Below are 230,686 nucleotides of genomic sequence, written 5' to 3' on the forward strand. Positions count from 1 at the left end.
CGAAATTCCTGCTGCAACAGGTGCATAACATCGCCGGCAACAATCCGGCTATCATCACCGGCGATTTCAACGCCGTACCCTCCGACGAACCTATTCAGATCATCGTCGACGCCAACAATCCCCTTCATCTGACCGATAGTAAATCTATCAGTAAAATTCCGCACTTCGGTCCGGTTGGTACATTCAACGGCTGGCATAGCGGAGAAATGGAAGATCAGCCGATCGACTACATCTTCCTGAAAGGTAAATTCAACGTGAAGAAACACGCCACTATTTCAGAAAGCTGGGAAGGAAGATATGCATCAGATCACTTCGCTGTTTACTCAGAAATAGAGATAAATAATTAAGTATTAAAAACGAAAGCGGAGATAGTATTCGCTACTATCTCCGCTTTCATTTTTAATGTCTGATTACTGATTCTTAACTCAGTCGTGCGTGTGTTCAACAGACATGCTGTTTTCCAGAGCATCCACCACCTTGTTGTGCAGGTTACCATTGACATCAACACTGATCTGCAGTTTTCCATTGTTGAAGGAACCAGTGAAATCGCCAATCTGGAGTTTAGTAAGGATCAGGTCCATAGAAATTTTGAGTGATCCTTTCCAATCGATTTTGGTGTCAGTTACCACAACATCCTTACCTTTTGCAGCCAGCTCAATTACGCCGGAGAGCAGGATTTCAACAGGGATTTTCTTAGTGTCCCAGGTAATAAAACCTTTCAGTCTTACAGCCGGATCTTTTTTGTCCCCTTCTACCCTTGCAAACACTTTAACCTGTTGGTAAGTGCCTTTCGGGATTTTGATAGCACCCAGGATGGTAGGCACTTTCTTGAGATCGATCTGCCGGTCGGTTGTGAGTTTGAATTCCAATTCATCTTTTCCACGTTTTGCATCAAAACGGATTTCTCTCAGCCGCGCAGTAGCAGTATCCCAGGTGATGTCGAAACCTCCTGAGGCAGCTTTAGCCATAGAAGGATCTCCTGTGATAGCAGACAAACGGCCCGAAGCATCCGGTGTTAATGTTGCAGTGGAATTGATGCCAGAAATTTCATAATTCACGGCAGCAACATCCTTGTCGTTGATAGGTTGTTTGGTATCTGGTCCTGCCATGTCTTTGGTTCCGCAGGAAGATAACAAAATGCTCGCAATGCCCATGGCACTACAGAAATGTAGGATTCCGGTTTTCATATAACGATATGGTTTAATGACTATGAGGAAAAAAACGTGGGGTAAATTTAACAAAGAATTTGGGAAAACAAGCAGATTCCCTGTTAATTAAAAAAGAATGATCCGGCAGAGCTTTTCCTTACCGGATCAATATATGGTGCTATCTGTCTAATGATATCTTGTCAATTCGTGTAGGCGTGTCCGTTCCATTTACTATAGAACCGGCGCTCACTGCTATCGCCCGTATAATTTCCGTGATATTTTTAATATCCAGGGTTTGTAGCTCATCTTTCACTGTATGATAGTACTGGTCTTTGTCGATCTGCGTAGTGGAAATAGTATGCGCAGGTACTCCCTGAGCCGCCAGGGTGGCGTTATCCGAACGGTAAAACAGTTCCTGTTCCGGGTACGGATCGGGATGAAACCGGAAAGCAGATCCTTTCAGATTGCGTTGCAGAATGGGGCCAAAACTGGAGCGTTCAAAACCGGTAATGAATGCGCTGTTCCTGCCAAATTTGGATTCCTTACCGATCATTTCAATATTGAACATCGCTGCTATCTTATCCGGATCCTGGTGGAGGGAGAAATAACGGGAACCATATCCACCTGTTTCTTCGGCTGTAAAGGCTACAAAAATCAATGAACGTCCGGGCTTACTTTTAGCGAAGTAATTCGAGAGCATAATTACAGCCGTAGTACCGGATGCATCATCATCGGCCCCGTTGGCAATGCTGTCGCCGGCTACAGGAGGTAATATACCAAGATGATCATAATGCCCGGAGAATACCACATATTCATCGGGTTTAGCACTGCCTCTGATCATGCCCACCACATTGGCATATTGCTCGCTCACAATATCGCGGCGTACATGTATTTCCCAGGATGCAGTATCCGCCACCGCGTTTTTCTCATAAACGACGATCATGTGTTTTCCTGTATCTGCATCAGGAAGACTGGTTAATTCGTTTTTGTTATCATGTCCCTTTTCAGAATAAGATGCAGTGATATTGCCAAGATACCCCGACATCGGGGCTGCCAGCCACACCAGGGTATTCTTCTGCAGTGGTTGTTTGCTACGCAGCAACTTCTTCAGCGTCCATGGATCTGATACATGTATCTCATCATAGCTGCTGTCTTTTTCCCAATCGAAGCTTCTACAGCTGCCAATAGGGATCACCTGCCAGCTCTGAGGCTCACCACTAACGGTGAGGGATACACTAACATTCCGGAGTTTGTACATCGTAAACTGCTGGAGAAAATTTTCCTGTCCGGGTAAAGGCTGTAAACCTGCCTTGCTGAATTCATGGCTGATAAACTGTGCAGCCTTGTCAATGCCCGGAGTACCGGGCAGCCGGCCTCCCATATCATCTGCCGCCAAAGTACTTATAATACGGGTTACTTCTTTTTCTTTAATAACCTGTGCCGATGTTGCTATTGTGAAGCCAATCGCTGCACAGCATAATAACAAGGATTTCTTCATACGGGTTTTTAATCTCTTTTTGTTGTTGACGTTGGTTGCCGGCCGCTCCTCCGGTGGGTCTGTACCAGCTTTCATTACAGCGGCGTAACCGGTACCGGGTTACAGGTCCGTCATTCCGCTATTCAGCGAAACTAACACTTTACCCCGATAACCATACAACGGACAGCATTCACCGGCATAAAAGCCATCTCCCATTGCAAAAGGCCCGTTTCTTTGGCAGGAAATAGTCTGTACCGCTTATCCGGAACAATGCCGGCCGGCGGGGGCGGTTTGCCAGGCATTTTCGAAATCCGGCAACAGCTGTCGGCGCCCTTTGAATATTTACGTATTTTTGGGCATATACTATTATGTCCAATCAGCATTTAAGACCAGACGAACAGCGACTCAGCGCTGCTGACAAAGAGTTTGAGAATAGCATACGCCCCCGGGAAATCCTTGATTTTTCCGGGCAGGATCAAATTATCGAGAACCTGAAAATATTCATCAAGGCGGCCAAAATGCGTGGGGAAGCACTGGATCATGTGTTGTTCCATGGCCCTCCCGGATTGGGGAAAACTACCCTGTCGCGCATTGTGGCGAATGAACTGGGGGTGAACATCCGGGAAACTTCGGGGCCGGTTATAGAAAAGCCGAGCGACCTGGCGGGCCTGTTGACCAATCTGGAAGACAAAGACGTGCTGTTCATTGATGAAATTCACCGGTTAAGCACTGTGGTGGAGGAATACCTGTATTCTGCCATGGAAGATTACCGTATTGATATCATGATCGATACCGGCCCCAGTGCGCGGGCGATACAGATCAACCTGCTCCCTTTCACATTGATTGGCGCTACCACACGGTCTGGTTTGCTGACGGCACCGCTGTTATCCCGTTTCGGTATTAAATCGAGACTGGAGTACTACTCTGCTGAAACACTGCAGCAGATCATCTGGCGGGCAGCAGGCTTGTTGAATACAAAGATTACCTCAGATGCGGCGGGGGAAATAGCCAGGCGTTCGCGGGGCACCCCACGTATTGCCAACGGATTGCTCCGCAGGGTGCGCGACTTTGCACAGGTAATTGGCAATGGCGTGATCGATGTGGGAATAGCCCAACACAGCCTCAGAGCGCTGAATGTGGACGAATACGGGCTCGATGAAATGGATAACCGTATTCTCAATGTAATTATAGAAAATTTCAAGGGCGGCCCTGTGGGTATCACTACCATCGCCACTGCTGTGGGGGAAGAAGCAGGTACGCTGGAAGAGGTTTATGAGCCATTTTTGATTCAGGAGGGATTTATAAAACGTACTCCCAGAGGCAGGGAAGTAACGGAGAAAGCATATACGCACCTGGGGAAAACACCATTCCGGGGTGGCAGTAATCTGCTTTTCTAGCAGCCAACCACTAATAGCTGGCTGCCAGTCAGCTGCCAGCTATGCTTCCTTTACCACGAGGCGGAAGCCGTTGCCGTGAATATTCACAATCTCAATATTTTCATCCTCTTTCAGGTATTTGCGCAGTTTCGCAATATATACATCCATACTGCGACCGTTGAAATAGGTATCGCTGCCCCATATCTTCTTGAGCGCCAGTTCCCTTGGAAGCAGGTCGTTCTTATGCTCGCACAACATGTGCAGGAGTTCATTCTCTTTAGGTGACAACGTATGTGTTTCACCGTTGTGAGCCAGGGTCCGGAGTCTTGAGTTAAAGCTATAGGAACCGATCACAAATTCATGTACTTCCTCCTCTTTACTGTTCAGCTCCTGGTTGCGTTTCAGGATAGCCTTGATTTTCAACAGCAGCAGTTCACTGTCGAACGGCTTGGAAATATAATCATCAGCGCCGAGCTTATAGCCCTGAATAATATCTTCCTTCATGGTTTTGGCAGAAAGGAAGAAGAGCGGAATATCCGGATCAACATCTCTGATTTCCTCTGCCAGTTTAAACCCGTCCATATTGGGCATCATAATATCCAGCAGGCAGATGTCGAATTTCTCGCGGCGAAAGGCGGCCAGGGCCAGAATACCATCGCGGCATAATTCTACATCATAATCATTCAGTTCCAGATAGTTCTTCAGCACCATACCCAGGTTGGTATCATCTTCCGCCAGTAATATTTTCGGTTTACGTTCTTCCATAATCATAAAGGGTTGATTATAACAAATATAAGTTTTTCTGCGGGACGGAAGGTCGGTAAAATTTGGGCTGGAGGCGACAAATGAATTGTTAAATCTGGCCGGCCGGGGCGTTTTATTTCCTGCTTAGCAGCGAACTGAAAGGATAGCGCAGGTTTCCATAAGCCACCATATCCACCACAATATTTCCTACGGAAATGGGGCTTTCCACACGCAGTGGCACTTTGTTTTCATCATCACTAACCCATACCGTCATCTTTTCCCCTCCTTCAAAGATAGTACCCTTGATGAGCAGGGGCTTGAATTTGATAGCCCTGAACTTGCCGAATTTGGTATTTACTTCTTCCTTACCCATGTACCTGATATAGATATTATATACCTGGTCATCGAGGAACATGGCAAAAGGAATCTTATCGCCTGTATTATACTTGCTGAAATCTATATTCCTGGCGTAGTAGATGGCGCTGATCACGTCCTGCACACAGGGGGGCACCTGGAATGTACCATTGGTACTGATGGCCTGGTGGGCAGCCTGGTTGAATACCACGTTATTAAATATCTTATACCCGCCTTCGTTCACATTGCGGACAAACTTCAGGGGTTGCATAGTGGCGGTATCGATATAACTTTCATAACGGTCGCGCACCTTGAAGATCCAGTCGTATGCCCTGAAAGTTTTGCCATCTCCCACAACGTGAAAAACTTCGCGGTTGGCAAAATGCTCGAGGCTCGTATTAAACGTAGCTTCTCCGGCGCCCACATACATTTTACCGAGGTTGTAATAAACCTTGAATGTGATGGTTTCACCGGCATTAAAACTGGTATTTCTGATGGAGCAAAAATCGGTTTGTGCTTCAACGGGTTGAATACAGGAAAGCCATAAAATTATGAGTAGCAGATACTTCATTGATCGAAGCTATTTTTCCTTAAAAATTTTTACTCCCAACAACAACACACTTCCCAAAATCGCCGGCAGCACCAGGTTAATCAGCCAGATACCGGCCGTAGCTGCGATAATGGCCATAGTGTTAGAGCTTAGTAATCCAAGAAAAAAGATACTGACTTTTCCTCTTACCCCGAGTTCGGCGATCGCGATGGTAGGAACTCCTGCCATTACCAGGTAGATAATGCTGTTCAACAGAAAGGCCTGCCACCAAAGAAACTCCATACCCAGAGCGTCCAACAAAATCAAATACTGTGCCGAGAAGACTATATACCGGAAGGCCGAAAGCAGCAACAGGTAACGTAATTCACCGGATGAGTATTTCACTATGATCTGAACAAACACCTTCACTTTTCGAAGGAATGGTATCTTTTCAAATACAGTCAGAATAATTTGTAGCCGAAAATATAACAATATCGTCAGGCCACAAATAGCTATCAGTGCTCCTACGACGATTTTCTGCCAGATAGCAGTACTTAACAGCAGGTTGTCCTTTGCAGGCGCGAAGGTATTGATATAGTAAAGTAAACCTGTTAACCCAAAAATAATAGTGACTATCAGCTGGCTGAAACTTCCCACAATGGTAGCAGCAATGGCTTTCAGCTTATTATTCTTCTTCAGGTAAAGTATCCGCCCCCCGTACTCGCCTATACGATTTGGGGTATTGATGGAGAAGGAAACGCCGGATAGGATGGCGCTGAATGCCCTCATAAAACTGATATCTTCCAGGGGTTTAACCAGTTTCTGCCACTTACGGGCTTCCAGCCCCCAATTAAAAATCATCAGTACCAATACCAGGAAGACGCCCACCCAGCCCCTTTCCTGTAATGAAGACATCATATGGTGGGTCGATTCCCGGAGATTCTCGCGATGGGTCAACTGTGAATAAATAGAATACGCTAACCAGCTAAAAAGCCCCGCTCCTATTAAGTAATTGAAAATTATTTTGGTACTTTTGTTCAGATAGTCAAATTTTGGCAAAAATAAACTGTGGTTGGCAAAGAAGTCAAAAATAATTCTCGGTATTGACCCTGGTACGCTTGTAATGGGCTACGGGCTTATACTTATCGAAGGAAAAAAAGCCAGTCTTCTGGAGATGGATGTACTGAAACTGTCGAAATTAAAAGATCACTACGAGCGCCTACAACTGATCCATTCCAGAGTAAAGGAACTGATTCAGGAGCACAGACCTAGCAGTTTTGCTATCGAAGCACCTTTTTTTGGTAAGAATGTTCAAAGTATGCTGAAGCTGGGCCGGGCCCAGGGAGTAGCTATTGCCGCTGCCATGCAAAGTGGACTGGAGGTAACCGAATACTCCCCTAAGAAAGTAAAACAATCCGTTACCGGCAATGGTAACGCAGACAAAGAGCAGGTCTGGCTGATGCTGCAACGTATCCTCAGCATATCAGAACGTCCTGATTACCTTGATGCAACGGATGCTCTTGCAGTAGCAGTTTGTCATTTTTACCAGGAAAGCAACCCCTTGGCAGCAGCTACCCGGAGCAAAGGCTGGGAACAGTTTCTGCAAAAGCACCCGGAACGGATCGCCCGATAGCAAACGGCCTCAAAAGGATATTTCATAAATCCGTAAATTGTAGTTACTTTGGTTTAAATTCAAGAACCCAATAAAAGCTTACGGCCATGTGCCCGGATAACGGCTTAACTATGAAAAATGACCATCATTTGTTACACACGCAACGTTGTATAACAAGCTTTTTTATTTTAATCAGCATCAGGCAGATATGAAAGCAAGAATCCTATTGGTGGAAGATGATCAGAATTTTGGTGCGGTTACAAAAAAACGATTGGAAGACGCTGGCTATGATGTAGTACACAGTGTTGACGGTCAGGCAGCCTGGGAACAGTTCCAGTTACGATCATTCGATATTTGTTTGCTGGATGTAGTAATGCCCAAAAAAGACGGTCTTCAGCTGGCCCAGCAGATCCGTGAAACCAATGATCATATACCTATATTGTTCCTCACTTCCAAGAATGAAAAAGAAGACCGGATAGCAGGGCTTTCGATCGGAGCAGACGATTATATCAGCAAACCTTTCAGTATGCAGGAACTCATCCTGCGGATTGAAGTTTTCCTGAAACGGACCATGAACCGGGAGAAAGATAAATCCAGCCAATATACCATTGGTCAACTTACATTTGATTACGAAGACCTTAGGTTGTATACGCCTAATGGTGATATCTCTATTTCTGTAACCCAAAAGGAAGCGGACCTGTTAAAATATTTCTGCAATAACCCCAATAAAACACTGAAAAGAGAAGATATCCTCTCTAACGTGTGGGGCAAAGACGATTACTTCCTCGGCCGGAGCATGGATGTATTTATCACCAAGCTGAGAAAACATTTTAAATCAGACCCGCAGATTAAACTGGAAACAGTGCATGGCGTTGGCTTCCGCTTCAATATTCCCGGCAAATAAGCCGCCTTATAAGGCAGCTATGATCCTGGCCTGGATCTCCTTAAACTCATCGGCCGACAATTTGAGCTTAGCACGGGAAAAATTCATATCATCCACTGAATTAATAGGAATCAGATGCATGTGCGCATGAGGTACTTCCAGACCTACCACACTAACGCCTATACGATTACAGGGAACCACTTTTTCGATAGCCCGGGCTATAGGCTTGGCAAACACTAACCACTCCCTCATCAGATCATCAGACACGTCGAAGAATTTATCTGTTTCCACTTTGGGAATCACCAGGGTATGGCCGGCCATTAACGGGAAAATATCCAGGAAAGCATAGAAGTTTTCATTCTCTGCTATCTTATAGCTGGGGATCTCACCTTTGATAATTTTAGAGAAGATGGTCATGGTACGCAGTTCTTAGTGGCAATTTATGAAAATTAAAAAGGGGCCGCAAATGAATGCAACCCCTGCAAATATCATGAAAAAGTGCCAGTAGCCCTTATGCTGTTATTGAATCAATTTTAAATTTAAGCAATCCATTAGGAGCCTGTACTTCGGCCACCTCGCCTACCTGCTTGCCTAGCAAACCTTTTCCTATCGGAGAAGTAATGGATATTTTACCTGCCTTCAGATCAGCCTCTGTTTCAGAAACAACCTGGTAAGTAACAGTCTTCTTATTAGCCATATTCGTAATGGTTACCTTACAGAGGATGGATACTTTTGAAGTATCTATAGCATTGGCGCTAACAATACGGGATGTAGCTATCGCCGTTTCAAGTGTGGCAATCTTAGCTTCATGTATACCCTGGGCTTCCTTGGCGGCATCATATTCGGCATTTTCCTTCAAGTCACCCTTCTCCCTGGCTTCTGAAATAGCACGTGCAATTTCAGCCCTTCCCTTTGTTTTAAGGATGGTCAGCTCATTCATCATTTGGTCGAGGGTTTCTTTCGTTATATAATTTATGCCAGACATAACCTGCTGTGTTTTTTTGGTTACAGAAAAAAAAATCAACGCCTCCATTTGCACAGAAGCGTTGTTTACTGGTGTTATTGCAAATATAAACAAAATTCTATAAAGAAAAAAGGATCTTGTTCCAGAATAAAACAACTTGATAATCAAGTGTTTACTCTGGAACAAGATCCCTTCAGGATCTTTTAAAGAATATTTAGTTTCTCCAGCACAATTCTCGCCATTTTAATACTGGCCTCATGCGAATAGCCTGCAATATGTGGAGTTACCACTACATTGGAAGCCTTCAGCAACCAGTCCAGCTGTTCCTTCTCTTCTTCGTTATAAGTGCTCAGCTTTTCATTTTCGAGCACATCCAGACAGGCACCGGATAATTTTCCGGCCTGAAGCGCAGCAATGAGATCGCGGTTATTTACCAGCTTTCCCCTGGCCGTGTTCATGAACCACACTGGTTTGGCAAAAGAAGCGAAGAAGGCCGTATTGCCCAGGTGTTTTGTTTCTGTTGTTAACGGAAGATGTAAACTCACGACATCTGCTTCCCTGAAAATCTCTTCCAGGGTCGACTCTTTCACATTTCCTGAGCCATATCCCTTCTTGTACTTATCGTACGCCAGTATTTTTACATCAAAGCCCTGCAGCTTATGAGCAAAGGTACTCCCGGTGTTACCATATCCTATAATCCCCACTGTTCTGCCATTCAACTCAAAACCCCGGTTACCGTCACGCTCCCAGATCCCCTGCCTCAATTCCAGATTGCTCTTCAATGTATTGTTAAGCAGGCACAGCAGCATACCTACTGCCTGCTCCCCAACAGCATCCCGGTTTCCTTCAGGACTGCTTACGCAATGGATCCCTCTGCTTTCAGCATAGGGTACATCTATCAGCTCCATACCGGAGCCCAAACGACCTATCCATTGCAGCTGGCGGGCATTGTCGATAATGTGCCTGTCGACATGAATGCGGGTGGTAACAATCAACCCTACGCAATCCGCGATCAGACGGTATACTTCGTCGTAACTGATCGATGGCTGGTAGATCACTTCAAATCCTTTGGTCTCCAGCTGTTCAACAAGATACGGATGTGTTTTTGCCGTAATTAATACTTTCCTGCTCATATCATCTTATGGGATAAAGCTGCAAAATCAGCCACGCTCAATTCTTCTGCTCGTTTTGAAAAAATAGGATCCTGTGCCAGCAGTTCCTTATTGAACATTGTTTTCAGTGGATTACGCAATTGCTTGCGCCGTTGCCCGAAAGCAGTTTTTACCAATACAAAAAATTTTCGCTCGGAAGCAATGTCCGCAGGCTGTTCCAGCTTCGTCAGGCGGATAACCGCCGATTTCACCTTCGGTGGCGGATTAAAGCAGTTCTCATGTACTTCAAACAGGTACTCGATCCGGTAAAATGCCTGTAACAGCACGCTCAGAATACCATATTCCTTATTTCCGTGCGGAGCAGCAATCCGTTGTGCCACTTCTTTCTGGAACATGCCTACCACCACACCCACATGTTCCCGCCATTCCAGCAGTTTGAACATGATCTGGGTGGATATATTGTAAGGGAAATTACCGATCATACGGAATGGCCCTTCAAAAGGCAAGGCCGCATCCAGTATGCTTTCGTTGATCAATTTTCCTTTAATAGCCGGGTAGGTTTTCTCGAGGAACTGCACTTTTTCAGTGTCCAGTTCAATCGCTTTGAAGTGTATGCCGGGTAACTGCAACAGGTATTTGGTAATGGCTCCCCCTCCGGGACCCACCTCCAGCACCTGCTGGCCTTCCATTACAGGTAGCGATTCCACGATTTTCCTCGAGATATTCTCGTCAGTGAGGAAATGCTGACCGAGTGATTTCTTTAGTGTATACATTTCGCAGCGCAAATATAAAGCATTTAGCGGTTCTGTACCCCGCAGACACCTAATCCCTCCCCGGGGCGCAAATCCTTACCCGAAACAAAACCGTTAAATGCTTTATATTTGCCTTTCATTGAGGCAACATAGCATGAGTACTACCCAGATCAACAAACCGGTAATAGGCATCACTGTCGGTGATATCAACAGCATTGGCGCGGAAATCATCATCAAAACGTTCCTGGACACACGTATGATGGAGTTCTGTACGCCGGTGATCTTTGCATCCAACAAAACCATCAACTTCTACCGGAAGCTGATGAACGAAAACAACTTCAACTATCAGAGTATCAAAGATTTCACCCGTTTGAACCACAAACAGGTGAACGTTTATAACTGCTGGGAGGAAGAAGTACAGATCACCCCGGGAGTATTAAATGAAACCGGTGGGAAATATGCGGCCAAAGCCCTGGAGGTAGCTATTAAATGTCTGAAAGACGGCTATATCAGCGGCCTTGTTACTGCCCCGATCCACAAGAATAATATTCAAAGTGCCAGTTTCAACTATACCGGACATACCCCCTATCTCCGCGATTCCTTTAACGCAAAGGATGTGCTGATGTTCATGACTGCCGATAACATGCGCGTAGGCCTGCTGACCGAACATGTGCCTGTTGCTGAAGTTGCAAAATATGTTACCAAGGAGAATATACTGGGTAAGCTTCAGTTGATGAAAGACAGCCTCGTAAAAGATTTTGGTATCGACCAGCCACGGATCGCGGTATTGGGACTGAACCCCCATGCCGGCGACGATGGGCTGATCGGCCGTGAAGAAATAGATCAGATCATTCCCGCCATCAGGCACGCCAAAGGTAACGGTATCCTGTGTTTCGGCCCCTATAGTGCCGACGCATTCTTTGCCCGCGAAATGTACAAACAGTTCGATGGCGTACTGGCCATGTACCACGATCAGGGCCTGATCCCGTTCAAATCCCTCGCTGCCGGCAATGGTATTAACTATACCGCGGGCCTGGGCATCGTACGTACCTCTCCGGACCATGGCACAGCCTTCGATATCGCCGGCAGAAACATCGCCGATCCCGATTCGTTCAGACAAGCAATCTTCACCTGTCTTGATATCCTCGGAAAAAGAGAACAATATGCTCAAAACACCAGGAACCCGCTGAAAAAGACGGAACTGGCATCAGAATAAGAAACTGCAATAAGCCTTCAATAAAAAAATGCAGCGGGGAGATTACTTCCCGCTGCATTTTTTTATTGAAGGCTTATTGCTAAAGATTATTCCTTACGCTTTGCACCTGCATTTAAGTACGACTGAATTGATGCTACATAATTCTCGAAAGCTTTTTTGCCAACTACTGTCAGCTTGCAAATGGTCTGAGGATAATTCTCCCGGAACTGCTTTATCACAGTGATATAACCAGCATCCCGCAACTTATTGATCTGCACACTGAGGTTTCCCGCTGTGGCATTGGTTTTTTCTTTCAGCTGCGTAAATTCTGCCTCCTGTTCGCTGATCAGTAACGACATAATCGCCAGCCGTAACTGTGAATGTAATACCGGGTCCAGATCCTTAAAATCCATGTGCGTGCTTTTCTCTTATTAAACTTCAGATATCAAATGAGTTCGGAAGAACAAAATAAATAAATATCTGAATAATTGGATTCCTATTTACTTCTGGCTTTGCTCCAGCAGCTTCTTTGTATAAAATTCACCCCAGTGAGGCGCGATGTTACTCTCTGGTTTAAAAGCTGCAAACTTCGCGAGTGCAGTTTCCAGTGTGGTTTTAGCCTTTGATTTACTTCCACCCCACTGCTCCGGAGTAAACAGCAGCGATTGGCCCTGCAGCATGTAAATACGGGGGTTTTCCGGATTGTATTCCTTCGCTATTTCCAGCTGTTTCGCTGCTTCCGGACCATACTTCATCCCTCTGGACTGTGGATCTACGGTGAGCCTGGCGGTAGCCACCAATGAACGAATGCAGGCGATCTCTGAATTTTTCGGGCTCAGGGCTTCTGCTTTATCCAGGTTAGCTTCTGCCCGATCGGCCAGTGGGTCTAACTGGCTTTTGTCTTTCAACGTAAATGCCTGCATTACTTCCATGTAAGCTGCATAATAATACGGCAGCCACTGAGTTTTCTCTGCATCAGCAATCCGTTCGAAAGTATTACCCTTCTGCTGAAGATTCTCCGGCGTAAATGTACCGGAGCTGTCCAGATCACTTGTTTGTTTGGTCATGGCCTCCTGGTACTGGGCGCTTTGGGCCATCGACATTGTAACCGCGCCACCGGTAAATAAAATAGCTAAAATGATACGTTTCATATGTGTTGCAATTAGAGGTTATTAATAACATCCTGTCTTCTGTCTATGCCAAAATTCATAAACATTCCCAGGTAAATAAATCGTGGTACATTGGGAGTAATCTCATCCCGGCGCAGGCCATCGGTTGAGTAATGATATCCGAACACCTGCTTATTATCCAGCACATTGCTTACCGACAACACAAAAATGGTAAATGCCTTCCGGATATTGGTCAGATAGCTGGCGCTTACGCCTACCGAATTATAGCTTATAGTTCGGTCAGACATGAATTTATCCACCGGCTGATTCGGATTATAGTAAGGACGGCCCGTTGCAAAGGTGTACGTCAATCCCAGGTTTGTGCTGAGCTTAGGCAGAAAGTGCTTATACACGAGGCTGGCCGTATGATTGGCTGCAAAATCAGGTTGCACCCGGTAAGGGTAATTCAGGTAATCGCGCTTGGTATCAAGATAAGAGTAAGAGATCCAGTAATCCACATTCTTGAAAGTTTTACGGTCGCGCCAGAAAACTTCCACTCCCTGAGCGTACCCGCTTCCATTGTTATTATATCCCGGCACTGTTTTAACCAGGTCACTGTACTTCTTATAAAACAACTCTGTCCGGAAAGTATAATCGCTGGCTACGCGCTGAAAACTCGCTATATAATGGGTGGCTTTCATATAGCCCAGCCAGCGGTCGAATCGGAGATACTGCGGCTCCGGTTTCTGATAATAATCGCCATAGGCCACGGAGAACTGACTGTAATTATCCACTTTATACGCCAGCGAAACGCGGGGAGCAAAATCCATTTTGCCTAATACAGAACTGTACTCCGCACGTCCGCCGACCCGGCCTACAAAGCTCGGAGTAAAGTAAACGTCCCCTTCGGCAAAAGCGGCGGTATAATTATCAACGTAACCAGCCCTATTACCGTTAAAGGCCGACTGCTCAACGGCGTATTGGTATTCCCCTCCGAAACGGATAACAGAAAAACGGCCGAGGTTTTTATACAGCATCAGCTTCGACTGGCTCAGGTCCGACCGTACCCTGATACGGTTGGGAACAGGATCTTTAGGCATCGTATCTGTCCGGATATTATCGGTATTACTGCTAAAGGAAATGCCCGCATATACGTGCCAGTTGTTACCGATATTCTCCCGGTAAGTCATATTCGTATATACGTTATTGTTACGAAGCTGAAACGACTCCTTAGCCCCTGGATATTCATAACTGTCTGTATTAAATCCCATATTCGACCAGTTGGCATAACCATAAAATTTAAGCATTCCGGTAGCAGATGTTTTCCGGCGGAAATTCGCAGACGTCCCAATCACTTCAGGACCCAGGTTAGGTATCTGCTTAGGTTTCACCACATTAAAATAAGGCGCCAGATTAGTGTAATCAGCCTCTACGCCATAGGAAGTTTTTTTGTCTTTCGACAAATTATCGATCCCGGCATTGGCACCAATCACAGATACACCCACGGACGAAGACGAACGCTCCGGCAGATCAGTGGATTCGAGGATCAACGCAGATGAAAGGCCTTGCCCGTATTGCGCGGAATAACCACCGCTGCTAAAAGTGGTGCCTTTAAAAAGAAATGGCGAAAAACGTCCGCGGCCCGGAATATCCGGCAAACTACTATAGAAAGGATTCCTAACTAACATACCATCTATCAGCGTTTGAGTTTCATACCCGGTTCCTCCACGTACAAAAAGACCTTCACGGTCGTTTGTTTGTTGCGTACCCGGTAATGTCTTAATTGCGTTCACTATATCAGCTCCCGCACCAGCTGTAGTAACAATATCCAGCGGTTTCAGTACGGTTCCTTTCTTATCATCACTCGCCTCAAAACTGCCGGCGGAAATGGTTACCACCCGCAAGGCATTCACTGCATTCTTCAGAATAATATTGAGCTGCTGATCAGTATCTGTGTTTACCTTCAGCTCCAGCGGCTGGTAACCTGTCAGGGTTGCTGCCAGTACCTGCTCTCCTTTGGTTGAAGTAGTGAACGTAAAAGCGCCATCCGCTCCGGAAGTTGCGCCATCATAGGTACCCTTCACCGCCACGTTTACGCCGGGCAACGGATTCTTCCTGCTATCCGTCACCCTGCCGCTGATCTTATGCTGCGCGGCAGCGAACAGTGGCATGCCCAGGATGAAGTATAGATAAAGGTTGATTTTAAACATATCCAGGGATTAATTTCCATGCAAACATAAACTAGTTTATATTATAAACCAAATATTTAAAAATTAAGAAGGAGAAGGAAGAATTAAGGAGAAAAGCGAAGATAGCAGCGAATTTGATCTCCGCTTTTCTCCTTAATTCTTCCTTCTCTATTCTTAATTTATCTCAGCAGTTCAATCCATCCTTTATAATCTCTTTCACCATTTGGTGTTCTCAGCTTCAGGATATAATAGTAGGTACCCTCATTCAGGCTATTTCCATCCCAGGTGTTCTGATAGTCCTTAGACTGATACACCATATTGCCCCACCGGTTATAGATGAACAAAGACGAATTAGGATAGCGTGAAAGACCAGTAATAATGAACTTATCATTTTTGCCATCCCCGTTTGGTGTAATCACGTTGGGTATGAATATATCATCACCCGTAACCGTTACCGCCGTAGTGGTTGCCCGGTTATTGGTCAAATTCGGATCAGGCAATGCTGCGCTGGCAACAGCGCTGTTTACCACTGTACCGATGTTGGTAACCCTGGTGGTAAATTTAAGTGTAGCCGTTTGTGTTAGTTGCAGACTATCGAGCGTCCATACAATTATTCTGGTACCAGGGTTATAGCTCACGGAACCCATACTTGCATTGAAGCCTCCTGTAACTTCGAGATTATTCGCCAGCGTATCGACTACCATTATGCCGGGTGCAGTAAATGGTCCGGCATTGTTCAATGTAAGTAAGAAATCAGCCAATCCGCCTACCTGTAGCGGCCCTGCGTTGCTCAGTACTTTCTGCAGCTGCAGATCCGCCATCGGCTTAAGACTCACGTCCGTTATTACTACAGGAGTTGTATTGTTACTGGTATTGGCATCTGTAGTTCCACCCGGCGGTGTAATAGTAGCAGTATTACGCAGCTGTTGCAGACTGTTTACTTTACCGGTTATAGCCAGTTGCAGGGAAGCACCCGATGGGAAACTGCCAATAGTTACCTTCAATACATTGCCGGTTATACCCATCTGCAGTCCGCCTGCACCTCCATTGGCCGCCAGTACCTGCACGTAGGCTCCTTCAATATTAACAGGCAGTATATCCGTGATCACTGCGCCATCACCTGCAGAAGGACCTGCATTGGATGCGGTGATCACATAGGTCACTGAGTCGTTATTGAATACACTTGCCGGGCCCGACTTAGCCACCGACAGGTCAAGAAACTTCATGGCTGTCATAACCCGGGTGGTTACTGTAGATGATACCGTGTTATTATTAGCATCTGTGGCAGCGGCTGTGTTGGTAATAACGCCACTGAATTCCGGTTTAATTCTTCCTTTCAATACTACCACAATAGCATTGCCCGCACCAGCGCCGATATCTCCGGTCAACTGTACATTACCGGTACCACTATTAATGCTGGTATGGGCTTTTCCGGAAGCGGCAGCCGTCCAGCTGACGCCTGTCAACGTATCACTTACTATATCCCTTATCATCACACCGTTTGCATCAGAAGGTCCGTTATTTGACACTACAATGGTGTAACGCAGGCTATCCCCTCCATTAGCGATTGTCTGCGCCACCTTCTCAATATTCAGGCGTGAGCTTTGCCTGATAACAGTAGTTTTGGATGCTGTTACAGCAGTCCCATCTGCCTTCTTCAATACTGCGTTATTGGTCAGCTGACCAGCAGCAGCACTGGATGGGATGATTCCATTCACGATGATCTGTATATCGTTGCCTGAGCCTGCCGGAATATCTCCTGCAACAGTGATATTTCCATTGTTGCCTGCGGCCGGGCCGCTGATCACCGCACTGCCGGAAGCGGTGGCCGTCCAGCTGATATTGGTGATCCCTGCAGGTACTATATCCGTTAACGTTATACCTTTTGCATCTGACGGGCCCTGGTTGTTGGCCGATATCACATAGGCAATAGCATCGCCGGCATTCACTGTATCAGGACCTGTTTTTTGAATGACCAGCAGTGTGTTATTTATAACTGTTGTTGTTACGGAAGACGTATATGCGGCACCGTTATCATCTGTTGCCTGGGCCGTATTGATCATGTTACCAATATAGCCAGGCGCAATCACTCCATTGATCAGCACCTGTACACCATTGCCTGCACCGGCCGGAATAGCTGCATGGAAGGAAATCTGATTACCTGTACCGGTTACAGCTGTGCCGGGAGCAAGTACGGCATTGCCAGATGGTATCAGTTTCCAGGTCACCTGTTGTACTTGCGGCGGCACTACATCCATGATGCTGCCATTGCGCAGATCAGACGGGCCGGTATTCTCAATGTTGATTACATAAACGATCTCATCGCCCGCATTTGCAATGCGCGGGCCTGATTTGGCAAACTGAATACCTGGTTTATTAACAACCTGCGTAATCACAGAATCTCCGGTTACGATGGTGTTGTGGTTCTTTACAACAGCACTGTTGGAGATAAGTCCGGTTACTCCTGCCGGTACCAATCCGGTAATATTTACCAGGATGCTGTGATCCGGGCCGGCTGGCAATCCTGCAGTTACTATCACATTATTTCCACTTCCACTCGCACCACTATAAATCTGTGTTCCTGCCGGTGTTACATTCCAGTTAACATTGGTGATGGTTGCCGGCACCATATCGCTGACTACAATTGTATCTGCATCAGACGGACCATCATTGGTTACCTGCAATGTATAATGGATGATATTGCCGGCGGCAATGGTATCCGGCCCCGACTTGCTGATATGTAATGCCGACTGCCAGGTTACGGTGGTGATCACCGGCGTTGATACAGTAGTAGTACCATTGTAGGCAAAGGAAGCGGTATTCGTAATATTTCCGGAGAAAGAAGACTGAATGGTACCACTAACGGTAACGAGTATACTATTAGCTGCCCCGGCTGGTATGTTTGCTGTGAGGTTTACATTTCCGGCGCTGTCTTTAATATTACCTCCCTGTATGGAGGCATTTCCTGTGCTGGTAGCAGACCATACCGGTTTCTGCAACATGGCCGGTAACAGGTCGGCAATCACTACTCCTGCGGCATCGGAAGGGCCTTCGTTATTCAACGTAATACTGTAGGTAATGGTGCTTCCTGCCACGGCTGTAGTCGGTCCGGATTTGACGATGCCCAACCCTGGTTTGGCATACACCTGTGTTACCACCTTATTGGAAATATAAGTATTGCCGCCGGCTGTTGCAGTGGCCTGATTATTCACCGGTCCGGTAAAGTCAGGTTTCAGTGTGCCTGTGATGATTACATGTACTACATTGACGATACCAGCCGGAATACTGGCTGTAAATGCCACGTTGCCGGTTTGCTGCTGCAGATTACCACCGTTCACGGCTGCCGTACCTCCGGCAACGGCCGACCAGGTTACATTACTGAGCATAGCAGGCAACGCATCCGCCACATTGACGTTAACAGCATCAGATGGCCCGTCGTTATATACATCTACTGTATAGGTAATTGTACTACCCGCTGCAGCGCTGTCCGGTGCTGCTTTCAGTAAGCGTATACCCGTTTGCGTTACAAGAGCAGTAGTCACCGTATCACTCATTGCCGGTCCGGTTACCGGCGCTACTGTGGCTACATTCACCAGATTCCCGGTTGCCGCAGCATCGATAGTGCCGCTGATATTCACTACTATATTATTGCCGGCACCTGCCGGGATGTTTGCTTTGAAGCTTACATTACCCGCCTTGTTGCTGATATTACCACCACTTATCGTTGCCTTACCATTAGCACTGGCAGACCAGATTATATTATGCAGGCCGGCCGGCAACAGATCGCTGATAGTGACACCTGTAGCGGAAGACAACCCATTATTTCCAACGATGACGGCATAGGATATCTGTTTTCCCGCAGCAGCTGCAGCCGGGCCTGACTTACGGATAGTAAGTCCCGGCTGATTCTGTACCAAAGTACTCACCTCATTACTTCTCACACCGCCTGCCACAGCGGTATTCACCAGGGAGCCTTCAAATCCGGGATCTGTTCTGGCGCCTATCCTTACTGTTACCAGCCCTCCTACGGGGATATCCGCATTCAGCTTCACCACATTGCCGCTGCCGGATGCCGGCCCGTTAATAGTAACATTGGTACCGGTGGCGCTCCAGGTTACATTGGTCAGTGCAGCAGCAAGGGTATCAGCTATTGCTACGCCTGCAGCCGCCGACGGGCCATTGTTTCTTATCTCCAGCAGATAACTCATCGTATCCCCTGCTATCGCATTAGCCGGCCCCGATTTCACAATCAATATGCCCGGAGATGCGGTCACATTGGTGTTTACCGTCACTGTTGCCGGAAGCGGATCTATCACGCCCGGCGCCGGTTGTGCAGTGGCGGTATTAACGATCACACCGGTAAACGCCGGATCTACCACACCGTTCACGGTGATAGTTACCAGTCCGGTACCCGCGGGAATATTCGCTGTCAGATTGATCGTATTTGTATTGCCATTCGCCGGTGTTACGGTAGCACCGCCAGATACAGCAATGGTCCAGTTTATCGCTTTAATGGCTGCCGGCACTGCATCGGAGATAGTTGCACCGGTAGCATCTGCCGGACCAGCATTCCTTACCGCTATCACATAAGTGATCTTCTCACCTGCAGCCATAGTGGCAGGAGCTGTTTTGTTAATGCGGAGGTCTACTGATTTATTTACCGACGTTACCACCGTGCTGGTTTTGATATTGCCAGCAGCTGCAGTTACCGTATTCACAATCGTGTTCGGCGCCAACGGATCTACTACACCTTTTACCCTGATAGTAACAGTACCACTGTTATTCGTACCGCCGATTTTCGCATTAAAGGCAATGTTATTGCCAGTACCACCAGTAGTGCTTACCGTTGCATTACCGGTAGCTGTTGCAGTCCATACCACGCTAGTAACAGCAGTTGGTACATCATCTGTTATCACCACCGGATTTGCATCAGAAATACCGGTATTGTCCACAACAATGGTGTAACTGATAGTGTCTCCAACATTAACGGTAGCAGGGCCCGATTTGGACACCTGCAATCCCAGATCAGTGGTGATGGCAGTGCTGATGCTACTGGTATTATTTGCCGGCACGGTTTCCGTTACGTCAGGAGGCGTAGTAACAGTGGCAGTATTATTCATCGCGCCGGTAGCCGATGGATCTACTGCTCCGTTGATAGTAACAATGATGCTGTTGCCTGCACCTGCTGCTATATCGCCAGTCAATGTGATACTGTTGCCATTTACAACGGGTGCGCTGTTGTTGGCATTACCGGAGGTAGTAACGGATACACTATGTATGGTCACAAAATTTGGAACCATATCAGCGATGGTTGCTCCTGTAACATTTGAAATACCGCGGTTAGTAATCTCCAGCTGATAGGTCAATGTCTGTCCGGCCGCAATATTTGCAGGTCCTGATTTTATGATCACCAGATCGGCTTGCTTATGCACACTGGTAATAACGGAAGAAGTCACCGGTTGCGGATTTTCAAAATCAGCAGGCGGCGTTGCTGTCACGTTATTCGTGATACCGGAGTTATTCGTTGTGGATGGATCAATCGCCCCATTAACCGTGATCGTGATACCGCTCACGCCATCAGCAGGCAGATTAGCAGACAGGTTTACATTGCCGCTTCCTGAGCCCGCGCTTACCGTAGCTGTCCCCGTAGTAGTAGCCGTCCACACAGGATGTAATATCGCTGCAGGAATAAAGTCTGTTACAAGCACGCCTTTCGCATTAGACGGCCCTATGTTGTTCACAGTGATCGTATAGGTGATATTTTCTCCGGCAATGGCAGTACCCGGCCCACTCTTCACCACTCTCAGATTTGCGCGGCGTTTCACCACTGTGTTCACACTGGCACTTACCGGCTGTTGGCCGGTAATAGCTGCCGTAGCTGTATTGGCCAGGTTTGTACCGGTGAAATCAGGATTCAGTGTGCCCTTCACCGTTATATCGATACCGTATCCCTGTCCGGCAGGCAGGTTGCAGTTCACACTTATATTTCCATTACCGCTGCCAACATCTACGGTAGCACCGCTACCGGTAGCCACGGCAGTCCATGCAGGGTTGAGTATAGCCGGATCAATCAGATCTGTAATATGCACATTCCTTGCATCGGAAGGCCCGTTATTCTCCAGATGAATGGTATACGTAACCTGTTCCCCGGCAAACAATGCTCCCGGCCCGTTCTTGCTCAATTGCAGCAGCGATTGGCTCATCACCTGGATGGTTGCAGTGTCGCGCACTCCATTGGGCTGATCAGCGGAAGATGCTACTGCAATATTTCTCAACGACGTTCCGGTGAATGACGGATCAATAGTTCCCTGTACCGTTATCAGCACTGAATTGGCTCCGGCCGGGATATTCGCTCCAAGGGCTATCTGATTGCCCGTACCAGAGGCCCCACTGGTAACAGTGGCACTACCGGAAGCTACGGCTGTCCAGCTCACATTTCTAATGTTGGCAGCAACGGTATCAGCAAAATTAACTCCGGTAGCATCAGACGGGCCATTGTTCCCCAAGCGGATGGAGTAAATCACTGTTTCCCCTGCCGCTGCTTTTGCAGGAGCAGATTTCGCTACTGTCAGCATTGTTCTCCGCACTACCTGTGTGCTGGTATTATTGGAAGGTACCGCCGGATGACCGGCAGGAGTAGCCAGCGCTATATTATTCACTGTTCCCGTAAAGGACGGAGCTGTTGTACCTGTAATAGTGATCGTAATATTATTGCCAGCCCCTGCCGGGATACTACCGGTTACCGTGATGTTGTTGCTCCCGCTGCCGGATCCACTCTGCACACCGGCGGTGCCCGCCGCTGTAGCAGTCCAGCTTACATTTCTGATCACTGCCGGCAATGCATCCGTGATGGTTACAGCCGGAGCATCGGACGGTCCGATGTTGGTAGCTACAATGGTATAGGTGACTGGCCCACCTGCAAACACCGTATCCGGCGCAGTTTTCACTATCTGGATGCCCGGCGCATTCATCACATTAGTGACAACAGTATCGCTCCTGGCCGTGTCTTTCTTATTCACCACTGCGGATGTTGTATTCAACAGCTGACCGGTAAAGTCAGCGGCAATTTTACCTGTAACGTTGATAAAGACGTGATTAGCAGTGCCTGCATTCAGGTCTGAATGTACGACGATGTCGTTTCCTGTACCAGTAACACCGCTGAGTATTCCACCACCTCCGGTAACTGATGCCGTCCATGTTACGTTAGACACCTGCGGCGGTACGATATCCTGTATCAGCACATCCTTCGCATTAGATTTTCCATAGTTGGTTACAACCAATGTATAGCTGATATTTTCTCCTGCTCTGGCCTGAGGCGGACCTGTTTTGCTGATACTGATAGCTGGTGAATTAGTAATCACAGCCGATGTGGATGATGTTACCGGAGCAGTTCCGCTGATGCCAGCAGATGCTGTATTAGTCAGTGTTCCGGCGGCACCGGGATCCACGGTTCCGTCTATGGTAACAGTTACTATTCCGTTACCGGCCGGAATGTTGGCTGTAGCAGCCAGCATATTGCCATTACCAGCAGCACCCGCAGTAACAGTGGCACCACCGGTTCCCGCAGCTGTCCAGCTGGCTGCTTTCACAATAACATTCAATGTATCCGTGATATTCACGCCTACTGCATCAGACGGGCCTGTATTGGTTACCTGCAATACATAATGGATACGATCGCCGGCTTCAACAGTAGCCGGACCGGATTTAACAATCTGCAATGCCGATTTGCTGGCAACATACGTCACTACAGTATCAGATGGTTGTGGCGTGCCGCCATTCACTGTTCCTGTTGCGAAGTTCGACAGGCTTCCTGTGAATGATGCAGGTACTGTTCCCTGGATGTTAATCACGATATACGCCTGCTTACCAGCGGGGATATTACCTGTTACATTCACCGTATTGCTGCTTCCTGTAGCGCCGCTGCTAATAGTAGCACCATTGGCCGCAGAGGCAGTCCAGCTGACGTTGGTTAATGTTGCAGGCACCATATCCTGTATACTCACATTTGTTGCATCAGATAATCCATTGTTTTCTACGGTTACACTATATGCGACCGGCTGGCCGGCAACTGCTGTATCTTTACCTGTCTTGCTAATACTCAATACCGGTTTATTAACAATATTTGTAGTCACTACATTAGAACTGGTAACAGTGCCCCCGGCAGTGGTGATAACTGCCTGGTTATTTACTTTACCAGCAAATGCCGGATCAATTTTTCCCAGTATAAATACATCTACTGAATTAGCATCTCCTACCGGCACGTTCACGATTACCTGTGCTATACCATTCACTACCTGACGGGAAACCACACTGGCACTTCCATGCGGTATTGCGGATACGCCCGGATTCAATATTGCCGCCGGTATTGTATCTGTAAATACAGCATTCACGGCATCCGACGGACCATTATTGACGATCTTAACCAGGTACAACAGGGTACCACCAGCTGTGCCGGTAGCCGGACCGGTTTTAACCAGCGACAGGTCCGGGTTGTTGTTGATCTTCGTAATTACCTCATTAGAACTCACAGGCGGCTGACCATTTACAGCTATCGTAGCTTCGTTGTGAAGGGTTCCTGATGCCGACGGACTCAGTGTTCCCTGTATCGTAATAGTTACCCCATTTGCAGCACCAGCCGGGATATTTGCATTTACAGAAATCGTATTCCCGTTACCGTTAGCACCGCTATTAATAGTAGCAACTCCCGTAGCTACAGCATTCCAGGTTACTCCGGTAAGCATATTAGCTACTACATCCGAAATAACAGCACCCACCGCATCCGAAAGTCCCGTATTGGTAACTGAAATAGTATAGGTTACCGGCGTACCTGCATCTGCAGATGCAGGGCCCGACTTCACAACCTGTAATACAGGTTTGTTATCTATAATGGTTTTATTGAAAGCTGTTACAGTTGTATCTCCCGGTATTCCTGCTGTTGCAGTATTCAACAGTGTATCCGTAGCAGATGAAAGCACTATGCCATTCACCTGTAAGGTTACAATATTCGCTGCGCCAACGGGTATATTTACCGCAGTGCTGATATTATTGCCACTGCCATTCGCTGGTGCGCCCGCAGCTACAGTGGCGGTGCCGCCAGTTGCTACCGACCAGGTAACTCCTTTAATATTGGCTGGTACTACATCTTTCAACTGTACGCCAACAGCATTGGAAGGACCGGCATTTGTTAGTTTGATCAGATAACTGATGGAGGCACCTGCAGTTACATGCCCGCTGGCGGGCCCCTGCTTAACAAGCGTCAGTCCTGTAGTATTCGCCAACACGGTATTTATCGTATTGGAATTCACCGGTGTTCCTCCCGGAGACGTAATACTGGCGGTATTTGTGAGGATGCCGGTAGCACCCGGATTGATAGTACCTGTAATGGTTACTGTAATGGTATTACCTGCTCCTGCAGGCAATGTAGCATTGAAGCTCACATTTCCGCTGCCATTCATCTGGCTGGCAGCAGCACTGCCTGCGGCTGTCACAGTCCAGGTTGGGTTATTAACTGCCGCGGACAGCACATCGGCCACAACAGCATTTGTTACATCAGACGGACCGTTATTTACCAGCTGTAACTGATAGGTAATGGCAGTACCGGCAATAGCATCTGAAGGCCCTGTTTTGTTGATGCTCAAACTGTATTTAGGGCTGTATGTATCGGTATCTGTTGCATTGTTGCCAACAGGATTAATATTATTATAGCCAGATGGTATATCAACGGTAGCTGTATTGGTCAAAGGGCCGGTGTATCCCCCCGGTATGCCTATCGTTAACGTATATACGATCTGTCCGCCGGCCGGTATGTTGATTACCTGGTTAACGGGCCCGGTTCCTGAATCTTTAGGCAGGCTTCCAGCTGGTGCAACAGCGGTCCATGATGCAGTAGTGATCCCCGCTGGCAACGGGTCCCTGAAGGTTGCACCAGTAAGCGCAGAAGGTCCTTTATTTACAATTGTAATGGTATAGGTTGTACTGGTTCCCGGCGTATATACGTCGGTGTTATCTGTTTTTGTGACCACTACTTCTACTGATCTGGTCACCGGTGTTACAATAGTTGCGGTAGCCGTCGTGGAATCTGGTATGGTAGCAGGCGGCACGGCAGTAGCCGTATTCGTCAGACTGTTACCTGCGAACTGCGGTGTTACATGCCCGGCGATGGTAAGGGTCACCTTATTCCCGGGAGCAAGCTGCACGCCCGTCCAGGCGCCGGTTACGCTTGTATAGCTGCCGGCAGATGCAGTATACGTATCTGCTATAAAACCATTCGGCAGGGTATCCGTTACTGTAAACACTTCTCCGGATTGGATCGTAGAAGGTCCGTTATTGGTAATGGTAAGCGTGTAGGTAAGCGGCGCGCCTGCTGTTGCAGTAGCCGGGTTGGCTGTTTTACTGATACTCAGGTTTGTATGCCCGGGTTTAACAATAATGTACACCGTTGCCTGTGAGCAGGCCCCCTGGTTATCACACACCTGGTATATATACGAATCTGTTCCGGTAAAGCCTGGATTGGGTGTATAGGTAAATGTTCCATCTGCGCGCTGCACCACGGTACCTGATGTTGGCTGCGCTATGAGCGTAGGGGAAACAGTAATAGGCTGCTTTTCCGGATCACTGTCGTTTGTCAGCACATTACCACTCGCCGCCACATCCCTGATGGTATACACCGTATCATTTACCGCCACCGGTGGATTATTGGGCACGGTGCCGGTTACACTGGATGTGTTGTTACCAGGCACCGGGTCAGGAACATCTACAGGCGGTGTAACAGTGGCAGTGTTGCTGATCACCGCTCCTCCTACTGCTGACGATGCAACGGTACCCGTTACCGTGATCACTATCTTATTCCCCGCAGCAAACGGTAAATCACCACTTGCAGTGATAGAAGATCCCGTACCCGCCGTTGGCCGTAATGCCACATTCGTACCTGTTACTACCGACGACCAGCTGGCATTGCTCATTCCCGCAGGTAATGCGTCCTGCAGGGTGAATCCATAAGCATTTGAAGGCCCGAGATTATCAACGGTAATGGTATAAGTCAGCGGTCCGTTTGTTTTGTAGTTGTTGCCCGCATCCGACTTGATGATCCTGAGATCTGCCTGCCGGGTATAATTCAATACCAGTGTATCAATGCGTGGCGGGCAATTGCCGTTACTGATGGTCCATGTCAGCGTAGCGCTGGTATTAGGCTGCAAGGTGGCTGTGGTAGACGGACTGGAAGGACTGGCAATAGTTGCTGTGCCTCCGATAACTGCCCAGGTTCCGCGCCCATTCACGGGTGTATTCCCGTCGATAACAAAAGTACCGTTGTTATATTTAGTTTGGTCAGGACCGGCATTGGGCACATCAGGGCTCGCATATACCTGTATCTGCACCGTATCGGCAGAAGGCGGGCAGTTGCCGCTGCTGATGGTCCAGGCCAGGGAATAGATTCCCGGAGCGAGGTTCTGTATGGTTGTACCCGGAACATTTACATTCCCGAATGTCAGCTGAGATGGGCCCGAGATCTGCTTCCATACACCGGTGCCTGACGTAGCAGTATTTCCACCCAATGTGGTAGTGGTGACGTTACAAAGCTGCTGACCGGGGCCTGCATTCGCCGTAGTGGGCAACGGATTCACTACTATCTGCACCGTATCCCTAGATGGTGGGCAGCTGCCATTACGAATCGTCCATACAAAATTATAGGTACCTGTAGTAAGGCCACTCAGGCCGGAAGCAGATAAGGTAGTATCAGCAAATACTGCATTGTTAGGACCACTTACCTGTTGCCACACACCGGTACCCACAGTGGGTGTATTCCCGCTGAGCGTAGTAGTTGCAACGTTGCACAATTGCTGATCCGGGCCTGCATTAGCAACTGTTGGTGTAGCGCTGACGTTAATGTGCATTGTATCTATTGCAGTGCCGCAGCCGCCGCTGCTGATAGTCCACACAAAAGTATAAGAACCGGGTACCAGATTGGTGATACCTGTTGTAGCAAGATTTATATTATTGATGACAGCCGTATTCGGTCCACCGGAGAGCTGACTCCAGGTACCCGTACCCTGTGTTGGTGCGGTAGCGCCCATGGTGGTAGTGGTTACACCGCATAGCTGCTGGTTCGGTCCGGCCTTGGCAGGCGAAATTCCCGGGCTGACAAATGTTGTATCCCTCATGATGTTGTTACAACCGCCCCCGGAAGGAGGGGCATCACATTCATGTTGCGGGTCAGTAGGTACGGCAATCGTAGGGTCAGAGGCATCTACATCCAGGTCGGTGGCGGAGCGTAACAGGCTTGCCTGAGCGATGGCCAGGGTTGCGGGCGCCGGCGATGTAACAGTTACATTGAAAATATATTGCGCAGTAGCACCTGCTGTAAGCGTTACGGAATCCACATACCCGGTGGTCGCAACGGAGCTGCCCGTGCCGAAATAGCCGCCACCGGAAGTGATGGTTCTACTGGCCAGCGCAATCGTATTCAGGGCGGTGGGAACACTGAAATTGAAACGACCGTTCACTGCGGAATCCGGACCGTTGTTACGGATGTTCACCTGCACCTGGTACGGCACATTCAAACATCCCTGCTTTCCGGGCGGCATCACCATGGAAACCACCTGCAAATCCATGATACGCCGCGTATCTACCACGTCACTGGCCGTATTATTGGCCGTATTGGCGTCAAATTCATTGGCAACAGTAGCCGTATTGGTAATGCTGTCCGGTGCATTAACAGCTACCGCAACAGGGATGGTAATCGGAGGATACGTGGCTCCGGGCGCCAATACATCACTTCTGGTGGCGGTAATATTATTTCCGCTTTTGGAGAAAGTCCAGCCGGATCCCGAAGGGGTTCCGGCGGTCATCCCCGCCGGTACAATATCCTTTACAGTTACTGTGCTAAGCGCTGGTTTTGCATCAACACCAACGTTATTAACTGTCAATGTATAAGAGCCGCTGAGGCCTTTCCTCAGGGTACCGGCATGTGTTTTAGTGATCGCCAGGTCTGGAGCAATGATCTGGGTGCTAACCGTGGAAGTATCGTTGGTGGGGTCCCCGTCGCTGATGCCTGTTGCAGCGGGGCTTACATAAGCAGTATTGGAGAGTATACCATTGGCCGGTTTTCCCGTAACGGTTCCTGTCACAGTAAAGGTAGAAATACTGTTGGCCTGCATGGCCAGTGTTGCATTCGATAAACTGGTGCTGGTATACCCGGTTGCAGTATTGCCCGCGGTGCCACTGAAAGCCACATTAGTGATGTTAAATCCATTACCCGGTGTAAATATATCCGTAAGAGGCAGGTTGCTCACCGCTGCACTTGTCTCGTTATATACATTCACGGTATACACCAGTTGGTCGCCCACTTTCGCTACCGGTTTATTTACCAGTTTCTGGGTTCTGATATTACCGGGAGTAGTGATAATAAGGTTCCGTACTTCATGCTTATTAACTGCTCCGCCTGTGGATGCAGCAAAACCCAGCTTCATCCGGGTGGGGGCTACAGCCGTGATATTCACCGGCCCGAACAGTGTGGTTAATGTTCCTCCCGGTGTTGTGGTTGATTTAACTGTCAATATAAACTGGCCGGGAGCACTGGTATTGGGAACAAGCACCACCTGTACCCGTCTGTAAAACTGCGTTGGTGTTGGCCGGGTGGGCGTCAGCAACGGATAATCCAGCGACTGACCAACATTTACTCCCTGGATGTATGCATAAGTAGGAGCAGGCCCCCTGGCAGAAATATAATCCCTGTAAAGCGTACCGCAATTGGTGCTTTGTCCGCCCACCTTTCCTTCACTACAATTGGCGAAGTTTCCATACTCATCTATCCCCACACCTACATATCCTCCGGCCAGACCAGTATTCCCCGTGGTTGTGGATTGTGCATACCCCAGGCTTCCTCCTCTGGAACCCAGACTGAAAGTAGCTGCGGTGATATTATCATTGAACAGAAATACAGAAAAACCGTCACCTCCATCGAAGCTCGGATTCGGATTAGTTACTCTCCAGGACACATATTCAAAATCCATAAGGACTCCTAATGTTGATGGGAATCCCTGATTAACAAAACCGTATCCTACCTGATTATTGACATCTTCTGTTAATCGCAGCCACCCCTGGCCTGCCGGATCAATAGTACCGGAAGTCAGCTTGGCAGCTCCTCCCAGGGTTACATTTCCTGCCGAATTACTTTTAAAATCCTGCGTTATAGTAAACTGGGCTTGTGCACTAAACGCCAGCAAACAGCTACAAATAATGAAAGTCAACCTGAACGAACACTTCACGGTAGAGGTAGCGGAGAGTATAGATACACCCATGCAAAAATGGTTTTAACAGCAAATCAGAGCAAACTTATTTCGGACAAACAGCACAGGTCGGGGGCACACGACAACCAGGGAATACAGCAAAAACAAACACACAGCATCAAGAAAACAAACGATCAACTAAAAAGCAGGAGGCTATGAACGGGATAATATAAATAGTTCTATGGTTGACCTAAAGTGGTTAACTGTAATTAGCTTTCCTAACAAATGTAAGGATGCTGAATAAATAAACAACGAAAAGAAAGAAAAAAAGTTCAGCAGATATACATAATAATTAAATATTATTTAAAAGAAGTATTTAAAAAAGATGTGATAAAAAAAGGTCTTACCGCAGTGGTAAGACCTTTTATATTTTTCAGCAATTGTTATTGCTTATACGAATCTTGGTTTCAGTTCGTTGGCGAGTGTAACCATTTTCTTGATACCATCTTCCGGCAGGTTACCTTTCTTGAATTCGGCAAGAACATCCGGTAAACGCACCTGCATTTCATTCAGGAAAGCTTCTTCGAAGGCTTTTACCTGTTTAACAGGAACATCACGGAGAAGGCCGTTAGTACCCAGGTAGATCATAGCCACCTGTTTTTCTACAGCATATGGAGTAAACTGCGCCTGTTTCAGGATTTCCACGTTACGGGCACCTTTGTCGATAACTGCTTTGGTAGCAGCATCCAGGTCACCACCGAATTTGGAGAAGGCCTCCATTTCGCGGTATTGCGCCTGATCGAGCTTCAGGGTACCAGATACTTTCTTCATGGACTTGATCTGCGCGTTACCACCCACACGGCTTACAGAGATACCTACGTTGATCGCCGGACGAATACCTGCGTTGAACAGGTTACTTTCCAGGAAGATCTGACCATCAGTGATGGAGATTACGTTGGTAGGGATGTAAGCAGATACGTCACCAGCCTGTGTTTCGATGATAGGTAATGCAGTCAGGGATCCGCCGCCTTTTACCAGGTGTTTGATAGAATCCGGCAGGTCATTCATCTGCTTAGCGATTTCATCTTTGCTGATGATTTTCGCAGCGCGCTCGAGTAAGCGGCTATGCAGGTAGAATACGTCACCAGGATAAGCTTCACGTCCGGGAGGACGTTTCAGCAGCAGGGATACCTCACGGTAAGCAACCGCCTGTTTAGACAGATCATCATAAACGATCAGTGCAGGGCGGCCTGAGTCGCGGAAGAACTCACCGATAGCAGCACCGGCAAACGGAGCGTAGAACTGCAGCGGAGCAGGATCAGCAGCGTTTGCAGCAACGATGGTAGTGTAAGCCATTGCACCTGCTTCCTGTAATGTTTTCATTACACCAGCAACAGTAGAAGCTTTCTGACCAATCGCTACATAGATACAATATACTGGTTTACCAGCATCAAAGAATTCTTTCTGGTTGATGATAGTGTCGATACAGATAGCAGTTTTACCAGTCTGACGGTCACCAATCACCAGCTCACGCTGTCCACGGCCAATAGGAATCATCGCATCGATCGCCTTTACACCTGTTTGCATAGGCTCTTTTACAGGCTCACGATACAATACTCCCGGAGCTTTACGTTCCAGCGGCATTTCATAGAGTTCACCTTTGATGGGACCTTTACCATCTATCGGTTCACCCAGTGTATTCACCACACGTCCTACCAGACCTTCACCTACATTGATAGATGCGATCTTATTAGTACGGCGTACTTTATCACCTTCTTTAATACCTGTTGACTGACCCATCAAAACCACACCCACGTTATCTTCTTCCAGGTTCAGCGCAATTGCTTTAACGCCATTGCCAAATTCCACCAGCTCACCATAACGTACATTACCTAAACCGTAAATACGGGCGATACCATCACCCACCTGCAATACGGTACCAACCTCTTCCAGGTCGGCAGAAGCATTGAAGTTGCTTAACTGCTGGCGTAATATCGCCGAAATTTCATCAGGTTTAATATCAACCATAATTATGATTTTAAAAAAAGTCGTTAGAAAATTAGTATAACGACAACAGCTTTGCGTGTACGCAGCGGCTGCTGTATTGATTAACGTAAATCAGATACGTAAATATTCTTGTTGAATTGCTGTTTAATGTCTTTCAGATCACGGAGTACAGAAGCATCAAACAGGTTATCGTTGGATTCGAGTATAAAGCCACCGATCAGTTCAGAATTTACAGCTGTTTCCAGGCTAATCTGCTGCGTGGTTTCACCAGCGATCTTTGCCTTGATTACATCCAGCGTAGCAGCATCCAATGGTACCGCAGTGGTGATTTTCACCTGGCTGATATTCTTCAGTACCTGGTATTGACGTTTAAATTCAGTAGCAATTTCAGGCAACGCACTCTCACGGCCTTTGTTCACCAGCAGTGCGATAAAACTGGCAGTAGGAGCACTGATTCGTCCTTCCAGCACCGCGCTCAGTATTTTTTGTTTTTTGTCCGCTTTGATGATCGGGCTTCTGAGCAAACTCACCACATCAGGGTTGCTTTTCATCACCTGTTGTAAAAACTGCATATCGGTATTCACCGCTTCCAGCTGGTTCAGTTCCTGAGCCAGGTCTACCAATGATTTTGCATACCGGGATGCTAAACGGGGATTTTGCATATAGCTATTACCTTTTAACTTCCTGCCTTCGTGTTGTCACGAACGCCGGAAGATAATTCCTTAATTTAATTTGATTTCTCCTGCCAGTTGTTTAACGTAACCTTCCTGTGCTGTTTTATCAGCCAGCTCTCTTCTCAGTACTTTTTCAGCTACTTCGATTACAAGGTTACCTACCTGGTTTTTCACATCCGTTAATGCAGCCATCTTCTGGTTCTCGATAGCAGTATACGCTTCACTGATGATCTTCTTAGCTTCAGCCTGTGCCTGTGTTTTGGCTTCGCTGATGATCTGATCTTTGGCGTCTTTTGCCTCTTTCAGGATCTTGCTTCTTTCTGCTTTCGCCTCAGCCAATACATGCTCATGTTCAGCTTTCATCTGTGCCATCTCTTCTTTCACCCTTTCAGCAGTGGCAATAGAATCAGCAATGGAGCCTTCCCTTTCTTTCAAAGTTGCAAGGATCGGCGTCCAGGCAAATTTTTTCAGGATCAGGAATACGATAACGAAAATTATGAATGAAATAAGAAACAAGCCTAACGCGGGTTGTAACAGATCCATATATTTAAAATTTTACTATTTTTTATGTTGATTTGTTTGATTCTCAGGATGACGATTGCCATTGCAGGAATTACTGCATCCATTGCCCTGTGCGCCGGATGCAGTAATAAGTTTGGCTTACAGAACTACCGCCAACAGACCAGCGATTACACCGAAGAGAGCAACACCCTCAACCAGCGCAGCAGCCAGGATCATGTTTGCACGGATGTCGTTAGCAGCTTCTGGTTGACGAGCGATAGACTCCAGCGCGCTCTTACCGATGTTACCAACACCAATACCAGCAGCGATAGCAGCGATACCAGCACCAACAGCACCACCAGCTTTAGCCAGACCAGATGCAGCAGCAGCCTGCAATAAAATAGACAAAAGTGCCATAATGAATATGTATTTGTGAATTAAAAAATTTCGTTTTTAATGAGGTAGCTATGCTCCCTCCGTTTAGTTCTTATCCTTACTTTGGTTGTAGTGTTGGCAATCACCAACCGGCCTGCCACATTAAAGGCAAAGGCACGCTGACTCTTAGTGGTGTGCTCCGTGGCCTTCTTCGTGCGCCCCTTCCATAGCCTGACCAATAAATACTGCTGTCAGGTTAGCAAAGATAAACGCCTGGATAAATGCCACCAGCAATTCCAGCATCATCATTACAATGTTGAACAGAATCGTGATCGGCAGGAAGCCGTAACCCGCTATCTTGTTCAATGATCCAAATATAAATACCAGAGATATGATACTCAGAATAATGATGTGACCTGCCAGGATATTGGCAAACAACCTGATCATCAGGGAAATAGGCTTGGTAAATACGCCTATCAGCTCCACCGGTGCCAGAATGAACTTCACTCCGAAAGGAACAGGGGGATTGAAGATGTGACCCCAGAAATGTTTGTTAGTGCTGAACATGATGGCGATGAAACTGATGATAGCCAGTGCCGAAGTCACCGCCAGGTTACCCGTTACGTTCGCAGAGCCAGGTAACAGCCCCAGCAGGTTGTTGATCAGGATAAAAAAGAAGATGGTTAATATAAAAGGAGTATACCTTTCAGCTTTCTTACCAGGAATATTAGGCTTTACTACCTCATCGCGCATGAATATAATCACCGGTTCCATCAGACTTTGGAAACCTTTAGGCGCTTTCTTTGCACCACGGGTTTTATAAGCTTTGGCAACATTCAGCATCAGGATGATCAGCAACAGCGCGCCAAGCATCATAGAAGCAATATTCTTGGTAATGGAAAAATCGTAAATCTGTTCACCGGTAGGGTTATCATTCGCATCTACTGCGATAATCTTGCCATCGGTATACTTGGCTGGATCCAGCCCTTTTTCGTGCAGGTAATGCGCATTCACCAGGCGGTAACCGTCGTGGGCTTCATGACCATGATGGAACGCAGAAGATGAAAATACAGACGTACCACGCGCAGGGTTGTAGATGATCACAGGTAACGGCAAGGTCACATGTGTTTCGCCCATGCTGAAAAGATGCCAGTCATGTGCATCCTTAACGTGTCCCAGAATTACTTCCTTAGCATCGAATTTCTTAGCACCAGCCTCAGCTTCCTCTCCTGCAGCCTCACCACCATGCGCTTCAGTAGTTGCAGCGGCTTCATGATGCGCCTCCTGGGCGAAGGAAAAATTACCAAAACTGTGAAGGCCTAATACCATCACAAGTGCTACCATTCTATGTTTGAACCAATTGAAAGAAATCACCGTTTTCTGAAATTTTGCGCAAAGATACTCGTTTTTATTTTCAAAACTAGGCGACTACGAAAAAAAAGAGCGATATATTGCAGGTATATTGAAAACCAGGCTATTGCAGTCAAAAAAACACCACTTTTTGGGGTAAAAAAAGACCATTGAAATCAATGGTCTGTGTCTGTGATTTATATTCAATTTTTTAAAATATTTATACTTTTTCTTCCTCTGGCTCTTCCTATAGTCCAATACGTACTTTTCAGAACAAATCCATTATATGGCCGCGACCGGCTGAATAAATTCATTAAACAAAATCTATATACATCGTAACGCAACAACAGGCGGACAATTGCTACAAACTGACAGAACACCGAAAAAACGGAAAATTCCCCCTATTTAAATATATTATTGCTGCTTTGTTTGATAATCAGCAGGCCTTATACCCTGCTGTTGCTAAACTGCATACTATGCAGCTTGTAATAATAGCCTTCCAGTTTGAGTAACTCCTCATGGGTACCCATTTCCCTGATCTCTCCCTTTTCCAGCACGATAATTTTATCAGCCTTACTGATGGTGGAAAGGCGATGAGCAATAATGATAGCAGTGCGGTCTGCGATTAGTTTGTCGATAGCCCGCTGTATCATCATTTCTGATTCTGTGTCTACGGAAGATGTAGCTTCGTCAAGTACCAATATAGCCGGGTTATACAGCAGCGCCCTTACAAATGAGATCAGTTGCCGCTGCCCAAGGGATAAGGTGCTTCCTCTTTCCATCACCAGGTAATTGTAACCACCCGGCAACTGCATAATAAAATCGTGTATCCCTATCAGTTTTGCAGCTTCTTCCACCTGTTCTTTCGTGATGTTCTTGTTATGCAGGGTAATATTATCATAGATAGAACCCGCAAAAAGGAACACATCCTGCAACACCACGCCTATTTTGCTCCTCAATGCCTGCAGGGAATACGCCGGCAATTCAATTCCATCAATACGGATGCTTCCCTGCTGGATCTCGTATAGCCTGTTGAGAATACTGATGATGGTTGTCTTCCCCGAACCGGTATGCCCCACAATAGCTACCGTATCACCTGGTTTGGCGTGGAAGCTGATATTTTTCAGTACATAACGTTCATCAACATAAGCAAAACTAACCTTGTCGAAGGTGATATCACCCTTCATATTTTCTGCCGTTTCATGGCCCCTGTCGGGGATATAATCCTGGTTATCCAGTATCTTGAAAACGCGCTCACTGGCGACCATGCCCATCTGCAGGGTATTAAACTTATCTGCCAGCATACGCAGCGGACGGAATAACATATTGAGGTACATGATGAACGCAATCATCACGCCCTGGGTAACTTCATAATTCAATACTTTATTAGCTCCCCACCATACCATGAGCCCCAGTGAAATAGCCAGTATAATTTCCACTACCGGAAAAAATACCGAATACGCGAAAATGGCGTCGATATTGGCTTTGCGATGCTCTTTATTGATGTGTTTGAACCGTGCAAACTCTCTTTTTTCAGCAGTGAAAGCCTGTACTACTACCATTCCGGTAAGATGTTCCTGTACAAAAGCATTCAACGCGGAAACCGCATTACGAACCCTGTAGAATGATTTGTTTACACTTTCCTTGAAAACGTAGGTAGCGAAAATCAGGATCGGGAAAGGCGACAGGCTGACCAGTGTCAGTCGCCAGTCTTCTATAAACATCACCACCAGTATCGCAATAATCATCAGCAGATCCGCCACAATAGAGATGATCCCTTCTGAAAAAACGTCATTGATTGCCTCAATATCGTTGATCGTACGTGTAGTGAGTGTACCTATCGGGGTTTTGTCGAAAAAGGCCAGGTTGAGATGCACAATCTTCTTATACACAGTTACCCTCAGATCTTTTACTACTGATTGTCCAAGCCAGTTGGTCAGGTAGGAAAAATAGAACCGTACCACTGTTTCCAGCAACAGCAATCCTATCTGTATCACCGTCACCAATACCAACATCTGCATCAGCTGCCCGGCAATATATTTATCAACAGTCACCTGTATCAGGTAAGGCCTCAACGGGGAAATAGCCGCCAATACCACCGTCAGGATCATTGAAATGTAAAAAGACCTTTTGTATGGAGCTGCAAACGAGAAGATCCGTCGTAACAAACTAAAATCAAATACTTTCTTTACCGCAAGATTTTCCAATGTGCCAGGTTTAGAACGAAATTAAGAAAGAAATAAGAATAGAGAATATAGAATTAAGAAATAGCGGGAAGACCTTAGCAGATAGTATTAATCGCTAAGGTCTTCCCGCTATTTCTTAATTCTTTCTATCTATTTCTTTCCGTCTTTCATTATCTGCTTATACGCTTTAATGAAAATCGCACCGAGGTTTTTATGAGGTGGCACGTAGTCACTGAACAGCTCGCGGTTGCGGGCATCGCCGGCAAACTTCTTAGCAAGCTGGGCCCACATATATACCCAGTCTACGTTCCTGCCAGCCCTTACCTGGTCTTCCAGACTGTGGATGATAGGTTCGTTCACAAAGCGGGTTCCTACCTGTTTGGAGGAAATGATATGCGCTTCGGGCGATTTTTCCAGCACGGTAGCCAGGTTATGATATCCACCACAGGAGCCCAGCACTACGATCTTAGCAGAGCTTTGCAGGTTGTCGAGCGTGGTATTGATGTGATAACTGTGGCCGCGGTGAATGAAGATAGAAGGATGAATGTCGTGTTCATCGAGGTATTCAGACAGTTTGGAAATGGCTTCTTTATCATCCGGTTCATCGATAGGCAGGTTCGCAAAAATAGTAGTAGGCTTGCCTTTCAATGACGAAATGGTGGCCCAGTATTTATTTTTGGTTACTCTCCAGTCGGCTGAAGGGAAGTTGGTCATAAAGCTGGCGAAAGATTCCTGCCCGTCTTTGTCCCCATAGAAAAACACCTGCTGATATACTCTGCCGCTATCGCTTTCCAGGGAATTGAATGATACAAAGTTGATAGGTGGCAGCTGCAATTTGCTGGCCATATCGGTAGCTTTAGACGAATCATTTTCATTCTTGGACTCCGTTTCGAACAAACTGGTAAGCAGCTGGTAAATCACTTTGCCGCGTTTGTCGTTATGTTTATTTACATAGCCCAGGTTCTTGCGGACTTCCGAGCGCAGAAAATCCAGCAGTTTCTCATCGCGGATACTGCCAAAGGAATTCGCCACATCCACTGCATCTTCCAGATCCTCGGTTTTCTCCAGGTTCTGTACATATTTCTGCATAAGATAATTGGAGTTCTCCGGCGCCATTGATTTCAGGAAGTTGTCGAGGGTATTGAACCCTGCAGCCATCGCAATAAATTTCTTGAACCGGTCGAAATTCACCAGCATCAACAGGCTATCGCCACGCGGTGGTTTCATACGGGCCATCATCTGATCGTATAAACCCGCATTGTTATGGTTGGTATAACTGGAAGTATACAGCTCTTCCTGACCATTGACGATCAGGTAGTACAGTTCTTCCGGTGTAAAATTCTTTACTATGGCAAAACGAACATTAGCAGACTCTTCATGCAGGTCGTTTACCTCGCGGATATATAGCAGTGACTTGGCCTGCATATTTTCCATCATTGCTTTCAGTCCATATGGGTTCTGCCCTTCATTCTTCAGCTTCTGTAATGCAATGGTGGATTTTACCATTTGTTTATAGTACTGGTAGTCGTTATTTACGATGCCTTCCAGCTTCTCCACTGTAGTGGTGCCAGCCAGCAATTCGTCTATAAAAGGTAATATCTTGGTGCTCTGGGGCGATTGTCCTATGCGTACGATCTGTTTTACAATCGGATCGGGATTACGCTTAATAGCATTGGCCATAGGGGTATAAGAGGTAGCGTAAGTAAGTACCTGGTTAGGATACTTACGGGCTACAGCGGCCACTATCGAATCAGTACCCGGATAATCCATGTAGTCGCTCAATTTGGGCATTACTGTTTCCAGGTTATTGAAGGCGTATTTGGTAAACACCAGACCTTTCGCTTCTTTATAGCCAGGATTGTCGTGAAAAGCTTCTATTAGTTTCTCTGAGGCGTCGAATGAGAGGTGCTGGATATAGGGGATGATGCTCTGCCCTTTGATATCCGCATTCATCATATCACGAAAAGCACTTACTATAGCGGGTGCCTCCTCGGGATCTATATTGTGGTGAGCCCGCTTCTGGTTATAATCTTTCAGCATCATATAGATGCCTGAAAGGTACTTTACCTTCAACCTGTGATCAAGTGCATCATTGTCTTCGATTTCCTGCTGCAACTTATCCACATCTTTGATCAAAGCATTTGTTACCTGCAGATTAGTTGTCTGATCGTCCGATACTTTTACAAAATTATCAGCCTTACCATCGAACTTGTCGGCAGCTGCCTGCTCCTTGTCGATGTTATCATGAAAACCCTGTCTTGTAATCGGAATCGGATGATGGCTGCTCTGTGCCTGGATTCCACCGGCTGCCAATACAGCCAGTGCGACAAAAAATAGAAATCTTCTCATACTAAAGTGATCTTTTCCCGGAGACCTGATAGCAAATTTACAACCAAAATACAGAGTTTGCCAGTGTTATATCTTTTTACATTAAATATCAATATAAAATACATACAAAATATACCATCTGTAATAAACAAGGCCATCCGCAGGCGAAATTCCCGTCAACAAGACAGTTCAAATGAGACACCATCAAATTCACTCTTCTTCATAGGTATATAAATTCAAAACAATTGCAATGTTCGGCTTGTTATGCATTTTAACGTACCTTGCTACAGACAGCGGAAAACCAGTCTGATAGCGAATTAACAATTTCATAATGTTAATTTTCCATTAATCACAAGGATGGCTTTATAATTTTGTCGCGTCTTTTTAAAAGCAAATTTTTATGGTAGACCAAGCGGTAGCAGGAAAAATACTGGTAGTAGACGACGAACTGGATATTCTGGAGATTATCAGCTACAATCTAAAATCAGCAGGTTATGATACAGTAACCGCGAAAGACGGCAGCGAGGCTATTCAGAAAGCTAAGATCTTCAGGCCTGACCTGATTATGCTCGACATCATGATGCCGAACAAGAATGGGATCGATACCTGCCGTGAGATCAGGAAGATTCCTGAGTTTAAAGACACCATGGTATTGTTCCTGACCGCTCTGAACGACGAAAAATCAGAAGTAGACGGTTTGAATATGGGAGCCGATGATTACATCGCCAAACCCATCAAACCTAAATTACTGGTAAGCCGGATCAATGCGCTTTTCCGCAGGCTGCACAAACCTGAAGAAACAAGGGTTACCCTGGGTGATCTGATCATTGACCGGGAGAAATTTACGGTTACCTACAAAGGACAGGAAATTATCCTTGCCAAGAAAGAATTTGAATTACTGCAATTGCTGGCCTCCAAGCCAGGCCGTGTGTTCCTGCGCAATGAGATCCTGAACCAGGTATGGGGTACGGAAGTAATCGTGGGCGACCGCACTATTGATGTACATATTCGTAAAATACGCCAGAAAATAGGTATCGACCTGATCACTACTGTGAAAGGTGTAGGATACAAGTTTGAAATGTAGTAGTTGCTCCTCAGGTAATACAATTGTAAGAAAACATTTTCCCGGAAACCATCTAAACTATCATGTGTGCGGCTATTATGGCCAAACGCTAATTCTGCAGTGTCAAGTAAAAAATTTAAAGTAATTTCCCATTATTACAATAATTACTCACTCTGGAGTATGTTTAAAGCAAAAAATCTATCCCCCCAGAAACTGGCGGGATTTACAGCGCTGATTATTTCAGCGGTTATAGCCTTGGGAAGCCTGATAGTAGATGGTAACTGGAAAGTAATGCTCGGCGCATTTGTGCTCACTTTTCTTGTATCTTATTACCTGTATCTCTATACCCTTCAGAAATTCATCTACCGGAAAATCAAACTGATTTACAAATTCATTTACCAGACAAAGGCATCCAAGCGGGAAGAGTTTTTTCAGAAAAATATCCTTCCCCTGAAAACCATTGAGGAAGTAAGTGAAGATGTGGAAAAATGGGCCAGTCAGAAAAAAGAAGAGCTGGAAAACCTCCGCCGGAATGAAGAGTTCCGGAAAGAATTCCTGCTGAACCTTTCTCATGAGCTGAAAACGCCCATTTTTGCCGTTCAGGGGTATATTCATACATTATTAGATGGCGCATTGGAAGATCCGAACGTCAACAAGATGTTCCTGAAAAATGCTACCAAAAACATCGATCGTCTTTGCCGCCTGATCGACGATCTTGACGAGATCTCCAAACTGGAAAGCGGCGAGATGACAGTAAATGCGGAGGTATTCATCATCCAGGACCTCATCAAAGATGTATTCGATACCCTGTCGCTGAAAGCCAATTCCAAAGGCATCAAATTCAGTATCAAAAAAGGCTGCGAAGCACCGCAGCAGGTATATGCCGATAAAGAAAAGATCCGTCAGGTACTCATCAACCTGGTCGACAACTCCATCAAATACGGCAAACCCGACGGCCACACCATTGCCAGCATCTACAGTATGGATGGCAAAAAAGTGCTGGTTGAAATTTCCGACGACGGTATCGGCATGTCTGAAGAACATCTCCCACGCGTATTTGAACGCTTCTATCGTACCGACAGGGCCCGCAGCCGCGATATTGGCGGTACCGGTCTTGGCCTTGCAATTGTTAAGCATATCGTTGAAGCCCATGATCAAACCATCACTGTAAGGAGTAAACCTGAAATTGGCAGTACGTTTGGGTTTACGATGGAATCGGGCAAGGACAATTAGGGAGAATTAAGAATAGCGAATATAGAATTAAGAAATAACGAGAAGACCTTAGCGATTAATAATTATCCGCTAAGGTCTTCTCGTTATTTCTTAATTCTATATTCGCTATTCTTAATTCTCAAAACCGGTACTGCATTCTGCAGGTAAACACATTATCCTTCAGATCCTCTTTGTAGCCTTCCAGTTGTGTTTTTTCGTTTGTGACCCAGTCGTAATAGAACATGAATTTCAGATGTTCATTGGAGTAGTAGATGTAGCCTACTCCTAAGGTTTTGTAGCTGATATCGGCCGGGGTAAGACCAGAGCCTGGTTTGATATCTTTTCCGCTTACTTTTTTATTGGGATCGTACCAGTCGTATTTTACCACAACCTGGTGCTTATCGCTGCCCAGGTGCTGAAGAAAATACAGGTAGGCGCCATCGAAACTGCGGATGTAAAGCGGCGCCAGCTTACCATCGGGTCCCACCGGGATAACGGCCGGCGTTTCGGTGGTGAGCGCAGTAGCTGTCTGGCTGCCAAAGATATATTCCGCCCTCAGCTGCGTACTGCCTTTCCCGGGACCATTAGAGAGCTTCCACTGAACGTCTGCACCAAAATAATGTCGGGGCGCTATTTTACCATTATTGGAAGCCGCGGAATCCACGACGAACACAGGTTGTCCGTTCACCGTTCCCATCTTGTTAATGACATTGGTAAACTGCTGCATACCACCATACAATACAGATACACCTCCCGAGATGACGCTCACCGTTCCTTTTATACGCAGGGGTTTAACGGCCACTCTGCCTATGATATCCTTATGACTGTCGAAATCGGTGGTAGCTGCCAGTCCCTGCCCGTTAAACGCTCCCAGATCGATCTTCAGGAAGCTTAACGGATGATCCTTACGCCGGGGTTCAAAAGAAACCATGGCGCCCAGGTCGCGCTCCGTTTTCATCAGTATCTGCGACATACGGCCCCGCTCAGGGGTTTCCCTGTCGGCCGAAGAAAGGTTTACTTCATACCCGAAAGGTCTTGCGAACATACCGCCGGCAAGCGAAAACAGGTTAAACTTCGTCTCAAAAAAACGTCCGTAAAAATCCCGGATAAACACTCCCCTTTCCGTACCATCAAACTGAAAGGCAAATTGTACAACAGGCATGTTGTTCTTATCGTAACGCTCATAATCCACCCGGATACGGCCTCTTCGCAGGCTAAACCGGTTGTTTACTGCAGCGCCAAAGTCGCCCCCGGCATAACCTGCGGCCCCTTTCGATTCCGCCATCTGCCATTGAGGTTGTATATACCCGCTGAAGCGGAGTGCATCGTATTTCTGATACATGGATATCATCCCTTTTCCCAGCTCAGTGGTTGTATCTATCATGTCCATCAGGAACTGCGCACGGGCCTCGAAAGTAAAACTCAGTAATAAAAAGATAATCGGAAAGATTCTGGCAATGCGCATCAGCTTGAAAATTTGCGCAAAAGTATATAATTAACAGTTACTTAACATGGGTAATCTCCCCAGGCTCATCCGGACTGGTTAATGAATTGTTAATCCAGATTCATTAGTGGACCCAATAGGCTCTCAGGTATCATTTTGATTATTTTAGGATCAGCTTCCAAAATATGCCACTATGAAAACAGCTACATTAAACCATTGGGAGAGAAAACTTCAACAAGCCGTTTCACTATCACACGATGATCCGTATGGAGAAATGAATCTCAAGACCATCGCCGAAATGTTAAATGAATCCCTGCACAACTTTTCTCACAAGTTCGTTGAATTTTATGGAGAGCCTTACATGCAGTTTGTAAAGAGAAGGCGTTTGGAGGCCGGTGCCGGATTATTGCGGCATAGTGATTTCAGTATTGGTCTAATCAGCGATATGTGCGGTTACATGCCATCTGCATTCAGCAAAGCATTCCGCGCCCTTTATCATGAAGCGCCCGTCAGTTTTCGTAACCGCATCTATCTGCCCAACGAAATGTACACACTGCAACGAGCCAAGGTGGCGTCTACGCCAGATGATGATCCGGAAAGTCTGATCTTCTCGGCCGACAGGACGGAAAGTGTAACGCTGCCCGACAGCATTCTGTATTACAATATTCTACCGCGTAATAATGATCCTATCAGAAGCATGGTTACCTACATGACCATGTATCAGCAACAGTTATATGCCATCAAGAGCTCACTGCAACTACCCGGAGCCATGATCATTACCGGCACGCTGGACGTAGTACCGGTTACGACTTATAACAAAATGATGATGTATGTGGGCATTCTTGTACCTCGGATGAAGGCATACGATATGGCGCATCTTCAGATCAGCCTGCACTTCCAGGAACCGTTCAACCTTTTCACGAAACGCCTTCCCGGCGGCCCTTATAAGAAGCTGCCGGTGCCGATGGATTTTGCATCAGCAGGAGTACCGATGTATGAATTTATTAACCGCAGCTGTCGCGCCGGGTATTTTAAAATGAGTGGTAACCATTTTTTCATTTCCCTTACGGGAGATAGGAACAGCGAGATATTTATTCCCTGGCAGCGGCGCTGATCACAATTTCCCCTAGAACTGGAAATAGATTGGGATCATGGGCTGGGTGCTCTTCACCTGTACCAGCAGCCAGATAAACGCTAACATAATGGCAATACTACCGGCTACCGGTACGCGGCCCAGGAACCTTTCCAGCGAAAATTCCACTTTCGAGGGCAGGAAGTGTAATACAAAGCCCAGTATCATTACCCAGAATACAGCAGTATATCCTTTATAGAGCTCTCCTGCGATCTCCGGCTGGAAATCGTACGCTACCTGGTGAATCAGTGACCACGCATCATGGAAGGTAGCTGCTTTAAAGAATACCCAACAGAAACAAACAAAATGGAAAGTGATGAGTATACCGAGTAGCTTGAATAAACCAGCCTGCCAGCCGGTGAATACTTTCTTCGTCCGTTTCAGGTAGTCGATCCGTACTTTATCCAAGGCCAGGGCAGTTCCGTGCATGGCTCCCCAGAAGATAAAGTTCCAGCTGGCGCCATGCCAGAAGCCTCCGATCAGCATCGTTAAGCCCAGGTTGATGTATTGCCTCACTTTTCCCTTACGGTTACCGCCCAAAGGAATATAGAGGTAATCCCTCAACCAGCTGGACAATGAAATATGCCAGCGGCGCCAGAACTCTGTAATAGAGGAACTCTGGTAGGGGGAATCGAAGTTAGGCGGGATCTTGAATCCTGTCCATCGTGCAATACCAAGTGCCATATCGGAATAACCGGAGAAATCGCAATAGATCACCAACGCGTACCCATATACGCCCAGCAGGCATTCCAGCCCCGTGTGTTTACTCGGGTCATCGAAGATGTACTGCACAAAGTTCTGATAGATAAAATCCGAAATAACGATCTTCTTAAACAAGCCTCCCATGATCAGGTACATCCCCTTTCCGATATCTTCTGAATTGAGCCGGTAAGGCTGAGAGATCTGTGGGATAAAATCAGCAGCACGTACGATGGGGCCCATCATCAGTTTCGGGAAAAACGACAGGAAGAACAGGTAGTCCATGAAATTGCTCACCGGTTTTATCTCTCTTCTGTAAACGTCTATGGTATAACTAAGGTTCTCAAATGTATAGAAGGAAATACCTATAGGAAGAATGAGTTTCAGCGTATTGATATGCCCTGCCGTAAGGTCATTGATAATACCAATGAAGAAGTTGGTGTACTTGAAATAAAACAGCAACCCTATATTAAGCAGGATACTCAGTATCAGCAGCGACTTTCTGGTCGACTTACTTGGGGTATTATAAATCCAGCGCGACAGATTAAAATCCACAATAGCCGACAGTATAACAAGGCCAACATAGTACCCGCAGGCCTTATAGAAAAAGTACAATGAAAAAACAGTATATACCCATACCCTGGCAGTTTTGTTCTTACTTGCCAGCAGGTAGCACATCATGAAGATGGCAAAGTAGTAAAAGAAAAAGCCACTGTTAAAAAGTACGGGGTCAGACTCATGATAGGTGAGTTCGTACAACAGCTTATTAATGTCGATCATTGGAGCTTACTGAGTTTTTCTTTGTTTCCTGTAGATAATGTGAATATGATTGCTGCAGCGCTTCAAACAATAACTGTCCCTGCAACTGATATCCTCTTGTGCTGAAATGAATATGGTCGGGCGCCCATGCTCCTGCGAATCTTTCTTTCTGCGCCTTATTTACTGCATTAAAATTCCAGCAGGCAAATCCGTACTGGCGTGCATATCCCATAATCTGCTGCGTTACCATGGAAATATACGGGTTAGGGTAATATGCAGTATGATAAATCGTTCTGTATTTTCGCTTGCCTATTTTTTTCCGGGTAGCAGTCCTCACCATTCTCATACAATCCGGAGGCGTAGTCAGTAATATACTTACGGTGGGATCCTGTTTCCGGATGAGCTGTACAGCCCTGTCTATCTCATCTCTGAAGGCCAGAGGGTCCATTCTGCCACCGTATGCTTCATTGGTTCCCAGGGAGATGATGACCAGCCTGGGTTTCATCGTAGCCATGCCTGCCAGCAGCACATTATCTGTTTCATTGTATTGCTGGTACATAGCGCCATTGATACCTACGCTGTTGTATAAGATACCATTGCGGCCATTTTCCATAATAGCACCGTAGAAACGGAATTGTGCGCCGGTATTGCCTTCCCATCTGGCCTGGAACCACTGTTGTGCCTGTGAATAATCGAGTGTGGCCATGCTGATAGTAGGCGAGCCCGGGAATGCTGCCGGTGTGATGGTTACATTGGCGTTGGGTGCTACTACCGTGGTGGTGGTATTACCAGCATCATAGAATAATTTCGCCCTGCGGAAGTTATTGTCCATAAAGCCATCCGGCTTGCCATTGAATGAGAGGGAGGGCGCATTGTTCTGAGAATAGATGGTGATGGCACCCGGCCCCAGCACATTGGATTTATTACGGTCTACTACCCTGTCGGAAGCCCATCTTACGGTGCTGGACCAGCGATAGTCTTCCGGGCCGTTGGTACCGGCCAGGTTATATGGAAAAACAAAACCACGGCCAGCATAGCCGAATTGCTGCTGGAGCAGGGAGGCTGTCATCAGCGGGAAATAGCCTGCCTGTACATGTGAATCACCCAGGTGAAGGATGGAAACAACGCTGCTGTCGGCTCCTAAAAAGGCATGAAATACATTATACAACGCAGTATCCTGCTGGATGCTGTTGATGTTTACCTGTTGCGCATAAGTTGTAAATCCGCCCAGCAGCAGTGCAAGCACTGCCAGCCAACGGCCTCTAAGGTTGTGCCAGCCTGTACTCATTCATAATAGCTTTATAAAGCAGCGCCCCTACTTTGGCTGCTCCTGTTCTGTTAAAGTGTGTGTAATCCTTGTTGGCCATCACCGTGTCTCCTTCAACCCACTTTACCATGGACCCTTCGCCGCCCATAGCAGCAAACAGGTTCCAGTAGGCAGTACCATGGCCTGCAGCCAGATCGTGCTGTACTTTGAGTAATGCTTCCACGCCCGGAGCAGTGATGTATTTGTCGGCCTTGCGGTACGACTTATCCGCTGTTCCCACGATCAGGAAGGAGGTTCCCGGCAGATCATTGCGCAGGGAATCCAGTACTTTTTTCATAGGGCGTTCGTACCAGCTGTAGTCTGTCAGTTCAGGCCTGAACAGCACATTGGCGCCATAGTGCATCACTACGAGGTCGTAAGGACGCTCCTGTTGCATACGCCGTATCATGTCGGCAGACAGGTGGCCCAGCTCTACACCGCTGATGCCTCTGAAAGAGTAGTTGTCTACATAAATTCCATTCCCGTTCTCAAAACAAACACCATAGAAAGGCATAGCGTTCCCGGAATACCTGATCATCAGCGAAGCCTGACCTGTATCCTGCTGCAGATCCAGCCTGTTCACCTCGGCATTACCGGAAAGCGTATAGGCTTTATCGTTAACCGTAACGGCAGCATCGCTGGCAGGGCCATAAAGAATGGATATGTCCTGGAATTTATCGAGTAAAGGTTTTTTAACGGGAGAATATTTCACCCAGCTGCTGCCTCCCGGGTAAAACGTATGACCGGATAATCCAAGTACTACGTTATCCGGAGGAGAGTTTTTATAATGATAATCTTTCCAGTCGGTAGAAAAGGTATGCGTGATGGTAGTCCGGAAAGAAGCCACCACAGAAGTTACCGGAACAAAGCCCACTCCTGCGCCGCCAAAATAATGCTGCAGGCTGTCGCGCAGATCGCCGGTGATGAGATCGCCTTCGATCATAGAATCACCAAAATAAGCGATGCGGACTTTGCGGCGTTTGCCGGCTTTCAGCTCCCTCAGGGCATTGAAGAATTGCTTCAACCCCGCCACCGTGTCGCCCGGAACAGGAGAAGCATATTCCATAATGCCGGAATATGACATAAAATCATGGGTGTGGTCAGGGTTGGGTAAATGGGGATTTCCGGCAACAGTAGTACTGTCTAAACCAGAAAGCTTACCGGAGTCCTGACCGGCTCCGGTAAGCTTTTTATTGTCCGGGGAAACAGATCCTGTTCTTAATTCAGAGAGCAGATCCAGTTTGCGGAATTGAAAGTCTTTATATGAAAGGCTGTAATCTAACTGCGACAGCCCTACTACACAGATTAAAGTTCCAAGAATAATATAGAACGGATAGGCAGACTTGTTTTTGCCGGACATAGTTAATTGAATCAGTTAGCGTCTCACCGATCGCTTGCAGGCGGCGCACCTACGGTCAACCATTTTTCTGATTCCGTTGCCACGCTATCCATACTTGCGTCCAGCTTGTACAATTTGTAACGGTTAATAATATTTGTCACTCTATTGATCCATACATGACCAGCTGAGGAATAGCCGCTATGGTTCATCTTTTTGAGCCAAGCGCTGAATTCCGGGTTACCTTTCATCTGGCCGAACCATTTTTTACTGGTTAGTAGCTCCACAAAATGCTCATAGGAGGCTACATCGGATACATATTGTTTATAAACGGAACGATGTCCGGATTTAGTCTGGGCCAGGTTATTTCTCCCTACGATCCCAAAATGGTTATGTAGCAGTTTCGCATTCCTGCTGGTGCCTGTACCTGATTCCAGCATGGCTATCCCGAGGATAACGCTTGCTGGTATACCAGTTTCCTGCATTAATTCTACGGATACTGGTTTAAATTTCTTCAGATAATTGTTTGTGGATTGTTGCGCAAACCCAACATTGCTGAGCATTAGCAATAGTAACACCGCACATAACCATACTGTCCTCTTGAAGAATAATGAAATTCTCATGGTAGTATTTTTTGTTACAGGTGATAGTTTTCTCTTTGTTTTCAGCATCATTTACTTGCCTCACATATCAACGATGATCACACCGCAATATTACTTTAAAAATTTAAATAATACGTCGTTTCTCTCTTTTTATCTATCCTGTTAATCTCTTGTTAAAAAAAATTGTTCCTTATATTAGTGTCAATCCCCTTTGATGCGGCAAACAGCCATACCAAAGGGGATTTTTGATACAAAAGCCTCTTATTCAACAAAGATTATGCCGCGTTAGCGGGCACTACCTTTTAACAGCAGCTTCTTTAACCAGCGCTATACGCAGCTCATCCAGCTGTGCCTGGTCCAGTTCACCCGGAGCATCCAGCATTACATCGCGGCCGGAATTGTTTTTCGGGAACGCGATAAAGTCACGGATACTTTCACTGCCACCAAACAGTGAGCAAAGGCGGTCGAATCCGAAAGCGATACCACCATGTGGCGGTGCGCCATATTCGAAGGCGCCCAGGAGGAAGCCAAACTTACGTTCTGCCTCTTCTCTGCTCATTCCCAGCGCTGAGAACATTTTCTGCTGCAAATCGCGTTGGAAGATACGGATGGACCCTCCACCTACTTCTGTACCATTCAATACTATATCGTAGGCATTAGCCTTAATTTTAGCGTATTGTGAGATATCATCCATCAGGGCGATATGTTCCGGTTTTGGTGACGTGAACGGATGATGACGAGCTACCCAGCGATTTTCCTCTTCGGCATATTCAAATAACGGAAAGTCTATTACCCACAACGGTTTAAACTCGTTTTTGTTGCGTAAACCGAGGCGTTCTCCCATCTCAAGGCGGAGCTCGCTGGCAGCTTTCCTGGTACGCTCTTCTCTGCCGGCCAGTACCAGTATGAGGTCGCCCGGTTCAGCCTGACATTTTTGCACCCATAATTTTAACTGGGATTCATCGAAAAATTTATCCACAGAACTTTTCAGGGAACCGTCGGCGCCATATTTCACATAAACGAGCCCGCTCATGCCAATCTGCGGCCGTTTTACCCATTCTGTGAGTTCATCCAGCTGTTTACGGGTATATTCTGCACAACCTTTGGCAGCAATCGCCACTACCAGTTCTGCATCATCAAATACCTTAAATCCTTTGTTTTTAACGGTATCGTTCAGGTTTACCAGCTTCATTTCAAAGCGGATATCCGGTTTATCGTTACCATAGTATTCCATGGCATCATCCCATGTCATACGAGGGAAGGGCTCATTGAATTCGATACCTTTTATTTCTTTGAAAATATATTTCAGCATATTTTCGAAAGTATTCAGAATGTCTTCCTGCTCTACAAAGCTCATTTCACAGTCGATCTGTGTGAATTCCGGCTGGCGATCGGCCCGGAGATCTTCATCCCTGAAGCATTTTACGATCTGGTAGTAACGGTCGTAACCACTTACCATCAGCAGCTGCTTAAATGTTTGCGGCGACTGTGGCAGGCCGTAGAACTGATTGGGATTCATGCGGCTGGGCACCACGAAATCGCGGGCACCTTCGGGGGTGGAGTTGATCAGGAACGGAGTTTCTATATCCAGGAAGCCGGCGGTGTGCAGGTAATTCCTTGCAGCACGGCCTATGCGGTAGCGCAGTTCCAGGTTTTGCCTCACCACATTGCGGCGAAGATCCAGGAAACGGTACTTCATGCGCAGCTCATCACCTCCGTCGGTATCATCCAGCAGGGTGAAAGGCGGCGTTTTGGCAGCGTTCAGGATAGTGAAGTCGCTAACAGTGATTTCGATATCACCGGTAGGGATATTCTTATTTTTATTGGAGCGCTCAGTTACGGTACCTTTTACCTGGATAACGAATTCACGACCCAGGGGCTGGGCATCCAGCCTGGCATTCAGATTTTCACCAAACAGCAGCTGTGTGATCCCGTAACGATCTCGCAGATCCACGAAATTGATGCTGCCAAACTTTCTTACTGTCTGTATCCATCCGGCCAGTGTTACTTCCTGACCCACCTGTTCTATTCGTAATTCCCCGCAAGTGTGCGTCCTGTACATGCGTAAATAATTGATTTAGTTAGTTTTATGGTTGAATTACGGGATAAGCTGTCTTCAATTGGCGACCACTATCCAGTTGTTCACTTACACCCATAAGGGGGGCAAAGATACGGTTTGGATCCTGCATTTTAAGCCCGCGGTGTGTTAAAAATATCTATACAGGCTGATCTCCCTCATCAGAGGCGCATTTGAAACAAACACATCCTTTAAATGTGCTGCCATGAAAGGGGCTAGCGAGCATCCCTTGGTTCCGAGGCCGTTAAATATACCGATGGCAGGGTATTCGGGATGGAAACCGGCAATCGGGCGCCGGTCGTTCCCCGAGGGGCGTACGGCAGCCAACTGGTCTGTCACCTCAAACGGTACTTTGAGCAGCTGGCGAAGGTTCTTTTCCAGGGTTTCCCGTTGCCCGGCGGTGGGGTGATCATTTTCATAATCCCAGGCGAAAGAAGACCCTGCCCAAAACAAATCTCCCTCCTGAGGAACGAGGGTTATTCCTTTTTTGATGATATCGGCTGTTTCCAGTCCGGGTACCTTCACTAATAGTACCTCTCCTTTATTAGGCAAAAATTTAACCGTCTTAAAATAAGGCAGCCCGGTAGTTGCTACGCCATCGCAGAAGATAATTTTTCCGGCTGCGATATCTTTATAAACAATACCATCGGCAGTTATTTCCATATCATTTACATCAAAATGAGTTGTAACAAGAGCATCCAGAGATTCCAGATATTGGCGGTAAGCGGACAGTAACTGCCGGAGATTAACAGTAGCGCCTTTTACAATAGCGGCGCCATATGGCTGATCCAGATATGCTTCGTATTTCAATGCAGTGGGTAACTCCGTATATGCATTGCCGGTAGTTTTGTTAAGGAAAGCTTCTCTCATTTGGGCTGAAGGGAAAACGGTCCATAACTGACGCTCTGTAAAAACCGGCACCTGCAGCAAAGCCGAAAGCTGCAGATAGGTAGTTTTTGCAAACGGATAAATAGTATCGTACATCCAGGCTGGCTCAAACCGGCGACCGGATACCGGGTTAATAATTCCCGCGGCCACCCTTGATGCACTGTTAGGTTTAGCGTCGTCTATAACGATTACTTTTTTCCCTGCCTCTAGTAAGAACCAGCTCAGCATGGTTCCCGCAATTCCCTGCCCTATGATAATGTAATCTGCTTTCCTCATAATCCCAAAAATAGGGATAATGCAAAATACAAAACTTTAAGAATTAAGAATATAGAATAGGGAATTAAGAATGAAAGCGAAGAATTTAGCGGATAGTATTTGGAGTGAACCCAAAAGGTTAGACGTTTTTTAAAAATAAAGAGATTAAGTTAAATGGCCTGAGTTCGGTAATTTACAGGGCTCAGGCCATTTAATTTTAGTTTGATTCTATCGTTATTGTAGTAGCCAATATATTCTTCAATCTGCTGTTTTAAGACTGTAATAGAGTCAAATTTTTCAAGATAGAACAACTCTGTTTTTAGGACACTAAAGAAACTCTCCATAGCAGCATTGTCCAAACAATTACCTTTTCCAGACATGCTCTGCTCGATATTGCAGTCAATCAGCATCTTTTGATATTGTTTCATCTGGTATTGCCATCCCTGATCAGAGTGTAATATCAGTTTACTATCGGTAGGCAGCCTGGGGAGGGCATTTTGAAGCATATCAATGATTGGCTGAAAGGTGGAGCGTTCCGATAGACTATAACTCACTATTTCCCCATTGTACAGATCCATTATAGGAGAAAGATAGAGCTTTTGATCTCCTACCACAAACATGGTTACATCTGTAACCCATTTTTGGCAGGGCTTCTCTGCTTTAAAATCCCTCTTTAGCAGATTGGGCGCGATTCTGCCCTGCTGCCCTTTATAAGATCTGTATTTTTTTACCCTGACCAGGCTTTTCAAATTACAGGCCCTCATCATTTTCAGTACTGTCTTGTGATTAATTTCCCTGCCTGATCGCCTCAATGCTGCTGTTATGCGTCTGTAGCCATATCTACCTTTATGCTGATGATAAAGCGCTGTTATTGCTCCTTTTAATATGGCATGTTTATCAGGTACTGACACTTGTTTGAGATAGTAATAATAAGTACTTCGAGCCATCCCTGCCACCTTCAGCAGTAACTCCAATGAATAATGCGGCCTTAATTCTCTGATGGCTCTTGCCGCTTGTTTTGATCCTGAGCGGCTTTCTCTTCCTGAATTAAGGCATCCAACTTTTTTAGGTAGGCATTCTCCGCCCGCAAATACAACAGCTCTGCCTCTAAAGCCGCTAGTTTGGCCTGTGTTGGATCTGTTACTGGTTTTTTACTCTTTTTCGATTTTTTTGTCATCGTCGAACTTTTTCGGCCTCTTGTCTCTTTTAACAACCCGGCAGCTCCCTCTCGTTCATACTTTTTAAGCCATCGACCAACTATATTATCCTGGGTAATACCAAAAATCATGGCTGTTTGCATTAAAGATAACCCCTTTTCAAACATATACTGGAGCACCTGGAATTTAAATGTTCCTGTATAATTACCTGGGCGCTGCTGTAATCCTGCTTGTCCATGAAGCTTATAAAGATTGACCCAACGGTGAATTGTGGTATCGGTGCCTCCGATCTTGCGGGCAGCTGAGCTAAATGTGTCATGACCTGACAGTACGGACTTAACTGCTATTTGCTTTTGCGCTAAACTGTATTTGATTCGCTTATCCATAAAAATGCCCCCATAAAGTGTCTAACTTTTTGGGGGCACTTCAATTATAATCGCTAAGTTCTTCGCTTTCATTCTTAATTCCCTATTCTATATTCTTAATTCATTCTGTAACTTTTACACTCAATCCACTGCTATGCGCTGAAAACTCAGGCGCATACATACATTGCGCAGTACTGATGCCATTAGAAAATTTTCCCTGATGCGTAACAAACAACGTATATTCGAATACGTGAGTGCCTTTGGGAAGATAGCTGAAGAAGAAATCAGTAGAGGCATCCCGGGTGCTTTCGTAATAGCTCATTCCATTCTGCCATTTAGCAGCGCTGATTACATTCACTGGTTCGAAGCAGGCTGCCCGCATGTCTTTCAGGTGGATGTATTCCATATCTCTGTCGGCTCTCATCACCACGCGTACTTTCACTTTATCTCCTACTTTCAGCTGGTTGCCTTCTTCGATTTTCGTCAGCACCGGTCCTTTATCGGTGTTCACTTCTTTGAACAGTTCCTTTTCCAGCACTAATGGTGTGGCGGCAGCCGTGATCTTATCCAGGTCCTGGAAATATTGCCAGTATACGGCCCCCCAGGAGGGTTGTCCTTTGCTGTCGTGTACTGTTACGGTAATATTGCCCATATCAGGTTTCACTGCTTTGGCATCGAATCTCTCTTTAAAATAACCAGTACCTGCTTCTGTAGCTGCAGGTTTCACTGCGGTACTGCCCAATTGGATATTCACTTCCGGTGCAGCGGCCAGCCAGTTACTTCCCTGCAACAGCATTGCGTAACAGGCATCGGCTGTGGCTTTGGTTGTATGCCAGTTATTGGTCTGTTTATTTTTCAGCAGCCAGGTTTTCATATCGTTCACGGCGGCGGCATCATTACCTGCTACCTGAAATGCTTCGATCAGCAGGGCCTGTGTTTCGATTGGTGCGTTCCGCCAGCTATAACCGGCTGCTATATCTTTCCAATACATTCCCATTTCTTTGCTGTTCATCGCATTTTCTTTCAGCGATTTCAGTATAGCCTTTGGCGTTACCTGATCATTATTCCTGAAGAGCGATAAAGCAATCATTCCCTGTGCATACCTGCTTTGTTTCAGCCAGTATTTCTGCTGCTGTGCATAGAAATAATCGAACGACTTACGGAAGGCCGCCGGAACCGGACGTTTAAAAAAGCTGCGGGCATACAGATAGTGGATCTCTGTATCGGTGATATGTTCCCCTTTCAGATCTGCCTTTTGTTTGATCAGCTCATGGTAATCCTTATCCAGTTGTATGTCGAGATACTCCATTGCTTTATTGGCAATGTCGCTGGCTCTGCTGTCTTCTTTACCAGTAAGCTGCTGTAAATGACCGAGGCCGGCCAGTATGTACTGTGTTACAAATCTATCGTCCCACATTCCTGTGAACCATGGGAAAGCACCATTGGGTGCCTGTTTGGCAGCCAGCTGATCCAACGCTGCTTTTCCTTCCTTTTGCATACGCTGCAGATCGAACAACAATGCAATATGCTTTTTCTGTTCTGTTTCATTCTTTGCCGCCATCACCCAGGGTGTTTCCTGCAACAGTACATTTTTCAGTTCCTGGTTTTTCTCCAGGTTACTCATCAGCGCTGCGGTATCTGCTGTTTTCCATTTCTCAAAAATGGCATTCAGCTTAGGCGTGGCGTTCGCGATGTGAGTAGCAAGGGTATTGGCATAATAGCGGTTGAATACCTGCTCTGCACATTCGTAGGGAAACTCCATCAGGTAAGGCAATGCCTGCACTGCATACCAGGCAGGATTGCTGGTGTATTCCACGGTAACGGCATGTTGTGAAAGGGTTTGATCGCCGCCACTCTGCAACAGCTTATTAAAGCTAAATTCATGCTTACCATCGCCTCTTACCGGCAGTGGCAGCGATTCTGTTACCAGCATACGATTGGTCAATACCGGCACCGCATTCTCTTCTCCATCGCTGAAGTTACCGGCCTGCGCCACCACTCTGTATACAAGCGCACTCTGGAAACCATGCGGGATCTGCAGCGGGAAAGTCACTACGGTACTCTGACCTGCTTTTGCGGTGAAGTGTTGTGTTGGGAATATATTCTGAAACCATCCATCAACAGGCTGCATGGTGGCTGCATCCAATAGCTCCAGGTGTGCCTGGCCTATCAGCATGGAATCCGAGAGGTTAGTTACTTTGGCGGTAAATTCCATTTTATCGCCTTCACGTACAAAGCGCGGCGCATTGGGCTGTATCATCAGCATTTTCTGCGTAACGATACTGTTTTTCACGAGGCCGAATGAAAGGTCCTTTGTATGTGCCAGTCCCTGGAAGTTCCATTTGGTAAGGGCTTCCGGTACGGTAAAGCCGAAACTGATGTTGCCATCTTTATCAGTACGCAGGTCCGGCAGGAAAAATGCTGTTTCCTGGAAGTTGGTACGGACAGGCATTTCGGCCGCAGGAGCTGGCGGGGCCTGGTTGGTACCTGCTGATTCCTTTACTTTGTTCTGTTCCTTATCATTTGCCGAGACATCCTGTTTCGCCACTGTTTCCATCATAGCAGCAGGTGCCGGCGCTGCTTCTACAGTTGCATAGGCGGCATTTTTGCTCAGCATTCGCCGTTGTATGCCCGGTGCACCAGCGCCATATGCCATTATTCTATGTTGGCTCCACATATTCCATCCAAAGAGATTCAGCTGATCATATGTCTTGTCTTTCTTAGGATAGTAGTTGCCATGATAAGGATTGTACAGCGTGTTGGAAACCTCTATTTTAAAGTTAGCATTTCCTTCAAAGGCAGCAGCATTGGCGGCAAACGGGTTGATGCCTGGCAGATACCAATCGCCCGGACTGAAAGCATCGAGCGAAGCATCATACATAGATGCCAGCATTTCCGCAGCTACCTTTTCCTGTTTATAACCTGAGATCTGTACCGTCCATTTTTCCTGCTCACCGGGCAACAGTTTATCACGATGGGTGCCCAGTTTTACATCCAGGGCTTTATTATCCCAGGGAACGATGATGCTGGGATGTACCGTAAACAGGCGGTTGTCTTTTACAAAAACATACCCCAGCTCTATGTTACCACGATCATTTTCTGTAACCGGGAAATCCAGTTTTTTAACGCCCGATAGTTCCAGTGTTCTACGTATATCTTTGTCGGAGGTAACGGTACGTTTCGATTCGATTATATGCAACCCGGTAACCGAAGTTCCCAGCAGCAATGCCGCTGTTTTCCCCGGTTCCACGCTGTGCTCAGGCTGATATGTCCATAAATAAGATGGCACCGACAATGTTTTCGCAGCCGGATCAACGATCTCGAAAGTTTTCCGCTGCACTACTGAATCGTTATGATTATCGATGGTGCTCACTTCCATTTCATAAAATCCCGGAGCCAGCTTTTTGGTATCCAGTTTTATTCTACCCTCTTCAGTGGCAGCTACGGTTTCTTTCACCACCGCCTCTTTGCGTGGCCATGATTTCGGGTCATCTTCGTTTTTGTAGATGTCCAACGGAAAATCCTTTATGTAGCTGGATTCATCCATCACAAACTGATCTGGTTCATCCCAGTAACGATGGCGCAGCAGGCGTTTTGCCGGCTCCAGTGGTTTCAACTGCACCGTAAGCTGAGCCGGCTGAAATGCGCCATTCAGATTTGTGGACGATATCCTGATTTGGTCCAGATCTTTTTGTTCCAGGCGATCCGGAGCGGTGATACCGATTTCCATCGACTGGTAACCGGCATTCACGTATTGTTGTGAACTGCGGGTTTCTCCGTTCAGATCAGTAACATCCGCGAAAACCTCGTAGTTAAAGATCGGTTTTGTAGTCGGGCTTACAGACTTATCGGCCAGTGCCGGGAATTTGACAGTGAAAGCTCCGTTGGCATCCGTAGTAGTTTCTCCATGTGCAATTTCCCTTGAGCTGCCGCGTGGAATTATCTTCCAGTGAAACAGCCAGGGATAAGGAAAGCGTACATGGCGTACTACCCTCCAGGTTACCTTTGCCCCATCAATATTATTTCCGGCGTAAGCCAGCGCTTTTGCATGGGTAGTAACGGTATCGCCTAAACGATAGTTACCCTTGATGGTATCGAATTGTACATAAAACTTCGGGCGTTTGTATTCTTCCACCTGGAAAGCACGATGAGCATTAGCACGGTTATCCTCCAGCGCAAAGCTGCCATTCATACGGCCTTCGGGTAATGTGAATTTACCGGAATAAGCGCCATAATCGTTGGTGGTAACTTTAATGGAATCTACCTTATCACCATTGGCATCTGACAAGGTGAGGGTGGTGGTATAATTTGCAAGGATATCGCTCCGGGAAGCATTCGGTGCTTTTCTGATCACAATTCCTTTGAAATAAACAGTCTGCCCAGGGCGATATATGCCTCTGTCGGTGAACAGAAAAGTTTCTATCTGTTCTTTCTCTGATAATTCTACGTTATAAAGCTGGTATTTGTATTCTGTCAGATACAATTCGTCTGCTGCTTTCTTCCAATGAAGACGCACGCTGTTCATATTTTTAGGAGTAGCAATGTTTACACTCCCATCTGCTCCTGTAACGCCGCTTTTATACAGGCTCCAGTTTTCCTGGTTATTCTTGTAATCATATTTCATTACATTGAGCGTTACCCCGGCCAACGGCTTTCCGGAAGTGCGATCCAAGGCATAATACAAATCGCCGTTGCTGATATAACTGATGGATGAAACCCATGTCAATTGTATAGCCAGCGGATTATTTTCTGTAGAAAAGGCAGGAGAAGAGCTTGCCAGCAATATATAATGCCCTACCGGCAGTGCGTCGATTTTAATTTCTGTATTGTGCTGTAAGTAATCGGCCGGATCCGGTAATGGCTGCTGCCAGTCTTTGACAGACTGACGGCCTGTTATCAGTTTCCAGTATTTCTGCTGACGATCGGAGTAGTCCGCCTGAGCCTTCTGCAATTGGGCAAGAAATTCCTCGTCCACTTTAATCACCCGCAGATACAGTTTATTGATATTTTTATAAGTAACCAATGTACGGAATGCCTGATCCGGCACATTCACTACTTCAGTGGTCAGCAACAGGGCTTTTGTTTTCAATTGTTCCAGCATTCTTGCACACTCCACGCCGCCGGAAGAATTGGGCGCCAGTTCAACTGCCTGCTCGCAGAGTTCCTTCGCTTTTTTAAGCGCAGCAGCCCTGTTTTCCATCGTTTCATTGCCCTGATTTCCGGCTTGTACGTAGTGGGTAGCGAGCATACTCAATACAGCGGCCTGTCCTGGATCACCGGCATTAGCCTGCCGGAGTTGTTCCAATGCGGCCACATAAAGTGCATCTTTATTCTCCATTACGCCGGCCTGGTATGCATATGCGATTCTTTCGAGATCTATATCCAGGAGGGCGGCTTTATCGCCGGTATGCAAACGTGTAAGCTCCTGCAGGATCAGCAGGGCCTGGAATTGCAATGATGCCGGATCGGACGAAGTAAAAGTATGACCGCCAAAGGTTGCAGCCGGCGCAAATACAGCAGGGTCGGTCAGTTCAAATTGATTGGCTGGTTTAGTGATAGTAGCCTCACCGGATTTAAAGAAATCCAGGGCCCTGTGTGCGAGCAGATCGTACAGGGTAGGACGTAGTGTCCGGGTATTTCCCTTCACAATAATCGGATCGAACGATGTGAGCGCCGTTTTTTCCAGCGAGGTCCTGTCGGCCAACGATCCCATGTAGGCAGCCGAGATCTCATGAAATAACCTGTCGGCCCCCCACGTGGTAATATCGTTACCGGTATCGTTTGCCAGTGTGGTGCGTCCGAGCAGCTGATAACGATTATTGAGATAATAATACCGGAGTACGTCTCCTTTAATACTTTGCAGGATCGCTTTCTGAGGACCGGCAGCAGCGGCAATTTCCCGGTTAAGCTGTTCGAGGTTCTGCAATGTGCTGCTGTCGTTGACTTCGTCGTTATACTTCATACGATAGATCAGCGCTTTGATCTGCTGCACAGTCATTTTTTCCTTCACAGCATGGCTATAGATGCCATTTACTATCTCCAGGGCTGATTTGGGCAGTCCCTTTTCTTCGAGGGCTGTCACCTGTTTCCATGAATTGTCGTAGTTAAACTGGGCCATCATCTTAGAGCTGCTAACAATTAAAACAAAGAATATTGCGGTGAATAAACGCATGGGTTCATGATTTACGGTAAGTTCCTTTTACAAAGGATGTGGATAACAATACAATTTCCATAAAAGGGGAACAAAAAAGGTGAAAAGCTCGGAAAAAATTGCTCCTCACTTTTCACCTTATATATTTTAGGCAGATGGATTACGCCATTACTGTTGCTTTTGCCAATACTTCTGCCATGGTTTTACCGATGTTGGCAGGGCTTTCTACTACATGTACACCGCATTCCGCCATGATCTTCATTTTGGCAGCTGCAGTATCTTCTGCTCCACCGATGATGGCACCAGCGTGGCCCATACGGCGTCCGGGAGGGGCAGTCTGGCCGGCGATGAAACCAACTACGGGCTTAGTTCCATATTCTTTGATCCAGCGGGCAGCGTCAGCTTCCATGCTACCGCCGATTTCACCAATCATGATGATACCTTCGGTTTCAGGATCGTTCATCAGCAGTTCTACTGCATCTTTGGTAGGGGTTCCGATGATCGGGTCGCCACCGATACCGATAGCGGTGGAAACACCCAAACCAGCTTTTACAACCTGGTCAGCTGCTTCGTAGGTCAGTGTACCGGATTTAGATACGATACCAATTTTTCCTTTTTTGAAGATAAAGCCAGGCATGATACCTACTTTAGCTTCTTCAGCAGTAATAACACCCGGGCAGTTAGGTCCGATGAGGCGGGTATTGGTTCCCTGCAGGAAGTTTTTGGCTTTGATCATATCCTGAACAGGAATACCCTCTGTGATACATACCACCAGGGCAATACCGGCTTCGGTAGCTTCCATGATGGCATCCGCAGCAAATGCAGGAGGTACAAAAATGATAGATACGTTTGCACCGGTTGCTTTTACAGCATCCGCCACGGTATTGAACACCGGGCGCTCGAGATGTGTAGTACCACCTTTTCCGGGGGTTACACCACCTACTACCTGGGTACCGTATTCAATCATTTGTGTAGCATGGAATGTACCTTCTGTACCGGTAAATCCCTGCACGATCACTTTGCTATCCTTATTAACTAAAACACTCATCGCGCTTGTTTTATTGGTTTAATATTATGTGTCTGATTCTTCTGGACGGCAAAAATAAGCCGATTTCCCTAATTCTGCAATTTAGTGCCTTTAAGATAAAGCTACCAATTAAGGGAAAAATAATTGCGCTGCATTGATTTAAATAATATTAAAAGCGAATGTATAATAAAATAGATTACAGTAAATAGTAAAATTTACAGGAAGATGTCTTTCTAAAAAAATAATCCCGGAAGCGGCTGGCCCTGGCCAGTTACCTCCGGGATGTTATAATTATTTAATGATCCCTATTGCTTTCCCTGCTCTTTCTTCAGCTGTTCCTTCCATTTTCCGTCTTTGAACAATTCCAGCTGACGCATTTCCTTGGCTTCCCGCAGGAATTCGGAAGCAAAAATGAAGTCGTTTAGTTTCTGGTCATTACTGAATACGATTTCTTTATTGCTCCCCTCCCACTGTTTCTGACCCTGATACATGTAAACGATATGATCGCCGCTCTCCATTACGGTATTCATATCATGGGTATTGATAACGGTGGTGATATTATATTCTTTGGTTAATTCGGTAATGAGCTTATCGATCAGGAGCGAGGTTTGAGGATCCAGACCGGAGTTAGGCTCATCGCAGAAAAGATATTTGGGATTGAGCACGATGGCCCTGGCAATACCTACTCTCTTTTTCATACCGCCGCTGATCTCTGCAGGAAATTTTTTAGCGGCCTCTTTCAGCTGTACCCTTTCCAGACATTCTGCTACCCTGGTCTTTTTTTCTTTCAGGGTACCGGTGCCGAACATTTCCAGGGGAAACATCACATTTTGTTCTACGGTCATACTGTCGAACAATGCTGATCCCTGGAACAGCATACCTATTTCCTGGCGTATTCCTTTTTTTTCCTTGTCATTCATCGCGGTGAAATCCTGCTTATCATACAGCACTCTCCCGGCATCCACTCCCATCAGGCCCACTATACATTTCATCATCACTGTTTTACCACTACCACTGGATCCAATGATGAGGTTTACTTTACCGGACTCCATTACCGCCGATACTCCCTTCAATATTTCCTTATCCCCGAAGCTCTTTCTTATATCTTGCAGTTCAATCATGATTACAGTAATATAGCCGTTAATGCATAGTCCATAAACAATATCAGCACGCAGCTTACCACTACAGCAGTAGTACTGGCCTTACCGATTTCCAATGCGCCACCGGTAACGTTGTAGCCATAGTAAGCTGATACACTGGCGATGATAAATCCGAATGTATAGGATTTCGCCATCGCAAAAAATACGTTATACGCCTTAAACTCCTGTCGCAGTCCCTGCATGAATTGTTCCGCGGAAATAATACCGGATAAAACGCCGGCTTCTTTACCACCCCATACACCCAGGAAACCGGAAATGGCTACCAGAACAGGAATCATCAGTACGGCTGCCAATATCTTAGGCAAGATCAGGTAACCCTTTGTATTGATACCCATGATTTCCAATGCATCAATCTGTTCGGATATACGCATGTTACCCAGTTCTGATGCTATTTTGGAACCGATCACCCCTGCCAGTACAATGCTGGTGAGGGTAGGTGCAAATTCGAGGATAATGGTATCTCTTACCACCTGGGCAATGGTACTCTTGGGTATGATAGGACTTACCAGCTGATATGCAGTTTGTAAGGTGGTTACACCTCCCATGAACAGGGAAATGATGAACACTATCCCGAACGACCCTACGCCGATATCAACACATTGCTGCATAAACTGCTTCCAGTACATTTTCACGTTTTCCGGGCGGGAAAACATGTCCTTGAGCATGAGCAGGAAGTTTCCGAAATGATAGAAGAATTTGAACTCCATAACTGGTCAAAGATAGGAAGGATTTTGTCAATCGTACCTTAATTTAAGATTTAATACAGGGCTTAGCGCAAACTGCTGACCAATAAACGCTTTAAACTACGCTCTATTATCTCACCCATTGTTTTACAGCGGGAGAACACTGCATCATGATAATATTCGGCCAGCTCATCTCCCAGCTGCTGGATCTTTTCAGGGAATGAAACCCGGTCGGTCATAATCACATCGCGCAGATCTTTAATCCGATGCCGGTGTGCCTTGATACGGCGGGCGATTACCGCTCTTTCTTCCTGTTGATATTGCTTGACTACCTCAGCATTCAGGTGCTTGATGGCCAGTTCCACGAATACCCGGTTCTCTTTGAAATACTGGGGCATATAAAGCGTACGTCTGCCTTCATAGAATTGCTGATCAAAGTCGATCGCACGGATACGGAATTGCACGTCATCAAAGTCGGGGGTGATATCGAAAACAAAGTTGTAAGAACGCATATCTCCCAGCAACCGTACAAAGCAGCGTTCATTGAACTTTACAAATTCCTTTGCGATACGTTTGGGATTGAACTCCGGCCTGTTCAGGTAATGCTGTATGAACTGATCACCGGGCACGCCGGCAATATGTTCTTCTACCAGTGTGTTTCCATCCACCAGAAAGTTCATCCAGTAAGGCGAAAGGATATGCTCGAGTTCCAATCCATATATCCGGGAAGCGTCAGCAATCTTGATATAAAAATAATCGTATACCTCGTTGTAATTATTGACGATTTTGATACGGAAAGGATGTGAGTTACCAAAGGTGCAGTAATCTATCCGCTCGATATGCAGATGTTCTTCGGCCGTCTGATCACCACCTGCTTTCAGAATGGAGTAGATACGCTTTAGCCCGGCGTGTATAGAGCCCACCATGCTCTGGGGATAAAACACGGTTTCCCATAAAGTATCTTTTCCTTCTTTGTCGTATACCGAAATAGACTGATCATAATACTTCAGCTCTTCGTAAGACAATGGCAATTTTATTTCCCGCTCATACAATTTAAGATAGTTACGGAAAGCAGTATTGATAGGGAAAAAGATCTTTTTGCGCGAGATGGTTTGCATAGGATAAAAATAAGGAAAAAGCAGCAAGCAAACATCCCTAAAACAAACAACCGGAGCGATATGCCCCGGTTGTTACCTGTTTTTATAATTTGTTTATGCTTTCTTCTTTTTTCCTTTCGCGTTCTTTACTTCCGCATCACGGCAGCATTTTTCCTGCGCATCTACTACTGCAATATTTACCATGTTCACGATCTGCCGCACCGTACTGCCCAGCTGAAGAATGTGCACCGGTTTTTTCATACCCAGCAGGATAGGTCCGATGGCATCGAAACCTGCCACTTCCTGCAACAGGTTATAAGCAATATTACCGGCTGCGAGGTTCGGGAAGATCAGTGTATTTACTTCTTCTTCCAGTAATTCGGTAAACGGATAATTGTCTTTCAGTATTTCTTTATTAAACGCCATGGCAGCCTGGATCTCACCATCTACTATTAATGACGGGTCGCGGAGTTTCACCAGTTCCCTGGCTTTACTCATGGTTTGAGCTTCAGGCGTTGGGCTGCTGCCGAAATTAGAGTACGACAGCATAGCGATACGGGGCGTAATGTTGAAGTTTTTTACTTCTTTGGCAACCATCATGGTGATGTCCGCCAGCTCTTCTGCCGTTGGATTGAAGTTTACCGTGGTATCGGCCAGGAACAACGGTCCGCGTTTGGTTTGAATGATATACATACCGGCAACGCGTTTAGCACCATCTTCCATACCGATCACCTGCAATGCCGGGCGGATGGTATCAGGATATTTACGGGTCAGACCGGAGATCAATGCATCTGCCTGACCGGTTTCCACCATCATACAACCAAAGTAGTTACGTTCGCGCATGATCTTACGTGCTTCATACTGGTTCAGACCTTTACGCTGGCGTTTCTGGAAGAACAGGTCTCCGAACTGATGGCGGGTTTCCTTCATATCCTCGCTCTTGGGATCGATGATCACTGCATCTTCTATCTCAATCGCATTTTCTTTCATCAGTTCTCTGATACGGGCTTCGTTACCCAGCAAAATCGGATAGGCAATTCCCTCATCGTTTACCACCTGAGCAGCCTTCAGTACCTTGAGATTATCTGCTTCTGCAAATACAACTTTTCTCGGATCGCGGCGGGCTTTGATACCGATTACCCTGAAGAGCTGGTTATCCAGGCCCAGCCGGTGGTTCAGCTCATTGCGGTATGCCTCCCAGTCGGTGATCGGATTATGTGCCACCCCACTGTCCATTGCCGCTTTGGCTACTGCCGGAGCAATAGTGCTCAGCAGTCGCGGATCCAGCGGTTTTGGAATGATATATTTAGGTCCGAAGAAAATGCTTTTTTCGTTGTAGGCGAGGTTCACGATATCCGGTACCGGCGATTTTGCCATATCAGCCAGGGCTCTAACAGCAGCCAGTTTCATTTCATCATTGATCTGGGTGGCCCTTACATCCAACGCACCGCGGAAGATATACGGGAAGCCCAATACATTGTTCACCTGGTTAGGATAATCGGAACGGCCAGTTGCCATAATGATATCCGGACGGGCGGCAATGGCCACGTCATAAGCGATTTCCGGATCAGGGTTAGCCATGGCAAACACAATCGGGTTTTTCGCCATGCTCTTGATCATTTCCGCTGTTACCACATTGCCTACTGACAATCCGAGGAATACATCAGCACCTTTCATGGCTTCTGCCAAAGTGGTGATCTTCGAATCGGTAACAAACTGTTTATGCCTGTCGGACAGGTTTTTACGGGACTTATTCAGCACGCCGTCTTTATCAAACATAATAAAGTTCTCCGGCTTGGCTCCCAAGGCCACATACAGTTTCACACAGGCCATGGCGGCTGCACCGGCACCGTTCACCACTATCTTTACCTTCTCTACTTTTTTCTTTACCAGTTCCAGTGCATTCAGTAAGGCAGCAGACGAAATGATGGCCGTTCCGTGCTGGTCGTCATGCATGATCGGTATTTTCAGCTCCTTCCTCAGCCGGTCTTCTATTTCAAAGCACTCCGGGCTTTTAATATCTTCCAGGTTAATACCTCCGAAAGTTGGCTCCAGCGCTTTTACCGCCGCTACAAAGGTATCCGGATCTTTTGCATCCAGTTCAATATCAAACACATCAATATCAGCAAATATCTTGAATAATACCGCTTTACCTTCCATTACGGGCTTACCCGCTTCCGGGCCAATATCTCCGAGCCCGAGTACGGCGGTACCATTGCTGATTACGCCTACCAGGTTGCCTTTGGCTGTATATTTATAAACGTTTTCTACATCTCTGTGAATTTCTTTGCAAGGCTCAGCTACTCCGGGAGAGTAGGCCAGTGAGAGATCCCATTGTGATTTAGTGTCTTTCGTAGGTATGACTTCTATTTTACCCGGCCTTCCCAATGCGTGATAATCCAGCGCATCCTGCTTATTCAGTTTCTTTGCCATATAAATATAAGATTGTTATTGGGCGTGCAATATACGAAGTATTGCATTACGCCCATCCACCCAAATAGTGTGACGCCCCTGCTTAATTAAGTCTGTCTACCATTAAAATTACTTACTTTTACAGCGTTAAACATTTGCAAATATCATGATACAACGCATCCAGAGCCTCTATCTGTTATTGGCAGCAGCTGCCGCCGCTGCTGCTTTATCTTTCAACCTGTGGAAAGCAACACTGACCAATAATTCGGTGACTTACGTAAACGCCTCCAGCAATTACCTCCTGTTTGTGCTGTATGTTGTTGTAATATTGCTGTCTGTCGTATCGATTTTTCTTTTTAAGAAACGTAAGTTGCAATTCAGGTTAACTGTTTTTGGTATTCTTTTCGGACTGGGTGCGCTGGGTTACCAATATTATGTGGTGCAACAAACAGCCAACAGGCTTAGCTCCGGCACATCTATCGCTACGGCCTCTTATCTGCCGGCATCCTTTCTGCCTATTGTGGTGATCATCTTCCTTTTCCTTGCTGCAAGGGGTATTTATAAGGATGAGAAACTGATTAAATCATTGGATCGGCTAAGGTAGAGCCTTTAGTCTTTAGCTTTTAGCCTTTAAAAAAATGCAGCGAAGATCATAATGTTGTGATCTTCGCTGCATTTTTATTTTTCTAAAGACTATTTCAAAAACTGCCCTGTCTGACTATTTTTCACTTTCTTCATTCCTTCGGGAACACCGGCGTAGAGCAGGTTTCCACCGCCAGCACCGCCTTCAGGACCAAGATCTATGACCCAGTCGGCGCTTTTAATCACATCCAGGTTGTGTTCTATTACCAACACCGTATGACCCTGTTCAATCAGTGCGTTAAAGGAGTCGAGCAGTTTGCGGATATCATGAAAGTGCAAACCAGTGGTAGGTTCGTCAAAAATAAAGAGGATATGCCCCTGGGCTTTACCCTTTCCCAGGAAGGAAGCCAGCTTCACACGCTGGGCCTCTCCACCACTCAGCGTATCGCTGCTCTGGCCAAGCTCTACATATCCCAGTCCCACACTACTCAGTGGGCGGATCCTGTTACAAACGTCTTTTTCGTCTTTAAAGAATTCCAACGCTTCATCTACGCCCAGTTCCAGCACTTCGTATATATTCTTGCCCTTATAGGTTACCTCGAGTACTTCATCTTTAAACCTTTTGCCTCCACAGCTTTCGCAGGTAAGATGCACATCGGCGAGGAACTGCATTTCCACGATCACTTCCCCTTCTCCTTTACAGGAATCGCAGCGCCCGCCGTCGACGTTGAAGGAAAAATGCTTGGGCTGAAAGCCACGCATTTTACTCAGGGGCTGGCGGGCAAAAAGATCGCGGATCTCGTCGTATGCCTTGATATAGGTAACAGGATTGGAGCGTGACGATTTACCGATAGGATTCTGATCGATCATCTCTATCTGGGTGATATCATCTACAGCGCCGGTTATTGCCTTATGATTACCTACTCTTTCTGCAAATTCTCCTTTCAGCTTCATCAGGGCAGGATACAGGATCTGTTTAACGAGGGTGGTTTTCCCGGAGCCGCTCACGCCGCTGATTACCGTGAACACCTGCAGCGGAAAGTCGACGGTAATATCTTTCAGGTTGTGCTGGCGGGCGCCTTCCACGGTAATGGCTTTTTTCCATTTACGAACCTTTGCAGGTGGTTCGATACCCAAACGACCACTGAGATATTTACCGGTAAGACTTTTCCCGTCTTCCAGGATCTGCGGGTAAGTACCGGCGAAAATCACTTCTCCGCCCAGATGGCTGGCCAGCGGCCCCATATCGATGATATAGTCTGCTTCTTCCATCATCATTTCATCGTGTTCCACCACCACTACGGTATTACCCAGATCTCTCAATTCCTTCAACACGTTAATAAGCCGGTGAGTATCCCGGGCGTGCAGTCCTATACTGGGTTCGTCGAGAATATACAGGGAATTCGTCAGGTTGCTGCCGAGGGTGCGGGTCAGTTGTATACGCTGGCTTTCCCCACCACTCAGCGTGTTAGCCACGCGGTTGAGGGTCAGGTAACCCAGACCTACATCCAGCAAGGTTTTCAGACGGTGATTGATTTCAATGAGAATGCGTTTACCTATCTGTTGTTCGTATTCATTCAGTTGCAGTTCATCGAACCATTTCCTCAGGTCGGATACCGGCATGTCTACCAGTTCGGCGATATTGCGATTGCCGACCTTTATGTACAAGGCTTCTTTACGCAGACGGCCACCACCACAATCGGGACAAACCGTACGGCCCCGGTAACGGGCCTGCAGCACGCGGTACTGTACCTTGTAGAGGTTCTGTTCCACCATTTTGAAGAATTCGTTCAGCCCATAGAAGTGTTCGTTGCCGGTCCAGAGCAGTTTCACCTGTTCGTCTGTCAGCTCAGCAATGGGTTTATGTATAGGGAATCCAAACTTACGGGCCGATTTAATCAGCGCTTCCTTGTATTCGCCCATCTTCTCTCCTCTCCAGGGTGCCACCGCGCCTTCAAATACGCTCAGGCGTTTATCGGGGATTACCAGGTCGGCATCTATTCCCAATACCTGGCCGAAACCCTCACAGGTTGGGCAGGCTCCGTAAGGATTATTGAACGAGAACAGGTTGGGCACCGGCTCCTCGAACTGGATACCGTCGAGCTCAAACCGGTTGGCGAAATGCTCCATCTTTTTACCGTCTACCTCCAGGTAACAATCCCCTTCACTCTCATAAAAAGCAGTTTGCACGCTATCGGCTATACGATGTTTGTCGTCTTCCTCAAACTCCTTCACTACCAGGCGGTCTATCAATACCCAGGCATCAGCCGGTACTGTTACTTTTTTCTGTTCCAGCAGTTCCTCTATGCGCAGCAATGTGGCACTACCGGGATCGTATAAACGGGAAAAGCCTTTCTGTAACAGGATGTTCAGTTCCTCCTTTGCATCCCTTTTGGCATGCCGGCGGAAAGGCACCAGCATCAGTACTTTGCTCCCATGTTTCAGCCGGACGATGAAATCCACCACGTCGCTGACCTCATGTTTTTTAACCTGTTGTCCGGAGATGGGAGAATAGGTTTTCCCCACCCGCCCGTACAGCAGCCGGAGGTAATCGTATATTTCCGTCATCGACCCCACGGTGGAGCGGGGAGTACGGGTGATCACTTTCTGCTCGATAGCGATAGCCGGACAAATGCCTTTGATATAATCCACATCCGGTTTATTCATCCTCATCAGGAATTGCCGGGCGTAGGAGCTGAGGCTTTCAGCATAACGCCGTTGTCCTTCGGCATAAAGGGTGTCCATCGTCAGGGAAGATTTCCCCGAACCAGACACACCGGTAACCACTACAAGCTTGCTGCGAGGGATAGATACACTTACGTTCTTAAGATTATGTACCCTGGCGCCTTTTATGAAAATATGGTCCTGTGGGCTAACTTCCTGAGGATCAATTATGCTGGTTTGTTTCTTTACTTTTGTTGCCATGACGGAACAAATTTAAGGGAAAAGATGTTAGATCGGGAGCCTGGTTTTTATAGGTGTTAGGAGTACGCTAAAAGCTAATATTGGTGGGGCGAAGTGCTTATTTTTTATTATTTTTTTTATTGAACTATTCTGTTATATTTGCATAGAGACCAGATCTATCTCGCTGGGTATCCCTTAAATTTTCTTTTAACTAAAACTGTTCAGTATCGCATAAACTTTACTTAATCAAAACAACCGAACTGGCTGTAAAGTCTGTAATTTATTTACTAACCCGCCTAGTTGTAGAAGTTTATGCAAGTAATGTACAAATTGTGCGATGAGCAGTTGATTACTCTCTTTAAAAAGGGACATTCTTCCGCATTAGAAGAGTTGGTACACCGTCATAAAGACAAGGTGTTCACTTCCATCCTTTTACTGGTAAAGGATCCTTTCCTCGCTGAAGATATATTTCAGGATACCTTTATCAAAATCATTGACACGATCAGGGCAGAACGCTATACCGAGAAAGGAAAATTTTTACCCTGGGCAATGCGTATTGCCCACAACCTGTGCGTAGATCATTTCAGGAAAATCAAACGTACGCCAATGATCAGGACAGGTGATGATAAGGATATTTTTGATGTACTTGGTTTCAGCGACAGTTGTGCCGAGGAGAAGCTGATCACACGTCAGAGCCACGACCGGGTCCGCAGAATGCTGGACATGTTACCGGAAGAGCAACGGGAAGTAATCATATTGCGACATTATGCTGAACTCAGCTTTAAAGAAATTGCAGACCTCACACAAGTGAGTATCAACACCGCACTGGGTCGGATGCGTTATGGTCTGATCAATCTCCGGAAAATGATGACGGAGAAACAAATCTGTCTATGATGAACCCTTTTTTTTGCTTGCCAGCAACGAGCGGCCGGATGTAATGTCCGACCGCTCGCTATTTTAGGGCAATGCCTAATTACCGTGTACTTTCGAAGATCATCGCAGCTCCCTGGCCAACCCCAATACACATCGAAGCCAGGCCATACCTGGCACCAGGCCGGCGCTTCATTTCATGCAACAGGGTGGTGATGATACGGGCGCCGCTGCAGCCTAAAGGGTGTCCTATCGCAATAGCTCCTCCGTTTACATTTACTATATCAGGGTTTAGTTCCAGGTCGCGGATGCAGGCAAGCGACTGGGCAGCGAAGGCTTCATTCAGTTCCGCAAGGTGCAGCTGATCAACCGAGATTCCGGCCCGCAGCAGTGCTTTGCGTGTAGCCGGCACCGGGCCAATTCCCATTACCGAAGGATCTACCCCGGCTATAGCCATGCTTTTTACCATAGCCAGTGGCTGAAGATTGAATTGCTTTAATGCTTTTGCAGAAACCACCAGGAGCACGGCTGCTCCATCGTTGATCCCTGAGGAGTTACCAGCAGTGACAGAACCATTTTTCGAGAAAGCCGGCCGGAGTGCAGCCAGTTTTTCCAGTGATGTATCCCGGGGCTGCTCGTCTTTAGCAAAAATTACCGGCTCATTTTTATTCGAAGGCACTTCTACCGGCACAATTTCATCCTTCCATTTGCCGGCGTCCAGGGCTGCTTTGTAGAGCGTCTGGCTGCGCAAAGCGAAAACGTCCTGGTCTTCCCGGCTTATGCTCCACTGCGTGGCTACATTTTCGGCAGTTTCGCCCATGGAATATGGATGGTACATATCGGCCAGCCTGGGATTCGTGAACCTCCAGCCGATAGTGGTGTCATATATCTCAGGCTTACGGCTGAAGGCACTATCGGCCTTGGCCATGACAAACGGAGCGCGGGTCATACTTTCCACTCCGCCGGCGAGGTATACATCTCCTTCCTCACACATGACCGCCCTGGCAGCATCCATCACCGCCTGCATACCGGATGCGCATAAACGATTCACTGTACTCCCGCCCACCGTTACCGGCAACCCCGCCAGCAACGCCGCCATGCGGGCTACATTCCGGTTATCTTCACCAGCCTGATTAGCAGCACCGGCAATCACATCTTCAATTACTGCAGGGGGTAATGTTTCATTTCTTCCAATCAACGCCCGGATTACATGAGCAAGCAGATCATCCGGCCTGACGATGGCGAGTGTACCACCATACCGGCCGATCGGGGTGCGTACAGCGTCTACGATATATGCGACTTCCATGAATGTTTTGGTTTATATGCAATATAAAATACATCCCGGCAATTCGGGCAATAAAATCTGGTGATGTACGCATGGCAGAAAATTCCCGGGCAGTATCACATCTTCCTAAATTACATTATATAAAATATCTATTTAGATAATATCATATTATGTAAGCTTTCACTAACCATACTTTTTCGAGGACATTCTGTCAGTACACCAAATATTACGTATCTTTGCCGCTACTTTCCGACTGCCGTAAGGCAGCCATTTGCTCATTTAATGGTCAATAATGAAGTCTGACAATAAAAATATCCGGCATTTAAGTTTACCGGCTTTACAGGAATATTTCGGATCAATAGGCGAAAAGCCTTTCCGCGCGAAACAGGTGTATGAATGGATATGGCTCCGTCATGCTGATAGTTTCGAGGCAATGACCAATCTCTCCAAGGATCTGCGGCAGAAATTAGCTGAACATTTTACCATTCCGGCCGTAAAAGTAGATACCATACAGCAAAGCAATGATGGCACTATCAAGAGCCGTTTCCGCCTGCATGACAATCATCTGGTGGAAGGGGTACTGATTCCCACTGACACCCGGCAGACAGCCTGTGTTTCGTCACAGGTAGGTTGCAGCCTGAGCTGTAAATTTTGCGCCACCGGGTTTATGGACCGCAAGCGGAACCTCGAATATGACGAGATCTATGATGAGGTTGCCCTGATTAATCAGCAGGCACTGGAAACCTATGGAAAAAAATTGAGTAACATCGTATTCATGGGAATGGGAGAGCCTTTGCTGAATTACAAAAATGTACTGAAAGCTATAGAACGGATCACTGCTGAAGACGGGCTGGGCATGTCGCCCAAGCGCATTACCGTTTCCACGGCAGGAGTAGCCAAGATGATCCGCCAGCTGGGGGATGACAAGGTCCGTTTCAACCTGGCCCTTTCCCTGCACGCTGCCAATGATAAAAAACGCAGTGAGATCATGCCCATCAACGACTCCAATAATCTGAAGGAGTTGATTGCAGCGCTGAATCATTTCTATAAAGAAACAGGCAACGATATTTCCTTTGAATACATTCTCTTCAAGGATTTTAACGATTCAAAGGAAGATGCGGACGAACTGATCAGGATTTTCCGGCAGGTGCCGGCCGACCTGGTGAATATCATCGAATACAACCCCATCGATATGGCCAGGTTCCAGAAACCGGATGCACTCGTTGCTGAAGAATTCATGGAATATCTGGGTAAAAATCGTGTGAATGCAAGATTACGCCGCAGCCGGGGTAAGGATATAGATGCTGCCTGCGGACAACTGGCGAACAAAGGCTGATAAAAAACTAAATACTCTTATGGGTCATGCTTTGCATGATCATCAACTAATAATAATTTATGAAGAAAGATCAACCTGCTAAAAAAGGGTTTAGTCCTTCGAAGGACAACAGGTTCGGGAAAAACGATAAACCAGCAGGCAAACGTAGCCGCTTCTCCGACAATGGCGAAAGACCAGGAAAAGCTTCTGCAAAAGACAGTCACAGGGATGGAACGTTTTCGGGTAAATCACGTTTTCAGGGTGAGAAATCCGGTGATGAAAAATCCGGCTTCGGCAAACGCAGCTTCAACAGCGGCGATACGAAGTTTACACGTGGCGACAAAAGCAAGCGCTTTGGAAATGATGAAAGCAAAACCGGCAACAGCGGAACGAAAACCGGACGATTCGGTGCAGATAAAAGCCGTTTCGGTGCAGATAAAAAAGAATTCCGCAAACCCGCAGATGGCACTTTCAAAAGTGGCTTTAATAAAGACAAAGGATTCTCAAAGCAGGACGACAATAAACCCGCTTTCAGGAGAGAAAGTACTGACGGTTCCGGCGAAAAGCCTGCCCGTAAACGGACTTACGGCGCTACCAGCACCCGAAAAAACGATGACAGTGCCTTTCATTTCCATGGCGATGGTAAAAAGGGCGCCAATCGCGAAACACCCAGTGGGTTTAATCGTAAGAAATTCTTTGATAAAACCAATGAACGTTTCGCTGACAAACAGGACAGAAAGAAGAAAATAAAAGTAAGGACACCTGACAATACCGGGTCGGGCGACCACCATAAAGAAAGCAAAGAAAGTATATTTGGTCCGGGTGAGATGCCATTGAACAAATATATTGCGCACTGTGGCCTTTGCTCTCGCAGGAAAGCAGTTGATTTCATTAAAGAAGGGAAGGTGACAGTGAACGGACAACTGGTGACAGAACCGGCCACAAAAGTGACTAACAAAGATGTGGTAACGATGCTGGATAAAAAGCTGCAGCTCACCAAAAACCTCCTGTATATTCTGCTCAATAAACCCAAAGGATACATTACTACTACAGATGACCCGGAAGGGCGCAGAACAGTAATGGATCTTATTCAGGAAGCTACAGAAAATGAAAGGGTGTATCCGGTGGGCCGGCTCGACCGGAATACTTCCGGCTTATTGCTACTGACCAATGATGGAGAGCTTGCGCAGCGTCTGGCACATCCGAAAAACAACATCAAAAAGATCTATCAGGTAGAACTGGATAAACCGCTTACCAAGACTGATTTCGACAAGATCCTTGCAGGCGTGACACTGGAAGACGGCGTGGCGAATGTAGATGCACTGGGTTATGTAGATCCGAAAGACAAGCGCCAGATAGGTATTGAGATTCACAGTGGTAAAAACCGTATTGTACGCCGCATCTTCGAGCACCTGGAATACAATGTGGAAAAACTGGACCGTGTGATGTATGCGGGTTTGACGAAGAAAACACTGAATCGTGGGCAGTGGCGCTTCCTTACAGAAAAGGAAGTGATATTACTGAAACACTTTAAATAATAACTGCTGTAGACCTGATGCGATTAGCTGAGCATATAATACTTGAAACACCTGATTTTGTTGTGGTCAACAAGCCTTCAGGTGTACTTACATTACCCGACCGCCACGACAATGAGCTTACCTCTCTGATAGCCATTATGAAAAAGGCATATGGAGAGATATATACCGTTCATCGCCTGGATCGTGATACCAGCGGCATTATACTATTTGCCCGGACTGAAGCGGCTCATAAATACTATTCCCAGCTGTTTGAAAGCAGGGATGTGAAAAAATTCTACCTGGGCCTGGTTAGCGGACAGTTGTCGGTTAAACAGGGCAATGTTAGTGAAGGTATCATGGAGCATCCTGTGCAGAAGGGGAAGATGGTGACAAACCGCAAGGGGAAGCCTTCCTCCACGGATTATGAAGTACTGGAAGAATTTGGGCTGTATAGCCTGGTAAAACTGCAGATACATACCGGTCGTACCCACCAGATCAGGGTACACATGAAATATCTCGGCCATCCCATTGCTGTGGATGAATTTTATGGTAGTGCACAACCAGTGTTATTATCCGCTATCAAGAAAAAATTCAAGTTGGGCAAGCACACAGAAGAAGAACGGCCATTGTTAAACCGGCTGGCCTTACATGCGTGGATGCTGATTTTCAAAGATCCTTCCGGAAAAGAGTATACTATTGAGGCGCCCTTACCCAAAGATATGCACGCATTGCTGACTCAATTGAGGAAGAGCAAGAAAGGAATTACGAATTATCGTGGCTCTTAAAAAGAAAAAACGGGGAGAAATCCCCGTTTCGTAAAAATCAAAAACCAACCATTAAAAAGTCTTTATATAAAGCCTTGCGGCATCATTATCTATATCTATTTATTCGGCTGCGGTGTGGTTCTCAGATAAGGCTTGATAATTTTGTGGCCTTTCGGAAAACGAGCAGGAATATCTGCTGTTGGTACTGCTGCTGTTACAATTACATCTTCACCATCTTTCCAGTCGGCCGGTGTGGCTACACTGTATTTGGCGGTTAGTTGTAAGGAGTCCAGTACTCTCAGCACTTCTACGAAATTTCTTCCTGTAGAGGCCGGATAAGTGATAATCAGTTTTATCTTTTTGTCTGGTCCTATGATAAACAGCGATCTAACAGTAAATGTTTCAGAGGCATTTGGATGGATCATATCATACAAATTGGCCACTGTTCTGTTTTCGTCTGCAATAATAGGGAAAGTTACGTCACAGTTTTGTGTTTCGTTAATATCATTTATCCAGCTCAGGTGTTTATCCAGAGGATCAACGCTGACAGCCAGCACTTTTGTATTGCGTTTTGCGAACTCATCATTCAGCTGTGCCGTTCTTCCCAGTTCGGTAGTACATACCGGGGTAAAGTCAGCCGGATGAGAAAATAAGATTCCCCAACCTTCACCGAGGAAATCGTAAAAATCTATTTCCCCTATTGTGGTATTGGCCTTGAAATTAGGAGCAGCGTCGCCCAGTCTTAAACTCATAGCTTTACGATTTATTTGACCAAAAATAGCATTTTCCTATAAGATTTATAGACTTTAAAGGAATTTTTTCAGATTTTTGAAGATTTTTTTTTGGGGTTAGGTTATTGGGGTTAACAAACAATGTAAAACAGGGTTAATTCACATGGATAAAGGGGGTTAATAAAACGGATAAAACACTGTACGACAATTACTTATCTATTTTGAGGCATGGAGCTGCCACGCATAATAAGCCATGCTGAACTTATTACTGTCTTCCAGTCCGGCTTTTATCCGGGCAGCCTCATCCCCCATCTCTATTTCCACATAACCGAGATATAGGTTATAAGCATTATGGAGCATCTGGATACAGTACTCCATTTTTTCATCTGCGTCGTGGGCGATAAACCCGGCAGCCGGGGGCAGATCTGTTTCCACCGGCAGCTGAACAACGCGTTCTATATAGTAACATTCTTCATTGGCATATGCCTCCCAGTTTTCGTCCTGGCTGAGGCAGGGCCTGCGCAAATGAAAAACGAGTGAGTCAAAAATCACTGCAGCTCCCAATTCCGCCTCCAGATCGATCATGTCGGGCGTGCGGCACATATTCTCCAGTTTATTCACGATGGTCATCTGCACGGCATCATGTTTATCCTGGCTGAAACGCAACATGGTGTTCATTACTTCATAAGTAGTTACAAAATCACAGGGATACCATTCATCACCCTGTTGTACCTGGCCCCAGAGTGTCAGATAATTGGAATCATCCAGGATAATCTGACCAATTGATATACCCTGTATATTGGTAATGGCTGTTGTTGTATTTACCTTGTTCATAACTATTAGGTTTTAATAACACTACAAAACTATCAGGGCTGCACGCAAAGAATTTGCGTAGTGATCTTTTTGCAATTATTTTTTTATTGAGATTTCCAAAAGGGGGAAATTCTTATTTTTAATCTCTAAATTTTATCTTTTGCCAAAGAATAAAGACGCTGTATCGCGCTACCGTTGGATCGATGAGCGGTTGCGTGCCAAGCAAAAACCCAAACCCTCCCTGGATGACCTGATTGAATACGTGTCTGAAAAAATGGGAACCGGTATTTCCACCCGTACCATTCAGAAAGATATCCAGGATATGCGCCAGGACCCTGAGCTGAACTACATGGCGCCCATTGTATATGACCGTAGCAGCGGCACTTACCGCTATTCAGATGATGATTTCTCTATCGGTAACTCCCCTATAGAAGAAGCAGATCTGCAGGGACTGGAAATTGCGATCGGCATTCTTGAACAGTTCCGCAGCCTACCTGTAATACAACAATTTGAAGACGCGATTCTGAAAATTGCCGCTAACCTGAAAATGAACCGGGAAGCGCTGCAGCATCAGGGTTTGATTAAATTCTCCCGTGCCTCCCAATACAAAGGAGCAGAACATATTCCGGAAATTGTAGACGCTATCAAAAACCTTGAAGTGATCAGGATCGCCTATCAGAGCTTCGAAAGAAATGAGCCGAAAGAACATTGGGTGGAGCCTTATCACCTGCGGGAATACCAGCACCGTTTTTACCTGATCGGTAAAAGTCAGAAAACACGTGGCGGCGCGGTGATTACTTTTGCACTCGACAGGGTAGTAAAACTCTGGCCTACCAATAAACACTTTGATGAAAAGAATTTTGATGAGGCCAGTTATTTTCAGCATGCCGTGGGCATTACTGTACACGAAGGAGCACCTGAAAATGTATTACTCAGCTTTACCCCAAAACAGGGTAAGTATGTAAAATCACAGCCTATACACGCTTCTCAGAAAGTAGTGGAAGATAATAGTAAGGAATGCCGTATATCCCTGAACGTGGTAATTAACCCTGAGCTTACAATGACACTGCTCAGTTACGGAGCCCAGGTAAAAGTGCTGAAACCAGCTCACCTGGTAAAAAAGATTGCTGAAGAATCGAAATCTGTAGCGGGGTTATACAAATAAAACAGGTGCGGCTCCGTCTGAGGCCGCACCTGGAAAAAATCATTTGGCAGGTTTTGCAAACAGACTGTCTGCAACTGGAACATTATGATCTATCTTAATAATATTAATTTTGACATCCCCCGGTTGCTGCAGAGTTGTTCCGGGATATGCGAGCCCCTCCGATGTTTTCCGGTAATCAGACAATAACGTTACCACTTCCAGATCCTGTCCCTTAATATTTACGTTGTTGAGAATCTTTACCACGAAAAAGGTTTTCGCATCCAGGAAAGCGTATCCTGCTTTGCCATCTTCTGATATGATCTTCAGTTTATAGGCAGGAGCACCGTTAACAGTATCCTTTCCCGCCAATTCTATCTTCTTGCCTTTACTTTTGTAATCATACAACTCTCCTCTCAGGTCCAGCTGAGATTTCATCAACTTCGCGGTTGCCGCATCCATGTCCTGTGGTTCGGTTTGCATCATTACCGGCATCAGGGTCCAACCGGAGCCGGAAGTCACCACCTGGATATTATTGGCTCCCATTACATTGAATTCGAGGCGCATACCTTCATCCTGCTTTACCCATCTTTTGATTGGTATTGTCTGTCCCTGCACTTCCATATTGCCTTCTATATATTGTGTTTTGAGTCCCTTCAACTTAGCATTTCCTCCCATGGCTTCGGTGTTTTTGGACAGAATATCATCCACAGACTGCGCATAAGCGCCGATACCAGCCAATAGTACCCCTGTCAGGAATGCAAGAAATTTAGTACGGATCATATAGTTAATTGCTTTTGTCATTAAAGATAACTTCTCCGCTCATCTTCACCAAAAATGCGCCAGGATTATAAATGCCCGCTATTCCTTAGCTTTACGCCATGAATACACTTCAGATTTCAGGTAATCTTGTGGACCTATTTCAACAGGAGATCTATCCTGCTACTGTCTACATCTCCAATGGTTATATCTCTAAAATTGAACGTAATAATAACAGCTATCCGCATTATCTGCTGCCAGGTTTCACTGATGCCCACGTACACGTGGAAAGCTCCATGCTCATCCCTTCCGAATTTGCAAGGCTGGCAGTGGTACATGGTACAGTGGCCACAGTGAGCGATCCCCACGAAATAGCTAATGTGTTGGGCGTAAAAGGGGTGGAATACATGCTGGAAAATGGCAGCAAAGTACCTTTCCATTTCAATTTCGGCGCGCCATCCTGTGTACCTGCCACTACATTTGAAACAGCCGGCGCCACCGTTGATGTAGCCGACATTGAAGCGCTAATGCAACGGAACGATATCCGTTATCTCGCTGAAATGATGAATTTTCCCGGAGTGCTGAACAGAGATACTGAAGTGATGGCTAAAATAGCAGCGGCCCATAAAGCTGGTAAACCTGTTGACGGCCATGCTCCCGGCCTGCGTGGCGAGGTTGCCCGTGAATACATCGCTGCCGGCATTAGTACGGATCATGAATGCTTCACGATGGAAGAAGCATTGGATAAACTGAAATATGGCATGCATATACTTATCCGTGAAGGAAGCGCCGCCCGGAATTTCGAGGCACTATACCCCCTGCTCAACGAGCATTCAGAAAAAATCATGTTCTGCAGCGACGATAAGCATCCCGACAACCTCGTGGAAGGCCATATTAACCAGCTGGTCAGAAGAGCGCTGGCTCACGGTATCGATCTTTTCAAAGTACTCAGAGCAGCCTGTATCAACCCGGTACTGCATTATAAACTGACTCACGGCCTGCTGAGGGAAAACGATCCCGCTGATCTTATTGTTGCTGATGACCTCCGGCATTTCAATATTCTTGCTACTTATATCAATGGCACTAAGGTGGCAGAAAACGGCACTTCCCTTATTGCGTCAGTTCCTTCAACACCGGTTAATAACTTTGTTGGACAGGAGATCAGCACAACTGATATTCGTGTATCCGTTAACGATAGCACCCTGCAACAACAGGAAATAAAAGTAATAGAAGCATTGGACGGACAACTGATCACTAATGCCCTTACAATGCAGATGCCTGTAAACAACGGCGTTGTTGACAGCAATCCTGTGGAAGATGTTTTGAAACTTGTAGTAGTGAACAGGTACCGCAAAGCTCCACCAGCTGTGGCATTCATTCGTGGATTCGGTCTGAAACGGGGCGCCATTGCATCTTCAGTAGCACATGACAGTCATAATATCATCGCCACTGGCAGCGACGACGAAAGCATTATAGCCGCCATTAATGCTGTAATAAGAGAAAAAGGCGGCATCAGTGTTGCCGGCAATCACCAAACGGAAGTGCTCCCGCTTCCTGTGGCCGGGCTAATGAGCCATCTTGACGGATATGCTGTAGCTGCACAATACAGCGCGCTCGACAAAGCAGCTAAGGAATTGGGGGCATCTCTTGCCTCTCCCTTTATGACATTATCTTTTATGGCATTACTGGTGATTCCGCATTTAAAGCTAAGCGATAAGGGATTGTTTGACGGGGATAGTTTCCAACTGTTAACTAATAGCTAACAGCTGGAAACCAGCGATTAGTGGCTGCTCCAGAGTGCTCCGTTGATGGAATTCCTCGATGCGCCGGTTACATCGCTCATAATATTCTCTTCCTGACGCCAGCGCAGGGTTCCTATAAACGCCATAATCAGGGCTTCTTTAAAGCTGATGGTTTGTTCGTCAGGTACCGTTACGGTGATACCCAGCGGCGTCAGATGCTGCTGTAACGTTTCCACAAGGAAGGTATTAAATGCACCTCCTCCTGTTACCAGCATTCCTGCCGGCCCTTCAGGCATCTGTGTTTTCAGGGCTTTGGCTGCTTCAGCAATCTGCATGGCGATATGTTCCACATAGGTGCGGAGCTTTCCCTGCACAGAAATGTGAAGCGCATTTATCATCGGTAAAATGGTATCCGTGCCGAAATCGTTGGCCAGTGATTTGGGCCAGGGCGCCTTGTAGTAATCCAATTGATTCAGTTGGCCGAGCAGCGGACTGTCTACAGTACCACCTGCTGCAAGTCTGCCGCCATCGTCGTAAGGCTTGTGAAGTGCGGCGGCCAGTTCATTCAACACGCGGTTAGCCGGACAAACATCGAATGCCGTAAAGCGTTCCGGGAGTTGTGCCGAAATATTTGCGATTCCACCCAGGTTGAGCCAGAACTGATACCCTGGCAACAACAACTTCTCCCCTATTGGTACAATTGGTGCTCCCTGGCCACCCAGGGCCACATCTACCGCCCGCAGGTCGGTGATCACAGGCAATCCGGTTGCTGCTGTAATAGCCGCACCATCGCCCAATTGGGCAGTCATCCGCTGTGCCGGCATATGAAAAGTGGTATGTCCGTGAGAGGCGATGAAATGCACCTTGTGATCCAGTTCATTCTTCTCTATGAACGACAGTATACGCCTGCCTGTGTAATGACCGTAATCGGTATGCAGCAGCATATATTCCCTTGCCGGCAAAGAAGTAGCCGCAGACAGCCGCTCCACCCATTCCGGCTCATAGGGCAGGCTTTCAGCTGCCCGGATGGCATAGGTCCATTGGCCGCGAACCTCCGTCAGTTCTGCAAAAACTATATCTAATCCGTCCAGCGAGCTGCCAGACATAGTGCCTATCACGTTGTATACCATTGCGAAAAATTTCAACAAAGGTAGTTTTTAAAAATTTTTCCTGCTATTTATGGAAAGCGGCTGTATGTCGTCATCCTATTGACAGAAAAACATACCGCCATGAAGAAATATCTCTTTTTTCTGTTGCTGGGCTGCCTGACAGCCTTTACTGCACTGGCCCGGCAAAAAAGAACAATAACCGGCACTGTGGTGAACTACGCTAATAATCAGCCCATCAGCGGTGTTCAGGTCAATGAAAAAGGCACTAAAAATACCGTAACTACTGATAAAAGCGGCAGATTCGCTATTACTACCAGACCCGGACAAGTGGTATTAGCAGCTACCTATTCCGGATATAAGCCGGAAGAACTCATTATAGGTCCGGAACAATCTACCGTTACTATACATATGAATATACTGGAACAACTCAAGATTCCCCGCGGCCGCTATATCATGCGCAAACCATTGAAAGGGGAACCCGTTGTTTCACCATCCGTGAGTAGCCGAAACATGGCTGCTCCCATTGCCGACTATGCGGCCACCCCACAACTGGAAGGCAAGATGGCAGGGGTTTCCGGCAACCTCGCGGGTTGTTTTGTACCCGCTCCTGCGCCGGGAATACCCAATACGGAAGATTACAGCCCCATCAATGAAAATACTTTCCACCAGGCAACCAACCAGCCGTTAAGTACGTTCAGTATTGATGTAGACAGAGCGTCCTACAGCAACGTGCGCCGGTTCCTGAACAATGGTGAGATGCCCGTACCTGATGCAGTAAGAGTAGAAGAAATGATTAATTATTTTGATTACCAATATAAAGCACCCACCGGAAAAGATCCTGTGGCCATCTATACCGATATGGCGGTATGCCCCTGGAATACAGCCCATCAGCTGGTACGTATTGCACTGAAAAGCAAACAGGTGGATACCCGCGAGCTGCCTCCGTCTAACCTGGTATTCCTGCTGGATGTATCAGGGTCAATGGATGAAGAAAATAAACTTCCGTTAGTGAAAAAGGCATTCAAAGCACTGACCGGGCAATTGCGGCCGCAGGATAAAGTAGCCATTGTTGTATATGCCGGCGCTTCCGGGGTAGTATTGCCGGCAACCAATGGCGGCGATAAGAAGAAAATTCTGGCTGCGTTGGATCAACTCCAGGCTGGTGGCTCTACTGCTGGCGGAGAAGGCATTAAACTGGCTTATCAGATTGCCAGCGAACTCAAATCCCCCAACAGCAATACCCGGGTCATCCTCGCTACAGACGGGGATTTCAATGTGGGTGTATCCAGCGACGGTGAGTTAACCAGGCTTATCGAAAAAGAACGAACGAAAGGTATTTCGCTTTCCGTATTAGGCTTCGGTATGGGCAATTACAAAGATAATAAGCTGGAATTACTGGCCGATAAAGGCAATGGCAATTATGCCTACATCGATAATTTCGAAGAAGCCCGCAGAACCTTCGTAACCGAATTCGGCGGTACGTTATTCACCGTAGCAAAGGATGTTAAATTACAGGTGGAATTCAACCCTCAATTCGTACAGGCATACCGGTTAGTAGGCTATGAAAACAGGGTATTGAGGAATGAAGACTTCAACAACGATCAAAAGGATGCAGGTGATATGGGTGTAGGACACACCGTGACCGCATTATATGAAGTTGTTCCTACCGGTACCAAAGGAGAAAATGTGAACTGGGTAGATCCATTGAAATATCAGCAGGGAAAGATCATAGGCAACAAGAATGAAGTACTGACTGTAAAGCTGCGCTACAAACAGCCGGATGCCAGCCAGAGCCAATTAATGGAAAAGGTGCTGCCCTACAATAATCACGAAATTGATGAAGCACCGGAAGATTTCAGGATGGCAGCAGCTGTAGCTGCATTCGGACAATTGCTGCGCCACTCTGAATTCAAGGGCAATGCTACCTACGACCAGGTACTGAACTGGGCAGGAAAGGCCAGAGGCAATGATCCGGAAGGATACCGGGCTGAATTCATACAGCTGGTTAAAAAGGCTAAGCTGCTTGATAAAGACGGGGAGTAGTTCCACTATTTTTCGGTAATTTGCGCCCTCAAAGGGATAGCACATGATTATCAATTTAAGTGAAACAAATTCGTTGGTAGGTGAATGGTTAAGCGAGATCAGGAATGTAGATGTTCAGCAGGACCGTATGCGCTTCCGGCGCAATATGGAGCGGTTGGGTGAAGTAGCAGCATACGAGATCAGTAAAACACTCGAGTATGAGGAAAAGGAAGTGACAACTCCTATGGGTATCGCTACCTGTAGTGTACTCAAAGCGCAACCGGTGCTGGCAACCATACTCAGAGCAGGACTGGCACTGCATCAGGGCTTGCTTCACTATTTCGACAAAGCCGACCACGCATTCGTTTCCGCATACCGCAAGCATAATCATGATGGCTCTTTCGATATCAGCCTTGAGTATGTAAGCACTCCTTCTATCGACGGGCAGGTACTCATCCTTTCTGATCCCATGCTCGCCACAGGTGCGTCGCTGGTTAAAACCATCGAACACCTGGAAGAAATAGGCAAACCCAGCCATATTCACCTGGTGGTGGCTATTGCCTGCACAGTGGGTATTGAATATGTGCTGCGCAATACCAAATCCACCCTCACTATCTGGGCAGGGGATATTGATGATGAGCTGACCGCGAAAGGCTATATTGTACCTGGATTAGGAGATGCCGGAGATCTGGCCTTCGGAAATAAATTACAACAATAACACGACAAATATCGTTTTAGGAATAGCGGTTTTGTATCTTTAAAAGGAGATCAAAACTGCTATTCCTTTTTTGTCTCATAATTTTTTAATACATGAATTTAATTTGGAATATGATTTAATTAATGTACCTTCACGGGTATTGCATAAACCCTATGCGCCAAGCTTAATACTATGAAAAAAGCTTTACTATTCTTGACCATATTGCTTTATTTTAATTCTGTGCGGGCGCAGGATCCGCACTTTTCTCAGTTTTTTGCTTCACCACTTACCCTTAACCCGGCTTTTACAGGTTTATTTTCAGGAGATTATCGTTTATCAGGTAACTACCGCTCTCAGTGGCGTAGTATATCCACTCCTTTTGTTACCGGTACTGCAGCAGTAGATTTTGGTATTTTGAAAAATGTCATTTCATATACAGACATCTGGGGAGTAGGTTTGATGGCGATGTACGACAGAACGGGCGGTGGTGCGCTGACCTCCACATACCTGTCGTTCAGTACGGCGTATCACAAAGGCCTTGATCCGGAGGGTAATCACACACTGGCTATAGGTTTGCAGGGCACGCTGGTACAAAAGCGGCTGGACAATACCAAATTGCAGTTTGAAAACCAGATAGATAACAATGGTTTCAACCCTTCGATACCCAGCAACGAAACACTGGTGAATCCTAAGATTTCCTACTTCGATCCTAACGTGGGGATTCTGTATAATGGTCTGATTGGCGAAGCATCCAATATCTACCTGGGGGCTTCTTATTATCATATTACTCAGCCTACAGAATCTTTTATGGATCGCACCCAGAACCGTCTGAGTTACCGCTGGACGCTGCATGGCGGAGGCTCCGTGCCGGTAAACGGGAAAGACCGTTTCCATGCGAGTATCCTGTACATGAAGCAAAGCACCGCTACAGAATTCACATTTGGAGGCGCTTATGGCTTCGCACTGACCGACGACAACGACCAACCGACCACCTTCTATCTTGGTAGCTGGTATCGCGCCAAAGATGCCGTTATACCGTATGTTGGGCTGGAAATAAAAGGATTCCAGGTGGGGCTGACTTATGATACCAACGTATCCAGTCTTAAAGCAGCATCCAACTACAGGGGAGGTTTGGAACTTTCCCTCATCTATATTCACACCCGGAACCAGAACAATAAATACAAAACGCTCTGTCCCCGTTTCTAGTAGCAGGTTTACATAATTTCCGGCCGGTTATGCCGACTGACAGGGGGATATCAAAAAAAATCAGGTAAATCATGCGATTTTTGCCTTAGTTTCGTTTTTTCCTGAACAGGGAACAAACAGACATTCTATTACTTAAAAAAAACTCAGGCATTGTTTTCATTCAGAGAAGTACTGTCGGCTGTCCAGTCTTACGGGAAAGCCCATCACTTTATATTGCAACACAAGCTGTGGAAGTGGATCCTGATTCCGGGCATCATTTACTGCCTGTTATTTTTTACCGGATTTTATTTTGTTTGGGGTTATTCCGGCGACTTCGTGGAATACCTGACTAAGCTGTTACATATTACCGAATGGGTACAGGATCTTGAAAGCAGCTGGTTGAGTTTTTTATTTATACTGGTGGCTTTCTCCGTCCGCATTGTATTTGTGTACTGGTATTTCTCCTATTTTAAATACCTGTTTCTGATAGTTGCCTCTCCGGTTTTTTCCTATTTGTCGGAAAAAACGGAGGCTATTCTCGAACACAAGGATTTCCCTTTCAGCTGGGCACAGCTGGGTCAGGATATAGTGCGGGGGATTAAGATGTCGTGCCGCAATATTGTGTACCAGACTGCCGCTATCCTGATATTGCTGCTTGTGTCCTTTATTCCCATTGTTGGATGGCTGACACCAATGGTAGGCTTTTTTATAGAATCCTATTTCTATGGTTTTTCGATGATGGATTATAGCTGTGAGCGTCACCGGCTGAACATGTCACAGAGTATTGCTTTCATCCGCCAGCACAGAGGAATGGCATTGGGCAATGGAATGGTCTTTTATATATTTATGATGATTCCTGTGATAGGCTGGATGCTGGCGCCTTCTTATGCCGTAATTGCAGCTACAATTGACTTACAAAACAAAAGACTGAAATAATGAATACTCCCGGCAAAGTGTTTCTGATCCCGACGGTATTGAGCCCAGATGCGCTATTCAGTATTCCTGCCTATGTAACTGCCATCGTTCAGCAGTTATCTGTTTTTTATGTAGAAAATGAACGGACCGCCCGCCGCTATTTAAAGGCGCTCGACAGAAGTATCAATATAGATGCGCTTCAGTTGTTGCTGATGAATGAAAATCAGCCACCCGACCTTACTTTGGCCAAACAACTATTACTGGAAGGAAAAGATATCGGTATCATGAGTGAAGCAGGATGCCCTGCTATCGCTGATCCTGGCCACCTGATCGTAAAGCTGGCACATAGCATTGATGCCCGGGTGATACCCATGATTGGTCCCAACTCAGTACTCCTGGCGCTAATGGCCTCCGGTATGAACGGCCAGAACTTCCAGTTTGTAGGATACCTGCCTGTTAAACCACCGGAAAGAATAAAGATGATCAGAGAACTGGAACAGGTTTCAGAAAGAAAACGGCAAACCCAGCTGTTCATTGAAACGCCTTACCGCAACAACCAGCTTCTGAAAGACATACTGGATAACTGTAAAGACCATACGCAATTGTGTATTGCCGCAGACATTACCGATCCTGCCGAATTCATTAAAACCAAAACGGTCAAAGAATGGAAGAAGGCACTGCCGGAGCTGCATAAGAGGCCAGCGATTTTTTTGATCTATGCAGGATGAGAATTACGAATTAGGAATTACGAATTACGAAAAAACGGGGAGATAGTAAATGCGAAGATCAACTTCGCTACTATCTCCCCGTTTTTTCGTAATTCGTAATTCCTAATTCGTAATTCCATTCTATGGTAAATCCGATCTCACCGCATCCCGGATAGAAATAATACTGTCAACAATAAAAGGGCTGTAACCTCTCCAGGGAATTGAGCCCAGGTATTCCTTATAGTGCAATTCCACCTGTTTTCCGCTGGCAGTCATCAGTTGTTGTGCAACACGTTCGCTGCTTACGGAGAACTGGAATTCATTGGACTGGATTGTGCCGGCTACTTTTCCCCGGTAGCCCGACTGGATCAATTTGCCTTCGTAGGTTTTAAAGATGTATCCTTTCTGAACAAAGTAATTCAGTTCTCCGGCTTTTACGCCCTGTCCGAAAACAAAATAGTATTTGTAAAAGAATGCACCTCCAAGTACAAGGATAATGATAGATACGACAATAAAGACAAAGCGTCCCATAAATAAGATTTAGTGATGGATGATCAGAAATTCCGATCTACAAGATAAAGCAAAGCTGCCATACCAAAAGCACCCAGTTCCAGTTCTCTTTTATTTACCGCTTCAAACAGGTCATTGGCAGCATGATGCAGATCGAAATAACGCTGCGAATCAGGGGAAAGTTCCGCCATGGGCACGCCCAGCTTTTCATGAAGGAAACCTACATCCACTCCGCCTCCTTCTTCTTCAAAATCGTATATCCCATAGGGTTCAAACAAGGGTTTCCAGCTAATCATCTTTGCCTTTTTGTCAGCATCCATGGAAGTAGAGAATCCGCGGGGAGTAAAGCCACCGCCATCGCTTTCAAGTGCAAAAATGTGTTTTTCGCCACGGGCCTGGGCTTCGGCTGCATATTTGGCGCCGCCCCTGCCGCCATTCTCTTCGTTGGCAAATAAGACTACCCGGAGCGTTCGTTCCGGCTGCATGCCCAGTGCTTTGAATGCACGCAGTACTTCGATCGACTGTACACAACCGGTACCATCATCGTGTGCACCTTCTGCCACATCCCACGAATCGAGGTGACCACCAACTGTGATATATTGATCCGGATACCTGCTACCCCTCAGCTCTGCGACAACATTATGCCCAATGGTGTCTTTCAGCATCATACAATTAGTACGCAGGAATACTTTTGCACTGGCATCGCCTTTCACGCGCTGACTCAGGCGGTCGGCATCTTCCAGACCAATAGCCACTGCCGGTATCTTAGGCCATGCACTGTCGTATTTCATAGCGCCGGTATGAGGAAAATTATTGGCGCCATGCGTCATGGAACGAACAATTACCGCCACCGCACCATACCTCGCAGCACGGCTTGCGCCACTGCCGCGATATTGTACAGCATCTCTGTAGGAGTGAAATGTTTTAACGAAGGTTGGATTGAACGGATAGTTATAAAAAACGATCTTTCCCTTTACCTGGTCTTTCTTTGCTTCCAGGTCATCGAATGAACTTACTTCCAGTACCGGTGCAGTTATCCCTTCCGGGCCACTGCCTACTGAGTTTCCTAATGCCAGTACATTCAGTGGTGGTACGAAATCCCGGCGGGCAGAGATAATCCTGGCTTCTTCCCGCGCCCCTCTTACCCAATGCGGCACCATACATTCCTGCAGGTACACCGTATCTGCTCCGGCAGCTTTCAGGGCCTTTACGCCCCATTGTTCAGCTTTTGGCATCTGAGGGGAGCCGGCCAGCCGGCCGCCGATTTTCTTGGTGAGTGTCCGCAGGTTCTCATAAGCGGTACTATGGGTCAATACTTCATCAGCCAGTTTTCTTAGTGTAACAGAATCCCTGTTCTGGGCCACCAGTATGGTTGGCAGCGAACAGGCCACTAAAATTGGCACTAAATATTTTTTCATCAGCAGGTTAATTTATGGTTAAAACTAATAAAAAAGCACATGGTAAGTAGCTAAATGCTTAAAGCAATATCCAGGTTCCTGCTGGCGCAGGCTGAAAGAGGGTTTCCACTGCATCCTGCCTGCTGTTTACCGGCCATCCACCTTTGACCGCATACTTTCCGCTTTTTAGTACCTTTGCGGGATGTTAAACAAGAACACATGCGAATAGGAATAGTATGTTACCCAACCTACGGTGGTAGCGGGGTACTGGCCACTGAACTGGGTAAGGCCCTGGCAGACAAAGGCCATATGGTCCACTTTATAACTTACCAGCAACCTGTAAGGCTTAACGCGTTTCACGCCAACATATATTATCACGAAGTACAGGTACCCACCTACCCGCTCTTCGATTTTCCGCCTTATGAATCGGCACTCAGCAGTACCATGGTTGATGTAATCATTAACCAGAAACTGGATCTGCTGCACGTACACTATGCCATTCCGCACGCTTCTACTGCCTATATGGCCAAGCAGATTGCCCGGAAACATGGCAGAATAGTGCCATTTATTACTACGCTTCATGGTACAGATATTACCCTCGTAGGAAAGGATAAAACCTATGAGCCGGTGGTTACGTTTTCTATCAATGAATCCGATGCCATCACAGCCGTATCGGAGAACCTGCGCGACGAAACCTATAAGTCGTTTCCCATAGAAAAAGATATATCCGTGATCTACAACTTCGTGGATACACAGCGTTTCAGCCGTCGTGAGATGCCGCATTTCCGCAATGCCATTGCCCCCAACGGCGAAAAGATCCTCCTGCACGTATCCAATTTCCGTAAGGTGAAAAGGGTGCCGGATGTGGTAAAGGTATTTTCAAAGGTTCGACAGGAAATTCCAGCCAAGCTGCTGCTGGTGGGCGACGGGCCAGACAGGCCTACCATAGAATGCCTTTGCAGGGAACTGGGTATTTGTGAAGATGTAAGGTTTGTTGGTAAACAGGAACAACTGGAAGATGTAATGTCTATCAGCGACCTTTTCCTGCTGCCTTCTGAATATGAAAGCTTCGGTCTTGCTGCGCTGGAAGCCATGGCAGCACAGGTACCGGTGATTTCTTCCAATGCTGGCGGTCTTCCGGAAATCAATATACCTGGCCAAACAGGCTATATGAGTGCAGTAGGAGATGTTGACGGTATGGCGGCACATGCCATTAAATTACTGAAAGACGAAACCCTGCTGGCAAAAGTAAGGCGTGGAGCCTTAGAGCAGGCACAACGTTTCCATATCGATAATATCATTCCAAGATATGAAGCGTTGTATGAGGAAGTGCTGCAAAAACAGGTACAGTTGCTTTAACGGGAGCGGATCCATCTTTCCGGGTTCTGTTTAACTGCATTCCGGTATAGTTGTAATTCTATTTCACCATTACCGCTACCCGGAGCGGCAGCAGCCAATCCGAGGGTCTGGCCGCGTTTCACGCTGTTTCCTTTACCCACCCGTACATCCGTTAATCGTACATAGTTGGTAAAATATTTCCCATGGCGCAGGGTAACCATATATCCTGCGCCGGGAATCATAAATACCATAATCACTTCGCCATCAAAGATCGCTTTAACAGCGGCTCCCCTGGAAGTAGCGATGATCACGCCATTATGTTCCACATCAATTTTGCCTATTCTTCCTGCCCCGAAATGTCCTGTAATGCGCCCTGCATCCACCGGCCAGGGTAAGCGGCCCCTGTTCGATTCAAAATCGCGGGAAAGGCTCAGTGCTTCCGGAGTAGCCACCAATACGTCTTCAGTGGAGGTTTTGGCCATAGGTTCATCATCTTCCGTATCCTCTTCCTTTTCTATCTTTTCAGGCTTTATTTTCACTTTCTTTCCAGCTTTCTTTGCAGCATTTGCCGCAGCCAGCGCAGCTTTCCGGCGGGCCTCTGCATGGGCTCTGCGTTTAGCTTCTGCCGCCTTTTTACGGGCCAGCGCCTGGGCGGCCGCTTTTTTCTGAGCAGCAATAATCTCTCTCCGGATGGCGTCCTGGATGGCTTTGTCGACCTGACGAGCTTCTGCCTTACTCTTATTGATCCGCTGTTGTAACTCCTGTTCCTGGTCTTGCAGCTGAGCTATTGTCTGATCTGTTTCCTTCTTATCAGCCATCAGACTCCCGCGTTGTTTCTGCTCTACCCGTAAGGCCCCGGTTCTTTGTGCACGTTGCTCCTGCAGGGCTACCAGCTTCTGGCCCAGCAGGGCTTTAGTAGACAGCATATTTTCGGCTTCCCTCCGCCTGTTCTCCCGGTATTTCTGGAGGTATTGGTACCGGCGCAAGGCATCATTAAAACTGGTGGCAGCAAACAGGAAACTCAATACGCTGTACGAGTCTTTCGTTTTGTAAGTATAAACTATTAGTTGTGCATAGCGCGCCCGGAGTGAATCTACTTCTTTTTCCAGGGTGGTTACATCATTGTTGGTATTGTGGATATCTCCGTTTATCAGGCTGATTTCATTGTTGATGTTCAGGATTTGTTCATTTCTGACAGCAATCTTCTGCTGCAGCTCGTGCTGAAGTGTCTGATTTTTCCGGGTCGATTTTTTGGTTTGCTGCAGCTCTCTGGTGGCTGTTTCTATTTCCTTCAGGAGTTCCTGTTTCCGGTTTTCCAATGCGGCGCGCGACTGCTTACTGCTTTTTTGCGCGTATAGCAGTACAGGTAACAGCCACAAGGCCATCAAAAGAGGGATCAACTTCCGTTTCAAACAATAAGCATTTGGTTAGTGCGATACAAAAAACAAAAAAATAAAAAGCCAATGACCGGTTAACAGTTTTACATCGGCTATTATCACAATAGCTTTTTATTTTTTGCTTTTCTACAGATTATCTTCTCCGGATCCACTGTTCAGGATTCTGTTTGGTAATTCCTTTCCAGATCTGAAGCTCCACTTCACCGGTATTTTCAAGATCATTGGTGCTGGCAGTACCTATTACCTGCCCTGTTTTCACCATGTCGCCTTTCTTCACTTTTGTAGTCTGCAAACGTACATAAGTAGTAAAGTATTGTCCATGACGAATAATAATAACATAGCCTGATCCCGGCATCACCACTACCGATTTTACTTCCCCGTCGAAGATAGATTTTACCGCACCGCCTTTATTAGTGGCAATAACGATACCATCGGAAGGTACCTGGATATGTTCCATTACAGCATGCTGGTGGATACCGAAATGCTCAATGATATTCCCTGCATCTACCGGCCATGGGAGTTTTCCGCGGTTAGCCTCAAAGCTTTCGGACAGCGCAAGTGCTTCCGGGGTTGCTTCCAGTACGTTTTCTGTACGGGCAACAGGTTTTTCGGGTTCGGGCGCGGCTACCGGTGGCTTGGTAACTGGTTTTTCAGGAACTGCCGGAGTAGGTGTGGCGGCATTATTATTTTTAGCAGCAGCGGCGGCATCAGCTTTCGCTTTTTCTGCGGCGGCCAGTGCTGCAGCTTTCCGGGCTTCTTCTTCACGTCTCCGTTTTTCTTCCGCAGCTTTGCGGCGGGCAGCTTCTTCCTCTGCTGCTTTACGGCGCGCTTCTTCAATTTCCCTGCGAATTACCGCACGGATGGCGGCCTGTACTTTCTGGGCATCCTTGTTTCGCTGGTTAATATCTGCTACCAGCTCTTTTTCACGGCCCTTCAGTTTAGTTAATACCTGATCTTTTTCTTTTTTATCGTCTTCCAGAATCGTTCTTTGATCCTGCTCTGTTTTAAGGGCATCCGAACGTTTGGTACGCTGTGTTTCCAGGCCCTGAATCTTTTTATTCAGCTGTTCCTGTGTGGAAACGATGTTATCTGCCTGACGCCTGCGGTATTCCCGGTATTGTTTCAGATATTGAAAACGTTTTACCGCATCATTAAAACTCTGAGAGGAAAAAATGAAGTTCATCATGTCGTAAGACGACCGGTTCTTATAGGCGTACACTACCAGCTGGGCATATTGGGCCTTGAGGGTGTCCAGATCTTTCTGCAGGGTTTTCACATCCCTGGCCGCCGTGTTGATGTCTCCATTTATGAAGTTGATCTCTTCATTGATATTATTGATCAGACGGGTACGCAGCGTGATCTTATCACGCAGGGCACGCAATTGTCCGAGGCTTTCGCGGGTTGATTTTTTTGTCTCCTTTAATTGTTCGTTTGCTTCTTCTATCTCTTTTTGCAGCTCCCTTTTTCTACGCTCCAGCTCTTCCCGCGATTGTTGCTGTTGCCCACTATTCTGGGCAGCCAACATAGCCGGTACGAACCATAGCATCAATATAAACGGGATAATCTTCTTCAAATACAACATGACTTGTTTTAGTAACTGCAAATTAAATAAATATACAAACCTTTAATGGTTAAATGAAGCTAACATTTAACCAGCGGCCCCTTACATGCGTTTATAGTTGGCCGGCATGTTGAATGGGAAACTGAGTGGTATATCAAAATCGTAACGGGTGAAGTCCAACGCTACTTTGGTTACATTTTTCTCTTCTACGTATATACGACGTGTGGTGGAGAATTTCCGGCCAGCAACTTTCGTATAGTCGCCATATGTAAGCTCACAGGAACGCTTTGCAATGCCGGCACTATCCTTATCCATCACTTTGCTTTGCTGCAGTCCGTAATCATCTGCAAACACATTAAACAGGCTCACGAACTTTGCATGATCGCAACTAAACGAAATAATAGATGGTGTTTTAACGACCTGATAAACAGAATCCGTAAGATAGATCGGATTACCGATCAGCAGATCCTGCAGGGTCTGGAAATCAAAAGGTATATCCAGCAACTGCTCAGCATCTGCCATCTTACGGAGAAACAGTTGCTTGTCGAGCCTGTTATACATTTTAAGACTATCAGGTGTTATCACGGCTCTTACTACCTCATCCACAATCGGTGCTGATATCGACACCCAGATAATGCTGTCTTTCTTGATCCTGAAAGTCGCATTCAGGTTATTATGGCTTTTTTTATCACTTTCAAAAGCCAGTTTTACCCGGCCGGAAAACGTATTGAAATCAATATGATTTACATGAATTCCTTTCAGCATTTCGCCGGTAAAGCGATTTAATTCTTCATTAGATGCACTGTCTTTTACAGCTACCACCCTACCTGTGTCCGCTGCCGGGAAAGAATTCCGTGCCAGCTGTTTAGGATGACGGCAAGCCGCCATACCAAGACCAATCATTATAATTAAAAACGTGACTATATTTTTCCTCTCCATTGAGTAATGAACTTAAGGCTGATGACTCTTTGCGCCGCCAGCTTATTGAATATATCTTTTTTCAGCAATCTTACGTGCAAGGCCTACAGAGGAAGCTCCTTTGTCTTTGGCCATCTGCCAGTATTCTACTGCTTTTGTAACTTCTTTCAGATTAAACAGGATATCCCCATAATGCTCCAGCACATTCGGATTCTTCTGGGCTTCCGGATACTGCAGTGCTTTTTCTATCCACTGCCTTGCTTCCGTGAATTTTTCCTGCCTGAAGAGTATCCAGGCGTAAGTATCCATAAATGTCGGGCTATCGGGTTCTAATTCGAGCGACTCCTTCGACAGTTCCGCGGCGTGGTCAAGATTTTCGCCGCGCAGTGAGAGGTAGTAACTGTAGTTGTTCATGATCAGGGCATCTTTCGGGCGTAAGAGCAATGCCCGTTCGTAGGCACTGTCTGATAGCCTGTGTTGCCCGGTTGCATGATACGAATCTCCCAGCAGGGAGTAAATATCCCCCATGAATTTCTTATCGCCGTTGCCGATTTCCAGTGCGGTGTTCAGAGAACTGATAGCATTGGGGTATTGTTGCAACAGAAAGCTCGCTACTCCTTTGAAGTAATAGCCCATAAATTCTTTGGGAAATTTTGTTGTTACCGTATTACTGAGCGTAAGCAGGGCGGTAGGATCATCTTTACGGGAATAGATCCACATCAGCTGATACCATACAGAAAAACGGGATTCATCCAGGCTGAGTGCTTTTCTGTAGCTGATTTCAGCACTATCGAGCATATCGGCCTGAGAGAACATATCTCCACGCAATGCAAATGCTTTGGCATCTTTGGGATGCGCCCTGATAATAAGATCGGTGAGCTGTAGTCCTTCACTGAGCTTTGTGGTATCAAGGCTCATCATTTGCAGGTAAGGATATACGAAAGCCACTTTTTCATCAATGCTGTAATCAGAATTGGCGAAAGCTTTTTTCAGATTATCCCAGTAGGTGACCATATCATTGTGCTTACGCGCATAAGTGGCCAGGGCAATCAGCGCTCTGGGATTATCAGGATCTTTTGTCAGGATATTGCAGTATACATCTGCTGCATCTTTTTCCCGGTCGTTTGCATCGAATATTTCAGCGAGCAGGTAATAATAGCGGGTTTCCTCCGGAGATTGGCTGATCAGTTTTTTTACTTCCGCTGCGGCCTCATCTACCATACTCATTTTCAGCAGCAGTTTCTGTTTCTGATAGATCAGTTCTTCCACTACCCCTACTTTCTTTTCCAGCTCGTTGAAGGTAGCTAATGCAGAAGCAGGTTTGTTGGCTTTCGCCAGCAGTACTCCCTTGTTGTAGAGATAATCTTCATTACCCGGATACTTTTTTGACAGTGCATCATAAACGATAGCGGCACTGTCGAACCGGGCATTAACCGCATAGGCATCTGCCAATGTCACCTGAAACCAGTGATTCTGGGGATCCAGCGTAACTGCTTTCCGGGCAAAGCTCAGGGCTACGGCCGGGTTCTGCCCATCTGCCATGAGTAAGCGCGCCAGCTCGTAGTTAACCGTAGCATTATTCTTATTCAACCGAAGATAATCTGAATACTGTGTGATAGCAGTACGGAAGTCGCCAAGCATTTTCGAGCGCTGGGCGGCAAAGAAAAGACTATCCGACCGCTGCGCAAGCACAGCAGCATTCCTGACGGAGGTATTTTCGTGGGAAGCAGATTGCTTTGCCCCGCTGCACGCTCCCATCAGTAAAACGCCAGTCAGCCCTATAACGGTGAACAGTATCCGCATTTGTCAGGATTTGCCCGTGTGTCCAAAACCACCTGTACCTCTTTCAGTTTCAGTCAGCACTGTTACTGGTTCGATTACTGCCTGAATAAAAGGGGCAATAACCATTTGGGCAATGCGGTCACCAGGCTGTATTATTTGCGGTTCGTTAGATAAATTGATCATAATGATCTTGATTTCTCCCCGATAATCCGCATCTATCGTGCCGGGTGTATTCAGCAGGGTGAGCCCCTGTTTGATAGCCAGTCCGCTCCGTGGCCGCAGCTGCGCCTCGTAACCTGCTGGCAGTTCCATAAACAGGCCGGTGGGTATCAACATTCTTTCCAGAGGCTGTAAGGTGACAGCTGTTTCCAGGTGAGCGCGAAGATCCATTCCTGCCGCATCTTTAGTCGCATAGGCCGGCAATTCATTACCAGACTTATTGATAATTTTCACTATAATATCTGCCATTGAACAAAGATATTTGAAATAATTACAAATCAGGAATGAAGAATTAAGAATGAGTGCGAAGATATCTGTGAATAGAAATTTTTATATAAAAAATATATCTTTATTTATCTATCTATATATCAAAATTTTACATTCACTAATATCTTCACACTCCTTCTTAATACTTCATTCATCATTCATAATTCTTCACTGGGTGATGTGCTCCAGCAAAACAACTGCATGCGCTGTAACACCTTCTTCACGGCCAACAAATCCAAGTTTCTCGGTGGTGGTGGCCTTTACAGATACATCTTCGATACCTATATGCAATATTTCAGCGATTACTGCCTGCATGGAGGCTACGTATGGTTTAATCTTCGGCGCCTGTAAACAAAGGGTACTGTCTACATTTACCACCTGGTACCCCTTTTCCCCTATCAACTGGGCACAACGGGTCAGTAATATCTTGCTGTCGATATTCTTGTAAGTGTTGTCAGTATCCGGGAAATGCACTCCGATATCTCCCAGGGAAAGCGCGCCCAGCATAGCATCACATATGGCATGCAACAATACATCTGCATCGCTGTGGCCAAGCGCTCCTTTATGGTGCGGCACCAATACTCCGCCCAGCCAAAGTTCCCGTCCCTCAACCAACTGGTGGAAATCTACCCCTAATCCGATACGTATCCTGCTCATAGTTTAGTTATTTTATCTTTTTGCCAATTCGCAAGGTAAGGCAATAAAAATAAAAATCCCTCCGCAATGCGAAGGGATTACACTATTTACATGATTAAAATCAACTATCTGTTTATTACCAGCCTGTCCGGCTGTTATCATCCTTCCGGCCCAGATCCACTGTTAGTGTAAAACGCAGGGTGTTCGACAGCGGATTTCGCTGAATACCGCTACCAGAGGGCACCAGGTAGGAGAAGTTTAAGCCAAAGCCTTCATACTTAATACCTACACCGGCAGTAAAGTATTTACGATTGCCTTTGTTCTTGTTTTCATTAAAATATCCGGCCCGAACAGCCAGCAGGTTACTATACCAGTATTCCATACCAACAGAATACATTAACTCCTGTAATTCTTCCTTAAATCCACCAGGGGCATCGCCGAAAGAACTGAATATTCCTTCCAGGCTGCTCTTTTCCTTATATTTCCCGGCAGAATCGGGGGTAGGCACCAGCAGTTTGTTAATGTCTAATGCAAAGGTAAGCTGGTTCTGCTCATCCAGCGAAACGGTATAAGCACTTCCGATTGCGAGATTGGTTGGCAGAAAGTCTTTATTCACTGCAGAACTGAGGTAAGATATTTTAGTACCGATATTGCTGATAGACATACCGATATTCAACCTGTTCACCAATCCGTCGGCCTTCTCAAAATCTTTCGTATAGAATCCTGACAGGTCTGCTGCAAAAGCCTTACCTGGCCTAATGATCACACTATTGGCACTTTGGCCGCCTGCAAGATTAGAGTAGATATAACGGGCAGTTAATCCTATTCCGAAATGATCAGATAATTTGCGGGCATACCCCATATCAAATGCCAGCTCACGGGGTCTGAAATCGCCTGTGGGAGTACCGGTGATATCTGTAAAATTGATGGTCCCCAAAGAAAAATAACGCAATGAAGCACCTAATGCCTGCTTATCATCCAGCTTCTTAAATCCCGAAAGGTTAGCCAGGAAAACGTCATTCACCAGCTCTTTCAGCCAGGGAGTATAGGTCACTGCAACGCCGGCATCATTATCTGCGAACGGCAGTTTAGAAAGGTTATTATAAATAGAATTTGCGTCCGGCGACAATGCTACTCCCACATCTCCCATAGCTCCGCTGCGTGCATCCGGTGTAATTCTCAGAAATGGAACTGCGGTGTTGATGACATTTGTACGCCCATCTGTCTGCCCGGGGTTTGAAATCTGAGCTGAGGCTTTAAAACTTATGAAAGTACCGTAAATGAACACAAGGCCCATTGTTACCTTTCGGATCATGCAGTTTTCGTATTTGATAAGGATGTAAAAATAATCTTAATTATTAATATAATACAGAAAGGGGGTTTAATTGGGATAATGGTAAAAATTATTGTTATGCATAGGTCAATATAAAACCAACTTACCGCCCCGGATCTTCGTTCCCGTTGATGTTTTAATAATCAACCTGTATACATATAGTCCTGCAGACAATTTTGCTCCCGAATCACTACGTCCATCCCAGGGCATGCCATCAAAACGACCGGCAGTGGAATTTATTGTGCTACGCAAAGTTTTCACCAGTTGTCCTGTTATCGAGAACACCTGCAACGTCAACTGGAGCTCTCCATTCTGTTGATTGTGTACAAATGTAAAACGCGTTATGTCGTGAAAAGGATTAGGGTAATTTCTCACCTCATCCACTGCCAGCGACCCCGATGCTGCTACTTTAAAGAAAACTGTTGTGGTGGCAGCATTGTTGTAAACATCCCACGCTTTAATGGTAATCCTGTGTGCACCTGTCGACATCCCGTTCAGGGGAAACAATATGCTTCCTTTTCTATAACTGTCCAAAGATGCTTCAAAATAATCATTTAAAACAATATATTCTGTGCTATCGATAATGGCTGTAATACGGAATTGTTCATTATTCCCCGAGATATCAATTCCATTGCTGGCGCTTATGTCTGCGATCAATAACGGATCCGGACCGGTTATCCCTCCATTCCGGAAACTACGACTATCCAACCAGGCGCTTATTACCGGCCCTGACGACTTTTTAACGGGATCAGGTGAAAGGCCACCGGTGGTAAAGTTATCAAAATATCCACCTCCATCACGCACATTATTACTGGTGTAATAGCTGATCTTTCCCCTTCCGGCACCTTCGCGAAGGTACTGCGGTGCCACAAATGTAAGGGAAAACTTTCCACTGGCAACAGTTTGTGTGCCCTGGAACAATATGTTGCGTTGCAGAGAATAAGTGGCCGCCTGGCTCCCCTGGTCGTTCCCCCTGGTTTTCAGTACAGCAGGCTTATCATAGATCGTGGTATATAATATTCCGCTGTAGTCATTGATCAGGTTACCGCGGGCATCTGTAATATGGCCACTGATGGTGTACAATCCCAGCCCCTTCAGGGTATCTACGCCATCTGCCACACTTCGTCCATTGATACTGTCGGTCACCACCCTGTATACGGGGAACGCCAGGGCCAGTGCCGGGTCGCCGAGTAGTTGAAATTTCCTGTTATTGACGGCATCCGCGGATGTATTATAGGTAAGATTTTTAGCCACCATGGCGGCTGTGCCAAGAGCCGGCAGCTTTCCGTCGGCCATTGGAGAAAAAGCAGCTTTCAGGTAGTTGGCGTTCATCAGCTGATTAGAAGCCGCAAACACCGCGCGGGTAGTAGTCATTAGGGCAATGGCTCCTCCACTGTGCCGAAGAAGAACTTTGTGCCCGAGGGAAGTAATTCCGGGATCATCGAATGGAGCGAAATCGCAGGTAGCCGTAATAAACAGCGGGAGTGCATTTTCATTATGCCAGGCATCGATGCTGCCGACATCCATGATATTTTCGGCAGCCAGGCGGGAGCTGCTGCCATGCCCTGAATAATTCAATACCAGGGTTCCATTGTTGATAGCAGCGGCGATGGCTTTATTCACTTCTGGAGAAACGGGTCCGGACGCTCCCTGCTCTTTAGGGTAAGCATCGATGTAGATCTTGCCGGTATTTACCTGTTTCGCGTTATCTGCAACCACTTCACTCATCTTTTCCGCATCTCTGAAATGCAGGTTATCGTCTCCATCATCGGCAATCAGTGTTACGCGGTTACGCCACACGCCAAAGGAAGAAGGCTGCAGGTAGCGCGCAATTTTGTCGACCATCAGCCCTGCTTCAGCCGCATTTCTGGCCGGTATTCGGCCAATGCCGATATCCAGCCGGTCAGGCGTACCAGTACTGTTAATATCTGCCTCATCTTTCAATATCCCGAAAAAATCGTCGGAAACATAAGAACGGATGGCATCCAGGGAGGCATAGCTTTGCCAGGAGGGGATGTCATTTGTATTATTTTTTACCCGTTGCCGGTAATCGTACGAAGCAGCCCCGAAAAGCAACAGATAGCGCAAGGCCGGCCCCCGGTCCCATACCATTTTCACGTAATTGCGGATGGCTGTAGGATCCGGCGAGCCGGATGCAAATTCATTATAAATCTGATCAACAGTAACTACGTTTACCTGCAGCTGATCTGCAGAACGATGGAGAGCTGCCAGCCGCTCTGCTGCCGGCCGGAGTGCGGGAGTAGTGATGATCAGCATATCGGCGGCCGGAAGCCCATGCAGGTCCTGATTAGCAATAGTTCCGGCAAAGGATGGCGCTACAGCAGCCTGTGGGTTAAATACCACAAATTCATGTAAACGGTCATTTGCACCGGCAAACTGCAGGGAATCGCCTGCCTGCACAGTATACACGGATACAGGGTGCTGTGGATCTGTCACGTCCCACACCTGCGTCTGACTATTGGTATTATGCAGAGTGAACAATGAATTTCCGCCACTACCCAGTAAATGGGCGCTTCGGAAGCTCAGTTGTCCGGATGAGGGAAGTACCAATGGGCACCGGGCCTGCACCTCTATGTAATCGAGCCATCCATGATCATTGATATTACCTGGCACGAATTCAACTCCCACATCCAGCTCCGGCCCGCGGGCACCAGCGGTACCGGTACCAGCAGCGGCAGTGGCCACACCTTCGAATACATTATCTGTAACCGGCAACAGATACAGGTTACTGACCGCGGCAGCACCATTAACGGTTGCATTGAAATTACAGCCACTCCCGCTGCGGGCGGCTACCCGTAGTGTTATGGCTGCGGATCCTTCGGGAGGGGCTGGCAGCTGAAACCGGTAACTTTGGGTCAACCCGGCTACTTTGCTGAATTCCTGCCCCCACCATTGCTTTCCACTGTTGAGGAAGTTCATGCTGTCGCGCTCATAGAAATCGTGGTAATCAAATGTGCGTTCAGATTGGCCTGTGGGCTGAACGGATGGGGCTATCGCCATTCTTGCCCCGGTACCTGCCACGGTAATGAAGTACCAGGCTGTATCGGCATAGAGATTATGCTGGTGGCTATAGGTACCGAAGCTGGTGTTATATTGCCAGCTATGTGACCCGGGTGCGTAGAAAAGGGCATAATCATCCCCATCGAATATCCCGTCGCCTCCGTCATTCACATACAGATCTGTTTCGGGCGGATCATCGTACTGAAAGGCATTCACTGCTTCTCCGAGCATTTGTCCGCCGTAACCATATATCCTGAGGGCAGTGGAAGGTAATTGCCTGGTATCTACCCCCATACTTCTCAGCAGGGCTGCACTGACCTTACAGATACCGGGAGCACTAACGGCCACTTTATACCAGGAGCCGGTTGCCAGCACAGAATTTTTTTTATACTGCCGTAAACTGCCTTGGGCATATATTCCATGCCTGCCCGGGAAGAATACCAGGAATATTCCAATAAAAATATAACTGAGTTTCATTACCTTGATCGCTGTTTTACGGACGATTGATGCCTACAGCCCTCCCTTGCCTGGGAAGACGATTGGCAGCAAATTACAAATTAATTTTTTTCGCCATAAAATAAAAAAGAGTACATTTGCGTTTACTGTAAATATACCAGACATAAAGCTGTATCGCATGCCTAGATTAACCTCTTTATCATTGCTCGTAGGTACCAGCGTAATGCTATCCATGAGTGCCTGTCATAAGGACGGCGGGGGACTTTTCGGTAAGAAGAAGCAATCTTCTTCCGCTACCGGCTGGAACTATAACGACCAGAAAATGGGCGGTTTCAGCGTAGCTAAAAATGTAAACCAGCAAACGGGTCCGGGCCTTGTTTTTGTGCAGGGTGGTACTTTTGCCATGGGAGCTACTGAACAGGATGTAATGGGCGACTGGAATAATATTCCGCGCCGCATCACTGTTTCCTCTTTCTACATTGATGAATCTGAAGTTGCCAACGTACACTACCGTGAATATTTATACTGGTTGAACCGTGTGTATGGGGAATCTTTCCCGGATGTATACCGCAATGCCCTTCCTGATACCCTGGTTTGGCGTAGCGAGCTGGCTTACAACGAGCCTTTGGTGGAATACTATTTCCGCCACCCGGCTTATAACGATTATCCGGTAGTGGGTGTAACCTGGAAACAGGCCAATGATTACTGTAAATGGCGCTCTAACCGTGTAAACGAAAAGTTGCTGATGGATAAAGGCCTGCTTTCCAAAGCAGATGTTAACAATCAGTCAGACGACAATACTTTCGATACCAAATCCTATACTGCCGGTCTTTATGAGGGCACACCGGGAAAAATGTCAAAAGGCGCAAAAAGTCAGTTTAAAAATGCCGACGGAACTCCTCGTCATGCTGCATTTGAAGACGGTATCATGTTACCTGCCTACCGCCTTCCGACAGAAGCTGAATGGGAATATGCGGCTTTAGGATACATAGGTCAGAACCCCGGCCCTTCCAAAAAAGAAGGCAAACATGGGGAAGAGCTGATCATGAACAAACAGGTATATTCCTGGGGCACCAATACCAGCGGGCTGCGTGATATACGCCGTGGCAACATGCAGGGTCAGTTCCTGGCCAACTTCAAACGTGGCTCCGGTGATAACATGGGTGTGGCCGGAGGTTTGAACGACCGTGCTTCTATTCCGGGCCCTGTCCGCTCATTTTATCCCAACACATTCGGTATCTATAACATGTCCGGCAACGTAGCTGAGTGGGTACTGGATGTATACAGGCCGCTCAACCCAATCGACGGGGAAGACTTCAACTACTTCCGTGGTAACAAGTTCCAGACTGTTTATATGAATGAAAATAAAGAGTTTGAAAAAGACAGTCTTGGCCACCTGAAAATGCGCGATGTAACTGATGAAGAAAGCGCCAACCGCCTGAACTATCAGAAAGGTGACGTGATCAACTACCTGGATGGTGACTCTTTGTCACAGGTAGAATATGGCTATGGTGTTACTTCGCTTATCAATGATAAATCCCATGTGGTAAAAGGTGGTAGCTGGAACGACCGTGCTTACTGGCTCTCTCCGGGTACCCGCCGTTATATGCAGGAAGATATGGCCACCAACACGGTAGGTTTCCGTTGCGCAATGGACCGCGTAGGTAGCCCTGAAGGTAACAAGTTCAAAACCGGTAACCTGTTCAGGAAACAAAGACAGAAGAGATAATTAAGAATTAAGAATATAGAATTAAGAAATAAAGAGAAGGCCTTAGCGATTATTATTATCTGCTAAGGCCTTCTCTTTATTTCTTAATTCTATATTCTTAATTCACCTCTCTACTTCCACAACTCCAATATCTCCTGCGTATGATTCGCCGTATCCGGTCGTGTGATGATATGGGCAATTTTTCCGTGCTCATCGATCAGGAAGGTAGTACGATGGATACCGTCATATACTCTGCCAAACATTTGCTTTTCGCCCCATACCCCATACTGGTTTACGATTTTCATATCTTCATCGGCCAGTAGCGTAAATGGAAGATCATATTTTTCAATGAATTTCTGATGGCTCTTTTCGGAATCAGTACTTACACCTACTACTGCATAGCCTTTTTTTAGCAACTCGTTGTAGTTATCGCGCAGGTTGCATGCCTGGGCAGTACATCCCGGTGTCATGTCTTTCGGATAAAAATACAAGACCACTCTTTTACCTTTGAAATCAGTCAGTGACACAGTTTTACCGTGTTGGTCCTTTCCTTTAAAAACCGGAGCTTTATCGCCTTCTTGTAAGTGGGTCATATGCTTAATGATGTAGTTTATTTGTTAGCGTTTGAATGTTACGGAATAACGTCCTGTGTTGCCGGCAACATCCGTTACTTTGAATACCAGCGTGTGGGTACCAGGCTGGCAATGTTCGTCGAATGTATAGGTAAGTATGTTACCCCTGCGGGAGAACATCAGCCATTTGCCATCCAGCTCTGCACGATAGCTTTTAATGCCACTGGCATCATTCATGGCAAACGCAATTTTACCGGCTTTGGAAAGGTTCGCACCTGGCTTTACCCCAATGGGCGTGATTTTAGGAGCAATGGTGTCTACTTCCAAATGGAAGTTTCCAAAATCCCGGAATGTACCCTTATACCAGCCGTTTTCGAACGTAGTGCCCGATGTGCTGCTGCCCTGTCCTTCCCTCACCATTACCACCTTTGATTGCAGCTGTTCAGGTACCTGGCGGGAAGGCCGGAGCCTTACATCAAAGTAATCGTGCACTGGTATGAGTGCATTGTGCAAATGATAAATGTTGGAGTAATATTTTGCAGATTCTGCCGGAGTTTCCAGGTAATTAAAGCAGATTTTATCATACAATGCCTGTTCATCGAGGTAGAACTCTACCTGGTTATTTTCAAAAATATTGCGGGAATCCGGAAACATGGTATTGGCGCAAACCTTGTCGGGAGCCTCGTTACCTGAAAACTGGAGCGCCAGTTTTACGGTAGAAGTATTACCATAGGCATCTTTCACGAGCAATTTCACATCATGCACCCCACCGTCTGAAAGATCGATAGTACCATCTCCTTTCAGATCGTGATAGATATCAAGTTTATTGCCCGGAAGCGAGAACACTAGCTGATAATACGGGCCTCCCCCCTTTTTAATTTTATAGTCGATATGCGCGTTGAGATAACGGGTTTCATCATATCCGATATTGTCCAGCTGGAAATCAATATCGGGCTGATTATTCTGATAGAGCGTAACTTCATAGATACCGTAGATATTACCAGTGTTCATACGGTCGATGGCATTCAGCCCCAGGCTCACTTTCTTAGCATTCACCCTGATCACCGGCTGGGCGGTTACATACTCTCCGCCTGCTTTCTTTACAGCCATCGTAACCGGTTGCTGCTCATAGATGCTTTTTTCCCTGTCATATACAGCAATACGAGATACATCAGGAGCATGGGTATCGGCAATATCGAATCCGAACAAGAGAGGATTCAGGGGTTTTTCTGTTTGTGTATTCCGGATTTCGAAATGAAGATGCGGGCCTGCAGAACCGCCGGTATTACCGCTCCAGGCAACAAAATCCCCTTTCTTTACAGGGAACATCCCGGCAGGGATCTCAAGATCACTGGCCCAGCTTTCAGCCTGGTATTGTTGTTTCTTCACATACTGCTGCAGCGCCGGAAAAAAGGCATTCAGGTGCGCATAAACAGTCGTGTATCCATTGGGGTGAGTAATGTATAGCACATTGCCAAAACCCGTGTGGGAAACACCTATACGGCTGACGTAACCATCGGCCGCGGCATGAACGGGCAGATTCTCCCTTTGTTCTGTTTTGATATCCATCCCCGAGTGGAAGTGATTGGGACGCAGTTCACCAAAGTTACCTGCCAGCACGATGGGAATATTCAACGGGTTCCTGAAATAACCTTGCGGATAGTCCTTTACCGGAATGGATTGCGCCTGTAACAATTGTGGTAGTAAACAAAATAGACCAATGACTCTCTTCATAATATGCAAATGTAGGGAAAACAGATTTTTTACTACCCGGTAACAGGGGGATTAACAGCGTTTTATAAAATCATGGGGCAATCCTTTATAAAACAAGGCTTTCCCAACCACAGTTTCGTATGCCCGTTACCGTTTAAAAATTACCACCGGTATATTTGTAACTGCAGGCATCGCACCCAAAACCCAGCGTTAAAAACAGATATATCCTCATTTTATAGTACATTAGTTCCCGCAAAATATGCATCGTACATGTCGATCCAGGTATCAGCGCTTACTAAAATATATGGCGAACAGCGGGCGGTAGACGCGATCTCCTTCTCGTTGAAGAAGGGAGAGATTACCGGTTTCCTGGGGCCAAACGGGGCAGGTAAATCCACCACCATGAAGATGATTACCGGCTTCCTGCCACCCACCAGTGGTCAGGCCAGTGTATGTGGATTCGATATTGTATCGCAATCGCTCGAAGTACGGCGCAGGGTTGGCTACCTGCCTGAATCGAACCCACTGTATTACGATATGTATGTAAAGGAATTCCTGGAATTCATAGCGGGTATACATCAGCTGGGCAAGGCGGGACCGGAGCGGATCGCGGAAGTTATCCGGCTCACAGGGTTGCAGCCGGAACAGCATAAAAAAATAGGCGCCCTCTCTAATGGCTACAAACAGCGCGTAGGGTTGGCCCAGGCACTGCTGCACGACCCGGAAGTGCTGATCCTCGATGAGCCCACTACCGGCCTTGATCCCAATCAGCTGGCCGATATCCGGCAACTGATAAAGGAACTTGGCGCCAATAAAACGGTGATACTTTCCACGCACATTATGCAGGAGGTAGAGGCGCTTTGCGACAGGGTCATCATTATCAACAAGGGTAAGATCATTGCTGATGATAAATTATCATTACTTCAGCAAAACAGCACTCAAAATGGATATTTACAGGTTACCTTTGCCGAACCGGTCACGGAAGCAGAATTAATGACCATTGAGGGAGTGACCAGGGTGGCTGCCCGGGAAGACCATAGCTGGCAGCTGTTTACCAGCGAGGTGGATGGAGTGCGAAAAAACCTGTTGCAATTTGCTTTGATAAATAACCGGAACATACTTTCTTTGCATAGCAATTCGCAAAGCCTGGAAACAATATTCCGGGAATTAACGAAGAACGCCTGATAATTGAGCTGTTAACTGTTGGATAGTGGTCTTTTAAGAGCCCAAAGCCAGGCGTAGCATAAACTAACAAATACTAATATTTCGAATTATGAGTATTATTTCAGAAATCCATGCCAGGCAGATCCTCGACAGCCGTGGTAATCCTACAATCGAGGTTGATGTAACCACAGAAGACGGACATTTTGGCCGTGCTGCCGTTCCTTCCGGCGCATCTACCGGTAAACACGAAGCAGTAGAGCTGCGCGACAATGATAAGAGCGTTTACATGGGTAAAGGTGTATTGCAGGCTGTTAAAAATGTAAATGACATCATTGCTGAAGAGCTGATTGGCTGGGAAGTTACTGATCAGGCCGGTATCGATAAGATGCTGATCCAACTGGATGGTACTCCGAACAAAGCAAAACTGGGTGCTAACGCTACCCTGGCAGTAAGTATGGCCGTAGCCAAAGCTGCTGCTGAAGAAAGCAATCAGCCACTGTACCGTTACCTCGGTGGTGTGAATGCATTCACCCTGCCTATTCCGCTGATGAACATCATCAACGGTGGTGTGCACGCTGATAATAAAATCGACTTCCAGGAATTCATGATCGTACCGGTAGGTGCTCCTTCTTTCTCAGAGGCACTGCGCTGGGGTACTGAAATCTTCCACCACCTGAAATCTGTACTGAAAAAGAAAGGTTACAGCACCAACGTAGGTGATGAAGGTGGCTTTGCTCCTGAAATCCAGAGCAACGAAGAAGCCATCGAAACTGTACTGGAAGCAATCAAAGTGGCCGGCTATGAGCCTGGTACCCAGGTAGCTATCGCCCTGGATGCTGCCAGCAGCGAAATGTACGATGAAGCTACTAAATCTTACAAGTTCTATAAGAGCTCCCAGAAAGTGATCAGCAGCGACGAAATGGTTGCCTACTGGACTGAATGGGTAAACAAATATCCTATCGTTTCTATCGAAGACGGTATGGCTGAAGATGATTGGGAAGGTTGGAAAAAACTTACCGACGCTATCGGCAAACGCGTACAGCTGGTAGGCGACGACCTGTTCGTTACCAACGTATTGCGTCTGAAAGAAGGTATCACCAAAGGTATCGGCAACAGCATCCTGATCAAAGTAAACCAGATCGGTACTGTTACTGAAACGATCGATGCGGTAAACATGGCGCATAAAGCAGGCTATACCTCTATCATGAGCCACCGTTCCGGCGAAACTGAAGATACTACTATCGCCGACCTCGCCGTAGCACTGAACTGCGGCCAGATCAAAACCGGTTCTGCTTCCCGTACCGACCGTATGGCGAAATACAACCAGTTACTGCGTATCGAAGAAGCACTGGGAGAGGTAGCTATCTACCCTACCAACGCTATCGGCGTAAAAAAATAATTTTTCGTTTTTGAATATTTAATGGCCGGAGCGTGCTCCGGCCATTATTTTTTTGTAATTTGCCTGCATGTCGAATTGGAAGTCCATAAAGCTGCCTAAGTTCCTGAAGAACAAGTTCTTCATAGCATTTGCTGCTTTTGTAATCTGGATCGCTTTTCTCGACAAAACTAACCTCATGTCGCAGTACCAGTACCAGACAGAAGTGAATAAACTGGAAAATCAAAAGGATTTCTTCATCCAGGAAATAAAGCAAACCCGCGAAGAACAACAGGAGCTGCTGTCGAGCCCCGAAAAACTGGAAAAATTTGCCCGGGAAAAATACTATATGAAAAAGGATAATGAAGACCTTTTCATCATCTCCCCCTCCCAACAGAAATAAGCCTCAGCTCTCTATTGCAGGTCTTAAAAATTTATCTTAAATTAACAATAGATTCTTCCCCATTTTCGTTATAAAAACAGAACCTATTTTTTGGTATTAAAATAATAATGCATGAGTAATTTTACACTTTCTGTACTGTCTACCCTGTGTCTTGTTACAAAAAGTGATATCAAACATTACCAGGAGGAACTTTCTTTAACCCGGGAAGAGCAGGCAAGCTTTGAAGACAGCAAAGCAGCGCTCAATACAGTATGCTACTCGCCCCGGCCGGCCACATTGCAGTTTATTTTCGACTATGCTGCAGGCAAGGTAGCACGCGAAGAAGAGTAGTATTTTTCATTTTTCCTATCTTTATGGCATGACTCAAAAAGAGCGTTATGCATTCGTTCTCAAGTACTTTGAGGAACATGCGCCCAATGCCGAAACTGAACTTATATACGATAATCCATACCAATTGCTGGTTGCCGTAATTCTGTCGGCCCAATGCACTGATAAACGGGTGAATATGACCACCCCTGCTATCTTTGAAAGGTACCCGGATGTATATGCGCTCAGCAAAGCCACCTTCGATGATCTTTTCCCGTTGATCAGAAGCATCAGTTACCCGAATAACAAAACCAAACACCTGATAGGCATGGCCCGGATGGTGGTAGAGGAATTTAACGGAGAAATACCGGCCACCGTTGCGGAGCTCATAAAGCTGCCCGGCGTAGGCCGCAAAACAGCCAACGTAATCACTTCGGTGGTACATCAGCAACCCAATATGGCTGTAGATACCCACGTATTCCGTGTATCTGCACGTATTGGTCTTACTACAAACGCTAAAACCCCGCTGCAGACGGAACTACAGTTGCTGAAGCATATACCACAGGAGCTGGTGCATATTGCGCACCACTGGCTGATTCTGCACGGGCGTTATACCTGCCTGGCGCGAAGCCCGAAATGTGGCGAATGCGGACTAAGGCCAGCCTGTAAATACTACGCAAAACTTGTAAAAGCCGGATAATCATGCGCCCGTTCCTGACTGCAGCCTGGAGAAACCTGCTGATGCTCAATTTTGAAGCAGATCCTTCTGTATTGCTACCCTACCTGCCTGCACACACTGAGCTGGATACCTGGAATAATATCCATTATGTAAGCCTGGTAGGATTCCTGTTTGAAAACACACGGGTAAAAGGAATCAGTCTGCCCGGGCATAGGACCTTTCAGGAAGTGAACCTTCGGTTCTATGTGCGGTACAAAGAGGGAAATGACTGGAAAAGAGGCGTGGTATTCGTGAAAGAACTGGTGCCACGGCCACTGATCACGTTCGTAGCAAATACCCTTTACAAAGAACATTACGCTACTCATCAGATGGCGCATAACTGGGAATTCCCGGATGATGCCACATTAAAAGTTTCCTACCGGTGGAAAGTGGGGGAAGAATGGAACCATGTGAGCGCCACAGCACTACAGTCCGGCCAGGCGATTACCGGTGACAGTGAAGCCGCATTCATTACCGAACATTATTGGGGTTACACCCGGCTGAACAGTGATACTTCCGGAGAATATGAGGTGACCCATCCTAAGTGGCTGGTACACCCGGTTACCCACTATGATTACCACTGCAGCACCCGCTTACTTTATGGAGCAGCCTTTGAAAACATATTACAGCAATCGCCCCGGAGTGCGCTGCTGGCTGCGGGTTCCGATATAGCAGTTATGCCCGGAAGAAAGATCCGGTAAATACCTGATGAACCTGTAAAGTTTCTTTTATCCATCATTATTTTGGAAGACAGTTATCAAAATTTTACTATCTTAAACGGTTCATCAAGATTCAATTTCTAAAGCATTAGCCGTTATGAGACCAGTCGTCAGGATTCAACTTTCTTTTATGATGTTCCTCGAATTTTTCATCTGGGGAGCATGGTTTGTTACATTAGGCACCTTTGTACTGAAGAACCTGCAGGACACAACCGACAGCCAGGTAGGCGTAGCCTTTTTAACCCAATCGATCGGCGCCGTGATAGCCCCTTTCATCGTGGGTATTATTGCAGACAGGTTTATCTCTGCTCAGATAATCCTGGGCGTCATACATCTGATAGGCGCTGCCTTACTGTGGACCTGCTCAGGAATGACCAGCTTTGATAGTTTTTATCCTGTATTACTGGCGTACATGATCCTGTATATGCCTACGCTGGCGCTGGTAAATTCCATCTCCTTCAGGCAGATGAGTGATCCCAGCAAGGAATTTTCTTTTATTCGTGTATTCGGCACCGTTGGATGGATCATTGCCGGATTGCTGATCGGTTGGTTGCAGTGGGAAAAATCAAACACGCTCGACTATACTTTTAAAATGGCAGCAGGAGCGTCTCTCCTGCTGGGGCTGTTCAGTTTCACGCTTCCCAAAACACCTCCTGCGAAAAAAGGAACAGAGATTTCTGTCAAAGAGATACTCGGCCTGGATGCTATCCGTATGTTGAAGAACCGTTCTTACCTGCTGTTCTTCCTCGCATCTATCGCTATCTGTATTCCACTGGCATTCTATTATAACTTCACCAATCCGTTCCTGAATGAAATTGGCATGAATGCAGCTGCCGGCAAACAATCGATGGGACAAATGTCGGAATTCCTGTTCATGCTGGTAATGCCGCTGTTCTTTGCCAGGCTGGGTGTAAAGAAAATGCTGGCACTGGGCATGCTGGCCTGGGTTATACGCTACACATTGTTTGCATACGGCAATATCGATGCTAATTACTGGATGCTGATCGTTGGCATTGTATTACATGGTATCTGCTACGACTTTTTCTTCGTGACCGGCCAGATCTATACCGACAGAGTTGCAGGTGAAGAATTTAAAAGTTCCGCCCAGGGATTTGTTACCCTGGCCACCTATGGAGTAGGCATGCTGATTGGGTTCCTGATTTCAGGGCCTATTGTAGAAGCATATAAAACCGGCAATACTCACAACTGGCACAGCATCTGGCTGATTCCTGCCAGTATAGCCGCAGTAGTGTTGGTACTGTTCATGCTCTTCTTCCGTGACAACAACAAGGATAACACCGTCGTTAAACATTAATCTCATTCAAACGCAGATAGTGAAAAAGAGCTTATAGCTTTTTAGGCCTTATAAAAGTGCAGCGAAGATTATTGGATAATCTTCGCTGCACTTTTATAAGGCCTCTTTACGAATTAACTAACCTTAACAAAAACAGCTTTCCCGAAGGTGTGGTTTACCTCTACAAGCACCAAAGCACCATTCTCATATTTATATATATTTTTCTTCCCTTCGGGCAATATCAGTTCATACATACCTCCTCCTATTGCCTTTAATGGCAGAAAGCGGCCCAGCGTTTCTGAAAACACCCTGTTTACATGCCTGGGCTCAGCAAAATACAAATCTGCTACACACGACTCTATTTCTGCGTTATCAAGCACAGATTGTTCTCCGTTCATAGTAATCGTATAGTCTTTACCGTTACGGCGGGTAGTTGTTTGTCTGTCTTCCCCGGTTTTGCCGGAAATACGGGAGGAGCGGGCAACAGTAAGTATATTGTTGTTGTATTCATTGACAATGTCGCTGTTTATCTTCGACAACATTACCTGTATACGCGTTTTGATAATGATGCTTTTATTGTCGCCATTCAGTTTTCGGTTAGCTTCAATGGTACCTACAGCATGGTTTGCGATACGCACCTCAAAAGTATTGGTCTGGGCACTGACCGGCAAATACAACACAGCTACTGTTATAACGTTAAACAATACACGAAAAAGGTTACTCATAATAAAAAACTTAATCCTGATAATACAGGGAAGCAGTAGCTGCAAATAGCTTCCCTGTATTGGAAAATACAAAAAATCCTGTCACGATGGACAGGATTTTTTATTGTGTGTATTGAAATAATATATAGCGATGCTTTATGCGAGCATTTCCCTGATTTTGGTTACCAGTTCGCCTTTGGTGATAGGTACACCCATGATCTTGTTATATCCTTGTGCATCAATAAGGTATTGATCACGGATAATCTTGATCAGTTGTCCGTTATTGATTTCAGGGATCAGCACCTTATCATAACTATGCAGGATCTCGCCCAGGTTCTTAGGGAACGGACGCAGGTGCCTCAGGTGGGCGTGTGCTACCTGATGACCTTCTGCGAGCAGTTCCAATACCGCGCTTTTAATGGCGCCATAGGTAGAGCCCCAGCCCAGCACCAGTATTTTTCCTTTTTCTGGTCCGAGCTCTATCTTTTGTAATGGAATGTGTTCTGCGATCTTGTCTACTTTTTCCTGGCGGATTTTCACCATCAATTGGTGGTTTTCAGGGTCGTAGCTCACGTTTCCGGTGATATTTTGCTTTTCCAGTCCGCCGATCCGGTGCTCCAGTCCGGGTGTACCGGGAACAGCCCAGGGGCGTACGAGGTTTTCGTCGCGGTGGTAGGGCAGAAACTGCTCCTCTCCTTCTTCCAGTCCTTTTTTGAATTTCACTTCAATGGAAGGCAGGTCGGCAGCTTTCGGGAAGCGCCAGGGCTCTGCACCATTGGCGATGTAGCCGTCGCTCAGGAAAATAACCGGCGTCATATGTTTAACCGCTATGCGGAAAGCTTCGAACACTGCTTCAAAACAGTCGGCTGGTGTGGACGCTGATATCACAGGCATCGGACATTCACCGTTACGGCCATAATAAGCCTGCAGAAGGTCCGACTGCTCGGTTTTGGTAGGCAACCCCGTAGAAGGGCCTCCACGTTGAATATCCACTATCAGTAACGGAATTTCGAGCATTACTGCCAACCCCATGGCTTCGCCTTTCAGTGCCATACCCGGGCCGGAAGTAGTGGTGATGCCCATATGGCCACCGTAAGAAGCTCCAATAGCAGAAGTAATACCTGCTATTTCATCTTCCGCCTGGAATGTGCGGATACCGAAATTCTTGAATTTGCTCAGTTCGTGCAGGATATCGGAGGCCGGTGTAATCGGATAGGTTCCCAGGAACAGGGGCAGATTGGATTTCTGCGAAGCCGCTACCAGTCCGTAAGCCAGCGCGGTATTTCCGGTAATGCTGCGGTAGGTACCTGGTTCCATCCGGGCTTTCTCCACGCGATAGCGGGTAGAAAAGGCTTCCACGGTATCTGCAAAATTGTAACCGGCGTGCAGCACTTTCAGGTTGCTTTCCAGAATCTCCGGTTTTTTACCGAATTTATCCTTCAGGAAGTTTTCGGTGCTTTCCATATTACGATCATACAACCAGTAGAGGAATCCAAGCACGAACATGTTCTTTGCACGGTCTTTCTCCTTCATGCCCAATGAAGTATCTTTCAATGCTTCGCGGGTCATTTTGGTCACGTCCATGGTATGAAGCTGGTAATCAGCCAGCGAACCATCCTCCAGGGGATTGATCCCTTCCGGATAGTTGGCAAGCCGCAGGTTCTTGGCATCGAAACCATCTGTATTGGCGAGGATGATCCCGCCTTTTTTCAACCCCTTCAGGTTGGCTTTCAACGCAGCTGCGTTCATCGCCACGAGCACGTCGCAGGCATCGCCCGGAGTGAATATCCTGTTGGAGGAGAAATGCAGCTGGAAACCGCTCACCCCGGGCAAAGTACCTATTGGGGCACGGATTTCAGCAGGAAAATCAGGGAATGTGCTGAGGTCATTTCCGACCAAAGCGGTATTATTTGAGAATTGGGTACCTGTTAACTGCATCCCATCACCACTGTCGCCGGCAAACTTTATCACGACGTCTTCCAGTTGTTGAATCGAGGTATTGGACATCTATTTAGTTCTTTTAAAGTCTACATTTAAGGATGTAAATTTAGTCAATCGGATGGTAGTAATACCACATCTGCAAAGATTCTCCCGATTTGAGCACAAAAGTACACAACTTTGGTAGACTATTAAAGATAAAACGCGCCATTCCCATTACTTCTGGTTATGGGTAATAACGGGAAGTTATCGTTATAAAAAAATGCTAATTTTGATGAATAGGCCGGTTAACGCTGTGCCGGAACAAAATGAAATCGTATTTTTAACCCATAAATTTAAACTATACTTTATGGCACTATTTCAATCGAACAACCCTGTACTGAAACAAAGTGTATTCGACAAAGCCCCTCACCTGGCGGGAGAAACCATGACCATCCGTGGTACTGTGAATAAAATGTCTTTTCTGCTGGTGATGCTGATGGCGGCGGCTGTTTTCTCCTGGGGACAGTTTATGAGAGGCAGCGGTACAGTAATGCCATTGATGATCGGGGGCGCTTTTGGCGGTTTCGTACTGGCTATGATTATTATTTTCAAGAAAGAATGGTCTGGTTATCTTGCGCCGGCCTATGCTATAGCAGAAGGTTTATTCCTCGGAGCGGTATCGGCGGCGTTTAACGCGCAGTGGCAGGGCATCGTGCTGCAGGCAGTAGGGCTCACTTTCGGTACTTTCATCGCCATGCTGGTACTGTATCGCACCGGTGTTATCCGGGCTACAGAGCGTTTCAAATCTATCGTGATCACTGCAACGATGGGTATCGCCATCTTTTACCTGATAGCGATTGTGCTCCGTCTTTTCCACATCGAAATGCCACTGATCCACAGCAGCGGTACATTTGGTATCATATTCTCGCTGGTAGTAGTGGGAATTGCTGCCATGAATCTGATTTTGGATTTTGATATGATTGAGCAGGGTGCAGCACAGGGTGCTCCCAAGTATTTTGAATGGTACGCTTCATTCGGGTTGATGGTAACCCTGGTATGGCTGTACCTGGAAATACTTCGCCTGTTGAGCAAATTGAACAGAAGATAATATCAGCGTTATAAGCTGTAAAAAGGCCGTCACACTACATGTGACGGCCTTTTCTTTATTTGGCGTCCCGGTAATTATACAAACCAATTGTTAATATCTTCCAAATGATATGTTAAAGCAACGGTTACCTGAATTTTGTGGCACCGTAATTGCAAAAACAAGTTATAACAGGAAGTTCACAACTTCTGAATGACATAAGAGCAATAGTTTGTTTTCATAGGGGTTAATCAAAAGCCGGTGCCGTACGTCTGTACGGCCGGCTTATTTCTTTTAAGCCCCTTTCTTCCAAAAAAATTATTTTCTTCCATAGGGGTAACTGTTTCTATAGACGTCATTTTTTCAGAGTAAGTATCTGTAAAATGAAATTTATGAAGAAACAGGTCATTATTACGTATACCAGCTTGAGTGTTGGATGGTTACTGTTGATGATAGCCATCTTCAGTATCATATTATCCGGGTGTACCCGCGACAATATTACCGGATCCGGTAATATTGTTTCCGAAATCCGCCCTACCGGCCCTTTCACGGATGTGGAAGTATCCGGCCCATTTGAGGTACATCTGCTACAGGAAAATACCAGTGCAGTGGAATTAAGGGCAGAAGATAATATTATCGGGGCCATTGAAACCGGCATACACAACAATAGTTTATTTGTAAGGATGCGAAACAATGTGAATATCAGGCGCCATAAACCCATCAAAATCTATGTACACAACCCTATCTATCAACGGGTAAAGTTTGATGGTTCCGGATCATTGGATAATAAGGACACCTTACGTACTTCCCTTTTCAAATATGAACTGAATGGCGATTCCGATGCCAGTCTGTTGCTGGCGGCCAACGACCTGAACACTACCATCAACGGGTCCGGTAATATTGCGTTAAAAGGCAGTGCCAATAGCATCGACAGCGACATCAATGGCGACGGCAACATTGCGGCAATAAATATGGAAGTGCAGAATGCCAATATCACTATCCGTGGATCCGGAGAACACACTATACTGGTCAGGAAACACCTGGATGCCCGTATCTATGGCAGTGGTAATATTTATTATTCAGGGAATCCGGGAATAACACTGGATGTGAAAGGATCCGGGCATGTTATCAAACAATAATTTCGTATATCCTCGACTGTTATACTGTCTGTGTTTATATTAAAAAGGCCCCCGCATTTGCGGAGGCCTTTTTTTATAATGTAAGGGCGCCATTATCAGGCTCCACCCAGTTTGCATTTCTGCAATACTTCCCATGACTTGCCATTATGACGAAGGAAGTAGAGGTTATTTACCTTAAAGGTTGCCTCGTATTCCTTGTTCTCATACTCGGGCCATGCCTTGTTGAACTGTTCGTCGGTCAGGTCTTTGAAAGCAACAGTAACGTGTGGTGTAAATCCGGTACGCGCCAGCATAGTACTGAATCCGAATTCCTTACGCAGGAAGTTGATCAGCTGACGGTGCATAGCAGACATGGTTTCACTTTTTTCCACGTTAATGAACAGCACACGGTTCTGTTTGTTCGGGAAGGTACCGAATCCTTTCAGGGACACTTCGAAAGGTGCCTGTGTTTTTGCGAAGTCGGTGAGTTCATCACAAAAAGCTTTTTCGAGTGCCGGATCAGCAGTAAAAGGTACCTGCAGGGTAATATGCGGCAATACTTTCAATGCGTACATTGGGCCGTACTGCTCAGCGAATTCCTGCTTGATCTTTATGATTTCTTTACCCACTTCTGCTGTTGGCAGCAGGGCGATAAAGTAAATTTTATTATCTGGTTTAGGCTCGAAGGGTCGGGGGCTTCTTCGCATGTTGCCGCCGCCACGGGGACCGCCGCCACCACGATTGTAGCCTCCACCACCGCCGCCGCGATTGTAGCCGCCGCCACCACCACCACGGTTGTAGCCTCCACCGCCACCACCGCGATTGTAGCCACCGCCACCACCGCCGTCACGGTTGTAACCACCACCACCGCCACCGCGATCGTAGCCTCCACCACCGCCGCCACGGTTGTATCCACCACCGCCACCGCGGTCGTATCCACCACCGCCACCACGGTCGTAGCCACCACCACCGCTGCCGCGATCGTAGCCTCCACCACCGCTACCACGGTCGTATCCACCACCACCGCCGCGATCGTAACCACCACCACCGCTGCCGCCGCGGTCGTAACCACCACCGCCGCCGCGATCGTAGCCTCCACCACCGCTACCGCGGTCGTAACCACCACCGCCACCGCGATCGTAGCCTCCACCGCCTTCACGGTTGTAACCACCACCGCCACCGCGATCGTAGCCTCCACCGCCGCCACGGTCGTAACCACCACCACCGCGATTGTAGCCACCGCCACCACCGCCGCGATCGTAACCACCACCGCCGCTGCGATCGTAACCGCCGCCGCTGTTATAGCTATCACGATTAAAATTACCACCACCGCCGCGGTCATAGCCGCCATCGCGATTGTAGTCACGCGGACGATATCCGCCTTCTCGATTGTAACCAGTGCGCTCTTCAGAGCCACTGTTGTAGTCGGGTTTACCGCCCTCCCGCTCGTTATTTAAATTGGGTTTGTCATCGCCTTTCTCCTTATTGGGATCATTCTCTTTGTTGGTATCAGAAGAGTAAGGCCTGCGGGGGCGTTCGTTTCTCTCAAAATTCATCTTACTTAATTAAGCGTTTGAAGCAATATTAGCTATGATTTCATAAAAATGAAATACGTCCTGATAGGTGTTATACATAGGTGCCGGTGCCACCCTGATAACCCCAGGCTCTCTCCAATCAACGATTATACCAGCATTGGTCATCCGTTGATGTATCTCTTTACCTTTTTCTTTAAACAGTAAAGAAAGCTGAGCGCCTCGTTCATTACAATTTTCCGGTGTTATGATCTGAAAATTTATGCCTTTCAACTGTTTCAGCAGGAACTCCAGATAATTGGTCATTCCGATGCTTTTGCTACGTAAAGCGCCGATACCGGCCGCTTCAAATAATTCCAGGGATGCTTTCAGGCTAACCATGTTAAACACCTGAGCGGTGCTTTGTTGCCATCCTTCAGCTTCTTTTTTTGGCACAAATCCTTTTTCCATTTTAAAACGTGCACTCTCTTCATTGCCCCACCAGCCTCCCAGCCTCATAAATTGCCGGTTGCTGGCATGTTTTTCATGCACAAATGCGCCTCCTACCGCGCCGGGACCTCCATTCAGGTACTTATAAGAGCACCAAACGGCAAAATCTACATCCCAGTTGTGCAACTCTACCGGTATATTTCCAGCTACATGCGCCAGGTCGAAACCAGCATATGCGCCTGCCTTATGGGCTGCGGCTGTAATAGCAGGTATATCAAAAAACTGTCCGGTATAGTAATTAATACCTCCAAATAAAACTAATGCTAAGCTATCACTTTCCCTGTAAATAACCTCTAAAATATCTTCTAATCTTATCAAATGTTCTCCAGGCCTGGGAGAAACCTCTATAATAGCTGTTTCCGGATCATAACCATGGAACTTTACCTGGGTTTCAACTGCATATTGATCACTCGGGAAAGCTCCCGTTTCCATTAACACTTTAAACCGTTGTTTGTTTGGACGGTAAAAACTAAGCATCATCAGGTGCAGGTTCACCGTAAGCGTATTCATTATTGTCAATTCCTCCCTGCTGGCTCCCATTATAGCCGCTAACGGCTTACTGCAATACTGCTGATAATATAACCAGGGATTCTTTGCGGCCCAATAGCCTTCTACCGCACATTGCTGCCAGTCCGTCAACTCCTGTTCTATAGCTCCTTTTACATTTCTGGGTTGTAATCCAAGTGAGTTGCCACAAAAATAAATAGCATCCTTGCCATCACGTTGTGGAAAATAAAACTGTTCTCTGAATTTATATAACGGTTCCTGCTGGTCCCTCTCTTTAGCATATGCTAATGACGCTACGTACTCCATGGTCTTCCAATCTTTCGCCTTAGTATTCGTGTTCTTTCAACATCAACTCTTAATGGCGGTTAGCTATTGTTGTCAAGAAAGCTGTGCCCGTGTATCTTATTTCTCTGATTTCATTTTACAGGCTAAATGGCCTTAAACTGTTTCTAAACAGACTGTCTTATCTTAAATAATACATTATTTCATCATATGGCATATAAGGCTAAGGCTATATATGGCTAGTAACGCGTCTGAACTGTCTGAGGGGTCAAAAGTAATAAAGGCTATTCAAATGCCACTCATTCTAAATGTTAAAATTTGTTAATGACGGAAAAAAGATTACCGACCACAATATACAAAAAAAATCCGTCCCGAGGAATCGGGACGGAGACTGTTAACCTACAACTGTTACACTGTATTGAAAAAAACTTAATTAACGACCACCCTGTCTACTTTTTTCCCGTAAACCGGCTCGTCTTCATTTACCTCAGGTTTTGGAAAAAAGTCATAGGGTTTGGGCGATATGTACCTGGGATCATGCAGTTTCCGCACTTCATCCCGGTTCAGGAATAATTTCAGGATCAGTACCAAAAACGGCACATATTTCAGGTTCCGCGGGAACTGGTAGCGATCCAGCACGTCGATGGAGCGCTTGTTCATCGCATACATTACCGGCACCAGGATCAGTGTGAGGAAAGTCGCAAACACCAGACCGAATACCATTGTCCACGCCAATGGCCCCCAGAATGCCACGTTATCACCTCCGAAGAATATATGAGGATTGAACTCGCTAAACAGCGCCGCAAAATCGATATTCAGCCCTACTGCCAGCGGGATCAGGCCCAATATTGCTGCGATAGCGGTTAACAGTACCGGTGTCATACGGGTGCGGCCGGCTTCCACCACTGCGTCATACACCGGTGTATCCTGCTGGATCAGCAAATCCGTAAACTCCACCAATACGATACCATTTCGCACCACTATACCAGCCAGTGCCATGATACCCACGCCAGTCATTACAATCGAAATAGCCATACCAAAGATGGAGAAGCCCAGGAACACCCCGATAATACTGAACAGGATTTCCATAAAGATGATCATCGGCCTGCCAATAGAGTTGAACTGGGTTACCATAATCATCAGGATCAGGCCAAACGCACCTACCATTGCCATCAACAGGAAGTTCATGGTTTCCTGCTGATCTTCCTGCTCACCCGTCATTTTGATAGTTACAGAACCGGGATGAGTAAAGTCTTTCATCGCATTCTGGATATTCTGCACCACTTCATTTGTGTTGAATCCTGTCAACACATTGGAATACAGGGTGATAACCCGTTTCTGATCAATGCGCCGGATGCCTGCGTAGGTATTGGAGTAGTGAATATCCGCCACAGACGACAGTGGTACCTGCCTTACTACCCCGCCCATATTCATGTCGCGGTACACCAGGTTGAGGTTCATCAGGTTATTGATATTATTGCGCTGATCTTCGTTCAGTCTCACCATGATCTTATACTCGTCCTTGGCATCGCGGATTTTGGAGGCTTCGGCGCCGAATAATGCAGCACGAAGCGTTCCGCCGATCTGCCGGGTAGAGATGCCTTCAGCATTAGCTCTCTCCCTGTCGATGTTCACTACTATCTCCGGCTTGTTATCTTCAAAATCACTCTTCAGTTCTTCCACGCCACCGATCTGCAGGGAGTCCAGGTAACGTTTAAGCCTAAACGAAGAGCTGGTCAGTTCATCGAAGTTATCACCGGATATCTCGATATTGATTGGTTTACCCGTTGGAGGGCCGCCCTGTTCCTGTTCCACAGTAATGTTGGTACCAGGGATACCTTTTACTGCCTGACGTATTTTATCGAGATATTGTACGGTTGATTGTCCTTTTCTGGCGCCGAACTCTACGAAGGCTACTGTCACCTTACCTTTCTGAGGCTGCGTGCTGAGGTCCATCTGCGACGGATCTCCGGCGCCTTTGGCCACATTGGAGATGATGGATTCCACGATCGGGTTATTGGCACCTACCACTTTGGTGATGCGATTTTCCACGATGCGGGTAATGGAATCAGTATACTTCTGATCTGCACCATTAGGCAGCTCTATATAAGTATAGATGAAGTTCGGATCTGCCTGTGGAAAGAACACTACTTTAGGATTACGGATGGCGGTAAGCATGATGCTGAAGATCAGCAGTACAAACGTACTGATCACAATCCACACCGGGCGCCAGCCAACGAGGCACCATTTCAGAACACGTTTGTAACGTTCCTGCACCCGGGGCCAGAAATTGTTCTGGAAGCGACGCGCCACACCGCCCAGCCAGAAACGTTCCAGCAGGATCATCAGGTATACGAACACAACAAAGTTTCCTACTCCAAAACTGTTGGCGTAGCCAATCAGTGCTATAACGGCAAAGACTACACTGAGTATGGTGAATTTCCTGTCGAATTTTGGTTTGGGATGCTCTTCACCTTCATGCTGGTCCATGAAATCCACGGCGAACACGGGATTGATAATATAAGCCACTATAAGTGAAGCTCCCAGTGTAGTGATCAGTGTTACCGGCAGATAGAACATGAATTTGCCGATAACACCAGGCCAGAATAACAGCGGCACAAATGGCGCCAATACCGTCAGTGTTCCTGAGAATACCGGCAGGAACACCTCCCCCGCGGCTATCTTGGCAGCCTTGACGACTCCCAGTTCCTTTCGCTGATTATAGATACGGTGCACATTTTCGATCACCACAATCGCATCATCCACTACTATACCCAGTGCCAACAGGAAAGAAAAGAGCACCATCATATTTAGCGTGAACCCATACACCGGCATCAGCAGGAAGGCGATAAACATGGAGATAGGCACAGAAAGCGCCACAAAGATCGCGTTCACGGCTCCCATGAAAAACATGAGGATGAGCGTCACCAGCAGGAAGCCGATAATGATGGTATTGATCAGATCGTGCAGGGTTACGCGGGTGGATTTAGACTGATCTGCTGTAACAGTTACTTCCAGATTTTTCGGGAAGTAGTTCTCTTTCATATCTTTCGTGATCTCGCGGATCTTATCGGAAGCATCGATCAGGTTCTTACCACTCTGTTTGATAACGTTCAGCGTGATTACATTCTTACCTCTCAGGCGGGCATAACTTTCCTGCTCCAGGAAGCCGTCGACCACCGTAGCTACATCTTTCAGATACACGGTAGCTCCAGACTGACCTCTCACAATGATATTGCCGATACGTGAAGGATCCTTGTATTCTCCCTTTACGCTGAGTGTACGCTTCTGGCCATCCATTGCTACAAGTCCGCCGGAGATGGTGGCGTTCTCATTCTGGATGGCAAGCACGATATCATCGAAGCTGATTCTCGCAGCATCCATCTTGTATTTATCGACATTGATCTGGATCTCACGTTCCAGTTCTCCAACGAGGTCGACACGGGTGATTTCATTCAGTGCTTCGATCCTGTCTTTCATATCATCCGCATACTTTTTCAGGGTCTGCAGATCGAAGTCTCCTGACAGGTTTACGTTCATGATAGGAATCTGCGATACATCTATCTTCACAATCTGCGGCTCCTGTGTAAGGTTCTGTGGCAGATCTTTTTTAGCATCATCCACTTTTTCACGTACCCGCTGGCGGGCAGCTTCAATATCTTCATTGGCATTGAACTCGATCGTGATCGCAGAGAAATCCTGCATGGAAATACTCTTGATCTTCTTTACGCCGGAGATGCCATTCAATTGCTTCTCGATAGGCTTGGTGATCGTGGTTTCCACATCCTCCGGAGATGTACCTGCATTAACGGTATTAATGTAGAACTGCGGGAACACTACTTCCGGAAACTGCTCTTTAGGCAGGTTAATATAAGAAATGATACCAGCCAATGCAATGATAATAGTAGCCACGTAAATGCTTACCTTATTATCAATGGCCCAACTGGTAGGCTTGAATTCTTTATGGAGATTATCTTGCATACACTTGGTTTTAGCTGATAAAAGCAGCTTTATAATTTAATCAGGTCGTTGTCATTCAGCCCCTGAAAACCAGTAGTAATAATTCTATCACCCTTTGTCAGTCCGCTTTTGATCTCTGCCTTATCATTATAGGTATGACCCAGTTCAATTGTTTTACGTTGTGCTACCATTTTACCGTTAGCATTCTGTGCTACCATCACGTAGGGCTTACCGGAGGTGTACTGGATAACGCCTACAGGTATTACCACCGCATCCTTCGCGGTATAGTCAACAATGCGCATATGAGCGATCATATTCGGGCGCAGTGCATTGTCGGCTTTCATGGGTACTTCTACCCTTATTGTACGGCTGAGCGGATCGATGGTTCTGGAAGCAAAAGCAACAGTGGCCCGCATCTGGCGATTAATATCCGGGAAGACGATATCTACCTGATCTCCTTCTTTCACACGGCCTGCATAGGCTTCAGCGATATTCGCAGTTACCTTCAGGTTGCTGGCATTTACAACGCGGAATGCGGGAGCGCCGGGTGCAGCATTGTCGCCTAGTTTAGCGATCACCGCATCCACCGTACCGCTGATGGGTGCAATGATGCGGGTTTGTGACATCTGATCCTGCAGTGTAGCCATTTTCCTTTCGAGACCTTCTTTCTGATTCTTAGCATTGAGATATTGTACTTCAGAACCGATTTGCTGAGACCAGAGGTTCTTTTGTTTTTCGAAGAGTGTATTGGCAAGGTCCATCTGGGTGCGGAGTTCAGCCATATTAGCTTTCAGCACCTGATCATCCACCTGTGCCAGGGTTTGCCCCTGTTTTACCTGTTGTCCTTCTTTCACATAGATAGCAGTGATAACACCGGGAACACGGGCAGATACATTCACATTTTCTCTTGCGTCCACGCTTCCCTGTACATCTATGAAATGTTCAAACAAAGTATCGTTTATCATAGTCACTGTCACATCTTTCATCTTCTGTACAGTATCCTTCACCCCTAATTCCTTTTCCAGGTCAGCGATCTTCTTGTCGATATTTTCCTTGTCAGTTTTCAGCTGCTTGAGCTGGGCAGCTTTATTGCCGCCACCGCCGCCGCAGGCAGCCAGTAAAAGCGTAAGGACGGGGATCAGTAAAGAATATCTTTTAGTTGTCATGTTATGAGTAGTGAATGGTGATTGTAATGATTAAGCTATAGTTTGCCGTATGCCTTCATCAGATCTATTTTAGCCACGATGGCATTGAACAGTGCTGTGAAATAATTATTCTGGGCAGTGAGCAGGTCATTTTCCGCGGTGGTCATTTCCAGGCTGGAACCAACGCCCTCCCTGTATTTGACCTGCGTGGTATGATATACATCCTGCGCCAGTTGCATATTTTTCTCCTGAGATTCCAGGGTGAGCACGTTGTTCCGGAAGGTAGATGTAGCTTGTTCTCTTTCCAGGTCTATGCCCAGTTTGGCATTCTCAATAGCCACTTCACTTTTCTTAACCGCCAGCCACGCCTGATCTACCTGCCGTTTGCGCTGCAAACCGGAGAAGATGGGAACCGAAAGGTTCAGGCCTGTGTTGACGTACCCGTACCATGTCTGTGTTTTGAAATAATCGAATTTATCACTTCCGCGCAGCGCGCCTGTTGCACCGAAAAGCTGCAATGAAGGAAACCCTTTCATGCGGTATCTTTTCAGATCATATTCATTAGCTTTCTTCTGGGTTTCGAGTAACTGGTATTCGATGCGCTGGGAGTAATCGAATTTATCCATGTCCAGCACATCTGCTACTATCCTTTGTGTGGAAAGTGTATCAGTAAGTACAATCGCCTGTTTGAGTGGCATTCCCATCTGGAATTTCAGGGAAGCAGTGCCCAGTTCCACCAGGTTGCGGAGTTTGGTTTGCTCCGTTTCCAGGTTAGTATATTGTACCACGAGGCGGTCTACATCCAGTTTCTCAGCGAGCCCGTTCTTGTAAATTTCCCTGGTTTCCTTCAATATTTTATCAAGCGAATTGATGTTCTCCGAGAGGATGGCCAGCGCTTTGTTGGCAGAAAGTACATTGTAGTATGCTTTATATACGCTCGATTTCACATCTATTTCTGACCTGGTCACATTCTGTGCCACCAGTGTTTCCAGTGTTTTCCGGGCCTGCAGGGCAACGAGTACACTGGGGTCGAATAGCGTCTGGGTAAGTCTTACTTCACCCATGAGATTATGAGGCAACTGGAAAGAAACGCCTACAAATGAATCCACCGGAAGACCGAAGTTCTTCATGTTAAACATTTGTTTCTGCGTGATGGGGTTATACTGGTATGCGCCGGTTCCTGCAACATTAGGCAATGCAAGACCGCTGACTTCTTTATTCTTCGCCAGTTGGATAAGTTCATCCAGTTTAGCGGTTTTGACGGTGCTTTGATTAGCCAGTGCATAGTCAACCGCTTCTTTGGCCGTCAGGCGGATTGGTTCCGACGCGACCTGTTGCTGGGCTCCCGCACTGGCAGCCACAAACAGCAGCCACCCGAATAAAGCCATACTGGTGAGCCTTTTGATTGATAGCATAGTGTTATTTATTTAGCGATAGTTGTTTGTATTCTTCAATAAGATGGTATCCTTTAAGTGATGCTACTCCGTATAGAAAATTTTCCAATAATACTTTTGCGACCTTGTTCATATCATATGTACCAGGGAATACCTCGGTCTGAAAGCTGATCATACAGGCATGTATCCGATAATATGTCAGTATTCTTATATCTATATCCGGCCGGTAAACACCCTCACTGATACCTCTTTCCAGATTTTCGCGGATCATATTGGCCAGGGAATTATGTTGATAATCCAGGAACACCTGATAAGCTTTAGCGTGAAATTTCTGGAGATCGAGGATAATAACCGGGTTCATATTCCGCAGGCGCCTGTCGAGCATATCCATCACAAGGAACAGCTCCTGGATGGCATCTTTTGACTTCCGTCTGTCTTCCAGCGACTCTTCATTAACGATCTGTATGAACCTCGCTATCGTCTGCGACACCATATCGTCCTTGTCTGTAAAATGGGCATAGAGTGTTTTTTTAGAGATACCCATCTTTACAGCAATGTCATCCATGGTGATGGAGCGGGTTCCAAACTGACGAAACAGGCCAAAAGCCGTGTCCATAATGCGTTCCTGTACTTCCATAAATTTAACGGCAATAACGCTGTTGTTATGCAGAACAAAACTATGGAAACTTTACAAACTTCCAAAGTTTCCAGTAATATTTTTTTATATGCAGCCAACTAATGGTCACAGGATGAATGAACTAAAACCGATAGTTAAAAGCTAGCAGCTATTCTGTAATTTTGCGGATCTAATCCTGAACCATGTCTCCCAAGCTCAGATTTAAAGCATTTGCATCGAGGTTATTACGTTATTTCTTCCAGGGGTTGCTGATACTGGCGCCCATAGGAATAACAGCGTTTGCCCTGTACTGGGCGTTTGTTACCATAGACAATCTCATTCCGAAGGAGATCATCCCTGAGGGCACTTCTTTCAACTTCCTGAAGTATAAGGGAGTGGGCTTTGTGTTAGTACTGCTGCTGATCGTTGTGGTAGGCTATCTGAGTTCATCCTTTATTATCGGCCGTCTTTTCGATCTGTTCGACCACTTACTGGAGCGTACGCCATTCATCAAGTATATTTATACCTCTGTTAAGGATGTGTTTGATGCTTTTGTGGGCGAGAAGAAAAAATTTGATCATCCGGTGCTGGTACAGATCTATGGCCAGGATGTCTGGGAAATGGGATTCATTACCCAGCCGGATGTGAGTAACCTGGGGCTGGAAGGTTATATGGCGGTATACGTTCCGCATGCTTATGCCATTACTGGCAAAGTGTTTATGGTGCCTAAGGAGAAGGTGAAGCCATTGACCAATGTTTCAGCGGGTGAGGCCATGAAATTTGCGGTAAGTGGAGGTGTAACTAATTTATAAGCATCTTTAGCCTTTAGTTTTTAGTCTTTAGTATCTATAGCGATTACTAAAGACTTATCTTTGTTTTCCTAAAACCCAACCAGATGTTAACCCACACCAACCTGCGGATTCCCGCGCTTATCCTGTTTTTTATATTGATGATACCGTGTTCCCAGGCCGGGGCATGGGGATTTTTTGCGCATCAGCGGATCAACCGGCTGGCTGTTTTCTGCCTGCCGCCGGAGATGATGGTGCTGTATAAGCCACAGCTGGAGTATCTGACCATACACGCCACGGATCCGGATAAACGGAGATACGCCGTAGCGGCGGAAGGCGCAAGGCATTATATTGATATCGATCTGTTCGACCAGCCGCCTTACCTGAACATTCCCCGCAGCTGGTCCGATGCGGTGGCGCGTTACACGGCAGATTCATTGAACAGAAACGGTATACTTCCCTGGCATCTAGAGAAGATGATGGCATGGCTGACAGCAGCATTCCGGGAACGGGATCAGCAGCGTATACTGAAGCTGTCGGCAGAACTGGGGCATTATATGGCCGATGCACACGTGCCGTTGCATGCGTGTTCCAACCACAACGGCCAGCTGACGGGGCAGGACGGCATTCACGGATTGTGGGAATCGCGCATACCAGAGTTGTTGGCCGACCGTGAATACAACTATTGGGCGGGCAAAGCCTGTTATATTGCAGTACCCCGGAAATTTATCTGGGATGTTATCAGTGCCAGCGGAATGGCCGCTGATACGGTTTTACGCTATGAAAAACAGTTAAGCGGGCAGTTTCCGGTGGGTAGGCGCTATGCATACGAAAACCGGAATGGGGTATTGATACGTACTTACGCTGAAGACTATACGAAAGCGTATTCACTTTCGATGGGTGATATGGTAGAACGTCGGATGAAAAATGCCATAGCGGCTGTAGCATCGGCGTGGTACACCGCCTGGGTGAACGCCGGGCAGCCATCGTTGCAGGAGCTGGCTCACACCACGCCTACCCCCGGAGAGCAGGAGGAGGCAGAAAAGCTTCAGCAACAATGGATGAATGGCCGATTGCCTGCGCGGGAAGAGTAAAACGGTAAAATATTTATGGCAATACATAATAATTAGAAAAGAAATTTTATCTTTGCCAGACCATCTTTTAACCTGTCCTACACCACGCGCCTTACCGGTTTTAAAACACCCGTGCCGTTTTTTTTCCGTTTCCTTAGAAAAACCAAAACAAAGTGGAAAGATCAAAAAATGAATTTAATCTGAATCGCAACATGAAGGTGCATAATTTTAACGCAGGTCCTTCTGTATTACCTAACGAGGTATTGTACAAGGCCAGTAAAGCTCTTATCGACTTTGAAGGGTCGGGGATGTCTATACTGGAGATTGGTCACAGAACAGAGCCGTTTATTGCGGTAATGGACGAGGCGCGCAACCTGGTGAGGGAGCTGATGCAACTTGATGACGACTTTGAAGTCCTCTTCTTGCATGGAGGAGCCACTACTCAGTTCATGCAGATACCAATGAACCTGCTTGAAAGCAGTGAAACAGCTGCGTATGTAGACACCGGCGTATGGTCTAACAAGGCCATTAAAGAAGCAAAATTGTTTGGTTTTACCGACGTTGTAGCAAGCTCCAAGGAGAGTAATTACAATCACATCCCCAAGCAGTTTACGATCCCGCCACAGGCGAGTTATCTGCATATAACCACTAACAATACCATCTATGGTACACAGTGGCAGATGACGCCCGTTACCGACGTACCCCTGATAGCTGATATGAGTAGCGATATCCTCAGCCGCAGCATGGACTTCAACAAGTACTCGCTGATTTATGCCGGAGTACAGAAGAACATGGGCGCTGCCGGCGCTACCATGGTAGCAGTACGCAAAAGTTTGCTGGGCAAGGTAAGCCGCAAAATACCGGCTATCCTGGACTACAGAAATCACATCGACAATGGTTCCATGTTGAATACCCCGCCTGTATTTGCCGTGTATATCTCTATGCTTACACTCCGCTGGTTGAAAGAACAGGGTGGTGTTACCGCCATTGAAAAAATCAATGAGAAAAAAGCTGCGTTGCTTTACGACGAAATCGACCACAACCCGTTATTCCGTGGTACCGTGGTAAAAGAAGACCGTAGTAAAATGAACGCCTGCTTCATCATGGATAAACCAGAGATGGAAGAAGAGTTCCTGAAATTCTGCAAGAAAGAAGATATTGTAGGTATCAAAGGGCATCGCCTTTCCGGCGGATTCCGGGTATCTATGTACAATGCCCTCCCCTACGAGAGCGTAGAAGTAATGGTGGAAGCCATGAAATACTTCTCACTGAAAAAGGCATAATAAAAAAGATAGTATAACATAGATACGGGTTTAGAGGAGATAGTTTTAACCTGTCTTCCTCTAAATCCGTATCTTTTTTGTAGAATTGTTCTATGCTTTGTCCCTATCAAATCATTAAACCATCCGTATGATCAAAGAACAACCGCTGGTTTCTGTAATTGTGCCATGCTATAACCGTGAAAAATATATTGAACAGTGTGTGATGAGTGTTATTCATCAGACATATCCCAACATCGAACTTGTAGTAGTTGACGACGGCTCCACAGACAAATCCGGCCAGATATTAGAAGAACTGGCAGCCAAACATGGTTTTACCCTTGTCAGGCAGAAAAATATGGGGGTATGTGCAGCATTGAATAACGGCATCAGAGGCCATTCAACAGGTGAATATATCTGCTATCTGGGATCTGATGATTACTGGAAAGAAGACAAAATTGAGAAACAGGTTGCTTTTTTAGAAGAACACCAGGATCTGGCCCTTGGTTTTACAAAAACAACCCTTGTTGACAGCAAGGGCAATATGAGCTGGAGCTATCCGAATGGAGAGGAGATTACCTGCGACTTTTACAATTTACTCTGGGGAAATTTCGTTCCCTCCCTGACCACAATGATGAGAAGAGATGTTTATGTTGCAGTCGGTGGCTTTGATGAAAACCTGGTGCTTGAAGACTGGGACATGTGGTTAAGGATAGCATACGAATACAAATACGGCTTCCTTGATGAAGTATTGGCCTATTACAGGATTCATGACAACAATATGTCGAAGGATACCATTAAAATGAAGAGAGCAGAGCAACAGACTCTTCAGAAATGGCGGCACACAAAAGCATATAAGCATGTATATAAACGGTGGGCCCTCGATGCTATGAATGAACTGGCGCCAACACAAAAGAAATATGTTACCACACAACTGCTCCTCCCCGCTCTTAAGTATTACAAAAAGAAATTATTTTATACGGGATTATGGAAGCTGTTAACCAAATGGGAATAAAAGAAATTTTTTAAGGGGCCGGTCAGGCCCCTTCTTTGTCACCTGCAGCTATCCGTAATTTGTTATTGGCAGTTAGTATTTTTTATTCTAACTTTTGTACCTCACTCATATCATATACCATGGCTATCATCAGACCCTTTAATGGCGTAAGACCTCAGGCAGCGTTGGCAGCAAAAGTAGCCGCAAGGCCGTACGACGTGCTCAGTTCCGCGGAAGCCAGAGCGGCGGCGGCAGGCAATCCTTATTCGTATTATCATGTTTCCAAATCAGAAATAGACCTGCCGGAGGACGTAGATATACACAGCCAGCAGGTATATGATAAAGCAGCGGAAAACCTGCATCGCATGGTTAGCGAGGGGACGCTGTTCCAGGAATCGCAGCCTGCCTATTATATCTATAAACTTGTTATGAACGGACGCGCGCAAACAGGGCTTGTATGCCTTTCTGCCGTTACGGACTACAATAACGGTATTATCAAAAAGCATGAGTTTACGCGGCCCGACAAAGAACTGGACCGTATCAATCATATAAAAACCACCAAAGCGCAAACAGGCAACGTATTCCTGGCATATAACGATGTACCGGAAGTAAACGCCCTGATCGACCGCTGGCAGGAACAACAGTCACCCACATACGATTTTACAGCAGAAGATGGCATACAACATACCATCTGGGTGATCAGCTCCCTTGCGGTTGTACAGGAAATAACCTCCCTGTTTGCCACGAAAGTACCTTGCACTTACATTGCCGACGGGCATCACCGGGCGGCTTCTGCCAGTCTTGTACAGAAAGAGTTTGAACTGGCAGGAAAGATCACCTCCGTTGAAAATCCGGTCAATTATTTCCTTACCACCATCTTTCCGGCCAGCCAGCTGGCGATACTGGACTATAACAGGGTGGTCAGGGATCTTAACGGTATGAGTAAAGAAGCACTGTTATCACGCCTGGACTATGATTTCACCGTGGAGGAAATAGGCCATCTGCCCCAGCCCCCCAGCATGCTCCATGAATTCAGCATGTACCTCGATGGCAGGTGGTACCGGCTGGTAGCCAGAGAAGGCACTTATACCACGGATCCGATTGGCATACTGGACGTCACTATCCTGTCGGCCAACATATTGGATAAACTCCTGGGTATCAGTGATCAGCGAACCGACAAGCGGATTGACTTTGTAGGCGGAATCAGGGGCCTTGGTGAACTGGTTAAGCGGGTCGACAGCGGCGATATGAAAATAGCGTTCGCCCTTTTCCCGGTCACAATCCGGCAGTTATTCGATATCGCCGACAGTGGTAATGTCATGCCTCCCAAAAGCACCTGGTTTGAACCGAAATTACGGGATGGCCTGGTTACTCATCTCATCTAAATAAATATTAAAAAACAGTAAACGGCATTGCTACCCTTCAGGCACGGAGGGCTCCTGCCTGAAAACATCTGGATAAGAAATTTTAATAATATAAGACACTTAATCCCTGTAACCTGAAGCCCGGAGATTGATCTGCGGCACATTATCTCATTTTCATTACTTTTACAACAAACGAACAGACAGGGATGAACATACGGTCTTCTTTATTGAAAGCATTTTTTATAGCAGGGATACTAATTTCACAGACAGTTGTTGCGCAGGATGCCAAAGAGCTATACAATACAGCCACCGGCTTCATTCGTACCGGAGATTACTCCAATGCCATACTGGTGCTGAATCAGGCATTGCAACTGGATCCTGACAATTTTGAATTGAAAAAACAGCTTGGTTTTACCTATTATCTCAAGGGAGACCTGGTAAAAGCCAAAAGCGTTATCGAACCGTTGTTAAGCAGTAAAGAAGCAGATGTACAGGTGTTCCAGATAGCAGGGAACATCTATGTTGGCAGGGAGGATTGGAAAACTGCGCAGCGTATGTATGAGCGTGCGATCAGGAAATTTCCCAACAGCGGGGAATTATACAACGACAATGGTAACCTGCAGATGCAATTCAAAATGTACGATGCTGCTTTACGCAGCTGGATCAAAGGCATAGAGCAGGATCCCAGGTTCCCGGGTAACTATTACAACGCTACCAAAACCTATTACTACAGTAATAATCCGCTTTGGTGCATATTGTATGGCGAAACCTTCATGAACATGGAGAGCTTCACCACCCGTACTGCAGAGATAAGGAATATTGTGCTGGAGTCTTATAAAAAGCTGTTCAATGATCCGTCGCTGTTCGAAAGCGCCATGCCGGATGATAAGAAAGGCAGAAAGGGTGGTAATGGATTTGTAGAGGCGTACAAGGCCTGTATGGGCAAGCAGATCAGTGTAGTTACCGGCGGCATAGATCCGGATGCACTCATCATGGTACGTACCCGATTCCTGTTAGACTGGTTTAACACCAACGCGGAGAATTTCCCATACGCTCTTTTCGATTTTCAGCGCAATCTGTTACGCCAGGGATACTTTGAGGCATATAATCAGTGGCTGTTCGGCCCTGCGGCCAGTCAGAGCAATTATAAGGGATGGATAGCGCTGCATAAACAGGATTATGATGATTTCCTGAAGTATCAACGTGCTAATCCGCTGAAGCCCAGACCAGATGAGTATTACAACGATGGCCGGTTTACGCTGATCAATTCGGGATATTAGTTTTTGAATAAATTTTGATTGACGGGTATTTAGTTAATTAGTTGCTGTAGCAACTGAATGACTAAATCCGTAAATTGTAGATCTCAAAATCTGAATATGCTCGTCAACAAACACCAAAACATCATCGACAACGCCGTAAAAGCAAATCACGAAAGAACTTTCTATTCGCAGTATCCGGAGCATCCCAAAGCATACGGTGAAGAGGCCCATGCAAAGGGCGTACAGAGTTATCAGCAATTACTGGGTAAGCCTTTCAGGCAGCTGCTTCAAACCGGGGAAACCGGCTGGGGCGGCGAGGAAGTATCTCCCTACACCATGGAAGAGTTGGGTATTACCTATCCCATATTTCTGGTAAACGACCTGGTGACGAAAGCCGCAGCTGCCGGCAAAAACTGGGCTAAGCTCCCGGTAGCAGAAAGAGCTGGCATACTCACCGAAACACTCGAACGTATAAAAGATTACTTTTTTGATATTGCGAACGCCACCATGCATACTACTGGCCAGAGCTTTATGATGAGCTTTCAGGCTTCTGGTCCGCATGCCAGCGATCGTGCACTGGAGGCCATAGCCACCGGTTACCAGGAATTACAACGCTATCCGCCGGAACTATCCTGGGAAAAGCCAATGGGTAAAACCAGTGTTAAGTTGTATAAAACCTTTAAACCTATTCCTAAAGGGGTTGGCCTGGTAATCGGCTGTTCCACCTTCCCGGTATGGAATAGTTTGCCGGGTATATACGCCGATATGGTAGCTGGTAATCCGGTGATTGTAAAACCGCATCCGCGGGCGGTATTGCCTATTGCTATTGTAGTAGGGGCCATCCAGCATACCCTGAACAACAACGGCTATGATCCGCATCTCTGCCAGCTTGCAGCCGACAGCTCAGCACACCTGATTACCAGAGAACTTTGTGAGCATCCGGATGTAAAGCTGATCGATTATACCGGCGGTAATACTTTTGGTAATTATGTAGAGTCGCTTCCGGGCAAAACAGTATTTACTGAAAAAGCGGGAGTAAACTCAGTTATCCTCGACAGTGTTGCCGACCTGGATCCTGTTTTGCAGAATCTTGCGTTTTCTGTTAGTTTATATTCCGGGCAGATGTGTACTGCACCACAAAATTTCTTTATCCCCGAGCAGGGTATTAAGACGTCGAATGGCATTGTGCCCTTCAACGATGTGGTACAGCAATTTAAAGATGCAGTTGTAAACCTGGTCAGCAATCCCAAAATGGGCGCAGGCACGCTGGGCGCCATTCAGAACGACGCCACACTAACCCGTGCAAAAGATGCCCGGCAACTGGGAGGCAAAGTGATCCTTGCAGGAGCGGAGGTACCCAATGAAGAATTTGCCCATGCGCGCATTTGCGCACCCACTATATTGGAAGTAACCAGTGCGGATACCGCGATCTATGAGAAGGAGTTATTCGGCCCGGTAGTGCTGATCATTAAAACAAGGGATACCAGCCATAGTATACAACTGGCCCGGCAGATGGCTCAGAAATATGGCGCTATCACCTGCGGTGCATATACCACAGATGCGGCAACAAAAGAAATAATAACGGAAGAAATGAATAGTGTGTTTACCCCGGTGTCGTTTAATCTTACAGGATTTATCTGGGTAAACCAGCATGCTGCTTTTTCCGATTTTCACGTTACCGGAGGCAATCCTGCCGGGAACGCCAGCTTTACCAATCAGGAGTTCATTATGAAACGCTTTGTTTGGGTAGGCAACCGGGAACTGGCGGGCTAGACTCAAATAACCAACGGGCACGCAGCCGGCTGCATGCCCGTTTTAAAGCATATATGGATTTATGAAAAAAGGGTTGTACATCATTGCGGTGTTGTTTTCAGGCGTCACAGCCTGTGAACAGGCACCTAAAGCCGACAAGGCCAGGATAACTGAAGCACAAACTGTGCAGGCGGGCACCGGCAATGCATATCAGCCCGATACGGCAGTTAGCGTAGTAGAGTGGATAGGCACCAAACCAACAGGCAAACATCATGGCAGCCTGAAACTAGCCGGAGGCGCGCTCTATGTGAAAGATACAGTTATCACTGGCGGCCAGTTTATCATCAACATGCATTCGCTCCGGGATATAGATCTGGCTGGTGATACCATCATGCAACATAAGCTGGAGACTGAGCTGAAAGGAGAAATGTTCTTTGATGTCAATAAATATCCTGCTGCCACTTTCGAGATCACCAAAGTAGCGCCCTTTCATCCGGCGGTGGGCGACGAACTTACGTTAAAAGACGCCACGCATATTATCAATGGGAATCTTACCTTAAAATCCGTCACCAAAAATATTTCATTCCCTGCGAAAGTGACGATTAACAACAAGACTATCAATGCCGTAGCTAATTTCAATATAGACCGCACCCAATGGGGCATTACGTATCGGGCAGATAAGTCGTTACAGGATAAGCTCATCAACTCTCAGGTAAATATTTCATTCCATATCACAGCCATCCGTTAGACCCGTTTTTTTTCTCTCTGAAGCCAATAAAAAATTTTAAATTTAAGAGACAACCACGTAAAACTGATTCAGATGGAAACTAAACAGGAAAGGGACGACCGACTTTGGCGGATAGCCAAGGCCAGGGCGGGTTTTAAATCCCATCTCATCATCTACCTCGTTATCAACCTGGGATTATGGGCTGTTTGGTTTCTGACGGATAGTGATAAATCTCACAGTACCCCCTGGCCGGTATGGCCGACACTTGTATGGGGTATACTGCTGGCATTTCTCTACTTCAATTGCTATCATGGAGATGATACATTGGGGAATATGAGAGGCTGAAATTGCAGCACAATCGTGACTGATACCTGTAAATAAAACCCAATAGCATGACAGACCAACCGCAGCGACTATTTGATGTGATTGCTCACCAGCTGGCTAACTATCCAAAGGAAGATATGTTAGCAGGCAAGGAAAAAGGAGAATGGAGAAAATACAGTACCAAAGAGGTCGCAGATATCACGCTCAGATTGGGCGCCGGATTGCTCAAACTTGGGATCAGAGCAGGCATCCGGCATAATGAAGAAAAAGACAAAATAGCGATTATCTCACCTAACCGGCCTGAGTGGATCCTGACGGACCTGGCCTGCCAGCAGCTGGGAGCGGTGCTTACACCGATATATCCTACGATCAGCGAACACGAACTGTCCTTTGTATTGAACGATGCAGAAGCCCGTATCCTCTTTGTAAGTGATAAAGATCTGCTGGACAAAGTGAACGCCATGCGGGACAAGTTTCCTACCATAAGGGAGATCTTTACCTTCAATCAGGTGCCCGGGGCCCGGCACTGGACAGAAGTACTGGAGTTGGCCAATGAAGCTGATTTTGCCGGGATAGAAGCCATTAAACAGCAGATATCTCCTGATGAACTGGCCACCATCATCTATACATCAGGTACGACGGGTACTCCTAAGGGCGTGATGCTGACGCATCATAACATCATGTCGAATGTACTGACCTGCCAGCCGTACCTGCCGGTTAATAAAGATGCTAAGGCACTCAGTTTTCTGCCGTTGAATCATATTTTCGAAAAAATGGTGACCTATCTGTTTCTCGCTGCAGGGGTGCCCATTTACTATGCAGAAAACATGGATACCATTGCAGATAATCTGAAAGAAGTAAAACCCACCATATTCACCACTGTACCGCGCTTATTGGAAAAGGTATACGAAAAGATCATGGCTACAGGGCTGGAGCTGAAGGGAATTAAGCGGGCACTTTTTTTCTGGGCGGTGAACCTGGGTAAGCAATACGAAATCAACAAAAATCAGGGCACCTGGTACAACATCCAGCTAAAACTGGCTAACAAACTGATATTCAGCAAGTGGCGTGCTGCATTGGGAGGTAATATACAAGCCATTGTCAGCGGGGCAGCAGCCTGCCAGCTGCGTCTGCTCAAAATATTTACTGCAGGTGGCATCCCGGTGATGGAAGGCTACGGCCTTACAGAAACATCGCCGGTAATTAGTGTAAACCGGTACAATATAACGGACCGGATGTTCGGGAGTGTAGGCCCTATAATAGACGGTATTGAAGTAAAGATTGCAGAAGACGGTGAGATTCTTTGCAAGGGCCCGAATATTACCATTGGCTACTATAAGCGCCCCGATCTGACGGCAGAAGCCATCAGGGATGGCTGGTTTCATACAGGTGATATCGGAATGATCATCGACCATAAATTCCTGAAAATCACAGACCGTAAGAAGGAGCTGTTCAAGACCTCAGGCGGTAAATTTGTGGCCCCGCAGCCGATTGAGAACAAATTCAAGGAGTCGCCTTACATAGAGCAGATCATGGTGGTGGGAGAAGATCGTAAATTCACGGCAGCCCTGATAGTACCATCATTCAGTAACCTGCGCAGCTGGGCGCAGAAAAGGGGAATATCAGCCGGGTCTAATGAAGAGCTCCTCAGTAATGTGGAAGTACAGGATCTTTTCAAACAGGCGGTCGACAAGTACAATCAGTTCTTCAATCATATAGAGCAGATAAAAAAATATGTACTACTGCCTCACGAATGGACGGTTGACGCCGGAGAACTGACGCCTACGCTGAAAGTTAAGCGGAAAGTACTTTTGGAGAAATTTAAGAAGGAAATAGATGGTATTTACGCTCCTGCAGCAGGGAAAGTAGATATAGAAAGTCTTTAAATATTAAATTAAAACCCTTACTTTTGCAACCCGATCTCGGGAAGCCGGGTAGGATGGCCTCATAGTTCAATGGATAGAATAGAAGTTTCCTAAACTTTAGATACAGGTTCGATCCCTGTTGAGGCTACAAGAATGTTTACTCGCCCAATTTCAGACTTACTGAAGTTGGGCGTTTTTCATTTACAGAGGTGGGGTTTGGAGGAAAGAGAGGGAAAGGGATGCAATTACATAAAGTGTGTCAGCAAAAAGTTAAACAACTTTTTACTGACACACTTTATGTAATTGCATCTTATTTAACTTCGTTACTTGTATCCTTTACAAATTTCTGCTGCTGCTCCAAACTGTCCCTTTCCCGTGCCTCCTTCAGCCTTTGATTCCACATCGCCTTTTGTCTTCTATACTTTTCTTCTTTAGAGTAACAACAAGTTAATATTAACGATAAAAGACACAATGACAAGTAATATCTAATTCTCATATTTTTATTTATTAGTTATAACGGAAGTTCTAAATCCTGCCTGATAATACCAGCCATAAATGATAGCCCGTTTATCGGCATCAGAATCATCACTATTAAACGTCGTTGCAAGCTGTAATGCCTTAGATGCACTATTACCTAGCCGATTATTAGCATTTCCCCATAACCAGTTTCCTGCATCCATAAGATTATAGGCTGTGGTACTACTTCTCAAAATAAAAAGAGCCCCTCTATCCTGCTTAAGTATCTCATCTGGATCTAACCCATAGTCCCCTCTTTCTCTGAGGACTTCAGTGGAAAGATGATATACTGAAAAATCTACTTTCCCTGCTACAGACTCCGTCATAAGATACCACAATCCAATCCGTTGAACAAATTAACGCTGCCTAATGATAAATACATAGCCTGGAAGAATCCTCAAAATAATAGCGAGGATGTTGGTATAAGAACAAACGCATCGAATGACCTCACAATGTATGTACTTGGGCCAGATAGACTGTACATCCAATCGTCAACAGGTAACGTTGGTATTGGAACCAATGTTCCTCAAGCCAAACTTTCTGTCAACGGCGATGTTTCTGCGAAAAAGATAAAGGTTACTCAAACAGGATGGCCGGATTTTGTATTTCACGAAGCTTACGCTTTACCTTCATTGCAAGAGGTAGAAAACTATGTAGCCGTTCATAACCATTTACCAGGAATTCCGTCGGCAAAGGAAATAGAAACACATGGCGTTGATTTAGGCGAAATGAACAAACAATTATTACAAAAAGTAGAAGAGCTGACGCTATATCTCATCAGGGAACACAAAAAGAGTCTGGAGCTGGAAAAGGAAAACATTGAACTGGCAAAAATGATTTCAGCACTAAATTCAAGGGTAGATACTTTAGAAAAAAAAGTAGAGAGTCCGTTTTTAGAGAGGCTAATCTATCAGGAGGTGAAAAGCTTTTCACCTCCTGATGATATGCCCAACCTCAAATCCGCCGTTACCATAATGCAAGATCTACTGCCCCATATCAACCTCCCTGGTATTAGTAACTCCACAGCTACAATCCACCATTATTAACCCCTCACAAGATAAGAACACCTCTTTTATACCAAAACTCCACGGCTGCCGCTGCTTCAGAGTATAATTATTCATTATAAATTCTTAATATTATATAACTCAGTATGCAAACTGAATTATTATCAGCCTAGCAGTGAATATAAATTACATATAATACCCTTTCTCTTTTTATAAGATTTGTCCATTTTTTTGCCCTCCCAATCGACCATAAGCCACAACTCAAAACAAAGAGCTTTTTTAATTTAAAACCGTTTACTATGAACACAATTGACCTTAACGCACTGCGTTACCCATTCCCTTATGCAACCAATCCTCACGCTCAAAAAATGGAAAAAAAAAATCAGTGAGTGGCTACAGGATGATTACTCTTTTCTTCCTGAAAAAGTAAAGAAAAAATACCTGACCACCGGTGTAGGACATGCAGGAGGATGCATGTTTCCCAAAGCCAGTGAAGCGCAGCTCACGGCTGTTTGCCGCTTCTTTCTATGGGCCTTTACTATTGATGATTCATTTGAATTCTCAACGGTCAGTGAATTACAGACAATTCACCAGAAAGCCCTCTCCTGTCTTCAGGGCACTGTGCTTAATACGGAAGAACCCTTATACCGGCATCTGCCACTATTACGCAACGAATTGTTGCAATTCGGCTCTGAAGACTGGCTCAACCGGTTCACTGCAAGTCTGACAATGTACTTTGATGGGATTCAGGAAGAAATTCCGTTCAGGAAAAATCTGATCTTTCCAAGTTGGGAGCAGTTCATTACCATACGGGAAAAGGCTGTTAACGTTCATCCATTGGTGAACCTGGCAGAATTAATAACCGGCTGTGTATTACCTCGTGATGTACTGGCGCATCCTACTTTACAGGGGCTTGGAAAATTGACCTGCCGGATATTATCCTGGAGTAACGATTACTTTTCTGCGCATATGGAAAAAGGGAATGATGTGCTAAACCTGGTGTTGATGATGGAGCATGAGAAAAATTGTACGATGGACGAAGCTTATAAACTGGCTGTGGATTTCCATAATCAGGATTTAAGTGATTATTGCCTCCTTGTAAATGAACATCATGATTTTGGAGTGTATTCTTCCACTGTTGATGCCTACGTGGAAAACCTGTCGCTAATGATACATGGATACTTACATTGGACTTTAACGCTTACTAAGCGTTACAGCACCGGCATAACTGGTCATCCCTCCGGAGAATTGAAGGATGGTCAATTGTCTGTCAATGTATAACCTGGCTGATTGCTCTATGTAATTCCGTGAATTTAAGAGGTTTGGTCAGGAAATCGTTCGCTCCGGCATTTAATAACTCCTCTTTAGATTCTTTATAAACATCACCAGAAGCCAATATAACGGGAATGTTAAATAACGATTGATCATGACGAATATGCAATAATGTTTCTTTCCCCGACATGCCCGGCATATGTGAATCAAGGATAATAACATCTGGTTTTTCTTCACGGGCTTTCTTTATTCCCTCAATGCCATTTTCCGCTTGAATAAAATGACTGCCCGCACCTGTCAAATATCTGCTCACAAGGGTGCGGGCCATTTTATCATCATCTATCATTAATATCCTTTTTTCTTTCAGGCTACATAACGAAAGATCACAATGCTCCTGAGCATCACTGCCATCTAACGCATCCGCAAATACATCCGAGAAACAAACCTCAAATGTTGTTCCTTTTGCAGGTATAGATTTTAAGGTAATAGATCCATTTAACAACTCTACCAGATGCTTGGTGATATATAGCCCCAGCCCTGTGCCTTCAATAAAGCCGTTCTTCCCCGTTACGAAGGGTTCGAATATGGATTGTTGCATTTCTTTGCTGATCCCTTCCCCATTATCTGTAACTTTCAGATACAGGCTCTTTCCTCCAGTAAATAATTGCAGGTTAACTATTCCAAATTCCGGTGAAAATTTTATTGCATTAGATAAAAGATTGGTTACAATCTGCGTCAGTTTCACCTTATCCGCGACCAGCAGTGAGGCCATCGTTGACTCGTCAATAACAACGGCCAACCTAATCCCTTTTTCCTCGGCAATATATTTATGCATATGTACGATGCTCTCGATCCAGGGTTTCAAATGAAACACTACTTTATGAATGTCATCTATTTTGCCGGCTTCGATAGTCGATAATTCCAATACATTATTAACAATATTACGGGTATGATAGCTGGCCGCATTTAAGCTGGTCACCAGCTCTATCATTTCATTTAATGCTGCATAATCTGTTATTTCATTTTCATCTGACACCTTTTTCATAATCATCTCCAGCAATTGAGATATCCCGAAAACAGCATTCAAGGGTGTGCGTATTTCGTGGCTGGTTTCTCTCAGATATACCCGCTTCGACAAATTGGCAAACTCTAATTGCTTTACAGTAGTTTCAAGTTTTCTGGAATACATTTTTGTGGAAAATAACAATGAATTATTCTCCTTGACATAATAAGTAATCACTAAAACATCAAAACCAAGAAATACTACTAAAGCAATCCATCTCAATAAAAACTGATTCTCCCGGGAAAGATATACCGGTGAAAAAATCTGATAATAAAAATTCACCTCAAGTAGTACCAGTGTCAGCCCCGTTGCGCATATCGCCACCGTTCTGAATCTCTTCGATTTGAATACCATAAATGATAACCCAAACAGAAATACGGCAATGAGTGAAATATTTATTACCGGCCCCAGAATAACCCCAAAATAAAGTGCAGAAATCGTATGGCATAGGAGGAAAACAAGACTAGCCATGTTATACTCCCTTCTCCAATTCAGGAGAATAACGAACGAAAATAATATCCCCTCGCAGATCGCAGGAATCTCAATTTTCAGATTAAGCGTAAAGGCATAAATGAGACTGCCAATGGAAAAGGCTGCCAATGCTGTAATTAAACACAAACAATTAATTATCCTGATTCTCTTCGCATCTTCCTTCCGCTCACACGACTGGGTGCCCGCTTCCAATATCGTTTTCACAACATGGGTTATGTGCATAACGGTTATATTTAGAGGTTTCATGTCAGTTGTAGGTACATTATAGATACCTAATATATATCAATGGATTGCGAGAACTGTTTATTGAATGTTAATACCCGGCTGTCAACATCTGAATCTATACAATAAATTTAGCGCATTAATGCCATATGTGACAGCCCAATCTGCCATACACCAGATTAGTTTTTTAATTAAGAAAATTAGATATCGGAGGCAGGAACAATAGAAATATTTTTCTAAACAACTGATAATCAAAACAAAAAGGACTCAAACGAAGAGTTATTCACAGACAAGAATAAAAAGGCCGACCTCGGTAAGCCAATTGGCAGGGTATTCAATCTTCCAATGGCAAATTCAAAATCCGGCTATTATGGTCCAACCACAATAGCCGGATTATTCCTAATACACTACTATCACCATATTACCATCACGGGTAGTATTGTAATCGCTATACGTGTACGGTGTAGGCGCCCAGTTATTCCATCCGTACTGCAGGTTCACACAGCGAAAAATGTGAAGCGTGCCCGATTGACTGTCAACATTGATAGTATAAGTACCATCGTCAATCGTCAGATTGGAAAGATTAGTACCCGGGCTCACGTCGAAAGCGAAACTTTTTCCGGTAGCTGTATTGGTAAGTGTAACCAACGCTGTTGCGGACGACGAAGTGTTGTTGATGAATCCGGATACCGATGCCGGGCGGGCAACTTTTGCTTTCACAGGCTTTTGTCCTTTAACGGGATTTAGGGACGCAATTGAATTCATGGAAAAGCACAGCAGGATAGCACTGCCTAGTAAACAAATCTTCTTCATTGTTGTGTAATTAAATTAAGGGTTCTATAATGGCATTTGTCTTCGCAATGATCCACAGGATGCGCCCAAAGTCAACACCATAGCAACTATCTATCTATGCAGCGCAATTGTAAACAGGGCAATTGTTCACTTGTCGAAACGAAAATATCATAAAATAAATTTAGTATAAGTAAACACCGCTACTTTATTTTTCAATATCTAATCATGATGCCTGCTACTACCTGAAAACTTAACTAAATCCAATGCTAACTTGTACCAATTATCATTTCCGGTGGCATCGGACATCATCCATGACGACACCGGTGTATTTAAGTATTTATTAACTCATTATCATGAAAAGCATAACGCTGATATTTCTCACTATGCTGTATGCTGTTAGCACATACGGCCAGAAAACGGAAACCATATACCTCACTCCCGGCGATAGCACAGCGAATTACTACATTGCAGTACAACCAGCCAACCATCCTGTCAGGGCTTTTATGCTCCTGATCCCCGGTGCATTTCAAACGCCACAATATGTATTGCAACAAACCACACTTCCTTTCTACGCTGCCGAACAGGGTATACTCACCATCATCCCTACTTTCACCACCGGTATATCTTCTTTTGGCGTTGACGACGCCACGCAGGAGTCATTAAATGCCATGCTAATGAAAGTGCTGGCACGTTATAAATTACAGCAAAAGGATTTCTATATCGGGGGCTTATCTATCGGCGGTACCTGCGCTGTAAAGTATACGGAGCTGGCAATTGAAAAAAATTACCCGGTAAAGCCCAAAGCAGTTTTTGGCATCGACCCTCCGCTCGACTTCGAGCGGTTCTATAATGCAGCCACCCGCATCATGCGGATTTCAGGTAACAGCAAACCCAACGACGAAATTCCTTACATGATAAACAGGATCTCGCAAGAGATGCAGGGCACCCCACAAACCGCTTTACAAAATTTCTACAACCGCTCTCCTTATTCATTTTCTGATGTAACGCAAAGGGCTGTCAGGATATTAAAAGACACGCCTGTTCTGCTCATCACAGAGCCCGACGTAAACTGGTGGTTAAGCCAACGTGGATACGACTATACTTCTTTCAATGCCATTGATCAGGCAGCTATGATCAATGAATTGCAACGATTGGGTAATCGCCGGGCGGTGTTACTCACTACAGACAACAAAGGTTACAGAGAGCCCGCGCATACACGCCATCCCCATTCCTGGAGCATCGCTGACCCGAAGCAATTGGTTAGCTGGCTGTTGCAATCGTAGCCATAAAAATATCATTACTTTTGAAATCTCAATAGCACATGCTTATGTCGCAGGATAAGATTACAACCAGAGACGCGCGGAATTCCGATATAGATGCAATGGCCCTGCTGATGACTGAGCTCGGCTATCCAACCGCTGCTCCCGCTATGGCCGCTCGTTTCGAGGCAATAAAACAAGAGCCCGGATACAAAACAATTCTCGCAGTCCTTAATGAAGAAGTGGTAGGGATGGCTGGTTGTACCGTTAATAATTTTTTTGAGCAAGATGGAAAATATGTAAGGATCGCCGCCTTTGTAGTCAGCAACAGGTATCATCAAAAAGGCATCGGCCGGGTACTAATCACAGCAGCAGAAGAATGGGCGACTAACGTTAACGCACATACTGTTTTACTCAATTGTGGCCACAAAGAGGAACGCACAGCTGCGCATGTATTTTATAAGAAGATGGGATACCAGGTTAAATCTTCCGGTTACTATAAAAAAATACTACTATAAATACTCCGGCTGTCAGTAATTCGCCTGGCCAATTTCAAGCCGGGTTATTTTGCCATCCTTATTCGGGTGAAATTTGAAATAGGTCTTAAAATCGCCCCATCGGTCGCTATGAAACCGGCCGTATACATCCAGGCCGCTATTCTCTACCTTATCGATACTGGTAAAGCGTTCATGCCCCACCGCATCATTGGAGAATGATTTTAAATCTATCTTCCTGCCATCATCGAACATTTCAGCATCTGCCGTAAATAAAGCCGTCCATGCCTGTTTATCACCGGCCTGCAGCGCATTAATCGCCTTTTTTACAATGTCGTTGGTGAGCTTATCTGTATTCATAGTACTGTGTTTTTGCGCATTGGCCTGCAAGGTGAAAAAGCAGGCGAGAACAAACAATATCTTTTTCATTTTGCCAGCGGGTGTTGCAGGTAAATAATCAGCAGGTTCAATACAAAAAATGGCAATTCAATGGCTGCCCCTTTCAGCTCTTTGTCATTCAAATGAAAACAGATGATCATAAGGATGGAAGCTGCCATCAGAAAATTCCCTAACAGGAAAGTTCTTGGAAACAATATCAACAATGCACTCAATACAGTTACCACTCCATTTATCATGATAGCGGTTGTACTGAAATTCCAACGGCCGAACATACTTACCATTTCCGGCTTGTTGCCTATCATGGCTATTCCCTGTTTGAAGCCCATGTATGCTGCAAAAATGATCAGTATGGCATTCAGCACTTTCAATATCATATAAATGGTTTGATGTGGACGAGAACCGCTTAGGGCACAAAACTATTCATTCGCAAAATAGCTGAAAAGCAGGAATCCGCGCTGTTTTTTTAGCCATTTTGAAAAAATTCCTAAATTTTCACCATGCGGGTCCGGTAGGTATCCTTTCCATCTTTGATAATAATGAAATAGACGCCTGGCGCCCAGCCGCCAACATTCAGTGTGGTTTTACCCAAACGGCGTTCACTCAACAATCTTGTTCCTGCTGTATTATACACCTCCAATACAAACGAAGATGCAGTAACAGACGGGATGACCAGGTAATCGGTAGCCGGGTTGGGAAAAACAAACCGCGACATATAAGTACTATCCGGCGGGGGCGGCCCCTGCTGTGTTCCGGAGGTGTCGGTTCCGGCTATCCCCCCACACAATACATCCGGAATATGTTTCGCTACTACCCTTTCAAATAAAATACGCTGGCCTGTTGCACTTAAATGCACCCCATCACCACTGTTGTAAGCCGGATCAATAAAGCCATTGGCGAGCGCCAGGCCCGTCCAGAAATCTATTGCTTTAGCTCCGAAATAATGCAGAATAGTATCTTTCATTTGAGCCAGGTGCAATGCTGCCGTATAACCAAGATTACTGCGGGGCTGTGTGGTAGACACCCACAGGGGAATATGATGCAAAGCCGCCTCCCGCTTCAGTACCAGGAAATTCGCTGTTTGTTTATCCAGCGGAAAACCACGCGCCTCATCATTTGTAGGCATGTTGATGATGATAGCATCCGGATGCAGAGCGATAGCCCAGGTGATATTGTGCGTGGTATCTACCAGAAAAGTGTTTCCCAACACCGTATAAGGAGGGGTGCCGGTAGGCATAATATGCTGTGTGGTGTAACCACCTATTGCCAGTAGTATCACCGTGTCGGCCTTGTTATGGTATTGCTTCAGGTATCGCGCATAGCGAAAGGTCCACGCACTATCCCGGCTGGGCAGCCCGTTCCCCCAGGCTGTTGAAGAACCTAATACTACAATCTTCAACGGATTGCTGCAGTTTTGCCCAACAACATGAATCGTTATTGTAAACAATGAAAGTATAAGGATCAACTGTTTCATTGGTCTGATAATAAGGGATTAATAACAGCTATCGGCTCAATACAGTAGGGGTATGTGTAAACAGGAACCGGATATCCGGTGCTGTAATAAATATAAGAAATTTAGGCGGGATTTATACGCCCGATTGTATGGAAAAAGCCGCTCCATAAAAGGAAGCGGCGTTCTTTTAATTTAATTATCTGCTGATGGTATTTTATCGCTATTTTTTAACAAGATGGTCAACTGCGATGGTATTATATCTAATAAAAACCAGCAGCATGCCAAAGAAAGCAGCATGAATCAGCTGTGAAGGAATGGCATCCCAGTTTTCGATCATCGCAGACCCAAATACCAGTATTATCATCACTGCTGCGCCGGCTACCAGTGAGATACGTGTAAACAACCCCGCTATCAGCAGCAACCCGATCGCAAATTCCGCAATCGGTAATACGTAACTAAAGGGCTTTATGAGGAGATCTGGTAACATCGACTTTTCAAAACTCTTCATCATCCAGGCGCTGAATCCGTTCAGCTTGGGCAACCTCACCAGTCCATGCCCGAACATGCTGGCTGCTACTGCCAGCCTGAGCAAAAAGAATACGATAGCATTGTTTTCCATTTATATTAAATTTTATAGCCCAAAGGTCTGGCGTTTACCGTCATAAAATTTGTACTTTCTTGGGATCATTCTGTACTTTTGCAGGTATGCTGCTAGAGAATTTATACCAGCCTTTTGAGATCGAATACCGGGAGTGTACGGAATGCCCGATAGATCCTCATAAGCATAACTTTTTTGAATTGGTATATATTGTAGAAGGCAATGGCGTACAATGTGTTAACAAGAACCAGCTGCCTTATAGTCCGGGTAAACTATACCTGGTAATGCCCCAGGACTATCACTCTTTTGATGTAAAGGAGTCCACTAAATTCTTTTTTATCCGTTTCAACAACATCTACCTGAAGCATCAGCAAAAGGAATGGATACAGCAACTGGAATTCATCTTCCAGAACAGCAATCATATGCCTGGCTGTATTCTGAAAAACCAGGCCGACAAGCCGCTGGTAAAAGCCCTGATAGAGGCCCTGATCCGGGAACTGGTTAACCAGCAGCCTTACCACCGGGAACTGGCTCAGCAAATCATCAATACCATGATCATGGTGATAGCCCGCAATATACAACTGCAGTTGCCGGAATCGCCCAAACATCCTACCCGGCCGGACTCATCTTTGAATATACTGCATTACATACACGAACATATTTATTCGCCGGAGAAATTGCGGGCAGAGCAGATTGCAGTGCACTTCAATATTTCACCCACTTATCTGAGTGAATATTTCAAGCGCAATAACGGCGACAGCCTGCAGCAATATATCATACAATACAAATTGAAACTGGTGGAAACCAGGCTGCAGTACAGCAGTATGCGGGTGGGCGAGATCGCTGATGAGCTGGGCTTTACAGACGAAAGCCATCTGAACAGGATATTCAAAAAATACAAGGGCATCAACCCTTCTGCCTACAGGAAGGAAATGCAACAAAAAGACGATGAGATGCAATAAAAAAGCGCCCACCAACGGCAGGCGCTTTCAAGTACGTTTCAGATACTACTCCTCTTCTTCTTCCTCTTCTCCATCATCTTCCAGCCATTCCATGTAAGAGTAGTACCAGTCTTCCAATTGTTCCAGCAGTTCCTGTTTCTGTTCCGGAGCATTCTTGTAAAACTCTTCCACATTATCGATCTCGTGAACAATATCGATATAGGCAGTTTCTTCATCTTCTTCTACACGTTTGGCGAAGAAGCGGGGTTTTTCCGTATGAAAAATATACTCATTTTCCGGGTCTGTTACAGGGTCATCTGCAATCAGAAATTTAGGTAACTGTACCATAAGGGAGTTATTTATTTTTAATGATGTTGTTCTCTTATACAGAGTTACAAAATTATTGATTATTACCGGATAAAAAACAAGCAGCAGGAATGAATAAAATTATTGGCAAAATTTTACATCTTTATAGTAGTTAAAACAAATTACCTGATGCAGCAATATTGGCTCAGATGGGAGAACTGGATGCAGCAGCATGCCCCAAGACTGCTAAATATACTGCGGCCGGGAGCAACCCGGGATGCGGTAAAAGAACTTGAAAGGCTGACAGGAACGCCCATGCCCGCTTCTTTCAAAGAATTTTATGCTATTCACGATGGCCAGCAAAAGGCCAGGGCCGGACTGGTAGACGCGGATCAGTTGTTGAGCCTGGAAGATATTATTACGCAATGGCATCACTGGAAAGACCTGCTCGACGCCGGCACCTTTTCCTGGAATGAAGAGCCTATTTTTTCCACCCCGGATACCGGTATTAAAAACGACTGGTGGAACCCGTTATGGGTGCCCTTTACAGGCGATGGCTTCGGGAACCACCTCTGCATCGATCTGGATCCTGCACCGGAAGGTACCTGCGGCCAGGTGATTACATTCTGGCACGACGATAGTCACCGCGCCATTGTAGCACCTTCCTTTGAAGCCTGGCTGCAGGGATATATCACTGCCCTCGAAAAAGGGGAATACATTTTTGTAAAAAGATGGGGTATCGTTCATAAGGATACCTTTCTCAACTACAACGACTGATAATGGGCTGGTGCACTTCCCGTCCATCTTTTGAATGCCCTCGTAAAAGCACTTAATTCGTTATAGCCCAGCATCCAGGAAATATCTTTCAATGCATAATTACCGGATGAAATATAATACACGGCCAGCGAGCGGCGCACTTCATCAGCAATATCCTGGTAGGTAACCCCTTCTTCCCTGAGCTTCCGCTGTAAACTGCGGGCGCTCATGTTGAAATTGGCGGCCATATCGTTCAGGGCAGTTACACCCAGATAAGAATTTGCCAGCAGATAATTATAGATCCGGTTACGCAGCGTTTGTGTCTGCCCTTCAGGCTGCGGCATACTGCTGACTTTCTGCAGCAACAGGTTCTGCAACTCGTAGTTGGCTGTCAGAACAGGCTCGTCCCAATAACGTCCATCCAGAACGATGGCATACTCACCAGTTCTTTTCACCGGTTGCACCCGGAATACCCGTTCGTATTCAGTTGGTGAAGGCACTGTGTATGCCAGGCGTACCGTATGTGGTACTATCTTCTCGAGCATCAGTCCATCGAGTTCATGCACTACCATTACCATGATCCATTCCATTAACTGGCGGAATGCGTAGGGAGGTGTAGCACCGTAATCTTCCGCCGGTACCAGCCTGATTGTAAACGCCCCGGCGCTCCGGATGATCTCGAGCCGGCACTGATCTGTAATCATATGTGTCAGCGCCGCAGCATGCGTGAGCGCCTCTCCTACTGTTGCACTGCTTTGTATAATCTGCCCTACAACGCCGAGGGCTGCTGGCCGCATGGATTCGCCCAGGTGCAGGCCAAACAACGGATCATTCGTGAGCCGGCTTGCATTCAACCAGAGCTCCTGCAACTGCGGTACCGTTACCCGCGCTCCGTTATCCTGCTTCAATGAAGCAATATCAATTCCTGAAAGCTTGCATAGCAGTTCTGCACCGACATCGCGCTGTACTGCATAGGCAATGATACTTAATACCAATTGTTTCATAATGTAAATATACCTACAATCAGATTGTCGTAAAATGGTAAGTAATTGTCGTATAAAGATAAAAGATACGGGGTGCTGCGATGCTAGCTTTGCATTATCAATTCATCAACAATTAAACTTTATACAAATGGAAAAGCAAACATTAGACGTAGTAACAGCATTCGTAAACGCAGTACAGCAGGTAAACCTTGAAAAATTAGGCGCATTACTTCAACCGGAAATCAAATGGGAACAACCAGGCAGCAACCGTTTTTCCGGTATTAAAAATTCCAGCGGCGAAGTTTTTCAAATGGTCGGCGGTATGTTTGAAGTGTCCGGCAACACGATGACGCTGGCGGATATCAAGAACATTGCGGTAAATGGCGATCAGGCATCCGTGGTATTAACATGGAAAGCCACCAGGCCGGGAGCAGTACTACACACAGATAACGTAGACGTATACACGGTAAAAGACGGACAAATTGTTGCAGCTAAAATATTTGCAACTGATCTGCAACAGGAAGATATTTTCTGGGGTAATTAATTGAGCAACGACAGTATAACGGGCAACACCTATCGGGCAAACGGGCCGTCCGATAGGTGTTTTTATTACGTCGCCACCAGCCTGGCCCGCCGTACAGCAATAGCTGGCGCAGGTATACATCTTCCTGACAGATCCTCCTGAAAAGGACCAGGCAACATTCCCTCACTGTTACTGATAACAGCAAATATTTCAGCATCTGACATCAAGGAGAAGTCAACTATAGCTTGGTTGCAGGTATTACAATGCCGGCCCATTGCGGTGGGCACCATGTCGCTCCAATTCTCCTCGCAAGGTGTAGGAACAGATAGATACAGACCTTTCAACGTCAACTTCATAGGCGGATATTACCGTGTATGAATATACGAAATAAATAAACACCCAACACCCGGGAAATTCCCGGGTACCCACCCAGAAATAAACTAAAAATGTATTTATAAAAAGCTGTTTCTCAGTAAACAAAAGCTATGGCATTATTGTTGACTCTAGAGTTCGTATAAGCCATCATTTAAAACTTAAATAACAAAACATGAAAACTCCCAAATTTTTAATAGCTGCCGCCTTCAGTACTGCCTTACTGGTAGCCGGCGAACATTCTTTTGCACAGGGGATCGACAAGACTGTGAAAAAAATCGGTCATAAAACGGCCTCTATTGCGGTAAAAGGAGCCTCTACAGTAACTGATAAGATATACAAAGACAAAGAAGGCCCTAATGGTGAAACGGTTTACATCGATAAAAAAGACCGCAAATTCATCGTCGACGAAAAGGGTAAAAAAGTATATCTGAAAAAAAGCCAGATACACGATAAAAAGAAGAGCTAATTGCTTACCTATAACTGCCAAGCCGGTCCAGGGAAACCTGCCGGCTTTTTTTAGCTGCTAAAAAAACGCTTATGCAACTGATACCTGGTACCTGCTATAAAATAAACGCGAGGGATATCCCGTCGTTGCGCCGGTTTGGAGAATACGAATTCATTGTAGCCGTAGTACATGCCAATGATACCTCCGATAGCGCTGTTTTCGAATACCGCCGGATATTGGGGCCTGTTACCGGTGAACAGGAAATAGCAACCCGCAGGGTGGTAGAAACTCATGCCGATGGCGCTATCCTGGAAGATATCACCGGTCGCCCGCTCAACCTGGTACAATTCGAAAAAGAAAGCGCATTCCGTGAATGGATCCTGTCGGGCATAGCAGTTCCCTGCGATTGCAGTTCCGGCACTTCATTCGTAGCGTAGCGCTTCAATAGGATCCAGCCTGGAAGCTGCCTGCGCCGGATAGTAGCCGAAGAATACACCAGTAAAAGCACACACCACAAAGGACAATACAATCGACGATCTGGAAACCAGCGTAGGCCATCCCAGGGTATATGTAATTACTTCGGCAGAGGTGATGCCCAGTATTACGCCTATCAGTCCGCCGGTTACACTGATAATGATCGCCTCCACCAGAAATTGCAGCAATATATCCACTCCTCTTGCGCCTATCGACATACGGAGGCCAATTTCACGGGTACGTTCGGTCACGGATACGTACATAATGTTCATGATGCCGATACCGCCAATCACCAATGAGATGCCGGCTATGGCCGTCAGCAATATCGTAAGCAGACTGGAGGTAGAACTGAGGGTTTTGATCAGCTCTTCCATTGTTCTTACCTGGAAGTTATTTTCATCGCCGGACCGGAGGCGGTGCGTACCTCTGAGGATCTGTGTAATCTCATCGGTGGCCTGTTCTGAAACGCCTTCGCTGACAGCAGATGCGTAAATGCTTTGGAAATAGATAGTAGCCAGGATGCGCTTCTGCACGGTAGTATAAGGCGTGATAATGATATCGTCCTGATCCTGTCCGAAAGAGCTCTGTCCTTTGGGCACCAGTGTGCCTATTACCTGAAGCGGGATGGAGTTCAGGCGGATCACTTTTCCTACGGGGCTTTCCCCGCTGGGGAAGAGGTTGTTGATCACGGTTTGGCCCAACACACAAACTTTAGCGGCTGTAGCCACGTCTGCATCTGAAAATGCAATACCGTCTTTGATGGTCAGTTTACGTATATCGAAGTACGAGGGGGCCACGCCCTGCAACGAGGTAGGCCAGTTAAGCGCTCCGTAGATAGCCTGTCCTTTAGTGGAAGCTACCGGCGAAACTGCGCTGACGTATTGCGCGTTGTTCTGGATCGCTATCACATCGGCAATGGTCAGCGACTGGTAACTATCACCTCCTATTCTCACTCCGCCAGACACGTTGCTGCTGGGCAGTATCGTGATCATATTAGAGCCCATTGCACTCAGCTGGCCCTGAATACTTTCCTTGGATCCCTGTCCGATAGCCACCATGGCTATTACTGCAGCCACCCCGATGATGATACCCAGCATGGTCAGGAACGCCCGCAACTTATTTCGCTGCAGCGCTCTCAATGCTATCATTATAAGATTTATTGCACTCATAATACCGGGTAATTAATAGTCTTCCGCCGGCGGCAATGCTGCCAGCGCATCTTTCGCGGACTTTACATTTTCATTTTTGCTGTCTTTTACCACTTTTCCATCCCGCAGCATAACGGTTCTATTGCTGAACGCGGCTATATCCGGTTCATGCGTCACAAACACAATGGTTTTACCGGCCTCATTTAGTTCCTGCATAAGGGCCATGATCTCGTACGAAGTACGGGTATCCAGGTTACCGGTAGCTTCGTCTGCCAGGATCATTACCGGCTGGTTCACCAATGCACGGGCAATGGCTACACGTTGTTGTTGTCCGCCGGAAAGCTGGCTGGGCGTATGATCTTCCCGTCCGTTCAGCTTTACAGACAGCAATGCTTCCATTGCTCTGTCGCGGCGCTCTTTTGTAGTGAGCCGTGGATTGTAGAACAACGGCAGCTCCACATTTTCGAGGGCAGAAGTACGGGGCAGCAGGTTATAAGACTGAAACACAAAACCGATCTTATGATTGCGCAGCCTGGCGAGCTCGTTCCGGGAAAGGCTGCCCACATTTACGCCATCCAGCAGATAGTTGCCTGCTGTGGCCTTATCCAGGCATCCGAGGATGTTCAACAGCGTGGTTTTGCCTGAGCCGCTGCTGCCCATAATGGTTACAAACTCACCGGCATGCACATCAAACGAAACGCCCTTGAGGGCACGTACCGTTTCCGTGCCCATAATAAACTCCCGTTTGATCTGTTGCAATTCCAGTATCTTGTTGTTGCTCATCGTCTTCGTCCTCCCATTTTCGGTAAAAACGGACTGCTTGTTCCGCCGGATGCAGCCATTGTTCCGCCGTTGACGCCGGTTACTACTACGTCGTTAACATCCAGCCCCCACAGCACTTCTATATGTGTGTTGTCATTCAATCCGGTTCTGATATGTTTCTGGATCAGTGTATCGCCCTTCAGTATCCAAACATAATTGGAAGAGCCGATGCGCTGCGTGCTTCTGAATTTTCCGCTGGTTGTATCCTTCACTGCGCCGGGGTGTTGTTCTCCCCCTCTGCGCATGGCGCTTTTGATGATATAGTCTTTCAACTGAACGGAATCCGGAATAAATTTGAGTGCGCGCACAGGCAACAGCAAAGCGCTGTCTTTTTCAGCCGTATAAATAGTAACATTGGCCGTCATGCCCGGCTTCAGCTTTTTATCGTCGTTATTCGCATTGATGATCGTGTTGTATGTGACTACATTGGAAGATACCGAAGGCTGCAGCCTGATCTCCTGTACCATTCCTTTAAACACATCTTCCAGGTAGGCGTCAACGGTGAAGGTTACACGAAGAGAGTCTTTTACATTGCCAATGTCTGCCTCATCCACGCTGGATTCTACCTGCATTTTGGTAATATCTTTCGCTATCACAAACAGGGTGGGTGTATTGAAGCTGGCGGCAACTGTTTGTCCTACGCTTACATTCCTGTTCAATACTACGCCATCGATCGGTGAATGGATTTCCGTAAAGGAGAAATTCTTCAATGACGACTTTAGCTGAGCGTCCACACTGGCCACATTGGCCTTTGCCTGACCGAGTGTATTGGTGGCTATATCATAATCTGCTTTGCTGATAGCTCCTGTTTTATATAACAGCTCCTGGCGTTGAAAATTATTCTTCTGATAATCGAAGTTGGTTTGTGCTACCAGCAGATTGGCTTTCAGCTGATCTACCTGTGCCTGAAAAAGATCTTTGTCTAACTCCGCGAGCAGTTGCCCTTTTTTCACCTGGCTGTTAAAATCAACATACAGGTATTTGATGGTACCGGAAACCTGTGTACCAACTGCCACTGTGTCTACAGGTTGTATCCGGCCGGTGGCAGTAACAGTAGTGGCTATATGTCCGTATTCCGGCCGGGCGGTATCAAAGGAAACCGGCGCTGCCTTCTTCCTGACAAAGAGAAACCAGATCACTACTATCAGTAGGATGATCGCTAATGTAATGATGACACCTTTATACTTTCTCATACCTGTATGCATTTATATTTTTACCGGTACTCCCCTGTAAAAATCATATATCCTGATATTCAAAGCAGCATTGTATTTCGCTTGTATATAAGCCTGTAGGGCCTGTACATACAAATTCTTCTGTTGCAGGAATACCACAATATTTGCGGCACCTACTTTCAGCTGTTCGCTTGCGATGCGGTATCCCTCCTGTGCGTATTTCAGCTGTTCAACGGCGGCATCGTACTGCGACTGAGCGTTCTGTACATTGATATAAGCCTGTTCTATCGTCTGATTAAGATTAGTTCTGGTGTTTTGTAATGTCAGCTTCGACTGGTCTATTTCTATTTTTGCTTTCTCCACATTCGTTTTCACTACTCTCCTGGTGAAAATGGGAACAGAAAGTGTGAGGCCGATTTGCTGGTAAAAGTTATTATCCAGCTGTTTGAAATAAGCAGTATTGGCGCCGCTGTTGTAGGAAGAGGCTACAATTCCACCAGCACTCAGCGTTGGCAGATAACCGGTTTTGGCCTTAGCCAGATCCAGCTTCGACATTTCAATGCCCAGCTCGCTGCTTTTTATTTCAGGACGTTGTATCATCGCTGAATCCTGTACTTCCTGCAAATCATGCAGGTGTGTATCTGAGATCAGGGTATCCGGTTCCTGTATCTCAAAATTGTAGCTGCTGGGTAGCTGCAGTAGTTGTTTCAGGACCAGTTTATTCTGCCGGTATTGATTTTCGACGGTGTTAAGTGTGTAATGATCGTTTGCCAGTTGCGATTTCAGCTGCACCAGTCCGATCAGTGCCAGGCTCCCCACATCATATTGCTGCTGGCCTTGTTTTACCTGTGCTTCCGATGTTGTGACTACATCTTTTACATACACGATGTTTTCTTTTGCGAGGAGTATGTTAAGATACGCCTGGGTGATCTGTACGGTGATATCGTTTATCTGCTGTGCTACATTGAGTGCAGCTACCTGGTTTGCGAGGTTTTTCTGACGGATGTCGTAATTGATATATCCTCCCTGATAGATGGGCACATTTGAATTGAGGGAATAATTACCGGAAGCAGTAATGTTATATGACGAGCTGTTGGTTCCTGCCAGTGTTTTACCACCGGTTACATTCTGGGAAGCCGAACCGGTCAGGTTCGGCAGGCGGGCTGCTTTAGAAAGGAGCAAATCCTGTTCGCTGCTTTGTTTGCTTAACCGCAGGCTATTCAGCTGGATATTGTTTTTCAGGGCATAATCAAAGCACTGCTGCAGGGTCCATTTTGCAGGCAGGCTCATTGCAGTGGAGTCCTGTGCCTGTACTCCCGGTATTATGCCCCAACATAGCAAAAGAGAAGCTAAAATTTTCCTCCGCCGTCTGAAAAACATCATCGTTTAAGCATTGATGTTAGTAAAAGCCACCACGGATTGAGGAGATCAGACACATGAGCCATCCGTTTCCTCTGTCACCCATCACCACGTATTTGACACAAATCGGTTGCCAACGTTATACGTGTTAACAGTAAATAACAGAATGGAAGCGAAAAGGTTGGATTGAAGAGTTGAGAGTGAGGAAATTAGGAATGCCGGCGAAGATAGTAGCGAATATGATCTTCGCATTTACTATCTCCGCCGGCATTCTCCATTCCGCGCACTCAATTCCTAATTCCTATCTATATAGCATTCTTAAACGTCGCATTTGACCGTCCGGTTCCTTCAGGCGGACCGAGGTACCAGTTTTCATCGTAGTACACGAAAAATGCCATCCAAATGGTACGGGACCAGCGCATGATGAGGGGCTGCAGGATCAGGAGCAGCAGCGCATTGGCGCCCAGCCACCAGTAAATACTGTTATCATAGATAGAAAAGCCTATAAATAACCACCAGGCGATAAGGCTGGCCACACATACCGCAATGGAAAGTGCATAACTCACATAACCGGTACCATAGTAGAACCCTACTTCCACTTCCACCTGTTGACCACACACAGGGCAGGTTTCAGGCATTTTCATAAAGTTCCTGAGGTCGTAGGGATTTTTTGTCAGGTAAATAGATCCCCTGCGGCAACGGGCACACTTGTTCCCAAACATGCTTTTCAACAGGTTTGGTTTTTCATGATTTTTATCTGCACACATACTTTTGAAGATTTATCAGGTAATATTCTTCCGGAACTCTTCCGGTGTCACTCCTGCGTATTTTTTAAAAAACTTAGTGAAGTATGAATTGTCCGCAAAGTTGAGCTGATACGCGATGGCCGCGATGCTCATATCTGCGTTGATCAGTAAACGTTTTGCTTCCAGCAGCACTCTGTTGCGGATAATCTCTCCGGCCGACTTACCCAGCATATGCCGGCAAAAGGCATTGAGATAGTTAGGAGTCACATATAACAGTGCCGCATATTCTTTCGGGAGGCGAAGCTGCATATAATGTTGTTCCACCAGCTTGCGAAAATTGCGCAACAACACGTAGTTATGCGGCGGCTCCTGTTTTGCCTGTCCCTGGCGGCTTGCTCTTGCCACTTTTATAAACATCTCCAATACCAGCAGGCGTAGCAGATCCAGGTTGTAAGCCTGCTCTTCTGCTGTTTCCTGAAGCATGGTATCAAACAGCCCGGCTATAACAGAAACGGCCGTTTTCGGCAGTTGTACTACTCCTTCTGCACTCACACCGCTGAAAAAAGGAAACCGTTCTACATATCCTGAATCCTGCAGGAAGGCATTAAAGAAGCCCGGTGAAACATTCATCACATAGCCTTCAATTTCGCCGGCAAAAAACCAACTATGCACCTGCCCGGGTATCATGAAATATAGCTGTCCGGGCTTTACAGGAAAACGCTCAAAATCGATCGTATGACTTCCTTCCCCGGAAGTAAAAAACGCCAAATGGTAAAAAGAGTGGCGGTGCGGGAAGTGGATATCTTTATGCGCTGCCAGATAATCTGAAAACCTTGCCACCAGCATATCCTCTGAAGCTGGTTTCCCTATAGACAGGGAGCAGATATCATATGTCGGAATAAGCGCCTTTGTCATGATACAGCAAAGGTACTGCGGAAGAAGATAACCGGGTTGTGGAAAAGAGGGGAATAATGGTACTTTTTACTTATTAGCTGTTTCTTTGCGAATTAAGAATTGATAGAGAAGAATGAAAGCGGAGATAGTAAACGCGAAGACCATTTTCGCTAATCTCCGCTTTCATTCTTCATTCTTCTCTATCAATTCTTAATTCTCATCAGCCATTCATCCATCTCCCACAGCATATGCAAAATGCTTTCCTTTGCAGCGTAGCCGTGGCTTTCCTGAGGCAGGAATACCAGACGTGCGGTGCCGCCGTTTCCCTTGATGGCATTATAGAGGCGTTCGCTCTGGATGGGGAATGTGCCCGAATTGTTATCCGCTTCCCCGTGTATCAGGAGTATAGGGGCTTTCAGCTTATCAACATAAGAGAAAGGCGACATTTTATAGTATACTTCAGGCGCCTGCCAGTAAGTGCGTTGCTCGTTCTGGAAACCAAAGGGGGTTAATGTACGGTTGTAAGCGCCGCTACGGGCGATGCCTGCTTTAAACAGATTCGTATGTGCCAGCAGGTTAGCTGTCATAAATGCCCCGTAAGAATGGCCGCCTACTGCGATGCGGTCTTTATCCCCGATTCCCATTTCGGTGATCTTATTTACCGCTGCTTCAGCGTTCATTACCAACTGTTCAATAAAAGTATCATTGGGTTCTTTATCTCCTTCACCAACAATCGGCATTTCTGTGGCATCCATTACCGCAAAGCCGCGGGTAACCCAGAAAATGGGGGAACCGTAATTGACCCTTGTAAAACGATAGGCTGAACCCCGCACCTGAGCCGCATCACTGGCCGACTTGTATTCACGGGGATAGGCCCACATCAATACAGGCAGGCGGCCATCTTTTGCAGGGTTATAGCCCTCCGGCAGGTATAGCATGGCAGTGAGATCGATCCCGTCTTTACGTTTATATTTCAGTAGTTGCTTTTGCACACCTTTCAGCTGTGGCTGTGGATGAGGGAAATTAGTGAGTACCACGGCAGATTTCTTCCGTGTGTCGTGCAGATAATAATTAGCCGGCGCCGCAACAGATTCACGGGAGATAATGATAACCGGTCCTGCAGGATTTACCACTTCGGCTACCTGTTCATAATAAGGCGCCGTAGAACGCCAGAGGATAGTCTGTTTTCCATTGTTGATATTGAATGAAGACAGGAACGGCCGGTCTCCTTCCGGGGAAGCGCCCGGCGCCGTCATCAGCAAATCCTGTTTAGGAGAAACGTACAAAACGGGCCGCTGATATTGGTTCTTCACCATTACAGGCGTACCGGGATCGTTATAACGGTCGTTTTCAGAACGGTCGATGATGGTTACAGACGCCTGTCCGGGCCGGGAAGGATCGATCCGGCAGACCCTTACTTTCTGTAGTGTATTGTTGGCATCTGATACCAGTGCCAGCTGGTTATTGGCCCAGTTTATGCCGGCAAAGCGGTTTACCGTTTTAACCAGTTCCTGTGGCGCTTCACTAAACGGCGCTGCGAGCATGTTTATCGCATCACGGAAAGGAACTTCTTTTTTAGGATCGCCGCCATCGAGTGCCTGTACCCACCAGATGGTGGCCGGTGCATCATTACGCCAGGCGAATTGCCACGGGTAGTTACCGGTGGCATCAAAGCCTTTAGGTCTTACTTCATCAAGTGGCCTGCTGGCCAGCTTTTTCACCAGTTCGCCCTTCATATTCCGGATCTCCACATCTGCCGGGAAACGGTTAGCCCCTACCAGGTAGGAATAAGGGCGGTGCAATGTTTCCATCAGCAGGTATTGATTATCGGGAGATGGAGACGCGGCGGTATATATAGCTGGCTGTCCGATCGCCAGCTCATTTGCACCGGTGATCAGTATAGGTTCTGATTGGAAATAATAATCGAAGAGCTGTTCATCGTAAGGATTTTTCAGCATATCCTGGTAAGTGGCGGCTGGTGCAGCCTTGCCGCTGGTTTGCTGTACAGTAGGGCCTTCGGGCGCAAGTGGTTTTTCCGGTGCCTTGCCGATGGCAGCCGGTACAGCCATAACCAGCAGGGAGTTATCACTTATCCAGGTGAAAGCTGGCGCCAGAATATCGTTAAGCCTACGGGTACTTACCTGGGTAGCTATACCCGTAGTCACATCTGCTTTCCACAATGTGATAGCGGTATTGTTTGTGACAGTAAAGGCCAGGAACCGTTCGGAGGGCGACCAGCTCACATGGCCAATACGCGCGCCGGCCGGCAATCCGGTAACAGGATATTCCTTGTTGGTTTTGATCGCCTTAATACGAATGGCAGTGGCATAGCCGGCCCGGCTGGGGCCAAAATTAGCAGGATTAATACGCATTCCCGCCAGCCGGTACTCCGGCTGCGATAATTCTTCAATGGTAGGGTAAGTGCTACGTTCCATAGTCAGCATCACATCACCTTTGCTGTTAAAATCCACCAGTGGTGCAGGGGCTGCCATGGCCAGTTCCAGAATACTTTGAGGTGGTGTCTGGTACTTCAGCGCTTCCTGCGCATAAGTACGAAACGTTATCAATAGCGATAACGATACAATCAGTTTTCTCATATAGCAGTTGATGTTGATAAGCAAGCTGGCAAAATAAACTTATTGCGATAACACGCAAAACAGAAAGTGATGAGCGACGTTAAATAGTGTTATCGTAGGTACGGAATAACCGGTCCCATAAACTGGTATAAAAGCCAAAATTATGCTGTTCATCCAGATGGTGATGATGATGGAATGTAGAAGTACCCAGGTATTTGAACATCGGCCAGCGGCGCATTTTTTCGGGCAGGGGCTCCATACCCAGGTGACCTGTCATGCCAAACACTACATTTACAAACAGATAGATGAGTATGCCGTAGAAATTAAGCCGGAAGGCCAGCAGGAGGAGCAGCCACAATGCCCCGAAGCTGAGGGTTTCCAGGGGATGGAGGATAAACAGATCGATCGGCTCCGGATCAGTTGCCTCGTGGTGTAAACGGTGCAGGAGGCGATACAGCATTGTTTTATGGATGATGTAATGGAATATATACATCAGCAGATCCATCGCCAGGAACAGGAACAGGGCATCGCTGATCACCCGCCAGGAAAGATCTGTGGAGATTTTTATATACCCGTTTGCCCACAACTGAAACCCCACCCAGGTGACCACTGTGTTGAGCACATTCGTGCCCCCCGCAATCACCCATTGGCGACGGTTGTACGCAAACATCCTGTCGAGTGGCTGACGTTGCAGGCGATTACCTGCCGCCAGCACGCCTATCATAATAGCCGTGTTTTCCAGTAAAAAAAAGGCCCATAGCTGCCAGGACGGCCAATGTTGTATATGCTCCAGTAATCTGTTCATACCTTTCAGGTGGTAATCTCCGAAAAAAAATCTCAAAAACTGAAAAATTTAAAAATTGGATTATCTTTGCAATCATCAGATGATATGATGAATATAAATACATCGCCGTTAAAACGTCATAGTCTTGCTGAAGGAGTAGCAGACAGGTTGCAGGAGCTCATTGTTTCCGGCAAATATGCTGTGGGCCAGCAGTTGCCTACGGAACCGGAATTGATGCAGCAGTTTGCCGTGGGGCGTTCCAGTGTAAGGGAGGCTGTGAAAATACTGGCCCATCGCGGGCTGGTACGTGTACAGCAGGGGCTTGGTACTTTTGTTTTGTCGCAGTCCGGCACGGGAGAGGCGTTATCGCAACGTTTGCAACGTGCTGAATTCAAGGACCTGAACGAAGTCCGTTTCCTGCTGGAGTCGAGGATTGCTGAAAAAGCCGCCACTCAAAGGAATAACAAAGACATTGAAAAGATGAAAGGCTTCCTGAAAAAGCGCTTCGAATACGCGGCGGCCAATCAGCTGGAGCTCTGTATACAGGCGGATATCAATTTTCACCTTGCCATCGCAGAGGCGGGCAGGAATGAGATCATGCGCGACCTGTACCGGATTGTAGCGGACCATTTGAAGCAATCGTTTGTGGTGCGTTATGTTAATACAGACAGCTTCGTCCATAGTCAGCATCTGCACGACGGCCTTTTGCAAAGCATTATTGATAAAGAGCCGAAGAAAGCATTGTTGTGGGCCACGAAGATTGCCGATTTGGGTAATCAGTAGCGCCATTAAGGGATATGTCGACTTCGATAATAGCAAAAGAGCCACTGCTGCGGATTACAGAGATCACCTGGCTGGGTAATCAGTAGCGTCATTCATAGAACAGCGACTTCGATAGTAGCAAAAGCGCCACTGTTGCGGACACGTAGATCGTCGGGTCTGGTAATCAGTAGTATCATATCATGGATATAGTGACTTCGATGGTAGCAAAAGCGCCGTTGTTGCGGATCACATAGATCCCCGTATTCGACAATCAGTAATGATAAGGCAACATCGATAGTAAATACCCTAAGATCTGCATCATTAACAACCGGCATTTGTCATCTTCCTATAAAACTTTGTTTTTAAACATCAGATGATCTGATCTTAAATAAATTAAAATGGAAACAGCTTTAACAGAACAGCCGAAGACAGCTACCCAACAGATGGCCCAGCAAACGGTATTCTCAATCCTGCTGGCACTCAGCTTCACTCACTTCCTGAATGATACCCTTCAGTCGCTGATCCCGGCGATGTATCCCATATTAAGGGATTCCCAGGGCCTGAACTTCTCACAGGTGGGAATGATCACCTTTACGTTCCAGATGTCTGCTTCCATATTGCAGCCGCTGGTAGGCCTATATACTGATAAGAAACCGCAGCCTTACTCACTGGCTATCGGAATGGGCTTTACCCTGATAGGGCTCGTTTGCCTGTCGATGGCCACTCATTTTTATCTCGTACTAATCGCGGTGTCCCTTGTGGGCATGGGCTCAGCGGTATTTCATCCCGAAGCATCGCGGATGGCTTATATGGCATCGGGAGGCAGGCATGGAATGGCACAGTCGCTGTTCCAGGTGGGCGGCAACGCCGGCAGCGCCATGGGCCCTTTGCTGGCAGCCATGATCATAGTGCCACTCGGACAGTTCCATGTGCTCTGGTTTTCAGGACTTGCCCTGGTCGCTATCGTAGTAATGATGAGCATCAGCAAATGGTATCTTGCCAATACCCACCGTTTAAAACCCAAAAAAGTAGCGGAACACAGCAACCGCCCTGCATTAACGAATACGCAGGTATACGTTTCGCTGGGTATCCTGCTGGTGCTGATTTTCTCTAAGTATTTCTACATGGCCAGCATGACGAGTTACTATACTTTTTATCTGATCGATCGTTTTCATGTCTCTGTTCAGGCCTCACAAATATATCTGAGTATCTTCCTCGTATCAGTAGCCGCCGGCACTTTCATCGGCGGACCTGTGGGCGACCGTATTGGACGGAAATATGTAATCTGGATCTCGATACTTGGCGTAGCGCCGTTTTCACTGCTGCTGCCACATGTATCGCTGGCATGGACGGTAGTACTGAGTATATTCATTGGCGTTATACTCTCCTCTGCTTTTTCCGCTATCCTGGTATATGCACAGGAGCTTATGCCGGGCAAAGTGGGGATGATATCAGGGCTGTTTTTCGGCTTTGCCTTTGGTATGGGTGGCGTGGGTTCTGCATTGCTGGGCCGACTGGCAGATGCCACCAATATCAGATTCGTGTACCAGGTGTGTGCTTATCTTCCTTTAATAGGACTACTGACCGGGTTATTGCCTAACCTTGGGAAAAAGAAGTCATAAACAGAAAACTTACATTCGCACACTACATTCACTAAAACAATTCTTATGTGGAAGGGCATACTGCTTGTGCTACTGGGCGCATGCAGCTTTGGGATATTATCGACAATAGTTAAAACAGGTTATCAGCACGGATTTACACTGGGTGAATTATGCAGCATACAGGCAGGCTATGGTATGCTGGCACTATGGATTATTCATTTTATTTCCGGCAGGCCCATGGCAGGGCTGAAAGACCGTCATGCGCGCACCTGCCTGATACTGGGCAGTTCTACGGGCCTCGTCAGCATTACTTATTATCAGAGCGTACAATACATTCCGGCCAGCGTGGCTATTATCCTGCTCATGCAATTTACCTGGATGAGCATGTTGGCCGAATGGATCATCTATAAAAAGAAGCCTACACCGGTACAATGGCTGGCAGTAGTCTTTATACTGGGGGGCACATTGCTGGCCGGAGGCGTATTTAACCAGGGCGAGCACCCCCTGAACTGGGCAGGCATTGGCTTCGGGATGCTGGCGGCCATGTGTTATACTGTATTTATCGTGATAAGCGGGCGCATAGGCGCTTCACTGGGGCCGGTGCTGAAAAGCGCCTGGATTGTCACCGGGGCCTTTGTGATCATTACCCTGCTGTTTCCGCCGCTTTATCTGTTCAACGGCCGGCTGACCGGCTCGGGATTATGGGCCTGGGGTATACCACTCGCCGCTTTCGGCACGGTATTGCCTCCTTTCCTTTTTTCCAAGGGCATGCCTCAGACGGGCGTGTCGCTGGGTGCCATCCTCAGCGCAGCAGAGTTACCTGTGGCGGTGATGGCTGCCACCATCTTCCTGCACGAACCTATATCGGCGCTGCAAATAACCGGGGTGATCATCATATTAGGGGCTATTGCCATGGCAAACCTGAAACGCCGGAAATGAAAACCCATAAGGTGTTTTTTTTATTTATCTTTGCTGCCTCAATTAGTGATTTACGAACTGTTTTTTCATGAAAGCATTTAATTTTTTTATTAAATATCGTTTGCTGCTTGGCATCATCTTATTGGCTGGCGGTATTGCACTGGGCTTAACCGTAGGCTGGTGGGAAGCAACGGTAGTACTGGTTCTGGCAGTGATTTGCCTGGTGACCCATGTGATGTTCGGGCCTATGAGGCTGGTACAGGAAGCGGTAGAGGCCGGTGATATTGAAAAGGCCACTGCGCTGATGAATACGATTAAATTCCCTAAACTGCTGTACAAACCGATCCGTTCTGTATATTATTTCATGCAGAGCAATATGGCCATGTACTCTAACGATCTCGATAAAGCTGAATCTACCATACGTCAGAGTATCAACTCCGGCAGCCCGATGAAAGAGTACGAAGGCATGCAGTACTTCCAGCTGGGTACTATCGCTTATCAGAAAAATGACCTGAAAACAGCAGATCAGAACCTGAAGATTGCGATGCGGAAAGGGCTTCCTGACAAGGAAAATTCTGCTGCAGCCCTGCTGACACTGGCTTCTATTGCCATGACGCGCCGCGACTTTAAATCTGCCAAAGAATATTTCCGCCGCGCTAAGGCACAGAAACCAACTACTGCGCAGATTGTGAGCCAGATTAAAGAAATGGATAAATATATTTCCCGGATGCCGGGATAACTAAGAAAGCTATTAGCTTTTTGATGAATGCAGCGAAGATGAAGTAGCACTGTACTTTTATCTTCGCTGTTTTTTTTGACTTTTTGATTTATTGAATGAAGAAGAAAATTTACACCTCACTTGTTGTTTATTTATTACTGGCTGTGAGCGCACTTTCCGCTACCGCTCAGGATACCAGCCATGTCAGCCAGTTGAATGAAATCACCGTTACTGCCACCAAAGGGCCGCAGAAAGCCAGCGAAACAGGCAAGGTAGTAACTATATTATCAAGAGCATATCTGGAGCAAAACAGCGGTAAAAGCATCGGCTCTATCCTGAATCAACAAACAGGCCTCATTATCAACGGATCGGAAAACAATCCCGGTACCGTACCCAACGTTTATATGCGTGGGGCGGCCAATGGCAACACGCTTATACTGATAGATGGCCTGCCGGTAAACGATGCGTCCCAGATCAATAACACCTTCGATCTGAATTTTATTACGCCGGACCAGGTGGAAAGGATTGAAATCCTCCGTGGCAGCCAATCGACCCTCTACGGATCAAGTGCCGTTGCCGGCGTGATCAATATCATCACCCGCAAAACAGGAACTAAGCCTTTTGGCATCGGCGCCAACATCAGCTACGGCAGCTATCGTGATTTCCAGGGAAGCGCCAATGTGCATGGCAACACCGGCAATTTCTCTTATCTGCTCAGCTACAAACGTGAATCTACAAGAGGATTTTCTGACGCCTACGATTCTACCCATACCGGCAATTTCGACAACGATGGCTTCCGCCAGAACAGCGTTTTTGCCAAGCTTGGACTGAAAGCCGGCACTAACTGGCAATTCGGCTACTTATTGAACTGGAGCAACTACCACCACGACCTCGATGATGGCGCCTATACTGAGGATAAGGACTATACCGGTAAATCCAGGTACCTGCTCAACGGCGTCAATGCGGAATATAAGTTCAAAAAAGGCAGCTGGCATTTGCTTTACAGCTGGCAGCAAAGCCGGCGCGACATTCTCAATGACTCTTTTTATGTAAATCCATCTTCCTACTCCAAGTACGACAAATCACTTTTCAAATCCAATGTACAACAGGTAGAATCTTATGTGAACCTGGATATCAGCAGCCGGGTGCGGTTCATTGGAGGCGCGGCCTTCAACAGATCGGCCACCGATCAGCGCGACTACCTGATCACAAACTATTCACCGGTAATGGACACCACGCTACTGTCGCCCGACAGCTCCCACACCACCCAAACCAGTGTGTATGCTTCTTTTCAGCTGCATACCCCCGGAGGGTTTAACCTGGAAGCCGGGGGCAGGCTCAATCATCACAGTCTGTACGGGAATAACACCACCTTTACGGTCAACCCCTCGTATCTGATCGCACAACATCATAAAATATTCGTTAATATCTCTTCCGCCTATCTGGTGCCTACTCTATACCAGTTATACTCTGTATACGGCAACAGGAGCCTGGATCCGGAAAGTACCATCAGTTATGAAGCCGGCTACCAGGCCAGCGTGGCGAAAGACCGGCTGGATTTCCGGGCTACCTGGTTTAGCCGACAAACACATGACCTGATCATATTTTATTACGACCCGGTGAATAACATCTCCCAATATCGTAATGCCAACAAACAAAAAGCTTACGGCATAGAACTGGAGGCCAACTGGCGGATAGCCCCCGGACTGGTACTGACAGCCAATTATGCCCATACCGACGGTCGTATTACGGTAAAACAGGATAACAAAGACTCTTCCTATTACAACCTGTACCGGATCCCGAAAGATGAGCTGAATACCACCCTGGGCTACCAGGCAACTCACTCCCTGTATGTATCGGCTACCGGCAAATACGTAGGGCAGCGATATGAAGGCCCCAGGGCGATGGGGGATTATTATACCCTGGACCTCTATGGTGAATATAAATTTGGTAACTTGCTGAAAATTTTCGCCGGCTTCCGGAATATAACAGATTATCAATATTTTGATATTTTAGGATATAATTCCCGCCGCTTTAATTTTAACACAGGTATCGTATTTAATCTGTAAACATTAAAACCAACATAATGTCTTTAAAAAATCTTGATCCGCGATTTGGCGTATTGCTGCTCTTCATACTGGCAGCTGGTATCATACGCGTAGTGTTGGGAGCTGACACAAACATGCAGCCAATTGCCATGTTTACTCCTGTTGGCGCGATGGCCCTTTTCGGAGGCGCTTCGTTTTCTCAAAAATGGAAATCTTATGCTTTTCCGTTACTGACGCTGTTTATCAGCGATATTATCCTGATGCAGTTCTTCCACAAAGAGTATGCACAGGGGCTGCTGTATAAAGGATGGATCTGGAATTACGCCAGCTTTGTATTCATCGTATTACTGGGTCAGTTACTGATTAAGAAAGCGTCTGTAGGCAATATTGTGGTTGCTTCAGTAGGAGCAGCGCTGATACACTTCCTGGTATCCAATTTCGGCGTATGGGCAAGCGGCTCTACAGATATCACTACCGGCCTGCCTTTCACAAAGGATATAGCTGGTTTAACCAAATGCTACGCCCTGGGTATTCCTTTCATGAAATATGCACTGATCGGCAACCTGATTTACAGTACTATTTTCTTCGGCAGCTTTGAACTGGTTAAACGCAGATTGCGTTTCGCCCAATAATATTCCTGCAATTATTGTTTTAGAGATTTGGAGCACGGGCAACAGACGAGATCAGCCCTGCTCCAAATCTCTAAATCATTATAGGGCTATACTATATCACCATAAAAAAAGACATACGAAAATAAACTTCAACACATGCGCAGCATTTCACGCAAATTTCAACTTTCCTTTATTGTAGCAATTTTAGCCATTGCAGGCCTGGCCTCCTGTTCCAAGGATAATCAGGCAGATATTGTTCCTCCCCGGATCACCGCACCCGGATTGAAAGATGGCAAAGACACTATTTACATCGGCGACAGCCGCCTGTTAAGTCCACAGCTGGCCGATGTAAAAAATCCAAGCTTCCTCTGGCTGGTAAATGGTGTACAGGTGAGCACAGATTCTACCTATACTTTCACTGCTAAACAAAGAGGCGACTACACCGTTTCCTATAAAATTATTTCAGGCAATGCCTATGCAACTTATTACTACAGCATCAAAGTACTGGGTAAGTTCGAAAATGGATTTTTCCTGGTGAATGAAGGCTGGTTTGGTCATGAGCCGGGAGATGTGAATTTCTACAGAAATGGTGAGGATTCGGTGTACCAGTACGTATTCCAGCGTAATAATCCTGGTAAGACCCTGGGCAACACCACCGATTTCGGTACTATTTTCAACAACAAATTCTACCTGGTATCTAAACAGGGCGCCTTCGTAGCTGCAGATGCCGGTACCATGCAGGAAACAGGCCGTATTTCGCAGCTTCCCGCAGGTGTGAATGGTAACTCATTCCTGGGCCTTAATACAGGCGCCGGTTTGCTCGGCACTTCCAGCGGCATCTATCAGGTAAACCTGCAAAGCATGACACTGGGCAATAAGCTCGATGGTGTTAACGGCCAGATCGGCGGTATGACCCTCGCCGGCAACTATGTGCTGGTACTCTCTCAGGCCGATGGTATCGTGGCATTGAATACATCAGATCTGTCCGTGGCACAGAAACTCGGCAAAGCTGATGTTGGTTTCACCACTACGCCCGATGGGAAAGTATGGGCTGCGATGAACAACAGCCTGTACTCCATTGATGCCAATACCCTGCATATAGATACCGTTGCCGTTCCGTTTTCAATTTACGGTTCCTGGGGTGCATGGAATGTTGGTATGTTGACAGCCTCCAGCACTGAAAATGCCGTATTCATTGGTAAAACCAATCCCTGGGGTGCCGGCGGCAACCAAATTTATAAATATGCAGTGGGTAATCCCAACTCTTTACAGGCTCCTTTTGTTACTATTCCGGCCGGTCGCGAATTATATGGCGCAGGTGTGAGATATAATCCGGGCAACAATACTATTGTGGTCACAGATGTGAAATCGGGTTATGGTCAGAACTATAAGGATAATGCACTTTATATCTACGATGCCGGCAGCGGAGCTTTGAAGAAAACAGTTTCATATAGCGGTTTCTTCTTTCCATCGGTGCCAGTGTTTAACTAATCGGGCAGCAAAAAATGGTTCAGTTAATTACAGGCGGGGCCCGGTCGGGTAAGAGCAGGTACGCACAGGAACTGGCGCTGACACTGAGCGGGCAACCGGTTTATGTAGCTACTGCGCAGGTGTGGGACGATGATTTTGCCGACCGTATCCGCAGGCATAAAGGCGAACGGGGCCCGGCCTGGACTAACTATGAGGAAGAAATGTACCTGAGCCGGTTGCCACTGGAAGGGCGCGTAGTAGTGATTGATTGTGTAACGCTTTGGCTTACCAATTTTTTCATGCAGTTCCAATATGATGTAAACCAGGCGCTGCAGGCTATCCGTGATGAGATCGGCGCTCTGACGCAAAAGGAAGGCACATTTATCTTTGTGACGAATGAAATAGGGATGGGCGTACATGCAGAAACAGAGGCAGGGCGTAAGTTCACCGATTTGCAAGGCTGGACCAACCAGCACCTGGCACGTATAGCCGACACCGTAGTGCTGATGGTATCGGGCATACCGGTAGTCATTAAAAAAGAGGCGCAATAAATAACTGGCAAGATGAATAATTTCCGGGTAACACCTGTTTCACAGGACTTAAAAACAGCATTGCAGGATAAAATAGACCAGAAAACGAAGCCACCCGGTTCGCTGGGGATGCTGGAGGGCATTGCTTTACAGGCTGGTCTGGTACAAAAAACCCTCACGCCGGCAATTAATCATCCCGCCATTATTGTATTTGCCGGAGACCACGGTATTGCGGCAGATGGGTTGGTAAATCCATTTCCCCAGGCGGTTACCGCGCAAATGGTATACAATTTCCTGCAGGGTGGCGCTGCTATCAATGTTTTCTGCCGCCAGTTCCAGCTGGCATTGACCGTAGTTGATGCAGGCGTAAACCACGAATTTCCACCCCACCCTTTACTGAAAGATCGTAAAATAGGCATGGGCACGCAGCATTACCTGCATATGCCTGCCATGTCGCTCGACCAGTGTAAACTGGCCATGCAGGCTGGTGCAGAAGAAGTGAGGTTGCTGCATGCAGGAGGATGTAATACGGTAGGTTTCGGAGAGATGGGAATTGGCAACACGTCCTCCGCCTCCCTGCTCATGAGTTACTTTATCAATATTCCTGTAGGAGAATGCGTAGGCATAGGTACCGGCAGCAATGTGCAGCAATTGGCGCAGAAACGTGCGGTATTACAGCAGGTAGTGGCCAAACATGCCCGCCCGGCTTCGGTAGAGCAGGCCCTTGCCACTTTCGGAGGTTTTGAAATAGCCATGATATGCGGAGCGATACTACAGGCCGCAGCGATGGAAATGCTGATTGTGATAGACGGCTTCATTGTTACCGCCGCCTGTATGGTAGCCACAGCAATGCAGCCAGCAGTAAAAGATTATTGCATCTTTGCCCATTGTTCAGATGAAAAGGGGCATAAAATGATGCTGCAACACCTGGGGGTAGTCCCCTTACTGCAGATCGGCATGCGTCTGGGAGAAGGCACAGGAGCGGCACTGGCGATACCGCTGATACAAAGTGCCGTTGCGTTTCTGAACGAAATGGCGAGCTTCAATAGTGCACAGGTGTCAAATCGAACAATATGAAACAACAGTGGCAGCTGGTACAAACGGCTATTATGTATTATACCCGTATACCCGTTCCCGTTAGCATCCCCTACTCCTCCGAAATGCTTAACAAAGCAACCCGCTATCTTCCCCTGATCGGATGGATAACAGGCGGCAGCATGGTAGCCGTGCTTTACCTGTTTAGCAGTATAGCTCCAATGGCAGTTAGCCTCTTACTGGCAATTATTACAAGCGTATGGATGACGGGCGCTTTTCATGAAGACGGCTTCGCCGATATGTGTGATGGTTTCGGCGGTGGCTGGACGAAAGAGAAGATATTGGAGATCATGAAAGACAGTCGTATCGGCACTTACGGCATGATAGGCCTTTTACTGATCATGCTGCTCAAATTCCTTTGCCTGCGGGAACTCCCGTTGTACAAAGCCATGCTGGCTATTATCAGTGCACAGCCGTTGAGCCGCTTTACAGCTGTTACCGTTATATTCACGCATAAATATGTGCGGGAGAATGAGGATAGTAAGGCTAAACCACTGGCCAAAGGTATATCCCGTACCGATCTCCTGATCGCCGGGCTGCTGGGGTGTCTGCCATTTGGGGCAGCCATTATTTTCCTGCAAAACTATACGCTACTCGTTACTATTCCGGCATTATTGCTGGCTCGCTGGTACCTGGTACGGCTGATGCAGAAATGGATTGGTGGCTACACCGGCGATTGCCTGGGAGCTGTGCAACAGGTATCGGAAACAGTTATTTACTTAAGCTTTTGTATTCTCACATGGAAATATACCTGATCCGGCATACCACTCCGGCTATAGAAAGTGGGATCTGTTACGGTGCGTCGGACATAGATGTAGCCGGAAGTTTTGAGGAAGAAGTGAAAAGGATACCTCCTCTTTTGCCCCAAAAGCAGCTGGACGTGTACACCAGCCCTCTACAGCGTTGCGAAAAGCTGGCTGCCGCTCTGTTTGGCAACAACTACATAAAAGACGACCGGCTGAAGGAAATGAATTTCGGCGACTGGGAAATGCAGCCCTGGGAAAACATCAGCCGGAATGCATTGAATAAATGGGCCGATAATGTGGTGTTTGAGCACATTCCGGGCGGGGAAAGTTACGAGGAGCTGTACAATCGCAGCATAGCGCTGCTGGAAGAGGTGATTGCCCGGGGAAAAGATGCGGTATTCATCACGCATGGCGGCGTAATCCGCTGTATAGTAGCGCAGGCTACCGATACCCCCCTCGTGGATGCCTTTGATATCTCCGTGGATTATGGTCATATTACCAGGATAAAAGCGGAAAATGACAAACTAGAGGTGATATTTTCTAATTTATAATATTCTGTTAACAAATACTTTATATTAAAATTTCTAAATATCTTTCCAAAAAACAAAAAAACTGGTATTTCGTGCTAACTTTATGTTTACATAAGCACACAATTAAATTCTGTTATAATGACAACATCTTTTCTGAATATCCCGCTTTTGTTTTTGCAGGAAATAGGTATCAAGGAATTACTGCTGATTGCGCTGGTAGTATTATTGCTGTTTGGTGGTAAGAAAATCCCTGAGCTGATGCGTGGTTTGGGTAGCGGCATACGTGAATTTAAAGATGCCAAAGATGAACCAGCAAAAAAAGGAACTAAAGCAGCTGATGCGTCAGACGCGAATAGCTAATTAAATTCCTGTTATAAAAGACGGAAGGCCAATCGCATGCGATTGGCCTTTTTTAATGTCTTTTTTTTCGCTTTCAGGCGGCTAATGACACTCCGTGGTTTCCTGTTCCCGAGGTGCTTTTATTGTTCACTGATTCATACTTTCTTTTAAAGTACCAGGCGGATACTATCATCATCACAATACCAGTGAGGCAAACGCCCAGTACTGCATTGGAGAAGAACTGACTCCAGGAAAGATTCATCCCGCTGAAATTCTTGGCCAACATCACCAGCACACTTCCCAGATAGCCAAAAGAGTCTGCCACATAAATAATAAAGCCTACGTTGCTGACATATTTGAATACTGCAATCAACCGTTCAAAAAAGATGCAATTAAAGGGAATATAGCCCATATAAAGGCCCAAACCCGTCAGCGTCATCCACCATATCGGATCCAGACGATGTTGCTTAAATAACAACGTACTTACCAATGCTGTAATAAATCCCATGATTACGATGATATGATTTAGCATAAAAGCATGGAAGTTGTTCTTTACAAATACCAGCAGGCTCATAATAAGGATAATAGCCAGGGAGATAGGAATTTCTGTTTGGGTGAAAATCTGTGCCTGGGAACCGAAGCCCAGGTCTTTCCAGATATCCGCTGCGAAATTATCTCTCATATCCCGGAGCACCGTCAGCAACACATAGCTGGCGATCAACAGTATTAAACCCGGCAGGAATGTATGCAGGAAACTTCTCCTCTCCTGCCTGTTCATCGGCGCCCTGCGCGTTCTCATTTGCTCATCTTCTGCAGATGGCGGCGGGATCTGCTCCAGCAACAAAATAAATATGAGTATAGGCCCGATAAACACGAGGCCGGTAACAAATGGCATCCAGAACTCCGACAGGTGCCAGTCGACCACCGTCATCTTACCTACTGATTTCACAAAACCGGAGGAAAAAATAAAGCTGACAGACAGCACTGCCCCCATGAATTCCGTACTACGACGGCCTTCCAGGTAGCTGAATACAAGCCCCCAGATCATTCCCAGCGGAAACCCGTTCAGGAAAAGAAAGCATATATTATAGGGCGCTGGCACCACAGCAAAAAGCAACAATGCGATCCACGCAATCAGGATGAGCATTATAATGCTTTGTGCGCGCCGGTTCCCTTTCATCTCAGCAATAAAACGTATCCCATAGAATTTACTGCAGGCATACCCAATTGTTTGTGTAATCACCAGCCATATCTTATAATCGATCCCCAGAAAAGTAACTCCCTCAAAAATACCGGCTGTAAACGGCTTACGGAAGGCATACATGCAGGAATAGGTGCCAAAAGCCACCAGTGCCGCATATAGTGAAAAGGTAAAATGATGCGCATTTTTCAGCCGCTTCTGTATCCAGGGAATATTCAGCATCGTAAGGAATGATTTGGGACAAAGGTGCCGATGGAATGTAAACTGAATGTTAAGAAATACTGACCTTATTGTTAAGTTATACTAAATAATTACGAATTAGGAATTACGAATTACGAAACAACCCGAAGATATTAGCGGATAATGAACTTATTATCCGCTAATATCTTCGGGTTGTTTCGTAATTCCTAATTCCTAATTCGTAATTCTATTTCACCAGCCACATCGCCCCGTTAATATCATCCGTTGTCCCACCGAACTGGTTTTGTAAAGCAGTCGTCCAGTTCTGGGTATTAGCGGATCTGTCGGCATCAGGATATTTGAAGCGTTTGGGGATGACACCGTTGTTGCCCGTTCCTGCTCCTACGCTAAAAACGGGTACTCCTGTTCTTCTCCAGTTGATGTACGCTTCCCAACCGGAATTCTCGAAGAATGCCAGGTACTTCTGCGTAAGGATCTGGGTAAGGCCCTGAGAATTATTCCCTTTGTATTTAATAGATGGCTGCAGATAATAGCCATTGGCAAAATCGAAAGGAATGTCGTAGCGCTGGCCGGCATAAGTCTTCGTTACAGTACCCGCTGTTTCCGCAGGGATTCCATAAAAACCGAGGGATGCTTTAATTCCTTTTTTATACCAGGCTTCTGCATCACCAGAGATCCAGCCCCGGTTAACTGCTTCCGCCATATTGAAACACAGTTCAGGGTACCCCAGCAATACGCCCGGTTCAGCAGCATAACTGCTGTAATAGCGGCTACGGCTGCGCACAGAATAAACGGCAGTATCTACATTCGACATTTTAGACGACATATTATCGAGGCTCTCTCCGGAAGGCGCTCCAACATAGGCAGTGATATCCGCAGGAGATTTATGCAGCCTGTTCAGTTGCTCAGTTGCCGGTTCTGCAGTAATATAAGCCCGGGGATCATTCAGCGACACCAGGGTATTCAGGTAGGTAGCAGACATATTGTAGCGGGTAGCGTCGAATCCCAGGTTATCCGGATTAGAAGGGTATTTATTGATATTGTTGTAGATAAACTGCAGATTCTGATCCATTGATTCTATCACCGGATATTTAGCAGGATTACTAACTATTGCATTAAACTGCTGCACCACGTTCAGATCAGCATCTGCCGTTTTCTGGCTCAACGCGATCAGTACACGGATATGGAAAGTATTTACGGCCCGCTGCCATTTACCCAGATCATTTCCATAGTAAAAATCGCCCTTCAGTATTTGTCCGTCTGCTGTAGCACTTTTATCGGGGCTGGTTACCTGCTGCCCCAGTTCTGTATTGGCATCTTCAAGCCATTGCAGGATCTGTTTGAATATTGCTTTCTGCGAATCATATTTCGGAGTCAGATTTCCCTTCCCCTTCAGTGCATCTGCCATCGGCAGATCGCCGGCGAGATTGGTCATGCGATAGAAAAACCAGGCCCTGAAAAATTTCCCCAACGCCGTATATGGATTCACTGTCTTTCCGCCAAGGCGTGTAGCTTCTGCTTCCATCTGCTGCACATTGGTCAGCGTATAATAGCTGTTCAGATCGGCACCACCCCAATCGTAACGCTGATCACCATAGTAGTTATAGTTGCAGCAATCGAACTGGTTCCAGCGCATGACATTACTCCAGGGTTTATCGGAATTGATGTTTGCCAGTACTCCTCCCAACACAAGACTGGGTGGCGCCTGTGACGGTTTATTGGTATTAACGGCGTAATCTTCGTACTTCTTGTTACAGCTACTCATCACTGCACCGGTTAAAGCAACAAGAACTATATTTTTGAATGATTTCATACAATGCGTTTTTTATCAGGTGAGTGATCAGAAAGAAAGATTGATATTAAAGCCAAATCGTTTAGTAGTAGGTGTCTGTAAGCTAGAGATCTGGTCAGCACCCGGATACTGGTCTATATCCACATCTTTATTCTTTGCAAAATAAAACAGGTTCCTGCCTACGAACGATACACTGGCATTACGGATAAATGTTCCTCTCAGCATAGAAGCCGGCAATGTATAACCCAGGGTTACTTCTCTCAGTTTTGCAAATGTTTTGCTGATCACGTTGGCTTCGTTGGTCTTGTAATAAAAGCTGATATAGTCCTGCAGGAAGGTTTTCGTACCATTGGGAGTATACTGCAGTTTATCATAGTTGGTAACATTACCGTTATTATCATACTGAATAGGAATACCGTTGCTGACCACCACTCCCTGTCCGAGGTATGATTTCACGCCTTTGTAATCCTGATAACGTGCATCTCCCATAGCGCCCTGTACTGTCAGAATATTGCGTCCACCGCGGAAAGTTTGCTGTTGTATGTAATCGATCATATTACCTCCTACACGGCCATCGAACTGGAAGCTGAGGCTTACACCTTTATAGCTAAAACTGTTATTCACGCCCCAAACCCAGTCGGCATTACCATAACCGAGGAACTGCTGCGTAGGTGCGATAATAGGACGCCCGTCGGCACCATTGATGATCTTTCCATCGGACGTTCTCACGAATTTGCTGCCATATAATTTATCTACCCTGTCACCCACTCCCACAAAGGCATTCAGTAAATTTTCCGTATCTGTAATCTTCACATATCTTTCCACGTAGGTCGACCAGTTAGCGGTTATATTCCAATTGAAGCCATTGGGGTTCCTGATCGGGCTACCATTCAAGGTTAGCTCGTACCCTACTTTGCGGGTATTTACGCCATTAATACGGTTCTTGGAAAACCCGGTAGCTGAAGGCACCAGTACATCATATATCTGCGGGCCGTTAGCACTGGTAAAATAGGTTCCGTCTATACCAATCCGATTCTTCAGGAAACGGACATCCACACCTGTCTCAAATACTTTAGTAGCAAAGGGTCGCAGATCGGGGTTGGCGATTATTTGTGTAAAAGTGGCGCCTGCCTGATTCTGGTATACAGGAGCTACATCGTAGTAGGCAGAGTTGTAGATAGGGCCGTCGTATGAAGACTGGTACTCAGTACCATATCCCAATGGATAAGAGGCCAGCGGAGTGGCACCGATAGTGGCCTGTGTGAATCCACCCTTCACGTTAGCATAAGAGGCTCTTACCTTGAGGAAAGAAATGGCGGATGGCAATGGCAGGTAGTCGGACAAGGCGGAGCTCACCGCTACTGACGGATACGAATATACGTTGTTCTTCAGTGGCAGGTTGGAGGCCTTATCTAAACGGTCGGTGAGTGAGATGGTAGCGTATTTGCCCAGGTCAACATCCACATATCCGTAAGCGCTCAGCACCAGCATCGGAGCATTATAATTTGTTGCAAACAGCGGATCTCTGGTGTTAGCAAAACCGTACCAGCCTGGCGCATTCAGGTAATTGGTGGTAACAAAGCTGGAATTATATTTGAAAGAGCGTGCGTTACCTCCAACAGAAGCCCTGATGCCAATCTTATTCGGGAAAGTGTTGGCGTAAGAGAGCAGTACATCTGTATTATTCTCGAACATAGATCGTTTGTCTTCTCTGTAATTACCTTTCCCTTCTTCCATACCATAGGGGTGAGCAGAGTACGGCACCTTCTCATTTCTCATGAGGTCGTAGCTGGTAATCTGTGTACGGGCCAGCAGTTCCAGTTTATCGGTGAGTTTGTAGTTCAGCTTAGCATAGCCATTGATATCTGTTTTATAATGGCCGCGGAGCCACTCGTAGGTCATAAACCAGGGGTTATGATAGCGTTGGTATTCGGCATAGATGGATTGAATACCTTCCTTTCCGGGTTGCCAGTAATTGCGCATATCGTCCATGCTCCAGTCGGCACCAGCCCAGATCAGGATATTATAGATCAGGCTGTTCGGGCCATAGGTAACATCGGGGAAGTTATCTGAATACTGGCGGTTATAATTCATATAAGCATCCAGGCGGAGGCGGGGTGAAAAGTTATAACCAGCGGAGATATTGAAATTGGTGATGTTTAAAGAGGTGTTGGGCACGATGCCTTTCTGATAGGAATGCGAGATGGAAAATCGGAGATCGGCTTTTTCGGAGTGCGACGATACGGCGATATTGTTAGTGCTCAGCATCCCTGTTCGCAGAAAGCGCTGCAGGTTATTTTTACCCCGGGCTATCCACGGAGTGGGCGTACGTTTCCCGGTAACAGGATCTACGGGGCTGTCGTACTGCGGTATCAGCTGGCCTTCAAATTTCGGTCCCCATACGTCATAGTCACCATCATTGGTACCACCACCTTTACCATCTACAAATGCATATTTACCGTGGTCACCAGGGCCGTACTCATCCTGTACCTTAGGGATGGCATTGAATCCCTTTTCAAACATGGTGCTGGAGTTGAAGTCGATGGACACACCACGTTTATCTTTAGTCCCTTTTTTTGTTGTGATCATAATAGCGCCGTTGAGGCCACGGGAGCCGTACAGGGCGGAAGCAGTAACACCTTTGAGTACGGTATAGCTTTCAATATCGTCCGGGGAGATATTCCAGGTATCGGAGTTGATAGGTACGCCGTCTACCACATAGAGATTAATATTGTTTCCTCTCAGCTTCACAGCAGGAGCAGCGAGCAGCTCGGCGGAAGCTCCTACGGTAAGACCGGCTACTTTCCCTACCAGGCCATTTACGGGGTTAGGTTCCCTGGCTTTAACCAGGTCGGCCCCTTTTACTTCCTGTACAGCATACCCTACCCGTTTTACCTCTTTTCGTATGCCCAATGCCGTTACCACTACCTCATCCAGGGCTTTCTTATCGGGTTGCAGGGTGATAGATATGTCAGTAGCATCTTTTACGGGGTATTGAGCAGGCAGGTAGCCGATGAAGCTCACTTCCAGTACATCCGTGCTGTTGGCGGATAGTGAGAAGTTACCGGCGGCATCGGTAGTAGCACCGCGGTTGGAGCCTTTCACCCGGATAGAAGCTCCGATAACCGGCTGCCGGTCGTCGCCGGCAACAACTTTACCTTTGATTACATGTTGGGCATGTACAGATAGGGTAAGGAATAGCAGCAATAGTGAGGCGCCCAGCTGCCTGAGGAACGCACGAAGTAGATTTGATTGCATGTAAATGTAGGTTTGGGTAAATTATTCACATGCAAAGTTTACGGTCCAATATGACCGAAATGTTAAGTTATACTAAATTTATCGTTAAGCATTTGTATATCTACTTATCGCTTTCCAGGAAGAAATAGACAACGAGGATAAGGGCGTTATCGGAGCCTATATTGGAGGGTTTATGTCCGAGGCGGCCGTCAAAAAAGAGGGAATCGCCTTCTTCCAGCACATATTTTTCGTTATCGATCAGGTATTCAACGGTTCCTTTAATAATGTATTTGTATTCGTAGGCGTCTGTTTTAACAGTCTGTGACCGGTGGGCATTTTTTTTAAGTTCCAGCAGTACGATATCTACCGGAAAGTTCTTCACGTTTTTGGTCAGCACGCGTTTATATACAAATCCTTTAGTGGGTTCTTTTTCGAATTCCTGGTAGGAAGCCTTTTGTTTGATGATCACCTTGGCGGTTTGCGTCTGCTGGTCAATTTCATTAAAGAACTCGTTCATATCGAGGCGGAGGGCCTTAATGATATTGATCAGCACGAGCAGCGAGGGCACCGTTCTGTTATTTTCGATCTGTGAAATCAGTCCTTTACTCACTTCTGCCCTGTCGGCCAGTTCCTGGATAGTAATACCTTTGGCCTTTCTTTTCTCCTTGATCTTATTGCTGATTTGAATAATAATATCCTCTGTCATAGTAAGTCGGTCGTTACAACAAATATAGGTATCATTCTCCCTATATTTACACAAAATAAGCATCCATGTTCAGTATCGACCAAATTCTGGCAGTTACGTTTACGTTATTTGCGGTCATAGATATTGTAGGCTCCATTCCTGTACTTGTTTCACTGAAAGAGAAACTGGGTCATATTGATGCCGGGAAAGCCACGCTGGCGTCGGGTTTTCTGATGATACTGTTTCTGCTGGTAGGGGAACCGTTCCTGAAGTTATTAAGTGTGGATGTACATTCTTTTGCTGTAGCGGGTTCTATCGTAATTTTCGTGATCGGGCTGGAAATGATACTGGGAATGGAACTATTCAAGAGTGATGCGGATGCCAAGGCAGGGAGCGTGGTACCCATCGCCTTCCCGCTGGTGGCGGGCTCCGGAACACTGACAACGATCATGTCATTAAAGGCCAACTTCGGGCAGTATAATATACTGGCCGGGATCTGTCTGAACCTGGTTATTGTTTACATGGTGTTACGCAGTCTGAATTATATAGAACGTATGCTGGGCAAGGCGGGTTTGATGGTGCTGCGTAAGTTTTTCGGGGTTATTCTGCTGGCGATTGCGGTCAAAATCTTTAAAAGTAATATCAATCTTTAATGTGATTTGGGATTATAGGATAGAAAATGTACATTTGCGCAACTTTCCGGCCTCGTAGTACAATGGATAGTATAAGAGTTTCCGAAGCTCCAGATTCAAGTTCGATTCTTGACGAGGCTACTAAAAGATTAATTCGCCCAAACTTAGCTTTACTAGGTTTGGGTGTTTTTCGTTGGTGGATGAGGGGTTAAGAATATCTCTTCTTTTACCGTCTATCTTCATTCATCCAATTCAACAAATCCCGCATCATATCCTGTTTATGAGAAATCGTGACCGCTTGTCCATCTACCAGTTTCACCTCATTTAAATAATGATCTGTAGGGTATACATGAAACGATAAATTCTTCTTACCTCTACGGAGAAATTCAAGGCGGATGTATTCCAGGCTATAGATAGATGAGTTATGATCCCTGCTGCCGGCCGCTATAAAAACAGGAATATTGAGTTTTACCAGATTATCCAGTGGAATATCCGAACAATAACCGGCCCAACGCTGATAGGTATGCCCCTCCCACTTATGATAGATATCATGCGGCGCCGCATATATAGCTGCAAACTGAGCAAAAAGGGAATCCACCTGCCGTTGTGCGTCTTCCTGGGAAATAAGTCCCTGTGACGCCTTTGTCCTGACATCTACTATCCAGTCGTAAAACTGGTTGAGTCCTGAGCCCACAATAGCTGCACAGTGAGTAATTTTTTTATTGACCAAAGACAGTTTGGGTACTACCTGTGCTCCTTCTGAATAACCATACACCACCACTTTCTTTTTATCTACCGGCATATGCTGACACACAAAATCAATGACTTTTGATGCTGCATTCACCCGCCATGCTAAACCGGCACGCTTTGTATATGCTGCCGGTACCGTCAGCAACTCCATTACATCAGCCGTACTGGCGCTGTCCCGGTCTATATTCAATGTATCACAAAAAGGCACTCCGGGTTTACTGATCAGCACAACATGGAATTTGTCCGCCAGTGCGAGTGCATCATTATCCAGGGTATTGCACAAAAACGCCTTTTTCCGAAGCTGTACAAATATGGCCATGGGAAAGTGTCCGGAACCGTCTAATGCCAGCAACAGTGGTTTCGTTTGATGGATATCTTTACTGCTTATATAAAAATGAATGTCGCCCAATGATGGGTCATGGATAGTGAATGCCTTTAATCCATAATCAGCCGGCCGGGTAGGCTGGCTCCAGCCAATATAAGTACACAGCAGAAAGAGGATCAGGCAGGTGTAACGTATCATACAAAATGATCTTGGCTTGATAGTCAAATAACGTTAACGGCTATCCGTTTATTTCACTCAGCTCCAGCCAGCGCATTCCTTTATCATCCAACAGTTGGATGATCTCTCCGATACGATGGCTCATTGGCTCCATCTTTTCGAATGGCAGGGCACCTGTTGATAATGCGGTTTCAATATCTTTCTTTTCGGTTTCCAATGCCTCAATTTCTTTTTCCAGTAACTCCAGTTCCCGCTTTTCTTTAAACGACATTTTCCGGGCCTTATTCTCTGTTACAGGCGTCACTATCGATTCCTGGATAGCCTGCTCTTTTTTAGGCGCTGCTGTCTTCTTCTTTTCTTCCTCCCGCTCCCACTCCCTGTATTGCGTGTAGTTACCTGGGAAATCTCTTATCTCTCCGTTTCCTTCAAACACAAACAGGTGATCTACCAGTTTATCCATAAAATAGCGGTCGTGACTCACGATCATCACGCAGCCCTGGAATTCCAGCAGGAAGTTTTCCAATATGCTAAGAGTTGGCAGATCCAGGTCGTTTGTTGGTTCATCGAGTACGAGGAAGTTCGGATTACGGAACAGGATAGAGAGCAGGTGCAGGCGTCTTTTTTCGCCACCACTCAACTTAGATATATAGGTATATTGTTTTTCCGCAGGGAACAGGAAAAGCTCCAGGAATTGCGCTGCACTCACTTTAGTACCATCGGCAAGCGGGAAGTTCTCCGCAATATTCTTCACAAATTCTATTACCCGCATATCTTCTTTCACGACCAGCCCGGCCTGTGAATAATCCCCGAATACGATAGTTTCCCCTATATTGATCTTGCCCGAATCCGGTTGCTCCTTACCGAGCAGCATATGCAGAAAGGTAGATTTTCCGACTCCGTTCTTACCTACAACCCCCACACGTTCTCCTTTCTTAAACGTGTAGTCGAATCCTTTCAGGATCTTCAGGTCGCCATAGGATTTATATACTTTCTTTAACTCAAGGATCTTGCCTCCGAGGCGGGTCATCTTCACATTCAGCTCCAGTTGTTGATCCGCGATCTTCGTAGCAGCCTTTTCTTTTACATCATAAAAAGCATCCTGGCGGGACTTGGATTTGGTGGTTCGGGCCTTAGGCTGCTTACGCATCCATTCCAGCTCCTTCCGGTACAGATTGCGCGCTTTTTCCACACTCGATTTGTCGCTCTCTTCCCTTGCCGCCTTTCTTTCCAGATAATTTTCATAGTCGCCCTTATAAATGAACAACTGCTCCCTATCCAGCTCCATGATCTCATTACAAACACTGTCCAGAAAATAGCGGTCGTGCGTTACCAGCAGCAGGGTTACTTTTTCCTGGTCCAGGTAATTCTCCAGCCATTCTATCATCCCAACGTCCAGGTGGTTGGTGGGCTCGTCCATGATAAGCAGTACATGTTTATGTTCAAAGCCTATTTCTATCAATACCTTCGCCAATGCCACCCTCTTCTGCTGGCCTCCGGAGAGTGAGCCTACGGGTTGTTCCAGGTTATGTATGTTCAGCTTGCCCAGGATTTGTTTCACCTTTGCATCAAAATGCCAGGCATTTAATTCATCCATTTTGGCGATAGCTGTAGTCAATTTATCCAGGTCGGGTTCATGGCCTTCTTCCGTCAACAGTTCATATGCTTTGATGGCGTTCAGCACAGGATGACTCTGATTGAAGATATTTTCAATCACCGACTTTGATTCATCGAACCCGGTTTGCTGCTCCAGCATTACAACGGTTACGTCTTTATGAATCCAGACCTTTCCTTCGTCCGGGGTTTCCCTACCGCATAAAATGCGGAGCAACGTGGATTTCCCGGTACCATTCAATGCTACCAGTGCTATTTTATCGCCTTCTTCTATATGGAAAGATATGTCTCTGAATAATGGTTTGGTGCCAAATGATTTGGTAAGCCCCTCAACTGTAACGTAATGCATGCTGCGAAGTTAAAAATTATCGGGCATACTGTATCGCCCAGGAAATGACCGTTTAATATAATTTTTTTTGTATATTAGTTTTTGTCCATTATTATCCCCCCTTTTTGCACTAAAACACAAAGCCCCTCCGCTTTTGCGCAAGGGCTTGCATTACCTATAGTTAGCTGATATATCAGAAATCGTAATAAAACTGACGGAAAGAACTCCGTAGGCCTATATTAAAGATAAGATCCGTGTTCTTTCCATTGTCATTACTCAGTCTTCTCGCAGCGAGCGACGTTTCAAGGCGGAGATTGTACTTAGGATTCAATACATAGGCAATAGTTCCCTGCGCATATAACAAGTTCGTTTTTACTCCCTGTCCGATCCAATTGCCATATTCTTTGGGATGAGTTGTGTAAGGCTTGGATATATCGTGCCCATAATTTGTTTTCGCATCAGGATCATCACCATATTTTGCATACATTAATTCACCCCGGCCGTACCACCGTTTATAACGGTAAGTCGCAATACCGAGTACTTCCTGAAAGTTAGCTCCTAAAGGATGTGCCAGTGACTGGTTGTAGTGTTCATAGTTAATCAAAGTACTCTTGTAGCTGTAGGTATATGGTCTTACAGCGTTATATTCTCCCTGCAGATCCAGATTCTTTACCCTGAAAACATCGAATGAGCGAACGCCCAATTGCCAGCTTTGTTTATTAGCCCACCAACCTTTACCACCAAAGACTTCTTTCAACTTAAACTCATCCAATACGAGTTGCCCGTACAAAATAGTCTTGGGAGATAATTTAAATTTGGCATTTGCGCCCACCAGGGCATTGTCGGAGGATCCTTCAGAAAACTCCGCGGAACGCAGGAAGATGATAGGATTCATATAGCTCCAGTCAAAACCACGTTTACGGCCAGAAGAATCGGCATCGGGCCAGATTACCGCATCAAATAATCCAATGGTTAGTTTCTTATTTACGTTCCAGTCCAGGAAATGAAATACACCCCATTTTTTATAATATCCGAGGTCGTCATATGCGCTGGCAAAACTCTTGCTATGCTTATCCATAAACTGAGCCCACATAGCCGTATACTGAACATTTCCTAGATTACCTGTTAGTTTCAGATAAGGGTAACTAAATTGTATATCAGATAAAATCAGGGAACGGTAACCATCGCCAATAAAATTAGTACCATAGCCGGCAGTTACATTAAGATATTTGTTGGGTGTATAAGATAACAAAGCACTGGCATAGTTGTAATCGAACGCTTTGCCATTACTATAATCTTTGATTCCTCCCTGCCCGGGCACAATCTGGTTTTTCCTGATATATTGATCTAGGTACTCCGGAAATTTCCCCTGGTTTTCATAAAAGTAAGATTCAAAATAGAATTTGGTTCCAATATTAGCCTGAATACTTACGCCACGGGTATTTATCCAGGTTGTTTTGCTACCGTTTCTTGACTTACCTATCTGGAAATCAGGTAAGAAATCAATAAAGACGTTATAGTCTTTGTTACGAAACTCCAATAGATGCTCATTGAACAGCTTTCGGTGAAACAACTTGCGCTTTGTTGTATCCGGATGGGTATACATCGCGCTGGTATCTTCATGAAGAGCCGGCTTAAATGCGGTGTGATGGTTGCTGGAGTCCATGTATTGTTCCCGGATATTCTGAGAATGATATGGAGCTATAACAGGTAATTTCTCTTGTGCATTTGCTGCACAGCATAGTAGTATCATCACTACCATCCAAACAAGATGCTTCATTAATTCTTTTTTGATTACTAAATATAAATATGGATCGGGCGTTACAAACATCAAAAAATGTGTTTCCTCAAACGCTATACAGTACACTTACCCGGATGCAAAGATAATATTTCCATTAAATAACAGTAACAGCAAGGAGCAGGATAGAAATAAAAGGGGCTATTGATAAAGTTAAATTATATAAAAATTTTCTCTTTTATGGCATTCTCATAAACCTTTGTGATACCTTCTTCTAAACCAATAGTCGCTTTCCAACCATAACTATGCAGTTTTCCCACATCCATTAGTTTTCTTGGAGTTCCATCTGGCTTACTGGTATCAAAGGCCAGTTCTCCTTCGAATCCGACTATTTTCTTAATTAACAGGGCTAAATCTTTAATACTGATATCCTCACCAACACCAATATTTACAAGCCCTTGATCGTTGTAATGCTGCATCAGGTAGAAACAGGCATCCGCCATATCATCAACATGCAAAAATTCGCGTTTGGGCGTACCCGTTCCCCATAACGTTACTTCAGCCTGGTTACTAACCTTTGCCTCGTGCATTTTTCGTAACATCGCGGGCAAAACGTGCGAGTTATTCAGATCATAATTGTCATTTGGGCCGTATAAGTTTGTGGGCATAACAGAAACAAAATTACATCCATACTGGGCTCTGTAAGCATCACACATTTCTATACCAGCAAGCTTGGCAATGGCATAGGGCTCATTTGTTGGCTCCAATGGTCCGGTTAGCAAATATTCTTCTTTGAGAGGTTGCGGCGCTAACTTTGGATAGATGCAGGAAGATCCGAGAAACATTAACTTCTTGGCACCCTGAAGATGAGCGTGATGGATCACATTATTCTGGATCATTAAATTTTCATAGATGAACTGCCCCCGGTAAGTATTATTAGCCATAATACCACCTACTTTAGCTGCAGCCAGAAAAATATAATCAGGCTGATATTGAACAAAAAAAGCTGCGACTGCGCTCTGGTCTCTCAGGTCAAGATCATTGGAAGTACGAGTAATAATATTAGTAAACCCTTCTCTTTCCAACCGCCTTACAATGGCAGAGCCTACCATTCCCTTATGACCAGCAACATATATCTTATCTGTGGAGTTCATGCCTATTCAAATTGATTTAACACTTTATATCCAGCATCCTTCAATAATTTTTCCCGTTGGAAAAGTTCCACATCAGCAGCCACCATTTCCTTTACAAGGGTGGCCAGATTATATCTGGGTTCCCAACCCAGTTTCGTTTTAGATTTTGTCGGATCTCCTATCAGCAAATCTACTTCTGTTGGGCGAAAATATCTTGGATCTATCGCCACAACTTCCCAGCCAACCGATAGAGGTATATCTTGCCGGCTACAGCTTTTCACATACCCCTTCTCCGCTACCCCTGTACCTTTAAATTCAACTTCCACCCCTACTTCCGAAAACGCCATCCGGATAAAATCCCTTACCGTAGTAGTAATACCTGTTGCAATTACATAGTCCTCCGGTTTTTCCTGTTGTAAAATCAACCACATGGCCTCTACATAATCCTTTGCATGGCCCCAATCACGTCTGGCATCCAGATTCCCCATGAAAAGTTTGTCCTGCAATCCTAATGACAACTTGGCTACTGCCCGAGTGATTTTCCTGGTTACAAAAGTTTCGCCCCGTAGTGGACTTTCATGATTAAACAAGATACCATTACAGGCAAACATATTGTATGCTTCCCGGTAATTGACCGTGATCCAGTAAGCATACATTTTTGCTACCGCATATGGAGAACGCGGGTAAAATGGGGTCTTCTCCGACTGTGGTACCTCCTGCACTAAACCATACAATTCCGATGTGGAAGCTTGATATATCTTTGTTTTTAAAGTCAATCCCAGTAATCGAACTGCCTCCAGTATCCGTAATGTACCAATACCATCCACGTCAGCCGTATACTCTGGTGCTTCAAAGCTAACCTGAACGTGACTCATAGCTCCCAGGTTGTATATTTCATCAGGCTGCACTTCCTGAATAATGCGTATAAGATTCGTACTGTCAGTTAAATCTCCGTAGTGGAGCTTAAAGCGTATATTTTTTTCATGTGGATCCTGGTAGAGATGATCCACTCTGTCTGTATTAAAGAGAGAACTTCTCCTTTTAATACCATGAACTTCATACCCTTTGGTCAGCAATAGTTGAGCAAGGTATGCACCATCTTGGCCTGTAATTCCGGTAATAAGAGCTACTTTCATAAAAAATGATATATTCATTTTTAATTAAAACCATTACTTCGCACCAACTTCCGCCGTAATAGCAGCCAACGTATTGGCGAGGCCCTGGGCAAGCGTATAAGCAGGTTTATATCCACTTTTAATGATAGCAATATTTTCAAACTGTGTGGTAGCGCAAAATTTCTTTACCCTCACAGCACTGATAGGTAATTTCTTACCTGATATTTTTGCCAAAATATCAAATCCAATTCCGCTCATATATCCCATCCAATAAGGGATTCTAATTGATGGCAATTTCTTATTCAAAGATTGTTCTGCTACTTCTACAAGTTCATTCATAGATAAATCAGGTTTATCTGCGTAATTAAAAACATGATAACCTGACATCTTCAAATCAATACAGTATCTTATAAACCCAGCAACATTTTCAACATAAGCCATGGATTTCTTATTTTCCCCTTTGCCTATCATCAAAAATTTGCCAGAAGCAATCTGTTTTAATAAATTATATACGTTTCCCTTGTTACCAGGGCCAAATACTACTGTTGGCCTTAGTATGACCAGGGTTCTATTTTCCGGATCTTTTTTGTACCATTGTCGGAGCACTTCTTCCGCATTCCATTTACTTTTACCGTAGTGATTAAAAGGATCTGCCGGGTACTCTTCAGTGGGATTGTCTTTATTAAGTCCATAAATAGCCACTGAGCTTGTAAAGAAGATCTTATTAATTCCTTTTTCTTCCATTAGCTTCAGTACGTTCTCTGTTCCTTTTACATTCACTTCATTATACAAAGAAACAGGAGCCACATCGTCTCGATGCTCTGCTGCCAATAAAATCACCCAATCACTTTCAGTATCTTTAAAGAGGTATTTCCGTATCTCGTCCGGGTTACGAACATCACCAATATGGGTGAGTGTATTAAATACACGAGAAGTTTGCTTATCTATATTTCTGAATGTTCTTCCGTCCTTTACAAGTCCCTCCCCTAATACTGTTCCGATAAAACCAGATCCGCCAATAACAAAAATCATAAACTAGCGCTTATTTAATTAATGAACGATATAGACTTAAATACTTGTCCTTATTGACTGACAAGTTAAAGTTAGCATCAAAAAAGGGCCTGATTGGGGCTTTATAATTTCTATAATTATTCTTTAAAGCATATATAGCCCGCTGAATATCCTCCACAGAGTTTTCTACCAATAATTCATTGTTTACAACAATTTCCCGACATCCACCAACATTACTCAATATTAAAGGAATTCCCGCTGACATTGCCTCTAGCCCGGACATTGGCAATCCTTCACTTTCAGATATGAGGATGAAGGCATCATAGTCCGCAAAGTTGTCAAAACTTTTGATTTCTCCAAGGAGAAAAACATTTTTAAGGTCGTTAGCCTCCACATATGCCTTAACCTGCCCTTCCTCATTACCACCGCCTACCACGTAAAGATCTGCAAAATCAATCCCCTTCATTGCTGCAACCAGCAAATCCATTCTTTTTGGATGTGAAAATCTCGCGACTGACAGAATTTTTAATTTCCTTCCAGTGCCCTGATCAATAGCAGTGGACTCTCTAAAGGGGTAAATACAATTTTTTAATAAGACTAAATTGTGTTCACCTAATCCAATTTTCTCTATGGCTGTTTGGTAATCCCCAGAAGAAACACAAATAACTTTGTTTCCCACCTTGCCTAAAACATGTTCAATTTTATTTAGGAGAAATGCCAACTTACCTCCATTATACACTGATCCCCATCCATGCGAAACATATATGCTCGCCTTACCAGTGAGCCTGGCCGCTATTCTTCCATATAAACCGGCATTAGCAGAATTTGTAATGATCAGACCAATGCGGTGCTTTTTTATATATTTTATAAGACCCAGCAGGTAGCTTACGCTTATACGACTCTCAATTCTGTCGTCCAAAAAAATGCCTTCTAATTCAGCAGATGCATTTTCAGTCAACCAGCCCTCTTTATTAGTAGCCAAATAAACTTGAAATTGAGAACTGCAGATACTAACTTGCTCTCGGACATATTTCTGAGCTCCTCCTACCTCGCTTTTAGTAATCAAAAATAAAATATTCTCTTTTTTACTCATTTCCGTTACAAAGTTTTCTTATTATTCGCGGCCCAGCCTAACGCATTGTAGCTAATTTCTTTACACTCTTGGAATTTACGGCCTTGCTGTTGCTACCACTGATCTTTATAGTTACCTGAAGGTCGTTAGCTGCCAATTGGGGGGTCCAGGTACCTTCATTTGCACACTGTATGGCATACTCTGGTCTATTATGAAGACTTGCATTCATATCAGCTAATCTAAGATATACTTTATAATTGCCCTCATTAACAGTTGCAGGCACCAATACATTCACATCAATTGTTTGTTTTCCGGGAGTCCAGCCTTTAACATTATCCTTCAACAGCGCTATATACTGTGTATTTCCACTTTCATTACTAAATACCAGTTCTACTTTTTTACCATTGAATGGTGCAGCATACCCTTCATTTGCCAGATTAATGGTTACATGAAATACTGCATTTCGTTGCGCGGAAGAAGGGAAAGTTCCCTTTTCTAATACGAAACGGTATCCCAGTTTCCGTTTAATATCATCAATACATGGCGCCCATCCGGAAAGTACTTTAGGATTGTAAGTACCATTCATGTATGAGTAGTGAAACTGTGCCAACTGTGTTTCGGTTTGTCCCCCCTTAACAGAACAATTATCATAAGGAGGATTAGCTAATGCCGATTCTCCCCCCATAGCTGTATTTCCAGCTTCGTTGCTTGTATAAGACATTAAAACCTCCTTCGTATTAGATGCTTTTGCATTCACTGAAATATCATAAGATTTAAAAGTCCCCATGTCATCGTTACTTGATAAAAAAGCATCATTATGAAAACCAATACGCGATTTCATTTGTGGCTTCTTCATTAATAATAGATAATCCTGTTTCATGGTTGGATATCTCACTTGAACAATCAGAGGGGCTGGTAGTGCTTTCAAATACGCATCCAATAGGCCTGCCCGGTCTTTTAAGTTTTGTTGAGAGGTACCACCAGGTGTACCATAATAATCTGTATAATATCCCTCTCCCCAGAGGCCGATTAGTCCCATTTGGGCAATAGCAATCACATCTTTATTCTTTTGAAATACAGGAGCTAACTGTTGAAGATGTTGCTGGGCCATATTTAATGGAGCATCCTTATATGGTGGCTTATAGCCGGCACTGGGTGAAAAATTGTAAGCAAACCGTATAATACATTTCATACCAGCCTGCCTTACTGCATTGAAGTCGTTATCTATTTGCTGCAATAGTTCTGCGGTTAGAGGCATATTCTGAAATCCATCCAAAACAAATATTCGGAGGATCAATGATGACTGTACCTTAAAGGGCGCTCCCTTAAAGGGCTCATAGCTATCTCTATAATTCTGTAAATCACTTGCTTTTAAGGGTACATAATTAGCGGCATTGGTAAGAATCGGATAATAAAATCCACGTTCTGGATTGAGTATCTCTGCACTACTTGGTCTATATATTACTACTTGCTGTGCTTTCCCAGGAAGAAAAGTAACAACAGCCCATATGAACGAAAACAAGAAAACAACATGCTTCATTTCCATAAGAAAATTTCAATTTAGTTTAATAATTTGTTATATAAACTAAGATGCTCATCCCCAATTTTTCCAATATCAAAATCCTTTGCTATCCTATCTCTTACTTTGCTGCTTTGTTCGCTGTATGTGTTATAATTTTTCATTACCAGCTCCATGCAGGCGGCTATTGATTCAGGCGTCTGTTTCGTAAATACCACTTCTTCAGGAGAGAAAAATTCGGGAATACTCCCCACCGCCGTGGAGATTACAGGTAACCCGCAGGCAAATGCTTCTAATATTGATATCGGAAGCCCTTCCCATAGCGAAGTCAACATAAAACAATGACATTGATTCATCAAAAAGGAAATATCGCTTCGGTAGCCAAGGAGTTTAACAATATTCTCCAGGCCATAACTGGCAATACGCGTTTTCAAATCTCCTTCCAGCTCACCAGTACCTGCAAACAACACTTGAAATTCATATCTGTGCTTTAACATACTAGCAGCCTCTACCATGCTTTTATGATTCTTGACTTCATCAAGTCTGGCCACAGACACAAAGGTAAACTTCTTATTTTTACTACCAACCTGGCTATAATCAGACAATTTAACACCATTGGGGATAATGTAAGTATACTTTTTCTTATAGATCCAACTCTTCATCTGACCAGAGAATATTATATCGGCAGCTCTTAACATTTTGGTAAATCCAACTATATATTCACGGAATACAGACCCAATATTAAAGCTATGAGATGTAAAAACTACTTTTACATTGCTCTTTATAAACTTGATGGGTATTGCATAAATAATAGGGTGAAACATGTGACAATGCAGTATGTTGACATTTCTTTCCTTAATAAGTTTATATAACCTGAAAATTGATTTAAAAAAAGAAGAGAAACTTTTATTTACCCCTAAAAAGATCACTTCTATTCCTGCTTTATCAAACTGAGAAAGTAATTTATTGTCATTCGTTATAGAAACAACGATTAGCCTAATCTTTTCACTTTGGACAGCGCTCAAATCCAGAACAGCCCGTTCTGCTCCCCCCACATTTAATCCTGTTACCAAATGTATAACACTTAAATTTCTACTATTGCTCATATAGCCTCATGTATTTTTCTGCAGTAATGGCAATGTTGTATTTATTATTAAATTCCTGAATACAATTTTGTTTAATAGCCGTTTTATCTATTGTTTTTAAGCCCATCGATATGGCTTTATAATATTCGTCCAAGCTTAAATCGTTACTCAGGAAACCTGTTTTCCCATTCTCCAGCATTTCCATAATTCCCCCAACAGGAGTAGATACTGGTACGCATCCAGCAGCCAATGCCTCAATCAGAGAAATAGGCATCCCTTCAAAAATACTTGAAAGCGCAAAGATATCTGCCGCATAAAGAAAATCTGATATGTTTTTCTGAGATCCCATGAAATACACCTGATCAGTCTTCTTCAAAAGAAGTTCTTTATACAATTGCTTATCTATGACACTTCCTATAATAAACAAAAAACATTTTTTCTCATTTTCAATATTAAACCGATTAACCGCATCAATTAATAGTGCCTGGTTCTTCGCTGGAGCAATACGCGCCACATTTACAATCACGAAGGCACCCGCTGTATCAACCGGAAATAATTCTTCTCTTTTCTTTCTTACTATTGGCTCTTTTACCGGCGTTCTTCCATTTTCTATCAGACAATCATTCGCCAAGCTGTAACATTCCCTAAAAGACGAAGAGCTTGCCTGGGAAATGGTAACGGGCTTTATTAACGATTCCGCGTACAACCATTTCCTGATCTTTCTTACATTCGCTGAATCACATTCTTTATAGGCATCGTTATGGAGTGTGTGAAAATAGGCGACCTTCTTGTTCGCCATCTTATAGCACACTGCATATTCCAATGCATTGATATGAGTATGAACAATATCAGGCTTTATTTTTGATAACAGCTTTGTTAACTTTATCAACACCAATGGATCAAAAGATTTCTTCTTTTTCAGTGAATGATAGATTACACCAGAACTCAGTTCTTCCAGAAAAGTTGCCGTTAGGTCATTGTCAAATAGTGATATAAGATATATTTCGCAATTGCCCCTAATTGCCAACTCGTTACACAAATCAACAACAAATCTCTCCGCTCCACCTTTGACCAAACTAGGTATTATATGGACTATTTTTTTCTTTTGCATACTTCGTTAAGATTCCGGACCCAACAAATATTAAAATAAAATAATCTATCTTAAAAAACAATGTCCGCTGATACAAGAGCAATAATATGAAAATCAATGAAATAACACTAAAAACCAGTTGTTTCCTCCAATGTTGAATTAAAATAATGAGTAACAACATGTAACTAACAATTACTATTCCCTTTTCGTATATAGTTATCCGGTAGGACAATCCCGATGCACCAAACTCCTCTGTCACTGAATTTTTCCCTTTGCCAAACAACAGCTCAGTTCCTCCGTTGGCCATCAACTTGTCATATGCATTATTAAACCCCTCTAATATATCCCTGTTATCGACAACGCCAATGATAAGACCATTTTCCCACTTAAATCGATTGTAGACCGCAAATTCAAACAACGGTATTTCTTTCAGCTGATTCAAAATCGCAATTAGAGTGAAATAGAAGACTATAAATGCAGCAATTACGGTAAATATTTTTCTTATCCGTTGCCGATTTGATAGATCCCGGATATCTGAAAAATAATATAGTATTGGAAAGGTGATTATAAAGAAAAGTGATACAGAAAGGACGCCGGCAATAATATAGGCAAGATACTCCTTTTGACTTAAGAACCGCCTGTAATACAACACTACAATTGCTGCTAGTGAACCAACTACACCGGGTTCGTCAAACACAGAGGAGAACCTAAAACGCACTGTATCCTGTGTATAATACAAGAAGAAATAATTCTCATAACTTCTTTTGTCGAGGTCTCTTACATAATTTAGGTGCGGAAGTGAAATGACGTTAATTAACAAGTAAATTAGAAACCCTGGTATAAAAAGATAAAGGATCAGACGTAGATAAGTTTTAACAACGTAAGTCTGATACTCTTCTTTTAATAACAAAAAACTGACTATCGGCAATGTAGAAGAAAATAGATACTGTATAGAGGCCGGTAAGGATTTCTCGTCCCATACATTCCAAACCAGGGGTATTGCCATAACAGCCCATATATACTTTTCTATTTTATTCTTTCTGACTAGAAAAAATATTGCCGGGATGTTGATTAACTTAAGTCCATATGTGAACAACTTACCAGGCAAAGGATCATTCCACATTACAAATGAATCCAGGAAAGCAATTATAGCCAGATTAAAAGATATGGCTGTATATATATTGATCTTGTAGCTCTTAAGACCCACCAATTAGTTTCATTTAATGCTTCGATATTGTTCAATAATTAATCCCAAATCAACCAAATACATAGCTTATTTTTCTTAAATTTAAATATCCGGTGGATAAAGTTAAGGAAAAACAAGAAGATAATAAGTTAAGAAAATAGTACCTATTACATCTAGGATAGGGTCGACGTCTGATCAAAGAAAGCAAGTCTTCTTCTTTCCTTAAATTCTACACCAATCAAGGGCATGTACATATCTTCAGACACTCTCTTTCCTTTCCATTGAATGATAAAATTCCGGATTTCATCGATATGCTCTGATACATTGTTAGCATAGCATCCAATATTTAATGCAAAGGGCACATCTTTAAAATCAGTATCATCGTATCCAATAATTATTGGAAGCCCCCAGCTCAGATATTCTCTTACTTTAAGTGGACATGCTTCCTTCATTCCCTTTCTGTATAGGGCCAACGTACCAATGCCAATATCCATATTCTGGTATAGTTCAGAAAGTTCCTGTTTATTCAGGTAACCATAAAAATGGACGTTGCTTTGAGCCGGATGATCATCATCGTAAAATCCCACTATATGAAAATTGAATTCGGGAAGCAGGGCTGCCATATGGACAACGGCGTCTTCACCTTGCCAGGGCTGCCCCGGAGAACCAACAAAAATAAGATCTATGCTCTTTTTTGTACTATTTGAAGCAGTTATTTTATTAATGGGCCTGATACCATTAGCAATGACCTCTATTGGCTTTTTATAAGCATGAAACTGTTGACCGATTTCGTTTGTTACTGTAACAAATCCCTTAACAGCATTAATAATCCTTTTTCTCCCGTACTTATAGATCAATTTATTAATCAGGCTGTAGGATAATTCTATCTCTTTGAGATCCAAAGAATTTACCTCCATTATAGAAGGAAAAGATCTTAATATTTTATCAAGATAAGGAAACCACATCCCCCCCTGTCTGTAATAAATGATTTCCGGTTTTATCTCCTTCAGATACTGAAGTACTTCCTGAAAAGACAGCGCCTTACCTATAAATGTCCTTAATGAATTGAAATATAATAGAGATAATCTACTGCGTTCAAATACCCTGAGATGTCGAACATCTATCAAAAATTTATTATCTGTCCGATAGGAAGTAAAACACACGAACACCTCATTCCCTTCACTCTCCCACATTTTTACCTGCATCTCCACCTTGTTCAACACTCCACTATTAGATACTATATCCCAATCCAATAAATAGGCAATTTTCATCAAAAAACATCAATAAGCTTTTTCGGATCACCGGACTTATGTGATGCTGCAAAAATATATCACTTTTTCAAATTGCCATCTAAAATAGCATTCCGCTAACCGATATTCGCCAGTTTCTATCTTTTAATGCAATCCACAATCACACTAATTATGAAAGAAGATTTATCTTTATATGTGCCCACTAAATCTTCTACATAGATGATATTACAATCTCCCATCAACAATATCACGATCTAAAACTGATTTCGTGTCAAAAACAATTGTATTGTGATCATTTCTCAACAAATTGAAATCCATTTTTAGAAATTCGTTGTGCGCCACTGCCAATATAATGGCATCATATTTATCATTGAGCTTTCCTGTCAGCTCAATTCCATATTCATGCTTTACTTCAATGGGATCTGCATGCATATCATACACATAAGTTTTTATTCCGAATTGACATAGCTCTTTATAAATATCGACTACCCTGGAGTTTCTAATATCCGGGCAATTTTCTTTAAAGGTAACTCCAAGAATTAACGCTTTGGCTCCATCAATTTTGTGTCCTTTTTTAATCATTAACTTAACTACCTTGTTGGCAACAAACATTCCCATATTATCATTTACTCTCCGCCCGGAAAGTATAACCTGCGGATAATATCCCATCGCTTCTGCTTTATGCGCAAGATAATACGGGTCTACACCAATACAGTGGCCTCCAACTAAACCAGGTTTAAATTTAAGAAAATTCCATTTAGTTCCGGCAGCTTCAATAACCTCAGTTGTATCAATTCCGATACGGTCAAAAATCAGCGCCAGCTCATTGACAAAACTAATATTAATATCTCGTTGAGCATTTTCAATAGCTTTAGATGCTTCTGCAACCTTAAGACTGGATGCTTTATGGGTTCCTGCCGAAATAATACTCTTATACAAATTATCAACAACTTCTGCTATTTCCGGAGTAGAGCCAGATGTAACTTTTCTAATCTTTGTTAATGTGTTGACTTTGTCTCCCGGATTTATTCTTTCTGGTGAATACCCGCAATAAAAATCTTTATTAAATTTCAGTCCTGAATATTTTTCCAATACAGGAACACATTCTTCTTCCGTACATCCTGGGTATACAGTAGACTCATAAATAATAATATCCCCTTTTTTAATAACCTCTCCAAGCATTTTTGATGCTCCCAATAAAGGTCTGAGATCAGGCGCTTTATATTGATCTATTGGAGTAGGAACTGTTACAATAAACACATTATACGCCTTAAGCTCACTTGATTCACTTGAAAATCGAATGCCTGAACCATTCCCGTCTCTTTTTACTATCAGTTTTTTCAGCTCATTCACATCAGCTTCCAGAGTGTGGTCTTCTCCTCTGCTCAATTCGGCTATTCGGGATTCATTTATGTCAAATCCAAGCACATCATATTTTTTCCCGAATTCCAGAGCCAGTGGCAGCCCAACATATCCCAGCCCAATGATGGCAATTTTTTTATTGTAATTCTGATTCATAAAGAAAGATGCAAATTTAGATTGGTTCAGCTCATAATTTCTTTGTAGATCCTGTAGAACAAAAGTGTTAGTGAAGTCAGGAATCCACCAAGGATAGCTCCAATTACAATTCCCTTTAGCTCACCTAATTTCTTAATTTCCAGAGGTAATATTGGTCTATCGATGATTTGTATTACTGGCATTTCGCGCGCCATTGCAATTTTGCTAAGTTCTAAGTTTTTAACAACTTCGCCATATAAAGTTTGAAGCACTACTTTGTCGCGTAAAGCCAGCTCTGTACCAACACTAGCTACCTGCTTCGCCGGATTAACATTTAAGTCCTGTACACTAGCTGCCGAATAGGTTTTACGGTCAAGTAGTATTCTCATTGAATCTGCCTGCAATTGCAGTCGATCAACATTGGCTTTTGTTTTCTGTGTTTTAGTATCTATATAGAAATCAATTGCTTCCTTTACCAGGGCTTCTGTCATCCTTAGAGAAAATGTATCGACGGGTGAAACCACTTCAACAGATATAAAACTTAATTTTTTATCTACTTTCTCAACTTTCAGATTGTTTTTCACTATTATTTTCCGGATGGCATTGAGAACGCTATCCTGATCTAGTGTAAATGCACTCCTTTTCTCATTAAGAGGGAACTGAACATCGAACGGCTTTTTCTGCTTACTCCATGCTTTCCTTAGATTACTAAATCTGATAAAGCACTCCGCTAATGTCATTTGTTTATTCTGATATTGTACAGGGGATAAGAGTGCTCTTTCAACAATAAGGCGGGTTTTGAGAAACTCCATGATATTATCACCTGCGAACAAACTTCCACCACTACCATTATTAAGGTCAATTCCAAATTGACTAGCCAATCCTGAATAAGCACCAAGAGGGCTACTGGAATTATCCTCCAAAACAAAAGTCAGATCTGCTACATATTGAGGCTTAGACCGCAACGCAGATAATAACCCCAAAACAGCGCCTAAACAGGTGATTCCAAGGATTAGAAATTTCTTCTTCCAAAAGAATCTGCTCCATTCCTGTATTTTTATGATTAGCTCTTTCAGAGAAATTTCATCTGCTCCGCCTTTATCCGTTGCTTGTTCCTTACCTTGTTCCATTAAAAAAACTTTAATTTTAATAATTTTATTTTGCTCTGGTAAGAATTGTAACAATTATCAAGGCGATTGAAGCAATACTGCTGCCTAATCCGATAAGCTCCTGGCTGGTCAATGGTCTTTTCTCTCTCTTACTTGGTACATACACCTCTGCACCTGGTTTCACTTTGGGATATTTGTTGAAAAGAAATATTTTCTTAGTGCTTTTGACCTCTCCGTTTGGATATACAATATAACTACGCCTCTTTAGTGCAGACGAAGTAAATCCGCCCGATCCCCGTATGTAATCTCTAAAAGAATAAGATTTGTCGTAACGAATTTTCTTGGGAAAATAAATTTCACCAAACAATTGGATCGTCTGCAATTTTTTCGGGACCTTTAAAACATCGCCCTCTTCCAATAACAAATCATATTTGGAACCAGGTTTTTTCACCACATTCTCAAGATTAATACCCAATAACTGATATTTTCTTTGCATCATGTTTCTGACACTTGAAATAACCGAACTATCTTCCAGCTTATTATAGAAAAGAGCTAATTTGTTATTTAGCAATGCACTGTCGCTACTGTTGATATATGTTTTTCTTAGTAGCAAAGCCCCCTCAGGGAAAGCCTCTTCTCTCAGCCCTCCTGCCCGCTTGATAACATCCGAAATCCGTTCACCCTTATTTACTATAGAATATGCCCCAGGATACAAAACCTGTCCCTCTATAGATATATTTGTTTGCTCGCTGTATGCTGGTGATCTACGTATAATAACTTCATCAAATGGCTCCAACATCACCTGTTGACCTGAAATATTGCCCAAGTCGGCACTTATATCAAATTGCTGTACAATAGCTCTAAGGCTATCTTCTCTAATGTAATCCCCCTTTCTTATTCTCCTCGAGATTTCCACATGCTTCAACGACGCAGCATCTCTTAATCCACCAGATAATAAGATTAGATCCTCCAGCCGCATGCTATCCGCAAAAGGGAAAGTACCTGGGTTATTAATCTCCCCAAGTATTGTTACAAAATATGGCTGTTTCAAATCTGATTTAGAAAATATAATAACACTGTCTTCCTTTCTAACTGGCAAGTCCGTTTTCCCATTTACAATGTCATGTACATTAAAACTAATGATAGCAGGTGTAAAGTCATCCTGCAAGCGGCGAATGATTCCCCTGTTCAATGATGCTTCTTCCCGTACTCCATCTGCTTTTTTGATAAGACGTCCCACTGTCATTCCATCCTCAAGACCATAATTCCCAGGGTGAAATACTGCACCGGAGATGGTAACCCGGTTACTGAAACGGTTTAAAATTGAATCAATAAAGAATTGATCACCGGATTTAAGTTTGAAAGAACTCACCTGATCTGCCGGAATATTAACGACCTCCCGTTCCTTCTTATTTATTCTATATGCAGTGATATTCTCTCTGAAGGATCCGTCTGTGTATCCTCCGGCATAATCTATTATATTCTGCAGTGTTTCATTATCCTTTGCTTCAAAAATGGCAGGTCTTTTTACCTCACCAATTAGCTCTACTCTGGTTTTATATGGATTTACCTTTATAATATCCTGATCTTGTAACACAATATTGTTTGTCAGGTCTCCTTTGGTAATAAAATCATATAAGTCAAAAGTATTGATGATCTGGCCACTTCGAATTACCTGAATATTACGAAAAGAACCATTATCGTCCGGGCCGCCAGATACATACAATGCATTAGCTACAGTGGCAAGAGAAGGCAATGTATAGGTTCCGGGCCTCTGAATATCCCCTATCATCAACACGCGGATACTCCTAATATCCCCCAAAGAAATCTGCACAAAGGTTTTGCCTGTAGTTATAGTAGAATAGATAGCAGACAATTGTTTGGTAATCCTCGTTTTTGCTTCTTCCATTGTCAATCCGTTCACATAAACCGGCCCAAGGTTAGGGACACGAATGTAACCTTCACTGGTTACAATTAATTTATATTGAACCTCAGCATATCCATAAACGTCAATCAAAATTTGATCATCTGCCGCCAATCTATAATTTTTGGGAGTGGGTATCCTCAAATTAGGCTCAAATGTTAAATTCTTATTGCTAAATAACTCTGCACCAAAAATTTTCTTCCTTTTGATATCCTCAGGATTCCCATTTTGCCTGAACAAATCCACCCGACTGGTATCTGAATCGTTGAACGATCGTCCCGAATACTGATCATTTTGTTTGAATAATTCTGAACTCTTTCTGGTATCCAGTATCTGATCCAAGCCCATCGCCTGTATCCTACTTTTCAACTTGTCCGCCTCTGACGCCGGAATTCCCTTCTTTTGCGCATATGAACCAATATCGTCAGTAGTCAAATTATTCCGCTTCATTTCAACCACGATATTCCTAATCTGAGCGTCAGTAAAATTATCAACATTTACATTTTGGACCTGTGCTGCCACATTCGTAGCCAAACAAATGCTAACAAACAGGAACAGTTGGACCAACAATAATTTTCTTAACATGTATTATAGGATATAAACTTTCTCGAATATCTTTTTTGGAATCATTATTTATGCAGCTGCTGCCAATTAAGGTGCAAAGCTATTAAAAATAACATATAAAATGTTAGCCTCAGGTACTTTAAAAGTGAATCCTTACTGTCGCTTCTCAAAAATTCATCCCAAACTGCAAATACCTGACCAATTATCATTCTGGAGTTAATCCAAGGCAAAATATTATACATACAAATCATGTGTTATATAATATCCATTAAGATTTCATATTGATTGTTATGAGAGACGGATCTGTTTAGCCTATGTTTAAATTGTTCGTTAATTTATTTGAACTATAGCCATTCCGATTAATCAATGTGTGAAAAATATATTAATAATTAATTAAATATATTTCTCGTTATATTACTTTAACTGGCTTTTCATTTATTTGTATTCTGCTGATAAATTTTGCATATCTGGCTGTTCATCAATCATCATTAAGTGAAAAAAACATTATGTAATTAATGAGCACGGTAAATTATAATATGTTATATGCAATAGATTAATTATAATTTTATTATCTATTTTAAAAATATAAGTATATTAATATTATTACTTAACCACTGAAGAGTGTTAATTAAGTATGGAACAACTACACCAGAAAGGATATTATGTGATCTTGTTGCTTATTACATTTTATGTTGAGACCCTGTCAGCATCAACGAAAATTTTTACACTTCTGGGTGTAAGATCCCAATTTGCTTCATGATATTGCTCAAGCCCAGCATATAGGGCTAAAAAAATGTTCTGTTAAAGATCTTTACAACTCTTCCGATTTCCAAAATCAACTTATATTTGCTGTCAAACTAAATTCTGTAATAAAGCCAGAGGTTACGTACACAGACCATCAAGATGTACTTGCTCAGAAGCTTACAATTATTCATCCTTGGTGTAACCAAATAGAATTGGAAATTATTCTGATCATTTACTTTTTCAAGAGTTCTTTGTCTATATTCTAAGTTCATATGCTGAGATATTCATGAAATTAGTTTTCGTGTTGTTTATAAATTGTTTAGGTTGTTATCATTATTTACTAATGATGACCAGGAAACACATTATATTTCACGCCTATATTTGTTGGTATCCTTCTAATTATCCCTTTAATGCCCCGCGGGTTTTAGCTATAAAATAAATATGAAAAGTTCTACACTAATCTTGTGTTTGTTCGCATCACTGTCATCGATGTTGTTCAGTTGTAAAAAAGATGGAGACTTGGCGCCTCAATTCCTTATAGACACTGTTTATCTTGGAGGAAAAGAACACTGGCACACTATGTCTGTACATCCGGCATATATGAAAGTTGATACAGGGGGGTGGCTAAAGTTGGTAGATTCTTCCAGTGTTCTGGGGGCACAGGCAAAAATGGTCACTATGGATGCTGCCAGGTATATGAGTAAAGATTTTACACTAAATCTTAATGTACGGTTAAACAATCTATGTAACTCACTAAACCTCGACCGGCTCACGCCTCCTAATAATGATGGTTTCGGAGAGAGCAATGAGACCAACGATGATAATATCAATGAAGCCGGATTTTCAATGGCAATTGTATTTCCAAATTATCCTTACAGGATTATCTTTGCAATACTTAAGGCACAGGATTACAACACTTCAAAAAATCTTGAGATCTGGAGGGTTATAAACGGCAGCAAAAAAGGATATTATATATTCCAGCGCATTTATAGTGGGAAGGCCATACAGCTGAATAAAGTTCATGCTTTATCTTTCCATATCACTTACAAGGATGGTGCACAATGGAACGGCACCCTTAGTATAGACAAAAAGGTTGTCGTAAAGAGTACCTTCGGCATGTCTAATACTTATGCAGGCCTCGGTTCATGGCTCTTCCAGTGTAAAGGCACTACACCTCATCCAGTAGTATTTGAAGTAAAAGATATGACTATTGCCAGCATAAAAGACAATTGATCCATACATTTGCTTATTTATGACCGACACCCTGATTTTATTACCTAATTCAATTTATGTAAATTTTATAGTTGAAAGGCTCGAACGACTTTTCCCCGGAAAATCAAAATATCTGGTACTGGACGAAGGTTTTTCCAACAAAAATTATATTACCCACCCTGCTATTATAAAATATTTCTATAACGGCCGGAATAAAAATCTAAACCCAGATCTGTCATCCTACAAACGGGTTATTGTTCACCTTCATGACCAAAATACTGCACATTTCATTACCAACTACAACAAAAGCTTTCCGGGAGCTACATACATCTGGGTACTATGGGGAGCTGATCTATATTACCTGCCTGATTTCGTAAAATATATCGGTACCCATTTCACTCAACCGTATATAAATCGAAGACTTCCAAATTCCCTGGTAATCCAAGGCAAACAATTTATTCGGATGCTATTAGGCTGGTCTAATAGCTATAGCTACAAAAAAAGCTATCAACTATTTGATGCCATTGCAACCGTTGCCCAAGGTGACTATGAGAAAGCGTTTAACTATTTTAATAAAAACTATCGCTTAATCCAATACTCTCATTTGTCTATAAGTCAGATGTTCGATGAAGAAAATCGCATTTCCGCTCCTGCCGGCAACTCTATACTCCTGGGTAATTCCGGTGACCCTGCCAATAATCATGATGTCATATTGGATCAACTTGCTTCTATTGAAATCAGGAGAACTGTTGTTTGCCCTCTATCATATGGAGACCCGGAATACATACAAGTTATCTCTGCCTATGGAAGTCAAAAACTAGGAACATATTTCCATCCTATTACCTCCTTTATGCCACCCAAAGAATATTATGCAATGCTGCAGGGCTGCAGTATTGCCATCTTTAATCACAAGATTCAACAGGCCTATGGAAATATCATAGGACTATTATGGAATGGCACCAAAGTTTTTTTAAATGAAGAAAATACTATCTTTCAGAATTTAAAGGAATGGGGCCTTCATATCTTCTCCATCCGGACGGATCTTAATAAAGAAGAAATCAATAACGAGTTGTCAACTGAAGAGATCATACATAACAGAACTATTCTGGCCAATATGTTTTCCGATGAGGCCGTTGACAATTATTACAGGTCTCTTATGAATTTTAATCAGGTGGTATGAGTGTCTCGGGGCATTTAAAAAGGCTTTTTTCGGATAGCGCTATTTACGGCATTGGTAATGCTCTGTCGAAGTTTATAAGTATCTTTCTGGTGCCGGTGTATACTGCAATTTTTACACCCGGCGACTATGGCGTTATCAGTATTATTTCCAATACTTTTGTATTGATAACTATTATCCTGGTTCTGGGGCTTGATAACTCCACCGCACGCTGGTTTTATGATAAAGATAGTACGTCCGAAAGAAGAATTATTATCAATACCTGGTTTTGGTTTTACCTTTCCATCTCTTTTATCTTCACTATACTGGTCTTCTTTCTAAGTTCAGGTATTTCTCAATTGCTATTTCATAATACTGATAATTCTTTGTACCTGAAAATTATGGCGCTTGTATTACCTATGAATGCCATGATGAATGTCACTACCAATGTGCTCAGGTTCGACAGGCGGCCAGTGCCAACCGTAACTGTTACACTGATGCAAAGCCTTTCTTTGATTGGTATCAACATCCTATTTGTGGTTCATTACAGGATGGGGCTTCGGGGGATATATTACGCCCAACTAATCTCTACCGGTTTGGCCTGCTGCATGGCCTTCTTCTATATCAGGCGCTGGCTCACCAAACCGGCGATCGATTTTCGTTTATTGAAGGATATGTTGAAATACAGCCTTCCCTTTCTGCCAGCAGCCATTGCATTCTGGGTCGTGAATCTGTCTGGTACATTCTTTATTAATCACTTTAAGGGGAGTGCAGAATCCGGTCTTTTTCAGATAGGCGTTTCCATTGCTTCCGGCGGCGCCCTGTTTATTACTGCATTTCAGCAGGCCTGGATGCCATTTGCATTTTCAATACACAAACAGGAAAATGCCAAAAAAACATACGCCCAGGTATTTCTGCTCTATATCAGCGCAATGGCCTGTCTTTGCGTAGGTATGGCCTTTTTCTCCAAGGAACTCCTGTGGATACTTACCAATAAAAGCTATTATAAAGCTGCCAGCATTTCGGCCATTCTTACTTTCAGTTATTTCTTTATGGGGCTTACTTATATTGCTGACCTGGGTACTGCTATCACAAAACAAACCAAGCCCCTTGGATTCATCCTGATCATTTCGGCCATTCTCTATCCCGTATTGAGTCTTGTTCTTGTACCCTGGCTCGGTAAGGAAGGGGCAGCCATTGCCACCTGTCTTTCACAGGCAATAGTGCCGCTTTACATGTTCTATAAATCCCAGAAGGCTTATTTTATTCCATATAATTTCAGGGAGGGCTGGCTCATATTTACCAGTAGCATAGTACTCTCTTTGCTTGCCTGGTATATGCCAGGCATAAGTGAAAATCTCATTATTAAAATAGTAATATTCATTTTATATGTTGCCTCAATAATTCAGTTCCTGGCAAAGGTCAACAATATCCGGCTAAAAGAATTTGTTGCGCAAAAGCTGGGAAGGAGTAAGATATCCTGATAGCTCAATCTCTATCAACAAAAAAAGCAACGCTGTATGGCGTTGCTTTTTTGTTGAATTATATGGTAATTAGTTCTTTCTATCCTCTTGATAGAATTCCTTGATAGCATTAATGATCGTATCCTGCTGCTCATTGGTAAGCTCGTAGTACATAGGCAAACGTAACAGGCAATCTGTATAATGATCTGCATATGGCAACGCTGGAGGATTAGGATTGTCTTTAAGTGAATAAGGGCTTTTGTGAAGCGACAGATAATGAAATACTGCATGAATTTCCCGGGCCCTCAACCAGGAAATCAACCTGGTTCTTTCTTCAAGTGATTTACAGATCACGTAGAACATGTGCGCATTATTCGTTGCATACTCAGGTATAAATGGGAGTTGCAAACCATGTTGACGTGAGACTTCGGTTAACTCATCCTGGTACTTCTGCCAGATTGCGATCCTGCGGGCCTGAATTTCTTCGAGATTTTCCAGCTGCGCGTGCAGGAACGCCGCAATAATATCAGAAGGCAGGAAAGATGATCCGATATCGACCCAACCATATTTATCTACTTCTCCCCGGAAAAACTGAGACCTGTTTGTTCCTTTCTCGCGGATGATTTCTGCCCTGTCAGCAAACCGTTTATCATTAATTACCAACATGCCCCCTTCACCGGAAATTACATTCTTGGTTTCATGAAATGAGAAAGCTGCAAAATGCCCGATACTACCTAACGGAGTCTCTTTATAATAGGAATCTATCGCCTGTGCGGCGTCTTCCACAACATATAAACCATGTTTTTCAGCAATTGCCATTATAGCATCCATGTCACATGATACACCTGCGTAGTGCACAGGTACAATTACCCTGGTTTTGGGCGTTATCAACTGCTCTATTTTAGCAGCATCCAGATTCGGATTGGAACCCTCGCTGTCAGCGAAAACAATCTTCGCACCACGCAATACAAAGGCATTGACGGAAGAGACAAATGTGTAGGAAGGGGCAATCACTTCATCCCCTGGCTGAATATCCAGCAGAATGGCAGCCATTTCCAAAGCATCTGTACAGGATGTGGTTAGCAACACTTTATTGAAACCGTATTTTTTCTCAAAAAACTCGTGGCATTTTTTAGTAAAAATGCCGTCACCTGAGATCTTGCCAGACATTGCAGCCAGAAACAGGTTATGGGCTTCTTTACCTGTGAGATATGGCTTGTTAAATGGTATCATAGCATTTTGTTTATCTAATAAATCTTGACGGACTTCCTACGTACAAGCCCGGTTGTGTTATACTTTTAGTCACTACCGCACCTCCACCGGTTTGCACGTGATCGGTAATCGCTATATTATCGATTATAGTGGTATTGATCCCAATGTTACAACAGGAGCCAATGACTACAAAGCCGGCAACTGCCACTCTTGGCGACAGAAAAGTATGTGCCTTTACCCCTGAATCATGAGCGATACAACAGGCTGTGTTGATGAATACATTGTCGCCTATCTCCACATTACTGTCCAGCACACAGCCGGGCATAATACATATCCCTTCTCCTATTTTACAGGAGGCCGCTACGTAAGAAGATGAATGGATCAACCGTCCCAGTGGGACCGTCCCCTTGAACTGCTCGAAACAGGCCTTTCTTTTATCAAAGTGCTTATATCCGATGGCTATCAGCAAAGCATCAAACTCGCCGTTATTATAGGATTCGATAACATTCCCGATCTCCCCGATCACCAAACACCCATTCACACGGCTTCCTTTTTCACGAAAATCATCAAAAAAAACAACAGTATCATAATGCCCGTCCTGCAAAGCATGATAGGCAATTAATTGCCCTAAATCCCCGGAACCTATGATCGCTAAACGTTGCATGATAATTATCCGATTAAATATTGATCCCCAATATCAGAAAGTTTTCCGATCACCGGGATATCCGTACCATTGTAAAAATTGTCTCTGTCGATCAGCGTAGCATTCAAGCCAAGCGCAGCAGCTGGCATTACATCCAGTTTGATGGAATCTCCCACATAAACGATCTCCTCTGGTGCAAGACCTATGGTCGCTATTGCATGCTCGTAAAAGGCAGCATCGGGTTTTCTTACACTGACTATTTCGGATACAATGATATCACTAAAAATATCCCCAAAAAGGCCCGATAACAGATCCGGAAGATTATTACTAAAGTTGGAAAGGACACCTATTTTTACCTTTGCCTCCTGCAACCATTGCGTATCCTCAAATTTCTCCCAGGGCATATATGTGCAATTCCTGAAAATATCATCCAGCAACTGAGGTGTGGGAATTATTCCCAGTGAAAGTAATAACTCCTTATTAAAAGAAGCATAAAATGCTTCAGACGTCCTATCCGGAAATGTTATGAATTCGGAAAGTAATTTATGATGATACCGTAATGTACGGGGATTAACAGCAATCCGATGTCGCTCCAGCACATCAATTATCCGCGGCCACAATGCCGGTTTATGAATAAGTGTGTTGGCAGCATCAAACAGGATATACTTAATTTTCTTTTCTTGCATGTTTATTAAAAGATATAAAAAACCGAAGATCTATTCAATGCTGCACTAAACTCGGTTTGATCCGGATAGATCACATCCATCAGGATCCTTACTGCAACTCCGCCCTTAATGACAGGTTTATCAGGTACGGTATTGTAAAGATATTCCTGGATAGTATAATTCACATCATCAAATCCGAAGTTGGATCTGATAGAATTAGTTCCGGAAATTCTGCAGTTTAATTCAAATGGGTGTATTTTTCCATCAGAAGTGACAATAGATTGCAGGTTGGCTGCCCCCCGGATATCAGAATGCCGGATAATGTCTTCCAATATGGCCGTGAGCTTTTCATCGTGCTCAAATACCACCTTGCACTGGTTGGTTGCGCCATTATCCAGGTGACGCAACAACGTAATGTGCCCATGCAATTCCCCGTTCCTGGTTACATAAAAAGCAGTGGTGATTTCTTCTCCGGCATGCAGTTCCTGCACCATGTATTCTTCATCGGAGAAGCCAGCCCAGGATGGGGGATTAAAATGCAGGCCCCTGGATCCTCTACCCTTCCGCGGTTTTAGAATAAATTTTTCAAACTGACCAGTATATGCTGACGGCAATATTGAGTTAGCAAACGGAATATTAAATTTCTGATGCTGTAAGAAAGACAGATACTTGTCCAGGTAAATTTCTGCTGAGCCCACACCAGACACAGCAACCGGGGCATTTAATCTATCGCGGTGAAGCGCAAGGTAATATACCTCATAGTCAGTAGAAGGAATGATCAGATCAATTCCTTCATTAGCAATGATCCGGTTCAACTCCGGAATATAGTCGTCTGTATATGCGAAAGGGACCTGATATACAATATCACATAAATGATTCCCTCCGGAAAAGCTCGTTGTGTTGGTTCCTGTTATATGGATATCATAAGCTTCCTTACGGATATTCCTGACTATTCCCTGTCCGACATTACCACCTATACCGGTAACTATAATTCTTTTTCTATCCATTTGATCATTTGTTTTATCCCTTCCTCCAGGGAAGTACTGCTGGTATAACCGAGCCTGTCTCTGCTATAGTTGTTATTATAACTGATTGAAGGGGTAATATCTGTTCCGGTGAATGCTATATCCGCACTGGTATAAGCGGCGATGATGCCGGCCAGCGCTTTATTAGAAACGCTATTCTGTGATACGGCAAGAAAAACATCATTTTCTTCCAAATTGGCCGCGGCCATCAGGTATCTTGCCGCATCTGTTACATGTAAATAGTTCTGTAAGCGGGCTCCATCACCCCAAACGGTGATTTGCCGTTTCTGCAGTGCCTGGTTAATATATACGGGAATGATCGTATTCGTTTTCATACCCGGCCCATATACTGAAGGGAATCTTACAATCGCATAACGACTGTTTTTCTTTATTATCTTCTCTCCCCAGTACTTTGAAAGGCCATATTCGTTTGCCGCACCGGGACAACTAGCTTCTGTAATTAGTTCTTCCGAAGGGTTGTAGACAGAAACACTTGAACTATAGACAATCTTACTATCAGAAAAATGGGAACAAATTTCTGCTACCTGCTCAACATTTGACTTAAACAGGTCACTTCTTGATCTTGCGTCCAGCTGAGGTGATGTATGAATGGAGGCACTTAACAAATAAACGTCATCAAAATCTTTTGTTATACTGGTCAACTCACTATATGGTATATATTGTACACCTTCCGCAGTCAACTTATCTGTATTCTTATGATATATACCAGTAACAACAGCTGTGTCTTTGAGGTTTTCAATTAAACACTGTCCAATGAAGCTGTTGGCTCCTATAACAATAGATTTCTTCATTTTTTGCTTTGGTTCAGCAAAAGTAAAGATAAATCAAATTAATTCTATAGAAATACATTTTATAATTTTAAACTGACTGTCCTCCCATTTTACCTCTCCGGCGTCGACCCAAGGCTTCTGAATCTGTTTGCTGAGGAAGTCTTTCTCCCATTTGTGGGGTACATTGATTTTTTTAACGAGGATTTTGAAGGTGGCATCTTTAAGATCAATGCTGTGTTTATAGGCCCAAAATGCTGTAAAATCCCGGATTCCCTCTGTCAGTTGCTCCATATTTACCTCTGGGGAATTTACACGGAAAGTCCATTTAACCCAATTAGGGCCATAGATATAACTGCCAGGGTGGCCCTGCTCGTCGATAATAGGTAGGAATGAACTTTTCCCGTCTGGCGCCACAAAAACTACTGCCACAATATGGTTGTAGTTGTTAAAGTGTGCGTCCATAAATACGGAATGACTGGTTATTCCAAAAAAAGTCTTGGAAATGTCCATTACTTTGCTGGAAACGGAACCGAGCCCTTTTCCGACAAATGTTTTGTCGATACCGGACATATCTCTCAAATCCAGCACCAGTGCGGAATTATAGGTTGTATTCAGTTGCAGCACCATGAGAAATATAAGACCATAAATAAGTCCTGTCACTTTCAGATCAGCCAGGCTGAAATTAGACAATAACTTAATCGTGCTTTCCTTACCCCGAACAGCCGCCGGCGCAATATTACAATTGCCTTCTGTACAACGTTCAGTGGTACGATTGTAAGCAATATACAGGTATACCTTTTTAGAACTATGGTAAATTCCGGGAATTCTGAGCAGCCATCCCAGCGGTTTCAGGTAAAATATGCTTTCAAGTGTCCGGATATAGGTATCCACTCCCGTATATACGTTCCCTTTATTGTCGACACTATGAATGTTCAATAGTAATTCCTGCTCACTCAAACCGGCCAGGGCAGGCTCATGCTCCCAATTCCCCTGTACTGGCAGAAATACGATGCGTTTACGCACATCGAAATGACTTACAATGAGTTTGGTTCTAAGACACAGTGGGCATTCCAGGTCGTAAAAAACCTTTAAACTTGGTTTTCCTGTTGTGTTGATCCTAAGTCTCTTCCAATAGCTCACAGGTACCATCAACAGATAAATGGACAGCACGCCCAGGGCAAATAAAGGAATGGGAAACTCCAGCAGAATGCCAATATGAAGTAAAAACCCCACAATCAGTAGTGGCACCCTGAATCGCTTGAACCAAAAAAAGAAAATAAAAACAGCCTCGAACACCAGCGTCGTATATCCCATCAGCTTGCATAACCACTCCTGGTTCATCAAAAAAGACGGCTCCGCATAGGTAATCATCGGTAGAGAGGCTGGTACCCACATTCCCAGGCCATTCATCCAATAATAAGAAGTTACCTTAAAAAAAATCGAATCAACATATACAAATCCGATTCCCAGCAGTACTGGTACATAATAGGCTAGTACGCTCACTTTTGAAGGAGGAACGTACTCTGAACGGAGAGTGGAATATCTTATTTTAAGCCGGAGTTTATCTATCGACCAACAGCGGGATACTGGCATGAATATCAACAGAGCATTGATTCCCATGTAGGCATAAAACATATGATATTCAAATGATGTAATACCTCCTATGAATATCAGGGAAAAAAAATAGTTGACCACCGACGCCATCCTGGTAAAAAGGCCCAGAATGATCAATATCACAAACACCATCCACACCATCAGCGGAAATGTCACGTCAATCGCCCCTTCGTCGATATAAGGAATCCTGTCAAAAATAAGATGCCTAAAGAAAAAGATCTGAATAATTTCCGCCAAAAAAATCATCGAATAAGCAATCCTGAAAATCGCTAATCCAGTTCCATCAATCTCTTTGTTATATAGCCTTACAACTTCATCATGGAATTTAGAATAGATTTTTTTTATCATGTCCGCATAGTTTAGGTTCAGCCTAAGAGACTGATGTATTTAGTTCGCCTGCTTTTTTATAAAGAATATGATTGAAATAAATCAAATGCCCAACTGATTTACATTCAGGTAAATAAATGTAGTAACATCAATTACAGACATTAGACTTGAAAATTGGGGTTTTACACTCCCGTTCGCATAATTTTAATTCAAAATTAATCTTTGCCATCCAAAAATACAACCCAAGGTTTCACTAGTAAGGTATTAAAAAATAATTAATTGAAATACAGATATAAGAGAATATTTTATAATTATAATTTATAAATTTTATTCCTTCGTAAAAGTAAAACCAGAAATTCGAAGGCATTTTATTACAGCTCTGGAATAGAGGGTATTTGTAGGTGGGAACGTTAATGTCCGATATGCAATTCATCAGTCGGAAAACAAAGTGATAGGAAGAATGGGGATTCTTTTCAACCTAACTGATTATTCATTTATTTTTGCATAGATGTAAATCAGGCAGTCACAATAAACAAACCCGGTAATTGGCCCACTTTTATGTTATCATACTATCGTGTGATTATCTGACCTAACGAGCCATGTTAACGGGATCCTTAAAAAATATAAAACTCTTTTTTAAAAGATGTGCGGAATAGTAGGAATAGTACAAAGTAACCAGCATTCACTCAACGAGATATTGCTAAAACAAATGACTGATGCAATAGTCCACAGAGGTCCTGACGGAGCCGGTCATTGGATAAATTCTGACAATCGGGTAGGACTTGGGCACAGACGCCTGTCTATTATTGATCTTTCGGATGATGGCAAACAGCCGATGCACTATGCACATTCCCGCTATACAATCACTTTTAACGGCGAAATTTACAATTACATTGAAATAAAGAACTCCCTGATCAAAAAGGGTTATAATTTTACCTCCGCATCTGATACTGAAGTTTTACTGGCATTGTATGATGCCGAAAAAGAAAACTGCCTCTCTTTTCTCGATGGAATGTTCGCTTTTGCCATTTGGGACAGTAAGGAAAACACCCTCTTCTTCGCAAGAGACCGTTTTGGAGAAAAACCCTTCCATTACAGTTATGAGCCTGGAAAATATTTCGTATTCTCTTCAGAAATGAAATCACTCTGGGCATACGGTATCCCCCGTCGGGTAAATAACAGTATGCTATACCGTTACCTGGTATATGGTCAATTAATGAACCCAGGACATATGGCGGAAACCTTTTACGACAATATATACCGATTGGAAGCTGCCCATTATGGAAAAATAGATCTGTCACTTTCCAAACCAGAGATAAAAAAGTATTGGGATATTGATTATACACAACTAGATCACTCCATCCGAATGGATGACGCCGTACAGCAATTCCAGGAATATTTCAGAACTTCTGTTGCCCGGCGGCTCCGGTCGGATGTAGCAGTTGGTTCCAGCTTATCCGGAGGTCTCGACAGTTCCCTGGTAGTTTGCATGATAGACGAAATCAATAAAACCAAATCCGGAGGCAAGCAGCTTACATTTTCCGCCAGGTTTCCGGGATACAAAAAAGATGAGGGTCCCTACATGCAAAAGGTAATAGACCGCACTAATGTAGAACCTCATTTTATCTTCCCGGGAGAAAAAGATATGATTTCTTCCCTGCCCAAATTGGCATGGCATCAGGAAGAACCCTTTGGCTCTTCCAGCATTTTTGCTCAATATGAAGTAATGCGGCTCGCGAAAGACAATGCAGTTACAGTATTGCTGGACGGGCAAGGAGCTGATGAAATAATGGCCGGATATCATTTTTATTATTTTCCATATTTCACAACACTAAAACAATCCGATAAGGGAGTATATAAAGAACAACTGAAAAAGTACCTGGAGCTACAGAAAGAAAACTCCATTAACCAAATTACATATAAACCTGGGATTAAACAGTGGGTAAAACAAGCCATTCCCGGTTCCTGGTTCAGTGCAGCAGTTGAATATAAGTTACATAAGCAGCATAATAAGGCCAGCTTTCTGAACAGGGATTTTTATCAGGGTCATAACAATCTCAAATTCAACGATACTTCAGTATACAAGGATTTAAACCAGATTCTATACCAGAATACTACCGGGGCTCAACTACAGGTCTTATTGCGATATGCCGACCGGAACTCTATGGCTCATTCCAGAGAAGTCAGACTCCCATTTCTCTATCATGAAATGGTGGAATTCCTGTTCAGGCTGCCTCCGATTTATAAAATCCAAAATGGGTGGACAAAGTATATTATGAGGGAGAGTTTCAAATCTCTACTGCCCGATGAAATTACCTGGCGGAAAGACAAGATTGGATACGAACCGCCTCAGGCAACCTGGATGGAGAACAAGGAAGTGAAAGACATGGTAGGTGATTTCAAATCATTGCTGATCAAAGAAAAAATACTTGATCATTCCACTTTGGCAAAAGATGAAATCAGGCTTGTTACCCCAAATGGATATGAAGACCGCAATTGGATGATACTGATGACGGGCCTCATGTTAAATCCTTCTCATTCCTAAAAATTAAAATCAGGCGACAGTATGGTCAAAAATAATTGGCAGATAAGATAAACATTAATACCTGGATGGCGGCATGCCGTCATCCAGGTGGGCTTATGATATATGGTTACAAGGGAGTCTTTATAAATAATAAAACCACCGGAAAAATACCATTACGTTTGTATTTCTTCCTCCGGTTAGTCTGTTATAACATCTACTTCGAACTATTATAAATCCGCTCAATAATTTCTACAACCTTCAATCCTTCCAGAGCATTAGTGGTAATTGTTGCCCTGCCTTTAAGTACGTCAATTACGTTATCGATTACATAGTGATGATTCTGAGCAGATCCCTTATAGGCTCCATAGTCATTGCCAGGATTGGTGGGCGCAAGTTCAGGCATTACATAGTCCCTGACTTTACATACTTCTACCTTATCCATGTATTGCCCGCCAATTTTCACACTTCCATTCTCCGCAATTATAGTCATACTACTTTCCAAATTGCTATCCCAGATAGATGTTGAAAAATTAATACAACCCATTCCTCCGTTTACAAAATCGAAATTGATGATTCCACTATCTTCAAATTCTGTAAGGTCTTTATGATTAAAGGTTTTTAATCTCGTATTAATATGCTCAATATCTCCAAACAGCCAGTACATTATATCTATAAAATGCGAGAATTGGGTAAATAATGTTCCCCCATCCAATTCCCGCGAACCGTGCCAGCTCCCGGGTTTATAATACCTGTTATCCCTGTTCCAATAACAGTTTAGTTGCACCATGTAAATTTTTCCCAGCCTTCCGGATTCAATCATCTCCTTAATCCAGACAGATGGCGGAGAATAGCGATTTTGCATTACTGCAAACACGTGCTTGTGAACATTAAGTGCCTTATATATGACTTTTTCGGCATCCAGTTTACTAAGTGCCATCGGTTTTTCGATGACTACGTGCTTTCTGCTTTCCAGGCTTCTTAAAGCGAGCGCCGAATGGTATCCATTAGGCGTTGCAACATTAATAACATCAACATCTGTATCTGTTGCAAAAAAGGCATCCAGTGAGTTATAAAAAGGCACATTGAAATCGGCCATATTCAACTCTTTTTCGTCCTTAACGTCAACTAACGCTACCAGCTCCGCTTCTGGATTTCTCTTAATCATCTCGGCATGCCTTTTTCCAATGTGGCCACAGCCGACTACAGCGAATTTTACTTTTTGAGAAATATTAACCATTATTGAATTCGTTTAACATTACCGTTCTCAAGAATATAAATTTGTCCACTTTCCGGACATACTGCTTTATTACTGCTATCAAAAATCAATTTATGACCAAATTCACTCATCCACCCGGTTTGCCGACCAGGATTTCCTACTATTAAGGCATAGTCCGGAACATTTTTAGTGATTACAGCCCCTGCTCCAATAAAAGCAAACACTCCTATATCATGTCCACAAACAACAGTGGCATTTGCTCCTATAGTGGCCCCTTTGCCAACATGAGTGCTTGCATATTGTCCTCTCCGGTTCACTCCACTCCGCGGATTTACCACATTGGTAAAAACACATGAAGGTCCTAAAAAAACATCATCACCACAGGTCACTCCTGTATAAATGGAAACATTGTTCTGTACTTTAACATTATTCCCTAAAACAACATCCGGAGAAATAACTACGTTCTGACCGATGTTACAATTCTGACCAAGTTTGCAACCGGGCATTATATGCGAAAAATGCCAGATTTTTGTGCCTTCTCCGATTGTACATCCTTCATCTACAATGGCTGTTGAATGCGCGTAATAACTCATTTCTGATTATTTAAAGAACGTTTTTATTTCTGCAACAATATATTCCAGTTGAGCATCTGTCAGCTCCGTATGCATGGGCAATGACAATACCTCTTCACATAGCCTTCTTGTAACCGCCAAATCACCAATGGCCCTTCCATGCTTTTTATATGCTTCCTGCTCATTAAGCGGTATTGGGTAGTATATCATCGCGGGAATTCCCTTTGATTCTAAATGGGATTTCAGGGCATCTCGTTTTTGATTTTTTACTTGCAGGGTATACTGATGAAAAACATGCGTGGAGTAGGCAACCCGACCAGGCACCACAAGTTCTTTAACCTCCTGCAGCGCCTTGTCGTAATAGGCAGCAGCAGTTTCCCTGGCCATAGCATATGAATTCAGATGCGACAGCTTAACATCCAGAATAGCAGCCTGTATAGTGTCTAACCTCGAATTGACACCTATGTGTTTATGAATATATTTCTGGACCTGGCCATGATTTGCAATCATACTTATCTTTTCTGCCAAAGCTTTATCGCGGGTAAAAATGGCTCCCCCATCTCCATAACAACCGAGGTTTTTTGACGGGAAGAAAGAAGTACAGCCAATGTCTCCAATAGTTCCGGCCTTCCTGAAAGATTTATCTGGAAATTGGTAGTCAGCGCCCAACGCCTGAGCAGTATCCTCAACTACATAAAGATTATGCTCCCGTGCAAGCGCCAGAATAGGAGCCATATCTGCACACTGACCAAAGAGATGTACCGGAACAATTGCCTTAGTTTTTGGTGTTATGGCTGCCTTTATATTTGCTTCTGTGATATTAAATGATATTGGGTCAACATCCACCATTACCGGAACCAGATTAAGCAGGCCTATTACTTCCGCAGTTGCAACATAAGTAAATGAAGGTACTATTACTTCATCTCCCGGTTCTAATCCGAGAGCCATCAGTGCAATTTGTAAAGCATCCGTACCATTGGCGCAGGGAATAACGAAAGGAACATCAAGGTAAGCAGCCAGATTACCAGCGAATGATTTAACCTGTGGACCATTGATAAAAGCAGTACTGTTAATACAATCTGCAATTGCGCTATCTATAGAGGATTTTATTTTTACATATTGACCTTTCAAGTCAACCATCTGAATTTTTTCCATGCTTGCTGGTATTATAGTTATTATAGTCTCATATCAGTGATATTATGGTCTATCCCTGATTTAGCGTCAAAAACAATTGTACTGTTATTATTCTCCAACATATCGAAATTCACATTCATAAATTCGTTGCGTAAGATGCCTGGTTAGTCTATCTCATATTCTCGTTTTAGATCAACTGGGGTCTGCAGATATATCATAAATGCGTGTTTTTAGTCCAAACCGGCATAGATATCCAGTATCTCGGAATTGCGAATGTCAGGGCTGTTTTTTTGATGGTAACTCTAAGAATCGATACACTTGCGACATCAATTTTGTAGCTTTTTTTGATCATTAACCGGAGTTTTCCATTGAATAAGGTGCAAAGCTATAAAAAATAACATATAAATATTAAATCCCTGTACATTAAAACAAAAGGTGTTATAGTCCCTCTAAAAGCCAATTCCCGAACGCAAATACCCGACCAATCACTGATTTTTATTCTACTCAAACAAAATCATAATACTTAATTCCCAAAATCCTTTCCCCGACTTTTTACGTTAATTTGTTATAAGAGACAGATCTGTTTGCCTATTCGAAAAGAAATTAAACTACCACCTATTTATTTAATCTAAGTAATCAGCATGGGCATTATACACTGATAATCAGTAAATTATATTACATACTATTCGTTTTTTCCGGTATCCTTTGATTCATCCGGTACACTGTTGTTCAAATTATTTCAGGCCAAACTTAAATTTTATGTCGTCTGTTGAATTTAACACTCTCCTCATCGGAAATGCTGATTTCCTTAAACCCTTTGCTTTCACCCTGACTAAAGACGCAGAACAGGCCAAAGACCTGTACCAGGAAACCCTCGTCAGGGCCCTGTCGAACCGCGAAAAATACCTCGAAGGCACGAATATCCGCGCATGGCTGTTCACCATCATGCGAAATATATTCATTAACCATTACCGGAAAAAAATGAAGCACCGTTTAGTGGCTGAGCCCGGTGCAAGTGAATTCTTTAAAAATCATTACCAGTATACCGTTAGCAATAAAGCGGCCGCTAACTTGCAGATGAAAGACATCTACATGGCCGTTTATCACCTGCCCGGCATATTTAAAAAGCCTTTTATGCTTTATTACGAGGGGTATAAATATTTTGAAATTGCTAATATATTACAGGAGCCACTGGGCACCATTAAAAGCAGGATACACTTTGCCAGGAAAATTCTGAAATCAAGGATCAGTTTCTAGCCATTCATCCATACACCAGCCGTAAGTAACGCTCCTTCAGGTGCTCCTGGAAACAGCATGCTGCAATCATTATCATTGCAGCTGCACAAAGCAGTGCGGGATGAGGCCAGCAGTAATACGCCGCCAGGCATAATACCAGATAACGGGCATACTCCAGGTAAAACACCCATTTTTTCTGTTCCATAATTGCCCCACAGTTGACTAATGTCAACAAAATCAGCAATGTAATACATACCTGAATGAATAGTGGCACGTAATACTCCAATAACAGAAACCCAAAAAGAGTGATCAGGGTTGCTACAATCTGCCACAAAACATAATGATACAACCTGGTCGTTTCTGTCTGTTGCCGGTTCCGGAGCAGGAATTTTTCTTCCAGCACCAGACGGGCAGCAGGATCCACAGTATCCGGCGGACCAAAAATTACCCGCATCTTATTCTTCCATCCCTCCGTTCGTCTGGCTGAGTAAATCATTTCCAATATAAAATGAAAATGCTGCCACAGGAAGCTGTTGCTTTCCAACGGCTTCGTCAGGCCATACACCGGCTCCTCACCTTCTTTTACAAAAGTCCCAAAGAGCTTATCCCAGATGATAAATACATCTCCATAGTTTTTATCGAGGTATTGCGGGTTACTTGCATGATGCACCCGATGATGAGAAGGCGTTACCAGGATATATTCCAATATCCCCAACTTACCAATTGTACGCGTATGAATGAAAAACGGATACAACCCATGCACCAGCAGCATACTCGTGATCATAGCCGGCGGGAAACCGATCACCGGCAATATAGCCCAGAACCCCGTTCTGATAAAAGCCTGGAATACGGTGATCCGCGCCGACACTGTATAATTAAACTCATCACTCTGATGATGTACCACATGTGCACACCAGAACAACGTTACCTCATGCGCCAGCCGGTGATACCAATACCAGATAAAGTCAGTGCAAATCAGTAGCGCTACCCACAGCAGTACACTGGCCCTGATGTCGAATATCGCAAAATGGCGATAGAGATAGTCGTAAACAAAATAAAAAAGTCCTACTGTGAAAGTGTCGAGCAACCGTTCTGCTATACCGATGCTCAGGTTGGCAATAGAATCGTTGAATTTAAAATAGTTTTTGCCCTTTTTCTTCGCCACCAGGTATTCCAGCCCAATGAATGTCAGAAAAAAAGGAACCGCCAATGCCAGGTAGTTTAAATGCACTTTGTAGAATTTAAAATATAAAAACTTATTTGCAGGATAATAGCATTACACAGCTGTTGCTGTGCTCAGTATCCTGCATCAACATATCTGGTGGTGGTAAACAATGCAATGATAGACAATAAATTTCAATTATCCTACTGATCTAATAGACTAATAAAGACGAAAGGCGGAAAACAGCCCCTGGCCGTTTTCCGCCTTCGCGTTCATTGCATCTTTGTTATTTAGTCTTCAGCCGGACCGCCATCAGCCATCCGTACTATCTTCGGCGCAAATCGTCCCAGTACGTCTACCAGGCCTGCCTGTGCTGCCATCACCGTTTCTATATCTTTATACGCTGCCGGAGCCTCATCTAACCCACCACCAATAAGGGTTACACCATGCGCTGCCAGTTGCTGCTGCCAATCATGCTGATTGATGGTGGCAATTGCCCGTGTACGCGACATCGTACGTCCGGCACCGTGGGATGCGGACTGCAGGCTGTCGGCGTCACCCTTACCCCGTACAATGAAACCAGGTGCCGTCATAGAGCCGGGGATCACACCCAATACGCCTTTACCGGCCGGGGTGGCTCCTTTCCGATGCACAATCACTTCCCGTCCTTCGTACATTTCTTTCCATGCAAAATTATGATGGTTCTCCACCCTTGCCAGCAATGTGGCGCCGGCCGCCTTGATCAGCCGTTTATGTATCTGGTGATGACACGCGGAGGCATAGTCACCAGCCAGGTTCATTGCCAGCCAGTACTCCTGACCTGCTTCTGAATCCAGGTCAAGATAAGCGAGATGTTTCGCGGCGTCGGGCAACCGGCATAGCTGTTTGGCTACCTGTGTATAATGGCCGGCTATCTGTGCCCCAAGGCCACGGGATCCTGAATGCGAAAGGATAGCCACATAATCGCCCGGCTGCAACTGCCATTCATTTTCTGTGGTAGTAATGGTTACAATCCCCCACTCCACAAAGTGGTTACCGGAACCCGAAGTTCCCAGCTGCTGCGCAGCTTTCTCATGGAGGTTTCTTACAAATCCAATCTCTCTAAACTCATTTCTTTCCAATATGGCATCTTCTTCTCTCTTCTTCCTCCACGCAGCTCCCGCTCCGAATACAGTCCAGTCATTCAGGTGCTTCCTATATAAATCCATCCTGGTAGTTATTGAATCCACCGGCAGATCCAGGATACTCAAACACATACGGCATCCAATATCCACTCCTACCCCGTAAGGGATCACTGCGTTATCAGTGGCCAGTACACCACCGATGGGTAATCCGTACCCCTGATGGGCATCCGGCATCAATGCTCCGGCTACTGCCACCGGCAGACGCACAGCGTTGTTCAGCTGCCTGATCGCTCCTTCTTCAATGCACGCTTCACCAAATACAGCAAACGGCACTGCCTGTTCTCTTAGCGCAATGATTTCCGGTGCCTGCGGTACCTGCAATAAGCGGGCAACCTCGCCAAATACAGCATCACCCGCATAGGCAGCCGGATCTGCCAGCACTTTCTTTAACAGTTCAATAGCCTCTTCTGCAGATACAGTTGCAAAATGCTGCGCGATGGCGTCTATTGCCGCCCGGATTACAGGGCCCTGACGGAAACCCGCCTCCAGTAATACTTTACCATTAATTTTTACTTCAGACATAATGGGGGTTAATTTGGTTATACCATTCTTCCTGCAATAACTGTTGCAGGGATTTTGTCTTGCTTCTTGTTTTATTATTCTTATGCCACCAGTTCCAGCGACTGTGCCGGCTTCGGGTTAATTTAAAGATCCTGCATCTGAGCCGGTTCCTTTCAAGGTAGCTATTCAACCCATCCATGGCAGATTGTATTTCGGGTTCAGGCGCCCTTGTTTGTGTGAGCATATTGGGCCTTACCCTCAGTACAAATCGCCACGGCTCTTTTATTACCATTCGCAGCTCCGGCTCTTTCCTGTGTTTATGATAAAACAAACGCTCTTCAAAACAGGCAGTTTCCTTCTCTGATAATTTCAATTTACTGAAATACCGAAGGTCAGGCTGCAACAGCAGCTGGGGCTTTACCACCAGCTTTTTCCTTCCGTGCGATCTCTTCTTCACTTTAAAATCCTTTCGTGGACTATAATCCACGGTATTGATCTTATCCAGCAACCGCTGATAAAATGTAGCCTGTTTACTACGTGCTACATCATCTCTTAACACAAAATAGCGTTTATATCCTTTCATCACCGGTGGTGTCAGTGGTATGTATCCTCTCTGGCGCCACGCTGTGCTCAGTGCTGTTTCCTTTCTGTCGAGGGCTAGCAGTTGCTTTTCAACGTCCCTACGTGCGGCGCGTATCCTTCGTCTCCTTGTTCTTATACGCGACGCCGTGATATAATATTCCAATTCCTGATTGTCCATCATCAGTAGTTAAGTGCTTCCTCAATAGTTGCCGCCTTTGGCAGTAACTGTTTTCCTTGCTGATATATATGGACAGATAATTTTTTTTCATGGTATTCATTTTTAAAGATGAATAATTTACGTTTATGCAATTTCTTCGAGCGGTGTTCGCCTGAAGCCAATTACATGTTGCTTCTTCTCAAATGAAGGCTCGTGCTGATTGGTAATCTCTGCAACAGTCATTGGCCGGGTAATTACCGTATCAAAGCCCAGATGCTTAGATAAACGTTGCGCTTTTTCAACCGACAGGCGCTTGAATTCATATTTCGCAATCAGGCGACCTTTACGCAGCAACGCACTATCGATAGCAGAAAGATCACTGTTGAAAGAGCATACCAGCTGTATATTCAGGCAGTCGGCCAACAGGCCATCCGACAGATTCAGCAGGTTGGATACAGAAGAATTTCCAGAGAACTTCCGATCCATGATCACATTCTCCGCGTCTTCAATCACCACCACGCAATTGGGATTATCGATCAGTAACTCCATGAACTCAGGGTTCATGATATTGGTAGCCAGATCCGGCGATACAAACAACACCCTTTTCTTAATGCGCCCTATCAGATAACGCAGATACGTGGTTTTACCTGTACCAGGCAAGCCATGCAGCAATACGATGCCTTTGTCTTTATCTTTTTTCAGACGTTGTTGCACCACTTTATCTATCTCCCTAAAATCATCCTCATAAAACAAACCCAGATCGAGCCGTGTACGTTTGATCTCCAGACTTTTTAATTCCAACCCTCTGCGGCCACTGGTAATGAGATTTATTTCATGGGGTTCTTTTCTTTGCTTCTCTTTAAAACGTATAGCCGTTTCAGTTACCTCCTTAACAAACTCCTGTGCAGTTCCGTTATGTAATATTTCGCACCATGTTTGCCAGAATGCTATTACACAATTATTCTTCAATACCATAACAGCCTGGCTATGCTTATACTTTTTCTTCTTATTGTCGTAATCGGTATACCGATGCGTCTGAACAATCATATCCTGGAACTTCTTCACAAATGCCGCGGCTGCCTTTTCTCCATCTATTTCATAAATATTATTAACATCGGGTATTGCGTTAAAATGGAGGGTATAAACTCCTTTCGGAGAAAAAAACTCACCATCTATCATATCAATATTGTTATTAACTATATGCTTCATATTACCTAAGTTCTTAAAAATGAATAACTCCTGTCTGATAAAGATTTACCAGGGCGCAAGGCCCTGGGTAAATCGCATTTATCACGGGGTTAAATTACAGGTTATCCTTGTGATAACCTCACGGTTAGGGTTAAAATCAAACAGAGACGAAAAAAATATTTTTATAGAGGATGAAAGCGGAGCAGGATTACTCCGCCTGCCTGTTTATGTGTACCTCCTCAAATAATTTTTATCTGCAGCATAAAAAAACCCGGCCTGTTTTAAACGGACCGGGCTTATATAACGTCAACGTATATACTATGTATTGACATGCCTTGTCCGTTTGGCAAAGATTCTATCCATGCCATTATCAAACCATTTGCTGCTGCGGGATTCCGCTCTTCGCTCCGTTGCGGGTAAATATATTTTCACCATAAAACGATAACAAAAAAGCCCGGATCACAAGACCCGGGCTTCTGTTGGTATTACAAATATTGTTAAGCTACCTGTAACCATAAGACGCCCGGAACCCGCCTACTCCCAGCTCTGTGCAGGGAATTGCGTTGTCCATATCGAGATTAAAGCGTTTCATGATTATAAGTTTTCTTTTTTGTTTTACTATTTTTTGACGATGCAAAGATAAAAGGATATCTTTTGATATTGCAAATTTTTTAACATTTTTTTTCGATTTTTTTTCTGTATACCTCCCCGGAAGAACTACCATTTATATCTTCAATCCCTTTACAGTAAATAATTACAGCACTTTGTACGGACCCGAAACTATTCAAGTAACGAGTTTACAATTAACCACTAACGTAAACGCATATACGTATTAAAGTAATTAAAAAGCCGGAAGCTTGCTTCTTCCGGCTTTATTTTCAATCAGGATTAACAAGAAGGGATGTTGGTGGTCGACCTAAGTTATATTAATACCGCATTCTCTTCGAACTCCTTCTCAAGCCGTTGCATCTGACGTATGTGCCTTTCAATGTGCTTGGTCAGGAAGTAGATGTATTGGTATATATCCAGTTTCCCTAATTGATTCACAGACATGTTGGTAAATACCAGCACCCCTTCTCCGTTCTTCAGCAAAGACAGATTATACATGCACTGCGCGTACTGTTGCTTCAACAGCGCTTTCACCTCATGTAAACTCTTAAGTCCGGTAGGTTCCATATGTTCCGGTCTTACCCATCCGAATGACTTACTGCTGATAACATCTATCTGATCAAATTTATCCTGGTAGTCGGCCGGAATGATCACAGTATGACCTGTTTTCTTGCGTTCCAGCGCCCGGCGGGTACTTTTGTTGATGATAAGGAGCAGGAAATAATTGGTCAGCGTAATATGCTCCAAAACTTCCCGGATGCTCCATTGGTCCCTGTCTGGTTTGAAATCCAGCAATGCCTGGTCTTTTTCAAACCACAGGTCTAACTCCCTGAAATTGGTGAGTAAGGCCTCTCTTACAACTTGAATAACGTTTCTCATCGTCTAACGTTTTGGGATTATGCGTTAATTATTACTAATAGAATGGGTTAGCGCATAACATTATTTAAAAATAGTTACCTGTCATTTTTTGTGCCGGATTATCCATAAAAAAACCCGGCCGCATTTACGGACCGGGCTAATAATGTAGAGGGGTTTATCTCACATCATCGCATACCATGTCCGTATGGCTCTTTAAAGGCAAAGCCATCCTGTTTGCACCATTCAGTGCATTTATTTTTTATTACAGTTATCGATTGAAGATCTGTCAATGTCGTCATTTCATTACTGCTTCAAAAGCAAAAAGTCCCACACTTGTTTTAGTGCGGGACTTTTGTTTATATCGTTGATAACTCTTTCTATCGTTAACAATCGGTGCAACACGCCCGCATGCTCGTCTTGACCTGCTTTTGGTCACACGCCATCGCTGAAATTCGGTATGTTGAAAAAAGTTGCACAGTTATTTTTTTGTTCTTACAACAAAGATAATTTTTATTTTTTTTATTACACAAAAAAACAGCCTACTTTTTTCATCGACTTAACAATTAATTTCACAAACAGTCGTTGCGTTGTTTTAAAATAGGCTCAACTGGGCATTGGGCCGCCGGAAGGCATCTGTATTGAATTCAAAACGTTCCAGATTCAACCCGTTCTTTTTGGTGTGTATCCTGAATTGCTGCCTGATGATATCGGCGATATTTCCTGTTCCCCTCATCCTCCGTCCAAATTCACTGTCGTTTACCTGGCCACCATGGAGGCTCTCCACATAATGCCATACCTTGTCTGCCCGGTCGGGGAAATTTTTATATAACCAGTCATTGAAAATCAGTTTCACCGCATCATTGAGGCGCACTACCGTATAACCGGCATATTTCGCCCCATTAGCTGCTATTGCCTCCAGCAACCGGGGGATCTCATGATCATTCAACCCCGGGATAATAGGCGCCGTCATAACGCCTACGGGTATACCGAGCTCGCTCAGTTCTTTCACAATCTTCAGCCGTTGTGCAGCAGTGGTGGTGCGAGGTTCCATCTTCTGCCGGAGCTCTTCCTCCAGCGTGGTAATAGACACATACACACATACCAGATTATCCTGCGCCAGCTGCTGTAACAGGTACCTGTCTCTTAAAACCAGTGAATTTTTCGTGATAATACCAACCGGCTGTTTGTATTCCAGTGCCACCTCCAGCAATTGACGGGTTAGCCACATCTTCCGCTCTACCGGCTGATAACAGTCCGTATTACCCGACAGCGATATCGGCTTGGGAACCCAGTTCTTATTATCCAGGAATTTCCGCAGGAGCTCGGGAGCATTATGTTTTACGATAATCTTTCTCTCAAAATCCAGCCCGGCACTTAATCCCCAGAACTGGTGAGTATTGCGGGCATAACAATAAATGCAGCCATGTTCGCAGCCCTGGTATGGATTCATGGAATACCACATACCCACATCGGGACTATCCACCTTGTTAACCAGGGTTTTTGCATGTTCCTCAAATATCTGGGTAGGTACATCCGCCTGCCACCATTCGTCAATACCTTCCGCAAACTCCCGGGTGTATTCGTCCGCCAGGTATTTGTTCTTAGGATTGAACTGCGCGCCACGACCTTTATAGTACTGGTTTTCCGGCGCTCCTTCCTGGAACGGCAAAGTCATAAACTAATTATTTTAGCATAAAACTACTAAAATATTTAGTTATTTCAACAAATGTTTTTTGAACGGGGCTATATAATCTCCATCTGCTTCATCAGGAAGGTGGCATTCTTATTCCTTGCAATACCTTCCCTGATGCGGTAATCGAAGAAAAGATGATCTTCCCGGATCGTGCTTTCAAAGCAATAGTTCCGGATCCGGCCGGGGTAGGCCGCTTCCAACTGTCCAAGCTCCAGGTCGTGTGTGGCAATCATTCCCAGGCAGTTGTACTGCAAAAAATGTTCGATAAGGCTGCGGGATCCGGATAACTTATCTTCCGAATTAGTACCCTTCAGGATCTCATCCAGCAGTATAAATACATGGGCACCGGTTTTCAATTCCCGGATAATATGTTGCAGTCGAAGTAATTCGGCCTGGAAATAAGAGGTATGGCTGGCAATAGAGTCTTTTATCCGCATAGACGTCATGATACGCATGGGACTGAATCTGAAGCTGGTGGCGCAAACGGGGGCTCCGCACAGTGCCAGCAACAGATTGCTGCCTACGCTCCGCAGGAAGGTGCTTTTACCCGACATATTGGAACCGGTAATGATCAGGAAGCTGTCGTGACGACCGGTGCCACCGTCGTTTTTCACGCATTCCCCACCCGGGATCAGCGGGTGCCCCAAACCGGTTGCTTCCAGCAGGCGCCCTTCCGGCACGGGTTCCGGCCAGGCAAAATCTGCATGATTCCAGGCATAGGTCGCGAAACTGTTCCATACTTCCATACGGGTAATCACATCAAACCAGCTGAGGATACCATTTTTATGCTCTTTTTTCCAGCGCTCCAAACGGGTGATACAATGCAGATCGTATAACATGAGGGAATTGAGCACAATCCCTACCAGGATATTCAATCGCTGATCAAATGCTCCGCTGATCTTTGATAATCGCTTCAGCGCCAGATCTGCTTCATGCGCTATCCGCTGTTGCTCCAGCAATAACGCTGATTGCCCAAATGCGCCTGTTCTGATCAGGTGCAGCAGAATAGAAAATTTGTCCAGTATTCTTTCTTTATGGGAGATCAGGATGTATTGGGCCAATATTTTCTTCTGGCTGAGCGCCAGCAACAACCAATTCAGCATAATGATCAGGAGCAATGGATAATAGGCCCCATTGATGATCTTCCATACGATGGCTCCTGCCACCAGCACCGGGCTTACCCAGATAGCCACTTTTACCAGCTGGTTATTCAGAAAATGAAAGGGCATATCCAGCCATAAGCTGATCTGGCGGCGATCATCTTCATCCTCACCCGCCAGCAAAGCATTGGCTGTCAGCTGCTGCCGGAATTCCAGTTCCGGCGCCATTACCCGGAGCGCCTCCTGGGTGGCCTGTATATCTGCAACTGTTGTTAGCGGGGAACGCAGTGCATCCGCCAATTTCCGCTTACCGGAAATGGTGCCGGTGCGGTTAATATGCTGAAATACCGACGCAGGGCCGAATACATCCAGGTCGCTGGTGAAATCGTGTTTATCGTCAACGAACTCTCCGCCGTCGTCGAACGTGGATTCCCAGGTGGTTACGAGCTTTAGCTCTTTCTGATTCAGCTCCAATAAAGTTTTGAATAGCTGCAGCTGTTGTTCTGCCCTTCCATACAGCCTTAACAACACAATAAAACCCACTGCCCCGATAAGGGACAGTAGCAGCCAAACCGCCGCCCTATCCTGTTTCCAGAACAATACAATCCCGGTAACAATAAGTCCGAAACTAAGCAGTCTGGCCCAGGACAATGAAGCTGTTAAGCGCTTTTTATTGCTGATCGCTTCCTGAAACCCATCAATACGTTGCTGGTAGATATTTGCTGACATTAATTTACACCTGTTTAATCAAAAAAGGGATTTCATGATTCCTGCTCACAATTTATGAACATAAATCACAAAATCCCTGAAACTGTAATCTCGTAAAGTTTAGGCGTACTGACGCTGCAGCAGGTCAGGATACTGCTCACTCACTTTCAATATCAACTCACCAAACAAAGTATTCACCCAGGCAAACCAGGGCCGCGTGAATTTGGTTGGGTCATCCTTCTGATAAGATTCATGAATAAAACCGGTTTCCCCGTCTGTATTACGGAGGGTTTTGATACAGCCGGCTATTTCTTCCTTATCGTGACTGGTCAGTGCCCTCATGATAATACTCATTGGCCAGATGTAATCAGGTCCGGTATGTGGACTTCCAACACCATCGCCATATTTACCGCGGTAGAACCAGGGCTGGAAATTACTCCAAACAAAATGACGGGATGCCTGATATAGTGGGTCGTCGATGCCGGTATAGCCCAGATAAGGGATAGAAAGCAGGCTCGGAACATTCGTATCATCGAGGAAGAGGCGGTTACCGAAACCATCCACTTCGAAACCATACATATTGCCCAGCTTCGGATGATCAACGATGGCATAGGCTTTAATGGCACGGTCTACCTCATCGGCCAGCATGGTACACTCACCGGCAAAAGCAGTGTCTTTATAAATAGTGCTGCTTATCTCCGCTAGCTGACGCAGTGATACCACTGCGAACATATTGGAAGGAATCAGGAACGGGAATACCGTAGCATCATCAGATGGCCGGAAGATGGAAACAATAAGTCCTACAGGCGACATAGGCGCACCCCACCCACTGTTGGGTACCGTATCCGATTGCACGGCAGTAATACGCTGAAACTTATAAGGGCCTCTGCTTTCCTTACGTTGCTGTTCTTTGAATGTTTTGACGATCAGCTGGGCAGCCTGTTTATATTTGCTGTCGAACGGCGTATTGTCGCCACTGATCTTCCAGTAGTTATATGCCAGGCGTACCGGATAACACAGGGAATCGATCTCCCATTTACGCTCATGCAATTCGGGTTTCATCTCGGTAAGATCTTTATCCCATTCGCTACCGGTAGGCCCTTCATTAAATGCGTTGGCATAAGGATCAATGAGTATACATTTTGTTTGCCGGTTGATTACTCCTACTATCATGTCTTTCAGCTTCGTATCTTCTTTTACCAGCGGCAGGTAAGGCCATACCTGGGCGGAAGAATCGCGCAGCCACATGGCATTGATATCGCCGGTGATCACGAAGGTATCCGGCTTGCCATTATCCGATTTGTACTTAACCGTAGTATCAAGCGTATTGGGGAAACAGTTTTCAAATAACCACCCCAGTTTGGGGTCTGCGATCTGAGATTTCACCTTTGCAATAGTCTTCTCCACCGCTTCACTGGTGAATTTCCGCTTTGCCAGCGGCGGGCGTTTGGTGGTATACCCATTCCAGCCGAATACGGTTTTGGGCAGTCCCAGCCCAACAGCACCTGCTACAAGAGCGCTGTTTTTAAGAAAGTCTCTTCTTGCAACCATAACGTTTTTGAATTTTAGGAACCCCTAAAATATAAAAGATTTCTTGATTTGCTAAACCGTTTTAGTCTTTGGGGGTTAGTCTTTGGTCTATAGTTAAATGCAGCGGAAATTACATACGTTATAATCTCCGCTGCATTTAACTATAAAGCTATTTACATATTCCTTCTATACTGGCCTCCCACTTCATACAAGGCATGTGTAATCTGCCCCAGGGAACAGTGTTTCACGGTTTCCATCAGTTCGGCAAAGAGGTTGCCGTTATTCACAGCTACCTGCTGCAGCTGTTTCAGTGCAGCCGTACTTTTTTGTTGGTGCCGCTGCTGGAACGCCTCCAGTGTTCTGATCTGAAACTCCTTCTCTTCTGTTGTAGAGCGGATTACCTCGGCAGGTATAATAGTAGGAGATCCATTCTTATTCAGGAAAGTATTCACCCCTACAATCGGGTATTCGCCCGTATG

183 protein-coding genes and 2 tRNA genes (2 of these 185 only partly in view) are annotated in these 230,686 nt (G+C 45.2%); 70 read left to right on the plus strand and 115 right to left on the minus strand.

What is annotated here, in order from left to right; translation table 11 throughout:
- A protein-coding gene (locus UNH61_RS26950) for an endonuclease/exonuclease/phosphatase family protein (RefSeq protein WP_326995102.1) crosses the window boundary here: on the plus strand, positions 1-347 show its final stretch. 508 nt of this gene lie to the left of the window's left edge; 347 of the gene's 855 nt are visible here — the last part of the coding sequence; its start codon lies off the left edge, out of view; its stop codon occupies positions 345-347.
- A 78-nt stretch (positions 348-425) separates the two neighbouring features.
- On the opposite strand, the gene UNH61_RS26955 is transcribed toward UNH61_RS26950, so the two are convergent.
- Together UNH61_RS26955 and UNH61_RS26960 are read right to left on the minus strand one after the other, a co-directional pair.
- A complete protein-coding gene (locus UNH61_RS26955) occupies positions 426-1,187 on the minus strand; it encodes a hypothetical protein (RefSeq protein WP_326995103.1) in 762 nt (253 codons plus the stop codon).
- A 139-nt stretch (positions 1,188-1,326) separates the two neighbouring features.
- On the minus strand, positions 1,327-2,721 hold the full coding sequence (locus tag UNH61_RS26960) for a M28 family peptidase (protein WP_326995104.1): 1,395 nt from the start codon (positions 2,719-2,721) through the stop codon (positions 1,327-1,329).
- 272 nt (positions 2,722-2,993) lie between these two features.
- Here UNH61_RS26960 and ruvB point away from each other — a divergent pair, with 272 nt between their 5' ends.
- Positions 2,994-4,022 (plus strand): Holliday junction branch migration DNA helicase RuvB, encoded by a 1,029-nt coding sequence (gene ruvB, locus UNH61_RS26965; protein ID WP_326995105.1) that lies wholly within the window; start codon positions 2,994-2,996, stop codon positions 4,020-4,022.
- A gap of 39 nt (positions 4,023-4,061) precedes the next feature.
- Here ruvB and UNH61_RS26970 read toward each other — a convergent pair whose 3' ends face one another.
- The 3 genes from UNH61_RS26970 to UNH61_RS26980 form a co-directional block, all read right to left on the minus strand.
- Positions 4,062-4,766 carry a response regulator transcription factor gene (locus UNH61_RS26970; RefSeq protein ID WP_326995106.1) on the minus strand — a complete coding sequence of 235 codons (705 nt, stop codon included), beginning with the start codon at positions 4,764-4,766 and terminating at the stop codon, positions 4,062-4,064.
- Positions 4,767-4,878: 112 nt separating this feature from the next.
- Entirely contained in the window at positions 4,879-5,670 is a 792-nt protein-coding gene (locus UNH61_RS26975; RefSeq protein ID WP_326995107.1) for a DUF3108 domain-containing protein, read from the minus strand.
- A gap of 9 nt (positions 5,671-5,679) precedes the next feature.
- On the minus strand, positions 5,680-6,546 hold the full coding sequence (locus tag UNH61_RS26980) for a lysylphosphatidylglycerol synthase domain-containing protein (protein WP_326995108.1): 867 nt from the start codon (positions 6,544-6,546) through the stop codon (positions 5,680-5,682).
- A gap of 154 nt (positions 6,547-6,700) precedes the next feature.
- Between UNH61_RS26980 and ruvC the strand changes: the two genes are divergently transcribed.
- Both ruvC and UNH61_RS26990 read left to right on the plus strand, forming a co-directional pair.
- Complete coding sequence (gene ruvC, locus UNH61_RS26985) at positions 6,701-7,261, plus strand: crossover junction endodeoxyribonuclease RuvC (protein ID WP_326995109.1); 561 nt, start codon at positions 6,701-6,703, stop codon at positions 7,259-7,261.
- 187 nt (positions 7,262-7,448) lie between these two features.
- Positions 7,449-8,144, plus strand: a complete 696-nt coding sequence (locus UNH61_RS26990) for a response regulator transcription factor (protein WP_326995110.1) — start codon at positions 7,449-7,451, stop codon at positions 8,142-8,144.
- 6 nt (positions 8,145-8,150) lie between these two features.
- Here UNH61_RS26990 and UNH61_RS26995 read toward each other — a convergent pair whose 3' ends face one another.
- The 4 genes from UNH61_RS26995 to rsmA all read right to left on the minus strand — a co-directional run bounded on the left by UNH61_RS26995 (position 8,151) and on the right by rsmA (position 10,972).
- The gene (locus UNH61_RS26995) at positions 8,151-8,540 is read right to left on the minus strand and encodes an HIT family protein (protein ID WP_326995111.1); all 390 of its coding nucleotides are present in this window, start codon (positions 8,538-8,540) and stop codon (positions 8,151-8,153) included.
- A 94-nt stretch (positions 8,541-8,634) separates the two neighbouring features.
- Positions 8,635-9,108, minus strand: a complete 474-nt coding sequence (gene greA / locus UNH61_RS27000; protein WP_326995112.1) for a transcription elongation factor GreA — start codon at positions 9,106-9,108, stop codon at positions 8,635-8,637.
- 182 nt (positions 9,109-9,290) lie between these two features.
- The gene (locus UNH61_RS27005) at positions 9,291-10,220 is read right to left on the minus strand and encodes an NAD(P)-dependent oxidoreductase (protein WP_326995113.1); all 930 of its coding nucleotides are present in this window, start codon (positions 10,218-10,220) and stop codon (positions 9,291-9,293) included.
- A complete protein-coding gene (gene rsmA / locus UNH61_RS27010; RefSeq protein WP_326995114.1) occupies positions 10,217-10,972 on the minus strand; it encodes a 16S rRNA (adenine(1518)-N(6)/adenine(1519)-N(6))-dimethyltransferase RsmA in 756 nt (251 codons plus the stop codon). Before rsmA ends, UNH61_RS27005 begins: the two co-directional genes overlap by 4 nt.
- A 97-nt stretch (positions 10,973-11,069) precedes the next feature.
- Between rsmA and pdxA the strand changes: the two genes are divergently transcribed.
- Complete coding sequence (pdxA, locus tag UNH61_RS27015; protein ID WP_326995115.1) at positions 11,070-12,167, plus strand: 4-hydroxythreonine-4-phosphate dehydrogenase PdxA; 1,098 nt, start codon at positions 11,070-11,072, stop codon at positions 12,165-12,167.
- An 86-nt stretch (positions 12,168-12,253) separates the two neighbouring features.
- Here the strand turns inward: pdxA and UNH61_RS27020 are convergent, their stop codons facing one another.
- From UNH61_RS27020 to UNH61_RS27070, 11 genes are all read right to left on the minus strand, one after another.
- Entirely contained in the window at positions 12,254-12,559 is a 306-nt protein-coding gene (locus UNH61_RS27020; protein ID WP_326995116.1) for a transcriptional regulator, read from the minus strand.
- An 87-nt stretch (positions 12,560-12,646) separates the two neighbouring features.
- Positions 12,647-13,297, minus strand: coding sequence for a hypothetical protein (locus UNH61_RS27025; protein ID WP_326995117.1), 651 nt, complete (start codon positions 13,295-13,297; stop codon positions 12,647-12,649).
- Positions 13,298-13,308: 11 nt separating this feature from the next.
- Positions 13,309-15,465: a TonB-dependent receptor gene (locus UNH61_RS27030; RefSeq protein ID WP_326995118.1), complete on the minus strand. Its 2,157-nt coding sequence runs from the start codon at positions 15,463-15,465 to the stop codon at positions 13,309-13,311.
- Between the two features lie 158 nt (positions 15,466-15,623).
- Positions 15,624-29,741: a gliding motility-associated C-terminal domain-containing protein gene (locus UNH61_RS27035; protein WP_326995119.1), complete on the minus strand. Its 14,118-nt coding sequence runs from the start codon at positions 29,739-29,741 to the stop codon at positions 15,624-15,626.
- A gap of 378 nt (positions 29,742-30,119) precedes the next feature.
- Complete coding sequence (gene atpA / locus UNH61_RS27040) at positions 30,120-31,697, minus strand: F0F1 ATP synthase subunit alpha (RefSeq protein ID WP_326995120.1); 1,578 nt, start codon at positions 31,695-31,697, stop codon at positions 30,120-30,122.
- Positions 31,698-31,777: 80 nt separating this feature from the next.
- Positions 31,778-32,338: an ATP synthase F1 subunit delta gene (gene atpH, locus UNH61_RS27045; RefSeq protein ID WP_326995121.1), complete on the minus strand. Its 561-nt coding sequence runs from the start codon at positions 32,336-32,338 to the stop codon at positions 31,778-31,780.
- A 60-nt stretch (positions 32,339-32,398) separates the two neighbouring features.
- A complete protein-coding gene (gene atpF, locus UNH61_RS27050; protein ID WP_326995122.1) occupies positions 32,399-32,893 on the minus strand; it encodes a F0F1 ATP synthase subunit B in 495 nt (164 codons plus the stop codon).
- A 117-nt stretch (positions 32,894-33,010) separates the two neighbouring features.
- A complete protein-coding gene (gene atpE, locus UNH61_RS27055) occupies positions 33,011-33,268 on the minus strand; it encodes an ATP synthase F0 subunit C (RefSeq protein WP_079471016.1) in 258 nt (85 codons plus the stop codon).
- 144 nt (positions 33,269-33,412) lie between these two features.
- A complete protein-coding gene (atpB, locus tag UNH61_RS27060; RefSeq protein WP_326995123.1) occupies positions 33,413-34,570 on the minus strand; it encodes a F0F1 ATP synthase subunit A in 1,158 nt (385 codons plus the stop codon).
- Between the two features lie 452 nt (positions 34,571-35,022).
- A complete protein-coding gene (locus UNH61_RS27065; RefSeq protein ID WP_326995124.1) occupies positions 35,023-36,783 on the minus strand; it encodes an ABC transporter ATP-binding protein in 1,761 nt (586 codons plus the stop codon).
- A gap of 129 nt (positions 36,784-36,912) precedes the next feature.
- Complete coding sequence (locus UNH61_RS27070) at positions 36,913-39,111, minus strand: hypothetical protein (RefSeq protein WP_326995125.1); 2,199 nt, start codon at positions 39,109-39,111, stop codon at positions 36,913-36,915.
- A 379-nt stretch (positions 39,112-39,490) separates the two neighbouring features.
- On the opposite strand from UNH61_RS27070, the gene UNH61_RS27075 reads away from it, so the two are divergent.
- On the plus strand, positions 39,491-40,174 hold the full coding sequence (locus UNH61_RS27075) for a response regulator transcription factor (RefSeq protein WP_326995126.1): 684 nt from the start codon (positions 39,491-39,493) through the stop codon (positions 40,172-40,174).
- A 159-nt stretch (positions 40,175-40,333) separates the two neighbouring features.
- Positions 40,334-41,386 (plus strand): ATP-binding protein, encoded by a 1,053-nt coding sequence (locus UNH61_RS27080; protein ID WP_326995127.1) that lies wholly within the window; start codon positions 40,334-40,336, stop codon positions 41,384-41,386.
- Between the two features lie 118 nt (positions 41,387-41,504).
- Here UNH61_RS27080 and UNH61_RS27085 read toward each other — a convergent pair whose 3' ends face one another.
- Positions 41,505-42,830 (minus strand): porin, encoded by a 1,326-nt coding sequence (locus UNH61_RS27085; RefSeq protein ID WP_326995128.1) that lies wholly within the window; start codon positions 42,828-42,830, stop codon positions 41,505-41,507.
- Between the two features lie 172 nt (positions 42,831-43,002).
- Here UNH61_RS27085 and UNH61_RS27090 point away from each other — a divergent pair, with 172 nt between their 5' ends.
- Positions 43,003-43,923 (plus strand): AraC family transcriptional regulator, encoded by a 921-nt coding sequence (locus tag UNH61_RS27090; protein ID WP_326995129.1) that lies wholly within the window; start codon positions 43,003-43,005, stop codon positions 43,921-43,923.
- 12 nt (positions 43,924-43,935) lie between these two features.
- Here the strand turns inward: UNH61_RS27090 and UNH61_RS27095 are convergent, their stop codons facing one another.
- From UNH61_RS27095 to UNH61_RS27160, 14 genes are all read right to left on the minus strand, one after another.
- Positions 43,936-45,420 (minus strand): MBOAT family O-acyltransferase, encoded by a 1,485-nt coding sequence (locus UNH61_RS27095; protein ID WP_326995130.1) that lies wholly within the window; start codon positions 45,418-45,420, stop codon positions 43,936-43,938.
- Positions 45,407-46,687 carry a GDSL-type esterase/lipase family protein gene (locus UNH61_RS27100; RefSeq protein WP_326995131.1) on the minus strand — a complete coding sequence of 427 codons (1,281 nt, stop codon included), beginning with the start codon at positions 46,685-46,687 and terminating at the stop codon, positions 45,407-45,409. Before UNH61_RS27100 ends, UNH61_RS27095 begins: the two co-directional genes overlap by 14 nt.
- On the minus strand, positions 46,662-48,065 hold the full coding sequence (locus UNH61_RS27105; RefSeq protein WP_326995132.1) for a hypothetical protein: 1,404 nt from the start codon (positions 48,063-48,065) through the stop codon (positions 46,662-46,664). Before UNH61_RS27105 ends, UNH61_RS27100 begins: the two co-directional genes overlap by 26 nt.
- A 23-nt stretch (positions 48,066-48,088) precedes the next feature.
- A complete protein-coding gene (locus UNH61_RS27110) occupies positions 48,089-48,664 on the minus strand; it encodes a glucosaminidase domain-containing protein (protein ID WP_326995134.1) in 576 nt (191 codons plus the stop codon).
- 274 nt (positions 48,665-48,938) lie between these two features.
- Complete coding sequence (gene aspS, locus UNH61_RS27115; RefSeq protein WP_326995135.1) at positions 48,939-50,705, minus strand: aspartate--tRNA ligase; 1,767 nt, start codon at positions 50,703-50,705, stop codon at positions 48,939-48,941.
- A gap of 144 nt (positions 50,706-50,849) precedes the next feature.
- Positions 50,850-51,884 carry an FAD-binding oxidoreductase gene (locus tag UNH61_RS27120; protein WP_326995136.1) on the minus strand — a complete coding sequence of 345 codons (1,035 nt, stop codon included), beginning with the start codon at positions 51,882-51,884 and terminating at the stop codon, positions 50,850-50,852.
- A 149-nt stretch (positions 51,885-52,033) separates the two neighbouring features.
- Complete coding sequence (locus tag UNH61_RS27125; protein ID WP_326990739.1) at positions 52,034-52,837, minus strand: IS3 family transposase; 804 nt, start codon at positions 52,835-52,837, stop codon at positions 52,034-52,036.
- Positions 52,838-52,851: 14 nt separating this feature from the next.
- Complete coding sequence (locus tag UNH61_RS27130; RefSeq protein ID WP_326990557.1) at positions 52,852-53,406, minus strand: helix-turn-helix domain-containing protein; 555 nt, start codon at positions 53,404-53,406, stop codon at positions 52,852-52,854.
- 100 nt (positions 53,407-53,506) lie between these two features.
- A complete protein-coding gene (locus UNH61_RS27135) occupies positions 53,507-59,557 on the minus strand; it encodes an alpha-2-macroglobulin family protein (RefSeq protein ID WP_326995137.1) in 6,051 nt (2,016 codons plus the stop codon).
- Between the two features lie 139 nt (positions 59,558-59,696).
- Positions 59,697-60,584: a succinate--CoA ligase subunit alpha gene (sucD, locus tag UNH61_RS27140; protein ID WP_326995138.1), complete on the minus strand. Its 888-nt coding sequence runs from the start codon at positions 60,582-60,584 to the stop codon at positions 59,697-59,699.
- A gap of 284 nt (positions 60,585-60,868) precedes the next feature.
- Positions 60,869-61,684, minus strand: coding sequence for an ATP-binding cassette domain-containing protein (locus tag UNH61_RS27145; RefSeq protein WP_326995139.1), 816 nt, complete (start codon positions 61,682-61,684; stop codon positions 60,869-60,871).
- Positions 61,685-61,686: 2 nt separating this feature from the next.
- Positions 61,687-62,430: an ABC transporter permease gene (locus UNH61_RS27150; protein ID WP_326995140.1), complete on the minus strand. Its 744-nt coding sequence runs from the start codon at positions 62,428-62,430 to the stop codon at positions 61,687-61,689.
- Between the two features lie 62 nt (positions 62,431-62,492).
- A complete protein-coding gene (locus UNH61_RS27155; protein WP_326995141.1) occupies positions 62,493-63,524 on the minus strand; it encodes a hypothetical protein in 1,032 nt (343 codons plus the stop codon).
- A 93-nt stretch (positions 63,525-63,617) separates the two neighbouring features.
- Entirely contained in the window at positions 63,618-65,936 is a 2,319-nt protein-coding gene (locus tag UNH61_RS27160) for an NADP-dependent malic enzyme (protein WP_326995142.1), read from the minus strand.
- A 145-nt stretch (positions 65,937-66,081) separates the two neighbouring features.
- On the opposite strand from UNH61_RS27160, the gene UNH61_RS27165 reads away from it, so the two are divergent.
- Complete coding sequence (locus tag UNH61_RS27165) at positions 66,082-66,519, plus strand: DUF4293 domain-containing protein (protein ID WP_326995143.1); 438 nt, start codon at positions 66,082-66,084, stop codon at positions 66,517-66,519.
- 89 nt (positions 66,520-66,608) lie between these two features.
- Here UNH61_RS27165 and uvrA read toward each other — a convergent pair whose 3' ends face one another.
- Positions 66,609-69,422, minus strand: coding sequence for an excinuclease ABC subunit UvrA (gene uvrA, locus UNH61_RS27170; RefSeq protein ID WP_326995144.1), 2,814 nt, complete (start codon positions 69,420-69,422; stop codon positions 66,609-66,611).
- 291 nt (positions 69,423-69,713) lie between these two features.
- On the opposite strand from uvrA, the gene UNH61_RS27175 reads away from it, so the two are divergent.
- Complete coding sequence (locus tag UNH61_RS27175) at positions 69,714-70,295, plus strand: sigma-70 family RNA polymerase sigma factor (RefSeq protein ID WP_326995145.1); 582 nt, start codon at positions 69,714-69,716, stop codon at positions 70,293-70,295.
- 79 nt (positions 70,296-70,374) lie between these two features.
- Here UNH61_RS27175 and UNH61_RS27180 read toward each other — a convergent pair whose 3' ends face one another.
- Positions 70,375-71,577, minus strand: coding sequence for an acetyl-CoA C-acyltransferase (locus UNH61_RS27180; protein WP_326995146.1), 1,203 nt, complete (start codon positions 71,575-71,577; stop codon positions 70,375-70,377).
- A 271-nt stretch (positions 71,578-71,848) separates the two neighbouring features.
- Between UNH61_RS27180 and rlmN the strand changes: the two genes are divergently transcribed.
- Genes rlmN through UNH61_RS27195 form a run of 3 tightly spaced genes read left to right on the plus strand, consistent with a single transcriptional unit; the run spans position 71,849 to position 75,173 of the window.
- Positions 71,849-72,892, plus strand: a complete 1,044-nt coding sequence (gene rlmN / locus UNH61_RS27185; RefSeq protein WP_326995147.1) for a 23S rRNA (adenine(2503)-C(2))-methyltransferase RlmN — start codon at positions 71,849-71,851, stop codon at positions 72,890-72,892.
- A gap of 59 nt (positions 72,893-72,951) precedes the next feature.
- Positions 72,952-74,409, plus strand: a complete 1,458-nt coding sequence (locus UNH61_RS27190) for a pseudouridine synthase (protein ID WP_326995148.1) — start codon at positions 72,952-72,954, stop codon at positions 74,407-74,409.
- Between the two features lie 17 nt (positions 74,410-74,426).
- Positions 74,427-75,173, plus strand: coding sequence for an RluA family pseudouridine synthase (locus tag UNH61_RS27195; RefSeq protein ID WP_326995149.1), 747 nt, complete (start codon positions 74,427-74,429; stop codon positions 75,171-75,173).
- A 95-nt stretch (positions 75,174-75,268) separates the two neighbouring features.
- Here UNH61_RS27195 and UNH61_RS27200 read toward each other — a convergent pair whose 3' ends face one another.
- Positions 75,269-75,904, minus strand: a complete 636-nt coding sequence (locus UNH61_RS27200) for a peroxiredoxin (protein WP_326995150.1) — start codon at positions 75,902-75,904, stop codon at positions 75,269-75,271.
- 195 nt (positions 75,905-76,099) lie between these two features.
- Positions 76,100-76,717 (minus strand): hypothetical protein, encoded by a 618-nt coding sequence (locus UNH61_RS27205; protein ID WP_326995151.1) that lies wholly within the window; start codon positions 76,715-76,717, stop codon positions 76,100-76,102.
- 139 nt (positions 76,718-76,856) lie between these two features.
- Between UNH61_RS27205 and UNH61_RS27210 the strand changes: the two genes are divergently transcribed.
- Positions 76,857-77,861 carry a WYL domain-containing protein gene (locus tag UNH61_RS27210; RefSeq protein WP_326995152.1) on the plus strand — a complete coding sequence of 335 codons (1,005 nt, stop codon included), beginning with the start codon at positions 76,857-76,859 and terminating at the stop codon, positions 77,859-77,861.
- Between the two features lie 39 nt (positions 77,862-77,900).
- Here UNH61_RS27210 and UNH61_RS27215 read toward each other — a convergent pair whose 3' ends face one another.
- Positions 77,901-78,620 carry a hypothetical protein gene (locus UNH61_RS27215; RefSeq protein ID WP_326995153.1) on the minus strand — a complete coding sequence of 240 codons (720 nt, stop codon included), beginning with the start codon at positions 78,618-78,620 and terminating at the stop codon, positions 77,901-77,903.
- Positions 78,621-78,718: 98 nt separating this feature from the next.
- Between UNH61_RS27215 and ade the strand changes: the two genes are divergently transcribed.
- Entirely contained in the window at positions 78,719-80,359 is a 1,641-nt protein-coding gene (gene ade, locus UNH61_RS27220) for an adenine deaminase (RefSeq protein WP_326995154.1), read from the plus strand.
- A gap of 17 nt (positions 80,360-80,376) precedes the next feature.
- Here the strand turns inward: ade and UNH61_RS27225 are convergent, their stop codons facing one another.
- On the minus strand, positions 80,377-81,486 hold the full coding sequence (locus tag UNH61_RS27225; protein WP_326995155.1) for an anhydro-N-acetylmuramic acid kinase: 1,110 nt from the start codon (positions 81,484-81,486) through the stop codon (positions 80,377-80,379).
- Positions 81,487-81,567: 81 nt separating this feature from the next.
- Here UNH61_RS27225 and UNH61_RS27230 point away from each other — a divergent pair, with 81 nt between their 5' ends.
- The 5 genes from UNH61_RS27230 (at position 81,568) to UNH61_RS27250 (ending at position 86,994) form a co-directional block, all read left to right on the plus strand.
- Positions 81,568-83,490, plus strand: coding sequence for a von Willebrand factor type A domain-containing protein (locus UNH61_RS27230; RefSeq protein ID WP_326995156.1), 1,923 nt, complete (start codon positions 81,568-81,570; stop codon positions 83,488-83,490).
- Between the two features lie 43 nt (positions 83,491-83,533).
- The gene (gene upp, locus UNH61_RS27235; protein ID WP_326995157.1) at positions 83,534-84,187 is read left to right on the plus strand and encodes a uracil phosphoribosyltransferase; all 654 of its coding nucleotides are present in this window, start codon (positions 83,534-83,536) and stop codon (positions 84,185-84,187) included.
- A 171-nt stretch (positions 84,188-84,358) separates the two neighbouring features.
- The gene (locus UNH61_RS27240; RefSeq protein ID WP_326995158.1) at positions 84,359-85,372 is read left to right on the plus strand and encodes a PorP/SprF family type IX secretion system membrane protein; all 1,014 of its coding nucleotides are present in this window, start codon (positions 84,359-84,361) and stop codon (positions 85,370-85,372) included.
- Positions 85,373-85,522: 150 nt separating this feature from the next.
- Positions 85,523-86,287 (plus strand): EI24 domain-containing protein, encoded by a 765-nt coding sequence (locus UNH61_RS27245; RefSeq protein ID WP_326995159.1) that lies wholly within the window; start codon positions 85,523-85,525, stop codon positions 86,285-86,287.
- Entirely contained in the window at positions 86,287-86,994 is a 708-nt protein-coding gene (locus UNH61_RS27250; protein ID WP_326995160.1) for an SAM-dependent methyltransferase, read from the plus strand. The genes UNH61_RS27245 and UNH61_RS27250 overlap by 1 nt, the downstream gene beginning before the upstream one ends.
- 120 nt (positions 86,995-87,114) lie before the next feature.
- On the opposite strand, the gene UNH61_RS27255 is transcribed toward UNH61_RS27250, so the two are convergent.
- Together UNH61_RS27255 and UNH61_RS27260 are read right to left on the minus strand one after the other, a co-directional pair.
- Positions 87,115-87,504: a hypothetical protein gene (locus UNH61_RS27255; RefSeq protein WP_326995161.1), complete on the minus strand. Its 390-nt coding sequence runs from the start codon at positions 87,502-87,504 to the stop codon at positions 87,115-87,117.
- A 23-nt stretch (positions 87,505-87,527) separates the two neighbouring features.
- Complete coding sequence (locus tag UNH61_RS27260) at positions 87,528-88,901, minus strand: M20/M25/M40 family metallo-hydrolase (protein ID WP_326995162.1); 1,374 nt, start codon at positions 88,899-88,901, stop codon at positions 87,528-87,530.
- A 198-nt stretch (positions 88,902-89,099) separates the two neighbouring features.
- Between UNH61_RS27260 and bshA the strand changes: the two genes are divergently transcribed.
- Positions 89,100-90,239 (plus strand): N-acetyl-alpha-D-glucosaminyl L-malate synthase BshA, encoded by a 1,140-nt coding sequence (bshA, locus tag UNH61_RS27265; protein ID WP_326995163.1) that lies wholly within the window; start codon positions 89,100-89,102, stop codon positions 90,237-90,239.
- Here the strand turns inward: bshA and UNH61_RS27270 are convergent.
- From UNH61_RS27270 to porU, 8 genes are all read right to left on the minus strand, one after another.
- Positions 90,236-91,630 carry a peptidoglycan DD-metalloendopeptidase family protein gene (locus UNH61_RS27270; RefSeq protein ID WP_326995164.1) on the minus strand — a complete coding sequence of 465 codons (1,395 nt, stop codon included), beginning with the start codon at positions 91,628-91,630 and terminating at the stop codon, positions 90,236-90,238. The two genes, bshA and UNH61_RS27270, sit on opposite strands and share 4 nt — an antisense overlap.
- A gap of 118 nt (positions 91,631-91,748) precedes the next feature.
- On the minus strand, positions 91,749-93,188 hold the full coding sequence (locus UNH61_RS27275) for a peptidoglycan DD-metalloendopeptidase family protein (RefSeq protein ID WP_326995165.1): 1,440 nt from the start codon (positions 93,186-93,188) through the stop codon (positions 91,749-91,751).
- Between the two features lie 90 nt (positions 93,189-93,278).
- Positions 93,279-94,115, minus strand: coding sequence for a DUF4292 domain-containing protein (locus tag UNH61_RS27280; protein WP_339070422.1), 837 nt, complete (start codon positions 94,113-94,115; stop codon positions 93,279-93,281).
- 42 nt (positions 94,116-94,157) lie between these two features.
- A complete protein-coding gene (locus UNH61_RS27285) occupies positions 94,158-95,897 on the minus strand; it encodes a tetratricopeptide repeat protein (RefSeq protein WP_326995167.1) in 1,740 nt (579 codons plus the stop codon).
- Positions 95,898-95,900: 3 nt separating this feature from the next.
- Positions 95,901-96,344: a dUTP diphosphatase gene (gene dut, locus UNH61_RS27290; protein ID WP_326995168.1), complete on the minus strand. Its 444-nt coding sequence runs from the start codon at positions 96,342-96,344 to the stop codon at positions 95,901-95,903.
- Positions 96,345-96,530: 186 nt separating this feature from the next.
- The gene (ispF, locus tag UNH61_RS27295) at positions 96,531-97,019 is read right to left on the minus strand and encodes a 2-C-methyl-D-erythritol 2,4-cyclodiphosphate synthase (RefSeq protein WP_326995169.1); all 489 of its coding nucleotides are present in this window, start codon (positions 97,017-97,019) and stop codon (positions 96,531-96,533) included.
- 115 nt (positions 97,020-97,134) lie between these two features.
- The gene (porV, locus tag UNH61_RS27300; protein ID WP_326995170.1) at positions 97,135-98,313 is read right to left on the minus strand and encodes a type IX secretion system outer membrane channel protein PorV; all 1,179 of its coding nucleotides are present in this window, start codon (positions 98,311-98,313) and stop codon (positions 97,135-97,137) included.
- 105 nt (positions 98,314-98,418) lie between these two features.
- Complete coding sequence (porU, locus tag UNH61_RS27305) at positions 98,419-101,829, minus strand: type IX secretion system sortase PorU (protein ID WP_326995171.1); 3,411 nt, start codon at positions 101,827-101,829, stop codon at positions 98,419-98,421.
- A 157-nt stretch (positions 101,830-101,986) separates the two neighbouring features.
- Between porU and UNH61_RS27310 the strand changes: the two genes are divergently transcribed.
- The gene (locus UNH61_RS27310; protein WP_326995172.1) at positions 101,987-103,537 is read left to right on the plus strand and encodes an SUMF1/EgtB/PvdO family nonheme iron enzyme; all 1,551 of its coding nucleotides are present in this window, start codon (positions 101,987-101,989) and stop codon (positions 103,535-103,537) included.
- 110 nt (positions 103,538-103,647) lie between these two features.
- Here the strand turns inward: UNH61_RS27310 and bcp are convergent, their stop codons facing one another.
- A complete protein-coding gene (bcp, locus tag UNH61_RS27315) occupies positions 103,648-104,109 on the minus strand; it encodes a thioredoxin-dependent thiol peroxidase (RefSeq protein WP_326995173.1) in 462 nt (153 codons plus the stop codon).
- A gap of 24 nt (positions 104,110-104,133) precedes the next feature.
- Positions 104,134-105,822, minus strand: coding sequence for a peptidoglycan DD-metalloendopeptidase family protein (locus UNH61_RS27320; protein WP_326995174.1), 1,689 nt, complete (start codon positions 105,820-105,822; stop codon positions 104,134-104,136).
- A gap of 249 nt (positions 105,823-106,071) precedes the next feature.
- Between UNH61_RS27320 and gldA the strand changes: the two genes are divergently transcribed.
- From gldA to UNH61_RS27355, 7 genes are all read left to right on the plus strand, one after another.
- Positions 106,072-106,986 carry a gliding motility-associated ABC transporter ATP-binding subunit GldA gene (gene gldA, locus UNH61_RS27325; protein WP_326995175.1) on the plus strand — a complete coding sequence of 305 codons (915 nt, stop codon included), beginning with the start codon at positions 106,072-106,074 and terminating at the stop codon, positions 106,984-106,986.
- Positions 106,987-107,074: 88 nt separating this feature from the next.
- Positions 107,075-108,364, plus strand: coding sequence for a phosphopyruvate hydratase (eno, locus tag UNH61_RS27330; protein WP_326995176.1), 1,290 nt, complete (start codon positions 107,075-107,077; stop codon positions 108,362-108,364).
- 67 nt (positions 108,365-108,431) lie between these two features.
- Positions 108,432-108,743 (plus strand): septum formation initiator family protein, encoded by a 312-nt coding sequence (locus UNH61_RS27335; protein WP_326995177.1) that lies wholly within the window; start codon positions 108,432-108,434, stop codon positions 108,741-108,743.
- A 111-nt stretch (positions 108,744-108,854) separates the two neighbouring features.
- The gene (locus UNH61_RS27340; protein WP_326995178.1) at positions 108,855-109,073 is read left to right on the plus strand and encodes a hypothetical protein; all 219 of its coding nucleotides are present in this window, start codon (positions 108,855-108,857) and stop codon (positions 109,071-109,073) included.
- A gap of 28 nt (positions 109,074-109,101) precedes the next feature.
- The gene (gene nth, locus UNH61_RS27345; RefSeq protein ID WP_326995179.1) at positions 109,102-109,749 is read left to right on the plus strand and encodes an endonuclease III; all 648 of its coding nucleotides are present in this window, start codon (positions 109,102-109,104) and stop codon (positions 109,747-109,749) included.
- Positions 109,750-109,751: 2 nt separating this feature from the next.
- Positions 109,752-110,468 carry a DUF2071 domain-containing protein gene (locus UNH61_RS27350; protein ID WP_326995180.1) on the plus strand — a complete coding sequence of 239 codons (717 nt, stop codon included), beginning with the start codon at positions 109,752-109,754 and terminating at the stop codon, positions 110,466-110,468.
- Positions 110,469-110,583: 115 nt separating this feature from the next.
- Positions 110,584-111,801: a nucleoside permease gene (locus tag UNH61_RS27355; RefSeq protein ID WP_326995181.1), complete on the plus strand. Its 1,218-nt coding sequence runs from the start codon at positions 110,584-110,586 to the stop codon at positions 111,799-111,801.
- 113 nt (positions 111,802-111,914) lie between these two features.
- Here UNH61_RS27355 and UNH61_RS27360 read toward each other — a convergent pair whose 3' ends face one another.
- Positions 111,915-112,505 (minus strand): DUF6134 family protein, encoded by a 591-nt coding sequence (locus UNH61_RS27360; RefSeq protein WP_326995182.1) that lies wholly within the window; start codon positions 112,503-112,505, stop codon positions 111,915-111,917.
- A 135-nt stretch (positions 112,506-112,640) separates the two neighbouring features.
- Positions 112,641-114,491 (minus strand): 2-oxoacid:acceptor oxidoreductase subunit alpha, encoded by a 1,851-nt coding sequence (locus UNH61_RS27365; RefSeq protein ID WP_326995183.1) that lies wholly within the window; start codon positions 114,489-114,491, stop codon positions 112,641-112,643.
- Positions 114,492-114,771: 280 nt separating this feature from the next.
- Between UNH61_RS27365 and UNH61_RS27370 the strand changes: the two genes are divergently transcribed.
- On the plus strand, positions 114,772-115,512 hold the full coding sequence (locus UNH61_RS27370) for a Bax inhibitor-1/YccA family protein (protein WP_326995184.1): 741 nt from the start codon (positions 114,772-114,774) through the stop codon (positions 115,510-115,512).
- Positions 115,513-115,880: 368 nt separating this feature from the next.
- Positions 115,881-116,627: a head GIN domain-containing protein gene (locus UNH61_RS27375; protein WP_326995185.1), complete on the plus strand. Its 747-nt coding sequence runs from the start codon at positions 115,881-115,883 to the stop codon at positions 116,625-116,627.
- A 95-nt stretch (positions 116,628-116,722) separates the two neighbouring features.
- Here UNH61_RS27375 and UNH61_RS27380 read toward each other — a convergent pair whose 3' ends face one another.
- The 6 genes from UNH61_RS27380 to UNH61_RS27405 all read right to left on the minus strand — a co-directional run bounded on the left by UNH61_RS27380 (position 116,723) and on the right by UNH61_RS27405 (position 126,552).
- A complete protein-coding gene (locus UNH61_RS27380) occupies positions 116,723-118,162 on the minus strand; it encodes a 2'-5' RNA ligase family protein (protein ID WP_326995186.1) in 1,440 nt (479 codons plus the stop codon).
- 9 nt (positions 118,163-118,171) lie between these two features.
- Positions 118,172-119,440: a kynureninase gene (gene kynU, locus UNH61_RS27385; protein ID WP_326995187.1), complete on the minus strand. Its 1,269-nt coding sequence runs from the start codon at positions 119,438-119,440 to the stop codon at positions 118,172-118,174.
- A 405-nt stretch (positions 119,441-119,845) separates the two neighbouring features.
- Complete coding sequence (locus UNH61_RS27390) at positions 119,846-123,397, minus strand: efflux RND transporter permease subunit (protein ID WP_326995188.1); 3,552 nt, start codon at positions 123,395-123,397, stop codon at positions 119,846-119,848.
- Positions 123,398-123,426: 29 nt separating this feature from the next.
- Positions 123,427-124,542 (minus strand): efflux RND transporter periplasmic adaptor subunit, encoded by a 1,116-nt coding sequence (locus UNH61_RS27395; RefSeq protein WP_326995189.1) that lies wholly within the window; start codon positions 124,540-124,542, stop codon positions 123,427-123,429.
- A gap of 35 nt (positions 124,543-124,577) precedes the next feature.
- Positions 124,578-125,936 (minus strand): TolC family protein, encoded by a 1,359-nt coding sequence (locus UNH61_RS27400; RefSeq protein ID WP_326995190.1) that lies wholly within the window; start codon positions 125,934-125,936, stop codon positions 124,578-124,580.
- 4 nt (positions 125,937-125,940) lie between these two features.
- Complete coding sequence (locus UNH61_RS27405; RefSeq protein WP_326995191.1) at positions 125,941-126,552, minus strand: TetR/AcrR family transcriptional regulator; 612 nt, start codon at positions 126,550-126,552, stop codon at positions 125,941-125,943.
- A gap of 182 nt (positions 126,553-126,734) precedes the next feature.
- Between UNH61_RS27405 and UNH61_RS27410 the strand changes: the two genes are divergently transcribed.
- From UNH61_RS27410 to UNH61_RS27460, 11 genes are all read left to right on the plus strand, one after another.
- On the plus strand, positions 126,735-127,343 hold the full coding sequence (locus UNH61_RS27410; RefSeq protein WP_326995192.1) for a DUF502 domain-containing protein: 609 nt from the start codon (positions 126,735-126,737) through the stop codon (positions 127,341-127,343).
- A gap of 83 nt (positions 127,344-127,426) precedes the next feature.
- On the plus strand, positions 127,427-128,413 hold the full coding sequence (locus UNH61_RS27415) for a zinc dependent phospholipase C family protein (protein ID WP_326995193.1): 987 nt from the start codon (positions 127,427-127,429) through the stop codon (positions 128,411-128,413).
- 152 nt (positions 128,414-128,565) lie between these two features.
- Entirely contained in the window at positions 128,566-129,675 is a 1,110-nt protein-coding gene (gene serC / locus UNH61_RS27420; protein WP_326995194.1) for a 3-phosphoserine/phosphohydroxythreonine transaminase, read from the plus strand.
- 127 nt (positions 129,676-129,802) lie between these two features.
- Positions 129,803-130,666 (plus strand): glycosyltransferase, encoded by an 864-nt coding sequence (locus tag UNH61_RS27425; protein ID WP_326995195.1) that lies wholly within the window; start codon positions 129,803-129,805, stop codon positions 130,664-130,666.
- 119 nt (positions 130,667-130,785) lie between these two features.
- A complete protein-coding gene (locus UNH61_RS27430; RefSeq protein WP_326995196.1) occupies positions 130,786-132,030 on the plus strand; it encodes a DUF1015 family protein in 1,245 nt (414 codons plus the stop codon).
- A gap of 185 nt (positions 132,031-132,215) precedes the next feature.
- A complete protein-coding gene (locus UNH61_RS27435; RefSeq protein ID WP_326995197.1) occupies positions 132,216-133,289 on the plus strand; it encodes a tetratricopeptide repeat protein in 1,074 nt (357 codons plus the stop codon).
- Between the two features lie 96 nt (positions 133,290-133,385).
- Positions 133,386-135,041 (plus strand): phenylacetic acid degradation protein PaaN, encoded by a 1,656-nt coding sequence (gene paaN, locus UNH61_RS27440; RefSeq protein WP_326995198.1) that lies wholly within the window; start codon positions 133,386-133,388, stop codon positions 135,039-135,041.
- A 61-nt stretch (positions 135,042-135,102) separates the two neighbouring features.
- Positions 135,103-135,768 (plus strand): YceI family protein, encoded by a 666-nt coding sequence (locus UNH61_RS27445; protein ID WP_326995199.1) that lies wholly within the window; start codon positions 135,103-135,105, stop codon positions 135,766-135,768.
- Between the two features lie 72 nt (positions 135,769-135,840).
- Entirely contained in the window at positions 135,841-136,092 is a 252-nt protein-coding gene (locus tag UNH61_RS27450; protein WP_326995200.1) for a 2TM domain-containing protein, read from the plus strand.
- 47 nt (positions 136,093-136,139) lie between these two features.
- Complete coding sequence (locus tag UNH61_RS27455; protein WP_326995201.1) at positions 136,140-137,957, plus strand: long-chain fatty acid--CoA ligase; 1,818 nt, start codon at positions 136,140-136,142, stop codon at positions 137,955-137,957.
- A gap of 55 nt (positions 137,958-138,012) precedes the next feature.
- A tRNA-Arg gene (locus tag UNH61_RS27460) sits at positions 138,013-138,084 on the plus strand.
- Between the two features lie 352 nt (positions 138,085-138,436).
- Here the strand turns inward: UNH61_RS27460 and UNH61_RS27465 are convergent.
- Positions 138,437-138,778 carry a hypothetical protein gene (locus UNH61_RS27465; protein ID WP_326995202.1) on the minus strand — a complete coding sequence of 114 codons (342 nt, stop codon included), beginning with the start codon at positions 138,776-138,778 and terminating at the stop codon, positions 138,437-138,439.
- A gap of 21 nt (positions 138,779-138,799) precedes the next feature.
- Here UNH61_RS27465 and UNH61_RS27470 point away from each other — a divergent pair, with 21 nt between their 5' ends.
- A complete protein-coding gene (locus UNH61_RS27470) occupies positions 138,800-139,498 on the plus strand; it encodes a hypothetical protein (protein ID WP_326995203.1) in 699 nt (232 codons plus the stop codon).
- A gap of 300 nt (positions 139,499-139,798) precedes the next feature.
- Entirely contained in the window at positions 139,799-140,737 is a 939-nt protein-coding gene (locus UNH61_RS27475) for a hypothetical protein (protein WP_326995204.1), read from the plus strand.
- Here the strand turns inward: UNH61_RS27475 and UNH61_RS27480 are convergent.
- Together UNH61_RS27480 and UNH61_RS27485 are read right to left on the minus strand one after the other, a co-directional pair.
- Positions 140,727-142,487 carry an ATP-binding protein gene (locus UNH61_RS27480; protein ID WP_326995205.1) on the minus strand — a complete coding sequence of 587 codons (1,761 nt, stop codon included), beginning with the start codon at positions 142,485-142,487 and terminating at the stop codon, positions 140,727-140,729. The genes UNH61_RS27475 and UNH61_RS27480 overlap by 11 nt on opposite strands.
- A 417-nt stretch (positions 142,488-142,904) precedes the next feature.
- Positions 142,905-143,318 carry a hypothetical protein gene (locus tag UNH61_RS27485; protein WP_326995206.1) on the minus strand — a complete coding sequence of 138 codons (414 nt, stop codon included), beginning with the start codon at positions 143,316-143,318 and terminating at the stop codon, positions 142,905-142,907.
- A gap of 332 nt (positions 143,319-143,650) precedes the next feature.
- Between UNH61_RS27485 and UNH61_RS27490 the strand changes: the two genes are divergently transcribed.
- Positions 143,651-144,580: a hypothetical protein gene (locus UNH61_RS27490; RefSeq protein WP_326995207.1), complete on the plus strand. Its 930-nt coding sequence runs from the start codon at positions 143,651-143,653 to the stop codon at positions 144,578-144,580.
- Positions 144,581-144,624: 44 nt separating this feature from the next.
- Entirely contained in the window at positions 144,625-145,074 is a 450-nt protein-coding gene (locus UNH61_RS27495) for a GNAT family N-acetyltransferase (RefSeq protein ID WP_326995208.1), read from the plus strand.
- 12 nt (positions 145,075-145,086) lie between these two features.
- On the opposite strand, the gene UNH61_RS27500 is transcribed toward UNH61_RS27495, so the two are convergent.
- The 4 genes from UNH61_RS27500 to UNH61_RS27515 all read right to left on the minus strand — a co-directional run bounded on the left by UNH61_RS27500 (position 145,087) and on the right by UNH61_RS27515 (position 147,518).
- A complete protein-coding gene (locus UNH61_RS27500; RefSeq protein ID WP_326995209.1) occupies positions 145,087-145,410 on the minus strand; it encodes a hypothetical protein in 324 nt (107 codons plus the stop codon).
- A 65-nt stretch (positions 145,411-145,475) separates the two neighbouring features.
- A complete protein-coding gene (locus tag UNH61_RS27505; protein WP_326995210.1) occupies positions 145,476-145,823 on the minus strand; it encodes a DoxX family protein in 348 nt (115 codons plus the stop codon).
- A gap of 110 nt (positions 145,824-145,933) precedes the next feature.
- Entirely contained in the window at positions 145,934-146,920 is a 987-nt protein-coding gene (locus tag UNH61_RS27510) for a GDSL-type esterase/lipase family protein (protein WP_326995211.1), read from the minus strand.
- A 199-nt stretch (positions 146,921-147,119) separates the two neighbouring features.
- Positions 147,120-147,518 (minus strand): DoxX family membrane protein, encoded by a 399-nt coding sequence (locus UNH61_RS27515; RefSeq protein ID WP_326995212.1) that lies wholly within the window; start codon positions 147,516-147,518, stop codon positions 147,120-147,122.
- An 86-nt stretch (positions 147,519-147,604) separates the two neighbouring features.
- Here UNH61_RS27515 and UNH61_RS27520 point away from each other — a divergent pair, with 86 nt between their 5' ends.
- A complete protein-coding gene (locus UNH61_RS27520; protein WP_339070431.1) occupies positions 147,605-148,459 on the plus strand; it encodes an AraC family transcriptional regulator in 855 nt (284 codons plus the stop codon).
- A 45-nt stretch (positions 148,460-148,504) separates the two neighbouring features.
- On the opposite strand, the gene UNH61_RS27525 is transcribed toward UNH61_RS27520, so the two are convergent.
- Positions 148,505-148,786, minus strand: coding sequence for a hypothetical protein (locus tag UNH61_RS27525; protein WP_326995214.1), 282 nt, complete (start codon positions 148,784-148,786; stop codon positions 148,505-148,507).
- A gap of 147 nt (positions 148,787-148,933) precedes the next feature.
- Between UNH61_RS27525 and UNH61_RS27530 the strand changes: the two genes are divergently transcribed.
- The gene (locus tag UNH61_RS27530; protein ID WP_326995215.1) at positions 148,934-149,521 is read left to right on the plus strand and encodes an SMI1/KNR4 family protein; all 588 of its coding nucleotides are present in this window, start codon (positions 148,934-148,936) and stop codon (positions 149,519-149,521) included.
- Here UNH61_RS27530 and UNH61_RS27535 read toward each other — a convergent pair.
- Positions 149,509-150,504, minus strand: a complete 996-nt coding sequence (locus UNH61_RS27535) for an AraC family transcriptional regulator (RefSeq protein WP_326995216.1) — start codon at positions 150,502-150,504, stop codon at positions 149,509-149,511. The two genes, UNH61_RS27530 and UNH61_RS27535, sit on opposite strands and share 13 nt — an antisense overlap.
- Positions 150,505-150,631: 127 nt before the next feature.
- Between UNH61_RS27535 and UNH61_RS27540 the strand changes: the two genes are divergently transcribed.
- The 3 genes from UNH61_RS27540 (at position 150,632) to UNH61_RS27550 (ending at position 152,263) form a co-directional block, all read left to right on the plus strand.
- Positions 150,632-151,027: a nuclear transport factor 2 family protein gene (locus UNH61_RS27540; protein WP_326995217.1), complete on the plus strand. Its 396-nt coding sequence runs from the start codon at positions 150,632-150,634 to the stop codon at positions 151,025-151,027.
- Between the two features lie 526 nt (positions 151,028-151,553).
- Positions 151,554-151,847 (plus strand): hypothetical protein, encoded by a 294-nt coding sequence (locus tag UNH61_RS27545; RefSeq protein WP_326995218.1) that lies wholly within the window; start codon positions 151,554-151,556, stop codon positions 151,845-151,847.
- Positions 151,848-151,918: 71 nt separating this feature from the next.
- A complete protein-coding gene (locus tag UNH61_RS27550; protein WP_326995219.1) occupies positions 151,919-152,263 on the plus strand; it encodes a hypothetical protein in 345 nt (114 codons plus the stop codon).
- Here UNH61_RS27550 and UNH61_RS27555 read toward each other — a convergent pair.
- The 8 genes from UNH61_RS27555 to UNH61_RS27590 all read right to left on the minus strand — a co-directional run bounded on the left by UNH61_RS27555 (position 152,249) and on the right by UNH61_RS27590 (position 161,858).
- A complete protein-coding gene (locus UNH61_RS27555) occupies positions 152,249-153,469 on the minus strand; it encodes an ABC transporter permease (protein ID WP_326995220.1) in 1,221 nt (406 codons plus the stop codon). The genes UNH61_RS27550 and UNH61_RS27555 overlap by 15 nt on opposite strands.
- Positions 153,470-153,481: 12 nt before the next feature.
- Positions 153,482-154,231: an ABC transporter ATP-binding protein gene (locus UNH61_RS27560; protein ID WP_326995221.1), complete on the minus strand. Its 750-nt coding sequence runs from the start codon at positions 154,229-154,231 to the stop codon at positions 153,482-153,484.
- Positions 154,228-155,463: an efflux RND transporter periplasmic adaptor subunit gene (locus UNH61_RS27565; protein ID WP_326995222.1), complete on the minus strand. Its 1,236-nt coding sequence runs from the start codon at positions 155,461-155,463 to the stop codon at positions 154,228-154,230. Before UNH61_RS27565 ends, UNH61_RS27560 begins: the two co-directional genes overlap by 4 nt.
- A 12-nt stretch (positions 155,464-155,475) precedes the next feature.
- Positions 155,476-156,783 carry a TolC family protein gene (locus UNH61_RS27570; RefSeq protein ID WP_339070436.1) on the minus strand — a complete coding sequence of 436 codons (1,308 nt, stop codon included), beginning with the start codon at positions 156,781-156,783 and terminating at the stop codon, positions 155,476-155,478.
- A gap of 323 nt (positions 156,784-157,106) precedes the next feature.
- Positions 157,107-157,568: a DUF983 domain-containing protein gene (locus tag UNH61_RS27575; protein ID WP_326995224.1), complete on the minus strand. Its 462-nt coding sequence runs from the start codon at positions 157,566-157,568 to the stop codon at positions 157,107-157,109.
- Positions 157,569-157,583: 15 nt separating this feature from the next.
- Positions 157,584-158,462: an AraC family transcriptional regulator gene (locus UNH61_RS27580; RefSeq protein WP_326995225.1), complete on the minus strand. Its 879-nt coding sequence runs from the start codon at positions 158,460-158,462 to the stop codon at positions 157,584-157,586.
- A gap of 182 nt (positions 158,463-158,644) precedes the next feature.
- The gene (locus tag UNH61_RS27585) at positions 158,645-161,038 is read right to left on the minus strand and encodes a prolyl oligopeptidase family serine peptidase (protein WP_326995226.1); all 2,394 of its coding nucleotides are present in this window, start codon (positions 161,036-161,038) and stop codon (positions 158,645-158,647) included.
- A gap of 79 nt (positions 161,039-161,117) precedes the next feature.
- Positions 161,118-161,858: a sterol desaturase family protein gene (locus UNH61_RS27590; RefSeq protein ID WP_326995227.1), complete on the minus strand. Its 741-nt coding sequence runs from the start codon at positions 161,856-161,858 to the stop codon at positions 161,118-161,120.
- 48 nt (positions 161,859-161,906) lie between these two features.
- Between UNH61_RS27590 and UNH61_RS27595 the strand changes: the two genes are divergently transcribed.
- From UNH61_RS27595 to tatA, 12 genes are all read left to right on the plus strand, one after another.
- Positions 161,907-162,584 (plus strand): FadR/GntR family transcriptional regulator, encoded by a 678-nt coding sequence (locus UNH61_RS27595; RefSeq protein WP_326995228.1) that lies wholly within the window; start codon positions 161,907-161,909, stop codon positions 162,582-162,584.
- A gap of 377 nt (positions 162,585-162,961) precedes the next feature.
- Positions 162,962-164,185: an MFS transporter gene (locus UNH61_RS27600; protein WP_326995229.1), complete on the plus strand. Its 1,224-nt coding sequence runs from the start codon at positions 162,962-162,964 to the stop codon at positions 164,183-164,185.
- Positions 164,186-164,230: 45 nt separating this feature from the next.
- Positions 164,231-165,103 carry a DMT family transporter gene (locus UNH61_RS27605; protein ID WP_326995230.1) on the plus strand — a complete coding sequence of 291 codons (873 nt, stop codon included), beginning with the start codon at positions 164,231-164,233 and terminating at the stop codon, positions 165,101-165,103.
- A 67-nt stretch (positions 165,104-165,170) separates the two neighbouring features.
- On the plus strand, positions 165,171-165,821 hold the full coding sequence (locus UNH61_RS27610; RefSeq protein ID WP_326995231.1) for a hypothetical protein: 651 nt from the start codon (positions 165,171-165,173) through the stop codon (positions 165,819-165,821).
- A gap of 95 nt (positions 165,822-165,916) precedes the next feature.
- Complete coding sequence (locus tag UNH61_RS27615; RefSeq protein ID WP_326995232.1) at positions 165,917-167,869, plus strand: TonB-dependent receptor; 1,953 nt, start codon at positions 165,917-165,919, stop codon at positions 167,867-167,869.
- A gap of 17 nt (positions 167,870-167,886) precedes the next feature.
- A complete protein-coding gene (locus UNH61_RS27620) occupies positions 167,887-168,480 on the plus strand; it encodes a DUF6580 family putative transport protein (RefSeq protein WP_326995233.1) in 594 nt (197 codons plus the stop codon).
- Positions 168,481-168,615: 135 nt separating this feature from the next.
- A complete protein-coding gene (locus UNH61_RS27625; RefSeq protein WP_326995234.1) occupies positions 168,616-169,950 on the plus strand; it encodes a DUF5074 domain-containing protein in 1,335 nt (444 codons plus the stop codon).
- A 14-nt stretch (positions 169,951-169,964) separates the two neighbouring features.
- Positions 169,965-170,480: a bifunctional adenosylcobinamide kinase/adenosylcobinamide-phosphate guanylyltransferase gene (gene cobU / locus UNH61_RS27630; RefSeq protein WP_326995235.1), complete on the plus strand. Its 516-nt coding sequence runs from the start codon at positions 169,965-169,967 to the stop codon at positions 170,478-170,480.
- Positions 170,481-170,492: 12 nt separating this feature from the next.
- Complete coding sequence (cobT, locus tag UNH61_RS27635; protein WP_326995236.1) at positions 170,493-171,536, plus strand: nicotinate-nucleotide--dimethylbenzimidazole phosphoribosyltransferase; 1,044 nt, start codon at positions 170,493-170,495, stop codon at positions 171,534-171,536.
- A complete protein-coding gene (locus UNH61_RS27640; RefSeq protein WP_326995237.1) occupies positions 171,533-172,309 on the plus strand; it encodes an adenosylcobinamide-GDP ribazoletransferase in 777 nt (258 codons plus the stop codon). Before cobT ends, UNH61_RS27640 begins: the two co-directional genes overlap by 4 nt.
- Positions 172,294-172,851, plus strand: a complete 558-nt coding sequence (gene cobC / locus UNH61_RS27645; RefSeq protein ID WP_326995238.1) for an alpha-ribazole phosphatase — start codon at positions 172,294-172,296, stop codon at positions 172,849-172,851. The genes UNH61_RS27640 and cobC overlap by 16 nt, the downstream gene beginning before the upstream one ends.
- Before the next feature lie 117 nt (positions 172,852-172,968).
- The gene (tatA, locus tag UNH61_RS27650) at positions 172,969-173,190 is read left to right on the plus strand and encodes a twin-arginine translocase TatA/TatE family subunit (protein ID WP_326995239.1); all 222 of its coding nucleotides are present in this window, start codon (positions 172,969-172,971) and stop codon (positions 173,188-173,190) included.
- Between the two features lie 73 nt (positions 173,191-173,263).
- On the opposite strand, the gene UNH61_RS27655 is transcribed toward tatA, so the two are convergent.
- From UNH61_RS27655 to UNH61_RS27670, 4 genes are all read right to left on the minus strand, one after another.
- A complete protein-coding gene (locus tag UNH61_RS27655; RefSeq protein ID WP_326995240.1) occupies positions 173,264-174,592 on the minus strand; it encodes a DUF5690 family protein in 1,329 nt (442 codons plus the stop codon).
- A 205-nt stretch (positions 174,593-174,797) separates the two neighbouring features.
- Complete coding sequence (locus UNH61_RS27660) at positions 174,798-176,384, minus strand: SusD/RagB family nutrient-binding outer membrane lipoprotein (protein WP_326995241.1); 1,587 nt, start codon at positions 176,382-176,384, stop codon at positions 174,798-174,800.
- Between the two features lie 27 nt (positions 176,385-176,411).
- Positions 176,412-179,621: a SusC/RagA family TonB-linked outer membrane protein gene (locus UNH61_RS27665; protein WP_326995242.1), complete on the minus strand. Its 3,210-nt coding sequence runs from the start codon at positions 179,619-179,621 to the stop codon at positions 176,412-176,414.
- 100 nt (positions 179,622-179,721) lie between these two features.
- Entirely contained in the window at positions 179,722-180,306 is a 585-nt protein-coding gene (locus UNH61_RS27670; protein WP_326995243.1) for an XRE family transcriptional regulator, read from the minus strand.
- Between the two features lie 65 nt (positions 180,307-180,371).
- On the opposite strand from UNH61_RS27670, the gene UNH61_RS27675 reads away from it, so the two are divergent.
- Both UNH61_RS27675 and UNH61_RS27680 read left to right on the plus strand, forming a co-directional pair.
- Positions 180,372-180,938 (plus strand): MarC family protein, encoded by a 567-nt coding sequence (locus UNH61_RS27675; RefSeq protein ID WP_326995244.1) that lies wholly within the window; start codon positions 180,372-180,374, stop codon positions 180,936-180,938.
- A gap of 48 nt (positions 180,939-180,986) precedes the next feature.
- Positions 180,987-181,058 (plus strand) — tRNA-Arg (locus UNH61_RS27680).
- A gap of 85 nt (positions 181,059-181,143) precedes the next feature.
- On the opposite strand, the gene UNH61_RS27685 is transcribed toward UNH61_RS27680, so the two are convergent.
- The 15 genes from UNH61_RS27685 to UNH61_RS27755 all read right to left on the minus strand — a co-directional run bounded on the left by UNH61_RS27685 (position 181,144) and on the right by UNH61_RS27755 (position 201,422).
- Positions 181,144-182,190 (minus strand): hypothetical protein, encoded by a 1,047-nt coding sequence (locus UNH61_RS27685; protein WP_326995245.1) that lies wholly within the window; start codon positions 182,188-182,190, stop codon positions 181,144-181,146.
- Between the two features lie 40 nt (positions 182,191-182,230).
- Complete coding sequence (locus tag UNH61_RS27690) at positions 182,231-184,129, minus strand: ABC-F family ATP-binding cassette domain-containing protein (protein ID WP_326995246.1); 1,899 nt, start codon at positions 184,127-184,129, stop codon at positions 182,231-182,233.
- Between the two features lie 172 nt (positions 184,130-184,301).
- On the minus strand, positions 184,302-185,888 hold the full coding sequence (locus UNH61_RS27695) for a hypothetical protein (RefSeq protein ID WP_326995247.1): 1,587 nt from the start codon (positions 185,886-185,888) through the stop codon (positions 184,302-184,304).
- A gap of 176 nt (positions 185,889-186,064) precedes the next feature.
- On the minus strand, positions 186,065-187,000 hold the full coding sequence (locus tag UNH61_RS27700; protein ID WP_326995248.1) for a GDP-L-fucose synthase: 936 nt from the start codon (positions 186,998-187,000) through the stop codon (positions 186,065-186,067).
- Positions 187,001-187,002: 2 nt separating this feature from the next.
- Complete coding sequence (gmd, locus tag UNH61_RS27705; RefSeq protein ID WP_326995249.1) at positions 187,003-188,115, minus strand: GDP-mannose 4,6-dehydratase; 1,113 nt, start codon at positions 188,113-188,115, stop codon at positions 187,003-187,005.
- Positions 188,116-188,148: 33 nt separating this feature from the next.
- The gene (locus tag UNH61_RS27710; protein WP_326995250.1) at positions 188,149-189,126 is read right to left on the minus strand and encodes an NAD-dependent epimerase/dehydratase family protein; all 978 of its coding nucleotides are present in this window, start codon (positions 189,124-189,126) and stop codon (positions 188,149-188,151) included.
- 10 nt (positions 189,127-189,136) lie between these two features.
- Complete coding sequence (locus tag UNH61_RS27715; RefSeq protein WP_326995251.1) at positions 189,137-190,198, minus strand: glycosyltransferase; 1,062 nt, start codon at positions 190,196-190,198, stop codon at positions 189,137-189,139.
- Positions 190,199-190,235: 37 nt separating this feature from the next.
- Positions 190,236-191,723 carry a DUF4832 domain-containing protein gene (locus UNH61_RS27720; RefSeq protein ID WP_326995252.1) on the minus strand — a complete coding sequence of 496 codons (1,488 nt, stop codon included), beginning with the start codon at positions 191,721-191,723 and terminating at the stop codon, positions 190,236-190,238.
- A 14-nt stretch (positions 191,724-191,737) separates the two neighbouring features.
- Positions 191,738-192,802 (minus strand): glycosyltransferase, encoded by a 1,065-nt coding sequence (locus tag UNH61_RS27725; RefSeq protein ID WP_326995253.1) that lies wholly within the window; start codon positions 192,800-192,802, stop codon positions 191,738-191,740.
- Positions 192,792-193,892, minus strand: a complete 1,101-nt coding sequence (locus tag UNH61_RS27730) for a glycosyltransferase (RefSeq protein ID WP_326995254.1) — start codon at positions 193,890-193,892, stop codon at positions 192,792-192,794. The genes UNH61_RS27725 and UNH61_RS27730 overlap by 11 nt, the downstream gene beginning before the upstream one ends.
- Entirely contained in the window at positions 193,858-194,877 is a 1,020-nt protein-coding gene (locus tag UNH61_RS27735) for a hypothetical protein (protein ID WP_326995255.1), read from the minus strand. The genes UNH61_RS27730 and UNH61_RS27735 overlap by 35 nt, the downstream gene beginning before the upstream one ends.
- Positions 194,878-195,230: 353 nt before the next feature.
- Entirely contained in the window at positions 195,231-196,328 is a 1,098-nt protein-coding gene (locus UNH61_RS27740) for a glycosyltransferase (RefSeq protein ID WP_326996173.1), read from the minus strand.
- Positions 196,329-196,532: 204 nt separating this feature from the next.
- The gene (locus tag UNH61_RS27745) at positions 196,533-197,825 is read right to left on the minus strand and encodes a nucleotide sugar dehydrogenase (RefSeq protein WP_326995256.1); all 1,293 of its coding nucleotides are present in this window, start codon (positions 197,823-197,825) and stop codon (positions 196,533-196,535) included.
- Positions 197,826-197,851: 26 nt separating this feature from the next.
- Complete coding sequence (locus tag UNH61_RS27750) at positions 197,852-198,988, minus strand: lipopolysaccharide biosynthesis protein (protein WP_326995257.1); 1,137 nt, start codon at positions 198,986-198,988, stop codon at positions 197,852-197,854.
- Positions 198,960-201,422, minus strand: coding sequence for an SLBB domain-containing protein (locus tag UNH61_RS27755; RefSeq protein WP_326995258.1), 2,463 nt, complete (start codon positions 201,420-201,422; stop codon positions 198,960-198,962). Before UNH61_RS27755 ends, UNH61_RS27750 begins: the two co-directional genes overlap by 29 nt.
- 1,323 nt (positions 201,423-202,745) lie before the next feature.
- Between UNH61_RS27755 and UNH61_RS27760 the strand changes: the two genes are divergently transcribed.
- From UNH61_RS27760 to UNH61_RS27770, 3 genes are read left to right on the plus strand one after another with little or no spacing between them, the layout of a single operon-like run.
- The gene (locus tag UNH61_RS27760) at positions 202,746-203,378 is read left to right on the plus strand and encodes a hypothetical protein (protein ID WP_326995259.1); all 633 of its coding nucleotides are present in this window, start codon (positions 202,746-202,748) and stop codon (positions 203,376-203,378) included.
- 19 nt (positions 203,379-203,397) lie between these two features.
- Positions 203,398-204,537, plus strand: a complete 1,140-nt coding sequence (locus UNH61_RS27765; protein ID WP_326995260.1) for a TDP-N-acetylfucosamine:lipid II N-acetylfucosaminyltransferase — start codon at positions 203,398-203,400, stop codon at positions 204,535-204,537.
- Positions 204,534-205,997 carry a polysaccharide biosynthesis C-terminal domain-containing protein gene (locus tag UNH61_RS27770; RefSeq protein ID WP_326995261.1) on the plus strand — a complete coding sequence of 488 codons (1,464 nt, stop codon included), beginning with the start codon at positions 204,534-204,536 and terminating at the stop codon, positions 205,995-205,997. The genes UNH61_RS27765 and UNH61_RS27770 overlap by 4 nt, the downstream gene beginning before the upstream one ends.
- A 69-nt stretch (positions 205,998-206,066) precedes the next feature.
- Here UNH61_RS27770 and rffA read toward each other — a convergent pair whose 3' ends face one another.
- The 6 genes from rffA to UNH61_RS27800 are packed head-to-tail and all read right to left on the minus strand — an operon-like array spanning position 206,067 to position 212,274.
- Positions 206,067-207,209: a dTDP-4-amino-4,6-dideoxygalactose transaminase gene (gene rffA / locus UNH61_RS27775; RefSeq protein WP_326995262.1), complete on the minus strand. Its 1,143-nt coding sequence runs from the start codon at positions 207,207-207,209 to the stop codon at positions 206,067-206,069.
- Between the two features lie 10 nt (positions 207,210-207,219).
- Positions 207,220-207,852, minus strand: coding sequence for an acetyltransferase (locus UNH61_RS27780; protein ID WP_326995263.1), 633 nt, complete (start codon positions 207,850-207,852; stop codon positions 207,220-207,222).
- Between the two features lie 5 nt (positions 207,853-207,857).
- Positions 207,858-208,517 (minus strand): HAD-IA family hydrolase, encoded by a 660-nt coding sequence (locus UNH61_RS27785; protein WP_326995264.1) that lies wholly within the window; start codon positions 208,515-208,517, stop codon positions 207,858-207,860.
- Between the two features lie 5 nt (positions 208,518-208,522).
- Positions 208,523-209,503: a hypothetical protein gene (locus UNH61_RS27790; protein ID WP_326995265.1), complete on the minus strand. Its 981-nt coding sequence runs from the start codon at positions 209,501-209,503 to the stop codon at positions 208,523-208,525.
- Entirely contained in the window at positions 209,482-210,333 is an 852-nt protein-coding gene (locus tag UNH61_RS27795; protein WP_326995266.1) for an NAD(P)-dependent oxidoreductase, read from the minus strand. The genes UNH61_RS27790 and UNH61_RS27795 overlap by 22 nt, the downstream gene beginning before the upstream one ends.
- Positions 210,334-210,366: 33 nt before the next feature.
- On the minus strand, positions 210,367-212,274 hold the full coding sequence (locus tag UNH61_RS27800) for a DCC1-like thiol-disulfide oxidoreductase family protein (protein ID WP_326995267.1): 1,908 nt from the start codon (positions 212,272-212,274) through the stop codon (positions 210,367-210,369).
- Positions 212,275-212,896: 622 nt separating this feature from the next.
- Between UNH61_RS27800 and asnB the strand changes: the two genes are divergently transcribed.
- A complete protein-coding gene (gene asnB / locus UNH61_RS27805) occupies positions 212,897-214,798 on the plus strand; it encodes an asparagine synthase (glutamine-hydrolyzing) (RefSeq protein WP_326995269.1) in 1,902 nt (633 codons plus the stop codon).
- Positions 214,799-214,991: 193 nt separating this feature from the next.
- Here the strand turns inward: asnB and UNH61_RS27810 are convergent, their stop codons facing one another.
- The 3 genes from UNH61_RS27810 to UNH61_RS27820 are packed head-to-tail and all read right to left on the minus strand — an operon-like array spanning position 214,992 to position 217,720.
- Positions 214,992-216,014, minus strand: a complete 1,023-nt coding sequence (locus UNH61_RS27810) for a Gfo/Idh/MocA family oxidoreductase (protein ID WP_326995270.1) — start codon at positions 216,012-216,014, stop codon at positions 214,992-214,994.
- Complete coding sequence (locus UNH61_RS27815) at positions 216,014-216,586, minus strand: DapH/DapD/GlmU-related protein (protein ID WP_326995271.1); 573 nt, start codon at positions 216,584-216,586, stop codon at positions 216,014-216,016. The genes UNH61_RS27810 and UNH61_RS27815 overlap by 1 nt, the downstream gene beginning before the upstream one ends.
- A 6-nt stretch (positions 216,587-216,592) precedes the next feature.
- The gene (locus UNH61_RS27820) at positions 216,593-217,720 is read right to left on the minus strand and encodes a DegT/DnrJ/EryC1/StrS family aminotransferase (RefSeq protein WP_326995272.1); all 1,128 of its coding nucleotides are present in this window, start codon (positions 217,718-217,720) and stop codon (positions 216,593-216,595) included.
- A gap of 738 nt (positions 217,721-218,458) precedes the next feature.
- Here UNH61_RS27820 and UNH61_RS27825 point away from each other — a divergent pair.
- Positions 218,459-218,956, plus strand: coding sequence for an RNA polymerase sigma factor (locus UNH61_RS27825; RefSeq protein WP_326995273.1), 498 nt, complete (start codon positions 218,459-218,461; stop codon positions 218,954-218,956).
- A gap of 4 nt (positions 218,957-218,960) precedes the next feature.
- Here UNH61_RS27825 and UNH61_RS27830 read toward each other — a convergent pair whose 3' ends face one another.
- The 9 genes from UNH61_RS27830 to UNH61_RS27870 form a co-directional block, all read right to left on the minus strand.
- Entirely contained in the window at positions 218,961-220,166 is a 1,206-nt protein-coding gene (locus tag UNH61_RS27830) for a sterol desaturase family protein (protein WP_326995274.1), read from the minus strand.
- Between the two features lie 221 nt (positions 220,167-220,387).
- Positions 220,388-221,803: an RtcB family protein gene (locus tag UNH61_RS27835; RefSeq protein WP_326995276.1), complete on the minus strand. Its 1,416-nt coding sequence runs from the start codon at positions 221,801-221,803 to the stop codon at positions 220,388-220,390.
- A complete protein-coding gene (locus UNH61_RS27840; protein WP_326995277.1) occupies positions 221,796-222,542 on the minus strand; it encodes a hypothetical protein in 747 nt (248 codons plus the stop codon). The genes UNH61_RS27835 and UNH61_RS27840 overlap by 8 nt, the downstream gene beginning before the upstream one ends.
- Before the next feature lie 123 nt (positions 222,543-222,665).
- Positions 222,666-223,730, minus strand: a complete 1,065-nt coding sequence (locus UNH61_RS27845; protein ID WP_326995278.1) for an AAA family ATPase — start codon at positions 223,728-223,730, stop codon at positions 222,666-222,668.
- A 900-nt stretch (positions 223,731-224,630) separates the two neighbouring features.
- Positions 224,631-225,197 (minus strand): DinB family protein, encoded by a 567-nt coding sequence (locus tag UNH61_RS27850; RefSeq protein ID WP_326995279.1) that lies wholly within the window; start codon positions 225,195-225,197, stop codon positions 224,631-224,633.
- Between the two features lie 571 nt (positions 225,198-225,768).
- Positions 225,769-226,851: a PA0069 family radical SAM protein gene (locus UNH61_RS27855; protein WP_326995280.1), complete on the minus strand. Its 1,083-nt coding sequence runs from the start codon at positions 226,849-226,851 to the stop codon at positions 225,769-225,771.
- A 68-nt stretch (positions 226,852-226,919) separates the two neighbouring features.
- On the minus strand, positions 226,920-228,698 hold the full coding sequence (locus tag UNH61_RS27860; protein WP_326995281.1) for a hypothetical protein: 1,779 nt from the start codon (positions 228,696-228,698) through the stop codon (positions 226,920-226,922).
- A 99-nt stretch (positions 228,699-228,797) separates the two neighbouring features.
- Positions 228,798-230,228: a glycoside hydrolase family 125 protein gene (locus tag UNH61_RS27865; protein ID WP_326995282.1), complete on the minus strand. Its 1,431-nt coding sequence runs from the start codon at positions 230,226-230,228 to the stop codon at positions 228,798-228,800.
- Between the two features lie 152 nt (positions 230,229-230,380).
- Positions 230,381-230,686, minus strand: partial view of a methylmalonyl-CoA mutase family protein gene (locus UNH61_RS27870; RefSeq protein ID WP_326995283.1) — the end only. Its footprint extends 3,087 nt past the window's final position; 306 of the gene's 3,393 nt are visible here — the last part of the coding sequence; the start codon falls outside the window, past its right edge — the gene reads right to left on this strand; its stop codon occupies positions 230,381-230,383.

Origin of the sequence: Chitinophaga sp. 180180018-3, from assembly GCF_037893185.1 — a bacterium.
GTDB lineage: Bacteria > Bacteroidota > Bacteroidia > Chitinophagales > Chitinophagaceae > Chitinophaga.

Excerpts from the sequence above, each read along its gene's own strand:
- greA (WP_326995112.1), bottom strand. The coding sequence starts at position 9,108 with ATGTCTGGCATAAATTATATAACGAAAGAAACCCTCGACCAAATGATG.
- uvrA (WP_326995144.1), bottom strand. The coding sequence starts at position 69,422 with ATGGCAACAAAAGTAAAGAAACAAACCAGCATAATTGATCCTCAGGAA.
- UNH61_RS27500 (WP_326995209.1), bottom strand. The coding sequence starts at position 145,410 with ATGAATACAGATAAGCTCACCAACGACATTGTAAAAAAGGCGATTAAT.
- UNH61_RS27810 (WP_326995270.1), bottom strand. The coding sequence starts at position 216,014 with ATGGTTAATATTTCTCAAAAAGTAAAATTCGCTGTAGTCGGCTGTGGC.
- UNH61_RS27175 (WP_326995145.1), top strand. The coding sequence starts at position 69,714 with ATGCAAGTAATGTACAAATTGTGCGATGAGCAGTTGATTACTCTCTTT.
- UNH61_RS27090 (WP_326995129.1), top strand. The coding sequence starts at position 43,003 with ATGAAAACAGCTACATTAAACCATTGGGAGAGAAAACTTCAACAAGCC.
- UNH61_RS27310 (WP_326995172.1), top strand. The coding sequence starts at position 101,987 with ATGCCTAGATTAACCTCTTTATCATTGCTCGTAGGTACCAGCGTAATG.
- UNH61_RS27855 (WP_326995280.1), bottom strand. The coding sequence starts at position 226,851 with ATGACTTTGCCGTTCCAGGAAGGAGCGCCGGAAAACCAGTACTATAAA.
- porU (WP_326995171.1), bottom strand. The coding sequence starts at position 101,829 with ATGAAACTCAGTTATATTTTTATTGGAATATTCCTGGTATTCTTCCCG.
- UNH61_RS27795 (WP_326995266.1), bottom strand. The coding sequence starts at position 210,333 with ATGAAGAAATCTATTGTTATAGGAGCCAACAGCTTCATTGGACAGTGT.
- UNH61_RS27815 (WP_326995271.1), bottom strand. The coding sequence starts at position 216,586 with ATGAGTTATTACGCGCATTCAACAGCCATTGTAGATGAAGGATGTACA.
- asnB (WP_326995269.1), top strand. The coding sequence starts at position 212,897 with ATGTGCGGAATAGTAGGAATAGTACAAAGTAACCAGCATTCACTCAAC.
- UNH61_RS27540 (WP_326995217.1), top strand. The coding sequence starts at position 150,632 with ATGGAAAAGCAAACATTAGACGTAGTAACAGCATTCGTAAACGCAGTA.
- UNH61_RS26955 (WP_326995103.1), bottom strand. The coding sequence starts at position 1,187 with ATGAAAACCGGAATCCTACATTTCTGTAGTGCCATGGGCATTGCGAGC.
- UNH61_RS27745 (WP_326995256.1), bottom strand. The coding sequence starts at position 197,825 with ATGAATCAGAATTACAATAAAAAAATTGCCATCATTGGGCTGGGATAT.
- cobC (WP_326995238.1), top strand. The coding sequence starts at position 172,294 with ATGGAAATATACCTGATCCGGCATACCACTCCGGCTATAGAAAGTGGG.
- UNH61_RS27685 (WP_326995245.1), bottom strand. The coding sequence starts at position 182,190 with ATGATACGTTACACCTGCCTGATCCTCTTTCTGCTGTGTACTTATATT.
- UNH61_RS27120 (WP_326995136.1), bottom strand. The coding sequence starts at position 51,884 with ATGAGGAAAGCAGATTACATTATCATAGGGCAGGGAATTGCGGGAACC.
- bshA (WP_326995163.1), top strand. The coding sequence starts at position 89,100 with ATGCGAATAGGAATAGTATGTTACCCAACCTACGGTGGTAGCGGGGTA.
- UNH61_RS26980 (WP_326995108.1), bottom strand. The coding sequence starts at position 6,546 with ATGATGTCTTCATTACAGGAAAGGGGCTGGGTGGGCGTCTTCCTGGTA.
- UNH61_RS27555 (WP_326995220.1), bottom strand. The coding sequence starts at position 153,469 with ATGAGTGCAATAAATCTTATAATGATAGCATTGAGAGCGCTGCAGCGA.
- UNH61_RS27510 (WP_326995211.1), bottom strand. The coding sequence starts at position 146,920 with ATGAAACAGTTGATCCTTATACTTTCATTGTTTACAATAACGATTCAT.
- UNH61_RS27400 (WP_326995190.1), bottom strand. The coding sequence starts at position 125,936 with ATGCTATCAATCAAAAGGCTCACCAGTATGGCTTTATTCGGGTGGCTG.
- UNH61_RS27430 (WP_326995196.1), top strand. The coding sequence starts at position 130,786 with ATGGCTATCATCAGACCCTTTAATGGCGTAAGACCTCAGGCAGCGTTG.
- UNH61_RS27155 (WP_326995141.1), bottom strand. The coding sequence starts at position 63,524 with ATGCAAACCATCTCGCGCAAAAAGATCTTTTTCCCTATCAATACTGCT.
- UNH61_RS27755 (WP_326995258.1), bottom strand. The coding sequence starts at position 201,422 with ATGTTAAGAAAATTATTGTTGGTCCAACTGTTCCTGTTTGTTAGCATT.
- UNH61_RS27535 (WP_326995216.1), bottom strand. The coding sequence starts at position 150,504 with ATGAAACAATTGGTATTAAGTATCATTGCCTATGCAGTACAGCGCGAT.
- UNH61_RS27435 (WP_326995197.1), top strand. The coding sequence starts at position 132,216 with ATGAACATACGGTCTTCTTTATTGAAAGCATTTTTTATAGCAGGGATA.
- UNH61_RS27475 (WP_326995204.1), top strand. The coding sequence starts at position 139,799 with ATGCAACCAATCCTCACGCTCAAAAAATGGAAAAAAAAAATCAGTGAG.
- UNH61_RS27320 (WP_326995174.1), bottom strand. The coding sequence starts at position 105,822 with ATGAAGAGAGTCATTGGTCTATTTTGTTTACTACCACAATTGTTACAG.
- UNH61_RS27355 (WP_326995181.1), top strand. The coding sequence starts at position 110,584 with ATGAGACCAGTCGTCAGGATTCAACTTTCTTTTATGATGTTCCTCGAA.
- UNH61_RS27240 (WP_326995158.1), top strand. The coding sequence starts at position 84,359 with ATGAAAAAAGCTTTACTATTCTTGACCATATTGCTTTATTTTAATTCT.
- UNH61_RS27335 (WP_326995177.1), top strand. The coding sequence starts at position 108,432 with ATGTCGAATTGGAAGTCCATAAAGCTGCCTAAGTTCCTGAAGAACAAG.
- UNH61_RS27095 (WP_326995130.1), bottom strand. The coding sequence starts at position 45,420 with ATGATCGACATTAATAAGCTGTTGTACGAACTCACCTATCATGAGTCT.
- UNH61_RS27375 (WP_326995185.1), top strand. The coding sequence starts at position 115,881 with ATGAAGAAACAGGTCATTATTACGTATACCAGCTTGAGTGTTGGATGG.
- UNH61_RS26970 (WP_326995106.1), bottom strand. The coding sequence starts at position 4,766 with ATGGAAGAACGTAAACCGAAAATATTACTGGCGGAAGATGATACCAAC.
- UNH61_RS27395 (WP_326995189.1), bottom strand. The coding sequence starts at position 124,542 with ATGACAACTAAAAGATATTCTTTACTGATCCCCGTCCTTACGCTTTTA.
- UNH61_RS27660 (WP_326995241.1), bottom strand. The coding sequence starts at position 176,384 with ATGAAATCATTCAAAAATATAGTTCTTGTTGCTTTAACCGGTGCAGTG.
- UNH61_RS27205 (WP_326995151.1), bottom strand. The coding sequence starts at position 76,717 with ATGAACAAGGTAAATACAACAACAGCCATTACCAATATACAGGGTATA.
- eno (WP_326995176.1), top strand. The coding sequence starts at position 107,075 with ATGAGTATTATTTCAGAAATCCATGCCAGGCAGATCCTCGACAGCCGT.
- ispF (WP_326995169.1), bottom strand. The coding sequence starts at position 97,019 with ATGAGCAGGATACGTATCGGATTAGGGGTAGATTTCCACCAGTTGGTT.
- UNH61_RS27365 (WP_326995183.1), bottom strand. The coding sequence starts at position 114,491 with ATGTCCAATACCTCGATTCAACAACTGGAAGACGTCGTGATAAAGTTT.
- UNH61_RS27215 (WP_326995153.1), bottom strand. The coding sequence starts at position 78,620 with ATGATCCGTACTAAATTTCTTGCATTCCTGACAGGGGTACTATTGGCT.
- UNH61_RS27760 (WP_326995259.1), top strand. The coding sequence starts at position 202,746 with ATGAAAGTTGATACAGGGGGGTGGCTAAAGTTGGTAGATTCTTCCAGT.
- UNH61_RS27145 (WP_326995139.1), bottom strand. The coding sequence starts at position 61,684 with ATGATTGAACTGCAAGATATAAGAAAGAGCTTCGGGGATAAGGAAATA.
- UNH61_RS27580 (WP_326995225.1), bottom strand. The coding sequence starts at position 158,462 with ATGACAAAGGCGCTTATTCCGACATATGATATCTGCTCCCTGTCTATA.
- UNH61_RS27280 (WP_339070422.1), bottom strand. The coding sequence starts at position 94,115 with ATGGAGAGGAAAAATATAGTCACGTTTTTAATTATAATGATTGGTCTT.
- UNH61_RS26975 (WP_326995107.1), bottom strand. The coding sequence starts at position 5,670 with ATGAAGTATCTGCTACTCATAATTTTATGGCTTTCCTGTATTCAACCC.
- paaN (WP_326995198.1), top strand. The coding sequence starts at position 133,386 with ATGCTCGTCAACAAACACCAAAACATCATCGACAACGCCGTAAAAGCA.
- UNH61_RS27410 (WP_326995192.1), top strand. The coding sequence starts at position 126,735 with ATGTCTCCCAAGCTCAGATTTAAAGCATTTGCATCGAGGTTATTACGT.
- upp (WP_326995157.1), top strand. The coding sequence starts at position 83,534 with ATGATTATCAATTTAAGTGAAACAAATTCGTTGGTAGGTGAATGGTTA.
- UNH61_RS27560 (WP_326995221.1), bottom strand. The coding sequence starts at position 154,231 with ATGAGCAACAACAAGATACTGGAATTGCAACAGATCAAACGGGAGTTT.
- UNH61_RS27710 (WP_326995250.1), bottom strand. The coding sequence starts at position 189,126 with ATGATTTTTGTTATTGGCGGATCTGGTTTTATCGGAACAGTATTAGGG.
- UNH61_RS27825 (WP_326995273.1), top strand. The coding sequence starts at position 218,459 with ATGTCGTCTGTTGAATTTAACACTCTCCTCATCGGAAATGCTGATTTC.
- UNH61_RS27600 (WP_326995229.1), top strand. The coding sequence starts at position 162,962 with ATGGAAACAGCTTTAACAGAACAGCCGAAGACAGCTACCCAACAGATG.
- UNH61_RS27455 (WP_326995201.1), top strand. The coding sequence starts at position 136,140 with ATGACAGACCAACCGCAGCGACTATTTGATGTGATTGCTCACCAGCTG.
- UNH61_RS27100 (WP_326995131.1), bottom strand. The coding sequence starts at position 46,687 with ATGAGTACAGGCTGGCACAACCTTAGAGGCCGTTGGCTGGCAGTGCTT.
- pdxA (WP_326995115.1), top strand. The coding sequence starts at position 11,070 with ATGCTTTATATTTGCCTTTCATTGAGGCAACATAGCATGAGTACTACC.
- UNH61_RS27835 (WP_326995276.1), bottom strand. The coding sequence starts at position 221,803 with ATGTCTGAAGTAAAAATTAATGGTAAAGTATTACTGGAGGCGGGTTTC.
- UNH61_RS27845 (WP_326995278.1), bottom strand. The coding sequence starts at position 223,730 with ATGAAGCATATAGTTAATAACAATATTGATATGATAGATGGTGAGTTT.
- UNH61_RS27255 (WP_326995161.1), bottom strand. The coding sequence starts at position 87,504 with ATGGGACGCTTTGTCTTTATTGTCGTATCTATCATTATCCTTGTACTT.
- UNH61_RS27190 (WP_326995148.1), top strand. The coding sequence starts at position 72,952 with ATGAAGAAAGATCAACCTGCTAAAAAAGGGTTTAGTCCTTCGAAGGAC.
- UNH61_RS27700 (WP_326995248.1), bottom strand. The coding sequence starts at position 187,000 with ATGAACTCCACAGATAAGATATATGTTGCTGGTCATAAGGGAATGGTA.
- UNH61_RS27445 (WP_326995199.1), top strand. The coding sequence starts at position 135,103 with ATGAAAAAAGGGTTGTACATCATTGCGGTGTTGTTTTCAGGCGTCACA.
- UNH61_RS27780 (WP_326995263.1), bottom strand. The coding sequence starts at position 207,852 with ATGCAACGTTTAGCGATCATAGGTTCCGGGGATTTAGGGCAATTAATT.
- UNH61_RS27715 (WP_326995251.1), bottom strand. The coding sequence starts at position 190,198 with ATGAGTAAAAAAGAGAATATTTTATTTTTGATTACTAAAAGCGAGGTA.
- UNH61_RS27530 (WP_326995215.1), top strand. The coding sequence starts at position 148,934 with ATGCAGCAATATTGGCTCAGATGGGAGAACTGGATGCAGCAGCATGCC.
- UNH61_RS27740 (WP_326996173.1), bottom strand. The coding sequence starts at position 196,328 with ATGAAAATTGCCTATTTATTGGATTGGGATATAGTATCTAATAGTGGA.
- sucD (WP_326995138.1), bottom strand. The coding sequence starts at position 60,584 with ATGAGTGTTTTAGTTAATAAGGATAGCAAAGTGATCGTGCAGGGATTT.
- UNH61_RS27695 (WP_326995247.1), bottom strand. The coding sequence starts at position 185,888 with ATGAAGCATCTTGTTTGGATGGTAGTGATGATACTACTATGCTGTGCA.
- UNH61_RS27770 (WP_326995261.1), top strand. The coding sequence starts at position 204,534 with ATGAGTGTCTCGGGGCATTTAAAAAGGCTTTTTTCGGATAGCGCTATT.
- UNH61_RS27230 (WP_326995156.1), top strand. The coding sequence starts at position 81,568 with ATGAAGAAATATCTCTTTTTTCTGTTGCTGGGCTGCCTGACAGCCTTT.
- UNH61_RS27515 (WP_326995212.1), bottom strand. The coding sequence starts at position 147,518 with ATGGAAAACAATGCTATCGTATTCTTTTTGCTCAGGCTGGCAGTAGCA.
- porV (WP_326995170.1), bottom strand. The coding sequence starts at position 98,313 with ATGATCCGAAAGGTAACAATGGGCCTTGTGTTCATTTACGGTACTTTC.
- aspS (WP_326995135.1), bottom strand. The coding sequence starts at position 50,705 with ATGTACAGGACGCACACTTGCGGGGAATTACGAATAGAACAGGTGGGT.
- UNH61_RS27690 (WP_326995246.1), bottom strand. The coding sequence starts at position 184,129 with ATGCATTACGTTACAGTTGAGGGGCTTACCAAATCATTTGGCACCAAA.
- UNH61_RS27390 (WP_326995188.1), bottom strand. The coding sequence starts at position 123,397 with ATGCAAGATAATCTCCATAAAGAATTCAAGCCTACCAGTTGGGCCATT.
- gmd (WP_326995249.1), bottom strand. The coding sequence starts at position 188,115 with ATGAAAGTAGCTCTTATTACCGGAATTACAGGCCAAGATGGTGCATAC.
- UNH61_RS27130 (WP_326990557.1), bottom strand. The coding sequence starts at position 53,406 with ATGGATAAGCGAATCAAATACAGTTTAGCGCAAAAGCAAATAGCAGTT.
- UNH61_RS27025 (WP_326995117.1), bottom strand. The coding sequence starts at position 13,297 with ATGAAACGTATCATTTTAGCTATTTTATTTACCGGTGGCGCGGTTACA.
- UNH61_RS27105 (WP_326995132.1), bottom strand. The coding sequence starts at position 48,065 with ATGTCCGGCAAAAACAAGTCTGCCTATCCGTTCTATATTATTCTTGGA.
- UNH61_RS27800 (WP_326995267.1), bottom strand. The coding sequence starts at position 212,274 with ATGATAAAAAAAATCTATTCTAAATTCCATGATGAAGTTGTAAGGCTA.
- UNH61_RS27575 (WP_326995224.1), bottom strand. The coding sequence starts at position 157,568 with ATGTGTGCAGATAAAAATCATGAAAAACCAAACCTGTTGAAAAGCATG.
- UNH61_RS27820 (WP_326995272.1), bottom strand. The coding sequence starts at position 217,720 with ATGGAAAAAATTCAGATGGTTGACTTGAAAGGTCAATATGTAAAAATA.
- UNH61_RS27785 (WP_326995264.1), bottom strand. The coding sequence starts at position 208,517 with ATGCAAGAAAAGAAAATTAAGTATATCCTGTTTGATGCTGCCAACACA.
- UNH61_RS27485 (WP_326995206.1), bottom strand. The coding sequence starts at position 143,318 with ATGAAGAAGATTTGTTTACTAGGCAGTGCTATCCTGCTGTGCTTTTCC.
- UNH61_RS27160 (WP_326995142.1), bottom strand. The coding sequence starts at position 65,936 with ATGGCAAAGAAACTGAATAAGCAGGATGCGCTGGATTATCACGCATTG.
- rlmN (WP_326995147.1), top strand. The coding sequence starts at position 71,849 with ATGAAGTCTGACAATAAAAATATCCGGCATTTAAGTTTACCGGCTTTA.
- UNH61_RS27380 (WP_326995186.1), bottom strand. The coding sequence starts at position 118,162 with ATGAATTTTGAGAGAAACGAACGCCCCCGCAGGCCTTACTCTTCTGAT.
- UNH61_RS27020 (WP_326995116.1), bottom strand. The coding sequence starts at position 12,559 with ATGGATTTTAAGGATCTGGACCCGGTATTACATTCACAGTTACGGCTG.
- UNH61_RS27605 (WP_326995230.1), top strand. The coding sequence starts at position 164,231 with ATGTGGAAGGGCATACTGCTTGTGCTACTGGGCGCATGCAGCTTTGGG.
- UNH61_RS27550 (WP_326995219.1), top strand. The coding sequence starts at position 151,919 with ATGCAACTGATACCTGGTACCTGCTATAAAATAAACGCGAGGGATATC.
- UNH61_RS27110 (WP_326995134.1), bottom strand. The coding sequence starts at position 48,664 with ATGAGAATTTCATTATTCTTCAAGAGGACAGTATGGTTATGTGCGGTG.
- UNH61_RS27350 (WP_326995180.1), top strand. The coding sequence starts at position 109,752 with ATGCGCCCGTTCCTGACTGCAGCCTGGAGAAACCTGCTGATGCTCAAT.
- UNH61_RS27260 (WP_326995162.1), bottom strand. The coding sequence starts at position 88,901 with ATGAAAAAATATTTAGTGCCAATTTTAGTGGCCTGTTCGCTGCCAACC.
- UNH61_RS27005 (WP_326995113.1), bottom strand. The coding sequence starts at position 10,220 with ATGAGCAGGAAAGTATTAATTACGGCAAAAACACATCCGTATCTTGTT.
- rffA (WP_326995262.1), bottom strand. The coding sequence starts at position 207,209 with ATGATACCATTTAACAAGCCATATCTCACAGGTAAAGAAGCCCATAAC.
- UNH61_RS27610 (WP_326995231.1), top strand. The coding sequence starts at position 165,171 with ATGAAAGCATTTAATTTTTTTATTAAATATCGTTTGCTGCTTGGCATC.
- UNH61_RS26960 (WP_326995104.1), bottom strand. The coding sequence starts at position 2,721 with ATGAAAGCTGGTACAGACCCACCGGAGGAGCGGCCGGCAACCAACGTC.
- UNH61_RS27075 (WP_326995126.1), top strand. The coding sequence starts at position 39,491 with ATGGTAGACCAAGCGGTAGCAGGAAAAATACTGGTAGTAGACGACGAA.
- UNH61_RS27080 (WP_326995127.1), top strand. The coding sequence starts at position 40,334 with ATGTTTAAAGCAAAAAATCTATCCCCCCAGAAACTGGCGGGATTTACA.
- UNH61_RS27520 (WP_339070431.1), top strand. The coding sequence starts at position 147,605 with ATGCTGCTAGAGAATTTATACCAGCCTTTTGAGATCGAATACCGGGAG.
- UNH61_RS27030 (WP_326995118.1), bottom strand. The coding sequence starts at position 15,465 with ATGTTTAAAATCAACCTTTATCTATACTTCATCCTGGGCATGCCACTG.
- UNH61_RS27840 (WP_326995277.1), bottom strand. The coding sequence starts at position 222,542 with ATGGACAATCAGGAATTGGAATATTATATCACGGCGTCGCGTATAAGA.
- UNH61_RS27085 (WP_326995128.1), bottom strand. The coding sequence starts at position 42,830 with ATGCGCATTGCCAGAATCTTTCCGATTATCTTTTTATTACTGAGTTTT.
- UNH61_RS27525 (WP_326995214.1), bottom strand. The coding sequence starts at position 148,786 with ATGGTACAGTTACCTAAATTTCTGATTGCAGATGACCCTGTAACAGAC.
- UNH61_RS27720 (WP_326995252.1), bottom strand. The coding sequence starts at position 191,723 with ATGGAAATGAAGCATGTTGTTTTCTTGTTTTCGTTCATATGGGCTGTT.
- ruvB (WP_326995105.1), top strand. The coding sequence starts at position 2,994 with ATGTCCAATCAGCATTTAAGACCAGACGAACAGCGACTCAGCGCTGCT.
- UNH61_RS27195 (WP_326995149.1), top strand. The coding sequence starts at position 74,427 with ATGCGATTAGCTGAGCATATAATACTTGAAACACCTGATTTTGTTGTG.
- UNH61_RS27585 (WP_326995226.1), bottom strand. The coding sequence starts at position 161,038 with ATGAGAAAACTGATTGTATCGTTATCGCTATTGATAACGTTTCGTACT.
- UNH61_RS27595 (WP_326995228.1), top strand. The coding sequence starts at position 161,907 with ATGATGAATATAAATACATCGCCGTTAAAACGTCATAGTCTTGCTGAA.
- UNH61_RS27135 (WP_326995137.1), bottom strand. The coding sequence starts at position 59,557 with ATGCGTTTATTCACCGCAATATTCTTTGTTTTAATTGTTAGCAGCTCT.
- atpB (WP_326995123.1), bottom strand. The coding sequence starts at position 34,570 with ATGGTAGCACTTGTGATGGTATTAGGCCTTCACAGTTTTGGTAATTTT.
- UNH61_RS26995 (WP_326995111.1), bottom strand. The coding sequence starts at position 8,540 with ATGACCATCTTCTCTAAAATTATCAAAGGTGAGATCCCCAGCTATAAG.
- UNH61_RS27860 (WP_326995281.1), bottom strand. The coding sequence starts at position 228,698 with ATGTCAGCAAATATCTACCAGCAACGTATTGATGGGTTTCAGGAAGCG.
- tatA (WP_326995239.1), top strand. The coding sequence starts at position 172,969 with ATGACAACATCTTTTCTGAATATCCCGCTTTTGTTTTTGCAGGAAATA.
- UNH61_RS27285 (WP_326995167.1), bottom strand. The coding sequence starts at position 95,897 with ATGCGGATACTGTTCACCGTTATAGGGCTGACTGGCGTTTTACTGATG.
- UNH61_RS27725 (WP_326995253.1), bottom strand. The coding sequence starts at position 192,802 with ATGAGCAATAGTAGAAATTTAAGTGTTATACATTTGGTAACAGGATTA.
- atpA (WP_326995120.1), bottom strand. The coding sequence starts at position 31,697 with ATGGTTGATATTAAACCTGATGAAATTTCGGCGATATTACGCCAGCAG.
- UNH61_RS27370 (WP_326995184.1), top strand. The coding sequence starts at position 114,772 with ATGGCACTATTTCAATCGAACAACCCTGTACTGAAACAAAGTGTATTC.
- UNH61_RS27250 (WP_326995160.1), top strand. The coding sequence starts at position 86,287 with ATGAATACTCCCGGCAAAGTGTTTCTGATCCCGACGGTATTGAGCCCA.
- UNH61_RS27735 (WP_326995255.1), bottom strand. The coding sequence starts at position 194,877 with ATGGCAATACCCCTGGTTTGGAATGTATGGGACGAGAAATCCTTACCG.
- nth (WP_326995179.1), top strand. The coding sequence starts at position 109,102 with ATGACTCAAAAAGAGCGTTATGCATTCGTTCTCAAGTACTTTGAGGAA.
- atpH (WP_326995121.1), bottom strand. The coding sequence starts at position 32,338 with ATGCAAAATCCCCGTTTAGCATCCCGGTATGCAAAATCATTGGTAGAC.
- UNH61_RS27415 (WP_326995193.1), top strand. The coding sequence starts at position 127,427 with ATGTTAACCCACACCAACCTGCGGATTCCCGCGCTTATCCTGTTTTTT.
- UNH61_RS27655 (WP_326995240.1), bottom strand. The coding sequence starts at position 174,592 with ATGCTGAATATTCCCTGGATACAGAAGCGGCTGAAAAATGCGCATCAT.
- UNH61_RS27405 (WP_326995191.1), bottom strand. The coding sequence starts at position 126,552 with ATGGAAGTACAGGAACGCATTATGGACACGGCTTTTGGCCTGTTTCGT.
- UNH61_RS27495 (WP_326995208.1), top strand. The coding sequence starts at position 144,625 with ATGTCGCAGGATAAGATTACAACCAGAGACGCGCGGAATTCCGATATA.
- UNH61_RS27865 (WP_326995282.1), bottom strand. The coding sequence starts at position 230,228 with ATGGTTGCAAGAAGAGACTTTCTTAAAAACAGCGCTCTTGTAGCAGGT.
- kynU (WP_326995187.1), bottom strand. The coding sequence starts at position 119,440 with ATGGAGTACGTAGCGTCATTAGCATATGCTAAAGAGAGGGACCAGCAG.
- UNH61_RS27675 (WP_326995244.1), top strand. The coding sequence starts at position 180,372 with ATGTTCAGTATCGACCAAATTCTGGCAGTTACGTTTACGTTATTTGCG.
- UNH61_RS27340 (WP_326995178.1), top strand. The coding sequence starts at position 108,855 with ATGAGTAATTTTACACTTTCTGTACTGTCTACCCTGTGTCTTGTTACA.
- UNH61_RS27640 (WP_326995237.1), top strand. The coding sequence starts at position 171,533 with ATGAAACAACAGTGGCAGCTGGTACAAACGGCTATTATGTATTATACC.
- UNH61_RS27490 (WP_326995207.1), top strand. The coding sequence starts at position 143,651 with ATGAAAAGCATAACGCTGATATTTCTCACTATGCTGTATGCTGTTAGC.
- UNH61_RS27545 (WP_326995218.1), top strand. The coding sequence starts at position 151,554 with ATGAAAACTCCCAAATTTTTAATAGCTGCCGCCTTCAGTACTGCCTTA.
- cobT (WP_326995236.1), top strand. The coding sequence starts at position 170,493 with ATGAATAATTTCCGGGTAACACCTGTTTCACAGGACTTAAAAACAGCA.
- UNH61_RS27850 (WP_326995279.1), bottom strand. The coding sequence starts at position 225,197 with ATGAGAAACGTTATTCAAGTTGTAAGAGAGGCCTTACTCACCAATTTC.
- UNH61_RS27360 (WP_326995182.1), bottom strand. The coding sequence starts at position 112,505 with ATGAGTAACCTTTTTCGTGTATTGTTTAACGTTATAACAGTAGCTGTG.
- UNH61_RS27150 (WP_326995140.1), bottom strand. The coding sequence starts at position 62,430 with ATGGAGTTCAAATTCTTCTATCATTTCGGAAACTTCCTGCTCATGCTC.
- UNH61_RS27070 (WP_326995125.1), bottom strand. The coding sequence starts at position 39,111 with ATGAGAAGATTTCTATTTTTTGTCGCACTGGCTGTATTGGCAGCCGGT.
- atpF (WP_326995122.1), bottom strand. The coding sequence starts at position 32,893 with ATGGATCTGTTACAACCCGCGTTAGGCTTGTTTCTTATTTCATTCATA.
- bcp (WP_326995173.1), bottom strand. The coding sequence starts at position 104,109 with ATGACCCACTTACAAGAAGGCGATAAAGCTCCGGTTTTTAAAGGAAAG.
- UNH61_RS27565 (WP_326995222.1), bottom strand. The coding sequence starts at position 155,463 with ATGAGAAAGTATAAAGGTGTCATCATTACATTAGCGATCATCCTACTG.
- dut (WP_326995168.1), bottom strand. The coding sequence starts at position 96,344 with ATGGCAGATATTATAGTGAAAATTATCAATAAGTCTGGTAATGAATTG.
- UNH61_RS27465 (WP_326995202.1), bottom strand. The coding sequence starts at position 138,778 with ATGACGGAGTCTGTAGCAGGGAAAGTAGATTTTTCAGTATATCATCTT.
- ade (WP_326995154.1), top strand. The coding sequence starts at position 78,719 with ATGAATACACTTCAGATTTCAGGTAATCTTGTGGACCTATTTCAACAG.
- UNH61_RS27200 (WP_326995150.1), bottom strand. The coding sequence starts at position 75,904 with ATGAGTTTAAGACTGGGCGACGCTGCTCCTAATTTCAAGGCCAATACC.
- UNH61_RS27615 (WP_326995232.1), top strand. The coding sequence starts at position 165,917 with ATGAAGAAGAAAATTTACACCTCACTTGTTGTTTATTTATTACTGGCT.
- UNH61_RS27450 (WP_326995200.1), top strand. The coding sequence starts at position 135,841 with ATGGAAACTAAACAGGAAAGGGACGACCGACTTTGGCGGATAGCCAAG.
- UNH61_RS27765 (WP_326995260.1), top strand. The coding sequence starts at position 203,398 with ATGACCGACACCCTGATTTTATTACCTAATTCAATTTATGTAAATTTT.
- rsmA (WP_326995114.1), bottom strand. The coding sequence starts at position 10,972 with ATGTATACACTAAAGAAATCACTCGGTCAGCATTTCCTCACTGACGAG.
- UNH61_RS27505 (WP_326995210.1), bottom strand. The coding sequence starts at position 145,823 with ATGATATTGAAAGTGCTGAATGCCATACTGATCATTTTTGCAGCATAC.
- UNH61_RS26990 (WP_326995110.1), top strand. The coding sequence starts at position 7,449 with ATGAAAGCAAGAATCCTATTGGTGGAAGATGATCAGAATTTTGGTGCG.
- cobU (WP_326995235.1), top strand. The coding sequence starts at position 169,965 with ATGGTTCAGTTAATTACAGGCGGGGCCCGGTCGGGTAAGAGCAGGTAC.
- atpE (WP_079471016.1), bottom strand. The coding sequence starts at position 33,268 with ATGGCACTTTTGTCTATTTTATTGCAGGCTGCTGCTGCATCTGGTCTG.
- UNH61_RS27620 (WP_326995233.1), top strand. The coding sequence starts at position 167,887 with ATGTCTTTAAAAAATCTTGATCCGCGATTTGGCGTATTGCTGCTCTTC.
- UNH61_RS27165 (WP_326995143.1), top strand. The coding sequence starts at position 66,082 with ATGATACAACGCATCCAGAGCCTCTATCTGTTATTGGCAGCAGCTGCC.
- UNH61_RS27730 (WP_326995254.1), bottom strand. The coding sequence starts at position 193,892 with ATGCAAAAGAAAAAAATAGTCCATATAATACCTAGTTTGGTCAAAGGT.
- UNH61_RS27625 (WP_326995234.1), top strand. The coding sequence starts at position 168,616 with ATGCGCAGCATTTCACGCAAATTTCAACTTTCCTTTATTGTAGCAATT.
- UNH61_RS27035 (WP_326995119.1), bottom strand. The coding sequence starts at position 29,741 with ATGGGTGTATCTATACTCTCCGCTACCTCTACCGTGAAGTGTTCGTTC.
- UNH61_RS27425 (WP_326995195.1), top strand. The coding sequence starts at position 129,803 with ATGATCAAAGAACAACCGCTGGTTTCTGTAATTGTGCCATGCTATAAC.
- UNH61_RS27665 (WP_326995242.1), bottom strand. The coding sequence starts at position 179,621 with ATGCAATCAAATCTACTTCGTGCGTTCCTCAGGCAGCTGGGCGCCTCA.
- gldA (WP_326995175.1), top strand. The coding sequence starts at position 106,072 with ATGTCGATCCAGGTATCAGCGCTTACTAAAATATATGGCGAACAGCGG.
- UNH61_RS27790 (WP_326995265.1), bottom strand. The coding sequence starts at position 209,503 with ATGGATAGAAAAAGAATTATAGTTACCGGTATAGGTGGTAATGTCGGA.
- UNH61_RS27180 (WP_326995146.1), bottom strand. The coding sequence starts at position 71,577 with ATGGAAGTCGCATATATCGTAGACGCTGTACGCACCCCGATCGGCCGG.
- UNH61_RS27670 (WP_326995243.1), bottom strand. The coding sequence starts at position 180,306 with ATGACAGAGGATATTATTATTCAAATCAGCAATAAGATCAAGGAGAAA.